This window comes from Leucobacter aridicollis (genome assembly GCF_013409595.1).
Taxonomy (GTDB): domain Bacteria; phylum Actinomycetota; class Actinomycetes; order Actinomycetales; family Microbacteriaceae; genus Leucobacter; species Leucobacter aridicollis.
Window position 1 is genome coordinate 629734 of the sequence record NZ_JACCBD010000001.1, and the last position, 227544, is coordinate 857277.

Consider the following 227544-nt stretch of genomic DNA (forward strand, 5'->3'; position numbering starts at 1 on the left):
GAGCTCGGCGGGGTGGAGCTGGTGCTGGACGACGAAGGAGCGTTCTTTGATGCGCCAGAGTCCTTGTCCGGTGCCGAGTCCTGGGAGGAGTTTCTGTTCGGTGCCGGTGAGTCCGAGGGCTGCGGCGGTGGCTCCGAGCTGGTCGGGTTCTTGTCGGTAGATGATCCTCGTCTCCGCATTCGCCAACAGCGAGTTCGCGAGGGCACGCATCGCGGAACCCTGGTCGCCGACGTTGTCGAGGTCGGTGAGTTTGTGGAAGATCAGCATGTTCGCGATCCCGTAGTGCCGTGCGAGTCGCCATTGCGCGTCCATTCGGCGCAGGAGCGCTGGGTAGGCCATGAGTCGCCAGGCTTCGTCGTAGATCACCCACCGGTGCCCGCCGTTCGGGTCCATCAGTGCCGACTCCATCCACGCACTGGAGCAGGTCATCAGCACGGAGATCAGTGTCGAGTTCTCCGCGACGCGGGACAGGTCCAGGCTGACCATCGGCAGCGATGGATCGAACCGCACGGTCGATGGCCCATCGAACAGCCCCGCAAGATCACCCGCCACGAGGCGGCGGAGGGCGTGGCCGACGAGCCGGCCGTCCTCCGCGAGCCGTCCATCGGTGTCGGTCGCACGGTCGGGGTTCAGGATGCGGTCGACGACCATCGGCAAGATCGGCACCTGAGCGGAGCGGACGCTGTCTCTCAGTGCGAGGTCGATCGCGGTGTGCTCCAACGGGGACAGCACCCGATCCAGCACCGTCTCCGCAAGAGCACCGATCAGTTCTCGGCGGCGGGATGCGACTTGCGCGGCCCATTCCGCGTCGCTGACTCCGGAGGGGCGGTGGCCTTCATCGAGCGGGTTGAGGCGATTGCGGAGCCCGTACCCGAGGACGATCGCGCGCCCGCCGACCGCCTCCGCAACCGCGGTATGTTCGCCTTTCGGGTCGCCGGGCACATACACGCGGCGACCGAACGGGATCGACCTCGTGTAGAGGGACTTGGCGAGTGAGGATTTGCCGGAGCCGACGATGCCGGCGAGGACGATGTTGGGTGCGGTGATGAGGCCGCGGGCGTAGAGGGTCCAGGGGTCGTAGACGAAGGAGCCGCCGGAGTACAGGTCCTGGCCGACGAACACCCCGTCAGCGCCGAGGCCGCCTTCGGCGAGGAACGGGTACGCGCCCGCGAGGGTCGCCGAGGTGTCCTGATGTCGCGGCAACCGGAACCGCCCCGGCGTCCGCAATGCCGCTGCCCCTGGTTCGCCGGCGGTGGGGAGGTAGGTGGTGTTGCGGCGTTCGGCCCGCTCTACCGCCAGCCGTTCACGCTCCGCTGTCTGCTCGGCGCGACGGGCGGTGGTCTCGATCTTCGCGGCGGCGTGCTTGCGTGCCTTTCGCTGCTTGCGGCGTTCCCCGGCCGGTTCGACCAGCGCCGCGGTGTGGAGCTTCTGGCGATCGCTCACAGCGCCCGCCCCCGTAGCGCCGGCGAGGACTGCGAAGGTGCGAACCAGTCGTCTTCCTCTTCGACCACCGGTGCGTGACTGCGCGACGGTGGACGGCTCGGCGTTGTCCGCGCCGACGGAGCTTGAGCATCCGGCTCTCGTGTTTCCGGGAGCGCACGGAACAGAGAGACGAGCCCGTGGTCATGGTTGTACGTCAGCTTGTTGATGCCGTTGGTGGTGGTGCGGTCGAGTGGGCCGGTGGGGATGGTGTCGTAGACGTACCCGTTGACGAGCGCAGCCTGTATGGTCTCCTCGCCTAGGTCGAAACCGGACAGGTGCTCGATCGCCGCGTCAGTACCGTCGCGGTCGATGATCGCCAGCACCTCGTCGGCGTCCTGCCCTTGCAGGAAGACCACGCTCACCCACCGCGACACCGGGCCCGGTTCTCGAGCCGCGGGGTGCCAGGCGATCCGTCCCGAGGCAGCCATCGCCGCATCCACTCGCTGATGCACGCCATCCAGCAGCGCCGCGGCCTGCTGCAGTTCCGCTGTTGCTGCGAGAGCGTAGGTCGCACCGGCGGTCTGATCCCCGGCGTCGTCGTGCGCGCGCACCCGGTTCGTGAGGTGGGAGGTGGCGAGTTGGTCGAGCACTTGCCGGAGGGATCGCACCCCGGCGAGCAGATCACCCAGCACCGCATAGGTGTCGGCGGGGTCCTCGAACACGCGGGAGGCGTGCGCGAGCCCACGGAGCGCTTCGGACGCTTCCGCAGCGTCCGTGGTCGGGTTCTGGAAGGTCGGCATGACGGGCTCCTGTCGTTCAGACGGTGCGGCACAGCGGCAACGCTGCGACGGTGAAGGCTTGCGCTTGCTGCCCGACGAGACGCCGGGTCTCGCAGGAGGCTTGGATCGCGGCCTGCTCGATCGCAGCGACGGCAGTGTCGAGTTCTTCCGGGGACGGGGCGGAGACGGAGATGAGGCCGGTGTAGCGGAGGACGCCGTGACCGGCGGTGAGGTCGGCTTCTTGTTGGAGCACGTCACCGTATTCGGCGGTCTGGGAGGCGTCCTCGATCTGCCCCATCTTCTGCCGCTGCGCAGCATCCGAGATCAGCTCGGTCTTCTTCTTCCTGATGTCACGTGCCGCCTGATCCGACCGGATCGGCGTACACACCAGCGAGAACGCCCGTTGAATCCCCGACGACAACAACACCGGGGCGAGGAACCCCGGATACACCTGCGACCTCGGCCACTCCGACACCCACAGCACCGCATGGAACGCGGAATCCGACCGCAGCTGATCCCAGGACTCGGTGACCGCGACCGGCCCCGCGGTCGCAAGCGTGCGCCCGATGTCGGTGTCCCGTTCGAGGATCGCGGCGGTCGCTGGATCATAAGCGGATCGGAGGATCACCGCGACCTGTGGAGGGGTGAGCCACCCGGTGATCGTGAGCTCCGCCGCCCGCAACGCCGTCACCAGCGTCGTCATCTCCTGCCGCAGAACGGCGGCGGCACCCGTGATGCCACCGCCGTTGGTGCGGACCTGCCGGGCGGCGGCTCTGAGGTCGAGGGCGAGACTGATGGTGGTGGCGTGGCGTTCCCCGGCGGGACCTGCACGGTCGATGAGTTCCCGGTACACGGTGGAAGTCCAGGACCCGTCGTCACGGCCGTGGCGCTGCCACCACTCGACCAGTCCGGAACCTCCATCGGGGAGGGTGCGTTCGCACACTTGCAGGCGGGCGATCCTCCCGGACCGGCAGGTCGTGGCGAGCACACGCCCCCAGGTGGCGACGCGGCGTTCCTGCTCGCCGGGGTCGAGGAGCACGAACGCGGGATGCGAGACGCCGACGATCGCGGTGAGGGTCTGGGCATGGGGGTCGTGGATCATCGCCGCCCCCGTCTCCGGGTCCTCCCACTCCCGCAACGACGCCGCATCACCAGGAAGAGCGAGCGTGCCCGCAGGCCGCGGCTTCACGACCCGCCGCCGGAACACCGTCTGCCGTGCCTGCGTGCGGGCAACCCACTGGAAAGTGACGGGCACCCACTCGATGAGCTTCCGACCCCCGACCGGGGTCCAGGCGAGCGCTGCACAGAGCAACCAGATGGGTGCGGTCCAGGCCAGCAGCATCCCACCTCCCGCGTAGAGGGCACCGACGATGGAGAGCACCCCTGTGGCGAGGACGATGAGTTGCGGGAGGGAGAGGCCGAGGAGGATGCCGCGTCGGGTGAGCCGGGAGAACTGCACCGCCCGCAACCCGAACTCCGCACTACTCGTGTTCTGCTGAGTCGACATCAGTCATTCCTTCCCAGCAGACGGCTTCGATGACGGCGCAGGTGCCGGGCGTGCCGGTGGCGCGGTCGGCGTGTGACTCGGTGCAGGCGGTGGTGGTGCGGGTTGCACGGTCTCACCGGCCCCCGCCGCGTGACCTTCCGCGGCACCGCCGACCTTGCCGCCGAGCTTCGGCCCCGCAGTCGCTGCCGCACCGACCACCTGAGCTCCGACAACGACCGCTGCCGCAGGCCCAGCAGCAGCCCCGCCAGCTCCGGCACCGGCTGCGCCAGCACCGCCGCCCGCGCCCCCGGCACCCGCACCAGCCGCGGCACCAGAACCACCACCTGCCACGGCGCCCCCTCCTGCAGCGGGCGTCGCAGTCGTTGCGGGCGGGGTGCCTCCACCGGACGGTGCCGCGCCGCCGCCCTTATCGCCGGCGGCATCGAGTACCTTCTTCGCCCCGTCGGTCTTCGGTGCTGACGGCACAGGGACGGGACGGTTGAGCGCGGACTTAGCTTCTTGTTCCGCGCTCATCGAGTGATACATATCGAAGCCGATGAACGTGACGAACTTGTACGTCATGTACGGAGCGAACGCGGCAATGAACATCAGTACGACCCCGGCGATGGGATCACTGATCGACGCGAGATCCAGCTCAATCGGAGCGGACACTTGGGTGATCGCGACGAGGAAGATCACCACCAGCACGAGCTTCGACAGGATCAGCGCGATTACGAACGTCGCCCACTTCCCGAACCAGCCCTTGGTCGCATCCCACGAGAACCCAGCGAGAGCAATCGGGGCGAACACGATCGCGACCAGCAGCAGGGCTTTGCGGATCAGGAGGGAGAACCACACGATCGCAGCCGCGCTGATGGCAAGGCCCGCGAGAAAGATCGTGACGATCGCCCCGACACCGGGAGCGGCGATGTTGATCCCCGCGAACCCCGCCGCGAGTAGGGTGATCCGGTCGCCGATGGATTCCATCGTGTTCCCCGTCGCCTGCACGATCCCGACCGCGAGTTGATCAGTGATCTCCAACAACAGCCCGGTGAGTCCGATGGCGACGAACGAGCCGAGGATACTCTTCGCGGCCCCGAGGGCGGCGCGGGTCAGGGCGGTCGGGTCGCGGTGGATGAGTCCGGTGATCAGTTGCAGGCAGAAGAAGATCAGCACCACGAACACCGCAACCCCGAACAGAATATTGTAGACCCCGACATAGCCTTCGTCGGTGACGTCGACGAGGGTGGTGGTGTCGAACACCGCCCAGACCGCCTCGAACAGCCACGCCGCCGCCCCGCCCATCGCCTGGGCGAGCCAGTCGAACGGGGCCGCAATCAACGTCGCGGCTCCTTGGCCGACGGTGTCGCACACGGCCGAGATCACCGGCACATCACACACACTCACCGCATCCTCCTTCCCTCGTAAGCGATGGGGCTAGACGGCTTGGCCGACGCCCCAGAAGAAGTTGATGAGCGTCACCGCTGCACCGCAGATGATCGCCGCCCCACAGGACACGAGGACGCCGACCTTCCCTCGCGACGCGAGGTGCGGGTTTGAGGAGTTCGCGCCGAAACCCCACACGATCGCGGAGATGATGAGGGCGAGGACGGACAGGATCAGGCCGACGGTCATGACCGCGCCGACGATGATGCGCAACTGCTCGATACCGGGAAGCCCGGTACCGTTCGGGTCAATATCGATCACAGGGATACTCCTTCTGCTGACAACGCCGGGGGAACGGCGGACTTGCCAGCCAGGTGCACCCACGGACCCCGCCGATAAACTCGAGTGGTCATAGGCGGATTCGCGTTGCCCTGATTTCGGCAAACGAAGGAACGGGGCCAGGGGTGATTCTTACCGATGTGATTGCCGCGACTCGGGTTACGAGGAGGGGCCGGTACCTTCTGGCGATGTGTGCTGTCGCCACTAGCGTGCTGCTAGTGGGATGCTCTCAGGTTTCCGACGTGAGGTTCGTGGACGGAGACGGCAATGGCAATCAGTGGTCGGTCGGCGTCGCTGATCCACGTTTCTCCGGGGACGACCGATGTGACTCTGATTCCATGATTGAGAGCACGGTCATGAGCGCGGACCTGCCAAGTTCCGGCCTCGGCATCACTCTCAAGCCCGAAGCGGCCGAAGATGATGCGCAGCGCATTGCTGAGTGCCTTCGTAACGCGCTCACCAGCGGCGAGATCACCATCAGCCGGCCGACGGGCGGCTAGAAGCATAACTAGAGGCGTTCGCCGACGTCCAGGAGGAAGTTGACCCAGGCGACGCCGGCACCGGCGAGGGCTGCGGTGCCGAGCGCGACCCAGGCCCCGAGTCGGGCTTTGGTGGCGGTGTGCGGGTTGCCGGTCGAGGATGAGATGGCCCAGATGATCGCGGAGACGATCAGCATGAGGACGGCGATGATGAGCACGAACATCAATAGAGCGCCGATGACGGTGCGGAGGTCGCCGGCGGCGCCGACGCCGCCGAAGTCGGGGAACACGTCCATCAGCGGCCACCCCCGCTCAGCGTGCAGGACGCACGGGAGGCGTTGCCGCCGGTGATGCCCTCGGCCTCGTGGTCGGTGAGCCATTGATCGGAGTCGATCGCGGGCTGACCGGTCCCGCCGGGCCGGATTTCGAGGTGGAGGTGAGGGCCGGTGGATTTCCCGGACGAGCCGACATCACCGATGTGCTGCCCCGCGGTGACGATCATGCCTTCGGTGACGTGGATGCCGTACTCCCACATATGCGCGTAATACGACGCAACCCGCTCCCCGCCGACGGTGTGCTCCACAATGATGAGCCCGCCCCAGGAGCCGGTGTATCCGGCGTGGGTAACGATCCCATCGGCGACGGCGTAGATCGGGGTGCCGTCGTCGGCGGCGAAGTCGCTGCCGGAGTGGAACGCGATCTCGAACGTGATCGGGTCGGTGCGCCACCCGAACGGACTAGTCCGCACCCAGGAGCCCTCCGGCAACGGGAACACGACCCTGGTGGTCTCAGGCACCACCACATCACCACCGTTGCCACCGCCGCCTGATGGTGCGGGGCGGGTGAGGGCGGTGAGGATCGCTTCGGCGACGGGCTGATAGTTCTGATACCTGTCCGGGTATGCCGACACCTCGACGGCCTGGGCGGCTTCGCCTGGGTCGAGTTGCTGCCACCCGGGAATATCGAGCAGACCGCGCGGTGAGGGGTAGTTGGGTCCGGCCGGTCCGCCGTAGAACGCGCGGGCTTGATAGTTCGGGTCCATGAGTTCCGCAACGGTGCCCCAGCCGGCTTGCGGGCGCATCTGGAACAGGCCGAGGGAATCATGATCGGCTGCATCCCCATCGTTGGGGTAGTTCGCGGATTCGGGGTAGGTGCCGGTGTTGGTGAGCATCCGCAGGTGCGACTCCGTGAGCGCTGCCATCAACGCGATCACCACCCCTGCACGCCCCACCCCATCCGTCTGTCCACCGACGGTGATGATCGTGGCGGCGTGGGTGAGCTGCTGCCGGTTCAGCGTCACCATCTCACCGTTGCGCGTGGTCGCGGTCAGTGAGTCCGGGATCGGTCCGACGATCAACGACCCCGGCGCGCACGCGGCGATGGCAGGGCTGGCGAGGACGGCGACGGAGAGGAGAACGGTCGCGGGGCCGAAACAGACGGCGGCGACGGTGAGGGCGGCGAGGAGTTTCTTGAGCATGGCCGGTCACCGCAAAGGGCTGTCGAACTGCGACAACCGCAACAACAGACAGGTGTCGGTGATCGGATCGGCAGGCGCCGGTGCGGGGTTGCTTTCGGGGGTGCAGGCGAGGAACACGGTGAACGCGACCGGTTGTGTCGTCGTTACCGGGTCGGTGCCCCAGTAGCCGGTGCGGTGGCGGGTACCGGTGATCGTATACGCGACCGTGCCGTCCGGAATCTGCCCCGGCGCCGCCTGCGCCACAGCCTCTTCCCACGCAGCGGGGATCTCGATGGTGTCGATGGTGAGCCACTGCCGCGTCTGGTGGGTGCGGAGCTGCGCCCACGCATCCGGGGCTGGCAGATACGAGCGGACATCGGATGCTGCGGCGTCGGCCTCGGCGTCGGCGGTGACATCGGCGAGCATCTGCGCGTATTCGGCAGGCCCATAGCCACTGCTGGTATCCCAGGTGAACAGCGCCTCCGCGGCCGCGCCTGCGAACTCTTCCGGATCGCCGAGCGCGACCACAGGCTCCGGCTCTGCCGGGACAAGCGTCGGGCTCGTTGCCGTCGGCCCGTCGGGACGGGCGGGTTCAGCGGGTTCGGTGGTCTGGGGTCCGCGGATGAGTCCGTAGACGCCGACTCCGATGAGGAGGAGCAGGATGAGGCCGCCGGCGATGGCGGCGATGAGCACGGTGCGGCGGCGGCGAGCGGTGGGGTCCATTCTGGTGTCCTTCCCGACGAGATTCGGATCACCAGACAGGTGCACCAAAACACTCAGCAGGGGGACGGCGAGGGTTCAAGCGGTTTCGCGGCGCACGTTTCGTGCAGTGCGGGCGGTATCGAGGAACGCGACCGTCGCGGCGACGGCGTTTTCGAACATCGCCCACTGCTCACCCGACAAGGCGGGGCCGATGGTTTCGGGGTCGTAGCGTTCGGCCCAGGTGGAGAGCTCATCCCAAAAGTAGACGAACGACCGCACCGGCAGGAACTCCCGCGGCTGCTCCTCAACCGCGTGGAGTCGTGTGGATGCGAGCTGGGCGGGGCGCTTCTTCGTCGCGGTTCTCGCGCGCTCGACAGCGAGTTCCGCGAGACGTTCCAGGTCCGCCGGCCGTGCGGTGTCTTCGAGCTCGCGAAGACGGGCAGCTCCTGCGGCTGCGGTGTCGCGGATGCCTGCCGGTTGTGCTGGGTCGCTGGCGAGGGTGTCGAGTTCTGCGAGGGCTTGTGCGGCGCGGATGCGCTGCCGCGCTCCGGTGATCGACCCGCCCGCGTCGATCCGGTCAAGTTCCTCCCGTGCCCGCTGCTGGACGTCGTTGGGTTGCGCAGGGTCAGCGGCAAGGTTCTGCAGTTCGTTGATGCGTTCTAGCGAGGTGTACGCGTTGCGGCCGGTGACCATGAGCGCGGCCTGCTGCCTGGTCTCGCCCTTCTGCGGTGCCGCCACGGTGGCGGCACCGTGTGACCTGGGGTTTTCTTGTTTCGAGGTGAACCGTGATGCTTCCTGCCGGCCAGTCGCATTCTCGGCCATGAGCGCTTTCAGTTCTGCGTAGAGGGTGGCTTCCTCGGTGCGGGTGAGGGGCTTGTGGAGAAGGTTGTCGTCCTGTTCGGCGAGGAGCTGTCCGAGGGTGGTGGAGATGCCGGAGCGCACCCACACGTTCACCGTCTTCCACCCGAGTCGGCGGATTGCTGCCAGACGGCGGGCGCCGCAGATCAGCATTCCGTCCGGGGTGATCGTGATCGGCTGCAACAGCCCATCTCTTGCGATCGACTCCACCAGCGCGTGGAGGTCGCCGTAGTCTTCGCGGTGGCGGCGGCCGGCCCAGATTGAATCCACGGCACGCTCCAGTTCGATATGCCCCGGCTCGCTCATGGTCGGCCCCGCATCACCCCGGGCGCGGCAACCGTGACGGCAACCGCGAGGTCAACATCGGACAGGAGATGCCGGAGTGATTCACCAATCAGGAGTCGCAGCAGCATGCCACGGCTTGCATTCGTACCGGTGAGGCTTGCGTCTGGTGATCCAAGGACGATGCGCAGTAGCCGGTACCAGGACGGGACGGGGATGTCGAGGAGTGCCCGGGCGTGCTGGTCACGTCGGAGCGATTCGTATGCTCCTGCTCGTGAGGCGGATTCAGCGAGGCGGGCGCAGATGCATTCGACTGCGGCGCGGGCGAGTTCTGGTTCCCACCCGAGCAGGCACAGCAGCGCGATCGTGTCCTCGACCGCTGACGCCACTCCTGTCGATCCTGACGCTTCCACCTCGTCGGTGTCGTCTGCGTCATCGTGTGCGAAGGGGTCGGCGCGGAATGCGGGGTGGTAGTCGGTGAGGGGGTTTTCGCGGTCGGAGAAGCGTTCGGCGTCATGGAAACTCGAGTACCTGGGCCGGCGTGCCTGATGCACGGAGCACAGCAGCCCGTTGGCTCGGTTTTCTGCGATGCAGGTGATCTGCACGGCACGAGTGATGACCGCCCACGGATCATCTGCCCGCCGCACCGAGGGCGTGCGCATCGCCTCGAACGCCGCCGTCGCCGCCTCCCACGGATCAAGACCGTGCTTGCGGGCCAGGGCGGCGTACTTGTCGGCCGCGTGCCGCATAAGTGCTGCTGCGTCGGGGTCCGTCCGCCAGGCGTCGGGGCCGGCAGTGGTGAGGCGGGTTAGGAGTTCGCGGAGTCGTTCTGAGTTCTCGAACCCACGCCCGCGACCGTCGCGGCGTGGAGTGTTTCGTTGTGGCATGGTGGCACCTCCTGACAGGCAGGTGCGCACCGGCTCCCCACCAGCCCCGTCGCGCCACCGTCTTTTGTGCATGGCGGTTCACCCCAGCCCGATCCCGGACGGCCGCACCCACGACGACGACGAGCGGGGCCGAGCCTGCGGCTCGAACACATCGAATGAATCGAACACCGCAGGCCCCGCAGACGTACGCTCAGCACGCCGATCCCGCATATCGCGCGCATGATTCCGGGTGGCTCGGTAGGCGTGGCCTGGTGCGCGGCGGGCACGGTGTGCGAGCTCGCTCTGAAAGTTGATGCCGCGGCCCGCGATCCGGGCGGTGCTCGACGCGATCAGATCAGTCGGCCGCACCCACGCGATCCCGCGCACCACCCGCGAACCAGGATCCGTACCGGCGGTGGTGAGCGAGGGGTCGCGGTGCACAGCGAACGCCGACCGCTCCGCCTCCCCACCTTCAACCATCTCAGGCCGCGTCTCCGGTAGTTCCGTGCGACTCCTCTCTGCCTGATCGTTCACGATGTCTCCTCCTTGCTGATGGCTGGGGTGAACCAGCGGCCGACGGTGGAGGGGTGCACGCCCAGGTGCCGGGCGATCTGCTTGTTTGACCACCCCTCCACCTCCCGCAACTGGGTCGCTTCCGCTCGCCGCTCACTCACCGACACCACCGGCAACTCCATTGGCTGTGCCTGCTCAACCTCCGGTGCGGCGACCGTCTGCGATGGAGCGGCCGTCTCGGCGGGAGCGGCCAAGATCACGTCTGCATCTGGTGTGGTGGTGGGGCGGGTGAGGATGACGGTGAGGTGTGTGATCGATAGCAGCACGAGCGGCGGGATCGCGGCGACCGATGCGGCAAGAATCGCCGGGACGTCGGTGTCTGAGGCGATGATCGCGTGGATTGCGTTCGCCGTGACCGACACGACGGCGCCGGCGGCGAGGAGCGTCCAGGGGTACCAGGTCGGGCGGGACTGGTTGGCGAGGGCGACGACGGCGACGGTTGCGACGACGATCATGCCGTCCACGATCAACGGCCACGCCCACGCCTGCCCCGCATCGATCCCAGACCGCCGGGCAAGATCAGCAAGCGCCGTAAAGCTGAGCCAGAATGCGCCGGCTGCGATGAACACCGTTCCCGTGATCGCCGTCACCACCGCCAAGCGGCGACCCCGCGGCGGAACAGCCTCGACGGTGTTCATGAGATCACCCGCCCTGGTGATCCGCGCACCACACGCCGCTCATCGGCTACCGGTTCCGCGGATGTGCGGGGCGCGGGGTGGGTGGTGCGGTAGGCGGAGCGGATCGTCGCCATAATCTCCCGTGACCCCAGCCCCGCGTGCTCCGCGGCAGGTCCCAGGGCATCGAGGGTTGCATCGGGCGGTGCGCCGGATTCTGCGAGACGGCACGCGGCCCAGAACAGGCCCCGATTCCGCTCACCCTCACCACGCCCCGCAACCCAGCCCGCGAGCACCTTCGCATCCGACCCACGCCGCTCAAACCGAGCAGCACGCGCACGGGCATGGTCGAGAGGGATTGGGGTGCGGGGGTCCAGGAAGTCGCGCAGCCGCGCCGCATCCACCGGCACCGGGGTATCACCTGATGCGACGATGAGCCGGTACGGTGCCCGCACCCCGCCAGGGCGCAGCACCTTCGAGGGTGGGGCGATGATGTAGCCGCCGTCACCGCGGAAATCGACATGCGCTCGCGCGGCCTGCCACGACGGCTGCGCACGGTCAGGGTGTGCTGGGTAGTAGGCGTGGAGGCCGCCGGAGGGGGTGCGCACGAGCGCTGCCCACCCCGCCGCATGGCCGTGACGGTGCGCTGCTTGGAAGGCAGGGAATCCGGTGCCGGTCGAATGCACGTCAACATCGACAACCTCGACCCCGGACGCGGCGCCGGTGGGGATGCCGATGTTCGCTGACGGCCACCTCGACCACCATCCCGCCACCTGCGATGGGTCAGCGGTCGCGTCATGGAAGCCGCGGCGCACCAGAGGGCGTTTCTCGCCCGGCGCGCACGGGAACACCGGCACCCCGGCTGCAGCGAACCGAGCCGCTGCCTCTGGGAGTGGCATCCCGCTGACTTCGGCGAACACCTCGGCGGCGCCCATCACAGGCTCCTCGCCGACGACGCCACCGCGCGACGCGGTTCCTCCGCCAAGGGATCAGCGGTCGCCTCGACCGCAGGCTCGGTGCGTGTCTTTGCCGGGGTCTCGCGGGTGAGGCCGGGAGGGTCGCCGTTGCCGATCTGTGCGGTGGAGAGTTGGTCGAGAATCGTGGCGGATGTTTTGCGGACTCGTTCGCCGGTGGCTTGGACGACTTCGACCGGGGACTTCTCCGGCACCGTTGCCGCCCACCCCGACACGTACGGGACCGTGTAGTCGCTGGTGTCCATGCCGTGCGCTGCGGCGACCATCAATGCGACCGAATCCGCCTCGACCTCAGCGATCCCGCGATGCCCCGTCGCATCGGGATTGTCTGGGCCGTGCAGGAGGAGGTGGGCGAGTTCGTGGACGAGGGTCTTCACCTGTGCGGCCTCGGGCATGTTCTCCCGCACCGCCACCGTTCTCGCGCCGAAGTCAGTGAGGCCGTTCGCGCCGTGGATCATGCCTTCATGCGGCACCCGCAATACCGCGAATCCCTCCGCCTCCACGAGCCGTGCGATGCCGTCCCAGAGCCCGTCGGGTGCTTCGCCTTCGAGCAGCCGTGGTGATGGCGGGGCGGGGATCGGGTCGCCTGTGGTTTGGGAGGCGTCCCAGACGTAGGCGGGGCGGACACCGACCATGCGGGAGCGCACCGCCTCACCCGGTTTTGGTTTCTCGAACCGGCCGAGCCGGCGCCACGACTCCGCCACCTTCGGCGTGAACGACGCGAACCTCCCGGTGACTGGGGCGAGGATCTTGTACCCCGACTGGCCCTTCTCGACCTGCCGGCCGAGCGCCTGCCACTGTTTGAACCCCGCCACATACGACGGCACTGGCTCCGGCACCCGGCCCGCCTCGAATGCCGCCTGATGCTGAACGAAGATCAGTAGCGTGTTGTTGAACGAGCGCGCACGAAACCGGGCCGCGAACTCCAACGCCTGCTTCCAGTCGTCACCCGACACCAACGACTCCACCGCGCCGGTGAGCTGTTTGTGCAGGGCGTCGAGCGTCGCATCCCGCGCTGCCCGCGCTTCCTCGCTGGTTGCCATCGTCGTCCTCCTTCCGTAGGTACCCGCACACGGCGGGTGACCTCTGCGACCAGAAGGTGCGCGAAGGGACTCAGGAAACGCAATCGAGACGGACGACGGACAGAGTGTGAGCGACCGCCAGGTGCATCACCGAACCCGACGTGGTCAGCCCACCTCTACCTCAGAAGCACGAACCCTAGTGATCCGAGCGTGGGATCATGACGCTTTCACCGGGCCACGGTGCGCGTTTGATCCGGGTGTGTTGCTCTGGCTGATCTGCCGATATTTACTCGGAGAGACTCCGACACTGCGGCGAAACTGACGGGCCGCGAACTCAGGGTCAGCCCACCCGACCTCGTTCGCTATGACCGAGATTGGGAGGTCTGTTTTCTGCAGCAACTCCGCCATTCGTTCTGCCCGCAGCATGGTCAGGTATGCGATCGGTGACTTCCCGAACGCGTCAACAAACACGCGCCGAAACTGCGAAATCGACAGATGAACCTCCTCTGCAAGCTCGGGCACCTTCCATTTCCGGGCACGGTCCGCAGACAGCAGATGAGCCGCATGGCGGGCCTCGTCGCGCAAAGGGTGAAACTGGCGGTGCCTTGGGTGTGACGGGAATACGGCTGTGCGTTGCGTGGCACTCGCGAGAGTGCCCGTCATTTTCAGGTTCGGCACCACCACATCTAGGACAGAGAACAACAAGGCTTGAGCGCGGTAATAGCGCTCTGGGGCTGGGCCTTCCAAACTCAGCCCAGCGAGTTCATCCAGCCAGGGCATGAGTAGGCCCGCCCGAGCTTCGCCGATACGCACTACTTGAGCGGGCTCCGCATAGTGGGCATCTAGGTAGCTGCTGGCGTCGAGCCGAGTGCGGAATTGAGCCGCGTACTGCCAGAACACTTGATCTATCACATACTCGCGGTCCAGATAGAGTGTGGTCGTCGTGATCCAGTCGTCTGGTTCCGCCCCGCAGAGAGTGTTCGCCGCGAGCACGATCACGTCTCCGATGTTGACGTGCCTGCAACCGAATTCGCTGAAGAGACGTGCGCTTCCGCCGCGTACAACGATGAACTTGACAGAGTCATAGGCGACGGGACGTACCGGGTGATGAAAGGTCTCGGTGCGCGCGTGAATCGGTGCGAACTCTCTGACTTCACTTCGGTCGGGTGTGACTTCGGATGGGTCAGTGTGGTTGACGGCGGTCATTGAATGCCGCTTCGGCCGTCAGGCCACCTCAATCCGCCAACGCGAAATTGTGACGGTCGGCCCAGCGGCAGGCCGCGAGGGGAGGGCGCATGAAGCGAGCGACTCACCGTATACATGGTGCGTCGGCGGGACAGTGTGAACGCGTTCCCGCGAAGGAAGGCTGGAACGTGCTCACCCGACTGTTCGACTGGCATGAACGTTGGTGGAGATGCCCGACGTAGGCGGGGTGTGCGGGCAGATGTCGGCGAGGCCGACGATCGGGACAGGGAGTGCGGCTCGTGCATTGGGTTGAGCCTTAGTCCCTGACCCGTTCTTCACGGCGGCTGCGACTCAGAGCTTCGTGACGATGTGCTCGCGCTGGAACTTCGCCACGACGAGAAGGAATGCCAGTACGTCAGCTATAGCGAGTATTGCGGCTGCGATGAGGGCGACCGTGACGTTGAAGAGCATGAGTCCGGTGGCTTGGCCGATGACGAGGGCGAGGATTGGGAACACGACGAACATCGCTGTGCCTTGGGCGCCTTGCATTGTGGTGGAGCGTCCTGACACAGCGACGATGAGGCTGGTTGCGAGAAACCCGACGAGAGGTACGAGGAGCACGATGAGCACGGCCCAGGACCAGGTTGGGAAGAAGATCCCGCCCATCATGGGTGCGCCGAGCACTCCGACGATCACCGTGTAGATCATGAACGCGATCCAGGTGAGCACGACGGCGGGGATCACGGAGCCGAGCACCTTGGCGAGCACGAGCTCGCGGTTGGTGAGCGGTGTGTAGAGCAGACCCTCGATCGTACGGCGTTCTTTCTCGCCCACGAGGCTGGATGAGGCGGTGATCGATGCGGTCATGACGGGGATCACGAGAAAGAAGGGCGCCAGGAAGTAGACGATCACCGCGTACACGATCGTCTGGTCGGGTGTGTAGCCGTTCGGGGCGACTCCTGCGGGCAGGTTGTCGAGGAACCCCTGAAGTCCCGCGATTGTGGAGGTGAGGATGCCGGAGCCGCCGAGCAGGATGATTGCCGCGGGGAGTATGACCGCGAAGACGAGCGGTACGGCGACGAGGGAAGCGATCACCTGCTTGTTGCGCGCGACCTCGAGCCAGTCTTTGCGCATGACTGCGGTGACGCGCTGCCAGTTGATTACACCACGGGTTGCGGAAAGCTGTGAGGTGTGGGCCTGGGTGGTCATGCGCCGGTCTCCTTGTCGAGCGTGGTGAAGTAGAAGTCTTCGATCGTCGGATGCTGCGGGATCACGGATCTCACAGCGATGCCTTCATGCACGAGCGCTGCCACGATCTCGGAGACGGTGTGCTCGTCGTCGGTGTGGAACGCGAGTTCGCCGTCTGCGCCGCCATCAGCGGTCGCGCGCGCGGCGACGATGCGGCGGGCGGCATTGTGGTCACCGTCGATGCTGAGCGTGTAGCGGTTTCCGGGCCACTCCCGATCAAGCAGCGCTTTGACGGGGCCGGCGGCGAGGAGTCTCCCTTGCGCGATGATGCCGATGTCGTCGCAGAGAGATTCAAGGCCCGCGAGTTGATGCGTCGAGATGACCAGAGTCGTGTTCAGCGTCTGAATCATCTGCTTGAGGTAGTCGATGAGTTCGGCGGCGGCTTCGGGGTCGAGGCCGGCTGTTGGCTCGTCGAGAAAGAGCAGGTCGGGTTTGTGAATGATCGCGCGTCCGATCGCGATCTTCTGCCGCATCCCCTTGCTGAACTCGCCCACCAGCGAGTCGGCGCGACCGGTAAGTCCAAAGGTGTGGAGCACTTCATCAACACGGCTATCGAGGGAGCGTCGGTCTATGCCGTAGAGCGCACCCCACGTGCGGAGGTTCTCGCGCGCTGAGAGGGTGTCATAGAGATTGGTATCCGTTTGCACGCCGATCCGTTGCCTGAGTGCGTCCGCGTTTCGCGGGGTCATCTGCTCCCCGAACAGGGTGACGGTGCCACTGTCGGGCGTGAGAAGGCCGTTGAGCAGACGGATGGTGGTGGTCTTGCCTGATCCGTTCGGCCCGAGTAATCCGAATGCTCGCCCGGGGGTGACCGAGAACGAGAGTGCGGAGACTGCCTCGTGATCGCCAAACCGCTTGGTGAGATGGTCTGCGGTGACAGTCGTTTGGGTCATCGGAGTTCCTTTCGCTGGAAGGTGATTACGGCGGTCGCGAGCAGCAGGGCGGCAAGAACGAGGCCCGTAGCCACCGGCCACCAGATAGTGGCCGCATTCAGTGATGCGCCGGTTGCAATTGCCGATGCGGCCGGGATGAGGCCGGCGGGTGTGAACTCGGCAAGGCGAGGCGCCATGCCCGCCAGGGAGAGCAGGAAGAACGCGCCGATACCGATGCCGGCGGCGGCTGCCATACCGTCGAATGCCGCGGACGCTAAGAGCGATATCGCAATGAGGACTGCCGCAAGGACGACCCACACCCCGGTCGCTCCGAGCAGCGCGACAAGCTCGACTCCACCAGCAGCACCGTCGAACACGAGTCCGGTCACTGCCCACGAGACAGTGGCTCCCAGGAGGGCAGCCACCGCGACGAAGAGCATGAGTACAACGGCGTGGCTCACGACATAGGCGACACGGGATGCGGGTTTCACGAGCAGTAGCGACGCAACACCGGAACGAACCTCACTACTGATAGCTCCCGCTGCCATGACCACAACGACGAAGACCGCGAGTTGTGAGAGATCGGTGATCCATCGTCCTGCCGCGTCTGCGGCGGTCGGATCCGGGATCGGGATCGCGCCGAACTCGCCGCCGCCGAGAGCTCCGGCAAGAATCTCCTTCGTAAAGCGAGTGATCACAGGACCCGTGGCCGCGAGGAACACGAGCACTCCCGGCAGCACCCACACCCGCCATGTGCGAACGACCTCTTGGGTACGCAGGGCGAGAAGCGGAATCATAGCGTTCATCGTCCTGCCTCCACGAGATCGACGAATACGTCTTCGAGGCTGGCCTCCCGCGGTTCCAGCCGGTACAGGCGCTCGCCGCGAGAGGCGATCTCCGCGGCGACCCGCGCAGCGCTCTCCTCCAGGTCGTCCACGGTGAGCACAAGCGCCCGCGACCCGGGTTCCTCGTCCTCAACAGTCAGCACCCAGGGCTTGTCCGGCAGCATCCCGCGCAGCAGCGCCGGATCGCTCGTCTCCACGATCAGTCGGCCGCGGGCGCCTCCGAATCTTGCGCGCACCTCCCTGATCGGGCCGGCAGCGGCGACGCGGCCCGAGCTGAGGATCGCGACATCGTCACAGACACGCTCGACATCGGGCAGGAGGTGGGTGGAGAAAAACACAGTGGTCTTGCCCCGCAACTCGGTGATGAGTTCCAGCACGGCGCGGCGGCCCATCGGGTCCAGGGCAGAGGTCGGCTCATCGAGGATCAGCAATCGGGGGCTGTTGATGAGTGCCTGCGCGAGACCAAGGCGCTGCCGCATGCCGCGCGAGTAGCCGCCCACCTTTGCCCGTGTGTCGGCGAGGCCGGTGAGATCGAGTAGGTCAGCGACCCTTCGGCGACTTGTGTTCTTCGGTAGCTGGAACACGGTCGCAGCCTGTTCGAGCACTTCCCGCGCGGTCATCCACGACGCGAAGCCGGGGACATCCGGACAGTACCCGATCAGGGGCCGCACCTCCGCGCTCCCTGGCGCGTGCCCGAAGATGCGTGCACTCCCACCCGTCTCGCGGACCAAAGCAAGCAGAATCCGGATTGTAGTCGTCTTACCAGCTCCATTGGCTCCAAGGAACCCGAACACAGAGCCCGCGTCGACGGAAAGGTCCAGTTCGTCAAGCACCCGACGTGCGCCGTACTGCTTCGTGAGGCCGCGTGTCTCGATGGCGGGGGCAACGGACGCAGTGCGCGCCGGGCGTTTGGGGCCGGTCACCGCTGATCGCCCTCGTAGAGGCTCTGCACGGTGCCCGCCGCGTTCGCTGACGTCGGCGCGGAAACATCGACGGGAGCAGGGCGGCGTCCGATCGCGAGGAACAGGACCGTGCCGATCGTGTTGATGAACACGATGATGAGCGCCCACGGCCATTTGCGACCGAACTGCACCCGCTCTCGCGGCGTACGAACCAACACAACGAGACCGATAACCGCGAACAGGAGTTGAACCCCAAGCGCGATCCCGATGACAAGACCGGTCGTGCCGGAGAGCGGGGAGGCGTCGAGATTCATGAGGAGCCAGCTTTCTGAAACGGGGGCAGGAAACGACGCGAGAAGTATGCATCGCATATATCCTTGCATTACATACTAGTGGCGTCAAGCCGCCGTCCCTCTCGGTAGCAGTCATCGGTCTGGGGTGCACCGTTCGCTACAGCAAGAGGACGGAACGAGGTGGCGCCCGGGCTGCCGCGTCGAAGAGGAGCGTGCGGGAGAGCCAAGTGGCCCAGGTTGCGTCTATAGGCGAGCTACGCGGAAATCCTCATTGATCATCTCGGGTATGCCCTGATGTCGTCGTGGCTCCGCGCCAGGCGCGACGCAGTCCGGCTCGAAGCGGAAGCACGACCACCCCGAGCGATGCGACGACCCCTACAGCAAGAGCGGCGGGCACGAGCAGCCCCCATCGGCCATGCGGATGACGTGAGCTGAGAATGGATGCAGCGACCGCTGAGGCTGAGGCCGAAGCCAATGTCGTCGCATTTGCGGCGCGCACAAGCCTCTCTTCCGACGGGCCCCGATTGCGAGCCGCCCACAGGGCTGGTATCACACCCAGCAAGACCGAACCGATCACAGACAGCTTTGGTCCCGTGCGGTTCTGTCTGCCCACGAGATCAAATCCCGTCGCGACACGATCCGGCAACGTTTCCCAGGTGAGCGCTGCGGCAGCGGCGGTCGCGCCTGTGACGAGAAGCGGCACGAGTTGCGCTGCACGCACAGCGCGTTCAGGAACCTGTTCGATCACATCGCTTGTGGCATCATCCGGGCGAATCAACTTGAGCTTCACGGCGAGAGCGCCGAGATTCAACGTCCAGCCGACTCCGAACAGTCGGGGCACTACGAGGCGTGGGTTCGCCGGATTCCAGGTACGCGACCGAACCTCGGCATTCACCAGGCCACGCGTCTCAACGGGGAGCCCCAGCAGCCGCAGATCGGGCTCCTCCGCAGAAACCTCGCTCGAAAGTGCGTCAAGGAGCGCCACGGCATAATCTTCAGGAGTTCCGAGCGCCTCCACGGGATCGATACCGGCTTCTTGGAGTTCGCCGAGCTGAGCCTCGAGTGCTTCGAGAGCGAGGCGGCGATCGGTTCGGCTGAGGCGTTCGAGGTGCACGCTGACCTCGCGCAGATAAGGCTTCACGATGCGCGCCCCCGTCCCCGGAGAATGTCATGCATTGCGCCACTCAACTCGCTCCACGCCATCGCGCCATCGGCGAGCGCAGCGCGACCCTCGTCCGTCAGTCGGTAGTACTTGCGAGGCGGGCCACCGCCCCCCGCCTCGACCCATCGGGTCGTGACTTTACCGGCCTTGTCCAGGCGCGCCAGGAGCGGGTAGACCGTTCCAGGGGTAGCGGTCAGTGCAGGGTGCTCGCTCAGCTGCTCGATGATCTCGATCGAGTAATACTCCTTAGCATCGAGCACCGCGAGAATCGCAAGTTCGAGCACCCCCTTTCGGAGTTGCGCGGTCCGATCGCTGGTAGCCATCCACCAAGCCTTGCAATACAAAGTACTGCTGTCAAACGAACCGAGAAGAGAAGCCCTGCGGATTCTCATCAATTCTCTCGAAGCCGCCGCCGCATGGTTGAACTTGGGGTGGCGTCGTTCGGATCTCGGTGGGTGCTACCAGTCGCGGTTCAGCGCAAGCGCAAGCAGCGAGGTGATGGCAACTGCCGCCTGCCTGGGTTGAACCCCGTTGCCAAGCGCTGTGAGTTGTTGGTTGGTCGTGAGGCCTCGGGAAGGTTCTGTAACCCAGCCTGGGGTGAGTCCCATGAGCCATTCGACGAAGGCCGGCGCGGGTCGAGGGTCCGAGGCGTCAGTCAGAAGTGCTGGCGTTGGTGCCGGCCGACCGACTACCTCTTCCCAGCGTGTCACTGCTTCGGCATATCGTCCCCAACGTCGAAGTGCTGCCCGATAAACATCCACAGGCTCTCGGGTTCCTCGGTGCGCGGGTAGCCGTTGGGTCCGTGGAGGGCGAGGTCGATGATCTGATGGCTGAGTGCGATCGTGCCCCGGCGTGCCTTCACTTGCTGCAAGCTCTCCCCGCCCCGGGATGCGTCTGAGGCGAGCGGGGTTCGGAAGAGTGCGGTGGGCGAGGATGAAGACGCGGTATCGGGGGTGGGGTGCGCCGATGGCGGAAGCGGGTAGACCGATCCATTGCGCGTCATACCGGAGGTCGGCCAGGTCTCCCAGAACTGCTCCCGCTGCGCGAAGAGGTCGAGTTGCGGTTTCTCCCAGATGCCACGGGTCGCGTTCCACACCGCCAGGGGGTGCACCGGTGGGGATTGCATCTTCGGGATTGTGTTGCTCATTGTCGTCTCCTTCGAGGTTTGCGCGGACTGCGGGTGCTGAGAGCAGCCCGCGGACGTTCTCGATCACAACCCACTCAGGTTGCAGTAGGTCGATCGCTGCCGCCATGTGCGCCCAGAGGCCGGAGCGGGTGCCGGGTTTCAGGCCGGCCATCTTCCCGACCGTGGAAACGTCTTGGCAGGGGAATCCGCCGCAGAGGATGTCCACCGGCGGCACGGTGTTCCAGTCGATGGTGGTGATGTCGCCGAGGTTCGGGGCGTCGGGCCAGTGGTGGGAGAAGACGCGGGCGACGGGTTCGTTGATCTCGGAGAACCAGATCGTGCGTGCTCCGAAGACTTCCTCGACGGCGAGGTCAAGTCCGCCGTAGCCGGAGAACAGTGATCCGACACGCAGCGGCGTGGCCGGGTCGGTGTAGGTCTGGTCGGCCACGGGCGAACCTCCTGGAATGGTGATCCCGGAGTCGTGTTGCCGCTCCGAGTTGGCACCAACCAGGTGCACGAACGACCCCAGGCACCGTCGTTCAGCCGCTTCCTTCTGTCTCGCGCCTGTCCCATCGGTACCCGCCGCCGCCGACCTCTCGCGGTTCGCTCGAACGGATTGTCACGCGTCTTGCAAGCGAGGAGCGCCGCCTCCCGAAAGTGACCTCAGAAGCCACCGCACCCGCGGGCTATGGAGCTCACCTTCGGGGTGAGGAGAGGCGGTGCCCGGTGACGGTTTCGATGAGGGTGATGTCCGCCGGCGACGGCTACAAGTACCTCCTGCGCACCGTCGCCACTGGCGACGGTGATCGGGTGCTTTCGACCCCGTTGACGAGGTACTACACGGAGGAAGGAACGCCGCCGGGGCGCTGGCTCGGGTCAGCCGTTACCGCGCTCGGCGACGGAACAATCACCGTCGGCGATGAGGTTTCCGAGTTGCAGCTTCAACGTCTGATTGGGCAGGGCCGCGACCCGGTGACCGATCAGGCGCTCGGCAGCCCGTATCGGAAGTACCCGACCGTGACCGAGCGCATCGAACACCGCACGTCGAGGCTCGACGCCGACCTTCCTGTGACGGAGCGTGCGGAAGCGGTCGCCGCAATCGCGGCTGAGGAGAGTGCACGTGGTGTGCGGAAGGCGGTTGCAGGGTTCGATTTCACGTTCTCGATACCGAAGTCCGCATCAGTGCTGTGGGCAGTGTCCGACGCGGGTACGCAATCGCTGATTGCGGATGCGCATCACGCGGCGGTTGCGGATATGGTTGCGTTCATCGAGCGCGAGGTTGCCGCAACCCGAGTCGGTGCGGCAGGACGCAACGGTGCGGTTGCGCAAGCCGATGTGTCCGGGGTGATCGCCACCGCGTTCGATCACTACGACTCGCGAGCGGTTGATCCGCATCTGCACACGCACGTGGTGATCTCGAACAAGGTGCAGACCGTCCACGACGGCAAATGGCGATCCCTCGACGGCCGCCCCCTCCACGCCGCCACCGTCGCCCTCTCCGAAGTCCACGAAGCCGTGTTCGCCGATCACCTCACCCGTGCCTTCGGCGTCGCATGGGAAGCGCGAGACATGGGACGCGACCGCAACCCCGCCTGGGCGATCACCACGGTTCCCGAGCGACTGGTGGCTGAGTTCTCATCCAGGTCCCGACAGATTGACGAGGAGAAGAACCGCCTCATCGCCGAGTACCTCGCGCGTCACGGCCGGCAGCCGCCGCTTGCGACGGTCATCAAGTTGCGGGCGCAGGCGACGTTGGCGACCCGGCCGGAGAAGCAGGTCCGTTCTCTCGCGGATCTCACGAGTGAGTGGCGGGATCGTGCGTCGCACCTTCTCGGTGAAGACGCCACCAGGTGGGCCCACACCGTCACCGCCAACGAAGCCCCCATGTTGCTCCGCGCTGACGATGTGCCCTTGGACGTGATCGCCTCGCTCGGACGCAGCGTGGTGGAGGCGGTCGGTGAGAAGCGGGCGACCTGGCGGCGCTGGAACCTCACCGCCGAAGCCGCACGACAGACGATGCCGTACCGGTTTGCCACCACGCAGGATCGTGAAGCTGTCGTCGGAATGGTGGTCGATGCTGCCGAGCACGCATCGATCCAGCTCACCCCGCCCGAGCTCGCGTCCAGTCCTGCCGTGTTCCGTCGGGATGACGGCAGCAGTAGGTTTCGACCCGTCGCATCGACGGTCTATTCATCGCCTGACCTCCTTGCGGCGGAAGACCGGCTCCTCGAGCGCGCCCGCACCATGACTGCCCCCACCGTGCCCGTCGAGGCGGTCGAGAAGGTCACCCGCCGCCGAGACCGCGACGGCAGGCTCCTCGCCGACGATCAAACCGCCGCGCTCACCGGCATTGCGATCTCAGGTCGAGCAGTGGACGTCCTGGTCGGCCCGGCGGGGACCGGGAAGACCACCGCGATGCGCGCCCTTCGCGCCGCCTGGGAGCGAGAACATGGGCGCGGCAGCGTGATCGGGCTGGCCCCGTCCGCGGTAGCCGCGCAGGTTCTTGCCGATGATCTCGGTATCCGGACGGAGAACACCGCGAAGTGGTGGCAAGACCACCAGGGCACCGGCGCCTCATTCCGCAGAGGGCAGCTCGTGATTGTGGACGAAGCCTCCCTCGCAGGCACCCTCTCGCTCGACCGCATTACCGAACATGCGGTGGAGGTGGGGGCGAAGGTGCTGTTGGTGGGTGACTGGGCGCAACTGCAATCCGTCACTGCCGGCGGCGCGTTCTCCCTCCTCGTGCATGACCGAAACGACGCCCCCGAACTGGTCGACGTTCACCGTTTCGTCGACGAGTGGGAGAAGACCGCCTCCCTTGATCTCCGTCACGGCCAGACTGACGCAATAGACGACTACGCAGCCCACGGTCGCATTACCGGCGGGAACACGGAGGCGATGATCGATGCCGCCTACACTGCATGGCGCGCCGATGTCCTCGCCGGGGATGCGACTGTGTTGATCGCGGACTCGACCGAATCCGTCCACGCCCTGAATCAGCGCGCCCGCGCTGACCTCATCCTCGACGGAACCGTGGACGCGCGCCGCGAAGTCGCCCTCCAAGGCGATGCTCGTGCCGGGGTCGGGGACACGATCATCACCAGGAAGAACGACCGCGGACTCCACACCCCGCGGGGATGGGTGCGCAACGGGGACCGCTGGACCGTCACCGACGTCCGCGACGACGGATCAGTTACCGCGCGTCGCGCGAACAGCCGCGGCACCGTGATCCTCCCCGCCGACTATGTCTCCGATCACGTCGATTTGGGATACGCAGTCACGGCGCATAGGGCGCAAGGCATCACCACGGATACCTCTCATGTGCTGGCTGATCCGTCTACGACGCGGGAAAACCTGTATGTCGCGATGACCCGCGGCAGACAGTCGAACCTCGTCTACGTCGCCACCGACCGCCCCGACGACAACCACACCACCCCGCACCCCGCGGATGATCCTGAGGCGACCGCGCGGAGCGTGCTCTACGGGGTCCTGCAGCACGTCGGCGCGGAACTCTCCGCGCACGAGACCATCACGGCCGAACACGAGACCTGGGGGTCGGTGGGGCAACTCGCGGCCGAGTACGAGACGATCGCGCAAGCCGCCCAACACGACCGCTTCGCCACCCTCATCCACGAATCCGGTCTCACCCCGGACGAAGCAGAAGACACGATCCACTCCGACGCATTCGGCGCCCTCACCGCCGAGCTCCGCCGTGCGGAAGCGAACCACCACAACATCGACGCCCTCATGCCACGCCTCGTGGCAGCTCGCGGATTCAGCGACGCCGACGACATCGCCTCCGTCCTGCACCACCGCCTCGCCCGCGCCACCGAGAGGCCGGCTGGTTCCGGTCGTACCCGCAAGGCACCCCGCCTTATCGCCGGCCTCATCCCCGAAGCAACCGGGCCCATGAGCGCCGAGATGCGACGAGCTCTCACAGAGCGACGCGAGTTGATCCAACACCGTACCGAGGCCGTCCTCGACCAGGCCATCGTTGAACGGCATGAATGGGTTCTCGCACTTGGAGACACGCCCGCAGATGCGAGAGCCGCGGCAGCGTGGAAACGGCAAGCGCGAACGGTCGCCGCGTATCGCGACCGCTACGGCATCACCACGAAGACGCTGCTCGGCCCGGCGCCCGATAGCGATACGCAGAAGATCGACGTGGCGCGCGCGAAAGCCGCCCTCGCGCGTCTCCAGGATCTCCGTTCTGAGAAGAGTGAGCAGGCACAAGTGACGCACCGAGAGGGAGCTTCCCGAGGACTGTGACCGGCGCGCTTCCGCTTGTCAGTAGTGCGACGTACAGTGGAAGGACAAGCAAGGCGACTTTCAAATGTGTGTCGCCGTCACCCCGGAGCGTGACGGTATGACGGCCTCCCGGCAGTCCTTCAAGGTTCTTTGTCGCCAGACCCTTAGAAGAGGACTGCCGTCATGATTCGCTCACTCTGGGCCCTCAGCATCCACATCCGCGCATTCCTGCGCCGCTACATGCCCACCAATATCCTGCTCGACGCCATCCGCACGCGCCGAGGACTCAAATGGGGCGTGCCCGCGATGCTGCTTGCCGTGCCGTACCTGGTCATCGCGAGCACCTGCACGAAACTCATCGACAACGGCGCGCCCGAGTGGATGCACCTCATCGTGCTGCTCTGTATCTGGAACGCGCTCAAGTTCTTCTGGATCGGACCGGTCAGCCTGGTGCATCTCGTACGAACCGACGCGCGTAAGCGCCGAGCCCACCAGGCTGTTCAGCGCTTATGACCGGGGTCCTACCAAGCCTGACTCGGGTTCTCGCTCATAGTTGGAGTTCATTGACGGGGTGCGCCGCGTGACTACCTCGATCGTCCACCTTCGAGACTTGAGGGATGAACGACGAACCACACGCCAGCCCCCACGACCTTGATCCCCTCCTGAACGTCAACGAACTCGCCGCTTACCTGGGCGTGCCTGTCTCCACCATCTACGACTGGCGTACCAACGGGAAAGGCCCCCGCGCCTACCGATTCGGAAAACGGATCATGTTCGGTGCCAGCGACGTTCGCGCATGGATGGACACCATGCGCGAACCTACCTGCGCCGCCACCTTTCCCGAAGTCACCGAGCCAGCACGTGGGTAGGCCCCGCACCCCGATCGGCACCTTCGGAGTCATCGCCACCCGGACACAGCCCGGCGGTAACTATGTCTCAAAGGCCCGCTACCGAGACTGGGACGGCAAGAACCGGCTCGTGCAGAGCACCGGACCATCCCGCTCAGCTGCCGAACGGAAACTGAAGCAGAAGCTCGCCGAACGCACCCTCTACCAGCCTGGCTTCAACGGGATGAGCGCCGACAGCCCCTTCCCAGAACTCGTCGCCTACTGGCTGGAAGACATGGAGATCGAAGACCGACTCTCACGAACCACCAGGAACCTCTACGAGCGAGATATGCGCACCCTCGTCCTCCCAGCCTTCAAAGACCTCACGCTCCGCGAGATCGGCGTCGCCCGCTGCGACTACTTCCTCAAACACCTCGCCAAACGCAGCTACAGCCGCGCCAAGCACGCCCGCGTCGTCCTGCGCCTCGCCATCGCGCTCGCGGTCCGCCACGAGATCCTGCCCCGCAATCCGATGGATCATGTCTCACGTTTGCACCGGAAGAAGACCATCCCGGATGCGTTCACGATCGGGGAGGTTCAGGAGATTCGGGCAGCGATCAAGGCCTGGGAGTCCCGGCGGATACTGGCGGGGCCGAGGCCTGATCGGCAACTCGGGCAGATCGTCGAGGTCATGCTGGGTACCTCCGCTCGTATTGGAGAAGTTCTCGCCATCCGACTCCAGGACATTGATCTCGACGGCCCGATCCCGACGGCACGGATCTCAGGGACAATCATCAGCCGCAAAGGCGAGCCGACGCACCGGCAGGACCATCCGAAGACGGATCGCTCGGTCCGCCGCGTCGCACTCCCATCGTTCGCGCTGCACGCGATCCGATCCCGGCTCCTCCGGACAGGCGAGACAGAACCGGGCGCGCTCTTGTTCAGCACCCGGAGCGGGACGCCGCATACGACGAACAACGTGCGTCGGCTCCTGCGCGACGTCATGGACGAGGCCGGAGTCGAGAACGTCACCCCGCACCGGTTCCGCCGCACCGTCGCCACGGTCATCAACGACGCTAAAGGCGTGCTTCTAGCCTCCGAACTCCTGGGCCACACCGACCCGCGGATCACGGTGCAGCACTACATCCAGCGCAATGAGACCGTGAACCCCGCCACCGCGGAGTATCTCGAGCAAGCCTTCGGCAGGGCTGGGTAAGAGTCGCGAGGTCTGATACCGGCAATCGCCGTTGTCATGACCTGAGGTCGATGGAGAGGGGGAACCGACAACAAGGACGCATTGGCTGAATCAGCCCCGGAATCGCAGACTCTGAGGCTCCCATACTGTCCGGATGCGGTAGCGCACCTGTCTGGTGACAGCCCAGGAATCGTCCTGGACGTGACCCGCCGGAGGTGCCTGGGTATGCGTGAACAGCCGACTGTGCGACTAACGGTCGTTCCGATCTCACTCGCTGATGCGAACGCATTCGTTGAAACTCATCATCGGCACCACAAGAAGGTTGTTGGGCATAAGTTCTCAATCGGCGTTGTCGATGAATCGGGCGAGATGAGAGGCATCGCTATCGTCGGGCGCCCCGTCTCCCGGCATCGAGACGATGGATTCACCCTGGAAGTCACGAGGCTGGCAACCGACGGATGCGCGAATGCGCCGTCATCGCTCTACTCCGCAGCTTGGAGAGCAGGCCGCGCAATGGGGTACCGAAGAATCGGAACCTATACGCTCGCGACCGAACCCGGAATCAGCTTGCGAGCCGCTGGCTGGCGCGTCGTGCACGAAGTCCGGGGCGCCTCATGGAGCCGCCCCGGACGACCACGCACTGACAAGCACCCCACGGTCGACAAACGGCTCTGGGAACCTGAGCCGCCGCAACGACCAGCATCCCTGAGATCGAGCAGCACCCCAAGAAGTCTCTAGTTACGCCTCACTGGTGAGCACGTCCACGCCTGCCGCCGTGACATGCAACTCGTTGGCGTTCGGGTGATCTGGGTGGTTGCGGCGCTCCAGAAGTCCCTGCGCTTCGAGCGCCTCGACCTGACGCCGCGTCGCGGCCGGGGTAGCGCGCACCAGACGCGCGAGCTTGGATACCGTGACACCCGGGCTGAGCCTTACAAAGGTCAGCAACCGGACCTGCCCCTCATCCACCGACTCCATACTTCTCAGAGTACCGATCAAAATTCTCTTTCTCCTGTCCGGATGATCGGCGGGAACCGTGACCTCTAGAGAGTGAGGGCAGCACGAGCCCGGCGAGGTTCATCGACTTCGTCGGAGGTCGCTGCTATCCTCGAACATACAACTACAGACCAAGAGAGCCTTGGGTCCGAGCCGGCCAACAGCGCCGTCACGAACGCATCCTGAGACTTAAACCTCCGTCGCGGCACCCGCCGTGAGGCTCTCCTTCCAACGAAAGGATTGAGCCCCGTGGGTGAAGACCATCATTTCGGCGATTTGACCATCGCTGACATCAAGAAGTTGCGCTCCATCGTGAAGCGCAAGTCGAATCGCCTTCTCACCCGAGAAGACCATGAAGACATCGTCTCGAAGATTCTCGAAGACGCCGTCCGAGGAAGTCGCAAGACCGGTACTCCGCTTGTGAAGCTCGCCTTCACTTACAGCCAGTACGTCAGTTACTACGCGCGACCGCTCGACAACCTCATGGAGCACGTCCGAAACCAACAGCCCCCTGTCTACGACGAGCAGGGCGACCTCGCGGAAGAGTCCGACGCCCCGGACAGCCGTGTCGACTTCACCGAACCGATCGTGACTGACCTCCTCAGCCGGCTCCCTGCCGCCGAACTATCCGCCTTCCGCCCTGTGCTTGACGGGGCAAGCGCCTCGGAGGCCGCTACCGAGACCGGCATCTCCACAAGCACCACGCACGACCGGATCAAGCGCGCTCGTGCCTCACTCCGTCAGCTCTGGCTCGCGGCATAGATTTCACAGACCTGGGCCCATGCCCAGTCCACGCGGCGCAACCGTCGCCGCGCAACAGAGAGAAAAGGAACACATCATGAAGCAGCCCCTGAACACCGCAGCAGAGCATCTGGCGAGCCAGCGCGAGTACGTCAAGAAGCGTCACCTCGAAGACCAGAAGGCCGCCGCCCAGATCGGCGGTACGGCAGGACTGGTGGACGAGAAGATGCTCGCCCAGTCGATGCGCTCTGTCCGCTACGCCGACGAAGCGCACGCTGCCGGTGACATCATTGACAACGCTATCGAGGCCGGAGCCTCCCAGGTTCACCTCGCGTACCGCACCGAAGGCGCGAAGATCACCGAGATCGCCTTCATTGACGACGCCGCAGGCATCGATCCGACCTTCCTCCCGCACGCGGTCAAGTGGGGTGGGTCCTCGAACGAGGGCAAGCGGAACGTCTTCGGACGTTTCGGCTTCGGCCTGCCCAGCGCCTCCGTCAACCGCGGCCGCAAGTTCAGCGTCTACTCCCGCACCGAGACCGACGAGTCGTTCTCCAAGGTGACCGTCGACCTGGATAACCTCGCGATGAAGGGCGAAGTCGTTCAACTGCCGAAGGTAGGCCAGGCGGATCTCCCGGACTGGATCGCCGACTACATCAACTCTGGCAAAGTCAGTGGTGGAGTGGACGTCGTCCGCACTGTCGTGATCTGGAGCACCCTGGATCGACTTGCATGGGCTAATAAGCAGCAGTCCTCCGGGCGTTTCCGCGAGCAGTTGGGTATCACCTACGCGGGCTGGCTGGACGTATGCAAGCTCTACGTCGACGGCGAGTCTGTTGAGCCGGTCGACGTGCTGTTCACCACGCCGGGCTACCGCTACTACGAGATCCCCGGCTTCCCCAACGCCGAGTCGCACAGCCCGATCCGCTTCACAGCAAAGGACTCGGACGGCAACGAGCACACCGTGACTGTCCGCTTTTCGTTCCTGAGTGCAGCCGCGCACGATGCCGTCGTTCACACCGGCGGGAAGGGCAAGCCGCCGAAGGTTCGCCAGCGCATCCGAAAGGCCTACAACGGCTTCTTCGTGACTCGCAATGGTCGCTTCATCGAGACCGCCAAGCCGGACATCCTCACCTGGAGTGTGTACGCACGTCAGGTTGGCGTTGCTCTCGACTTCCCGCCGGAACTCGACGAACTCTTCGGTGTCACCCCGGACAAGCAGACGATCATCTTCGACGAGCGCGTAGAACGGATGCTCGACGCAGCCGGAGTGATCCGCGCCCACCGCGCTCTCGTTGCTCAGGTCGACCTGCAGCGTAAGCAAGGAAAGGCCGAGCGAGACGCCGCTGCCAACGACGGGGAGGGGACCCGGGCGTCCGAGGCCACCATCGCCAAGGCGGTCGAGAAGGAGGTCAAGCGCACCCGCAAGGCGAGCAAGGAGTCGCAGGAGGAAGCTCAGCGCAACTTCGACGACACCGTTAAGCGCCTCGCGAAGGAAACCGGCGTCGACGAGACAGAGGTCGCGAAGGCTCAGGAGCGCAAGCACCGCGAGAAGCCGTACAAGGTGGAGTTCAGCACCGACGCCGAGGACGACCCGTTCTACACGCCGCTCATGGTCGGCAGCCAGACCGTGCTTCGCGTCAACCAGGCCCACGCCTGGTACCGCGAGTTGTACAGCAAGCTGAACGAGGACCAGGCAGAATTGCGCTCCGGACTTGAACTGATGCTCTGGGTGCTCGCGACCAATGAACTCGACGCGACGGGGGACCAGAAGATCTTCTACCGCGCGGAGCGGCGTGCGTGGTCGCGGCAGTTGTCCACCGCGTTCGACCTGCACCCGGCCGTGTTCAACAACGCCGCCTCCCGAGAGGATGTCGAGGAGGACGATCCGGCCGCTTGGGTTGAGGACGAGTTCGCTGATGACGACGAGTTCGCTGACGACTTCGAGTCGGAAGACGAGGCCAAGTAGATGACGGAAGCAACGCCGGGCGGCGCTAGCCGCCCGGCGCAGCCCCGACTCGCCTACCCACCGTCCTATGCCGAAGAACTCAAGCACCGAGTGCTTGACGAACTAGCGATGGTGCAGGGGCGGATCAAGGTGGCCGAGACCCTGGATCCGAACATGGCGAAGGAAGAGTTCCGAAAGGCGCATGGCAGCCAGCGCGGCGCTCGCTTGCAGTCAGCTCGAAAGTGGCTGCTTGGTCGCGAAGACGATCTCATGCAGAACTTCGCTAATGGTGACGAGATCGATCCCGCTCGGATCGATCCGGTTGTTATCCCTGTGCGAACGCCGCAAGACGTGGACGTGTTTAAGTACGCCTCTCTGCAGTGGTCAGTGCCGGTCTCAAACGGGTACGGGCGCCGCACCCGCTTCCTCGTGAGGGACCGGCAGAACGGCAAGCTCATCGCGATATTTGCCTTGGGGGACCCAGTTATCGCGCAATCCGCCCGGGACACAGCCATCGGATGGAATACCGAGCAGCGAAACAACCGGCTCTACAACGTGTACGACGCATTCGTTCTCGGTGCCGTTGAGCCCTACCGGCAGCTACTGGGAGGGAAACTCGCCGCACTATTGACGATCTCAAATGAGACCCGCGACTTCCTCTTCCACAAGTACGACGGGCAAGAAACCGGCATTCGGAAGCAGATCAAAGATCCCACACCCGTCCTCATCACGACGTCCTCAGCACTCGGCCGGTCATCTGTCTACAACCGCATCACTCTTGACGGTGCGCTAATGTTCCGCTCGGTTGGCTTCACCAAGGGGTACGGTCACTTCCAGTTCTCTGACGAACTCTTCGTGGAACTGCGCGACTACGTCCGCGACGTCGTGCTCGACGACCCCAAAGCAAAGGTCGGGTCGACCATGTACGGAAGCGGCCCCAACTGGCGCTTCCGGATCATCCGCACAGCACTCACGCAGTTGGAGATCCCGGCAGAGAACCTGCAACACAACATCAAGCGCGAAGTGTTTCTCGCCCCGACAGCGGTCGGGTGGGACGCCTACCTCCGCGGCGAGACCAACGAGATCGAACCTTTCGACCTGCCTACGGAACGGATCGGCGAGTACTACCGCAACCGCTGGGCGATCGGTCGCGCAGAGCGCCGGCCCGGATTTGCGCTCTGGAATCGTGAAGAGGCCAGGCTCCTGCCGAAGGCATCCCTGGGCCTCACCTCGACCGTTGCGCCGACTCCAGGACGAGTAGACATGGGCGCATACTCACTCGCAATCGGCACGGCAGCTCGCGTTGTCCACGGTCGTACCCCTGCTGGGGCCGTTTCAGATGGTGTCGCCTACATCAGCCGTCTTGAAGGACCCGGCCTCGCGATTAGTGCGGCCGACATCGCATGGGCCAACGGCGAACGCGAAGTACGAGGCTGGGACCGCCACGACTCCGATCCAGTGCTGGAAGACGTGATCGGTCGACTCCGAATCGGCGTACATCCCGCCGAACGATTCAAAACCCAATCCGTCATGGAGCTACGCACCGCGGTCCGCAAGGCTGGAGCGCAGTCCAACGTTGCCAAGACCACCTCGGTTGAGCTCTCGGAATCAGTCGGTTTCGATGTCGCGGCGACGTTTGACAAGTTGGCCGAAGCTATGGTCGGCACGCGCGAGTCTCTACTCAAGGACACTGGCACACGGCGCGGGCAACTCTGCGTCGTCTTCGACGACTCAGACCGCGTCACGCCGACGCTTGCATGGGCAATCACGAGACCCCTCAGTCTCCTGCTAGCCGACAACCGGGAGAAGCCGACGGCCCCTGTATTGCAGAGGAAGCCGCCCCGGATGGAGGACATGAACGTCGACAGAAGCGCGGCGGGTCCGGCATGACGTCCACATCCGCCTCGCCGTTATGCGCCGTGACAGCTATACCTGCAATCACTGTGGACACGTCGGCACTCTTGGCGACCTTGAACTCGACCACGTCGTCCCGTGGTCGTGGGGAGGGACAGACAGTTTCGACAACCTCCAAGCACTCTGCCGCCCGTGCAACCGCCGTAAGGGCGACCGCTTCGAGGGCTAAGGCACCTCATCACATCCCGACTCATACCCCGAAAGGCTGACGCAATGAAGCTCACTGCCGTTTATGCAAGATTCTTCCGCTCCCTGAACTATGACTACGTTCGACTGTCGAATCCGAACTATAGCCCTGACCCCTGGGACAGCACACCTTCCGGAGCGCAGTACCCGTTCGTGCGGCTGCGCCTGGAAGACCAGATCACTACTGTCGTCGGCGGCAATGAGTCAGGCAAGAGCCAGGTACTCGCCGCCGTGCGCGCTGCGCTTACCGGCGAAGGATACGAGAGAAGTGACTTCTGCCGTTACTCGCCTTTCTTCTCCGTAGACAAGACGCTCATTCGTCCAGAGTTCGGAGCCGAGTTTCGAGACATCAGTGATGCAGACATCAAGGCGATCGAGGAAGCGACTGGCGAGACAGGACTCAGCGGAACTGATCGTGTCGCCATCTTCCGCATGAACACGACACCGCAGCTTCGTCTTTATGCTTATCGCGGGGATCGGTGGCTGGAACCCAGTCATGTCAAGAAGCCGACGCTCTTGAACGAAGCTGGACTTCCAGCGCCATTCAACATAGACGCCGACGTGCCCCTACCAGATAGCGTCCCCCTGGAGTTCCTGGCCACAGGAAAAACGACGGCAGCTGTCGGACGCAGCGTGCTGCGCAGCATCTGGGACGCCTTCACGAGCAACTCCAACTGGTTCGACTCGAAAGACTCCGTTGTTAGCCAGGCGAATGAGATCTCGACTTCCTTCAAGACCTCGACATCAATCGACGAAGAGGAACTAAAGAAGTACCATCTCGCTGCTGATCTGTTGCTCAAGGTCGCAGGCCTTGACCGTTCCCAGTTCGCGGAGTTGCAGAACGCAGTTCGCACCAAGAACGGATACGCGAACAGCATCGTCGACACGATCAACAGTGAGCTGTCGAAGGCACTCAACTTCCCGCACTGGTGGACGCAAGACAGTCAGTTCGAGTTGTTCGTCGCGCTCTTCGAATACGACTTGGTCTTCATGATCCGGGATCGGACCGGGCGCTCCTACGGATTCGACGAGAGAAGCGATGGTCTCAAGTACTTCCTGAGCTACTTCGTGCAGTACCTCGCCCACGAAGCTCCCAGCGACGGACGACCGGAAATTCTGCTGATGGACGAGCCTGACCGCTTCCTATCGAGTTCCGGTCAACAGGATCTCTTGAGAGTGTTCGCAGACTTCGCTGATCCCGAAGACGAGGCCCGCGCTCCAGTTCAGGTCCTCTACGTCACCCACTCACCCTTCCTGATTGACAAGAACCACGCCGAGCGTATTCGGGTACTCGAGAAAGGTGAACACGACGAGGGGACACGCATCGTCGCAAGCGTCGCACAGAACCACTATGAGCCACTCAGATCTGCGTTCGGGAGCTTCGTCGGTGAGACAGCCTTCATCGGTACCTGCAACCTGATGCTGGAGGGTCCGTCTGATCAGATTCTGCTCGCTGGCATCTCAAGCTGGCTGGGTCACCAGAACGCCCCCGACCGGGAAAGGCTCGACCTCAACCGCATCACGCTCGTCCCTGCTGGGGGTGTCAGTCAAGTGCCGTATCTGATCTATCTCGCCAGAGGGCGTGACATTGAACAGCCGGCAGTGATCGCGCTCCTGGACGGCGATAGGGCAGGCAACGAAGCTCGGGCAACAATCCGTAAGGGCGGTGCTCGGCGCAAGCCGCTCATCGCCGACGACCTTGTGCTTCAGCTTTCCGACGCAGAACTCGATGGCGTCACAACCGACAACCCGCACGGCAGGGTCGCCATTGAGGACCTCATACCGATCGGCATCGCGATCGCAGCTGCAAGCAGCTACTGCGCCGAGTTCGTCCCCGATATAGACATCCCGAAGCTCGGGCTGAGCGCCAAGACGGTGTTCGGTGAGGGCTCGGGAGGGGAGTTGCCGACTGCAGGAGCGAAGGGCTCGATTGACGCTCTGGAGCAAATGATCCGCAAGCTCACAGTCCAGGAGAAATTCGAACTGAACAAGATCGGCTTCGCTCGGAGCGTCCTCGCCGAACTTGCAAGCGCCGCCACGCGAGAGCAGGATCGCCAAACCCTAGCCAAGAACTTCCGTCAGCTATTCGAAGCCCTCGGTGTCAGGCAACGAAAAGCTGTCCGCGCTGAGAGTGTCGAACGGATTTCCAGTCGCATCAACCGTGCGCGAGATCGTTTCACGCGAGAGCATGTCTCGACGGCCACGCGAGAACATGTGCTGTTGCTCATCGAGGAGATCTCAGGGCAACTCGATAACTCTGAGGAAGCGGAAGACGTCCGTGCTGAAATGCGCTCGTGGCGACCTCGGTTCCATCTGGACGAGGACCCGCGTGAGGCCATCGAAGACATAGAGGATCTTCACACCGCTCTTCGGTCACTTGCCTACCTCGGAAAGCGTAAAGCCTCGACCGAGCCGACCATTCCCGCGCCCAGCCTCGGAAAAGTCCCGGCAACGCCGGCCATCGTCAGCGAGCCCGAAACCGTTGTTGAGAGCCCAGCAGGTAGCCAACTAAGCACGGGCGTTGAGCACGTTTCGGAAGGAGAAAGCGCATGAGCGCATATCTGATCACCTATGACCTGAACGCACCGGGCCAGGATTATGAGTCTCTGATAGAACGCATCAAGTCCTACGGGACATGGGCGAACTTGATGAAGTCGACATGGATCGTCGTCTCCAACACGTCGGCGGACGCCGTCTATACCCATCTACGAGGCGCGATGGACGACAGTGGCTGGCTGTTTGTCGTCGACATCTCGGGCCAAGATCGTCAGGGCTGGCTGACGAAAGACACCTGGGATTGGATTCGAAAGCACGTGTAGCTCAGCGCACCCGCGGGATCACTCAGGTCTCGGTGGCGCCGGACACAGCCTCCTAAATGTCACCCGCTGCAGGGGACCAGAAGGGGACCAGAATCATGCAATTCACGCATTTCATGACGTGCTCTGCATGATCTGGTTCGCGGAATCACGCGGGTTTTGGTGACGTCTGAGTCATTCGGACGCCTGGGGGTCAAGTGCATTGGCCTCTCGTCAGCCCAAAATAACTAAACAACGGGTTGTGGCGCAGCTTGGTAGCGCACCTGACTGGGGGTCAGGGGGTCGCAGGTTCAAATCCTGTCAGCCCGACAGAAAAGGCCTGATCAAATTGAATTTGATCAGGCCTTAGTCGTTCGCTCTTCTGGGCGTCGGGCTTGTGGCGCCGGCCGATGTCGTATGTGCCGACTACAGTCTCAACATGGCTCGATCTTCGAGGTACTCAGACGCTGAACTCGCAACGGCCATTGCGAAGGCCAGCTCGTGGCGTGGAGTTCTCAGAAAGCTCGGATTGCTTGATTCCTCGTCTGGTGCAATACGTCATGCTCGGGCGAGGGCAGACGACTTGGCTCTCGATTATGCGCACTTCTCCGGTCAACGGGGGTGGACTGAGGCCGGGCTGCGTGCTGCGGTGCGCGCCTCGCACTCGTGGGACGAGGTCTATAAGAAACTTGGCCTGGATGGGGCAGTATCGGCTTCGACATTGCCCGGCCATGCAGCGAGATTGCGGATTGACTCACGACACTTTGCTGCGCGGAAGGAGGCGGGTGACGTCAGCAATCTGTGGCCCAACCTCTCGCGCTTAGACCGTGCTGGTCCGATGATTGCCGCTGCATGGTTCACGCTGTGCGGCTGGGATGTCTCCTGGCCGCTTGAACCGAGTCGATTCGACTTGCTCGTGACGCGAGGGGCTGAGACCCGCAGGATTCAGGTAAAAACTACAACAGTTAGAGTCGGCGAGACCTGGAAAGCTTATCTTTCAAATTCAAGAGGCCAGAGGAAGACATATGATCCGAGCGAGATCGATGACTTCTTCGTGATCACGGGTGACTTCGGCCTCTACATGATTCCGCTGCGGGTTGTAGGTGGAATGCACGCGATTCATCTCAGCGGCTATGAACGCTTCGAAGTGCAGTACCTTTAGGCACAAAGAAAGTGCTCTGGAAAATTTCCGGGCTGTGGAAGGGGCTCGTGTTCATCGCGTGCATCATGCTCGTTGTCGTCGCGGGCTTCGTTGTGCTGGCAGGGATTCGCCTTTGCCGAGCCGTGCCGAGGCAGTGGCCGACGGTGCGGGGCGAGTGGATCGGCCCGGCCCTGCGTCACGCGCCGCAGCGCTATCAATATCGCACGCCCGACGGTTCCTGGCGCGAGGGTACCACCCGGGTGAAAGTGTTCTGGCGCCCGCCGCACAGTGGGTTGTGCCAGGTGGCCTACGACCCGGCAAACCCCGCGCGTTCGCAACCTGCGCAGCTGCGCTTAGACGGCACGGTGCTCATCGGGACCGGGATCCTTGCCGCAGTGGCCGGCATTGTTCTCCTCGCCATTGCGCTCGCCTGAGCGGTCCCCCCGGAACTTCCCGGTGCCTCTCGCACGGTCGGCGGGTGACGGACTAGCTTGCCATCGAGGCGGGTGGTTACTACGAGCTGGCCACGTCAGAAAACACCGCGTCGATCTCGACGGCAACGCCGCGGGGAAGTGACGCCATGCCAAGCGCCTTCCGGGTCGGAAGCGCTGTGTCGCCGAAGACCTCGCGCAGGAGGCCGCTCGCGCCCTCGGCGACGTCGCCGTGCTGCGTGAAATCTGGGGTGGTGTTCACGCACACGTTCAGCTGCACGAGCTGGAGCCCGTCGAGGGTGCCATGGTGCTCGCGCACCGAGTGGAGCAGTCGCAGCGCCGCTTCGCGTGCGGCCTCGGCGCCCTGCTTGACAGTCACCTCTGCACCCACCTTGCCGAGCGTCAGGCTCGTGTGACCGGAGGTGAAGATCAGGCCGTTCGCGCTCACGCACTGTGCCATGGTGGGGGAGTTCGGGCCGTCGGTCGCCCCGAGCGCGAGAGCGAGGGTGTCGCGAGTGCTAGTCATCGTTGGTTCCTTCGGACGATCCGGTCGTGCTTGGCACGGTGACGGGGCTGACGATCCAGTGCACCTCTGCGACTCCGTCGCCGACGTTGACCGTGCGGTGGAGCTGCGAGCTGCGGTACTCGATCGTGTCCCCGGCGTCGAGCAAGTGTGACCTGCCATCAACCTGTACGTCGACCGAGCCGCGAATTACGGTCAGGAATTCCTGAGAGTCACCGTGGTTGTAGGGCTCGTTACCTGTTGATTCGCCGGGGTCGAACTCGCCGGCGAACATCTCGATATGAGACAGCGGGCGCGGGCTCAGCATGTATTTGCGGGCGCCGCCGTGGATCAACTGAGGGCGTTCCCCATGCCTGACGATGCGCGGGCCAGGCGGTTGATCGGAGTTGAACAACTCTGCGAGGGTCGTGCCAAGGGCCTCGGTCACGTCTCGCAGGGTTCCGAAGCTCGCGCGGCATGTTCCTCGCTCGAGCTGGCTAAGAAAACTCGCGCTGACGCCCGACATCTCACCAAGCTGGGTTAGCGACAGCCGCCGCAGCTTTCGTATCTCTCGGATTCGCGCGCCCAGCTGAGCGTCTTCGTCTCCAGAATTGCGTTTTTGAGTACTCATCCCTTCGGATGTTACAGGTTTTGGGGCGCTATGTCTGTACCTGAGATTTAGCGTTAATAAAAGTAGATTGAAGTGGGCCGATGTCCTTTTTGGCTCCTGGGCTGGTGGGAATGGCGCAATTGCGCCAGGTTTTCCGGCGAGGCGCGATTGTTGCTTCAACCTACTTGTAGAACTACTGAATTTCATTTACAGTGAATTCATCGACCTTGCGGTCCCCGGAGCAAGCTCTCCAGGAAGCGCAGGTGCGTCAACGTAGACGAAGCCCGGGCCGGGCTCGACCGAAAGGTGGCCGAGTGAAAACCACATCCCCTCCCCGCTCTCCAGCGGCCGCTGGAACTGCAGCGGACATCACCCCACTCGAGATTGTTCCTCTGAAACGCTATGGGCGAATGGTGATCGCGGCGGTCGCCGTGCTGCTTGTCGGCGGTCTCATCTTCGCCCTCGTCACGAGCAAGAACCTCGACTGGAGGGTCGTAGGCCAGTACCTATTCGCTCCGGTGATCATTGAAGGCGTCATCTTGACCGTCCAGTTGACCGTTCTCGCGGTCATCATCGGCATCGTGCTTGGCATCGTGCTTGCGCTGATGAAGCTCTCCGATAACAAAGTGCTGACTGTCCTTGCTGACCTGTACCTTTGGTTCTTCCGTGGCACGCCGCAGCTCATCCAGCTGATCTTCTGGTTCAACCTTGCCTTTCTCTTCCCTACGATCAATCTGGGGTTCGTGAGCTGGGATACCAATGCGCTCATTACACCGTTTATTGCTGCGCTCATCGGATTGAGCTTGAACGAGGGTGCCTACATGGCCGAGATCATTCGTGGCGGCATCCTCGGTGTGCCGAAGGGGCAACGCGAGGCAGCCATTGCGCTCGGTTTCACGCCGCTGGAGATGATGACGAAGATCATCCTCCCGCAGACGATGCGCATGGTGATCCCGCCAACGGGTAACCAGGCGATCGCGATGTTGAAGGTCACCTCACTCGTCTCAGTGATCTCGGCTCGTGATCTGCTCACCAACGCTCAGATGATCTACTCGCGCAACTACTACGTGATCGAACTGCTGATCGTCGCCTGCGCTTGGTATCTCCTACTGACGACAGTCGCCACGCTGTTGCAAAACCAACTCGAAAAGAAATACGCCGGACGCAGTGGCAATACCCCAGCGCGCGGCGCTCATAGAGGTCTGTTCAAGCGCCTCACCCAGACGGGAGCACAGCGATGACCTCGACAGACTCGACAACGAACACAGAACGTCCGATGGTGCAGGCCGTCGAGGTGCGCAAGAGCTTTGGCGGCAATGAGGTGCTTCGCGGCGTGAGCATCGAAGTGCAGCGGGGAACGGTGACCGCACTTATCGGGCCATCCGGCTCGGGCAAGAGCACGTTTCTGCGGTGCATCAACGACCTCGAGACGTTCGACTCCGGCGATATCCTCGTCGACGGCGAACGCGTCGCCTACCGGCGTGAGGGAACCAAGGCGTACGAGCTCAAGCCGCGCATCGTTGCGAAGCGGCGCGCAAAGCTCGGAATGGTCTTCCAAGGGTTCAACCTGTTCGGCCACCTCACTGTGCTCGAAAACATCATGATCGCCCCGGTGCAAGTGCTGAAGCAGGACAAGCGAATCGTTGAGGAACGCGCTCTCGAACTGCTGAGCAAGGTAGGCCTCGCCGACAAGCGCGACGCCTACCCTGACTCGCTGTCGGGCGGCCAACAGCAACGCGTCGCGATTGCGCGGGCGCTTGCGATGGAACCGACCCTCATGCTCTTCGACGAGCCGACCTCGGCGCTCGATCCTGAGACGGTCGGCGAAGTGCTCGAGGTCATGCGCACCCTTGCTCGCGAGGGAATGACGATGATCGTCGTCACTCACGAGATCGGGTTCGCGCGCGAAGTGTGCGACCAGGTCGCATTCCTCGAAGACGGCGTGATCCAAGAGATCGGCCCGCCTGAGCAAGTGCTCGACAATCCCACGCACGAACGAACCCAGCGCTTCTTGAGCCGCGTCATCTGACGCGCGCCCCAGCGCATCGCACCACCGATCCGCCCCAACGGCGGGGCGGATCTTGAACCGAACGAGAAAGCACACCCCATGAAACGACACACAACCTCCTTGAACGTCGCTATCCCGGCGCTGATGGTCGCGAGCCTCGCGCTCTCGGCCTGCGCGCCGGCTGGCGCGCCCGCAGACACCGAAGAGGCTCCGGTTGATTCGGCGGCCGTCGTCGAAGAGATCCGCGAGATGCTGCCAGACGCCATCCTGGGCTCGAACACCATCAAGGTCGTGACCGACCCGTCGCAGGCGCCGTACGAGTTCACCGACGATGACGACAACATCGTCGGCATCAACCCTGACCTCGCTGCTGAAGTGGCCGCGGTGCTCGGCGTGAATCTCGAATGGGCGCGCGCAGACTTCGGTGGTCTGATCACGGGCGTCGCGACGAAACGCTACGACATGATGAGCGAGGCGATGTGGGACACGGAGCAGCGCCGCGAACAGATCGATTTCGTAGACAACCTCATCTCGGCGAACAACATCGTCGTTGCGAAGGGCAACCCGCTTGGCATCAAGGACCTGCCAGACCTGTGCGGTAAGAACGTTTCGACGCTCGAAGGCAGCATGATGGTGGAGCTCTTCGAGGAGTTCCAGCCCAAGTGCGGGGGCAATCCCATCAACGTGCTGATCGCGCCGACGACGGCCGACCAGCTACTGTGGCTGTCGACCGGGCGCGCTGTGGCGACCATCGCAAACCCAATTGTCACCGAGTTTGGCATCGAGCAGGGCACCGCCCGCGATATTGAGGTGGTTCCCGGCGAAGGCTACCTCAGCAACAACTACGGGTGGGCCTTCCACAAAGACAATGTTGAGTTGCGTGACGCCATCGCGGCGGCTATTCAGCACCTCATCGACACGGGCGCGTACGACGATGTGATGGATAAATGGAACGTTTCTGACAACAGTCGCCTTGCCCAGGTTGAGATCAACAGCGAGATTGTGAAATGACCGCGGACACGCAAGACCTCGGCCCCTACGGGCGCATGTACGAACTCGCTCCCGACGCGACGATGACCGGGTCGGTCGTGCCGGGGCGCGAGTTCACCGTGCACACGCTCGACTCTTCCGGTGGCCAGATCCGCGCCGACGTGGACTACGGCGACCTCGACGCCAGCAAGTTTTTCCCGGTGGTCGGTCCGGTCGAAGTCGTCGGCGTTGAACCGGGAGATGTTGTCGAGATTGAGATTCTTGACATGGATCTTGACCCACTCGCGCACACGTGGACCAGGCCGGGCCTCGGGCTCCTCGGGCAGGATCGGTTCGCGGTGATGGCCGTCGACACCGCCACGCTCGAGCTCCGGCCGGGCGGACCGGGGACCCCGGTGCTCGCCGCAGCGCAGCCGAAAGCACACGTGGGCGCGCTCGGGCTGCTCACCGACTCGGTCGAGCCGGCGCGCACACTTGGACACTACGGCGGCAACATTGACTTCAGTGCGGTTGGGGTCGGCGCGAAAGTGTGGATCACCGCGTCCGTGCCGGGCGGCGGCTTCTTCATTGGTGATGTGCACGCGACGATCGGCGACGGCGAGGTCTGCGGAACCGGCGCAGAAACGGGTGCCTCGGTCTCGCTGCGGCTGAACCGGCTGGTGGGAGTCGGATCGATCCTGCCGACCGTCGAAGACATCGACGGACGTCTCTGGGTGATCGGCGTCGGCGCCTCCGTTGAGGAGGCGCTGCAGGAAGCAACCGCGTACTGTGTGGCCAGGGTCGCCGATCAGGCGGACATTGGCAAGGACGAGGCGTACCTCTCGGTCGGGCTGCTTTTGAACGTCAAGGTCTGCCAAGTTGTGAACCCGCGAACGAGCGTCGCTGTCTCGCTCGACGGCGGGCTCGACCGGGTGCTGCGCGTTGCAGCGTCCGCACACGTGAACGTCTAGGCGAAAGGAACGATGGTGAACCTCAGGACCGTCTTGGGCGACGTGCATGTTGACGGTGTCGACCGGGTGCTGCCGCATGAACATCTGCTCTGTGATTTCAGCCCGGTGACCGGAGACCGCAACCACATCTTCAACAATCCGGCGCTTGCTGCACGTGAGCTCGGATATCTGAACGAAGACGTGCCGCCAGCCCCGGGCAGACAGCACGCCATCGTCGAAGTGACGCTTCGCGACCTGGGGCGTGACCCCGAGGGTCTGCGCCGCATCTCGCAAGAATCAGCCACGCACGTGGTGATGGGTACTGGCTGGTACCTCGAACCGTACTACCCCAAAGAGGTCTACGAGGTCTCGGCCGAGCAGCACGCGGCCCTGATGATTCGGGAGATCGAGGAAGGCGTTCTCGCCGCAGACGGGACGCGGATTCGCGCTGGCGTGATCGGCGAGATCGGCACACACGGCGGCACGCTCTCGCCAGCAGAAGAGCGGGTGCTTCGCGCGGCGGGCCGCGCCTCGAACGCGACGGGTGCAGCGGTGACGACGCACGCGTTCATGTATCCGACCGGGGTTGACCAGTTGAGCATTCTCGAAGAAGAAGGGGTCGATCCGCGCCGCATCGCGATCGGGCACGTCGATACCTTCCTTGACCACGCCTACCTCACGGGGTTGCTGGACAGGGGCGTCTATCTGCAGTTCGACACGTGCGGGCGTGAACACCTCATGCCTGACGGCTTGCGTGTGGAGATGCTTGTGCGGCTCATTGACGAGGGCTGGGCGGACTCCCTCCTCATCTCGAGTGACCGCTGTCACATGACCGACCTGAGGATCCGTGGCGGACTCGCCTACTCGTGGGCAATCGCGGGGTTTTGTGACCTGCTCCGAGCCTCGGGGGTTGCTGAGACGGTTGTTGACCAGCTCACCAGGGAGAACCCGTTGCGGCTGCTCGGCGGCGTGCGGGCAGCGAACGCGTAAACCTCGGTTTTTGTCTTCTTAACCGTGGCCATGGAACTGTCGCGAGCGCGCTCGCCGCACCTAAGCCGCAGTTGACAGCGCCTTCCAACGACACAGGCGGGGTACCGGACGTTGGGTCCGGTACCCCGCCTGTGTCGTTGGTGTGTCGTCTCGACCACCCCGCGCGACGCGGCGGGCGGTCGGAAACCATCGCAGTTCACGAGGTAAACGGGGCCACTGAAGCTCGTGAGCTCACGTGAACAAACGGCTCGGACCGACTTGAATTGTGGCAGGTTCGCTGGAATCCGCCATGCAGACACGCACAGCGATCCGCGCAGTCGTTCCTGGCCAAGTTCTGCGCGCGCCGGGACCCGAGCTAGATACCCAGATGAGGCGGTCGTTAGGAACACAGGCTGGCTACCAGCACGTGCTCGCGTTTTTGACAACAGATTCGGAAAAGGTTGTACGAGTCCTCCGGATGGCCGGGCCGATGTCCGGGGAAAAGTTGCTTGAGAGATCTGGTCCCAGAGGTTAGTCTCATCGGGGGGGTTCGTCTATGTTCTGCCAGTGACCAAACTGGGCGGAATCTTCGCGAAAACTTTTGAAGAAGATCCTCCATCCTTTTACATTGACGTCAAAGATAGAAGGTCGAACATGAGAAAACTCATCCCTCCGGCGAGGCGCCGAAGAGAAGGGACGCGGAGTATTGCGCTTGGCACGGCAGCAGCCGTCGTCATAGCGCCCGCGCTCTTCATGTCTCAGGCAGCTTTCGCTGCCGATGCCGATCCGACGGCGCGATCTGCCGGCCAAGGACAGCTCATCAACCTTGATCTGCTCGACCTTGATCTCGCCTCGCTCGGCTTCACCCAAACCAGCTTCCCGGCGAAGCCCGGCCCGGATACTGGACAGCTCGATCTGGGTGTCCTCGGCAATGAGACCATCAGGTTGGGAGATGGTCTTCAGCTACCGCTGCTGAAGAATGCACAAGGGCAGGGGCTCATCCACCTCGGTGAATTGGGAGCGGCGAGCAGCTACAGCGAGTCGCTGTCAGACGCGAGCTCTAAAGCCTCTTCGGGCGTGCTCGGTTCTGGCGGATCCATTGCAGTGAGCCCGAACACAGGGGTGGGCACTGACCCGGCCTACGTGGATCTCACTGATTTGCTCGACCAGCTTAATGTCAGCGGTCTGACCGACTCTGTCCTTGATCAGGCTCGTGTCGAGCTTGGCAGTCTTGCAACGTCAGCAGAGAGCGCAAGCGACGTAGTGACCAGCGAGTACGTTCTCGCGGGCGCGAACATCACAGTGCGCAGCCCGCTTGTGGGGACCATTGCAACGAACCTCGGTGGTGTCGTTCAGACCGCGGTGCAGCCCGTCAACGACCTCGTTGAAAGTGACGGTGCCCTTAATAAGCTCCTCACCACCTTGAAAGACGCGCTGAACGGGTTCGACCTGGGAGTGGCGAAGATCAAGGTCGGCGCTGCGACCGTTGCTATCGATGGAATAGATACTGTCGGAGCAAGCGTCGTCGAGCAGCTGATTAGCACGCCGATTGCGAACAACAGCGGCTCAGTCTCGATCGATCTCGGCACCGGCGAGGTCACTCTCGACGTCGCCAAGCTGATCAAGGAAGCCGATGGCTCGGACGTCAACTCCCTTCCTGCAAACTACAACGTAGTATCGGCAGAATTCGTGCAAGCCGTTACCACCGGCATCACGGAATCGCTCGCTGGGATCACCACGAAGGTGACGACGATCCTGAACTCGGTACTCAACAACCTCGCAGTCAGCCTTGACGTTCAGGTTGAGGCCTGTGCTGTGCTTTGCTTGGCAGACGGCGGCGTGAAGGTGGCTGGGACCTTGGCTCAGTTCGCCGGAACCGACCCGACTCCGCCCAAGCTGACGACCACGCTGAAGATTGCAGGACTCGTCGACGTCGGCGCGCTACTCAATCCCGTGCTAACGATCGTTCTCAACACGATTACAACGGTTACCGGCCCGACTATTCAAGGTGTGCTCAATACGGTATCCGCCGGACTCGGCAACGTGATCAACCCGGTTGTGAAGGCCGTGACGGATCCGCTGGAGCCAGTCCTCCGGGGAGTACTCGACCAGCTCGTGACGCTGCGCATCAACGAACAGCCAACTGCCGTTCCGGTGAACGGAGATGGTGATCTCGGTGTAGGTAGCTTCACCGTGCGCGCGATCTCGCTCGGCCTTCTCCCGGCAGCTGGCGGTGAAGGCATCGCGAAGCTCTCGCTCGCGTCGTCGACCGTGCGCGCTGCCGTGGAAGATGACAATGGCAATGTGAATGCTTCGGCTTCGGCTGCTGCGTCGGCGAATGCTGATGATGAGAGCAATGCTTCGGCTCAGGCGGCGGCGCAGGCTGCGGCTGATGCGGATGCGAACTCGACGGCGTCGGCTGCTGCTGATGCGGATGCGACTGCTGCAGCTTCGGCTGCTGCGACTGCTGATGCTTCGGCGGATGCGTCGCAGGATGTGGATGCTGATGCGAATGCGTCGGCAGCTGCTGCGTCGAGTGCTTCGGCTGATTCGACCGCTGATGCTGCGCAGGATGCTGATGCTTCGGCTGCGGCGAATGCGAATGCTTCGGCGGCGGCTTCGGCTGCTGCGGAGGCTGACGCTTCGACGGATGCTTCTGCGGATGCAGCTGCGAACGCGGATGCGGATGCTGATGCAGGAGCTTCGGTTGCTGCGAATGCTGACGCCGTTGCAGATGCGAGTGCGGATGCTGATGTTGATGGCAATGTGAATGCTTCGGCTTCGGCTGCTGCGTCGGCGAATGCTGATGATGAGAGCAATGCTTCGGCTCAGGCGGCGGCGCAGGCTGCGGCTGATGCGGATGCGAACTCGACGGCGTCGGCTGCTGCTGATGCGGATGCGACTGCTGCAGCTTCGGCTGCTGCGACTGCTGATGCTTCGGCGGATGCGTCGCAGGATGTGGATGCTGATGCGAATGCGTCGGCAGCTGCTGCGTCGAGTGCTTCGGCTGATTCGACCGCTGATGCTGCGCAGGATGCTGATGCTTCGGCTGCGGCGAATGCGAATGCTTCGGCGGCGGCTTCGGCTGCTGCGGAGGCTGACGCTTCGACGGATGCTTCTGCGGATGCAGCTGCGAACGCGGATGCGGATGCTGATGCAGGAGCTTCGGTTGCTGCGAATGCTGACGCCGTTGCAGATGCGAGTGCGGATGCTGATGTTGATGGCAATGTGAATGCTTCGGCTTCGGCTGCTGCGTCGGCGAATGCTGATGATGAGAGCAATGCTTCGGCTCAGGCGGCGGCGCAGGCTGCGGCTGATGCGGATGCGAACTCGACGGCGTCGGCTGCTGCTGATGCGGATGCGACTGCTGCAGCTTCGGCTGCTGCGACTGCTGATGCTTCGGCGGATGCGTCGCAGGATGTGGATGCTGATGCGAATGCGTCGGCAGCTGCTGCGTCGAGTGCTTCGGCTGATTCGACCGCTGATGCTGCGCAGGATGCTGATGCTTCGGCTGCGGCGAATGCGAATGCTTCGGCGGCGGCTTCGGCTGCTGCGGAGGCTGACGCTTCGACGGATGCTTCTGCGGATGCAGCTGCGAACGCGGATGCGGATGCTGATGCAGGAGCTTCGGTTGCTGCGAATGCTGACGCCGTTGCAGATGCGAGTGCGGATGCTGATGTTGATGGCAATGTGAATGCTTCGGCTTCGGCTGCTGCGTCGGCGAATGCTGATGATGAGAGCAATGCTTCGGCTCAGGCGGCGGCGCAGGCTGCGGCTGATGCGGATGCGAACTCGACGGCGTCGGCTGCTGCTGATGCGGATGCGACTGCTGCAGCTTCGGCTGCTGCGACTGCTGATGCTTCGGCGGATGCGTCGCAGGATGTGGATGCTGATGCGAATGCGTCGGCAGCTGCTGCGTCGAGTGCTTCGGCTGATTCGACCGCTGATGCTGCGCAGGATGCTGATGCTTCGGCTGCGGCGAATGCGAATGCTTCGGCGGCGGCTTCGGCTGCTGCGGAGGCTGACGCTTCGACGGATGCTGATGCCTCGGCGTCGGCTGCGGCTCAGGCGGCGGCTGAAGCTGACGCATCAACGGATGCTTCTACGGAAGCAGCCGCTGCCGCGGATGCCAGTGCGAGCGCCAGCAGCAATGCTGATGCTGATGCCGACAACAACGGTGAGGCTGACTCTGGTCGAAACGTCGAGGGCGCTGCTGATGACAGCGGAAACGTGAACGCTTCGGCGACGGCTGCTGCGTCGGCGAATGCTGATGATGAGAGCAATGCTTCGGCTCAGGCGGCGGCGCAGGCTGCGGCTGATGCGGATGCGAACTCGACGGCGTCGGCTGCTGCTGATGCGGATGCGACTGCTGCAGCTTCGGCTGCTGCGACTGCTGATGCTTCGGCGGATGCGTCGCAGGATGTGGATGCTGATGCGAATGCGTCGGCAGCTGCTGCGTCGAGTGCTTCGGCTGATTCGACCGCTGATGCTGCGCAGGATGCTGATGCTTCGGCTGCGGCGAATGCGAATGCTTCGGCGGCGGCTTCGGCTGCTGCGAAGGCGAGCGCCTCTGCAAACGCTTCTGCAAGCTCCGCCGGCAACGGTAACGCAAGTGGCAAGCCTGCTCTTGCAAACAGCGGTTCAGACGCCAACGTGTGGCTCTTCGCAGGTGTCGGATTGTTGTTGATCGTCGCTGGCGGGACCGCAGTCGCACTGCGTTCGAGCTCGCGATTCTCGGCGCGCTCCTGACAATTTGCGAAAGAGCTTGCCGCTAGGTTGGGCGTACAGTTCAACCTAGCGGCAAGCTCACCGCCCACTGTGACCAACTGATCACAGCGTGCTGTCTAAGCGATTGCTTGGACAGCACGCTGTTTTTTCGAAAGAAGTCAGATGACTGAAAGCCGTTTGAAGCGGAGACCTCCCGTAGTTCGAGGAGCAATGATCGCATTCTCGCTCTTCGTCGCCTGGCATATATTTGCCTCATTTCTCTGGATTGCTCCGCCTTCGCCCTTGCGGGAAGTTGTCCCAGCCAAAATGCTCTCGGGCTACATGCTCCCGATGTTCGGTCAGTCCTGGAGCGTCTTCGCGCCCGAACCGATCAATGGTGATTACCGAATCAAGGTCCGTGCCGTCACTAACGCTTCTGGCGAGGAACAAGTGACCGAGTGGGTAGATGCGACAGAAGTGGAACTCTCCATGATCCAGTACAATCTGTTCCCCCCGCGCGCGGGTCTTGGGGCATACGAGGTCGCGAGTCAGCTCAAGGGATCCTTCGACAAACTCACCGACGACCACAGAGTTATTGCGGGTCTCAATTACTTCGACGAGGATTGGCAGTCGCGTCTCGAACAGAAGATGAAAGGGTACGGCCAGCCGGAACTTGTCGACGCCTATGTCAAAGCAGAAGCACAGGCCCTCGCTTATTCCTCCCAGGTCGCGTTCGCGATGTGGGGCCAAGAAAACGTCGTGCGAGTGCAGTACCAGGTCACGAGGCAGAACATTGTCCCGTTTGCGAAGCGTCACGACCCTGAAGCGGAGCGGCCCCCGGTACAGCACGTGACAACCGGTTGGCGAGGAACTGTGGTCCGAGACGGGCAGAACAGCGCAGCGTTTGAGGACGTATTCGTTCGCCAGTACGAGAAGATTCAGCAAGAGGGCACGAAGTAATGACGAAGCAACATCTCCCTCAGACGAATCGTCCCATCCGCACGGCCTGGATCTTCCTCAAACTGTTGTTCTCACACCTCGTTGGGATCGCAAAGACGGTCGTCGTCTCCATCGCCAGTGCACTCGACTCGTGGCTGCTCGATTCCCGTAAAGCGTTATACGGCATCGCAGTTACTCGCATGCTCTTGGGCCTCTCCGCGCTTGGACTATTGCTCTCGAACTATTCGACGCGACTGTATAGCTTCGGCTCCGGGTCGGTGTGGAACGGTGAAGTTATCGAGCCCAAGAGCGATTTTCCCAAGATCTGGCTCTTCAGCCTCTTTCACCGCGCGATTACAAATGACTACACGTATTCCTTGCTCTACATTGCTCTCATCGCGCTCGCAGTGCTCGTGATCGTAGGCTGGCGGACACGGATTGTCCTGCCAGCCTTCTTGGTGATGTGGGTTTCGTTCATCGAAGCAAATGACATGCTGGGCGACCAAGGTGACAACATGTTCCGCATCGCCGTCCTCATCATGCTGTTCATGGATACCTCTCGTCGATGGTCTTTTGACGCAAAGCGACGAGACAAGCAAAAAAGTTCCGCTGACCAATCCGTACCCGGTCAACTGGGAAACCTTCTTCACAATCTCGGGCTTGTGGCGCTCACCGCACAGGTATGCTTTGTCTACGCGTCCGGAGCGCTGTATAAGGCAGGAGGGGCGCCGTGGTCGGGCGGCTACGCCGTCTACAATCCGCTCCAGACTGAGCGCTTCGGCACCTGGCCCGTACTGTCTGATTTCGTGACCAGTTGGGGGCCGATGGTGGCCGTCGCCACCTGGGGTTCCATAATTATCCAGTTCGCTTTTGTGTTCCTCCTCCTCACTCGGCCTACACGAATAATCGGCCTCATTGGAATCTTGAGTTTCCATATTGGAATCGCAGTCCTCATGGGCCTGCCGTGGTTCTCGCTGACAATGGTTGCGATCGACTCCATCTTCATACGCGACAGGACTTGGAAAGGCATGAGCGCTCGCGTGCAGCATCTCGCACTGAAAGCTCGCACGCTCGCATCGGGGGCCGCCTCGCGGGAGATCTAGACACTGGGCTGACCCAAGTGGTGCTGCCGTTGGAGGCGCGTTGCGAGCCGTACCTCCAACGGCGGTCTGCAGGGTGTCACCATGACGCAGCGACCCGCGATGCGAAGCCACCTGAGTGCTTCGGAAGACCCCAGGGGCAAACATGAAGTGGGAAACTGCGGACGCTCGACTTCGTACCGGAGAATGTCGGGGGCCAATGGCCGGGAACGTCGTGGTGCTGACGTCACCTGCCCACCCGAATCTCAGACATACTCACCGATGGCCAGCGCGCGAGGGCGTCGAGGACGCGGCGTCGTGATACCTCGATGTGGGGGCCGAGGAAGTCGACCGCTTTCTGAGCATCACGCCGTTCGACGAAGCGCACCACGTCAGTGAGGGCGCTCACGCGGCCCCCGAGCTCGGCGAACTCTGACTCAATGACGAGTCGCCAGACGCGGCTGAGCTCGCCGTTGATACGGTGATGCGAGGCAAGCAGGTACGGGTTGTCGCTCGCCTCGGCGATGACCGTGAAAATCTGCAGCGCGGCGTCGATCGCCGCAACGAGATTGTCACGCGTGGCCTGATCGTTGCCGGGAACGATCTCGGCGTTGAGACGTGCGCCGACCTTGGTGACCTCGGCGAGCTGCGCATCGCTCAGTGCTGGGATGCCAGTGCGGGCGATCTCTGGCGCGAGGAGCGCCCAGAAATCGAAGAGCTTGCCGACCGAGTGCAGCGTCAGGGGAGCGACGACCGACCCCTTGCGTGGCTGGGTGATGAGCAGCCCCTCCTGGTCGAGCCTCGTCATCGCGTTGCGCACGGATGCCATGCTCATGCCGAGACTCGTGACCAGCCCGCGCTCGGTCACCTTTTGCCCCGGTGCGAGACGGCAGGAGACAATGTCGCCCTTGATCCGGTTGTACGCGATCTCCGCGAGCGGCAGGTCAGCGGCACCCCCAGGGGGTGTTCTCGTCGCCGTCTGCGTGGGCTGTGACATCTCGCTGCCTCTCGGTGTGGAACACCCTCAGACTACAACCTCTTGCACTCTCAGGCACCCAGGCATAACATGTGAAAAGTGGTCCTGTGACATGTCAGATTTGCGGGATCGAGAGCACGCGAGGACGCACCACCGCGGTACGCACGCCCAAACGTCTCGAACACGAAGTCACGGAACGAAGCTGGAGCCCGCAATGAGATTCGTCACCTTCCACCGCCCGGGGGACCCAACCCCGCGCCTCGGCCTCGACAACAGCGACGGCGAGACGTACACCGACCTCACCGCGCGGTACCCTGACGACCCGGCGTTCGCGTCGATGCTCGCACTCATCGACGCGGGGGACCGGGGGCTGGACGCCGCGTGGGAGGCCTACCAAAAGCTCGACGAGGCGGCGCTCGTTGAGCAGGACGCGATGACGCTCCTTGCCCCGTTTACCCCGCGACGGATGCGCGACTGCGGCCTCATCGTCAGCCATCTGCGCCAGAGCATCTCGCGCACCGCGCGCTGGATCACCGAGCACACCGACGACGAGCGCTCGTACGCGACGCTCTACCGCCAGCTCGACGGCGCCTTCAACCCGCTGTACGACCCGGCGACGCCGGTGCAGTACGCCGAGCGGAACCCCGAGACCGTCTCGGCGCCGAACGCCGTGCTCGAATGGCCTGCAGGCAGCGACTACCTCGACTATGAGCTCGAGCTCGCCGCGGTCATCGGCAGGGGCGGCACGAACATCACACCCGAGGAAGCCGAGCAGCACATCTTCGGGTACACCGTCTACAACGATTGGTCGCTGCGCGACGTGCAGGCCCGCAACGCGCTCGCGGGCGCCGGTGCGCACGGCAATGCGAAGGACTTCCCGGACTCGAACCCGTTCGGCCCGTGCGTGGTGACGCGCGACGAGATCCCGGACCCGCAGAACCTCCGCATGTCAGTGCGGGTCAACGGCGAAACGTGGGGCGAGGGATCCTCGGCGCAGATGATCCATTCGTTCCCCGAGGCCATCGAGCACATCAGCGCCCGCGAGCCAATCGTCGCAGGCGAGGTCTGGGGCACGGGCACCGTGCGCAACGGCTCCTCGTTCGAGCTTGGTCGCCGGCTCCCACGGCCCGCCCACGTCGAGCTCGAGATCGAGCGGATCGGGGTACTCGCCCAGTACGTCATCCCGAAGCCCTAGTCACACGTCACTCCCCGACCGAACTCGTTCCCGAAAGGACACCACTCATGAACGCCCCAGTTCCCGCCCTCGAAGGCGACCCCCGCCTCATCCGCCTGAGCGACGACGTGTACGTCTTCGGCACGTACCCCTACTCCGGCCTCATCGTCACCGACGAAGGCTGCGTCGCCGTCGATGGCCCCATGTCACCGCAGAACTCGGCGCTGTGGAAGGAGTTCATCGACAGCAAAGGCCCGCTGAAGTACCAGGTCTACTGCGAACACCACTCCGACCATGCGGTCTCCGCGCCGCTGCTGGAGCCCGAGGTGCTCATCACCTCGGAGACAACCGCGCTCGGCCTCGACTCCGACGAGGCGGCGCGCGAGGCAATGCGCACCTGGGGGTCGTACCCTGACACCGCGCCCGAGTTCATCGACGCGTTCAAGATGCGGCGCCCGAATCTCACGTACCGCGGCCGCATGAACTTCGAGCTCGGCGGCAAGCGGTTCACCCTGTTCGAGGCTCCGGGGCACACCATGGGCTCCACGGTTGTGCACGCCATCGACGATCGCGTCGCGTTCATCGCTGACACTGGAACGACGCCCGCGATCCAGTCCGGTAACCCGGTGTCCTGGCTCACGACGATCGCCCTGCTCGAGACGCTCGACGTCGACTGGTATGTGCAGGGCCACTCCGACCCGCTGAAGCGCGAGGACCTCCACTACTGGCGCACCAAGCTCCTCGCCGCCCTCGATCAGGCCCGCGCCGACCTCGCGAACGGGGTGACCCCACAAGAGGTCGCGGGGCGGGGCGGGGTGCTCTCCGTCGTCGAGCTCCTGCGGAAGCCATTCGTCGGCCGAGGTGACATGCCTCCCGGGCTGCGCCAGGCGGCAGGGACGACGCTGCAGGAGTGGGGCGTCGACCGCATGTACGAGGCGATTGCCGCCCACCCGACCGATGCGCCGGGCGCCGCGCTCGGCCCCGGCCTCCGCGAGATCGTCTGACCCGTCGGGTGCGGCGAGCGTGCGTGCTCGCCGCACCCTGTCTGGACCTCTCGCTGTGAGCGCAGGATCGCGGCCGTCGAGGTGTGAGCCAAGATACCGATCCTGCCGCGATAGCGTGAGACCCATCGCGCGCCAACTCGCCGGTGAAGCGGAGGGGTATCGGGTCCATGGGGCTTCGGATCACGCTTGAGATTGAGAACCCGAACGAGCCGCCGGCGGTCGACGTGCACTCTGAATGGGCTCAGTTTGCCCTATGGATGTCAGGGAAGCACGGGTACGGTAACTTGGCCGGTCACGAGATTGGGTTGAGCCCTGAGCGGGTGCGAGCCTTGTGCGAATGGGGAGACCGGGCTGATGCCGTGTTTCCAGCCGATGATCCCGCGAGCTTCGAACTGTCGGACGATTTTCTGCAGGAGGGATACGAGCTGGCCCGGCGAGTTCGTGCGGAACTCCCCGCTGAATGGGTGGTCACCACCTTGGAACCCCGCGTCGAGGTCATCCGTTGAAGTCGCCCTCGACGACTGACGCGCATGAGTATCGGCCCCGCTCTCGCTTCGCATGCTTGGAGAACCCGTGCGGGACGAGATCTTGCACGGCGGGTGTGGGTTGGCACAGAGGCACGAAAAGCATACGCAAGGGTAATCGGAACTGCCTTGTATTGAAACGTGTGCCGGACCGCTCAGAACACTGGCCTGGCGATAATCCTCAGGAGCAAGAGTGGGACTGCAGCCAAGCTGCTGGAGTACTGTGATGGTTGCGGACGCGAGAAACATTCAACGCCACATTCGCTCGTGCCGAAGGGAGCTGGTTGTCGATGCACGTTCAGAGCTTGTCGGCCCTCAAAGAGGCGGTCGGTTCCCATTTTCAGGCGAAGGCGCGTTACCGGGGAACCGTTCGTCATGATCCAGAGCGAGATCGAGAAGATGGCTTCGTGCGATTCTTGCTGTTTGACTCGTTTACTTTTGGTTTCGGCTTTTCGGGGGCACCTTATACCTCGGTGAGTTGCTTCTACGAGGCCTCGGAGAGCTCGACAACAACCGTGCTGTTGGGTATCGACCTTGCCTTTGTCGAGAATGACGAGGAATCAATTTCGCGGGCGCTCGGCCACGTCGAGCAGTACTGTCGGCTTCGACTCCCGGACAAGTACCTGGACGCGTGGGAGGTGGCGCAGTCATCCAACTGAACCTGACCGTCCGTTCCTCGCTCAGAGATCCAAGTTGTAGTTGACTTGAGCCAGATGGCCTTCGGGTTCGAGATCGGTGCCGAATTCATGAATTGTGCCAACGAAAGCCTTGACCCGGTGGTCAAATTGACGAAGCAGTGGGAGGACTTCAGACGTGACCTATGTGTCCGACCTTCGCGATCTGTATCGCAAGACTCAACTCACGATTCGACAGTTTGGGAGTTGCACCTTCGCGTCCAGTGAACACCTTCACGTAGAGTTTGTCTGCTATGGCGCGCTGGTGTTTTATGTCGCAATGCCGCGGGAGCCGTATTCGAGCCTGTCGGTGAGCCATATCTACGGTCCGGACGGGAATTCCTCGCATGTGCTTCTCGGCCATGACCTCACTTTCGTGGAGAACACGGAAGAAGCTTTTTCGGCAGCCTTCGAGGTCGTGCGAGAGTTCTCGCGGCTTCGCCTCCCCGACAAGTACCTGGAGGCCTGGGAAGCGGCAGAACAGCGTAAGCGAAGCTAAGTGCACGAGTCTGCGCCGCGCAAAGGAGACGCAGACTCGTGCGTAGATCGGCTCAGCAACTGGGTCGCGCCGCCCTGCCGATCCGCCGCCGGCGCAACACCGGCGGCGGACTCGCCCCTACGCCGCCTCGGTCACCCCGCACCAGGAGGCGAGGAACAGCGCCATCGACTGCGTGCACTTGCGGATGGACTCGATGCTCACCCGCTCGTCGAAGCCGTGGATGTTCTCGGACACGGGCCCGTAGACGAGCGTCGGGATGCCGCCGTAGTTCACGAACACGCGCCCGTCGAGGTAGCCGGGGGTGGTGAAGCTCGTGAGCTCGCGCGAGAACGCGGTGCGGTGCGTCTCCTCGAGCAGCGCCTCCGCGTCGCTTCCTGGCTCGAGCACGTAGCCCTCGGCGTAGAAGCCGTCGCGGGTGAGCTGCACGTCGAACGCGCGTGATCCGTCGGCCGCGAGGGTCGCGCCGTCGACGCACTCGACGATCTCGCGCCAGGCGTCGTCGGCGGTGACGCCGGGGTAGGTGGCGACGCGCACGCGCACCTCGCACCAGGCGGGGACGCTCGAGGGCCAGTCGCCGCCCTGGATCCCGCCGAAGTTGAAGTTGATCGGGTGATCGAGGTCCTCGAAGTAGCGGTGGTTGCCGCGGTCGGCGTTCCAGCTTTCTTCGAGCACGCGGAGCGCCGAGATGACCCCGTAGGCCGCGTCGATCGCGTTGAAGCCGTTCGCCATCTCGCGCGGGTGGGTGGGGAAGCCTTCGATGCGAGCGGTGAACCAGAGGACGCCGACGTTGGCGCGCACGAGCGCGTCTTCCTCGGGCTCCGAGATGATCACGGCGTCGGCGGTGTATCCGCGCAGCAGCGCGGCGAGGGAGCCGTTGCCGGTGCACTCCTCTTCGACGACTGACTGCAGGTGCACGCGACCGGTGAGTTCGAGCCCGGCGGCGCGGATCGCGTCGAACGCGAACAGGTTCGCGATGAGGCCGGCCTTCATGTCGCCCGCGCCGCGGCCGTACATCCAGCCGTCGTTCACGGCCGCGTCCCACGGGGAGCGCGACCACTGCTGCTCGGGGCCCTCGGGAACGACGTCGATGTGTCCGTTGAGGATCACGGACTTGCCGGTGTCGGTGCGCGGGGCGTACGTGCCGACGACGTTGGTCATCTGCGTGTAGTCGACGGTCGACGGGCCGTAGCCGGGGTGGGCGGTGAGCTCGGGCGAGGCGATCGTCCAGCGGTCGACGTCGAGGCCGAGGTCGCGCATGCGCGACGCCATGAGGTCCTGCGCGGGTTCTTCCTGCGCGCGCAGCGACGGCGCCTCGACGAGGTCGATGGTCGCGGCGAGCTGCGCGTCGAAGTTCGCGTCGACGGCCTCGAGGATGCGGGCGGCGAGTTCGTTCTGGATCATGCGTGTGTTCCTTTCAGGGTGGGCGGGTTAGGCGTCGACAACGATGGGCTTGTCGCGGACTCGGAGCTTCTCGCCGAAGTAGCCGCCGACGGCGGTGAGGAGGGCGATGACGACGAGGATGAGCGCGGCGCCCCAGGACGCGTTGTTCGAGACGGTGAGCATCGCGGTCGCGATGAGCGGGAGGAAGCCCGAGGTGGCACCCGCGATGTTGTAGCCGAGCGCGACGCCCGAGTAGCGCAGCTTCGCCGGGAAGAGTTCGGCGAGTAGCGCGCCGGACACCGCGTACGCGATGGTGACGAGCATGATGCCGGCGGTGATCGCGACCGTGATCGCGACGGGCGATTTCGTGTCGATGAGCCAGAACAGGGGGAAGGAGGCGGCGGCGGTGAGGATCCCGCCCCAGAACGTCACGCGGCCCGGGCCGACGCGCTCGGCGAACCTACCGGCGAGGACGGTCACGAAGATCTGCGCGACGGCGGCAATGAGGGTCGCGTTCACCATCACCTGACGGTCGACGCCGAGCGTGTTCGAGCCGTACGAGACGACGAACGTGGTGATCATGTAGAAGCCGCCGACGCCGAGCAGCGCGCTGAGCGTCGCGACGATGAGCCTGCCCCAGGCGAACCTGAAGACCTCGAACGCGGGCACCTTCGCGACCTCCTGCTCGGCGAGCAGGTCGGCGAAGATCGGCGACTCCTCGACCTTCACGCGGATGTAGAGCGCAACGAGCAGCAGCGGGAACGCGAGCAGGAAGGGGATGCGCCAGCCCCACGCGTCGAACGCCTCGGGCGGGAGCATGAGCACGACGGCGAACGCGCCCGACGACAGCAGCGTGCCAACCGGCGAACCGATCTGCACGAGCGCGGCGAAGCGGCCGCGCTTCTCGGCGGGCGCGTGCTCCACGGCCATCGTCACGGCGCCGCCCCACTCGCCGCCGACGGCGAGCCCCTGCACGAGGCGGAGGATCGCGAGCATGATGGGCGCGGCGAGCCCGACCGACCCGAAGTCGGGGAGCACACCGATGAGCCCGGTCGCAACGCCGATCATCACGATCGTGATGAGGAGCGCGGGGCGGCGGCCGACACGGTCGCCGATATAGCCGAACAGGATCGCGCCGAGCGGGCGTGCGGCGAAGCCAACGCCGAACGTGGCGAACGAGGCGAGCAGCGCGGCCGTCGGGTTGAGCTCGGTGAAGAACAGCCGGTTGAAGACGAGCGCGGCGGCGGTGCCGAACAGGAAGTAGTCGTACCACTCGAGCGCGGTTCCGACGAACGCCGCGCGCGCGATCTTGCCGGCGTCCGCGCCGCTGATGGTCTGGAGGGGAGCGTGAGCCTTGGACCCCTGAACTGGTTGGGACATCTGCGTTCCAATCGTGCATCAAGACATCGATCGAGGCGCGCGCCGGGCGGGCGCGGAGGCCTCGGCCGCGACGCGAAGCGCGCCGGGCAGGATCGAGCCTAGGCGTCGAAATGCAGCGACAGAATGTCTAGATCACCCCGAAATTACCTCGCCGGTGTTCATTCCGACACCGCCGGATCAGCGTCGGCGGGACCGACCCCGGCCGGACCGAGCACGGAAGGGCCGAGCGGCAGCACGAGCAACGCGATCGCGGCGTCGCGCGGCACGGTGAGGTCGAGCCCCGTGAGGCTCGTGAACGCCCGCAGGCGCTTGAACACCGTGTTGCGGTGCACGAAGAGGTCGTCGGCGGTGGCTTGGATCGATCCTGATCGCACGAACGCGCGCACGGTCTCCGCGAACCGCTCCCGCTCCTCGGCGGGCGCGGCGTGCCAGCCGCCGACAAGCTCGTGCTCGAAGCCGGCGACGAGGCTCGCGGCCTCGGCGCGCAGCAGCGGCGCGAACCCCTCACGCAGCGACGTCGGCGCGGTGCCACCGGTGGCGGCGAGCAGCGCGCGGGCGAGTGCGGCGGCGCGGGCGAGGGCGGCGACGCCGCGCACCTCGGAAACGTGCGCGCCGTCCTGCGCGAGGAAGCCGTCGGGCTCCGCGCCCGGGCGGGCTTCCCGCTCCCGAAACAGCACGGCGACGTCGCCGTCGATATGGAGGAGCGCCCCGCGCCACGCCTGCGTGGTGACTGCGACGCGGGGATCGTCGGCGCCGGGGAGTGCGACGAGCTCGAAGACGGCGTCGGCGCGCAGCCCGAGCAGCTCGACGGCTGCGGCGAGCGAGGCAGGATCGGTGTCGCTCGCGAACACCCGCGCGAGCGCGCGCTCTCGCGCCGTCCGCCGCTGCTGCGCCATCAGCTGCGACTCCTCGAGGAACGCGGCCTGCACCTCCGTCGCGTAGCGCTCGACGACGCCGAGGATCCGCTCGCCGTTCGCGACGAGCTCGTCGACGAGGTCGGGGTCCGCGGCGCGGTGCAGAGCCCGCCACAGCACCCGGAAGTTGATGCGCACGCCCTCCATGAACTGGTCGATGCGCATGCCCTGGCGGGCGCGCTTGCGCCCGAGCTCGCCGGAGAACCTGGCCGAGCGTTCCGCGTCGTCCGCATCGCCGAGCCGGGCGAGGAAGATGTCGAACGCCCCGACGGCGGTGCGCTCGATGTCGTCCGCGGGGATGAGGCCCGCGGCGTACCCGTCAAGCTGCGCGAGTTCCGCGAGGAAGTCTGCGAGCAGGGCAGGAATGTCGCTGCGTACGCGGTCGAGCAGCACGGGCCAGGCGGAACCAGTCATGGGTTCTATTCTGGGGTGCGGCGTGAGGTAGGGCGAGTGCTCCACCCGCTGGGCGACGCCGCACCGGGCCACGTCACCACCGTGACCCGGGGCGTGTTCAACGGGTGCCCGTGAGCCGCGACCTCCGCCCGGCCACCCTCCGGTAACTTTTGCGCCACCTTGCTTCCCTACGCTGACCTGAGCGTGCGGGGTTGCTCAGCCATGTCCTGGCAATTGCGCGCGCACCCCATAACTCAAGAAAGGTTTGCGTCAACTCGTGGCTTGGTTTAGACGAACACCCCTCACAACAACGCTCGCAGCCGGGCTCTGCCTCGGCATTGCCGTCGGCGGCATCACCCTCGCACCCCAGTCCGCTCTCACCGCCAGCTACGCTGCGCCCGACACCGGCGGCCTCGACCTCGGTGGCCGTGATTCGAGCCTGCTCCGCGCAGAGACTCGCCAGCTCGCCCCCGGGCTGAAGGCCACAAGCTTCGACAGGCTGCAGGGCGAGGGCTGGGTAACGGGCGACGTGCTCATCGCCGACCTCGGCACCCCGACTCTGTCTATGGATGTGCGCGACTCGGGCAGCCTCACGAGGCCGGCCCCGGTGACTGAGCACACGCTTGGCGAACACGCCGTGGCCGCGGTCAACGGATCATTCTTTGACATCAACAACTCCGGTGTCGCGCAGGGCACGAACGTTTCATCGAGCGAGGGCGTAAAGACGACGAGCGGCTCGCCCGTTGAGAGCTTCACGCTGAGCGGCGGTATCGCGGCGATCCAGGCCCTGGCCTCGGCAGCCACCCTTGAAATCGGTGGCGCCACTCATGATGTCAGCACGGTGAACAACATCGGTATCCCCGCGAACGGCATCGGCTACTTCACACCGATGTGGGGCGAATACCCCGTCGCCCGGGCTATTGGTGGCCCGTCGAATATCGACCCGAAGTTTCTGCGCGTTGAGGTCGCCGACGGGGTCGTGACGCGCATCTCGTCTGATCTCGCTGAGATCACCGGGCCCACCGCCATCGCGGCCGGCACCGGGGTCGTGCTTGCGCGCGGCGATGCAGTTGACCTCTTCGCAGGCGTGAAGGCCGGCGACGCATTGCCCGTCACGGTCGCCGCGAGCTCCGACGTCGACCTCGCAATCAGCGGTAATCAGCGGCTCGTCATTGACGGCGCGGTCGTCGCAGAGGCAGGCAAGGGCGAGCCCCGCACCGCGGTCGGCGTGAGCGCCGACGGCAGCACGGTCTACGTCGTTTCCCTTGACGGGCGTCAGAGCCACTCACGCGGCATGGCGCTCGACGAGCTCGGAGAGTTCATGGTTGAGCTCGGCGCGCACAACGCGGTCAACCTCGACGGCGGGGGCTCAAGCACCCTGCTCATGCGCGAACCCGGCACGGACGCGCTGAGCGTCGGGAACGCGCCGTCTGACGGGCACCTGCGCAGTGTGCCGAACAGCCTCGTGTTCTCGTCGACGGCCCCAGACACTGGCCTTGTTGACGTCATGGTGGCCCCCGCGCCAAAGCTTGACGACGCAGACGCGGTCTTCCCCGGGTTCTCACGCACCGTGTCGGGCATCGGCCTCGACGCGAACCGCGGTGCACTCGCAACCGTGGGCGAGTTCTCGGTCACCGGTGACAACGCGACGCTCGCCGCCGTCGACGCCGACACCGCCAAGGTCACCGGCGTCGCCCCCGGCACAGCACCCGTCACGTTTACGGCAGAGGGCAAATCGGCGACCCGCGAACTGCGCGTGCTCGGCGACCTCGACAGGCTCCGCGCCAGCCAGAGCGTCATCGCCCTTGTCGACGAGAACGGCAGCGAGACCGTGACGATCACCGGCCTCGACAAAGACGGGTTCAGCGCGCCGATCGAGGCGTCAGACCTCACGGTGTCCGCGGGCGCAGACGTCTCAGTCGAGTCGCTCGACGGCAACACCTTCACGATCACCCCGCGGGTTGCCTCGGGTGCCGCGACAGTGTCGTTCTCGGCGGGCGACCGCCGCGTCGATGTCGCAGTAACCGTCGGCCTCGAAGAAGCCCCCGTGTCAGACCTCGCGAACGCGAAGGACTGGACCTTTCGTGCTGACCGCGCAACCGGCGAGATCGCGCAGACCACCGGGCCGAACGGTGAGGCCGCGCTGAAGCTCACCTACGACTTTGCCTCGTCAACGGGCACACGCGGTGCCTACGCAGTCGCGCCCGAACCGATTGAGATCGCTGGCCAGCCGAAGGCCCTCAAGATGTGGGTGCACGGCGACGGAAACAGCACCTGGCCGCGCCTGCAGATGAAGACCGGCGCGGGCACAACAATGAACATTGATGGCCCGCACACTAGCTGGACGGGCTGGCAAGAGCTCACCTTCAACGTGCCCGTCGGCACTGCGTATCCCCTCAAGCTTGAGCGGGTGCGCATGATGGAGACGTCAGCTGCGAAGCAGTACACCGGCGAGACGGCATTCGCAGGTATTCGCGCGGTCGTGGCCCCCGAGGTTGCACAGCCCGAGTCGCCGGTCGTGCACGACCCGCTCGTCGTCACCAACGGCACCGTCGACAAGCGCGCGCAGCGCATCGCCGTGATGAGCGACGCGCAGTTCGTGGCGCGCAACCCAGAAGGCGCGAACGTGCAGGGCGCGCGCCAGACCCTGCGCGAAATCCTCGCGGCGAAGCCGGAGATGTTTGTGATCACCGGCGACTTCGTCGACGAGGCCGCGCCCGAGGACTTCGACCTCGCGCGCAAGATCTTGGACGAGGAGATCGGCAACAAGCTCCCCTGGGTCTACGTGCCGGGCAACCACGAGGTCATGGGCGGTCCGATCGAGAACTTCATCGCCGAGTTTGGCCCGACGAAGACGAAGCAGCAGGTGGGCGGCACCCTGGTCATCACCCTGAACACCGCGAATGGTAACTTCAACAGCTCGGACAAGCAGCAGATGCGCTTCCTGGAAGACGCGCTTGCCGAGGCTGAGAACGACTCGACGATCACGGGCGTGCTCGTGTTCGCCCACCACCCGGTCGATGACCCGAAGAGCAGCAAGGATAGCCAGATCTCAGACCGCATCGAGGCGAAGCGGTATCAGGATCGGCTTGCGCAATTCCGTGCCGACACCGGCAAGTCAATCGCGTCGATCAACGGCCACGCCGGCGTCTTCCACGCGACGAGCCATGAGGGCGTATCGACGTTCCTCAGTGGAAACTCGGGCAAGTCACCGTCGAGCTCACCCGACAAGGGCGGTTTCACGGGCTGGGCGATGCTTGGGATCAACCCGAACTCGGGTGTCGTCGGGCACGATCCCGCCCCCGTGACGAGCCGCACCAACTGGCTCCAGACCGAAGTGAAGCCCCGAGTTGACGAGGTTACGCTCGGTGCGTCAGCTGCGGTCCCCTCGGCCATGACGGTCGGAGACACTGTCACGGTCGACGCCACGATCTCCCAAGACGGCGGACGCATTGTGCCCGTGCAGTGGCCGATGAGCGCAGTCTGGGACGGCGAAGCGGTTGTCATTGATGATGGCGCCGTAGAGACCGACAAACGTGGCATCGCGCTGAGCGCGAGCGTGAGCGAGTCGGCCGCCGAAAGCGTGGTCAGGTTCAACCCGTCGACGGGGGCGCTGACCGCAACCGGAGCGGGGCAGGCGACGCTTGCCGTCACGGTGAACGGTGTGACGAGCGAGCACACGATCGAGGTCTCGGGCGATACGACCGGCCCCGTGGATCCGGGTGGTCCCGGTGAGTCGGAGGGCCCGGGTGAGTCGGGGGACGGCGGCGATAACGGCAGCGGTACTAAGCCCGGTACCGGCTCCGTGGCAGGACCTGGGGCCGGGTCCGAGGGCGAGCACAACCTTGCGGCCACCGGTGGTCACGAACTGCAGTGGACGCTGGCCGCCGTCCTCGTGAGTGCGCTGCTCACCGTGGGAGGGCTGCTCGTGTTCTGGCGGCGCCGTTCGCCGAACAGCTGAGGGTACTGCCTCGAGAAGCAGGGGCAACGTGTGCCACTGTGGGTCAGCTCTGCGCTGCACCCTCAGTGGCACACGTCTTTCCGCGTCTTTGTCCGTGTCCGGCCCCGCCCGGGCGCCCAGCCCCGGTTTCAGACTGCGGCCCGCCGCGGTCGAGCAGCACGGGCCAGGCGGACCCAGTCATGGGTTCTATTCTGGGGTGCGCCCGTCGGATCGGCATCCGCGACCTCTCGCTCCGCCAGCGTCGCGGGAGTAGCATTACCAGTCCCTACCCCTCCGTCACCGTCGACGCAACGGGCGGACCGAGCGCGCGGAGCACCCCATGAGCGACACCACCTGCCACATGTCCATCTCGCTCGACGGCTTCGTCGCCGGGCCCAGGCAGAGTCTGGAGCACGGGCTCGGCGTCCGCGGCCACGAGCTGCATGCGTGGCACATGGGCGATACGCGGGCGACCAGCGCCGACGAGGTCGCGAACTCGTGGCTCATGCGCCCCCGCGGCGCCTACGTGATGGGCCGCAACATGTTCGGCCCGATCCGGGGCGAGTGGGAGCCAAGCTGGGAGGGGTGGTGGGGCGCTGAGCCGCCGTACCACGCGCCCGTGTTCGTGCTCACGCACCATCCTCGCGAGCCCATCGAACTGGCGGGCGGGACCACGTTCCACTTCGTCACCGACGGGTTTGATGCCGCCTACGCGCAGGCCGTTCAAGTTGCGGGGGATCGGGGTGTCGACATCGCGGGCGGCGCGTCCACCGTTCGCCAGGCGCTCGCCGCAGACGTCATCGACGAGCTCGTGCTCGACGTCGCGCCCGTGCTGCTCGGGGCGGGGGAGCGGCTGTTCGACGGCGTCGCAGCGTTCCCGTTCGAGCCTGTTGAGACGCTTCACTCGCCGCTCGCGACCCACATCCGGTATCACCGGGCCGGCGGCTAGTTCGGCGGCTAGTTCGGCGGCTAGTTCGGCGGCTAGTTCGGTGGCTAGTTCGGCGGGTGCCTCAGCATGGGCCGAGGTGCCGCACACGCGACGCCGCGCGGCCGCTGCGTCGCCGGAGCGTCACCGCGGCGGCGCCATAGCTCCGCCGTGGCGCAGCCCGAGCGCGTGCTCGGCAGCGTGCACGCGCCCCGAATGTCGGCGTTGCCACCGCCCGCCCGTTTATTCCTCTGTGACGAACCGTGTCGAAGTGTGACGGGATCGGACGCGAACCGCGGCGCCGACACGTAACAAGACTTTCGCTTTAGTTATGTCTCCCATTAGATTCTGTCCAAGTTGTCGGGCTGAATCACAGCCCGCGAATGGGCAGGGAGCGTGGCGAAGTGGGAGCACGGACAGCAATCGTTGGGGGTGGCGGGGGGCCGCTGGCGGCCGGGGACCCTCACCCAGGAGCCGCGGCGACGCGCGGGGTCTCGCCGGGCGACCCCGACACCGACCTCGCCGGTCACCGGGTGTCGCGGGTCGCGTTCGGCGCGGCCCGGCTCACCGCCGGCGACGGCTGGGGTACCCCGGAAGACCCCGAGGCCGCGAAGGATCTGCTCCTCGCCGCCGTCGACGCCGGCTTCAGCTACGTCGACACCGCCGACGCGCTCGGCCCCGGCGTCAGCGAGCGCCTCATCGGCGAGGCCATCGGCAACCGCGCTGACGTGCTCGTCGCGACGAAGGTTGGCATGCTCCGCCCATCGGCAGACGCGTGGGGCGTGCTCGGCAGACCCGACTACCTGCGCCAGCAGATCCAGCTCAGCCTGCAGCGGCTGCGCCGCGACCGCATCGACCTGCTCTACCTCCACCGCGTCGACCCGACCGTGCCGCTCGCCGAACAGCTCGGGGCGCTCCAGGAGGCGCGCGACCGCGGCGACGTCGGCGCGATCGGCGTGAGCGAACCCTCCGCCGCGCAGCTCGACGCGGTGCTCGAGCTCGAGCCGGGCCTCGCCGCCGTGCAGAGCCTGTTGAACGTCGCGGCGAGGCAGAACGGCGAGATCGCCGCGCGCCTGGAGCGGCTCGGGATCCCGTTCGTCGCGTACTGGCCGCTCGTCGGCCGCGGGCTCAGGGCCGAGCACAAGCAGCTGCTGTTCGCCGAGCTCCAGCGCATCGGGCAGACCGTCGGCCTGAGCGCGCACCAGCTCAGCCTCGCCTGGATCTTCTCGGCGCACCCGAACGCGCTCGCCGTCGCGGGATCGCGCTCACTCGTCCATCTCGTGCAGAACCAGCAGGCCGCCGGCACCCGACTGGACTCCTGCGTCAGCTCCGAGGTCGAGGCCGCCGTCCAAGCGGTGCTCGGCGACACCCCATTCGACCCCCGCTTCCCCGAGGAGAACTCATGACCACCACCGCACCCACCGCCGCCAAGCCCCGCACCGGCACCGACCCGCTCGCGACCTACCTCGCCTACGCGGAGACGGAGCAGGCGCCGGGTGGCCATGCGGGCGGCGACGCCGGCGCAGGATCCTCCCCGGTCCTCACCGCCGCAAGCCCGTTCGGCGGCGCACCGGAGGCCCTGCACGGCAGGATCGTCGACCGCGTCGAGGCCGCCCGCGACGAGCTGCGGGCCCTCGCGGTCGCGCTGTTCGAGGACCCGGAGATCGGGTTCGAGGAGCACCGGAGCGTCGCCCGCATCGCCGAGCTGCTTGCCGCAGGCGGCCACCAGGTCGAGACCGGGTCGTTCGGCCTGCCGACGGCGTTCCGCGCGAGCGTCGGGTCGGGGTCGCCGCACTTCGCGATCGTCGCCGAGTACGACGCGCTGCCTGGCATCGGGCACGCCTGCGGCCACAACATCATCGCCGCGGTCGCGGCGGGCGCCTTCGCGGCACTCGCGCCCGAGGTCGCGGCGCTCGGCGGCAAGCTGAGCATCATTGGCACGCCGGCCGAGGAGGGCGGCGGGGGCAAGGAGCATGTGCTGCGAGCGGGCGGCTTCGACGGCGTCGACGCGGCAGGGATGGTGCATCCGTCGGTCGGCTCCGAGGTTTCGCCGATCTACGGCTCGGGCACGAGCGGCGTGCGGCGACTGCGGGTGCGCTACCACGGCAGGGCCGGGCACGCGGCGGCGAGCCCCCAGCTCGGGCTCAACGCGCTCGACGCCGTCGTCACCGCCTACCAGTCGATCGCGCAGCTGCGCCAGCACATCCTGCCGATCGACCGCATCCACGGCATCATCACGAACGACGGCGCCGCAGCGAACGTGGTGCCCGACCTCGCGGAGGCCGAGTTCCTCGTGCGCTCGAGCGAGATCGACACGCTGAAGGTGCTCACCGAGCGCGTCATCGACGCGCTCGAGGCGGCAGCGCTCGCGACAGGCACGACCGCCGAGATCGACGTCGACTTCGAGCCGCCGTACCTGCCGCTGAATCCGAACGTGCTGCTCACGAAGCACTGGGCCAGGCGCCTCGAGACCCGCGGCCGGGTCGTCCCGCTGACGCCCGCGCGCGTCAGGCTCGGCGGCCCCTCCACCGACATGGGCAACGTGAGCTGGGCGATCCCGGCGGTGCACCCGGCGCTCGGCCTCGGCGGCCCGGCCGACGTGGCGCCGCACAACGCCGCGTTCGCGGAGTCCACGGTCGAGCCGCCGGCGTTTGACGCGCTCGTCGACGCCGCGATCGCGCTCGCGGGCCTCGCCGCCGACTACCTCGCGGACGGCGGGCTTCGGGCCGCGGTGCGGGAGGAGTTCGATGCGAACGGCGGCGTCAGGCGGTGGACGTCGTGAGCGCGGCCACGCTCACGGGGGAGCGCCGGGGCGCCGCCGGCGGGCCTGTCGCGGCACCCGATGAGGATCGCCGGGGCGCACCCCGCTGGCCCCGCATTCTGCTGCGCAGCCTCGTCGATCTCGTGCTCGTCGTCTGGCTCGCCGCGACGATCGCGTTCCTCGCGCTCCGCCTCATTCCCGGCGACCCGCTCGACGTGTTGCTCTCGGGTGTGCAGGACGCGACGCCCGAGATGCGCGCCGAGATCGCCGCGCACTATGGCCTCGACCGGCCGGCGATCGTGCAGTACTTCGGCTACCTCTGGGGCGTCGTGCAGGGTGACCTCGGCACGAGCTACCACCGCGGCTCGCCCGTCACGCAGGTGCTCTTCAGCGAGCTCGGCCCCACCGTCGAGCTGACGGTCGCGGCGATGCTCGTCGCCGTCGTCGCTGCGGTCGCGCTCGCCCTCGCGACGAGCGGCCAGCGGCCAGGCGTGCGGCTCGCGGCGCAGGGCCTCGAGGTTGTCGCGGTGTCGGTGCCGTCGTTCTGGCTCGGCATCGTGCTCATGACAGTCTTCTCGTTCGGGCTCAAGTGGGTGCCAGCGTTCAGCGGGGACTCGCCGGCCGGGCTGATCCTGCCCGTCGTCACGCTCGCCGTGCCGCTCGTCGGCGTCATCACGCAGCTGCTCCGCGAGCGCGTCGAGCATCAGCTGCACGAGCCCTTCGTCACGACGGTGCGGGCCCGCGGGGTGAGCGAGGCGCGGCTGCGCTCGCAGCACCTGCTGCGCCACGCGAGCGTGCCCGTGCTCACCCTGAGCAGCATCATCTTCGGGTCGCTGCTCACGGGCACCGTCGTCATCGAGACGCTGTTCGCGCGGCCCGGCATCGGCCGCGTCATCGTGCTCGCGCTGCAGGACCGCGACGTGCCCGTCGTGCTCGGCTTCGTCGTCTTCGCCGCCGTCGTCTTCATCGTCATCAACACCGTCGTCGATCTGCTGCTTCCGCTCAACGACCCGCGACTCAAGGGGGCATGATGGTCAGCCGTATCGTCCGCGACCAGCGCCCCGATGGGGGAGGCGCGGCGGCGTCCCTGGCGCCGGGCCAGCGTCGGCCGGCCCGCGCGCCACGGAGCGCCCGGGCGGGCAAGCCAGGCCGCCCACCGGTCGGCGTGCTCGTCGCGCTTGGGGTGTTCGCGCTGCTCGTGGTCGCCGCCGTCGCGCCGTCGCTCGTCGCGCCGCAGAGCCCGCTCGCGAGCGACCCCGCGAACTCGTTCGCCGGGCCGAGCGCCGAGCACTGGCTCGGCACCGATCAGCTCGGCCGCGACCAGTTCTCGCGGCTCGTGCACGGCGCGAGGTACTCGATCCTGCTCGGGATCGGTGCGACCCTCATCGGCCTCGCCGGTGGCATCGTGCTCGGCGTCGTCGCCGGCTACGCGCGCGGCACCTGGGATCGCGCGATCACCCGCCTCCTCGACGTGCTGCTCGCGTTCCCCGACGTGCTCGTCGCGCTCGTAACCATCACGGTGCTCGGGCCGGGCGAGTGGAGCCTCATCTGGGCGGTCGGGCTCGGCCGCATCCCCGGCTCGGCGCGCCTCGTGCGAGGCGAGGTGCTGCGGGTGCGCGAGACCGGGTTCGTGCGCTCCGGGATCGGCCTCGGCCTGAGCCCCGCGCGCCTCGTCGTGCGCCACGTGCTCCCGAACAGCCTCGGCCCGGTGCTCGTGCACGCGGTGCTCGGGGTCGGCGTGAGCATCATCTTCGGCGCCTCGCTGAGCTTCCTCGGGCTCGGGGCGGTGCCGCCGACGCCCGAGTGGGGGCTCATGCTCTCGGAGGCCAGGCAATACCTGAGCATCGCGCCGTGGGTGGCGATCTGGCCGGGCCTACTCATCACCATCACCGTCGTCTCGATCACGGTCGTCGGCCGCTTCGCGCAGCAGCGCTTCATCACGAAACGGAGTTCGCTATGACACACGCCAGCGCAGCGCACGCCCCCGCCGGGCAGGCCTCGGCGCCGCCGATCGCCGACGTGTGCGGTCTCACCGTCTCCTTCGGCGGGCAGGTCGCCGTGCGCGACGTCTCGTTCAAGCTCACCCCCGGCAAGTGCGTCGCCCTCGTCGGGGAATCAGGATCGGGCAAGTCGGTCACCGCCCGCAGCCTCCTCGGCCTCGTCGGGCGCGGCGCCGACGTGCGCGCCGACAGGCTGCGCCTCGGCGAGCGCGACCTCCTCGGGCTCTCCGCTCGGGAGTGGCTCGCGGTGCGCGGCTCGGAGGTCGGGTTCGTGCTGCAGGACGCGCTCGTCTCACTCGACCCGCTCATGCGAGTCGGCAGGCAGGTCACCGAGGCGATCACCGCTCGCGGGCGGCTGCGCGGCGCCGCCCGCGCCGAGCGCGCCATCGACCTCCTCGAGCGGGCCGGCGTCCCCGAGCCTGAGCTTCGGGCGCGGCAGTACCCGCACGAACTGTCAGGCGGGCTGCGCCAGCGCGCGCTCATCGCGAGCGCGGTCGCGGGCGACCCCGGCCTGCTCATCGCCGACGAGCCGACGACGGCGCTCGACGTCACCGTGCAGGCGCAGATCCTCACCCTGCTCGGGGAGCTGCGCTCCGGCGGCACCGGGCTGCTGCTCGTGAGCCACGACCTCGCGGTCGTCTCGCAGCTCGCCGATGAGATCCTCGTGCTGCATCGCGGCGAGGTCGTCGAGCAGGGCAGCGCCGACTCGGTGCTCGGCTCGCCCCGCACGGCGTACACGAAGACGCTGCTCGCGGCGATCCCGGCGGAGCGTCCCCGGCGCGAGCCGGCACCGACCCCGGCGGCCGCGGCGGGCGCCGTCGAGCCGGGCGCCCCCGCCCGGCGGCCGCCGGTGCTCCAGGCGCTGAACCTGCGCAAGCAGTACGCGCGGCCGGGCGGCGGGCACACCGCCGCGCTCGACGGCGTCTCGTTCGCGCTGAACCGCGGCGAGACGCTCGGCATCGTCGGCGAATCAGGCTCGGGCAAGTCGAGCGCGGCGAACGTCGTGCTCGGATTCACGGACCCCGACGCGGGCGAAGTGCTGCTCGACGGCGAGGTGTGGTCGGCCGCGCGCGAGCGCGACCGGCGCCCCAGGCGGCACCGCATCCAGGCGATCTCGCAGGATCCGCTCGGCTCGTTCGACCCGCGGGCCGACGTGCGGGCGATCCTCACCGAGGCGCTCGCGGCCGTCGGTGTCCCACGCGCCGAGCACACCGACCGCGCCGTGGCGCTCCTCGAACAGGTCGGGCTCGGCGCCGAACACCTCGCGCGCAACCCGCTCGAACTCTCCGGCGGGCAGCGGCAGCGGGTGGCGATCTCGCGGGCACTCGCGACCGACCCCGAAGTGATCGTCTGCGACGAGGCGGTCTCCGCGCTCGACGTGTCGGTGCAGGCGCAGGTGCTCGACCTGCTCACCGAACTGCAGCGCCGCCTCGGCGTCTCGCTGCTGTTCATCTCGCACGACCTCGGCGTCATCCGCAGCATCGCCGACGAGGTCATCGTCATGCGCGGCGGCCGGGTCGTCGAGGCAGGCCGCACCGAGCAGGTCTTCACGGCCCCGCAGCACGACTACACCCGCGAACTCATCTCCGCGATCCCGCGCCTCCGGGGCGCCGGGAGCGCGGGTCCTGGCCCAGCACACCCCTCCGAACCATCAGCAGCATCCACCGAAAGAACGACAACATCATGAACCGAAGACTCATCACCATCCCCGCGCTCGCCGCCACCGCGCTCCTCGCGCTGTCGGCCTGCACGACCGCCGGGGCGAACGCCGGGGAGGCTGGCGGCGAGCCGTCGACGCCCACGCCCGGCGGCACCCTCACCTACTTCGCGAACACCGAGCCGCCCGTGTGGGACGGCCAGCGCATCCCGAGCCTGAACGCGAACTCGATCAACAGCTCAATCTTTGACACCGTCGTCGCGCAGGCCGACGACGGCACCTACAAGCCGGGGCTCGCGACGACGTGGGAGATCAGCGACGACGGCCTCACGTACACGTTCACGCTGCGCGACGACGTCACGTTCCACGACGGCACGCCCTTCAACGCTGAGGTGTTGAAGCAGAACCTCGACCGGCCGCTCGCCGAGCCCGACCTTGCGACGGTCTCGACAGGGATCGCGTCGACGAAGGTCGTCGACGAGCACACGCTCGAGGTCGTGCTGAGTCGACAGAACGCGGCGTTCGTGCACGCGCTGTCGACGCCGCACTGGCCGATCTACTCGGGCAAGGTGCTCACTGAGCACACGTCGGCAGAGCTCGCCGCCTCGCCCGAACTGTCGATTGGCACGGGCGCGTTCAAGGTGAGCGACTACCAGAAGGGCTCGAAGCTCGTGCTCGAGCGCAACGAGGACTACGACTGGGCGCCCGAGACGTGGGAGCACGACGGGCCAGCGTACCTCGACGAGGTCGTCATCCAGTTCGTGCCCGAGACGCAGGCTCGCATCGGCGCGCTCACCTCGGGTCAGGCCGACGCGATCGACCAGATCCCGCCGCTGAACATTCCCGAGGTCGAAAGCGCCGGGCTCACCGTGCTCGAGAAGGACAACACGGGCACCCCGTACTACGTGGCGCTCAACCCGAACCTCGCGCCCTTCGACGACAAGAACGTGCGCCTCGCCTTCCGCGAGTCCGTCGACATCGACGGCCTCCTCAAGGGCGTCTACGCTGGCGTCTACGAGAAGGCGTGGAGCACCACGCTGCCCGGCACCCCGCCCGAGGGCTCGTTCGACGAGACCCTCAAGGGCAGTTGGGGCTTCGATCCCGAGCACGCCGCCGAGCTACTCGACGCGGCGGGCTACACCGAGGTCGACTCCGACGGCTACCGGGTGAAGGACGGGGAGCGGCTCACGCTGCGCTGGAGCGTTGACAGCCTGTACCAGCAGACCGACCAGCGGCAGCAGCTCGGCGAGGCGATCGCGTCGTCGCTGAAGGACGCCGGCTTCGAGGTCATCCGCACCCCCTACGACACGGCCGCGTATACCGCCCAGCTTGCCAAGGGCGAGCACCACCTCGCGGACTCGTCGCGCGGGTTCGCCGACGTCGGCACCTCGGTCTACCCGTTCACGACGGGCGGCATTCCGAGCTCGAACGGCGGCTCCGGCATCAACTACGGCCTGCTCAGCGACCCGGCCATCGACGACGCCTACGCCGTGATCAGCAGCTCGCTCGACCCCGATAAGCGCATCGCGGCCGCGAAGCAGGTGCAGCATCGCATCATCGACGAGGGCTACGTCGTGCCGATCTACGTGCCGAAGAAGATCGTCGGCACGACCGACAGCGTCAACGGCTGGAAGTTCGACGCCGTCGGCTACACCGACTCGTTCTTCGACGTCTGGCTGACCAAGTAGGCCCGCCACGGCCACACCCGAAAGGAACTTCGCAATGCCACGAATCGACCTCTTCTACTACGGCGACACCTCGCCCGGCCAGTCGCCCGCCCAGCTCTACCGCGAGATCGAAGAGCAGATCGTGCTCGGCGATCAGCTCGGCTACCACGGCGCGTGGGTGACCGAACACCACTTCCAGGCGCGCGGCGAGGTGCCAGACCCGCTCACGCTGTTCGCGCGGCTGAGCGGCACGACCGAGCGCATCCGCCTCGGCACCTCGATCGCCTGCGCGCCGTACTACCACCCGATCCGGCTGGCCGAGCAGGCGGCGCTCGTCGACGCGCTCTCGGGCGGCAGGCTCGACCTCGGCGTCGGCACCGGGATGACGACCCCCGAGCTCGCGGCCGTGTGGGGGTTCCAGCCCGACGACGCGGCCCGGCGCGCGAAGGAGGTCCACGAGATCCTCACCCAGGCCTTCGACGACGGCGTCGTGAACTACGCCGGCGAGTTCTACAACTACTCCGACGTGCGCATCTCGCCGCCCGCTGGCCGCCCGGCCAGCGACCTCATCTGGACGGCGGCGGGCCGCAACGCGATCCCGCTCGCGACCGCCCACGGGTTCCGACTGATGATCCCGAGGCCGCTGCCACTCGCGCAGCGGCTGCAGATCAACGCGGAGTATCGCGCGGCGGTGCCCGGCGGCGAGGTCATCCACCTCCGCTCCGGGCTCGTCGGCCCGACCCGCGAGCTCGCCCGCGAGCGCGCCGTCGAGTTCCTCCGCGAGTACGCCGCCGTCTACCTCCGCACCGACTGGCGTGGCGGCCCGGACAGCGAGGCCTTCGACGACATCGCCGAGAAGCTGTCGTTCGCCGTCGGCACCGCCGAGGAGGTCGCCGACAAGATCTGGGAGTGGACCGAGCAGTTCGGGGGTACCGAGGAGACCGCGATCCAGTTCCACGGCCCCCACGCCGCGCACGCGCACGCGCTCGAATCCATCGAGCTTTTCGCCACGCAGCTCGACGCGCTGCAGGCAGACGCCCCGCGCACGAGCGTCGCGTGGGAGGACCGGGGGATCCCCGACCGGCCGGTGCCCGCGGGCCTCACGCCGTACACCGACAGCGTCGGCGACCCGGACGTGCGCCGGCTCGTCGGGGCGCAGGCCACGGCGCCGGCCGCGGCCAGCTGACAGACCCCGGAGCCGCACCCCGGGCCGCTGACAGACCCCAGAGCCGAACCCCGGGCCGCGCGCCGGCCCGCCGAATCGAACGAACCAGGAGAACCCCATCATGACCACCACACCAGCCCGCCCCGCCGAGCCCCTGCACCCGCAGGCCGGCACGCGCAGCCCGCTCGGCTCAACCGACATCGGCGAGCGCCTGCGCATCGGCTTCATCACCCACTTCGACCAGAGCGAGGACACCGCCTCGATCTACCGCGAGAACATCCGCCTCGTGCAGGCGCTCGAGGAACAGGGATACGACAGCGCCTGGATCGCGACCCGGCATTTCGGCAGCGGCTGGGCCGCCGCGCCAAGCCCGTATGGCCTGCTCGGCGCGCTCGCCGCCTCCACCGACCGCATCGGGCTCGGCACCGCGGTGCTCCCGATCATCTTCGACGACGCGGTGCGCGCGGCCGAGGAGCTCTCGGTCATCGACCATCTCGCGGGGCACCGCCTGCTCGTCGGGCTCGGCAAGGGGGTGCCGAGCGACTCGTACCAGGTGTTCGAGGCCTACTCGCCCGACCGCGACCAGAGCTTCAGCGAGAAGATCGAGACCCTGCACTGGGCGCTCGAGGGGAGCCAGGTCGAGGGCGGATCCCAGTCGATCTACCCGGCGAATACCTCGCTGCAGGGGCGGCTCTTCCACGGCAGCTCGAACGACGCGACGATCCGGTACGCGGCCGAGCGTGGCGACGGCTTCATCCTCGAACGCTTCGGCAACGGGCCCGAGCGCGAGCCTGGAGAGCGGCAGACGTTCCAGCGCCGCCAACTGCGCACCGTGCTCGACTACCGGCGCGTGTTCCGCGAGACGTGGGGCGAGAGCCGCACCCCCTATGTGGTGACCTCGCGCAGCGCGTACCCGGGCGTCACGACCGAGGCCGCGCTCGCCGAAGCCTCGACCACGGCGGCGCGCTGGAACGAATACGCGGGGATCCTCGGCCGCGTGAACCCCGCCTACTCGCCCGCCGACCAGCTGCTCTCCGACAACTTCGTGTGGGGCGACCCGCAGGCGCTCGCCGCCGACCTGCTCGCAGACCCGACGGTGCTGCTGAGCGACGAGCTCGTGCTCGGCATCCATCCCGCTTTGCATTCGGTCGACGAGACGATCGCGAAGGCGAAGATCCTGCTCGACGAGGTCGTGCCGCTCGTGCGCGAGGGGTGGACGACGGGACGGGCCGAGCTGCTCGCCGCCGAGGAATCGCAGGTCGCGTCATGAGTCTCGTCGCGCGCGCGGAGGTGGCAGAAGAACAGGTCGCGGGGGCCGGCGAGGCGCGGGCCGCCGATCCTGAACGCCGGGAGCCGGGCGAGGCGCTCACCCGCGACTGGCGGGCGTGGCAGCGGGAACGGCTCGCGGCGGCGACCGCCCCGCACGGGCCCGCGGCCCTCGTGCTCACCCAGTGGGTGACGGGCGCGGAGCCGCGGGAGGTCGCGGGGCTGCCGGGCCGCTGGGCGGCGGTGGACGGCGTGCTCACCGCGACGGGGTTCGCGACCGGCGACTACCTGCTCCCGGGCGGCGCCGCGGCCACCGCGCCGCTGTGGCTCGGCGACCCGGCCGTGACGCCCGGGGCTTCCCCCGAAGTGACCTCCGGTGGAGCGCTCGTGCGCCCGTTCGCGCGTGAGGGGGTGCTCGCGGTGCGGGTCTTCGACCCCGAAGCTCCGGGGCGGGTCGGGCTCGACGCGATTGACGCCTTCGCGCCCGACGCGGACTGGATCGTGCCCGCGCGCTTCGAACCGAACCAGCGCACCGTGCCGGTCGAGCTCGCCGACGGGCACCGAACGCTCGCCGACACCTCTGGCGACTTGGTCTTTGAACTCGCCGGAGCCGAGCACCGGCTCGCAGGGGCGCTCCGCGGGGGAGCGATCTCGGTCGTCTTCGGCGACGCGACGAACGGGGTCGAGAGCTACGGCTTCAGGTTCCTCACGGTGCCCGCGCCAGACGCAGCCGGCCGCACCGCGGTCGACTTCAACCGGGCCTACCTCCCGCCATGCGCGTTCAGCGACCAGTTCGTGTGCCCGCTGCCGGCGCCGGGGAACCGGCTCCCCGTCAGGATCGCCGCGGGCGAGCGCACCGTGCGGCGCCGTGAGACGGCGCAGGTCGAGGGCGGCGAGGCTGGCGATGCTGACGAGAAGGCGCGCACGCGGCGGTACCGCGACGTCATGGGCGCGTTTCCGTCTGGCGTGACCATCGTCACGACGCAGGGCGAGGACGGACCGGTCGGGTTCACCTGCCAGTCGTTCTATAGCGTCTCGATCGACCCGCCGCTCGTGTCGTTCTCGATCGCCCGCACCTCGAAGAGCCTCGCCGCCGTGCGGGCGAGCGGGCGGGTCGTCATCAACTTCCTCGGTGCCGCCCAGCGCCATCTCAGCGCCCAGTTCGCCCGCTCCGGCACCGACAAGTGGTCCGGGGTCGCCTGGACGCCGGCCGCCGACAACGGATCACCGGTGCTCGACGAGGTCACCGGCTGGGTCGCGGGCGACATTGAGCGCGAGATCGAGGCGGGCGACCACCTCATCTTCCTCGTGCGCGTGAGCGCCCTGCACACGGCGCCCGACGTGGAGCCGCTCGTCTTTCACCGCGGGAGCTACCGGGAACTCGAGTACATGATCTAGCGCGGTCGGCGCCCGGAGGCCTGGCGCCGGCCGCGCCACACGGTGAGCCAGGCGACCGCGCTCGCGAGCGTGAGCTACCGTTGAAGAACGCGTCCGCCGCACAGTCATCGTGAGGGAAGCAAATGACGAGACGACCACCGCCCGTCCGCCGAGTTGGGGCCGCCGCGTGGCGGGTAGCCGTCGCGGTGGGCTCGCTCTGGGTGGGACTCGTGATCCTCACCGCCGTGGTGCCGCCGCACAGCGACCCCTCGGACGCGGGCACGCTCGCGATCAGGATCGGCGCGGGAGTCGCGCTCAGTGCGCTTACGCTGCTCGTGATTGCGCTCCTGGCGCGGTACGCCGACGGTCTGCGGCTCAATGACGTGGGGCTTACATCGTTGCGCAGTGGCTGGCGGCTCGCTGTCTGGGGAGCGCTCCTATGGGTCGTTCCGGCCGCGGCCAGCTTTGGCGCGCTCGCGCTCTTCGGAAGACCGCTTCGCGCGACCGTCTCCGCAGGGGAACTCGTGCAGACTGTCGGGCTCGTGCTCGTCGCCGTGTTGCTGGCCGAAGCGATCCCTGAGGAAGCGATCTTTCGCGGCTACGTGACGACCGCGCTCGGTGCCGTGACACGTGGGTGGGGCACCATTGCCGTTCAGGCGGTGTTGTTTGTGCTCTTCGCCGGGATGATCCGACAGAGCTGGGACCCGACAGACCTCTCACTCTTCCTCGCGATGGGGGTTGGATTCGGGTACCTCCGGATGATCACGGGATCATTCTGGGCTTCGATCGGTTTTCACGCGGCCTTCCAGACAGGCTCCCAGCTCGTCCTGAGCCACAGCGTTATTGAGTTCTTTGGAGGCGTCGGGCTCGCGATGCTCGCCCTCGGCATGATCCCGTTCACTGTGGCCGCGATCGTCGTGAGTAGCGCGGGTGTGCCGCGCTGGTTCGCCCGAAGCTAGACGCTTCGCGCTCGGCCCCGAGAGTCGCCAGCCGTGCCTGATCGACTTGCGGGGAATCTGGTGCGCATGGCCTCGGGGTCGTCGGATCTACGCTGTCCTCTCCGGGCGATTGGCAGTGCCGCGCTTCGTATCCGCGTCACGGGCGGCTTTATTGGCTTGGTGGACCATGACCGCGAGTACAGGCAGGGTGAGGATTACGGGCGTCCAAAACGTCACGATGAACTTGTCTTCGGGTAGCGCAATGAGAAGTGCTCCCGCGAACGCCCACAGTACTGCGAGGCTGAGCATGAACGGCGCAGTTTTGCGGTTTCCGGCATACCACGCAGCCTCGGAACGCGTGGTGGCGCGCGTTCGCAACCCGACGGCGTCGTTGGGTTTGATCTTGTCTACTCGAACAAGCAGCCCAACGACCAGGAGTGTCACCGATACGACGATTAGGAGTACTCCTGTGAGCATTGCCGTGGTCTCCTTCGCTGAGTGACTGTCTGCTGAGCGGTGTGGCGACACGATGAAGCTTCGTGCCCCTTCCCACGCTAACGAGCTGCGCGCGATCTCGTCAACATCTGTCGTGAAGGTGCTTGGGGTGATGTGTGCGCGACCCGGCTTGCACCGGCAAACTCCCTGCGTGCCCCCAGTAGAATGGACACGCTTGACCGCCGGAGTAGCCGGGCAACCGCGCCGGTCGGTGATGCGATCAATCACAGTAATGGCATATCCATTGGGTGCCGTTTAATTGCACGGGAGTGCAGACAGGAAACCGATATCCATGGCGAAGTATCGAGTGCAAAACCCCGCAACGGGTGAGATTATCGAGAGCTTCGAATCCGCGACCGACGCGCAGGTCGAGCAGCAGCTCGCAGCCGCCGATTCGGTCTACCGCGAGTGGCGTGAGCGCAGCGTGCAGGAGCGCGCAGCGGTCGTCAAGCGCGTCGCAGAGATCTTTGCGGAGCGCCGCGAGGAACTCGCGGAGATCATCGCCCTCGAGATGGGCAAGTCGATCGCTGAGAGCCTCGACGAGGTCGATTTCGCGACCGACATCATCGAGTACTACGCGGTCTACGGGCCGGGGCTCATCACCGACTACGAGATCCCGAGCACGATCCCGGGCAAGGCCGTCATGGAGCATCTGCCCGTCGGCGTGCTGCTCGGTGTCATGCCGTGGAACTTCCCGTACTACCAGGTCGCCCGGTTCGCGGCGCCGAACCTGGTGCTCGGCAACACGATCCTGCTGAAGCATGCCGACATCTGCGCGAAGTCGAACCTCGCCATCCAGGAGATCATGGAGCAGGCCGGCGTGCCCGTCGGCGGCTACCAGGCTGTGTTCACCTCGCACGAGCAGATCGCGACGATGATCGCCGATCCGCGCGTCCAGGGTGTCTCCCTTACCGGGTCCGAGCGTGCTGGCGCGATTATCGGCGCGCAGGCCGGGACCCACCTGAAGAAGGCCGTGCTTGAGCTCGGCGGTATCGACCCGATGGTCGTGCTCGACAGCGACAACGTCGCAGAGATCGCGAAGACCGCGTGGGAGTTCCGCACCTACAACGGTGGCCAGGTCTGCAACTCGAATAAGCGGATGATCGTCATGGCGGATATCTATGACGAGTTCGTTGCCGAGCTGAAGAAGCTCGCCGAGGGCCTCACGCCCGGCGACCAGCTGAACCTGGGGGAGGGCGAGTACGCTCCGCTCTCGACCCGTGCCGCAGCAGAGACCGTCAATGCCCAGGTGCAGCGCGCGATCGAAGAGGGCGCGACGCTTGAGGCTGGCGGCGTGCTCTCTGACGGTCCCGGCGCCTACTACTCGCCGGCCGTGCTCACGGGCGTGCCGCGTGATTCCGAGTCGTACCAGGAGGAGATCTTCGGGCCGGTCGCGACCGTGTACAAGGTGCACAGCGATGAAGAAGCGCTCGAGCTCGCGAACGACTGCGCGCTCGGCCTCGGCGGCTCCGTGTTCTCGACCGATGAGGCTCGTGCGGCGCGCGTCGCTTCAAAGCTCGAGGTCGGCATGGCGCACGTGAACATCATCGCGGCTGAGGCCGCGGAGATCCCGTTCGGTGGAGTGAAGCGCTCCGGCTTCGGCCGCGAGATGGGCCCCGTCGGCATCGGTGAGTTCGCGAACAAGCGGCTCTACTTCGTGTCGGCCTAACGGTCGCCGCATAGCGCACGGTGGGGGTGCGGGCTCCGGCCCGCACCCCCACCTTCTGTCTCTGAGCACGCTCAAAGACAGAAGGTTACGTCCCACTGTCGCGTTCTGCAGGGCGAGCGGGAATACTGAGGGTCATGAGTGCTATCGATGAAGATACGAATCCACCGCCTCGCCAGAGCAGCCTGAAGACGCTCGTCGGCACCGGCGTAGGCAACGCCGTCGAATGGTTCGATTGGAACGTGTACGCGACGTTCGCCGTGTATTTCTCGACGCAGCTGTTCAACTCGGAGAACCCACAATCCGCTTTCCTGCAAACGATGGCTGTCTTCGCTGTTGGGTTCGTCGCTCGGCCGTTCGGAAGCTTCGTGTTCGGTTGGATCGGTGATCGTATTGGACGCAAACAGTCGTTGACGCTCGCGGTGCTCGCCGCCTCACTCGGTTCGCTCATCATCGCCCTCTGCCCGACCTACGAGCAGATGGGGTGGGTGGCCTCCGCGCTGCTGGTGTTCGCGCGCCTGGTGCAGGGTCTCGCGCACGGCGGCGAGATGCCCTCGGCGCAGACCTACCTCGCGGAGCACGCGCCGCGTGAACGACGTGGGCTCTTCGCGAGCTCGATCTACATCTCGGGCACGATCGGCCTGCTCGCAGGTCTCGGGCTCGGGCTGCTGCTGCAGGCGCTGCTCACCCCGGAAGAGATGAACGTCTGGGGCTGGCGGGTGCCGTTCGCGCTTGGCGCTGTGCTCGGCCTCATCGCCCTCTGGATTCGCTCGTCGATGAGCGAGTCGGAGGTCTTTGAAGAACACAAGACGCAGACGCGCGCACTCGAGATCCCTCAGGAGCACGTCTTCGTCTCGGTGATGAAGAACTGGCGAACTGGTCTGCGAGTCATCTTCATGACCGCAGGGCTCACTGTCTCGTACTACATCTGGTCGGTCACGATGGCCTCGGTTGCGCAAACGTCGTTCGGCTTTGACGCTCAGGATGCGTTTGGCGCCTCGCTAATCGGGAATGTGTTTCTCATCATTGTGCTGCCGTTCTGGGGATGGCTGTCCGACATCTGGGGCAGGCGTCCGACGATGATTGTTGGTCTTGCTGGAAGTGCGCTGCTGTATATCCCGATGGTGAATCTCATGTCTGGCGGGCAGTTTTGGCAGCTGACGGTTGCGATCTGCGTGCAGGTCGGCTTGCTGGCTGGGTTCCTATCGCATGCCCCGGCGACGTACGCAGAGATGTTCCCCACGGGGCAACGGACATCGGGGTTCGGCATCTACTACGCCATTGCGATCGCCGCGTTTGGCGGGACCGCCGGGTATGTGTTCACGTGGGTGAACAACCCCGTAGGCTTCGCGCTATATCTCATCCCGCTGCTCGTAATCGCTGTCGTGGTGATCTGGTTTATGCCCGAAACGAAGGGCAAGGATCTCGCGGACGGCTAGATTGAGGGGCGATAGAGGGTTCCGGCGAGCGCTACGGCCGGCGCTGCTTGACCCCGCCTAGGGCTTGCGGTCTCGGCCCGCGCGGCTAGGGTCGAGGTATGAACATCAACGGTGAGTTCACAACAGTCGTGTCGGGTATGTCGTTCACGGAGGGGCCGCGCTGGCGCGATGGGCGCCTGTGGTTCGCTGACTTTTACACGCACGCTATCTATTCGGTGCGCGAAGACGGGACTGATCTTAGGACCGAGATCGAGGTGCCTGAGCAGCCCTCGGGTTTTGGGTGGCTGCCCGACGGCCGCCTGCTGTATGTCTCGGCGCTCGACCGGCGCGTGCTCCGACGCGAGCCCGACGGCACCACAGTCGTCCACGCTGACCTTTCAAGTATTGCGCCCGCGCAGCTCAACGACATGATCGTCGACAGCGTGGGCCGCTGCTGGCTCGGTCAGTTCGGGTTCGATCTCATGGCCGGCGAAGATGTGGAGACGGCCACGCTCATCCGTATCGACCCGAACGGCGCGTCTGCCGTCGTCGCCGCCGACCTGTGGTTCCCGAACGGGATTGTCATCACCGACGGCGGCGGCACCCTGCTCGTGAATGAGACGTTCGGCAACCGAGTCAGCGCGTTCGACATTGGGGCGGGAGGGGCGCTCGGCCCGCGACGGGACTGGGCCGTGTTCGGGCCGCTCCCTGAGTCCCGCAACGTCGGCGAGATCATCGCCCAGGGGCCCGTCGCCCCCGACGGGTGCGGACTCGATACGGAGGGGCGGCTCTGGATCGCCGACGCCCTGGGAGGCCGGGTGATCCGCGTCGCCGAGGGCGGCGAGATCCTCGACACGATCGCGCCAGGGACGGGCGCGTTCGCCTGCATGCTCGGCGGCGACGATGGGCGAACGCTCTTCGTGTGCTGCGCCCCCGACTTCGATAAGCACGCACGAAGTGCCGCCCGTGAGGCCGAGATCCGGGCGTTCCGCGTGGGCGTTCCGCGCGGCGGCCAACCGTAATCAACGCCTACGGCGATCTCGCGGTCGTCACCCGCTTGGGTTTGGTATACCATTCGAATATGGATCTCGTACTCGCAAATGTCCGCCCGTGGGGCGCCGCCCCGGTCGACATCGAAATCACCGGAGACACGATCACCGGCATTGTCGAGCACTCGACGGCCACTGGCGCGCGTCGCGTTGACGGTCGGGGGCAACTCGCGCTCCCTGGCTTCGTGAACGCTCACGCGCACGTCGACAAGAGCTGGTGGGGCAAACCCTGGGTCTCGTACGGCGGCGAGGCCGGCACGCAGGGGCGCATCGCGCACGAGCGCGCGGTGCGCGACAGCCTGGGCATCCCGAGCCTCGACTCGACAGTGCTCGTGCTGCGCGAGTTCCTGCGACACGGCACGACGCGGGTGCGCACCCACGTCGATGTCGACCTCGGGACCGGGCTTCGCGGCATCGAGACCGTGCAGCGCGCCGTGGAGGTGCTCGGCGGCGCCATCGACGTCGAGATCGTCGCGTTCCCGCAGGACGGCGTGCTGCGGCGCCCGGGCGTGCGGGATCTCCTCGACGAGGCGGCCGCGAACGGCGTCGCCCACATCGGCGGCCTCGACCCCGCCGCGATCGACCGCGACCCCGCCGGTCAGCTCGATCAGCTCTTCGAGATCGCTGCCGCCCGCGACTGCGGCATCGATATCCACCTGCACGACGGCGGATCGCTCGGCTGGTTCGAGTACGAGCTCATCGTCGAGCGGACGCGTCGCTTCGGGCGAGAGGGGCGCGTGAACGTCTCGCACGGGTTCGCGCTCGGCTCGGTGCCACCAGACAGGGTCGCGCGGACTGTCGCAGAGCTCGCCGCGGCTGGCATCACGTGGTCGACGGTGGCGCCCGTCGGGTCGACGCCCCTCCCGCTCGCACACATGCGCGCGGAAAACCTTGCGTTCGGGCTTGGCACCGACGGGATCCGCGACCTCTGGTCGCCCTATGGGGACGGCGATATTCTCAGGATCGCGCAGAACTTCGCCAGGCTGCACGCGCTGCGAAGCGACGCCGACCTGCAGTACGCGGTTGAGGTCGCATCGAGTCGCGCGGGGCAGTTCGTGAGCGCGCCCGTGCACGACATCGTGGTGGGCGCCCGCGCCGACATCGTGCTGCTCGACGCCGAGAACCCGCAGGACGCGCTCATGCGCAGCCCGCGACGCGAGCTCGTCGTCGCAGGCGGGATCGTCGCGGTCGAGGCCGGCGAGGTGCGGGTCTAGTCCGCGCTGATCCCGCACCGCGCCGGCCCGGTTAGCGTTTGGCCGGGTTCGGGTCTGGTACCTCGTGCCGTTTCACGTTCGGGAGGCGGCTCGCGGGAATGATCGCGACGGCGCTCACGCCGGCGAGGATCAGCAGGCCGAGCTTCAGCGCCTGAAGCCTCGACTGCTCGTTGACCTGAATGAAGGCCTCGACCGGGGCATCGGTCGCGTCCGTGCCCGCAAGCGCGGCCGCGAGCTGGTCGTTCGGCACGAACGTGCGCGAGTCGATGTCGGCCTGCGCGACGAGCTCGGGCGAGAGCTCCACATGGCTCGCGATCGCGGCGGTGACGTTCGCGCTCAGGATCCCGACGAGGAGCGCGCCCGCGACCGCCGTGCCCACCGCGCTCGCAAGGTTCTGGGTCGTGCCGCGCACGGATCCGACGTCGCCCGCGAGTTCCTTCGGCGCCGCGGTGACGAGCACGTTGAAGACGAGCGTCACGAGCGCGCCCTGGCCGACGCCGAACACGAACAGGCCGAGGATCGTGGGCAGCGTCTCCCAGTTGTTGGTGACGACGAGCGCGAGCCATGCGAGCGCGACGGTGGTGAGCACGAACGAGAACACCCCGATGGTGCGCGGCGAGAACCGGGTGTAGAACCTGACGACGAGGGTCGCAGTGATGAAAACTGTCAGGTTAAACGGCAGCATCGCGAGTGAGGTGTCGAACGGGGTGCGCCCCTGCACGATCTGGATATACAGCGGCACGGTGAAGTTCAGCGCCGCCTCGAGCGCGACGACGATGAACATCGCGTAGATCGCCGCGCGCTCGCGGTGCGAGCCGAACACCGCGAGGCTCACGAGCGGCTCCTTGCCGAGGGCGGTGCGTCGCCGCGTCCAGACGAAGAACCCCTGCACGCACATGACGCCCGCGAGAATGAGCAGCGGGGCGGGGGAGAGCCCGAGGATCGACAGCGGGGCGTCGTCGGTCGCGCGGACGAGGCCCCACCGGTTGAGGTTGTTCACGCCGAGCGTCAGCGCGACGATGCCAGCGCCGATGAGCAGCGCGCCGACGAGATCGATGGCGATGCTCGCGTCGCCGCGGTCCGACCGCAGCCGGAAGCTCAGGGCAAATACCACCACGGCGATCAGCAGGACCACGGCGAACACGGGCCGCCATCCGACGAAGGTCGCGAGCGTGCCGCCGAGCAGGAACGCGGTCACCCCGGCGAGCGCGCGAGCCGAGCCGAGCGACCCGATGGCCGTCGCCTGTTGGGCCCCGCGATAGTTCTCCGCGATGAGTGCGACAAGGCTCGGGACGATGATCGCGGCCGAGGCGCCGGCGAGCGCCTGGGCAAGGATCACCCAGCCGACGCTCGGCGCGAGAATCATGGTGAGCGCCGACACCGCGAAGATCGCAACCACGATCCTGAACATTGCGACCCAGCCGACGCGCTGACCGATCTTCGCGCCGACCATGACCAGGGCGGCGACAACGAGGCCGTATGTCACGATCGCCGTGCTGACGTCGGTGGCCGGAACGCCAAAGTCGCTGACCATGCCGCCGAGCGTCACCGGGAGCGCCGCAACGTTGTACGACATGAGGATCTGGGCCAGGAAGAGCCCGATCATGGGCACCCACGAGCTGCGCTCGTCAGGGAGGCCCGGCACGGACGCCCCGGGGACGTCGGGCTCGGCGCCGTCGGGGGCGGCGTGCGCGGGGATGTGGGCTGCGGGTGCGGACATGGTGTTACTCCTTCTGGGCGAAGTGAGACGAGGACGCAAAGAGATTGAGGCCGAGTGCGCGCGAGAGGTACGCGGTGGCGATCTGGCCGCGGACGCTGTTGCCCGCGGCGTCGAGCGGCGGCGAGAACGTTGCGATGCCGCCCTTGCCCGGGGCGACGCACACGATGCCGCCGGCAACGCCGGACTTGCCGGGAAGCCCGATCTCGAACAGCCATTCGCCAGAGTTCTCGTACATGCCCGAGGCCGACATCACCGCGAGCGTGTCTCTCGCGACCTCCGCCGACACGACCCGCTCGCCGGTCACGGGGTTGACTCCGCCGTCGGCGAGCGTCGCACCCATCACCGCAAGATCGTGGGCGCTGACGAGCAGCGAGCACTGCCTCGTGTACACGTCGACGACGCCCGCTGGATCGACGCGAATCCGGCCGTAGCTTTCGAGGAGCTGCGCGATCGCCGCGTTGCGCTGGTTCGCCGCCATCTCGGATGCGTAGACGGCGTCGTCGAGCTCGAGGGCGCGGCCGGCGAACCGGGAGAGACCGTGTTGGATCGTGAGCCACCGGCGCTCGGGGGAGGCGGCGGGAATGAGGGCCGTCGTTGCGAGCGCCCCCGCGTTCACCATCGGGTTTCGCGGATGACCGCCGTTCAGTTCGATGGCGACGACCGAGTTGAATGCCAGACCCGTGTTGTTCACGCCGACAGTCGCGAGCGCCGCTTCGTGACCGACCGCGTCGCACAAGAGGGCGTACACGAACGCCTTCGAGATGGATTGGATCGAGAACAGGGCGGCGGCGTCGCCGGCCTCGTGCGTCCCGCCGTGAACGTCGACGAGGCTCAGGCCGAACTGTGCCGGGTCGGCGGTCGCGAGCGCCGGAATGTAGTCGGCGACGGTGCCCTCGTGGTGGGTGGCCGCGTGTGCGTACGCCGCCTCGATGAGCGCATCCACGCGTGAGTCGCCGGGCAGCGGACCCGTCGCTGCCTCCTGCGGAACGTGTGCGATGTCGAGCTCCATTGCTCTCCCTCGGTGAGCGGCGCCACCATCATCGGCCATTCCCGGTGAATCTCACGCCGTGAAGCTAATGTAAACCCAATTTGCACGCTGTGTCATTAGAAAACATTGCTTGTGCCTGGGCAACTACACTCCCGAGCTTCTCCAGGAAATTTCCAGACACTACCTTTTCAATAGTCGCTATATTCTAGATAGTAAGCAATTCAGAAGTGAGGGTTGGAAATGGCAAGAGTCGTGGTGTTTGGGGTCTCTGGATATGCGGGTGGCGCGATTACGCGCGAGTGGGTTGCGCGCGGGCACGACGTGTTGGGGGTGTCGCGGAATCCGGAGGTGCCCGACGCGCCGGTCGAGGTGCGTGCCGGGTCGATCTTCGATGATCAGCTCGTGAGGGAGGTCGCGCAGGGAGCGGATCACCTGGTCGTCGCGCTCCACGCGTCGAGCGAGCCCGCGCTCGAGACGGCGCTGCCAAGCCTGACCAGTGCGGCGATCGCCGAGGGCGCGACGTTGAGCTTTGTCGGCGGCGCAGGCTCGCTGCTCGTCGCAGCGGAAGGTCCGCGGCTCTTCGAAACGGCCGACTTTCCAGCGGCATACCAGCCTGAGGCGCGGGCCCACGGGGCGATCCTCGACACGCTGCGCGCAGCTCCTGCGGAGCTCGACTGGTTCTACGTGAGCCCCGCCGCGGAGTTCGGGTCGTGGAACGCTGGCGAGCGGACGGGAACCTTCCGAATCGGGGGCGATGTCCTGCTCACGGCTGCCGACGGGTCCTCGACGATCTCGGGCGCAGACTACGCTATTGCGTACGTCGACGAGATCGAGCGGGCGGAGCACCGCCGCGCGCGGTTCAGCGTCGCGTACTAGTCACGCTGGGAGGGCAACGTGAACGACGAGCAGGCATTCGATCCGTACAACCCGAACTGTCCGAGCAGGCAGCTCGTGGACAGGATCGGCGATCGCTGGACCGTGCTCATTATCGGCGCCCTCGCCAGCGGGCCCGCCCGTTACGGCGAACTCGCCGACAGCGTCGCGGGTATCTCGCCGCGCATGCTGTCACAGACGCTGAAGGCGCTCGAGCGCGACGGGCTCGTCGCCCGTGAGGCGTTCGCAGAGATTCCGCCGCGCGTCGTCTATAGCCTCACCCCGAGCGGCGAGAGCCTCAGGCCCGTGCTGCTCGCGGTCGAGACGTGGGCGCGCCAGCACATGCCTGGCGTGCTCGCGGCCCGCGAGGCCTTCGACGCGCAGCAAGCGTAGGGGGCGACGTCGATCGGGGAGACTAGTGGCCCGGAGGCGAGCTCGCCTCCGCCGAGTTCGCGGGGGCGCCGCCTACTGCCGATCTCCCGGTCACCGGCCCGTCCGTCGAGATCCCTGACAGCCAGATCGTTGCGAGCGTTCGGCTCGCCTCCTCGAGCGGCTGCGCGGCGATGTCGGGGTCGCGCAGCACGAAGCGCTGAAAGGCGTAGAACTCGGTCATGCTGCCGAGCATCTCCGCGGCGATGCTCAGGTTGAGATCGCCCCGGATGTGGTCGGCGAGCGCCGCTTTCGAGAGCGCGCCGCTGATGCGGCCGTAAAAGGCGCGGCGCGAGGTCGTCCAGATCCTGGCGATCTCCTGGTCGGTCTGCGAGAGTTCGACAATCACGCCAAAGAGCGCGCGGTGCTGCTCGTAGAACTCGAAGTACTTCTGCGTCGACTCGGTGACCGAGTCGATGAGGTTCTCGGCGTCGAGCGGAATCCGAATGAACTCGAACACCTCAACGGTGAGGTCGCGCAGCAGCTCAAGGGTGAGCTCGTACCTGTCGGTGAAGTATCGATAGAAGGCGCCCGTGGTGAGCCCCGCGCGCGCGGTGATGTCGGCGACGCGCACGTTCGCGTACCCGCGTTCGGCGAACAATGCCTCGGCCGCGGACATGATCCGCGCCCGGGTGTCGCGGCCCTTCGGCGTCGCAGGCAGCGTAGCCGGAAGCGCCGCGGGAAGTGTGGTCGGGGCAGCGGGCTCTGCGGTGTGCCCGCCGTCGAGATGCTGCGCCACGCGTTGCCCGCTTTCGTCTGCCATGAAGGTGTCGCGGGGTGCGACACGTGCCAGCGTACCCGGAGCGAGCGCGAAACCAGCCGCAGTAGCCCCTTTCAGGTAAAAGTGACGTCATGTTTACTTTTTGTGTAGGGTGGGTGGCGTAACGCAGTGGTTACCCGATTGGAGCGTGGCATGGAGCACAAGAAATCGCTGATTCTGGACGCGGCCGACCTTGATTTTTGCCTGTACGACTGGCTCGACGTTGAGGCGCTGAGCCGCTTCGACCGATTCGCCGAGCACAATCGCGAAACATTCGAAGGCCTCACCGGGCTCGCGCGCGAGCTCGCCGAGGAGTACTTCGCACCGCACAACCGCAAGGCCGATCTCAACGAGCCCGAGCTCGTCGACGGCAAGGTGCAGCTCATCCCCGAGGTCAAGGCTGCGCTCACGGCGTTCGCCGAGGCCGGCTTCCTCGGAGCGACGATGGATGCGGAGCACGGTGGCTTTCAGGTTCCCACCGTCGTCTACCGCGCGGCGTTCATGTGGTTCCAGGCGGCCAACGTTGGCACGGTGTCGTACGCGCTGCTGACGACGGCCGCGGCGAACCTGATCCGCGAGCACGCCTCCGCGGAGCTCGCCGCGAAGTTCCTGCCGCCGATGCTCGATGGCAGCTGGACGGGCACGATGAACCTCTCAGAGCCTGGCGTCGGCTCCGCGCTCGGCGACCTCACCACGAGCGCGACGCGAACGGCCGACGGCATGTACCGCGTGCGTGGCGACAAGATGTGGATCTCGGCGGGGGACCACGAGCTGTCGGAGAACATCGTGCACCTCGTGCTCGCCCGCACAGGCGGTCCCGGCGTGAAAGGCCTCTCGCTCTTCATCGTGCCGCGCTGGCTCGGCGAGCCAGGCGCGCTGACGGAGCGCAACGACGTCTCGCTCGTCGGCATCAACCACAAGATGGGTTACCGCGGCACCGTGAACACGGCGCTGAGTTACGGCTCGGGAGCGTTCCCCGTCGGCGACGAACCAGGGGCGGTTGGCTACCTCATCGGCGAGGAGGGGCGTGGCCTGCACTACATGTTCCTCATGATGAACGAGGCACGGCTCGGCGTCGGAGCCTCCGCGGTCGCGCTAGGCACCACCGGCTTCCTGCACGCCCGCGAGTACGCTCGGGACCGTGTCCATGGCAAGGAGATCGGGGCGAAAGACGCGGCCGCGCCGGCAGTGCCGATTATTCGGCACCCGGACGTCAGGCGCATGCTTATGCTCGCGAAGGCATATTCGCAGGGCGGCACCGCGCTGATCCTGTACGCGGGCAAGCTCCTCGACGAGAGCGAGGCCGAGACTGACCCGCAGAGAAGCGCCGCCCTCGCGCTCCTCCTCGACGTGCTCACGCCCGTCGCGAAGAGCTGGTCCTCGCAGTGGGGTCTCGCGGCAAACGACATCGCCATCCAGGTCCTCGGCGGCAGCGGGTATGTGCGCGACTTCCCCGTCGAACAGTTCTACCGTGACAACCGGCTGAACCCGATCCACGAGGGGACCCACGGGATCCAGGCGCTCGACCTGCTCGGACGTAAGGTGTTGCTCGACGGCGGCTCGGGCCTTGCCGACCTCCTCGGGCGGATGCGCGCGACGTGCGACCGGCTCACGGCCGCGGAGCCGGAGCTCGCGGCGCTCGTCGCCGCCCGTGTCGACCGAGTGGAGGCCGTCACCCGCGAGCTCTGGGAAGACGGCGACCCGACCACGGCGCTCGCAAACGCGGCCCACTACTTGGAGGCGATGGGTGACATCGTAGTCGCGTGGCTGTTCCTCGACCAGCTCGGGGCCCTCGACGCCGCGCCCGCCGCAACTGCCGCGGAGAAGCGGGCGACCGCGCGATTCTTCATCACCCATGTGCTGCCACGGGTCGACGCAGACCTTGACCTGCTCGCCTCGAGGGATCGCCAGCTCGTCGAGCTCGACGAGACGCTCATCTAGCGCCCGGCCCGCGGTCGGCGTGCGGCCTGGCGTCGGTGGGCCGTCGAGCTAGTCGTCGCCCGCGGGGAGCTCGTCCGAGCGCTCCGCTCGGCGGCCCGGCCGCAGGATGAAAAAGCCAAGCACGATGGCGCCGAGCGTCAGCACGGTGCCGCCGAAGAGCACCGAGCCGCGCAGCCCGAACAGGGAGCCGAGCACCGCGACGCTGATGCCGCTGAAGGTCATCATGCCGGGGCCGAACATCGTGTAGGCGCCGATGACGCGGCCGCGCTGGTCGTCCGGGGCACGCAGCTGCACGATGCTCATCTCGGTCGCGTCGGCGGTGATGCGAGCGACCCCGCCGACGAGCAGCGCGACGACCGAGAGCGCGTAAAGCGAGCTCGCCGCGAACACGATCGTCGTGATGCCGAGCACCACCGCAGCGATGACCGCGGTGCGCGCGGTCGTCGGGACGCGGCCGGTCGCCTCGAGCAGGAACCCGCCGAGCACGCCGCCAGCGCCGTTCGCGAAGAGCAGCACGCCGTACGCGAGGCCGGCCGAGCCGGCGCCGAGCCCCTCCGCGAACTCGGGCATCGCGTTCTGGATCACGGCGCCGATCGTCGCCGCGCTGAGCGCCGAGAGCAGGATCATGCCGAGGAGTTCGCGGTCGCGCCGAATCGTGCCGAGCACGCTGAACGCTGAGAGGAACGTCATCGGCTTCTCGCACGCACGGGCCGGGGCGGCCTCGGGGGTCGCCGCCTCGGGGTCGCGGCCGTCGATCTTCACGAACCACAGGAAGACGGTGAGTGGCAGATAGAACAGGATGTTCACAAACATGCCGGCGGCCGGGCCGATGCTCAGCAGCAGGGCAGAGCCGACGACGGGACCGGCGAGGAACGCGAGCGACCGGAACGTCGCGTTCATGCGGATCGCGCCGGGCAACTCCTTGGGGCCAGCGAACTTGTAGAGCAGGAGCTGCTCCGCGGGCATCCACAGGCAACCGGCGACGCCGTGCAGCACGAGGAGCACGCAGGCGTGCCAGAGCTCGAGGCTGCCCGTGAGGAACAGGAACCCCCAGGCCGCTGAGACTGCCATGAACAGTGCCTGGCCTACCTGGATGACCCGCCGGGGATCGAAGCGTTCCGCGAGCGCTCCCGCGGCGACGGAGAAGAGCAGGTACGGCAGCCAGTGGCTGACGATCTGGAAGCCGACGAGCCACGGCGAGTGGAAGGTCTGCCAGAGCACCCAGTACGCGAGCACGTGCTCGACATTGTCGGCCATCATCGAGAGCGCGCCGCCGCCAATGTATGGCCCGGTTCTGCGGTCGAGGAGGGCGCCAAACTTCCGTGGCCGCTCTTCGGGCACCTCGACGCTATTCATCAGACCACACTGTACCAATGCGATTGCTATCCCATTGCTTGCGGCGTGACGCCGCGCTTCCTTGGAGAATTCTTGGCGCGCACGCGGGAGCCTGGATCGGTGGTGGCGAGCGCTCCGGCGCACCGCACCGCCACGTGTGTTCACGACCGAGTACCGAACGGATTCACATGCGCAACGACCCATTGCTCGAGACTCCCGCGCCCGCCGGCCGACCTCGCATGAGCCGGCGCCAGCGCAAGCGCCTCACGATCGTGATCGCGGCGACAGTCGCGAGCGCGCTCGTGCTCACCGGCGGTGCGATCGTCTTCGCCTACCACCAGGCGACCGACAGCATCGTGCGCTCCGACTTCACGCTGCCGCAGGTGGCGGAGGTCGCGCCGGATCCGGGCGAGCAGAACGTGCTCATCATGGGCATGGACAGCCGCGTTGACCAGAACGGCAACCCGCTGCCTGACGGCGTCTACGAGGCGCTCCACGCCGGCGGCGCCGACGACGGCGGCTACAACGCGAACGTGCTCATGCTGCTGCACATCCCGGAGGATCGCTCGAAGACCGTCGGCATCTCGATCCCGCGCGACGACTACGTCGAGATCTCTGGCGCACCGCTCGGGGTGACGCACTCGAAGATCAAGGAGGCGTACGGCCTCGCGATGCAGGAAAAGATGAACGAGCTCTCGTGGGGCGAGGAGCAGCTCTCCGACGACGAGCTGTACCAACAGGCGCGCGCGGCCGGGCGACAGGCGCAGATCGAGACAGTGTCGCACTTTCTCGGCGATGTGCGGATCGACCACTTCGTTGAGATGACGATGGGCGGCTTCTACCACGTCGCCGAGGCTGTCGCGCCCGTCTCGGTGTGCCTGAACCAGGCGACGGAAGACTCCTTCTCGGGCGCCAACTTCGAGGCAGGGGTGCAAGAGATCGACGTACAGCAGGCGATGAGCTTCGTCCGGCAGCGCCGCGACACCGGCTACGACGGGCCGTTCCTCACCGACCTTGACAGGTCGAGGCGGCAGCAGGCGTTTATGATCTCGCTCACCGACAAGCTGCAGCAGAAGAGCACGCTCATGAACCCGAAGACGGTCTGGTCACTCGTCGACGTGACGCAGAAGCACGTCGCGCTCGACTCCGAGTTCGACGTGCTCGGGTTTCTGAAGATCGCCCACCAGGTCTCGCAGACCGGAGCCGAGTTCGTGACGCTGCCGATCGTCGGGTTCGACAACATCGGCGGAGCCGACGTCAATATCGTCGACGTCGACGAGGTGCAGGCGCTCGTCGCGTCGATCCTCGACGGCAGCTACTTCGAGCCCGCCGCACCCGACGGCGACCTCGACGGCGACCCCAACGACGTGGGCGAGCCCGCCGCCGCGGACGGGGAGGACGCCGGGGTCGACGAGTCCGCGGACGCCGCTCCGGAGGAGGCCACGGAGGAACCGGCCGAGCCCGGCACCGCGCGCTACGACTCGTGGGAGGAGCCCATCCGGGCTGGCTCGATCCCCTGCGTGAACTAGCGGGCGGCCCGGCATGCGGCAGCACAGTGTCGTCACGCCGTCCCGCGCGGCGAGGCCGGGCGTCGTGCCCGCCGCGCGAGGCAGGCTCCGCTCGCTGACAATCGCGCTCCTCACGATCGTGCTCCTGCTCGTCGGCGTCGGGGTGCTGATGGTGCAGTCGGCGAGCCAGGTGGTCGCAATCTCAGCGGGACAGCACCCGCTCGGGGGCGTGCTCCGGCAGGGCGGGTACGCCGCGATCGGGATCGCGCTGATGCTCGCGATCAGTCGGGTGCCGACCGCGGCGCTCCGCCGGTACTCGTGGCTGCTGCTCGCGGCGGGCTTTCTCCTGCAGGTGCTTGTCTACACGCCCCTCGGGTACGAGGCTGGCGGCAACCGGAACTGGCTCAGGCTCGGCCCTATCTCGATGCAGCCCGCCGAGTTCATGAAGTTCGTGCTGCTCGTTTGGGTGTCGGCGGTGCTCACCACGAAGCGACGGTTGCTCGGAGACTGGCGGCACGTGGCGATCCCGATCCTGCCCGTCGTCGCCGCGTCGATGCTCATCAACATCCTCGGTGGCGACCTCGGCACGCTCCTGGTGCTCGCCGCGCTCGTGTTCGGGTGCCTGTACTTCTCGCACGTGCGGCTGCGGATCCTCGCCGGGATAGCGGCCGTCGCCGCCCTCGGGATCGGCGCGATGACGCTCATGAAGCCCAACCGGGTCGTGCGCATCATGCACTTCTTCGAGGTCGACTGCCTGCGCGACGCGGAGCACGCCTACGCGGGGTGCTGGCAGACGCTCAACGGCTTCTGGGCGCTCGCGCATGGCGGCATGTTCGGCGCGGGCGTCGGCGGATCGACCGCGAAGTGGCACTGGCTGCCCGAGGCGGAGAACGATTTCGTCTTCGCGATCCTCGGCGAGGAGCTCGGCTTCATCGGCGCGGCGACAGTCATCGTGCTGTTCGTCGCGCTCGCCGCCGTGTTGCTCGCGCTCTCGACCTGCACCGACAGCGCGTTCGCGCGTTCGGTGCTCGGCGGCCTCGTCGTGTGGATCTCCACGCAGATGATCGTGAACATCTCCGTCGTGCTCGGGTTCGTGCCCGTGCTCGGCGTCCCGCTCCCGTTCATCTCGGCCGGCGGGACATCGCTGCTCTCGCTCCTACTGGCGGTCGGCGTCGCCCTCGCCTGCGTGCGCGAGGCGGGCGCTCCCGTCGACGCTACACGCGGGCGTTAGCGGGAACGAAGCCAAACGTGCGAAGGTTGACGCAACACTGGTACGCGGGCCCGATGGCCGGCCTCGGCGAGGGGAGGGCGCAGATGGCGCGAGCACGCATGGCCGCGCGGCGGCTGCCCGACGAAGAGGCATACCGCCGGTCTGCATCGAAGATCGGCTGGCAGGTCATGGCGGTGTGCGCGGCGCTCGTTGTCATCGGCGGCGCCGTGATCCTCGGCTTCGTGTTCTGGCAGACCACGCCGACCGAGGCCGCGAAGCCCGCCCAGCCGGGGGAAATCGAAGTGCGGCTCGACCCCGGCGAGCTCATCCTCGCGACCGTCCTCCTCGCGACGGGCGCGATTCTCTGCGCCGGGCTCGCCGCGCGCCTCATCGCCCGCCGCGCCGTCTACCCGCTCGACGAGGCCTTCCGTCTGCAACGCCGCTTCGTCGCCGACGTCAGCCACGAGCTGCGCACGCCGCTCGCGGTCATCGACGCGCGCGCCCAGCAGCTCGCCGCGCTCACCCCGCCGGGTGACGCGCGCCAGCCGGTGCTCGTCGAACTGCGCCAGGACGCCAGGATCATGGCCGACGTGATCGACGCGATGCTCGCGACCGCGTCGGGCGGGGAACCCGGATCCGGATCCGCGCCGCTCGCCGAGACCATCGCCGCAGTCGCGCGCGATCTCGGCGAGGTCGCACGCCCCTTCGGGGTGAGCATCGCCGCGGACAGCGAGGAGCTCACGGTCGCCGCCCCGACGCAGGTGGTCCGGCGCTGCCTCGTCGCGCTCACCGACAACGCGATCGACCACGCGCCAGCGGGCAGCACCGTCACGATCGTCGGTGCGGCGCGCGGCGCCGACGCAGTCGTGACGGTGAGCGACAGCGGCGACGGGATTCAGGGGATCTCGCCCGACCGCGTCTTCGACAGGTTTGCGCAGGGCGCGACGCCGGCGACGGCACGCGGCGCCGCGCGCACGAGCCGCGGCATCGGGCTCGCACTCGTGCGCGAGCTGTGCGCCGCGCACGGCGGGAGCGTTGGCGTCGCAAGCTCGGGGCCGGGCGGCACTACCTTCGAGCTCTCGTTCCCGCTCGCCGACCGAAACGGCGACGAGTAGTGCTGCGGCTGCTCATCGTCGAGGACGACCCGCGGCTCGGCCCCATCATGCGCGACGTGCTCGCCACAGGCTGGGACGTCGAGCTCGTCACGAACGCGGAGGACGCCGATCGGTGTGCGGCGGCGACACCGTTCGACGTCATGATCATCGACCGCGGCCTCCCCGGCATGGCCGGCGAACAGTGGGTGCGGGACCTCCGACGCCGGCGGGTGCAGACCCCGATCCTGCTGCTCACCGCCCTCGGCGAGCTCCACGACAGAGTCGAAGGGCTCGACGCCGGCGCGAACGACTATCTCGTGAAGCCTTTTGAATTCGAGGAGCTGAACGCGAGGCTTCGCGCGCTCACCCGCCGGTACGACGGGTCGGGCCAGCGCTACGACATCGGGGGGTGGGAATTCTCGCCGGAGGATCAGCGGATTGAGTCGCCGTACGAGGGGAGCGTGCCGCTCACGAGCACCGAGACCGCGCTGCTCTCGGTGCTCGCCGCGGAGCCCGGCCGGACGTTCTCTCGGGAGGAACTGCTGGCGCGCGTGTTCGCGCACGGGGAGCGCGACACGACAGTCGAGACCTACGTGCACTATCTGCGGCGCAAGACCGACAAGGACCTCATCGAGACCGTGCGCGGGCGCGGGTACCGGCTCGGGCGGTTGAGCTAGTCTCGCCTGACGACAACGCCATCGCGCCGACGCGCGTCAACGCGGAGTTCGAACACATCGTTCCTGGCCGAATGACCGACGACGTCGAGATCGTGGTGAGCGCGATCGAGCGCGCTGAGATCGATCTCAGCGAGCACAATCCCCGGTCTTCCGCGCACTGGCTCAACCACATAGTGGCCGTCCGGGCCGATGACCGAAGAGCCGCCGTCGAACAAGAGCCCCGAGGTCGGTGCTTCCGGGCCCACCCCGATTCGGAACGGCTCACGCAGCGCCTCCGGAAGATCCTCAACCGCGAGGTACAGGCCAGCCGAGAGTACGAAGCAGCGCCCCTCGAACGCGTAGCTTCGCGCGGCGACCTGATGAATGTCGCTTGTCTCGGGCCACGCCGCGATGTGAATTTCTTCACCCGAGGCATGGAGGGCCTGGCGGGCCAACGGCATCCAATGCTCCCAACAGACGAGGCCACCGACTCGACCCACCGGGGTATCGATCGCGCGCAGCCCCGCAGCGTCTCCGGCTCCCCAGATAATGCGCTCGGAGTGCGTGGGAACGAGCTTGCGGTGAACGTTCAGCGTCGAGCCATCAGGCCCGATCGTGAGGATGCTGTTGTAGAGCGTGCCGCCGGTGTTTGACCGCTCGTTGAGCCCCATCACGACGGTGACCTGTCGGTTCGCCGCAACTGCACGGAGATCTGCAAGCGCGTCGGCTGCGTCGGCCGTCGCTCCGAGCACCGGGCTCTCGGCGAGCAACCGAGCGTGCCAGTGGCGGGCCTCAGCGTCGTCCCACCCGGCCATGCCAAAGGCCCAGGCCGGGTAGCAGGTCAACCATGTCTCTGGAAACACAATGAGGCGCGCCCCCGCATCAGCTGCTTCTGTCACGTGGGCGACTGCGCGCATCACCGAGGCGCGGAGATCGAGGACGGCGGGTGGATACTGAACGATGGCGACGGTGTGATGCGTCATTGGTGCTCCTTGGTGTGCGGTGGCGTGTGATCGTGTGGACGGCTGAGGCGTTACGTTTAGCGCGACCCCTCGAGCACGCGCTCACTGTGGGCGATTGCCGCCGCTTCGGCGGTGCGATCCTGTCGACGAGTGAGCAAGTAGTACAGGCCGCCGGAAACGACGATTGCCGGCACGAACGACAGATCGGCGCCGCCGAGAGCGTGTGCCACCGGGCCGGTATAGAGAGGCAGCGAGAAGAACGGGATTGCCACAACGAAACCTGCGAGATATGACACGAGTCCGCGCCAAGTCCATCGACCATAGATCCCGTTGGGGTTGAAGATCTCGGTGATCGCATACCGTCCGTGTCGTACGAAGTAGAAGTCCACGAGGTTCACGGCGGTCCATGGCACGAGGAAGTAGAGCATCAGCGTCACGAACGAGTTGAAGCTGTCGAGATAGTCATCGGGGATCGACAGTGCGACAACGAGAGCGAGCACTCCGACGAGCGCGAGACTGACGACCCGCAACGTCACGGTCGGCCGCATCCGCTTGAACCCATCGACGCCGCTAATGCCGGTGAGCATCGCCCCATAGGCGTTCACTCCCATGATCGTGATGAGCGCGATCGACCCGACGAGGACGACGACGGTGCCAAAACCAGGGAACAGCAGGTCGCCGGTCTGCATGAGGGCGGGGATGCCATCAACGTTGGGGATCTTGCTGCTCAGGACGGCTCCGAGCGACATCAACCACACCGCGGACCCGGCGGCACCTGCGTACGTCCAGCCGATGAGCTTGCCAGCCGGAGCATCTTCGGGAAGATACCTGGAGTAGTCGGAGACATAGACGGAGTAGCTGAGGTTGAAGCCGGCAGCCAGCGAGAACTGGACAAAGAACGCGGCAGTGTTCCAGCCGGCAGTGAGCCCGGGAGCTCCCGCAGCAGTCGGCAACACGAATATCGCAAGTACCGTCACGATGCCAAACGTGACGATCAGTACGTAGGTGAGCCACCGCTGAACGACGTGGAGAAGGTCGTGCCCGACGATCGCGATCACGATCGAGACAACGATGAGCACGGGATACCAGAAGAACTCGCTGCCGGGGGCCACTGTTTGAATGCCCTGAGTCCCGATGATGGTGTCAAACACCATGAAACCGACGTAGACGAACACGGTGGCGATGAATGGGATGATCGCGCCGCGCGAACCGAACTGGGCTCGTGACTGAATCATTTGCGGCAGTCCCATTCGCGGTCCTTGGTTCGCGTGGAACGCCATGAAGAACGTTCCCGATCCCGCGCCGAGGACGATGGCGAGCACGGTCCAAGGGACGCTGAGACCCATCGTCGGACCTGTGAACCCGACGAGCATTGTGAGGATCACGAAGTTCCCGGTGAACCAGAAAGGCCCCTGGTGCCAGACTTTGCCCCGACGTTCTGCCCGGGGGACGTAATCGATCGACCTCGTTTCGATCGTCGGGGGAGTTGATTGCGTTGACATCATTGTCCTCTCTGCGTCGGCTGTATCGCCCGAAAAATAGTCGCACAGTTGTGCGAATTGAGATAGTAGCACAGCTGTGCGAGAATCTCTGTATGGCAAGACAGCTCGATCACGAAGCTCGAGATCGTGCTGTCGTCGAGGCTGCGTGGCGCGTCATTGCCCGCGAAGGCATGACGGCGCTGACGGTGCGCAGCGTGGCAAAGGAAGCCGATCTTGCTCCGAGCTCGCTTCGGTACTCATTTCCGACGCAGAGCAGCGTCCGAGAGCGCGCGATCTCAGCAGTCCTTGAGCGTCTGCAGGAGCGGGTCGAAGCGCTTCCGCGCGACAGCGAATGGGGCAAGAACGCACTTCTCGAGCTCATGCCAGTCGACGGCGAGAAACACACTGAAGCGATCGTGTGGCTTGCCCTCGAAATGGCCGCGGTCGCAGACTCGGACTTGCAGCCTGTCAGGGCGCGCGCTAACGCATACATTCGGAGTGTCTGCCAAGACGTTGCCGAATGGCTCGGGGCATCTTCTGTGGATCTCGTCGACCAACTACATGCCTTCGTCGACGGATTAACCTTGCATGTCGTCGTCCGTGAAGAGTGCACTCCAGACTGGGCGGAGCGGGCGCTGCTTGTGTACCTGGCCGAGGTTCGCGAGCGGATAGCCTCCACCGCCGGCTAGCCGCGCCCGGCGCCCCGCTGTGGAGCGGCAATGCCGCCAAGTGCGGGATACTGGTGGGTGGCAATTTTTCGCCCGCACGCACCTGGGGAGGGCACGCATCATGGATCTGTCGGCAACGAATGAATCACCGCTGAATCGCTACGGATCGCTGGAGGAAGCCCTCGTGCACCGGCGCGCCCCTGTCCCGAATCGCGTGTTCCTGCGCACCATGCTGAACCGGGTCCCTGTGGAGCGGCTCATGCGCGCCGACGGCGGGATCACCGTCGTGCGTTCGGACGGCGGCCCCGACATCCAGGTGCGCCAGGGCTACTCGGTCGGGTTCATGTCGGAAGAGGACGCGATTGCCGCCGCCGGCAGCGAGGCGCCGCGCTGGCGGAGCAGCCGCCGTCCCGGCATGTGGGCCGTCGACCACCCACTCCACGGACGCGGCTCGATCATCGAGGCCGAGGAACTCGCGGCAGAGCGCGGCCCGGTGAAGGCGTCACGCGCCAAGGGGGCCCGGGCCGCAAAGCCGAAGGCCGAGCCGAAGGTGAAGCCCGCGGCCCAGCAGGAGCGCGTGCAGCCCGTCTGCCCGAACTGCTTCATGATGATGGCGCTGTCGGGCGTCTGCGGCAACTGCTCGTAGCGCGTCGGAGCGGAGCGTATCGGCTGCCGGTAAGCTCATCTGGTGCCTCCGCGTTCTCCGTTGCCCCAGCGTATGGGGCTTGATGCAGCCTGGCTGAATACCGCTGCGCGGCCGGGGGAGGACCCGCGGGCGTGGGTCCTCATGCGCGACTGGCTGCAGTTCCGGGTCGGCGAGCACATCGACGTCGACGCGTTCATCAACGGCGGCAGGTTCGTGCTCGAAACGGGCGACCCGGTGCTCGCGGACGACGTGTACCGATCCAACGTTTTCGTCTGGTTCTATCGCGATCTGCCGGACGAAGCGCCGGTGCCGGGCGACATTCCTGTGCTGTTTCGCGACGACCGCATCGTCGTCGTCGACAAGCCGGCCTTCCTCTCGACGATTCCGCGCGGGCGACACGTCAGGGAGAGCGTCGTCGTGCGCCTGCGGCATGAGCTCGGGCTGCCCGAGCTCACCCCGATGCATCGTCTCGACCGCGTGACCTCGGGCGTGCTGCTCATGTCGATCGAGCGCAGGCATCGGGGTGCCTACCAAACGATGTTTCAGGACGGCGAGGTCTCGAAGACCTACCGGGCCGTCGCCCCGGTGCGGCAGGGGCTCGAGCTGCCGACGACGGTGCGGAATCACCTGCGCAAGGTGCCGGGAACGATGCAGGCTGAGGTACTCGCTGAGAAGGAACCCAACTCCGACTCGCTCGTCGAGTTCGAGCGGGCGCTCACGCCGCAGGAAGAGGCCGTGCTCGGCGGCGCACCGGGCCGGGCGATCTACCGGCTCACCCCGCGCACGGGCAAGACCCACCAGTTGCGGATTCACCTGTGGAGCCTCGGGATCCCGATCGAAGGCGACCCGCTCTACCCGGAGACCCGCGACGTCGCCATCGACGACTTCACGACGCCGCTCCAATTGCTCGCGAGCGAACTCCGGTTCACCGACCCCGTCGACGGGCGCGAGCGGTCCTTCGTGAGCGAACGGGCCCTGCCGCTCGTCGCGGCGAACTAGCCTGCGCTCCTCCGCAATAGCTCGCACTCGGCGTTGAAATGGCCATCGCCGGTGCGCGACGATGGCGACACCCGGTGTAAATCAGGGAAATTGACCAAAATTTCTAGGTTTCTTGTGACGATGTTGCCCCTCCCACCGACCTACCTACAGAGCGACATGCTTCGCTCGCACTGACGGTGTGGCCGTTCGGGCCGCACCCCCACAGGGAGGAAATTCTGATGGCTACCGAAGAGAAGAACACCACCCCAGCAGGCGCGACCTCGGCGGCATCCGCCCCACACGCGGCGTCGCCATCGTCGCGCGTCGACCGGGTCCAGTTCTCCACCGACGCAAACGAGACGAACCACGCAGGCGGTCGCACGAGCGTCGCCGAGGGCGTCGTCGCGAAGATCGCCGGAATCGCTGCCCGCGAGGTCGGCGGCGTCTACGCGCTTGGCGGCGGCGGAGCGCGGGCGCTCGGCGCCATTCGCGAAGCGATGAACGCGACCGACCTCACGCAGGGCGTGAAGGTCGAGGTCGGGGAAACCCAGGCCGCCGCCGACATCACCATCGTGGTGGACTACCCGGCACCGATCCAGACCGTCGCCGAGAACGTGCGCACCGCGGTGACCGCAGCGATTACCAAGATGGTCGGACTCGAGGTCGTCGAGGTCAACGTCGATGTGAACGACGTGCACCTGCCGACCGACGACGCCGACGACGACGCAGAGTCGCGCGTCTCATGAGCGCCACTCTGGCGGGCGCGCTGACCGGCGCGGTGCTCGCGTTCGCGGGGCTCATCTTCGGGTTCTGGGGATTCCTTCTCGTCGCGATCCTCATGGCCGTCGGTGCGCTGGTGGGTCGAGTGGTGTCGGGCGATCTCGACCTCCGGGCGCTCGCCGGCGTCTTCACGGGTAGGCGAACGTCGTCATGAGCACCACGACCGTTGACGCGCCAGCTCAGCAGACGGTCGGCCCACGCCACAACGTGCGGGGCGCGATTCGCGTTCAGCCGCGCGCACTCGAGAAAGCCGTCCGCGAGTCGATCGCACACCGAGCCGGCGCACCGCGCGAGGCGGTGAACGTCGATCTCGCGGACTGGGGCGGGGCACTCACCGTGAAGGTGGCGACGAAACTGCCGATTCCCGAGCTGTCTCAGACTGGAACCATTCAGGCTGAGATGCCACTCCTGGAGCGCGTCCGCGCGCTGCAGACCGCGCTCGTGAGCGAGCTCGGCCTGCTCACCGGCCGGGAGATCAGGCGCGTGTCAGTCGTGGTCACCGGCGCGATCATTCCAGAGCAGAGGCGGGTGAGGTAAATGTTGAATGGCATCCTGACGCGCGTCGTGCGGCGCGAGACTCATTCCCCGCGGACCGCGCTCGCCGTCGGAGCACTCGTGCTCACGGCGGCCGCGGCCACCTATGTGGGGATCGAGCTCGTGCTTCATCTCACGCGCTCACAACCGCTCCTCGTCGCTCCGGGGGACGCAGCCAAGTGGCTCGGCGACGTGCCCGCGCTCGGTAGTGCCGGCGCCGCCGGCGCGCTGGTGATCGGCGTGCTTGGGCTCGTGCTCGTTGGCCTCGCGATCGCACCCGGCCGGCGATCAAAGCACCAGCTCACCGATGGCCCCTATGCGGTTGTCGCCGACAACGGCGTCATCGCCTCGGCGGTCGCCGAGCGTGTGCGGCGTGAGCTCGACGTCTCGCGCGGCGCCGTTGTCGTCGGCATCGGACACCGAAGCGCCGACGTCACCGTCCGACCCGAGCCCGGGCAGCAGATCGACGCCGGGTACGTCCGGGAGATCGCCGCCGCCGAGCTGTCGAGCTATGGGCTTTCGCCAACGGTTCGTGCCCGAGCCCGGATCCAGCGCCCCACATCGAACGGAGGTCAGGAATGAATGCGACCAACCGTGCGGTGAACCGCGGCGTCCTGCTCGTCGTCGGGCTCATCCTGCTGGCGGCAGGTGGAGCGGCCTTCGTCGCCATCATCTGGCGTCCAGCGGGCCAGGTCTGGCAGGACGGGGTTGGCCAGCTGCGCGAGTGGCTCATCGCCGCTGACGAGGGCTCTCGACTGCACCCGAGTACGACTGTCAGTTGGGTGACCCTCGGGCTGTTACTCGTGCTGCTCGCGATCGTCGTGTTCGCGGTCGTCACCGTGGCCCGCCTGGGCGGTGGCAAGGTGCATACCGTGACGCGTGTCGAGGGGGACGAGGGGGCGATCGGCCCCGTCACCGTGACCCAGGGGTTCGTCGCCGATGCGCTGAACGAGTCACTTTCGAGGCACGAAGAGATTCTGTCGACGAAGGTGAGCGCAAGCCGCGTGCGCGGCGAGGACGTGCTGCACGTGAGCGTCACGCCCCGTCAGAACGTCTCGCCAGCCCGCACCGCGGCCACCGTTGCCGGTCTCCTCGACAATCTTGGCACGTTGCTGGGGGAGCGACCGCCGACCTACATCTCGATCCACGCGGGTCTGCGCGCGAAACTCGCCGCCGACCAGCCCCGGGTCCGCTAGCCCCGCCACGCCAGTAGTTACAACCAGAAAGGGGGAACACGATGTGGAAGAACCTATTCATTGTCGCCGTCATCGGCATAGCGGCGTATTGGGTAGGCGTTGAGTCCGCGAAGTCTCGCGGGAAGAACTATGAGGATCTTCGCCACCAGATCGAACGCTTGTGGACAAGCCCTGAAGCGCAGAAGGCTCGTCGCCGACGCGCTAAGGCCACGCGCAAGCTCGTCCAGCAGGCGCAGAAGCGCGTGCTCAACGCATAGCCAGAAACCAGTCACACCACCACCGACCCCGAACCCCTTCGGGGCACATCAGACAGGAGAACAACATGAGTGCAGAAGACAAGATCAAGGCGGCCGCCGACAAGGTTGTAGGCCAGGTCAAGGAGACCGTCGGGAAGGTCACCGACAACGACAAGCTCGTTGCGGAGGGCAAGGCCGACAAGCTCAAGGGCGAGGCCAAGGGAGCCGTCGAGGACGTCAAGGACGCGTTCAAGAAGTAGGCCCGACGCCGGTGAGGTGGCCCAGGCCACCTCACCGGCCGCCGTGGCGGAACTGTCGAATCCTCGCGCTCCGAGCGCCGCAGGATCGAATGGTTGCCAGAAACCTACAAAGGGTCGCGCGATTGTGAATCCCGTACCGAGGATGGGAATCGTGGTCAGTGGTGAATGGCCGCAACGAGTTTCGGGGGAAACACACCGTGCGAGGGGAGCAACGGATGGCGGAGCAACATCACCGGGAAGTATTGGAGACAGCGCCCGACTGGGTCCTTGTCGGGCGGGCCACCGAGGGAGACACCGTCGCCTTTGCGGCGCTGGTGCGGCGATACGCTCCGATGATGCGGGCCTATGCGAGACGAATACTGCCAGGCACCGCCGAGCTCGACGACGTGGTGCAAGAAACGTTCATCACCGCGTGGGAGCAGCTGGAGACGCTCGAGAACCCCGACCGGGTAAAGAGCTGGCTCATGCGCATCACGAGTCGAAAAGCGGTCGACCGTGTGCGTGCCCTGCGCCCGCACACAGACATCGCCGCGCTCGAGGTGCCCGGACCGCAGCACTCGGATCCTCCCCGCAGACACGAAGCGAGCGCGGGCGTGCAAGCGCTGCGGGAGGCGCTCGCGGATCTGCCGGATACCGAGCGTCAATGCTGGGTATTGCGAGAAATCGGCGAGTATAGCTACGACGAGATCGCTGAGCAGCTCGAGCTCCCGGCATCGACGGTGCGCGGCAAGCTCGCCCGGGCCCGGCAACACATAATCGTTCGAATGGAGGAGTGGCGATGAATATGTCCGACCATCGTGCGCTCCTGGGGCTGCGCCCAGAGGACCTCGACGGCGTCACGATCGAGGAACTCTCGGAGTACCTGGATCGCGAACGCACCCCGCCCGACCCCCGTATCGAGGCGTCGGCGGGGTGTCAGCGCGCCCTCGACGCGCTGCAGCGCATCGGCGAGCTCTCACCCCTGCTCCTCGACGCCGATGCGGCCGCCGAACCTCCCGCGCAGGACAGCTGGGTGCAGGGAGTGCTCGCGGGCATCGCGCTCGACGTTCACGCCGGACGGCGGATCCCGATCGCTGTCGACAGCCCCGCTGCCGACGCCGGAATCACCGAGGGCGCGCTCCGCGGCCTCATCCGGCGGGCGGAGCGTGCGGCGCCCGGCACGCTGATCGGCAAGTGCACGTTCGTCGGTGACATCACCGAGCCGACCGCACCCGTCCGCGTGACGATCGAACTGAGCGTCCCGTACGGCGCCGCGATCCACGCGGCCGCGGACGCAGTTCGCCAGGAGATCCGATCACTCGTGACCACCCACACGACCGTAGCGCTGACCGACGTCGACATCATCGTGCGCGACGTGCAGCCCGTGAACCCGCAGACAGTAGAGAACACATGACCGAACGTGCCGCTGATCACCTCGAAGCCGCACTCGAAGCCGCCATCCGATCCGTGCCCGGAGTGACTGGACTGTATCGGACAGGCAGCGGCGTCGCGAAGCTTGTCGATGCGAGCGCGGCGCTGCTGCGCGGGCAACAGCAGCGGTCGCCGCTCGTGCGCGTCGAACATGGGACAGCGGGCGTGACAGTGACCGCCGCGGTCGGCGTCGACGCGGCAGTGAGTAGCGTGCAGGTGCTCGAACTGGCGAGCGCCGCTGTCGCCGACGCCGTCACCGCGTCGCAGTTGGCGCTCGAGCAGGTGCACCTCACCGTGGTGCATCTCAACGGAGACGGCCTTCGCGCCTGAGGCCACCGCCGTCGCTCGTCTCGACCCCCAGCCGGCTCGCGTAACATTGACGCAATGACCGAGACACCCGCCGGGGCCACGCCCGAACCGAGCGCAATCGACCCCGCGGACCTCGAGACCGCGCTGCGCGTCATCGCCGCAGCCGCGAAATTGCCGAGCGAGCACTCGGACGTTGCCTCGATCCGGCGCGCGACGTCCGCGATGTACAAGGCGGCGAAGAGCGAGCGCCGCCGCGTGCAGCGCAACGAGATCGCCGAGGCGAACCGCGCCGTGATCGAGGCGACCGCGACGGGGGCGCCCGACAGGATCGACGACGAGACCCGCGGACTCACGCTCGCCGCGACCTCGGAAGCGAAGTACGTCGGCGAGCTGCGCAAGGCCCAGGCCTGCTACATCTGCAAGCAGCCATACACGAAGGTTGAGTCGTTCTACCACCAGCTGTGCCCGAGCTGCGCTGAGTTCAGCCACGGCAAGCGAAACGCCCGCACCGACCTGACGGGAAAGCGAGCGCTGCTCACTGGCGGGCGCGCGAAGATCGGGATGCACATCGCGCTCCGCCTGCTGCGGGACGGCGCGCACACGACGATCACGACGCGCTTCCCGCGCGACGCCGCCCGCCGGTTCGCGTCGCTTCCCGACTCGGCGGACTGGATCGACCGCCTGCGCATCGTCGGCATCGACCTGCGCGACCCCTCTCAGGTCGTCGCGCTCGCGGATTCCGTCGCGGCCCGCGGCCCCCTCGACATCCTCATCAACAACGCGGCGCAGACGGTCCGGCGGTCGCCGGGCTCCTATTCGCTCCTCGCCGACGCCGAGTCGCAGCCGCTGCCGGCCGGCGTCTTCCCCGAAACCGAGTCGCTCGGCCACCCCGCCGAGCTGCACCCGCGCGCGCTGCAGTCCTCGGTCGGGGCCGACGGCGCGGTCTCGCTCGACGCGTTCTCGCCGGCGCTTCTGACGGGCACGGTCGCCGCTGGCGTAGATCAGGCCCGCAGCGCCGACGACCTCACCGCGCTCGCGATGGCGGCGGGATCCTCGTCGCTTGAGAAGCACGCCGACGGTTCGGCGATCGACGCGGGTGGCCTCGTGCCCGACGTCGCCCACGTGAACAGCTGGGTGCAGCACGTTCAGGAGGTCGACCCGATCGAGATGCTCGAGGTACAGCTGTGCAACTCGACGGCGCCGTTCATCCTGATTAGTCGGCTGCGCGCCTCGATGGCGGCATCGCCAGCCCGCCGCACGTACGTCGTGAACGTCTCGGCGATGGAGGGGCAGTTCTCGCGCAAGTACAAGGGCCCGGGCCACCCGCACACGAACATGGCGAAGGCTGCGCTGAACATGCTCACCCGCACGAGTGCGGAAGAGATGTTCGAGACCGACGGGATCCTCATGACCGCCGTGGATACCGGCTGGATCACCGACGAGCGTCCGCACTTCACGAAGCTGCGCATGGCCGAGAACGGGTTCCACGCCCCGCTCGATCTCGTCGACGGCGCGGCCAGGGTGTACGACCCGATCGTGCGCGGCGAGGCCGGCGAGGACCTGTACGGCTGCTTCGTGAAGGACTACGAGCCGAGCCCCTGGTAGCCCGCCGCGTTTTCCCACGTTGCGCGGCGCGCGGTGCGGAATAATGTGAGCATGCAGCCAACGTCTCGACTCCCGCACGTCGTGCGGGGTTCGACGGCGGCCGCGGTCGCGACGTTCGTCGCCCTGTTCTCGCACGTGCTCGCCGGTGGCGCGATGCCCGAGCCGCTCGGCATCTGCGTTCCCTTCGTGCTCTCGCTGCTCGTGAGCGTGCTCCTCGCCGGGCGCAAGCTCTCGCTCACGAGGCTCTCGCTGTCGGTGATCGCGAGCCAGACGCTCTTCCACACGCTGTTCGTGCTCGGGGCCCCGAGCGCCGGCGGTGCGGGCCCGGCCGCCGCAGGCGGGCACCAACACCACGGCCAGACGATGACGGCCGCGATGGCGCCCGCTCAGGGTGCGTCCGTGCCCGCGATGACGGACCACACGGCCATGCTCATCCAAGGCGACGCCGTCATGTGGCTGTCGCACCTTGTCGGCGCCGCGGTGACGATCCTCTTCCTGTACCGCGGTGAGCAGACGATCCACCGGCTTCGCGAGCTCGCCGAGCGGTTCATCGCGTGGGCCCAGCATGGCCTCGCCGCAGCCCTGCGCGTACCGGCAGTGTTCGGTGCGCCGGTCCAGCGGCAGGCGGAGCCGATCGAAACCGCGGGCTGGGCGGTGCTCACGCAGCTCATCGCGTCGACGCGGAGCCTTCGCGGACCGCCCGCAGTGCCCGGGCTCGCCAGCTAGCGCGTTCCGCCTACTCAGTGGGCCGGCGCCTCCCCGGCGACCCCTTCAAGAACATCGCTCTGTGCCGCTCCGGGCGTTCCCGGCGCGGTGCCCGGCCGACGCCGCCTCCGTGCGCGGCCGGAGAATTTGCATGCTTGAAAGGCACACAATGTTGAACACTTATACTCCCGCGACCCGTTTTTCAGTGATCTGTGGCGTCGCCCTGCTCGCGCTCACCGGCTGCTCGGCCGGCGACGCGTCTCCCGCATCCGGCTCACACACCACGGCCCCAACCGGCGCGGCGGACGAACGCCCCGCCGCGGACGCGGTGACGATCGAGGAGGCCTGGGTGAAGTCGGCCGAGAAAGACGAGATGACCGCTGCGTTCGGGCTCCTCAAGAACTCGAGCGACACCGACGCGAACATCGTCTCGGTGACCTCGACAGCCTCGCCGATGATGGAGCTGCACGAGACCGTCGCCAACGAGTCAGGTCAGATGGTGATGCGCGAGGTCGAGGGAGGCTTCGTGATCCCGGCCAACGGCGAGTTCAGCCTGGAACCCGCGGGCAACCACATCATGATCATGGGGCTGCCCGCAGCTGTCACCGCGGGGGAGGACATCACGTTCACGCTCGAATTCGCCGACGGATCGACGCGTGACTTCACCGCGATCGTGAAGGACTACGCGGGAGCCAACGAGAACTACGACGGTGGCCACGGCGAGCACGACGCACATGACGATGCGGCCGAACACGACGCGCACAGCGGCCACTGAGGATCGCGATGACGACATCTACTTCATCGCCAGCGGCGGCGCCCGTCGCCCCGCAGGGTCCACCGGGTGGGCAGCGCCCGAAGCCGCAGCGGGGCTGGTTCGCCCAGCTCCTGCTTCGGCTGCACTTCTACGCGGGCGTGCTTGTCGGCCCGTTCATTCTGATCGCCGCCGTGTCCGGCGGGCTCTACGCGCTCACGCCACTGATTGAGAAGGCGGTCTACGCGCACGAACTGCGCGTTCCGGTCGCCGACTCCCAGCTCTCGCTTGCGGAACAGATCCGCGCCGCACAGCAGTACATCGGCGACGACGCGTCGCCGAGCGCCGTTCGGCCGGCGCCCGAGCCCGGGGCCACCACGCGGGTGCTGTTCGCTGACCCCTCGCTCGGCGGGAGCGAGTCCCGGGCGGTGTTTATCGACCCGGCGACCGCCGAGATCCGTGGGGATCTCACGGTGTACGGCACGAGCGGCGCGCTGCCGCTCCGAACCTGGGTCGACAACCTGCACCGCAATCTCAACCTCGGCGAGCCGGGCCGCTTCTACAGCGAACTCGCCGCGTCGTGGCTGGGGATCATCGCGCTCGCGGGTCTCGGGCTCTGGATCGTGCGCATCAAGAAGTCGCGCACGAAGAAAAACTTCGTGCGCCCGGCCCGGGGGTATCGCGGCTACAGGAAGACCCTGAGTTGGCACACCTCGCTCGGCATCTGGGTGCTCATCGGCGCCCTGTTCCTGTCGGCGACCGGCATCACCTGGTCACAGTACGCGGGCGGCAACGTCGGGGTGGCTCGCGCGGCGCTCGGCGGCGGCACGCCCGCGTTGACAACCAGCCTCGACGGGGCCGCAGCGTCGGGTGACGAGCACGCCCACCACCACGGGCCCGTCGCCGCGCCGACGGGCGAAGCGAACCCCGACACGTTCGATGCGATGCTCGCGATCGCGCAGCGGATCAACGTGAACACGGGTCTCGTCGAGATCGCTCCGCCCGCCGAGCCGGGGCAGGCCTGGGTCGTGAAGGAGATCCAGGCTGCCTTTCCCACCGAGGTCGACCAGGTCGCGATCAACGGGAGCACGATGGAAGTCGTCGACAGGCTCGACTTCGCGGACTACCCGCCGCTCGCGAAGCTCAGTCGGTGGGGGATCGACCTGCACATGGGGGCGATGTTCGGGCTGGCGAACCAGCTCGTGCTGTTCCTCATCGCCGCTGGCATCGCGACTTTGGTCGTGCTCGGCTATCTCATGTGGTGGCGCAGGCGGCCGACGCGCACCTCACCGTTCGAGTTCGCGAGCCCGCCGCGGCGCGGCGTCGTCCGTGGCGCACCCTGGTGGGGGATCGGGATCGTCGCCGTCGCCGCCATCGGGATCGGCGTGCTGCTGCCCTTCGTCGGTTGGACGCTGCTCGGGTTCGTCGTGATCGACACGGTCATCGGCCTCGTGCGGCAGCGCCTCGGCCGGCAGGCTGACGCGGTTCGCGGTCGGTAGGCCGCCTCGCGTCCTGATCCGGGCGCAGGGCGGCAGCGCTCGTGCCCACTGAGAACCGGCGCTCCGACACGATCTACTTCGTGTCGGAGCGCCGGTTCACCGGGTCGGCCTAGCGGAAGAACACCGAGACGCCGAGCGTCGCGAGCACACCGAAGATGACGCCCCACAGGATGATCGAGATGATCTGCCAGAGGATGACCTGGTTCTTCGGCGCGCCGAAGGAGACCATGGCGGCCGAGGTGATCTGGCTCGGCAGGAAGAGCTGGCCGAGCAGGCTCACGCCCGGCACCCCGTAGCGGTCGAATCGCTCCTTGAGCTTCGCGCGGCGCGGCGTGAGCTGCGCCGCCTCCTTGCCCTGGGTCGCCTTCGCCCGGACCCCGTGAGCTGTCAGCACGAAGATCAGCATCGAGATGACGTTGCCGATGACTGCGGCGACCACTGCGATTACGGGGTTGATGCCGACGAGCACGCCGACAGCCGAGCCGAAGTAGGACTCGACGAACGGGATCGCCGCGATGAGCAGCACGCCGAACCACTGGAGAAAATCGGGGAGCGAGGCGGTGAAGTCCTGAAGCGAGTCGAGCATGATGACCTTTCGTGGTGGGGCGGCGTCTGCCGCGATGTCTCTATGGTTTCGCAGGCGCCGAGGAGCCAGTAGTGCCGTCGTGTCATGTGTCGAAATGCTGATTCTCACGGCGCTTCCATGACATTTGTCATGTGCCGCCGCGATCCGTGGAAAACGCGCCCGGGCGCCGCGGGGGTGGCCGTATGCTGACACTGATGTCTGCTCAACCCAACGCCCCGACCCCGTTTGCGGGAGTGAACGCGACGTGGAATTACACGCTCGGTTCGATCGTGTTCCTGTTTCTGCTGCTTGACCTCGTGGTTGTCGGAGACCTGGTGCTTCGCTTCCGCGATTCGGGATCGATCCTGACCGGCGCGCTCCTCCTCGCGGTGGTGCTGTCGTCTGTGACGCGGATTCGATACTGCTGGTTCTTGCGCGGCGAGGGCGATGAGGGGCTGCCGCGCATCGGGTGGACCATCGCGCTCTTCGCCCCCGCCGTCGTGGCGTGGGGCCTCGCGTTCGTGCTTCCCGACGGGGCACCGTACGCCGCCGCCCAGCTCTGGTTCTCCGGCGTGCTCTTCTGCGTCGTCCTCCGCCGCTCGGTGCGGTGGCCCGTGATGGCCGCGGTCCTCGTCGTGACGATCGCGCCGCTCGTGGTTCGCTCGGCGCGGGGTGACGACGCCCTCGAGCTGGCGGAACGCGGTGCGGGCCCAATCATCGCCCTTTACGCCCTCATGCTGCCGTTCATGCTGCTCTCGAGCCTGTGGCTGTGGCGCATCGTGCGACGGCTCGATGAAGCGCGGACGCTGGCCGCCGAGCTCGCGGTGACGCAGGAACGCCTGCGGTTCGCCGCCGACCTGCACGACATCCAGGGGCATCACCTGCAGGTCATCGCGCTCAAGGCCGAACTCGTCGAGCGCACCCTTGCGGCGAAACCCGAGTACGCGGCCGAGCAGGTCGGTGAGATCCGGGTCATCGCGAAGGAAGCGCTCGAGGAGACGCGCTCGCTCGTGGCGGGGCTCAGGGAGGTCGCGCTCGACGTCGAGCTCGAGAACGCGCGCGAGGTGCTCGCGCTGTCGGGCACGGAGTGCGAGCTCGACATCGCTGGTACGCCGGCGAGTGCGGACACGCGGCGGGTGCTCGCGTTCGCCGTCCGGGAGGCGACGACGAACATCCTCCGGCACAGCGCCTCGACCGCAGCGAAGATCTCGCTCGAACCTGCCCGCGGCGGCTACGAGCTCCGCATCGTCAACAATGGCCTCGCCGCCGGCCCCGACTCGCCCTCCGCGGGCGGGCACGGGCTAGCCGGCCTGAGGGCGCGGGTGTCAGCGCTCGGGGGGACGCTCGCGGCGATGCCTGAGGGCGAGCGGTTCGAGCTCAGACTCTGGCTACCTGAAGGGGGAGCGCAATGAACGAAGCAGCTGCACGAGGCGCGGCTGAGGGAGGAGGCGCCAAGATCCGCCTCCTCATCGCCGACGACGAGCACCTCATTCGCGGGGCGCTCGAAGCCCTGCTCGGCCTCGAGCCAGACATTGAGGTGGTGGCGGGAACGGACAACGGCGCGACGGCGGCGGAACTCGCGATCGAACTGCAGCCGGACATCTGCCTGCTCGACCTTGAGATGCCGCGGGCCGACGGCATCGAGGCCGCCGAGCGCATCGCGGCAGGGGTGCCGGCGGCGCGCGTCATCATCGTGACCCGCCACGCCCGCCCTGGGGTGCTGCGGCGTGCGCTCGCCGCCAAGGTCGCCGGATTCGTGCCGAAGTCGACGCCGGCTGGCGAGCTCGCTGACGTGATTCGCGACGTCGCTGCGGGCAAACGCTACATTGACCCTGAGATCGCTGCCGCCGCGTTGACCGCCGAGCGTTGCCCGCTTACCGAGCGGGAGCTCGATGTGCTCCGCGCGACCCGCACCTCCTCGAACGTGCAGGAGATCGCGGACGCGCTGTTTTTGTCCTCGGGCACCGTGCGCAACTACCTGTCCGCGGCGATGACGAAGCTCGGCACCAGCAACCGGCACGACGCCGCCGAGCACGCCTGGCAGCAGGGCTGGATCTAGCCGCCGGCGCGGCCGGTCGGCAACGGGTCGGCGACCGGTTGCTGGTCGGTTGGCGGTTGCGGCCGCCGACGCGGGCTACTGCACCCCGCCCGCGGCCTGGATGAGCTCGGCGAGCGCCCACATGCCGCGCGCCTGCGCGTTGGCCAGCGGAGTGTTTCCCTGGCCGTCGCGCAGGTTCGGGTCTGCGCCGCCTGCGAGCAGGAGCCGCACCGTCTCCTGATGGTCCGCGCCGTCGGTGCCGAGCAGCACCGCCTCTTGGAGGGCGGTCCAGCCAAGGTCGTTGACGTGGTCAGGATCGATGCCGGCGGCGAGGAGCATGCGGGTCACCTCGACGTGACCGTGCTCGCCCGCGGGAATCAGCGCAGTGCCGCCAAATCGATTCGTGCTCGCGAGGTCGGCGCCGTTCGCGAGCGTCAAGCGCAGGATCTCGTCGTAGCCCTCGGCCCCGGCGTAGAGGTACGCGCTGTCCTGGATGTCGTCCTTGGCGTTGACGTCGGCGCCGGCCTCGATGAGCGCAGTCGCCGCTGCGATCGCGTTCACCTTGGTCGCAGCGACGAGGGGCGTGCGGCCGCCCTCGCCGCGAAGCTCAAGCTCCGCCCCGCGCTCGATCGCCGACGCCACGGCGGCGCCGTCGTTCGCTGCCACGGCCGCCGCGAGATCGGCGTTCGCCTGCGGGTCCGGGGTGACGGGCTCGGGGTCGGGCTTGGGCGCCTCGGTTGGCGTCGGGGTTGCGGCTGGAGTGGGCTTTTCCGGCGCGGGCTCGGCCGCGCACCCCGACAGTAGGGCGAGGCCGGCGGCGATGGCCGCGGGAACGAGGAGTCGTCTGGCGTTCATCGTGCGGGGCGGAACGACCGGGCGTGCGGGGGCGGTGCGTGTCACGTGTCACTCTCCTGGGGTAAGGACGGAATGACGTGAATGGTATACCACGCGGGTGGGGGAATCCGCTGCGCGGTCGTCGCGAGCTCGCCCGCGCGGTCCTATGCAAAGTGCACACTGTGGCGGACGAGCTGGGCCAACAACGGCCCGAAACCCCGTGAAATTGGCTCGTAGCATTGCGAGTGCAACCGGGCAGCAGGTCAACGCGGACCACCCGGGAAAGGACGGCAATGAGGCTGAAACACCTACTCTGGGAATCTCCTGCTGCTGGCACGGGGCGCGACTGCATCGGCGATGAGCGCGGCATGCTGAGCTATGCGGAGACCGATGCGCGAGCTCGTGCGGTCGCGCAGCAGCTCGCCGAGCGCGGGATCGGTGCCGGCGACGTGGTCGCACTCATGCTCGAGAACAGCGTCGAACTGCTCGTCGGAATCCTCGCGACCTGGCTGCTCGGCGCGGCCGCGACCCCGATCAACCCGACGTTCACCGAGCGCGAGCTCGGGTATCAACTCGCGGATTCACACGCGAAGCTGCTCATCGTCGACGCGCACGCGCCGGCCGCGGCGGGGCTGTCGATCGCCCGGCTCGACGTCGCCGCCATGCGCGACACATCACACGCCGCGGCAGCGGGAGTCGCAGTCCCGACCCCGGCGACGCCCGCGGACCAGCTCGCGCTGCTCATCTACACGAGCGGCTCGACAGGACAACCGAAGGGCGTGATGCTCGACCACGCGAACCTCCACGCCATGTCTGAGGCGCTCGCGGCGCACACCGACATCACGGCGGAGGATCGCGCCCTCGTCGTCCTCCCGATGTTTCACGTCAACGCGATCTGCGTGAGCTGGCTGGCGCCGATGCTCGTGGGAGGCTCGACCGTCGTGATGGCCAGGTTCACGCCGACGGGCCTGCTCGAGGCGGTCGAACGGTTCCGGCCGACCTACTTCTCGGTGGTGCCCGCGATCCTTGCGAAACTCGTCGAGCTGCCGGCGGGGACGGTCGGGGAGCTCAGCTCCGTTCGGTTCGTGATCTGCGGCGCTGCCCCGGTCTCGGCTGAGTTGCTGCAGCTCAGCGCCGATCGCTTCGGCTTGCACATCATCGAGGGCTATGGCCTGACCGAATCGACGTGCGCGTCGGCGTGCATCCCGCTCGCGGGCCCGCACAAGCTTGGAACCGTCGGGCCGGCGCTCGCGGGCCAGCGGATCGTCGTCACCGACGCGGCAGGAAACCCGATGCCGGCGGGCGAGCGCGGCGAAGTGCGGATCAGCGGGCCAACCGTGATGCGGGGCTATCTGGGACGGCCCGAGGCCACGGCCGAGACCATCGTGGACGGTTGGCTGCGCACGGGGGACGTCGGCGTACTCGACGACGACGGGTACCTCAGGATCGTCGACCGCATCAAGGACATGATCATTCGCGGCGGCGAAAACCTCTACCCCAAGGAAATCGAGACCCACCTTGCGGCGCACCCGGCAGTGCTCGAATCGGCGGTCGTCGGCGCCGCGCACGCTCGGCTCGGCGAGGTTCCCGTCGCGTACGTCGTGCTGCTGCCTGGGGCAACGGCGACACCCGCCGAGCTGCTCGGCCACTGCGCGGCCGGCCTCATGAAGGTGAAAGTGCCCGTGCGGCTCGAGATCGTCGACGACCTGCCCCGCAACCCGGTGGGCAAAGTCGACAAGCCCGCGCTGCGCAGGCGAACGGCGCCCGCGCTCGAACACACGAATCAGCCGGTGAGCGCGTGACGGCCGTCCCCGGCTAGCGGCAAACCGCCCGATCCCCGGTTGTTGGCCCGAGGCCGACGGCCTCCTTGCGGTACCCAAAACCGATACCGCGTTCCATCCAGAAGACCTGTCACCAAAGGAGTTGTCATGGGTTTTACCGAAACGAGGTTCCCGAACGTGGAACCCGAAGCATTCATCCAGCGCCCGCTGCAGGAGCGGTTGCGCGTGCTCACCACGCAGTGGGCCGAGTGGGGCTTTGGCGCCGCTCGCAATATCTCCGTGCTCTACCTCGCAAAGGTCTTCGGCGCGTGGCTCATTGGCGGCGTGCTGCTCGTCACGCTCACGTCGCACCTGAACCCGCTCGATCCGGCGTCGTGGTGGATGAACCCGATCGTCTACCAGAAGCTGCTCGTCATGACGATGCTGCTCGACGCGATTGGTGTCGCCGGCTCGTGGGGCCCGCTCGCCGGTAAATTTGGCCCGCTCACCGGGGGGATCCTCTTCTGGTCCAGGCCTGGAACGATCAAACTCAGCCCCTACAAATGGATCCCGTTCACCGGCGGGAACCGGCGGACAGTGTTCGACGTGTTCCTGTATTACGGGTTCCTGTTCGCCATGGGCACGGCGCTCCTCCTGCCAGGCCAGACCGCGGCCGAGCTACCGGCGCTCGGCAGGTTCCAGGCCTACCTCACGGATCCCGCGAACGGCGTCCCGGTCTGGCTGACGCAGCACGCCGAGAGCTTCCTGCTCATTCAGACGACGCCGCTCGTGCTCGCGGTCGCACTGCTCCTCATCATTGGACTGCGAGACAAGACGATCTTCCTCGCCGCCCGCGCCGAGCAGTACCTGCTGCCGATCGTCTTCTTCATCGTGTTCCCGCACTTCTTCGAGGTCACGGACATGATCATCGCACTGAAGATCTTCCTCGTCACCGTCTGGGTCGGAGCCGGCTTCTCGAAGCTCAACCGGCACTTCAGCCTGGTGATCCCGCCGATGCTCAGCAACACCCCGTTCTGGCCGCCGCGCTGGCTGAAGAAGTCGATGTACAAGGACTTCGCCGGTAGCGACCTGCGGCCGAGCCGGCCGGCACACCTCATCGCCCACGTGCTCGGCACGATCGTCGAGATCGGCGCACCGCTCGTGATGCTGTTCGTCGCTGGCAGTGCGCTCGGCGGCCAGCTCACCGTGACGCTCGCGACGCTGCTCATGGTCGGGTTCTGCCTGTTCATCATCTCGACCTTCCCTCTCGCTGTGCCGCTCGAATGGAACATGCTGTTCGCGATCTGCGCCGTCGTCTTCTTCATCGGGTACCCGAACGGTGTGGGGTTCAGCGTGTTCGACATGTCGCAGCCGTGGCTGCCGTTCGCCGTCATCGCGATCCCGGTGTTCTTCGTCATCTTCGGCAGCATCCGCCCCGACAAGGTGTCGTTCCTCGCTTCGCTCCGCCAGTACGGCGGCAACTGGGCCTCTGCGCTATGGGCGATCCACCCCGACGCTGAGCACAAACTGCACCGCGTGCACCGGCCGACGACCGATCAGATCGACCAGCTCCAGACGATGGGGCTGCCGTATCCGGTCGCCGAGACCTTCCTGCAGATGACCATCGGCTGGCGCTCACTGCACTCGCAGGGGCGAGGACTGTTCTCCGTGCTCCTCGAAGACGTGCCAGACATCGACCACCGCCGCGTGCGAGAGGCCGAGTTCGGGTGCAACGCGATGATCGGCTTCAACTTTGGGGAGGGGCACTTCCACAACGAGGAACTGATCGCGGCCATCCAAGAGCAGGCACAGTTCGAACCTGGCGAGTTCATCGTCGCCTGGGTCGAGTCGGAAGCGCTGTGGAGCGGCATCCAGGAGTATCGCCTCATCGACGCCGCGCTCGGCGTCGTCGAGCGCGGCCACTGGCGGGTGAAGGACGCGGTTGCGGCACAGCCGTGGCTGCCCGACGGGCCGATCCCGCTCACCGTGACCTGGCGCTCGCCGCAATTCGAGCAGCTCCGGTTCACCGCAACCGATATTGTTGGGCCAGACGCGGCCCCAGCGCCGCTCGACGACGCAGTGACGCTCGGCGTTGACACCGCCGCGCTCACCCAGTTCGTCGCAGAATCCGAGCAACTCGTGGAGGTACGGAAGCCATGACCACAGCGGTCGTAGTGGGAAGCGGGCCCAACGGGCTCGCTGCCGCGACCGTGCTTGCCCGCGCCGGCGTCGACGTCACCGTCGTCGAGGCCGCGAACCACCTCGGAGGGGGAGCTCGCTCAGTCGAGTCCCCCCTCGCCGGGCTCGTGCAGGACCACTGTGCCGCCGTGCACCCGATGGCGCCCGGCTCGCCGTTCTTCAAAACGCTCGACCTGCCAGCGATGGGGGTGGAATGGGCGTACGCGCCGATCGACGCCGCGCACCCGCTCGACCGTGGCGAGCCCGGAATCCTGCGCACCTCAATCGCCGACACCGCCGCCGGCCTCGGGCGCGACGGCTCCCGCTGGGCCGCCGCGTTCGGGCCCTCGGCTCGCGCGTTCGACAGGCTGTCGGGCGTCATCATGGCGCCAATGCTGCGCGTGCCGCGGCACCCGATCCTGCTCGCCCGCATGGGGCTCGTCGCCGGCCCACCGCCCGCGCTCGTCGGGAAATTCTTCCGTGAGGAGCGCACCCGGGCGCTGTTCATGGGGGTCGCGGCGCACGCGCTGCAGCCGCTCACGCAGCCACTCGTGACGGGCATCGGAGCCGGAATCATCATCGTCGGGCACGCCGTCGGGTGGCCCGTCGTGAAGGGCGGCACCGGCGTCTTCACCGACGCGCACATCGCGCTGCTGCGCGGCCTCGGCGTGCGGTTCGAGACCGGTCGCCGCGTTACTCGACTGCACGAGCTTCCCCCGCGCGACATTACGATCCTCGACGTGCATCCGCGCGCCGCCGCGAGCATTCTCACCGCGCAGCAACCCGATCAGGATCGCCGGGCGTACCGCAGATTTGCTCCCGGACCGGCGGCCTTCAAGGTTGACTTCGCGGTCTCGGGCGGGGTGCCCTGGCGCGACCCCGAGATCGCGCAGGCGGGCACCGTTCACGTTGCGGGCAGCGCGGCGGAGATCATCGCCGCCGAGCGCGACATCGCCGCCGGCCGGATGCCGGAACGGCCGTTCGTGCTCGTCGGGCAGCAGGCCGCAGCCGACCCCGCGCGAGCGAACGGCGAGATCCATCCGGTGTATGCCTACGCGCACGTGCCGAACGGCTACCCGGGCGACGCGACGGAGCAGATCATCGCGCAGATCGAGCGGTTCGCGCCGGGATTTCGAGAGCGGATCGTCGGCCTCAGCGCTCGCACGCCGGCCGAGAGTGAGGCCGAGAACGCGAACTTCATCGGCGGCGATATCCTCACCGGTGCCAAGTCGCCGCTGCAGTTCCTCCTCGGACCACGGTTGAGCGCCCAGCCCTACGACACCGGGACGCCCGGCGTCTACCTCTGCTCGGCCGCGACGCCGCCCGGCCCGGGGATACACGGCATGGGCGGCTTCAACGCGGCACACCGCGCACTTGACGTGCTGCAGCGCGGGCCTCGCGTTGCAACCCCGGTGCAGTCGTGACTGGCCGGGGAAGCGACGGTGCGACCGCCCCCGCCGCTGCCGCCGCACCGCGCCGGACCGCCAGGCCGGAGTCGGCCGCCCACGACCTGCAGCTTCGTGAACTCATTGCGCGCATCGGGTATGCGCTCCAGGAGGAGACTCCGCAGATCGTCGACGAGATGACCGGACTGCTCTCGGATCGGGTCGCTGGCCTCGACCAAGACGCGCAACTCGTGCAGATGCTGCGCGCGAGCGTCGACGGAAACGTGTGGACCATCGGGCACATCCTCACGAACGACATCGCAATCGAATCAGTCCAACCGAGTACGGCCGCCGTCGAGTACGCCATGCGGCTCGCCCAGCGAGACGTGCAACTCGGGTCGCTCACCCGGGCCTACTACCTGGGGCAGTCGATGGTCGTCCGCCGAGGTATCGACATGGTCGACGCCCTCGGGCTCGACGATCAAGACCTGCAGATGAACCTCGTGCGCCGCATCACCGACGTGATCCACAACTACATCGACTGGATGCTGCAGTACGTGACGAACGTCTTCGTCGCCGAGCAGGCAAAATGGTGGACCGCTCGCGCAGTGACGAACGCCGCCGCAGTCCTGAAAACCCTGCGCGGCGAGCCGATCTCATCCGCCGGGTTCGAGGCGCGCACGAAGTACTCGCTCGACCAACACCACGTTGCGCTCATCGCCTGGCTCGAGTTCGACAACTCCACGACCGAAGACCAGCGTCAGGTCGACCAGCTGCTCAGGCGGGTCGCCGCGATCCTGCAGTCAACGAAGCCGCCGCTCATCACCGCCGCCGACCGCACGACGGCGTGGGCGTGGGTCGCCACCCCGACCCCGGAGCTCGCCGACGATGCCCTCGCACGCGTCGCGAGGCTTGCGGAGTCTGCCGAGGCCAACAACGTCCGCGTCGCAATCGGGGTTCCCGGCAGCGGGGTCGCCGGCTTCAGACGCAGCCACGAGCAGGCCGCGAAGGCGCGGCTGGTCGCGCTCGGCGCGCAGCGGTTCCGCGAGGCTCAGCTCGTGGCGTTCAGCGACCCGGACGTCGGGTTCCTGTCGCTCCTCATGCACGACACGAAGAGTGCGGTCACCTGGACCCGCGAGGTCCTGGGCGACGTGGCCTCTGAAGGGGAGCAGCAGACCGCACTCCGTGAGACGCTTGCGACGTTCTACGCGACCGGCGAGAACTCCTCGAAGACGGCCGAGCTGCTCGGGCTGCACCGCAACACCGTGCGCCAGCGGGTTGCGAAGTTCGAGTCTGAGCGCGGCGGCAGGCGGGCCGACGGCATGGAAATCTCGCTCGCGCTGAAGCTCTTTGACCTGCTCGGCGAGGGCAGCTGAGACGGGTTCGGCTCCGACAGGGTCCGACAGGCTCCAACAGGATCCATCGGGCTCCAGCCAGCAACTTTCTCTACGTTTTGACGTACTTCGGGGGCCGCAACTACGTCAAAACGTAGAGAAAGCTGGGGCGGCCCGCGCTGCGAGTTCGAGCTGAAGCGAAATCAGCAGCCTGTCCTCCGGCCGGCTGAGGTCGAGCCCTGCGACGTCTTGTGCGCGCTGGAGCCGGTAGCGAAGCGTGTTCGGATGCACACCAAGGTCGCGTGCCGCCTCCCGAGCATTGAAGCCAGTGGTTACGTATCCCCGCAGGCTGACGACGAGCTCCGCACCGTGTCGTTCGTCATACGCCCGGAGGGCCTCCATGCGCGGGTCGACAAGCTCAGGGTGTGCTCCCAGCAGCGCGAAGGCCTCCCGGAGTAACACGGAGGTGCGCGACTGCGTGAGTGAGGTCACCCGTGTGTGGCTGCCGTCGATCGCGTCCAACACCCTGTCGGCCTCCGCACGGGCTTCGGCGACCTGCTCGAAACTGGTGACCGGTGTGACGATCGCGATCCGCATCGGCGTGGCTGGCTCCGCGACGGATCGGGCCGCAGCGGCATCGAACTTGGCGACGAGCATTTCGGCCCATTCCTCGATCCGGTGGCCCGTCGCAAGGTGCGGCAGCAGCACGTAGGCACGCTCGCCGAGCAGCACAAACCGTGCTTGGGGCGCGAACGCCCCGACGTGCAGCCGCAGCAACTTGGCAAGCCCAGCGACCGCGGCCGACCCCGCACCCGTCGCCAGCCCGGCAGCCTGCGCCAACCTGGGCGTTCCGCCCATGCCCGCGCGCCCGGGACGCTCTTCGGGCGCGCTCGGGAGGGCGACACCGATGACGGCTGCCTCCCCGAGGTTTGGCAGCGCGAGGAAGGCCGCAGCTGTGCCCGAATCGATCCCGCCGCGCTCGCCGAACACTCGCTGCAGCATGAGCTCGGTCGCCGACGGCGCTTCGAGCGCCCTGGTGAGGACGCGGGCCGCGGCCGACGCGCCACCGCGCACGACGGTCTCGGCGTCTGGGCTGAAGCCGCGAGCGCCCTCCTGCACCCAGATCGAGCCGATGAACTGGCCGCTCGGCGAGTGGATTCCGGTAACGAGTCGTGGCCGCATTCCGAGCTCGTCATGGGCTGGCACGTACACGACCTCTTGCGTGTTCTGGATCTGCTTGACGACGCCCCAGGCGCCGAGCAATACCATGGAGTCCTCGGGGGCGACGCGGCCGAGAATCGCGCGCTCACGGAGCCCGTCTGCCGTGCCGTCGGACGGGGAGTAGGCGAGCACGCTCGAATCGGGGCGCTCGATCGTCACCATGCCGCCGGCGCCGGCCGCGATGACCGAGGCGAGCTCTGCGAGATCCCAGAACGCCGCGTTGGCGCCAGCGCCTGGCGCGTCGGCATCCTGGGCGTGCGCACGGTCGAGGCTGCGGTGGATCGCCGCAAGCAGGAGATCCCACCGGGCCATTCGATCCACGACGATGAGTGCGAGCCCGGCCTCGGCGGCCGCGCTACGCAGTCCGGCGTCGGCGATATCTTCCTTGATGACCAGCGCGACGGGACGCTCTGTGATCGGCCGCGACCGCAACCCCTGAAGCCAGATCAGAACCTCGGTGGTCGGTACCCCGACGGGAAGCACCAGGTCGGCAGGTGGCGAGGAAGGGATCGCGGAGGTGATGTCCGATGATTCCGCGAGCGAGACTGACTGTACCCACACGGCCGGTGCCGAACCGGCTGGAACCACCTCCCGCACGGCGGCGTCGAGTGCGGTTGCGACTTCGGCGAGTGGGATCGCCCCGTCTCGCAACTGCCCGGCCTCCTCCGCGCGCGCGAACTTTCCGTACATAGTGATAATAATAGCGATGCTGATTGGTCACATTAACCGAGGAGTGGGGCATCGTTGCTGTGGTTGCATTGAGCGGACGTGCGGACGGCCCAGCCGCTGGGCCTCATCCGCCGCCAGATTTCTTTGCCAGCTCAAGGAGGAGAACGTGCAACTCATGCCGTACGCGCTCGAGGGATACTCGCCCCGCGCAGACCACACCACGCGCCCCGCAGCAGGAGGGAACCGATGACCGGCGACCGCAAGCTGTCCCCATTCCAGATGCTTGCCCTCGGGCTCCTGCTGTTCGCCATGTTCCTCGGAGCAGGCAACACGATCTTTGCGCCCATGGTCGGGCAGGCAGCTGGCAGTGAGATGTGGATCCCAATGTCGGGCTTTCTCATCACCGGCGTCGGCCTCGTGCTCCTCGCGATCGTCGCTCTGACGATGGCGGGCGGCACCGTCGAACAGCTCGCTTCGCGCGTGCATCCCGTGTACTCGTTCGTGTTCTGCATCCTGCTGTTTCTCGCGCTTGGGCCGCTCTACGTAAACCCGCGTACGACCTCTGTCGTCTACGAGATCTCGGTGAAGCCGATTCTCGGCCCAGAGCTCACGCAGGGTGCCTGGCCGCTCATCATTTTCTCGATGATCTTCACGCTGCTCGGCGTCTACCTCTCGCTCACCCCGTCGAAGCTTGTCGACCGCGTTGGCAAGGTCATCACGCCGATCTTCTCGGTGTTGCTCATCATCGTCGTCGTCAAGTCCCTCATCACCCCGATGGGCGAGCTGCACCCCGCGGTCGACCCCTACAAGAACGGTGCGTTCATCAAGGGATTCACCGAGGGCTATCTCACGATGGACGCGCTCGCAGCCCTGGTATTCGCGGGCGTCTTCATCCAGTCGATTCGCGGCCAGGGCATCACGACCCGCAAGGGCATCTCGTTCACGTTCTTGAAGGCCGGCATCATCACCGTCATCGGCCTCGCGCTGCTGCACATCTCGCTCGCCTGGATCGGTGGTTCGAGCGTCGACTCGATCGGCCGCCCCGACAACGGCGGAACCGTCATCGCCGAGGCCGCCCGCACGCTGCTCGGCTACCCGGGCGTGCTGATGATCGGTCTCGTGATCTTCCTCACCGGCATCACGACGCTCGTCGCGTGCCTCACTGCGGTCGCTGACTACTTCGCCAAGCAGTTCCCCAAGGTGTCCTACAAGGCGTGGGTATGGATCCACGCCACCGTCGGCCTCGTCATCGCGAACTTTGGGCTGCAGGCCGTGCTCTCCGCTGCGCTTCCGATCCTCTTCCTGCTCTACCCGCTCGGCATGACCCTCATCGTGCTCGCGCTCCTCGACCGCTTCTTCGGCGGGCGTCGCGCGGTCTACGTCGGGGCGACGATCGGGGCCGGATCGATCGCGATCCTCGACGCGGTGAAGGCTTCCGGCAACTTTGTCGACGAGCTCAACGGCTTCTTCTCGTGGCTTCCCATGTTCGCCGACAACGGCGGATGGATCATCCCCGCCGTGCTCGGCGGCGTGATCGGCTACATCGTCGGGGTGGCGAAGGGTGAGCCCGCGATCGACCGGACCGCGCACATCTCCGTGATTGACGCACCCGTCACCGACAACTCTGAGGCGCGTGCCTCCTCACGAAAGGCGTAACACCCGCATGACCCGTGTCATCGTGATCGGAGCCGGTGCTGTCGGCCTCGCTTCCGCGTACTATCTCCGCAAGGCCGGCCACGAGGTGACCGTTGTAGACCAGGCGCCGCTCGCGGCCAAAGCGTCCGGGCACAACGCTGGCTGGCTGATTCCGAGCATGTCGACACCGGTCCCCGCGCCCGGCATGATGCTGCAGGCCATGAAATGGATGGTGCAGCCCGACAGCCCGCTGTACGTGACGCCCTCGCTCAAGCCCAGCTTCATCGGGTTCATGCTGCGCATGCTCCGCAGCTGCACCGACACACGCTTTCGTGAAGGATCGGCGGTGCTCGCCGCGCTCAGCGCGACCGCGCTGTCGGACTTTGACGAGCTCGCGGCCGAGGGCGTCGAGTTCGAGCAGCACGAGCAGCCGCTGTCGATGCTCTTCACCGACGGCCACAAGGTTGAGGGCCGGGTCACCGAGCTCGAACTCTTAGACGGCAAGCTGCCCGGGTTCTCGTGGAAGCACATGAGCGAGGCCGACCTCAAGGCGCACAAGCCAGTGCTGTCGGACCGGGTGGTCGCCGGCATCGAGTCGCGCGGCGACCGCTCGGTCGATCCGGGCTCGTTCGTGCGGGGCCTCGCCGCCGCCTGCGAGCGCGAGGGCGTCGAGATCAGGATCGGCGCGCCGGCGTCGCTCGAGTCGGCTTCCGGAGCGACCGTCGCCGTGAAAGTGGGTGCTGAGACGCTCCGAGCCGACAGGGTCGTCGTCGCTGCCGGCGCCTGGACCAACGAGGTGCTGCGCGGCATCGGCGAGCGCGTCCCGCTGCAGTCGGGCAAGGGCTACGGCTACGACTTCCCGGTCGTGCCAGGCGGCCCGACGAAGCCGATCTACCTCGCCGAGGCGAAGGTAGCGATCACACCGCTCGACACCAAAGTGCGACTTGCCGGCACGATGGGCTTCACCGGCGTCGATGAGTCGATCAAGCGCCGCCGCGCCGGGGGTATCCTCACGGGTGTGAGCGGATACTTCGAGGGCTGGCCCGACGTTGAGGGTGCCCCAGAACCGTGGACCGGGCTGCGGCCGACGACGCCGGACGGTCTTCCCATCATCGGCGCGCTCTCGAAGCATCCGAGCGTGCTCGTCGCGACGGGGCACGTCATGCTTGGCATCAGCCTCGCGCCCACGACCGGCAAGCTCATCACCGACCTTGTAACGGGAAGCCCCGTGCCCGAGCTGCTGCAGGGCGTCTCCGCGAGCCGATTCTAGGCTCAAGCCTCCCTTTCGAGTTCATCACCCAGCCAGCAAGGAGAACCACATGATTTCCCCGACCGGACTGCCGTTCCTCTCAGCCGCGGACGTGCGCGCCCAGATTGACCCAGACACCGCGCGCGGCCTCATCGAGCGGGCGCTGCTTGAGGGCTTTGACCCGGCCGATGACCCCGCGAGGCAGTCGGTTGATGCTGGGGCCGGGCACCTGCTCCTCATGCCGTCGAGCCTCGGCCAGTCGGTCGGCGTGAAGATCGCCTCGGTGTCGCCCGACAATCCTGCGAAGGGCCGTCCGCGTATTCAAGCGCTCTATCTGCTCATGGACGCGGAGACGCTCACGCCTCAGCTGCTCGTGGACGGGTCGGCGCTCACGGTGATCCGCACCCCCGCGACTACCGCGGTTGCCGTCGACAGGCTGGCGGCACCCGACGCGCACCGCCTCGTCGTGTTCGGCAGTGGGCCCCAGGCGATCGACCACATCGTCGCGTTCTCTCGAATTCGCGAGCTCACCGACATTCGTCTCGTCGGGCGCAACCCGGAGCGCACCGCGCCGGCCATCGCGAAGCTCGCCGAACTCGGGATCGCGGCCAGCCTTGGAACGCCCGCGGACGTCGCTGAAGCCGACATCGTGCTGTGCGCGACCTCGGCGAAGGATCCGGTCTTCGACGGCTCGCTCGTGCGCGACGGTGCCTGTGTCGCCGCGATGGGATCGCACGAGCCTGACAGGCGCGAGCTCCCGGGGGACCTGATGGGGCGCGCGCTCGTCATCGTCGAAGACCAGGCGACCGCGCTGCGGGAGGCCGGCGACGTCATCATGGCTGCGGCCGAGGGGAACCTCGACATCGACTCGATGCAGGCCCTCGCCGGGCTCGTCCGAGGCGAGGTCGTGCGCGATCCGGGTCGCCCGAACGTGTTCAAGGGCACGGGAATGTCGTGGCAGGACCTCGCGGTCGCCTCGGGTCTGACGCCGCCGGCGTAGGCGGGAAGCGGTCTGGCCCAGTCGCCGGCAACTTTCTCTACGGTTTGACGTACTTCGGGGGCCGCAACTACGTCAAAACGTAGAGAAAGTTGGGGCGGGGGCCGGGGCCGGGAGCCGGGGCCGGGGCCGGGGCAGGTTGGGTGCTGGAGCCGGGCCGGAAGTCGGGGCGGGGGCCTAGGACTCCACGCGGACGAGCATCTTGCCCGTGTTCGCCCCCTGCATCATCGCGAGGAACGCGTCGATGGTGTTGTCGATGCCATCGACGATGGTTTCGTCGTAGGCGATCTTGCCCTCGCCGAACCAGGTGGTCATGCGATCGGTGAACTCGGGCAGCTTGTCCCAGTGCGCGCCGACGGTGAAGCCCTGCATGGTGAGCGCGCGGGTGATCATGTTTGCCATGTTCGACGGTCCGACGGGGCGTTCGGTCGCGTTGTAGGCGGCGATGGCCCCGCACAGGGCGAGCCTGCCGCCATCGTTCATCGCCGCAAGCGCCGCCTCGAGGTGGTCGCCGCCGACGTTGTCGAAGAACACGTCGACCCCGTCCGGGGCCGCGGCGGCAAGCTGCTTCCGCACCGGTGAATCCTTGTAATTGAATGCCGCGTCATAGCCGTACTTCTCGGTCAGCAGCGCTACCTTCTCGGGGGAGCCGGCTGACCCGATCACCCTGCCGGCGCCGAGCAGCTTGGCGATCTGGCCCGCCGCAGTGCCGACCGCGCCGGCTGCGCCCGAGATGAAGACGGTGTCGCCCTCCCGCAGCCCGGCAATCGTCGTGAGGCCGACGTAGGCGGTAAGTCCGGTCATGCCGAGCATGTGCAAGTGCACCGAGAGAGGTACGCCCGGGATCTCGGGCAGCGCCCGGAATGTGCCGGCGTCTGCCTGGATGGCGTCGGTCCAGCCGTGCTGGTGCAGCACGGCCGTGCCGACCGGGAGATCTTCGTGTGCCGAGGCGACAACCCTGCCGACGGCTCCACCCGAGATGACCGCGCCAAGCTCGTAGGGCGCGACGTAGCTGCGGGCATCGCTCATGCGGCCACGCATGTATGGGTCGACCGAGACGAACTCGTTGCGCACCCGCACCTCGCCCGGGGCCGGGTCGCCGTATTCAACCGTCGCGGTCTCGAAATCCTCGTGTACCGGCCAGCCGACGGGGCGGCGTGCGAGGCGGATCTGGGTGCTCGTTGAGTGGCTCATGTGTGCTCCTTGCGGTTGGGTGGCTGGTGGCTGCTGGGGGCTGGGCTGGCGGTCTCGGCCGGGTCAGCCGAGCAGCCCGATCGCGAGCGCGACAATGCCAAGCGCCGGCACGAGGCCCTGCTTGAGGGCGGCGCCGAGCTTGTCTGGCGAGGAGATGCCGAGCACGAGGCTGGCCGCGACCATCGATCCGGCGCCCGTGAAGACGAGCGTGGCTCCCACTGGCGTGTTTCCAGCCGCAACGAATGCAATGCCGAGCACGACGGCCACCGCGAGGAACAGATTGTAGAACCCCTGGTTGAAGGCCAGCGCATGCTGCGTCTTCGCCTCCTCGACGGTGCCGGTGCCGAAGGTCCGGCGGGCGCGCTCGCTCGTCCAGGCGATGGACTCGAGGTAGAAGATGAACACGTGAATGAGCGCCGCGACTCCGGTCAGCACGAGGCCGGTGATCACCATGGTGTAACTCGTTTCTCTGAGCGGTCATCGCGTTCGGGCGACGTTCGCGAAATAGTGTATCGATCAGTACAATATAACGAGAGGATCGTTCGCGCAATCAGCTTGAGGAGACAGCATGGGGCGTTCGCAGCAGTTCGACACCGCGGAGGTTGTGCGCGCCGCCCGCGACGTGTTTTGGGTGAACGGCTACGAGGCGAGCTCGCTGCCCGCCCTTGAATCGGCCACCGGCCTGAAACGGTCGAGCATCTATCATGCGTTCGGATCGAAACACGGCCTGTTCGAGGCCGTGATCGAGAGCTACCTGAACGAGGTCATTCGGCCCAGGCTGACGCCGCTTGCCGGCCCCGTCGTAGAGTCGAATGCGCTCGAGGACTACCTCACGGGGCTGCGCGCCGCCCTGCTTCGACCAGGCACGACTGCCGTGTCGAGCGGCTGCCTGCTCGTGAACGCCGCCGGCGCACCGATCTCACAGGACACGATGGTCGCGACGGTGATCGCCGACTACCGGACTGAGCTTCGGGCGGCGTTGGCGCGCGGCGTCGCGGCGCGCCTCCCGGGCTCGACCACAACCGAGGTCGGGGTGTTGGCGGACGTCTGCACCGGTCTCGTGGTTGCAGCCATGGCACTCGTTCGGGTCACACCGGAGGCGGCCGTCGCGAGCCTCGACGCCGCGCTCGCGCTCATCGAGGAACGCTCGGCGCGGGACTGAGGCCGCCAAACCAAGCCAAGCCAGGGCCGGGCGCGGCCTGCGCGGAGGCGCGACGGCGCGGGACTGACGGCGGCAGCGACGCCAGGGACGGCGGCAGCGCCCCGGCGACCACGCCCGCCCGCGACACTCCGGGCCCCACCCGCGGCATGCGTTCGTCGCTATGCTGAAGGTTCCAGTACACATCCGCTGGGGGGGCCCGAACGGGCTGAGATCTGCCGAGCGAGGCGGACCACCCCAGGAACCTGATCTCGTTAACACGAGCGGAGGGAAGCGGTCACCATGTTGATCCATGTTCACGTGTCGCCCACACCAATGGGAGACGAAAACGGTCGATACAGCTGCGTCGAGGGCGCGATTCGCGTCATCGAGCAGAGCGGTCTCGAGTACGAGGTCGGCGCGCTCGGCACGACGGTGCAGGGGCCCGCGGAACGCCTCTGGCCGCTCATGCGGGAACTGCACGATGCCACGCTCGAGGCGGGGGCGGATCGCGTCATGACGCACTTCCGCATCCTCGAATCGAAGGATGACGTCATCGAGGCCTCGATGACCGAGCTCGCAGCCCGCATCACGCACTAGCGCGCGGGCCGTCGTGAGAACTCTCACGCGGCAGATCCTCCCGGTGCTCCTCGCCGTCGCAGGCCTGGTGCTCGCGTGGGGTCTGCTCGTGCGCCTCACCGACGCTCCCGCGTACCTCATCCCGTCGCCTACGAGCGTGTGGGTGGCGGGGTGGGGAGACCGGGAGCTGCTCGGCTCGCACCTGGCGGCGACGCTCAGGATCGCGCTCGCGGGCTTCACGCTCGGGGCGCTCGCCGGCGTCGCGACCGGGATCGCGCTTGGCCTGTCGGCCACGCTGCGGCGGGCGGCGGAACCGCTGCTCATCGCGAGTCAGGCGATTCCGCCCGTCGTGTTGGCGCCGATCCTGATCTCTGCGATGGGGTTCGGGGCGTTCCCGAAGATCCTCGTCGTTGCGCTCGGCGCGTTCTTCCCGATCGCGATCAGCGCGGCCGCCGCGATGCGCGACGCGGACAGCTCCCTCGTCGACCTGCTCGTGTCGATGGGCGCGTCGCCGTTCACGGTGCTGCGCCGGGTGCGGCTGCCGGGGGCGATCCCCGCGGTCGTGGCCGGCGCGAAGGTCGCCGCGAGCTATGTCGTGTTCAGCGCAATCATTGCCGAGTGGATGGGCTCCTCCGTCGGGCTCGGCGTCTACCTTCAACGTTCCCAAGCGAGCTATCGGATGGACCAGCTCTTCGCCGCAGTCGGCGTGATCGCCGTGCTCGGCGTGCTGCTCTTCTGGCTCGTCTCCCTGATCGGTGACACCGTGCTGGCGCGGTTCCGGTCCTCACTCAATAGAAAGGGCGTCTAGCCATGGCTGCTCAGTCCACGACGACAACTTCCACCCGCACCACCACCACCACGACACCCACCACCACAACACCCACAACCGCAACACCCACAACCGCGTACCGTGCCCGCCGCCGCGGTCTTGCAGTGGCCGCGCTCGCCGGAGCGCTCGCTCTCGCCGGCTGCTCGGCCGCGGGGGCCGAACCTGCGGCTGGCGGCGACGCCTCTGGCGCGACGGGAGCCGAACTCACGCCCGTCACTCTCATGCTGAACTGGACGCCGAACGCGCACCACGCGGGGTTCTATTACGCGCAGGAACACGGGCTCTACGAGGAGGCCGGGCTCGACGTCGAGATCCTCGAGCCGGGCGACGGGATCGGCGCCGCGGCCGCGGTGGCCGAGGGGCGTGCAGAGTTCGGCATCTCGCAGGCGGAGTCGCTGCTGCCCGCCCGCGCCGCCGGGATGGATCTCGCGGCCGTCGCGACGCTGCTGCCCGTGAACGACTCGGTGCTCATGGGCGTGCGGGGGTCGGGCTTCACGGCAGACCCCGGCTCGCTGGCCGGCCTCACCTACGGCGGATACGGGGGAGCGCTCGAGACCGAGATCATGTCGGCGCTCACGAGCTGTGGCGGGGGCGACCCCGATGATGTCGAGTTCATCGAGATCGGCAACGTTGACTACCTCGCAGGGCTTGAGCAGGGCAAGTTCGACGTGACCTGGGTATTCGGAGGCTGGGACGCGCTGCGGGCGCAGTCCGAGGCGGACGACGTCGTGGTGCTCCCGATGGCCGAGCATGAGGAGTGCATCCCGAACTGGTACACGCCCGTGATCGTGGGGAACTCGGCGAACCTCGCCGCGGACCCCGACACGGCAAGGGCGTTCCTCGACGCCACGAGCCGCGGCTACGACGAGGTCGTGCGTGATCCCGCGGCGGGTGCGGCGGCGCTCCTCGCTGCCGCGCCCGAGCTCGACGCAGACCTCGTCGAACGGGCCGTCGCCTACTACGCGCCGCGGTTCACGGCGCAGGGACGTTTCGGGGAGATGGAGGACGCCGTCTGGCAGCGGTTCACGGAGTTCCTCGTGGGGGCGGACATGCTCGACGACGCCTCGCCTGTCGAGGGCGCCTGGACCAACGAGTACCTCCCGGCCGCGTGACATGGGCCGCGAGGTGAACGGAGCGGCGAGCCGCGACCCGGGAGGCAGCGGGACGCACGCCGGGGCGCTCAGCGTCGAGGCGATCTCGCATGTGTTCCCACAGCCCGGCGCGGGCTGGCTCCCGCGCCGGGCGGCGCCGGTCCCCGTGCTCGACGGCGTCTCGTTCGGGGCGGAGCCCGGCACGCTCACGGCGATACTCGGGCCGAGCGGGTGCGGCAAATCGACGCTCCTCAGGCTCATCGCCGGCCTTGAAAGGCCGACAGCGGGGCGCGCGCTGCTCGGCGGCGCGGAGCTCGCTGGGACGCCGGGCGGTGTCGCCTACCACCCGCAGCGCGACGCCCTGCTGCCGTGGCTGCGCGTCCTCGACAACGCGATGCTCGGGGCCGAGACGTGCGGCGTGGACCGGTCGGTGGCCCGGTCGGCGGCGCTGTCGCTACTCGACAGGTTTGGACTCGCCGGGCAGGAGCGTGCCTGGCCGGACGAACTCTCTGGCGGCATGCGGCAGCGCGTTGCGCTCATGCGCACGTTCCTCATGCCGCAGCCGCTGCTCGCGCTCGACGAGCCCCTCGGGGCGCTCGATGCGCTGACGCGCAGGCTGCTCCAGCACTGGCTCATTGATATCGTCGCGAGCGACGGACGGCCGATCCTGCTCGTCACCCACGACATCGACGAGGCGCTGCTGCTTGCCGACAGGATCCTCGTGCTCAGCCCCCGGCCCGGCCGGATCGTGCACGTCGAGGAGCGGCCAGACGCAGGCACGCGGCTGCGCGAGCACGAGGATGGCGGCGACCGCGAGGCGGCCCGGACGCTGCTCGGGCGGCTCGCCGCCACTGCGTAAGCTTGAGGGATGACTGCAACTCTCGTCGCCCAGACGATCGCGGGTGGATACGCGCACCGCACCCTCTTCGAAGACCTCGACCTCACCGTCGCCCCCGGTGACGTCGTCGGCGTCGTGGGCGTGAACGGCGCGGGCAAGTCGACGCTGCTGCGCATCCTCGCCGGCGAGCTCGCGCCGCAGGCGGGTACCGTGCAGCTCGCGCCGCAGGACGCCTTCGTCGGCTGGCTGCCGCAGGAGCACGAGCGCATCGCGGGCGAGACCGTCGCCGCGTACGTCGCCAGGCGCACCGGCTGCGCGCAGGCGACCCGCGAGATGGACGAGGCAGCGGAGGCCCTCGGGGGCGCTGGGGCGCAGGCGCCGGGGGATCCGGATCCAGCGGACGTGTACTCCGCAGCCCTCGAGCGCTGGCTCGCGAGCGGCGCGGCCGACCTCGACGAGCGGTTGCCAGGGGTGCTCGCGGAGCTCGGCCTTGGCGTTCAGGCGGCCGGGGCGGCCGACGCCGCGGGGGTCGCCTCGGCCGTCACCGCCGAGTCGCACATGACGTCGCTGTCGGGCGGGCAGGCCGCACGCGTCGGCCTCGCCGCCCTGCTGCTGTCGCGGTTCGACATCGTGCTGCTCGACGAGCCGACCAACGACCTCGACCTCGACGGCCTCGACAGGCTCGAGCGGTTCGTACAGGGGCTGCGGGGCGGGGTGGTGCTCGTGAGTCACGACCGGGAGTTCCTCGCGCGCTGCGTCACGAAGGTGCTCGAGCTCGACCTCGCGCAGAACAGCAACCGGGTGTTCGGCGGCGGCTACGACGCGTACCTCGAGGAGCGCGAGATCGTTCGGCAGCACAAGCGCGACGACTACGAGGAGTTCGCGGCGAAGAAGGCCGACCTCGTCGCTCGCGCCCGCACGCAGCGCGAGTGGTCGAGCCAGGGGGTGCGCAACGCGATGAAGAAGTCGCCGGACAACGACAAGATTCGGCGCGCGGCATCAATGGAGTCGAGCGAGAAGCAGGCGCAGAAGGTGCGGCAGATGGAGAGCCGCATCCGCCGCCTGGACGAGGTCGAGGAGCCGCGCAAGGAGTGGCAGCTCGAGTTCACGATCGGGCAGGCGCCGCGGTCGAGCTCGGTCGTCGCGACCCTCAACGGGGCGGTGGCCAGGCAGGGCGAGTTCACGCTCGGGCCCGTGTCGCTGCAGCTCAACGCGGGGGAGCGGGTCGGGATCACGGGACCAAACGGTGCCGGGAAGTCGACGCTGCTGCGGCTGCTCCTTGGCAGGCAAGAGCCCGACGAGGGCGCTGCGGCACTCGGCACGTCGGTCGCGATCGGCGAGATCGATCAGGCGCGGTCGCTGTTCGCGGGCGCCGAGCCGCTCGCGGACGCATTTGAGGCGCTCGTGCCAGAGCTGACGTCGGCCGAGGTGCGCACCCTGCTCGCGAAGTTCGGGCTGAAGGCGGACCACGTGCTCCGCCCGGCGGGCGAGCTGTCGCCGGGAGAGCGCACCCGCGCCGGGCTCGCGCTGCTCCAGGCGCGCGGGGTGAACGTGCTCGTGCTCGACGAGCCGACGAACCACCTTGACCTGCCTGCGATCGAGCAGCTCGAGCAGGCGCTCGAGGGCTACGAGGGGGCGCTGCTGCTCGTGACGCACGACAGGCGCATGCTAAATACTGTGCGGCTCGACCGTCGGTGGCACGTCGACGCCGGAGCCGTCTCGGAGCTGTAGCGCGGCCGCCGTCGCCCACGCCGCTAGCCGCCGCGCGTTTCCACTGTCAACCCCCTGGCGGGCGCGCGCCCGCTCGGCTGTGCTTGACGAGATGCAGGGAACGAACGCGCGTGCGCACGCACGACAGACTGTGCAGGAGATCGTGAACCGCTCGCGGCTCGCGCTCGCGGCGAAGAGCGCCGTGGCCGCCGCGATCGCGTGGTACCTCGCACCCCTCGTGCCGTTCGCGGAGAGCGAGTACTCCTACTACGCGCCCCTCGGGGTGCTCGTCAGCATGTACCCGACGTTCTTCGAATCGGCCCGGTCGGGGATGCAGACCGTGCTGGGTCTCATCGCGGGCGTCGCGCTCGGCCTTGGCGGGGTCGGCCTCGTCGCGCTCGGGTCCCCGGGTATCGTCGCCGTCGCGCTGGTCGTCGCCGTCGGCGTTGCCGTCGGTGGGGCGCAACTGTTCGGGGCGGGCCGCGATTGGGTGTCGATGGCAGGGCTGTTCGTGCTGCTGCTCAGCCGGGGCGAATCCGGCGAGTTCTCGTCGTCGTACCTCGTGACGATGGGCTTCGGCGTGGTGGTCGGCCTCGCGGTGCAGTGGATTGCGGTTCCCCCGCTCTACGGGAAGACCGCACAGGTGCACGTCGCCGAGTATCGCGCCGCGTTGGCAGCCGCCTTCCGTGCGGCGGCCAGCACGATCATGGAGGGAGGTGGCGAGCAGAGCATTCGCGAGGCCGAGATCCGCGTCCGTGTTGCCGGGGACGCGGTGCGGCAGGGCATCGACGCCGCAGCGCGAAGCGAGCGCGCGAACCCACGCGTGCGGTTCGGCCGGGCGGGGCGGTCGCAGCTCGGCACCGTCGCCGGACAGCTCGACGCGGTGCAGCTGCAGGCGCTCGTGGTCTCCGATCTCGCGGCGCGATGCGGCTCGCGGGGGACGGCGGCCGCGGTCGGCGCCCGCGAGGGGGGGGCGCCGTCCCGCTGCGGGGCGCGCTCGTCTGGACGGCCCGCCTGCTGGAGACGGGGGAGCCCGGCGGTGCACGCGCGGGCGCGCAGGGGAGCGCCGAGCGCGGCAGCTCCGGGGCCGGGGCTGCCGCCGTGTCGCCGCAGGCCGCCGCACGGTCCGCGCTGCGCCGCTACGCGACTTCCCGGGAGTCGTGCCAGTCGCGCGGCGTCGACCATGCGGGGGAGGTCGCCGTTGCCGTGAGCGTGGGCCGCGCTCTCGACGCCCTCGCCGACTGGCGGTAGCGCTGACACCGGCACGGCTCGGCGTGTGCAGCCTACGCTTCGAGGCGGGCGACCAGGCTCGCGAGTGCGCAGCGGATCGTCGCGTGGAGCACGTCAATCGGGTCCCCAGGGAAGTGCTGCTCGCTGACCTCGGCCGCGAAGCCGGGCCCGGCGGTGCAGAGAAACACGGTGCCGGCCGGCTGCCCCTCCTCGGGACCCGGGCCGCCGACGCCGGTCACGGAGACTGCGAGGTCGGCGCCCAGCAGGTGCGCGGCACCCTGCGCCAGCTCGCGCGCGGTTCGCGCGGTCACCACCGGGCCCGGCGTGACCCCGAGCACCGCGAATTTCACTTCCGGGTGGTAGGCGACGACCGAGCCGCGGAACCAGGATCCGGATCCCTCGCCGGCCGCGAGCGCCGTCGCGAGCTGCCCGCCGGTGAGCGACTCAGCGACGGCAATCGTCAGCTGCCGCGCCGCCGCCCGCTCCGCGACACGCCCAACGAGCACGTCCACCGGCCCATGCGTTGCGTTCGTCGCCATGCCTGGGCCCGCTATCGCTCGGACCCGCGCGCGTGGCGCGCCGATGCGTCGGGGCTCAGCGCGAGGCGGCGACTGGCGTCGTCGTGGTGGAGCGGCGGGCGAAACTTCATCGGAGATCCTCCTATCGACGGTGCACATATCTCTACGCGAGCGGAGGAAAATGCGCAAGCCCCTCGACAGTTGCGGGGAAAAGGCGCATGCGACGCGCCGCGATTCCTGTGAGTATTAAGGATCCACCCAGGTGAATGGCCATGATTGAGGCATGGGGTTTATTTATTACAATGGGGTCACGGAGTACGAATTCGAGGATCGTACGCTCGCACACCTGAAGTCTGCGATCGGGACGAAGCTCCGTCGGCAGGAATGCTTCTTTCTCAACTGGTCCAATCCCGCGGAAGCCGGGAGCGGCCGGGTCACGCTCTGGATCGCGCCGTCGATCCCGCTCATCTTTCGCTTCTCCGGGAACACACCGCCGACGCTGAACCCCCAGTGGGTGCAGGTGCTCGTCGAGACCGCCAACACCCCACGCGGGATGACTGTCATCAAGGAGGACAACGTCGCGGCGGCGCTCGAAGCGCTTAGCGTTCCGCACGAGGCCCTGGCCGGAGGCACCAATGGGTGAGCTGCACTACGGAATGAACGACAGCGTCTTCGAGTTCGAGGATCGGCTGCTGCACCACCTGAAACTTGTCATCGCGAACAAGCTGCGCAAGGGGGAGAGCTTTCTGTTCACCTGGCAGACCTCCGAATGCGGCGCCGGGTCATCGCTGTGGCTCCACCCGTCGATTCCGCTGCACTTCACGTTTGCGAATCTCGTCGACGTCGAGATCAACAAGGAATGGGCGGAGCTGCTGGGCTTCCTCGCGAACCGCCCCGGCGGCCTGACGATCGTCGACGAGCCCACGCCGCAGGCAGCCCAGCAGCCCTAGCGGGCCGGGCCGCCGGAATGGTACCCGACTCCGGCGTCCGAGTCGACCCCCTCGCGGCGGTCGCCACACCCTCCTACCATGTCTGCACGCCGGCCACACCGGCAGGCACCTGGGGGAAGGATCACCATGCCGGCTTCACACACCCGACTCATCGGTATCGAAGAGGAGTTCGCGCTCATCGACCCCGCCACCGGGGCGCCGGTCGCGGGATCGGCCGCGCGCGTCATCCGGGACGTATCCGACGAGGCGCCAGTGGAACACGAGTTTCTCGACAGCCAGGTCGAGATCGCGACTCCGCCGTGCGAGACCGCCGACCAGGCCGAGGAGAGCCTGTTCCAGCTGCGCGGACGCACGCTCGCCGCGGCACGCAATCAGGGCGCCCTGCTGGCGGCGACCGGGACACCGCCAGCCGCTCCCGACCCGGCCCTTGTGAGCCACGTGACTGGCAAAGAGCGCTACCTCGAGATCGCGCACGGCGCCCGCAAGGTCGCGCAAACCCACTACATTAACGGGCAGCACGTGCACGTCTCGATCGCCGGGCCCGACGAGGGCGTGCGGGTCATCAACGGCCTCGCCCGGTGGGCGCCGTTGCTGCTCGCGATGACCGCCAACTCGCCGATCTGGGATGGCGCCGACACGGGGTTTCGGAGCTGGCGGCACGTCATCGGCTGCGCCTGGCCGCTCAACATGTATCCCGCCCAGTTCGCCTCGGTCGACGACTACGACAGGCGCGTGGATCGGCTCGTCCGGTCAGGGCTCATCCTCGACCGCGGCCTGGTGACGTGGGTCGCCCGGCTCTCGGCCAGATACCCGACGGTCGAGCTGCGGGTTGCCGACGTCCAGCTCAACCCGCGCCACGCGGTGGCGTTTGCGCTCATCGTGCGGGCGCTGGTGACGACAATCGCCGCAGCGCCCGACGACGACCCGCAGCTCAGCGGCCGCGGCATCGATGCCGACGAGGTCAACGTCTCGCTCTGGTTTGCGGCCAGGGACGGCCTCACCCGAACGCTCGTCGACCCGCTTGAGTGCCGGGAGGTTGCCGCGACCGAGTGGCTCGATGAGCTCGTCGAGGTGATTCGCCCAGCGCTCGATGACGCCGGCGACACCGAGCGCGTTCGGGAGTACGTCGCCGACCTGAAGGCCAACGGGGTTCCCGCCGACCAGCAGCGGCGGGCGCTCGCCGCGGGCGGCCTCGCTCAGCTGCTGGACCTGTGCGAGGCGAGCCACCTGCGCGACATCGGTGCGCCGGCCGGCCGGGCACCCGCGCTCTCAGCCGGCACGGGCGCACGGTAGCAGGCCGGTCGGCGCGCGACAACCCCCTCGACCGCTCCGCTTCCGACTGGGAGCGTGGTACTCACCACAGCCCGTGGTGAATCCACGTAGCACCAATCAGAAAGGAAACGCCTCATGTCACGACTTTCAGACCGCCGAGTTGCATTTCTTGTCACCGATGGCTTCGAGGACAGCGAGCTCACCAGCCCGTGGGACGCGGTCGCCGAAGCCGGAGGGACGCCAGTGCTCGTCGCACCGACCCTGGACTCGGTCACGGGAGCGCTCGGGCACCAGCAGACCGTCGACGTCCGCGTCGCGGATGCGAAGGCAACGGACTTTGACGCGCTCGTCCTGCCCGGCGGCGTTCAGAACGCCGACGCACTGCGAATGGACAGTGACGCGGTCGCCTTCACCAAGGACATGTTCGCGCAGCACAAGCCTGCGGCGGCCATCTGCCACGGCGCCTGGCTGCTCGTCGAGGCCGACGTGGTCCGCGGGCGGACGCTGACGAGCTACCCGAGCCTGCGCACGGACCTCGAGAACGCCGGGGCAACCTGGGTGGACGAGGCCGTGAGGGTCGACCAGGGACTCGTATCGAGTCGCACGCCCGACGACCTGCCGGACTTCAACCGCAAGCTCGTCGAAGAGATCGGCGAGGGCAAGCACTCCGGTCAGCACGCCTGACCTGCCGGCCAGCCACAGCGAATCACCGTAGAAGGGAACACAGCATGCCTACGATTAGCAACGACATCGACATCGACAGCCCCGTTCGGACCGTGTACAACCAGTGGACCCAGTTCGAGGACTATCCCGCGTTCATGAGCGGCGTCCAGCAGGTGCGACAGCTCGAGGACGACAAGCTCTACTGGGACGTCAAGGTCGGCGGAGCGGAGCGCGGGTTCGAAGCGCGGATTACCGAGCAGATCCCCGACGAACGCATCGCCTGGACGAGCACGAGCGGCCCGACGCACGCCGGGGTCGTCACCTTCCACAGGCTCGACGACGACCGCACCCGCGTACGCCTGCAGCTTGAGTGGGAGCCCGAGGGATTCGTCGAAACCGTCGGTGCGGCCCTGCAGATCGACGATGCGCAGGTCGCCCGCGACCTCAACCAGTTCGCGCATCTCATGGAGACAAACGGCTTCGCAACCGGCGCCTGGCGCGGCGAGATTACCTGAGCTCCGGCCATCGGGACGGCACCACCGGTGCCGTCCCCGGAGGCCGACCCGGAACACAGCACACCGAAAGGAGCGCGCAATGGGACAGATCTGGACCCAAAACGAGGAGAAGAACGGTGACGACGAGCTCGTTGTCACGTTCGAGCAGAGTCCGCCGCAGCCGGGTGGCGAGGAGGGGAGCGACACCGGCGTCGAGGTTCCACCAGGCACGGACCCGCAGGAGGCCCTCGACGCCCTCGGCGAAGACGTATCTTCTTCGCCTGCGGAGCGCGGGAGCGACACGTCTGCACCCGGCGACACCGAGGAGAGTGAGTGATCATGACGACAACTGAGACGAACCCGCTGCCGCGCGCCTCCGAGTGCGACGTGTGCGGCAACATGTATGACAAGGCGTTCACCGTGACGCGCGGGGACGAGGTGAAGGTCTTCGACAGTTTCGAGTGCGCGATCGAATCGATGGCTCCGCGCTGCGGCCACTGCGCCTGTCGGGTGCTCGGTCACGGTGTCGAGTCGGACGGCCAGGTGTTCTGTTGCGCTCACTGCGCGCGACAGGTCGGCGAACACGGGCTCATCGACCGCGACGGCTGAGCGTGGCCCCGCCCGTCAGCGCCGACGGGCGGACCGGGCGGCCGGCCCACCCCGGGGTTCCGGGGCGGGCCGGCGGTCCCGCAGACACAACAAGCTGAACGACACATCAGACCTGCTGAGGAAAGGCTGTTAGGATTTCGCAGAGAAATGGGGCGCACCCCGCTGCCGAAGCTCAAGCAGGAGAGTCAATGGCTATCGCGAACACTGAGACCGCACCAGCTGGCGTTGCTGACACGACCGAGGCGCCGGTCCCCGAGGTCAAACGCTCGGCCGCAGACCGCTTCATGCGCCGCCTGCTGCGCGTTGAGGGCGCGAAGAAGACGCCGTTCATCAACCGAGACGCGCACCGAAACTTCCGCGTCGCGCTCATTATCTCGGGCGTGCGGTGCCTCATCACCTATCTGCTGATCCCGATCCTCGTCCCGATTCTCGGCGTCGCAGGCGTGCTCGCCGCGCCGATCGGGATCGCGCTGTGCGTCGTCGCTGCGGTGAACGGCGTCGTCAGCGTCCGCCGCTTCTGGATCAGCGACCACCGCGGTAAGTGGATGTACACCTGGTTCATCGTGATCGTCTTCGTCATCCTCACGATCGCGATGGTCTCCGATATTGCACGGATTGTGAGCCCCGCATGACCCCCAACGACAGCACTCAGCACGAAGCGGCTCAGGTCGCCGAGACCGTCGCGGCCGACGCCACGCAGCCCGCCGCCGAACTCGTCGACGACAACCCCGAGCAGGTGCCCGCGAAGGCGTGGGTCACCATGGGGCTCTTCGCCGTGTTCGTGATCGCGTTCGGGACCTGCGCCTCGACCTTTATGTTCAACTAGGCCCGGCCGGCGCCGCCCGTGGGCTGCGCCGCGTCGGATGCCGCGTCACTGTGCGCCGCATCTTCGTGAGCGTCCGCGCGCCGATACGCCGCCCGGAGCCCGAAGCCGAACGCGAGCGCAACGAAGAACATGAGCACGCCGTAAACCGCGGCGGGAAGAGACAGCTCGGTGTTGCCGAGCACCGTCTGCGCGATGACGATCGCGAGGGTCGCGTTATGGATGCCGATCTCGAACGAGCTCGCGATGGCCTGCGTCCGGCCGACCCGGAAGAGCCGCGGCACGAAGAATCCGACGCTCAGGCTGAGGAGGCAGAACAGCACCGTGATCAGCGCGAGCTGACCGAGGTTTTCGAGCAGCATGTCGAGGTTTGAGACGATCGCGCCGGCGATGACGACGATGAGGATCACGACCGACGCGACCCGCACCGGTTTGTCCATCGTGTCCGCGAAGGACGGCCACTGCCACCGCACGAACATGCCGATCGCCACCGGGAGCAGCACGATCGCGAACACCTCGATGGTCTTCGAGAGCTGCAACCCGAGCGTGTCACCTCCAGGCATGAAGTAGGCGATCGCGAGGTTCGTGATGAGCGGCAGCGTGAACACCGCGATGACCGAGTTCAGCGCGGTGAGCGAGATGTTCAGCGCGACGTCGCCGCGGAACAGATGGCTGTAGAGGTTCGCGGTCGTACCGCCCGGCGAGGCGGCGAGCATCATCATGCCGACCGCGAGCACGGGCGAGAGGTCGAACGCGAGCACGAGCCCGAAGCAGAGCGCGGGGAGAATGAGGAGCTGGCAGACGAGCGCGATGAAGACCGCCCGCGGGTGCTTCGCAATCCGGGTGAAGTCTCCGACGCGGAGGCTGAGGCCGAGGCCCAGCATGATGATGCCGAGGGCGACGGGGAGTCCGATGGTGGTCAACGCTGATCCCATAGCCACAGTATGAACGATGCCGACGCAAAAGTCTCGCATTGGGGGAGGACAGCGCTTGGTGTGCTTGCGCTGCCCTCCCCAGTTCCGCGCCGGGGGCTTGGGCGCCAGAGGGCCGACCCGCTACACGGCAGCCGGGCTGAGCGTGAGCTGCGGCCAGCCCGCGACGTCGCGCAGGAGCTGGCGATCGTGTGACGACAGGAGCACCGCGGCATCGGTCGCGCCGAGCGCCTCGGTGAGCTCGTCGACGAGTGCGATCGACAGGTGGTTCGTCGGCTCGTCGAGCAGCAGCACGTTCGGTCGCGCCGCGAGGACGAGCGCGAGGTCGAGCCGCCGCTGCTGGCCCATCGACAACTCGCGAACGCGCTTTCCCGACTCCGCGGGGCGCAACAGTCCGAGCTGCGAGAGCCCGATGGCCTCGTGCTCGCCCAGTATGCCGCGGGCCACGAGCCCGCCCATGGCGTCCGCGAAGACGTCGGCGGCTCGTCGATCTCCCGGTACCTGCGACTCCTGTCGGAGCCACCCGATCCGCGCGTCCCCGTGGGCGCGCACGCGACCCGACGTGGGCTCGAGCTCACCCGCTGCGACCGCGAGCAGCGTCGACTTTCCGGCCCCGTTCGGTCCTGTCACGACGAGCCGGCTGGCACGGCTGAGCGCGAGCGATACCGGGCCGGCGAGCCGCCCCGCGACGCTGACACCGTCGACAGTGAGGAGCTCGATGCCGGCCGGCGCCGTGAGGTCTGGGAACGCGAACGCCTGCGGCGGCGGTGGGAGGGTCACGGCGTGGGCGTCGAGCGCTTCCTGCCGACGGTGCACGCTCTGCACCAGGCCCCCTGCCCGGGTCGCGCGGGCATGCTTCCCGGTGCCCTTCTCCGGCCGCCAGCCCGACACAAGCCGGTTCTGGGCGCTCGACAGGCTCTCCTGCAGCCTCGCCGCCTCGGCGCGCTGCCGCTCGTACGCCTGCTCCCAGCGTGCCCGCTCGGCGATCCTGCCCTCGCGATACCCGGCGTACCCGCTGCCGTAGACCCGTGGGCGGTCGTCAGGCGTTGGATCGAGATCAACGATCGTCTCGACGGCGTCGGCGAGGAGCGCCCGGTCGTGACTGACGAGCACGACCCCGCCGGGGCGCTGCCGAACCTGCGCCGTGAGAAACTCAAGGCCGCTGCGATCGAGGTGGTTCGTCGGTTCGTCAAGCAGGAGGAAGTCGTGATCCGCGCCGAGGAGGCAGGCGAGGCGCACGCGGTAGCGCTGCCCGACCGACAGTCTGTCGAGCGGAGCACCCGTGTCGGTCTCCGCGCCGAGCGCCTCGAGGGCGACGGTCACCCGCCGCTCCGCGTCCCAGGCATCGAGGGCCTGGGCCGCCTCGAGCGCCTCGGCGTAGACCGTCTCTGCAGCGGCGTGCTCTCCGGCCGCAGCGCCACCCGCCGCGAGCGCGGCCGCCGCGGTGTCGAGGGCGGTGAGGGCCGCCAGCGGCCTGGCGATCGCCTGGGCGACGGCGGTGCCGACAGTCGCGCCAGGCGCGGCGGACATCTCCTGCTCGGCGAGGCCAAGCGTGCCGATCCGCCGCACCGACCCCTCGTCGGGGCGGATGGTGCCGGCGAGCGTGTGCAGCAGCGTCGTCTTGCCGCGGCCGTTCTCTCCGACGATCCCGATGCGCGACGTCGGGGAGACGACGAGATCGACGTCGGCAAGGACGCGGGTCGCGCCGCGCAGCACGGTGACTCCGGCTGCGGTGATCTGGGCGCGTTGGCGCGCCGGAATAGCGTGTTCAGGGGTGTGCATTGGATTCCTTCTCCAGGGCGCACGGCAGCGCGGCTGCAGGGTGCGCACATAACGGTGACCCAGCGGGTCAGAGCTGTGCTTGCCGCACTCGGATGACTCGACGAGGGGCAGGCGCAGCGACCGTTACAGGAAGAAGTGGTGATGCATAGTTCCAGGGTACAGGACGGCCTGCGACGCGCAAGGGGCGTGCGGGCCGTCCTGACAGTCTGGGTGTTAGCTCAGCGCGTCGACCACTGCCGCCCGGCGCTGGGGAATGGTCACCGACTCGGTGTTGAAGACGCGAGTCGACCGGCCGTCACGAAACGCGGGCCAGCCGGGGTTCCCGTCGCGGATGAACGCCACCCAGGCGGCGTGCATCTCGGCCCCGAGCGCGGCGGGGGCACCGTCGCCGTTGAGTCGCCGGGCATCGTCGTCCTCGAGCAGATCGAAGGCGAACGCGATGTCGAGCGCGTGGGCCGCCCGGAGGTCGCGGACGGGGCTCTCCCACGCGAACTCATACACGAACGTGGGGGCGGTGCGCGCCTGCGCGAGCCTGGTCGCGGGCGCCCGGAGCAGTCGATCCGTGACGATCTGACCGAGCCGCTCGCCGGGAGAGGCCGCCGGGAACGCCGCCCGCACCGCGCGCGCCGCCGCGCCTGGCACGCGCATGGCGAGGCGTGCGAGCCACGCCTTCGCGGATCCGATGCCGGCGACGGCCTCAGGCGTGAGCCAGAGGCGGTACTCGTCGGTGTTCGTGCCGATGAGGATCGGGATCTCGACGCCCGTGAGCGCCGCATCGGGCGACGCCGGGAGCGACTCGGGATCGACCGCGAGCGCGTACCCAGGGGTCCCGCCGAGCGGGGACCCGCCCGCAGCGATCTCGGCACGGGCCCGGAGCAGCTCGGCGGGGTCAACGGCGGCGAAGCCTGCCCGCGTTGCGGGGACGCCGAGGCGCTTCGCGATCGCGTCCGAAGCGCGGCGTGCCTTCTCGGGAGCGACCGCCTCGAGCGGCCCGGACTGGATGATCGCGCCGGCGACCTTGGCGCGCGCGGCCGGCTGCGAGAGCAGGGCCGCGACGAGCGCTCCGCCCGCGGACTCGCCCATGACGGTGATGCGGGCCGGGTCGCCTCCGAACGCCGCCGCCTCACGGTGCGCCCAGTCGAGCGCCAGCTGCGCGTCGCGCAGCCCGAGGTTCAGCGGGGAGCCGTCGAGCACGCTGAAGCCCTCGGCGCCGAGGCGGTAGTTCGCCGAGATGAACACGATCCCGTCGCGCGCGAACGTGCTGCCGTCGTACCCAGGTTGGGCCGCTGCGCCACGCTCGAGTGCGCCGCCGTGGAGCCAGAGCACGACGGGCGCCTGCGTCGCGCGCGCCGGCGCCCAGACGTTGACGGTGAGGATCTCGGTGCCCTCGATCGTGGGCACCTTGATGAGCTCGCCGAGGTCGCCACGGTAGGGCGATTGCGGGGCGGTTGGGCCGAATTCGGCCGCTGCGAGCGGCTCGGACCAGGCCGCGGGCGGCTCCGGCGCCGCGAACCGCAGCTCGCCGAACGGCGCCCGCGCGTAGGGGATGCCGAGGAACCTGTGGATGCCGTCTCGAGTGCGACCGCGCACCTCGCCGAGCGTGGTCGTCGCGGTCGCCGTGCTGGCGCTGTGCTGTGCGTGGGCGTCTCCCATGAAGCCTCCTCCGTTGGCTCCAGAGTATTCGGTTGCCCAGGCTTCGGGCTAGCCTTCGCGAACCTCAATGTGTCACGCACACACGGGTGTTCCTGACGTACGAAAAGATACGGTGCGCGGCCGGGAATGGAAGCGCCGCGGAAGCGTTGAGTGCATCTGGGCCGTGCCGTTCGTGGCACCACGTTTCGATCTCACAGCGCCCGCTGAAAGGATGCACCTCGCATGACCACCTCCTCTGACACGCAGCTCATCAAGATCATCGTCGGCAGCGTGCGCCCGGTGCGCGTCGGCGACCAGATCGCCGCGGCACTCGCCCCCGTGCTCGCTGATATCACCGGAGCCCGCGTCGAGATTGTCGACCTCGCAGAGGTCGGCCTGCCGATGCTCGACGAGCCGCTCATGCCCGCGATGGGCCAGTACGCGCACGAACACACGAAGGCGTGGAGCGCCGTCGTCTCCGAGAGCGATGCGGTCGTCTTCCTCACCCCGCAGTACAACGGCGGCTACCCGGCATCGCTGAAGAACGCGATCGACTTCCTGTTCCACGAGTGGAAGGCGAAGCCGACCTTCATCGTGAGCTACGGTGGCCACGGCGGGCCGGCCGCGGCCGCGCAGCTCGGCAGCGTGCTCGAATTCATCGGGTTTGACGTCGTCGCCCCGAGCGTCGAGATGACGCTGCCGCGAGAATCGTACGGCGCAGACTGGCGACTCACCGACGCCGAGCCCATCGTCGCCGCGCACGCGGAGGGCCTTCGAGTCGCTGGCGAAGCGCTCAGGGCGAAGCTTCACGAGCGCGCCGAACTGAGCGCGGTAGCCGGCGTCTGACGCCCGCGGGCAGCGCCGGGCACGCTGGCATCTCGCAGCCGGATGCGGCAGAGTCGAGGTGACGAGTCGGTCGGCAGCCGAGCCGGCCGGCGTGGACGAAAGGTCGACCCGCAATGGCGCGCATCACCGACGAACAGCAGTTGCACGACCTGCTCGAACCAGACGGCGAGCGGTTCTGCGAGATCTCGACGGGGAGGGTGAACTACTCCCTCCTCGGCACGCCGCTGCGGGGGACGGTGCTGCTCATCGCCGGGCTCTCGATGCACCGCACCGCCTGGTCGCCCGAACTCATCGCCGGCCTGCACGCGGCGGGCTACGCGACGCTCGCCGCCGACAACCGGGACGCCGGCCTGACCGACGCCTCAGGCCGCCACGCCGGGCTCGGGGCCGGCGACGAGTTCCGCGCAGCGTACGGACTCGTCGACATGGCCGGCGACCTGCGCGAGCTGATCCTCGCGCTCGACGTCGGCCCAGTGCACGTGGTCGGCATGTCCATGGGCGGCATGATCGCCCAGCACCTCGCCTTGCTCGCGCCCGAGCTCGTGAGCTCGCTCACGTCGGTCATGTCGACGACGGGCGACCGCGCCGTCGGCAGACCGCAGCAGGAGAGCAAGTGGGTGTTCCTCACCCCGGCGCCCACCGACAGCCGGGAGGCATACCTCGCGTTCTCGGAGCGCTACCACGCGGCGCTCGCTGGCCCGCACTACCCAGACTTCGAGCGGGCGCGCGAGACCGCAGAGATGACCTGGGCGCGTGGCGTCGACCTCGCGGGCACCGCGCGGCAGCTGCAAGCGATCCAGGCCGACGGCGATCGCACGGAGCGACTCCGCAGGGTCGCGACGCCGACGCTCGTGGTGCACGGCGATGCGGATCCGCTCATCGGCATCTCAGGCGGGATCGCGACGGCGGCCGCGATCCCCGGGGCGCGCCTCCACGCCATCGAGCGGATGGGGCATTCGATCCCCTGGCAGTGCGCGGGTGAGCTGACCGACGCCGTGGTGGCGCACGCAGGCGCGGCGAGCGCCTAGCCGTTTCGGGTGAGCGCGGCACGACTTTCTCGCGCGAAGATTGCGTGACGCGCGGCAGACAGCTGCGCCCGGCTACGCTGGAAGCACAGCAGTCCAGCCGAACCGCCCAAGAAAGCACCTCATGAACATCCTGATCGTCGAAGACGACGCCCGCGTCGCCGAGGCACTGAGCGCGTACCTGCGCCAGGCCGGCTACACGACGAGCCGTGCCGCGGACGGGGCATCCGGGATCGAGGCAGTCGGGCAGGACACGGAAGCGGTGATCCTTGACCTCGGGCTGCCCGACATGGACGGGCTCGACGTCTGCCGGCGCATCCGCGGAGTGAGCAGCGTCCCGATCATCATCGCGACCGCGCGCAGCAACGTCGAGTCGCGGATCAAGGGGCTCCACGCCGGTGCCGACGACTTCGTCGTGAAGCCCTACGACGTGCGCGAGCTTATCGCCCGCATTGAGGCCGTCACGCGTCGCGCGCGCTCGGCCGCGCCCTCGCCAGACGAGAGCTCGAACGTCGAGCTCGACGGGCTCTACATTGACTTCGCCAATCGGCTCGTGCTCGCCGACGGCGAGGCCGTCGAGCTCACCCCGAAGGAGTTCGACATCCTCGCCGTGCTCGCGCGCTACCCGGGAGTCGTGACGCCGCGCGACCGTATCATCAGGGAGGTCTGGGGCACCGACTGGACAGGCTTCAGCCGGTCGCTCGAGGTGCACGTTGCCTCGATCAGGCGCAAGCTCAACCGGCCGTCGCTCATCGCGACGGTGCGCGGCGTCGGGTACAGGCTGACGGCAGGCTAGCCCGTGCGCAAGCGCCTCTTCGTCGTCTTCCTCGTGCCGATGACAATCATCCTGCTCGTGCTCGGCGGCGCGTACGGCTGGAGCGCCGCCCGCGCCATCCAGCAGCAGGCGTCGTCCCAGCTGCTCAGCGACGTCGTGTACTTCACGACGGGGTCGAGCCAGGCGCTGCGAGCCGGCGATCCTGCGATGATCGAGACCGAACTGCGGCGCTACGGCTCCCTCTACGGCGCGCAGGTCGTGGTCTTCGACCGCTCGGGCGCGGTCTGGGCCTCGAGCGTGCGCACCCCGATCCTGAGCGAGGCGTCCGCCGACGAGGTGAGTCTCGCGCTCTCCGGCAGACGTGGCGAACTCGTGGGGGAGCGGCTGCCGTGGGCAAAGGGCGAGACCGTCATCGTCGAACCCGTGTTTGACGACGGGAGCGTCATCGGCGCGGTCCGCATCTCCGCGAGCACCGAGGCGCCCCGGCGCGAGATCCTCACGCAGTGGGCGGCGCTCCTCGCCGTCAGCGCGCTCATCATCGTCGCGCTCGTGTGGGCGGTGAACCGGCTCGCGCGGTGGGTGCTGCGGCCCCTGCACCGCCTCGACAGCGCAATGGCTGCCATCGAGCACGGCGAGATGGGCGCCCGCATCGACGACGAGACCGGTCCGCCCGAGGCGCGCCGGATGGTGCGCATGTTTAACCAGATGGCCGACGAGATCGAGCGCGTAATGACCAGGCAGCAGGAGTTTGTGATGAACGCCTCCCACGAACTGCGCAACCCGCTCGGCGCGCTGCTGATGCGCGTCGAGTACCTCGCGACCGGGCTCGACGAGGGCTGGATTGACGACATCGAGAACGCGCGCGAGGAGGGCCGGCGTATGACCCGGATCCTCGACACGCTCCTGAACGTCGCTCGCGACGGCAAATCGGACTCGGCGTTTGTTGCCGTCGACCTCGCCGACCTCGCAGACGAGCGCGCGTCGGCCTGGCACGACCGGGCCGCGGACGGGTGGGTCGTGTTCCACACCCGGACCGAGCCAGGCGTGTTCGCCGTCACCGACCGCATGGCCGTCGAAACCGCCCTCGACGCCATCATCGACAATGCGCTGAAGTTCGCACCGCGGGGCAGCGTCATCGATCTGACGGTCGCCTCCGTCGACGGCGCCCACACGATCTCGGTTCGGGATCGTGGCCGCGGGCTGGAACCCGAGCAGCTCGAGCAGGCAACAGGCAGGTTCTGGCGCAGCCCTCAGGATCAAAACGTTCCGGGATCCGGGCTCGGACTCGCGATCGCGTCGGACCTCCTCGACGCGCTCGGCGGCAGCCTCACCCTGTCGTCTCCCGAGGGCGGTGGGCTCGAGGTGACGCTCCGCCTGCCCGCGAGCGGCGGGGCAGGGATCGCAGATCAAGAAGCTGAGGGCAGGGATGCGTAGTGGCACACAGGCACGGCGGTCGCGAGCGCGGGGCGCGTCGTGGCTGCTCGCGCTCGCCCTCGTCGGAGCCCTCGCCGCGTCGGCGCTCGCGGGCTGCGGGTCGCCGGCGCGTGACTCCGGCTCGCACGTGATCGCCGGCGGCGTCTCGACCGGCATCTACTACTCCTACGGGGGCGCGCTCGCCGACAGCCTGCGAGACGACGGCTTCGACATCACGGTCGCGGCCACGGGCGGCTCCGTGGACAACCTGCTCCGCGTCGGCCGCGGGGAGGCCATCCTCGGCTTCGCCCAGGCCGACGCCGCGGCCGACGCGATCTCCGGCGTGGGGGCCTTCGACGTGCCGCTGCATATCGAGGGCGTGGCGCGCGTGTACGACGAGTACGTGCAGGTCGTGGTGCCCGCTGACTCGCCTGCCGAAGCGATTCCCGATCTCGCCGGGCTCCGCGTCTCCGTGGGGGAGGTGAACTCGGGCGTGACGGTGATCGCCGACCGCGTGCTCCGCGCGGCCGGGGTCGAGCAGGGCGACTTCGTGAGCGCGAAACTCGGCCTCGAGGACTCGGTCGACGCGCTCGCGCGGGGCGAGATCGACGCCTTCTTCTGGGTCGGCGGCGTGCCGACGCCCGGCATTGCTGCACTCTCGGAGAAGACACCGGTCAAGATCCTGCCGATTCAGCCGGAGACCGTCGAGAAGGTGAACTCGGGTCACGCCGGCGTCTATCGTCTCTCGGACTTCCCGCTCGGCACGTACGGGACGACGGAACCCGTCGAGACGATGACGATCCCGAACTACCTCGTCACTTCGGCCGATGCGCCCGAAGATGTCGTCGCCGAGCTCACCAGAACGCTGTTCGAGTCGCGCACCGCGATCGCCCGCACCGTTCCCGCTGCGGCGCTGCTGGACCGCCGCCAGGCGATCTTCACGAGCCCGCTGCCGCTGCACGACGGCGCCGCGCGCTACTACGTGCAGAGCCGTAAGTAGCGCTCGCAAACCTCAAGGAATGCTCAAGACGAGGCTCAAGATACCCTCAACGGCCGTGACTTTGGAGATTGCCGCTTACTAGCGTGGGGCTGATCGGTTCAAGGGCGAGCAACGCTTCGCGCTTCGAACCTGGCAACCCAAGTAGTGTGCCGACGCAGCGCAGCCCGCGCTCGCGGTCAGGATCCAAAGGTGGAACATAGATGAGTGCGAGCGAACCGCTGGTCGTCGTCGAGAACGTGCAGAAGCACTACGGTGATTTTCAGGCGCTGACCGACGTAAACCTCACGGTGAACCGTGGCGAGGTTGTCGTGGTGATCGGCCCCTCAGGCTCCGGCAAGTCGACGCTCTGCCGGTCAATCAACCGACTTGAAACGATCACGAGCGGCTCGATCCGGATCGACGGCAAGGAGCTCCCGGCCGAGGGCAAGGGGCTCGCGCGGCTCCGGGCCGAGGTCGGCATGGTGTTCCAGTCGTTCAACCTGTTCGCGCACCTCACGATCCTCGAGAACGTCACCCTCGGGCCCATCAAGGTGCTCGGCAAGTCCAAGGCCGAGGCGAACCGCGAGGCGATGGAGCTCCTCACACGCGTCGGCGTCGACAAGCAGGCGTCGAAGCTGCCCGCGCAGCTCTCAGGCGGCCAGCAGCAGCGCGTCGCGATCGCGCGCGCCCTCGCTATGCACCCGAAGGTGATGCTGTTCGACGAGCCGACGAGCGCGCTCGACCCCGAAATGATCAACGAGGTGCTCGACGTGATGGTCGGCCTCGCCAAGGAAGGGATGACGATGGTTGTCGTCACCCACGAGATGGGGTTCGCCCGGAAGGCCGCCGACCGCGTCGTCTTCATGGCCGACGGCCACATCATCGAGTCGGCAACGCCCGACGAGTTCTTCACGAACCCCCAGAGCGACAGGGCAAAGGACTTCCTGTCGAAGCTCATCACGAACTGACCCAGCGGGCCTCCCACCCGGGCGGCCCGGAACCCCCATCGAAAGGAACGCTCATGCGATTCAAGAAAGCTTTTGCAGCAGCTGGTCTCGTTGCGGCCGCAGCGCTGGCGCTGACCGGTTGTAACAGCGGTAGCCCCGCGGCACCCGAGGGCGGCGACACCACCGCCCCCGCCGAGACCAGCACCCCGTGGACCGTGGCCGAGGGCTTCACGCTCGAGGGCAGCCCGACCTTCGACAAGATCGAAGAGCGCGGCAAGGTCGTCATCGGCGTCAAGGAAGACCAGCCTGGCCTCGGCTACTACGACAACGTCACGAAGGAGCGCACCGGGTTCGACGTCGACATCGCGCGCTGGATCGCGGCCTCGATCGGCCTCGACGAGGACAAGATCCAGTACAAGGCAATCGCGTCCGCAAACCGCGAGCAGGCGATCGTGAACGGCGACGTCGACTACTACGTCGGCACCTACTCGATCAACGACAAGCGCAAGCAGGAGATCGACTTCGCCGGCCCGTACTTCATCACCGGCCAGGGGCTGCTCGTCCGCTCGGACGACACCGACTACCAGAAGCTCGAGGACCTGAACGGCAAGACCGTCTGCTCCGCGACTGGCTCGACCCCGATCCAGAACATCAAGGAGAACTTCACGGAGATCAAGCCGCAGGAGTTCGACCTGTACTCGGCGTGCGTTGAGAACCTCGTGAACGGCCAGGTCGACGCGGTCACCACCGACCAGGCGATCCTCATCGGCTACGCGGCGCAGCAGCCCGAGGAGCTCAAGGTCACGAGCGGCCCGGTGTTCACCGAGGAGCAGTACGGCGTCGGCCTGGCCAAGGGCGACGACGCGTTCCGCGCGCACATCAACGACCTCTTCACCGAGGGCGGCGACATCTGGCAGCAGATCTTCGACCAGAACCTGGGCGAGTCGGGCATCAAGGTCGACCAGCCCAAGGTTGACGCCTACTAAGTAGCGCGTACACCGCACGAATGCCCGGGGGCGGGAGCCACCCCCGCCCCCGGGCGCCATCTTCACAGAAGGAAGACGAATGGACGTCATCTTCGGGAACCTGGATCTCTGGGGGACCGCGATCAGGAACACGCTGCTCGTGTTCTTCGGCGGCGGGGCGATCGCCCTCGTGCTCGGCCTGATCGTTGGGGCCATGCGAGTCTCGCCGGTGCCCATCGCGCGCGGTGTCGGCACCGTCTACGTGAACCTCATCAGGAACACGCCCCTGACGCTGGTGTTCTTCTTCTTCGTGCTCGGCTACCCGGCGCTCGGGCTCGGCAGGATGAACCTCACCGTGCTCGGCATCATCGCGATCGGTGTCTACACGGCCACCTACGTGGCTGAGGTCATCCGCGCCGGCATCAACACCGTTCCCGTCGGGCAGGCCGAGGCCGCCCGCGCGATCGGCCTTCCCTTCGGGCAGGTCATGACGAGCGTGATCCTCCCGCAGGCATTCCGTTCCGTCGTCCCGCCCATGATGAGCGTGTTCATCGCGCTCCTCAAGAACACAACGGTCGCGGCCGGGTTCTCGATCGCCGAGCTCGCGCAGCTGCGCGCCGCGATCAACGATTCGGGCGACCGCCCGGGCAGCCCCATGGAGGTCCTGCTCTGGGTCGCCGCAGTCTTCGTCGCGATGGTGATGCTGCTGAGCCTCCTGCAAAACCGGCTTGAGAAGAAATGGAGGATCGCGCGATGACCGCATCAGTGCTGTACGACGTTCCCGGTCCGAAAGCGATTCGCCGCAACCGCATCCTCGCGGTGGTGACGATCGTTGTCGTCGCCGCCGTCATCGGCTTCCTGCTCTACCGCTTCTACCTCACGGGTCAGTTCACCGCGAAGAAGTGGGGCCTCTTCACCTATTCGACGATCTGGGAGCAGATCCTTGGCGCGCTTGGCAAGACCCTCGCAGCCTTCGGCGTCGCCGCCATCGGCAGCCTCATCCTCGGCTTCGTGCTCGCGATCGGCAGGCTCTCCGACCACAAGTGGGTGCGGGTGCCAGTCACGACGGTGACCGAACTCTTCCGGGCCATGCCCGTGCTCATCATGATGATGCTGCTGTACTACGGACTGCCGTCGGTCGGCGTGAAGATGGAACCCTATTGGGCGGTCGTCATCGCGCTGATCGTGTACAACGGCTCCGTGCTCGCCGAGGTGATCCGCGCCGGCGTCGAGTCCCTGCCGCGTGGCCAGAAGGAAGCCGGGTACGCCATCGGGCTGCGCAAGAGCGGCGTGATGCGCCTGATCCTCATGCCGCAGGCAGTGCGCGCCATGCTCCCCGTCATCGTGTCCCAGCTCGTCGTGACGATGAAGGATACGGCGCTCGGCTTCATCATCACCTACCCCGAACTCTTGTACCTCGCGAAGCAGTTCAGCTCGAACGTGCAGTTTGGGCGGCCGCTGCTTCAGTCGGCCTTCGTCATTGGCGGCATCTACATCGTGATGTGCTTCATCCTCTCGGGGATCGCACACTACCTTGAGCGGCGACTGCGCAGCGGCGGACGCGGCACCGGAGACCCGGGTCTTTCGGTCGGGCCGGGGCTCGCGCAGGGCGGGCCCGACCCGCGAATGCACGAGGGCGGCACCGTCACCGAGGTACTCTCAGTACAGGGCGGAAGATAGCGACAACGGGCTCCGCAGTGCGGGGCCCGTTTCGCGCTGCCCGGCGGACATGTGTCGCCACACCACCAACTCCACACGCTGAGAGGTCACACCCATGAGCCAGATGGCCCTGTCGCTCGCGCTCATGCCTGAGGGGCTCGACTGGGGCGGGCTCGTGCTGCTGCTCCTCGCCGCCTTCGCCGCAGGCTGGGTGGACGCGGTGGTCGGCGGCGGCGGGCTCATTCAGCTGCCTGCGCTGCTGCTCGTGCCCGGCATCGCGCCGGTCCAGGCGCTCGCGACGAACAAGCTCGCGTCAGTGTTCGGGACGGCAGCGAGTAGCGTGAGCTACTACCGGTCCGTGCGCCCGAGTCTCAAGACCGCCCTCCCGATGGCAGCGATCGCGCTCGCCGCAGCCGTGGGCGGCGCCTCACTCGCGGCGTTTCTCCCCGCCGAGGTGTTCACCCCGATCATCATGATCGCCCTGGTTGTCGTCGCACTCATCACGATCTTCAAGCCCGCGCTCGGCGCCGTCACGAAGCTCAAACACTCGGGCGCGAAGCACGTGGTGCTCGCGGGGCTCGCCGGGGCGGCCATCGGATTCTACGACGGGCTTATCGGACCCGGGACTGGCACGTTTCTCGTGATCGCGCTCGTCGCGTTACTCGGCTACGACTTTCTCATGGCGAGCGCGCAGGCGAAGATCGTGAACTTCGCGACGAACCTCGGCGCGCTGCTGCTCTTCATCCCGCTCGGCGCAGTGCTGTGGCCGCTCGGCATGCTCATGGCTGTCGCGAACGTGGCGGGCAGCGTGCTCGGTTCCAAGATGGCGATCGCCCGCGGGGCGCGGTTCGTGCGGATCCTGTTCCTCATCATCGTCGCCGCGCTCGTGGTGAAGCTCGGCTTCGACCTCTGGGGGTAGGTCCTGCTGGCTGGCCTGCTTGGCCTGCTCAGCCACGTCCAGTCTCTCCAACCTGCCGCTGGCGCCCGTCTCACCGACCATCCGTATGTGATCGGCCCAAGATATGCCTTCCCCGTGGGGCTCCGGCATATCTTGGGCCGATGACAGTTCTACGGTTCGCGGAACACCAGCGTTAGCGCTGGGCTGCGTCCTGCACTTCGCCGATGAGCTCCTCGACGATGTCCTCAAGGAAGAGGATGCCCGTCGGGGTGCGGTGCTCGTCGGTGACCCGCGCGAGGTGACTGCCGTCAGAGCGCAGCAGCGTCAGCGCGTCCTCAAGCTCTGCGCTCGCTGCGACGTCCACAAGATCGCGGAGCCGGTCGGCCGGAATGGGGGAGTCCCGGTGCTCCGCCGAGCTGAGATCGAGCACGTCCTTGATGTGCACGTACTGGACCGGGGCGCCGTCGCCGGCCGCGACGACGAACCGGGAGAAGCCGTGCTTCGCCACGGCAAGCTGCACGTTGCGCGGGGTTGCCGAGGCGGGGAGCACGACGAGCGACTCGAACGGGAGCACGACGTCGGCCGCGGTCTTCTCAGTGAACTCGAACGCCGCGGTGACCGTGCCCGACGCATCGACGAGCGTGCCCTCAAGCGTTGACTGCTCAACGATGTTCGCAACCTCGTCGAGCGTAAACGCGCTCGTCGCCTCGTCCTTCGGCGTCACCTTGAACAGCCTGAGGATCCCGTTCGCGACCCAGTTCAGGCCACGAATGAGCGGGCCGACAATGCGCGAGACGAACACGAGCGGCGGCGCAAGAATGAGCGCTGCCCTGTCGGGGACCGAGAACGCCATGTTCTTCGGAATCATCTCACCGAACACGACGTGGAGGAACGTCACGAGCGCGAGGGCGACGCCGAACGCCACGCCCGTCACCATCCCCGGGGTGAGCCCGGTCCACGCGAGCGGCACCTCAAGCAGGTGCTTGATCGATGGCTCCGACACATTGAGGATGAGCAGCGAACACACAGTGATGCCAAGCTGGCTCGTCGCGAGCATGAGGGTCGCGTGCTCCATCGCCCACAGGGTGGTCTTCGCGGCACGGCTGCCAGCGGCCGCTCGGGGCTCGATCTGCGAGCGTCGCGCAGAGATCACGGCGAACTCAGCTCCGACGAAAAACGCGTTTACGGCGAGCAGTACGAAGAGCCAGATCAGGCCAGGAATGTACTCGCTCATCGTGCGTGCTCCGTCGTCGTTGCGGTGGGCTCGGCGGCGTCAGCCGCGCCGGGCTCTGCGGGGGTTGGGGTGAATCTCAGTCGTTCGATTCGAGCGCCTGAGACGGCCTCAACCTCGAGCGTGCCGTCGGCAATCTCGACGATTTCGCCAACCTCGGGGATGCGCTCAAGCATTGTGAGGAAGAAACCGGCGACGGTGTCGTACTCCTCGTCTTCTGGAACGCGGATTCGGGCCCTGGACCACAGTTCGTCGGGCCGGAGCGCGGCATTGAAGAGGACCGAGTCTCCGTCAGGAATGATGTCCTCGCTCAGGATCGACGGGTCATCGTGCTCGTCGAGCAGCTCGCCGAGCAGCTCTTCGATCAGGTCCTCAAGAGTGACGACGCCGGCGGTTCCGCCGTGCTCGTCAACGACGACCGCGATCTGGTAACCACGGTCGCGAAGGGCGCCGAGCAGAGTATCGGACCCTGCGGACTCGGGAACGCGGAGCATCGTCGAGGTGATCGATTTCACGGGCGCACTTGCGCGCCGCTCGTCGTCAATCGCGAATGCGGCCTTCACGTGGGCGATGCCGATGATGTCGTCGATGTCGTCGCCGTAGACCGGGAAGCGCGAGTGGCCGCTCTCAATCGAGGCGTCGATCACGTCCTGCACGGATGCCGTGCTCGGGAGCGCGACAACGCGAACTCGGGGAGTCATGACGGCGTCGGCGGTGCGGGTCGAGAACGTCAGCGTCCGGTGCAGAATGTCTGCATCGTTCGCGTCGAGCAGGCCCTCGGTCGCCGAACGGCGAATCAGGTAGCCGAGTTCCTCGGCGCTGCGCGCGGCCGAGAGCTCCTCCTTCGGTTCGATGCCGAACGATCGGATCACCCGATTCGCCGTGCCGTTGAAGAACAGGATCACGGGTTTCAGAACGAACGTGAACGCGAGCTGGAACGGAACGACGATCTTGGCGGTCGCGAGTGGGACGGCGAGCGCGAAGTTCTTGGGCACGAGCTCGCCGATGATCATCGAGAACAGCGTCGCGAGCGTGATCGCCACGACGGCGCCGACTCCGGGGATCACCGCCTCTGGCAGTCCGATGCCGCTGAGCGGTGCACGGAGCAGCGAGCTGATCGCCGGCTCGAACGTGAAGCCCGCGAGCAGCGTCGTCAGCGTGATGCCGAGCTGCGCGCTCGAGAGGTGCGTCGACGTGACGCGTAGGGCTGAGATCGTGAGCCGGAGGCCCTTCTCGCCCTGCGCCTGGCGCCGTTCAAGGTCGCTGCGGTTGAGGTTAACGAGGGCAAACTCCGAGGCGACGAAGAATCCGGTGCCCACGGTGAGGAGCACGCCGATGACGATTCCCCAGATCTCGGAACTCAATGCTCACCCCGCATTCGAGCCGCGTTTCGCGGCCGGGCTGGGGTGAGCTTGGGTCTATGACAATCATCCATGCTTCGATCATAGGAAATGTTGCGGGCGGGAAAACTGAGATTTTGCCTCGAACAGCCCTGAAGTGTCGGCGGTAACCCATGGGATCTGCAATCCGAAGCCCGAAGCGTCCCTGTTTCGCCATTGCGGGTGCAGATCCCATGGCCAGCGCAAGAGCAAGGTTGGGCCGCAGCCGCAGATCCCATGGCTAGCGCAAGGGCAAGGTTGGGCCGCAGCAGCAGTAGCCGCAGCCGCAAGCTCGAAACCGCAGCCGCAGGCTCGAAGCCACGCCGTGGCTAGACGGGGATGCGCCGCGCGCCCGCGCCCGTGTCGCCGAGCGCATCGTCGGGGTTCAACAACGAGCACGCCTTCATCGACAGACAGCCGCACCCGATGCAGCCCGTGAGCTCCTTCTCGAGCTGTTCGATGCCCTTGCGGCGCTGCTCGAGCACCTTCTTCCACTCGCGGGAGGCGCGCTGCCAGTCCTCGTGGGTCGGCGGGCTTGAGAGTGGCACGTTCTTGAACGCGTCCTTCACGTCTTCGAGGGGAATGCCGAGCCGTTTGGCCACCGAGATGAGCGCGACGCGGCGCAACATGTACCGCGGGAAGCGGCGCTGGTTGCCCGCCGTGCGCTGCGACGCGATGAGTTCGAGGCGCTCGTAGTAGTGCAGTGCAGATACCGGCACGCCGGTTCGGCGACTCATCTCGCCGATGCTCAGGAGCTCTTCCGGGGTGTGAACCTGTTCCATGACGCCTCCGATTCGCAGCGGGCTTGACCTCAACCTTGGTTGAGGTTTTAGCATAGCTCATGGGCCTCGAAACCGGGGCTCATGGTGTGACGAGGGGGATAGCCGTGACGTATGTCATCGCGCTGCCGTGCGTGGATCTCAAGGACAAAGCGTGCATCGACGAGTGTCCGGTCGATTGCATTTACGAGGGTGATCGGATGCTCTACATCCACCCCGACGAATGCGTCGACTGCGGCGCCTGCGAGCCGGTCTGCCCTGTCGAAGCGATCTACTACGAAGACGACCTTCCCGGCGAATGGCAGGAGTACTACGGCGCGAACGTCGAGTTCTTCGACGCCGTCGGAGCGCCAGGCGGCGCAGCCCGCACCGGCCCCATCCCGGGCGATCACCCGTTCATCGCGGCCCTACCACCTCAGGAGAGTGCACTGGCATGATGCCGAACCGTTCCGTCGCAATCATCGGCGCGGGCCCCGCAGGGGTCTACGCCGCCGACATCCTCCAGGGCCGCGACGAGCAGGTGCGCATTGACCTGTTCGAGAAGCTCCCCGCACCGTACGGTCTCGTGCGCTACGGGGTCTCGCCCGATCACCCGCGCATCAAGAAGATTCAGGACGCGCTGCACGACGTGCTCGAGAACCCGCGCATTCGGCTCGTATGCAACGTTGAGATTGGTACCGACGTCACGATCGCGGAGCTGCGCGACGCGTACGATGCCGTCGTGATCTCTACTGGAGCCGACCGCGACGTCGACCTGGCCGTGCCCGGCGCTGAGCTTCCGGGCTCCTACGGCGGGGCGGACTTCGTCGCGTGGTACGACGGTCACCCCGACGCGCCCCAGCAGTGGCAGCTGTCAGCCGAGTCTGTCGCGGTGATTGGTGCGGGAAACGTCGCGCTCGACGTCGCCCGGATGATTATCACCCACCCGCACCAGCTCGAGCAGACCGACATCCCCGACCACGTCGAGGCAGCGTTCAGGCAGAACCCGGTGCGCGACCTGCATCTGCTCATCAGGCGCGGCCCCGCCGACGTGCGGTTTTCCCCGATGGAGCTGCGGGAGCTCGGCGCGCGCGAGGATGTTGACGTGATCGTTGATCCCGCCGACATGGAGCTCGACGAGCACGCTGAACGCATGGTCGCTCAGTTCAATCAGCGTCGCATCATCGTGAAAACGCTCACCGAGTGGGCACACCAGGATCCGGCGACCCTTACCGCGTCACGCCGCGTGCACCTGCACTTCTTCCAGCAGCCGTCGCGGATCCTCGGAACGGATCGCGTCACCGCGATCGAGATGGAACGCACCCAACCCGACGAGCTTGGACGCATTACCGGCACCGGCGAGACCGTGCAGCACAACGTTGGTGCCGTCTACCGCACCATCGGCTACCGCTCGACGCCCGTGCCAGGGGTCCCGTTCGACGACGCGACGGGCACGATCCCCGACGACGCCGGCCGCATCCTCGACGCCGACGGCGAGCCGATCCCCGGGCTGTACGCGACCGGCTGGATCCGGCGCGGACCGGTCGGACTCATCGGCTCGACGAAGTCCGACGCTGCCGAGGCGATCGACAGCCTGATCACCGACCTCGCGGCGCGGCCAGGCGCGGCGCCCGAGGGCGCGGCCGATGCGCTCGTCGCCCGCCTCACCGACGCCGTCGGTTGGGACGGCTGGCTGCGGATCGACGAGGCCGAGAAGCGACTCGGAGCTGAACGCGGTCGCGAACGCACGAAGATCGTCACCCGCGAGGCACTCATGAACCACGCACGAGAGATGGAGCACACGAGATGAGCCAGAACACCGGGCACGGTACGGGCCCGAGCACGAGCCAGGACGCGGACAGCGCCACCACTGCGGAAGTGTCGGAGGTGCTTGCAGGCGCCGCAGCGAGCCACGCGGCGGACCTCGCGACGAACTTCAAGAATGCGTTCAGATATCACCCGGCAGGCGTCGCGCTCATCACGGCGAGCACGCCCGAGGGACCCGTCGGCCTGACCGCGTCGAGCGTCGCATCCGTCGCAGTCGATCCGGCCGCGCTCGTCTTCTCGGTGACGCGCACCACTGGCAGCGCCGGCCTGATCCTCGCCGCCGACTCGTTCCTCGTGCACCTGCTTGATGCCGAGCACGCGCCGATTGCACAGCAGTTCGCCGTGTCGGGCGGTGAGCGCTTCACCGAGGCGCAGGGCTGGGCGACGCTCGCGACCGGCGAGCCGCACCTCGCGAGCGCCCGGTCGGCGCTGCGGGCGCGCACCCTCCGGCAGATCCCCGTCGGCGACTCGATGCTCGTCGTCGCCGAGGTGCTCGAGATCCACACCGGCCCCGAGGACCCCGCGGCGAGCGTGCCCATGGCCTATCGGGATCGCGCATTCACCAGACTCGGCGAACGGCTCTAGCGGCGGGGGAGACCCTGACCGCGGGCCAGCCGCCCCGACTCACCACAGATTCAACGAAAGGAACACTCACATGTCCGTCTACACCCTTCCCGACCTGCCCTACGACTACAGCGCGCTCGCGCCGCACATCTCGGGCCGCATCATGGAACTGCACCACTCGAAGCACCACCAGGCATACGTGACCGGCGCGAACACCGCGCTCGAGCAGCTCGCGGAGGCCCGCGAGTCGGGCAACCTCGCGAACGTGAACAAGCTCGAGAAGGACCTGGCGTTCAACCTCGGCGGCCACATCAACCACAGCATCTTCTGGGAGAACCTGTCGCCGAACGGCGGCGGCGATCCCGAGGGGGACCTCGCCGAGGCGCTCGGCACGCACTTCGGGTCGCTCGAGCAGTTCCGCGCGCACTTCACGGCAACGGCAATGGGCGTGCAGGGCTCGGGCTGGTCGGTGCTCGCGTGGGATGAACTCGGGAAGCGCCCCGTGATCTTCCAGCTCTTCGATCAGCAGGGCAACGCGCCGCTTGGCGTCACCCCGCTGCTGCAGCTCGACGTGTGGGAGCACGCGTACTACCTCGACTACGAGAACGTTCGCGCCGACTACGTCAAGGCCTTCTGGAACCTCGTGAACTGGGAGGACGTTGCGCGCCGGTTCGCGGCTGTCCAGAAGTAATCGCACAGCACTCTCGCTGCGCAGGCAGGGCGCGGTCGCTCACGAGGCGGCCGCGCCCTGCCATTGGTATTGCACAACCACACGAACCCGAGGGGAACGAAATGTCAGTCGTGATCATTGGAGCGAGCAGGGGACTCGGGCGTGCGCTTGCCACCGGCCTTGCCGACGCGGGGCACACGGTCGTTGGGGTCGCGAGGACGATCCCCGAGAGCGAGCCGGCCTGGATCGCGGCGGATCTCGCGCGACCGTCCGAGGCGGCGGAACGCATCGCTGCGGGAATAGGGGACGACGTCGACACGATCATCTGGAACGTCGGGATCTGGGAGCGTCAGGCGTTCACCGACGCGTATGACTTCACGGCGGCGGGGGAAGCGCACGACGCCGAGGTCGAGACGCTCATCACGACGAACGTCACGGCAGCGGTGATCGTGCTGCGGCGGCTGCTCCCAGCGCTCCTCCGTCAGGATCGGCCCCGCGTGATCATCACCGGCTCGACGTCGGGGCTTGCCGGGAGCGGCCGACCCGAGGTGGCGTTCGGTGCCTCGAAGCATGCGATCCACGGCATCGCCGACGCGTTGCGCGAGGGATACCGGGCCGACCGGCTCGCCGTGACGACGATGCAGCTCGGCTATCTGAACACGGAGGACGGGCTCGACGTTCCCGAGCTGGATGCCGCTGCGCGCGGGGCGGGAACCCTCATCCCCGTCCACGACGTCGTGAAGATCGTGCGCACGCTGCTTGAACTCTCACCGGCAGCGTTCGTGCGGGATCTGACGCTCCCCGCGATCCTCGACGAACGCTTCTAGCCCGACGGCGATCCCGCGCTCCGCCGCCGGGCGTCGGCCTGGCCGCCGGGCGTCGGCCTGGCCGCCGGGCGTCGGCCTGGCGGCCCGGCGCAGGGCTCAGGCGCCGGGAACGAGGAGCCCGCTCTCGTACGCGAGGATGACGAGCTGCGCGCGGTCGTGGGCGTAGACCTTCGCCATGATGCGGTTCACGTGCGTCTTCGCGGTGTGCGGCGAGATCACGAGTTCCTCGGCGATCTCTTGATTCGACCTGCCGCGCGCAACAAGCAGCAGGACCTCGTGCTCGCGCTCCGTGAGCGAGGCAAGCTCGGGCGGCAGCGAGCCACCGGGTGCTCGCTCCGGCGGCGTCGCGATGTAGCGTGTGATGAGGCTGCGCGTTGCTGCGGAGGACAGCAGTGCGTCGCCTTCGTTGATGGCGTGCACCGCCCGAATGATCTCCTCGGGCTCGGCACCCTTCCCGAGGAAGCCGCTCGCACCGGCCCGCAACGCGGCGACGACGTGCTCGTCCTCCTCGAAGGTCGTGAGGATGAGCACGCGTGTTCCCGCGTTGTCGGGGTCACCGCAGATTTCGGTGGTCGCGGCAATCCCATCGGTGACTGGCATGCGAATATCCATGAGCACGACGTCAGGCCGCAGCGCGGCGGTCTGCGCGATCGCGTCGGCGCCATTGACGGCCTGGCCGACTACCTCGATGGTCGGGTCGCCACTGAGAATGTCGCTCACGGCCTGGCGGATCAACGATTGGTCGTCTGCGATGAGTACTCGGATCATGCGGGTTCCCCGCTCTCGTGTGAGTCGTGCGGTTCGGCGCCACGTGGCAGGGTGGCGGCGAGGGTGAATCTGTCGCGCAGCGACGTGATCTCGACACTGCCGCCGACCGCCGCGACGCGCTCGCGGATGCCCGTCAGTCCGAGCCCGCCGCGGTGCGGGTCTCGCTGGTTTGGGGATCGGTCGGAGACTGGATTCGTGATGCTGATCGAGAGGGTTGTGCCAGCCGCGGTGATGCTGAGATCAGCCTCGCCACCCGCGCCGTGTTTGAGCGCGTTCGTGAGCCCCTCTTGCACGATCCGATACGCGACGGTGCCGGTTGTGGGGGCGATGCGGTCAAGGTCGCCGGTCGTCGTCGCGCTCACTCGCAGACCGGCCGCGGCGAAGCTCGTATAGAGCTCGTCAAGGTCTTTGATACCGCGCTGCGGCGCGGCGTTCGCGTCTGGGTCGGCGCCGCCCGCGCCGGGGTTGGCCGAGTCGGCACGGAGGTACTGCAGCAGGGTGCCGATCTCGGTGAGCACGAGGCGTGCCGAGGTTCGGATCGTGCCGAGCGATGCGCGGGCTTTCTCGGGCGCGGATCCGAGCGAGCTCGATGCAACCCCGGCGTTCAGGCTGATCACCGAGATCTGGTGGGCGACGGTGTCGTGCAGATCCTGGGCGATCCGCAGGCGCTCCTCGGCGACCCTGCGATGTACTTCCGCCTCGCGGGTCTGTTCGGCTCGCTCTGCCCGTTCGGTCGCCGCCGCCACGAACTCACGATGCGAGCGCGAGCTGTCGCCGAGGGCTGCAGCGACTGCGATGCCGGCGGCGATTTGGAAAATGCTGGGGTCGATGACGCCGAACTCGGCCACGGTCACCGAAAGCACGACGACGAGGGTGGTCGCGGCCCCGCCAACCGCGAGCGTCGTACGTCTGTCGGTACCGCTTCCGACGCTGTACGCAGCAAGGACCGCGACGATCCCCACTCCGGTCGCGGGCGCGTGCAGCGCAATCATCGCGCAGAAGAGCCCGAGGGCCGCTGAGAGGGTCAGGATCGAGAAGCGCCGCCGCAGCGGGATGAGCAGGATGGCGCCGAGGAGCACGATCAGCGGGAGGCCGTCAAGGAGGGGGCCGCGAGGCCCGCCAGGGTGGGGTGCCCCCAGCCCCATGCCCGGACCAGGTACGAGCGTCGTCACGACGGCGACGAGCGCGCCCAGCAGGTCGCCAGCCCACGAGGGGATTCGCAGGGGAGATCTGGTGGGAGGCGCCGACATAGCACCATTGTCGCAGGGGGACGGCAGCAGGGCATCGACTCAGCGCGGTACCTCGCATACCGCGAACGCGGTACGCGAGGTGCCTGCGCCAGAGGGACGCGGCACAGCCCGAGCGCGACGAGTCTTGAGGTATCGACATTCCGTCGACGTTTGATACTCGAAGGGCAACCCGTGAACTCCAACACACTGATTCTCGCCGCCGTCGACGTTGCCGCCACCGCGGTGCTCGTGCTCGGCATCTACTACCGCAGGCACCGCAGACGCGATCTCGTCGTTGCCTTCTTCGGAGTGAACATCGGAGTGCTTGCGGTCGCGACGGTGCTGAGCTCCACCGAGGTCGCACTTGGCCTTGGCCTGGGGCTGTTTGGCGTGCTCAGCATTATCCGGTTGCGCTCATCAGAGATATCGCAGCGCGAGGTCGCCTACTACTTCGCCACGCTCGCCATGGGGCTGATCGGAGGGCTCGGAGGCGCGAACATTGCCGTGCCGGCCGGACTGATCACGCTGATCGTCGTGATCATGTGGGCCGTTGATCACCCGGCGCTGCTGCCGGCGAGCCGCCACCAGATCGTTCGGTTGGACCGAGCGATCGCCGACGAGCTCGAGCTGCGCGACGAACTCGCGAGCCGGCTCGGCGGCGACGTGACGGCCCTGACCGTGCAGCACCTTGACCTGGTGAACGACAGCACCCTGGTCGACGTGCGCTACACGCTGCGTGGCCTCGTGCGCCGAACCGCGCTCGCCAGGGTCACCCCAAAACAGCGGATCGCGCTTGCGGAGGAGGCCCGATGATTGCCGGCTTCGAACAGCGTGCGCCCGCCAGGCCCGCGCCGGCGGCCCATCCCGTCGAGGGGTTCGCAGCAGGGCTGCCACCGATCGCGCTCGACGACCTCGTGAGCGAGGCACCCCTGATGACTCGCGTGGACAGGAAATACCTGCTGCCCGTCTCGGACGCGCTACGTACCCTCGAGAGCGTTGCGCCCGGCGCGCGCGTGCTTGAGATCGCCGGCCGCCGCAGGCTCGCGTACGACTCTGTCTACTTCGACACCGCGGAGCACACGGCGTACCGGCTTACCGCGCAGCGCCGCAGGCGCCGCTTCAAAGTTCGCACGCGGCGCTACGTCGACACCGAAACCTGCTTCCTTGAAGCGAAGACGAAGGACGGTCGCGGTCGGACGGTGAAGCAGCGCATTCCATACGCTGCCGCAGATGCCGGGGCGCTCACACCAGAGGGGCGCGCGTTCGTCGGGCACATCCTCACGACCAATGGACATCCTGCGGCGACCGTCGCCGGGCTCACAGCCGGGACCACGAGCCGCTACCGTCGCACCACGCTGCTGCTCCCTGACGGCAGCCGCGCGACGATCGATACGGACCTGCTGTGGTGCGACGAGTCGGGCGCCCGCGCCAGGCTGGATTGCCACGTCATCGTCGAATCCAAGTCGGTCGGGCCGCGCAGCGAACTCGACAGCGCGCTCTGGCGTGCCGGGCACCGGCCCACAAGCATCAGCAAGTTCGGCACGGGCACCGCCGCACTCCACCCGGAGCTGCCGCGCAATAAGTGGGCGCGCACGCTGCTCGCACCCTTCATCTATGAACCAGATACACGCCACACCCAGCAAAGGAACACACGATGAATAGGAAATTCCTGCTTCCGGCCACGCTCCTCGTTGGCGGCCTGATCCTCACCGGTTGCACGGCGGTCCCAGCCGAATCCGGCGAAAAACCGAGCGCCGCTGCGACGGCGCAGCCATCGACCGAGTCCGTCGAACCCGTGCTCACAGGTGAACTCACGCCCGCCGAGGTCATGGCTGAGAACGCCGACTACACGACGTTCAACACCGACGAGTGGGATGAATCCGACGCGATAGACGTGACGCTCTCGGGCACCACAGCGACAGTGGCGGGCGGGACAGGCGGCGTCACCGCGAACGGCTCGACCGTCAGTATCACTGCCGCGGGGGTGTACCGGCTCACCGGCAATTTCGAGGGTGGCATTGTCGTCGCTGCGCCCGACGACGCCGAGGTCGTGCTTCTGCTTGACGGGGTGACGGTCGCCAACGCCAGCGGCGCGGCGATCGACGTGCAGTCGGCCGATGACGTCGCGATCCACCTCGCGAACGGAAGTTCAAATACAGTCTCGGACGCGGCGAGCTACACCGCCGACGCCGACGCGAACGCAGCAATCTCCGCGGCGAGCGACCTCACGATTTCGGGATCGGGCTCCCTGGAAGTGACTGGCAAGGGCGGGCACGGAATTAAGTCGACAGACGATCTCGTGATTCTCGACGGAACACTCGAAGTCACGGCGGCGGAGGACGCGCTGCGCGGCAAGGATGCGCTCGTCGTTGAGGGCGGCACGCTCACGCTTCGGGCGACCTCTGGCGATGGCATGAAGGCGAAAGGCGACGATGGCGAGAGCGACGCAAGCGCGATCGACTGGACGACGGGCTACACCTATGTGTCGGGCGGCACGATCGCCATAGACGCGGGCGACGACGGCATTCAGTCTTTTACCGACACTGTGCTCACAGGCGGCACTGTCTCCGTCGCGGCCGCTGACGATGGGGTGAAAGCCGAGGCCATCGTGTCGATCGGAGAGAGCTCAGGCATTCCAGCGCCGACGGTCACCGTCACGACGTCGAACGAAGGGATCGAGGCCGCGAACATCGGTATCGGCGGTGGAGTCGTCAGCGTGACCGCGACCGACGACGGCCTCAACGCGTCGGGGAACGCCGAACTCCAAGCCCGCATCGATGGGACCGAGGCGACCGCAGACGGGGCAGGCGAGTTTGGCAACTCGGGGGAGCGGCTAGAGATTGCTGGAGGAACCGTCACCGTCGACGCGGAAGGCGACGGGCTCGACTCCAACGGGGACCTCACGATCAGCGGCGGTGAGACCGTGGTCTACGGTCCCACCCGAGGTGGCAACGGGTCGCTCGACGCGAACGGCGAACTCACGGTCTCCGGCGGCACTGTCACGACTTACGGGCCGAACAGCATGGAGCAGACGCCGAGCGTCGGCGACGCGGGGTGGGTGCTCGTGCCCGCCGCGCTCGCCGCCGGACAGCAGGCGCAGCTCGTCGATGAGAGCGGCGCGGTCGTCGCCGAACTCTCAGCGAAGAAGGTGGCCGCGAACATTATCTTCGCGTCGACCGCGATCTCCGCGGGTGACACCTATTCGGTGATCGCGGGCGGCGAGACCCTCGGCGACGCGGTCGCCGGCGAGGGCGGCATGGGCGGTCCCGGCGCCATGGGCGGCCCAGGCGAGATGGGGCCGGGTGGCCCCGGTGGGGCGGAAGGCATGCCAGGTGGTGGCGAGCCGCCCGCACGTCCTGGCGAGGACAGCTAGCGTCGTCGGGTGGCGTCCGCGGGACCGTCCAAAGCGGCGAGGGGTCCCCAGAGCATTCGCTCCGGGGACCCCTCGCCGCTTGCAGTGTGGGCGAGGTCGGCCGGACTAGTTGTCGGCAAGCCCCATGTTCCGGCGGGCAAGCGCGATGCCCGCACCGCCAGCGACGATGATGCCCGCGGCGAGGAAGCCGAGGTAGATGGGAGCCATGCCGCCCGTCTTCGTCAACATATCCTGGTCCTCGTCAGGCACGTCCGTCGGGGCGGTCGGATCGGCGGGGGCAGTCGGGGTTGTTGGCGTCGTCGGATCGGTGGGGTCAGTCGGCTCAGTCGGTTCAGTCGGGACCGTCGGATCCGCGGGCTCGTTCACGACGAGCGCATACTCCCGCGAGTCCTCACCGAAGGCGTCGGTCACCTTGACGGTGAAGCTGTACGTGCCCGCAGCGGTCGGGGTGCCCGAGAGGGTACCGTCGGCTGCGTCCAGCGCCATGCCTGCTGGCAGCCCGGTTACGACGACGTCAGCCTCGTCGGCGAGCTCCCACGCGAGGTCGTCCTGGCCGGTCGCCGTAATGACGACGGCGGGGTACTCCTCGTCGACGGTACCGTCGGCGAGCGGTCCCTCGAACGTGATCTTCGGGTCCGGAGCGGTGATGCTGGCCGCGGCGCTTGCGCCGTGCTGGCCCCAGAAGTCGTCGTAGTAGCGGACGCGGTACTCGGACTTCACTGCCTCGGGGGTGGCGACGACATCGAGCTGCTCGAAGGTCGCGCCCTCGATATCGGTCCAGGTCTCGCCGTCCGTCGACTCCTGCCAGTTGACCCCGCCGCCGCGGCTCGGCTTGATCCCGAGGGCTTCGGTCTGGAACCTGACGGTCTCGCCCGGTGCCTCAACCGCGACGTCCTCCGGGTCGGTCACGCTCGGAGCGTTGACAATGCTGACCGTGCTGCCCTTCTCCGCGTTGCTCCAGCCGGCGTTCGCCGACAGCAAGTCACGGGTGACAGGGTTGGTATTGATCGAGAATGGCGCGTTCGGCATGACACGCACGCTTTCGGAACGCTCGCCCGTGGCGTGATCGGCGGCCATGAGGTAATCCCAGTAGGGAACGTTGCCGAACGAGCGGTCCAGGTCGTCGAATCCGACAGTCTCGTGCATGACGTTGCCGACACCGATGAGCGAGCTGAGCTCGCCTGTCGCCGGGTTGAACACGCCAAGCTTCGATCCCGACGAGTCGGCGAAGTAGACGCGCTCGTCGGTCGTGTCGACGCTAAAGCTTGCGACTGAGCTGACGCCAGGCAGTGTGAAGGACGCCTGCTGCTCGAGCGTGACAGGGTCGAGCTTGTAGACGGTGTTGCCCTGGCCAACGAGCAGGGTTGATTCGTCGTCGATGAGTGCGAGGCCGTAGAAGTTCTGCTGCGGCAGTTCGGTGCTGGCGAGCACCTCGCCCGAGTGCGCGTCGATGCGGTCGACGTCTCCGTTCAGTCCGAGCACGTACAGTGTGCTGCCGTCCGCCGAAACGATGATCTCTTGGATACTGTCGGGCGCAGCGGCGAAGGTGCCAACGTACGCGCCTGACACGAGGTCTACGACGCCGACGCCAACAGACCAGTACTGCGCCTCGGCCGAGAAGTATGCCCGCGTGCCGTCCGCCGAGAGCCGGATGAACGCGCCGCCGACCGACGGGATGTCGATGCGGTTGGCGACCTCGCGGGTCGCCAGGTCGATGACCACGAACTCGCTGAGATCGCGACTCACGACGTAGCCCCACTTACCGTCGGGTGACGCGACGAAGTCGGTGGGCTGTACCTCGTCACCGATGTGTACCTCGGTCTGCAGGTCGGCGGTGAACGAGGGGGCGCCCGCGGCACGGGCCTGCGGGAATGAGGTGATCGAGTCGTCTACTGGCTGCTCGATCGCCATCGCGGGCAGAGCGCTGCTCAGAGCGAGCGCCGTTCCGAGGATGGTGCCTGCGGCGGCTCGGGTTCGACGCGAGCGCGTCGACTGAATGGTGGTGCTCATAGGTGTCCCTGCTTTCCCTCAGTGAATGTGGTGCGCGCCACCGAGTAGTCCTGGCTGCGTGCGGTCTGGCGGTGGCTGCAGATGGTGCACGGGGAACTGTGAGCTCATCGCTACGACATAGGCGTCCCACAAAAACGGTAAGCGCCGATTCGGCGACTGAGTAGTGCCGTGACGAGAAAGCCATGTGGCTGAGTAGTTAGCAGACCTGAATTGAGCGGCGCGGGCCCCGGTCCTGCGGCGGGACCGGGCACTGGAGCGCCCTCGCGGCAAACTCCCAGGGTCCCGTCGCCGGACCGGATCATCCCGTGCCGCAGCGCTGATGGCGGCTCGAGAAGCTAGCGGTAACGCAGCCCAGAGCGGGCGCCGCCCCACCCGGGGTACAACCAAGAGGAGCGCAACAGTGTCACGAGTTCCCCGAGAAACCTACGTCTCACCGCAGCAGCACGGCTTTCCGCACCCGCCGCCTGCGGTCGTCCGGCGCCGCCGCGCGGTCGCAATCGGAGCTGCAGTCATCGTGGCTACCGCGATCGCCGTCGCCGTCGTCGCGACCCTCATGACCTCGGTGACGAACATCCCAGGCATCGCACGCGCCGCCGACTCGGCCCCGTTTGGTGCCCCGAGCGCCCCGGCAGACGGAGAGACAGGCGCGATCGACATCACCGAGCCGATCTCCCCGTTCAACGAGGAGCACCCGGCGGTGAGCCGGCTCAACCCGGACCTCCGGGCCGCGATTCAGGCCGCGGCCGCGGACGCCGAGGCCGACGGGATCCAGATCGAGCTGACCTCGGGCTGGCGCAGCGCCGATTACCAGGCCGGACTACTAAACGACGCGATCGCCGACTACGGCAGCGAGCAGGCTGCGCGAGAGTTCGTCAGCACGCCAGAGGCGTCGAAGCACGTGACCGGTGACGCCGTCGACGTCGCGCGCGTCGACCCGGCGCTGTGGATCGAACAGTACGGCAACGCGTACGGGCTGTGCCGCGTGTTCGCCAACGAGAGCTGGCACTTCGAGCTCGCAACGTCGCCGGGCGGGGAATGCCCGCCGATGCTCGCCGACGCGAGTGAGGCGCAGTGAGCGTCGTGGACCGCGTGGCGGCGCCCCCGGCGCACCGCCTCGCGGAGATCTTCGTGGACCGCCGGGCAATCGCGCAAAACGTGCAGCACTTCGCCTGGGCGACGCAGACGCCGATCATGGCCGTCGTGAAGGCCGACGGCTTCGGCCACGGCGATGTTGCCGAGATCGCGCTCGCGAACGGGGCGACCTGGATCGGCGTGGCGACGATCCCGGAGGCGCTGCGGCTGCGCGCGCAGGGCATCGCGGCCCCGATCCTCAGCTGGCTCAACCCGATTGACGCCGATTGGGAGTCCGCGATCGCGCACCGGGTCGACGTCGCCGTCACCAGTCTCGAACAGCTCTACGCGGTGGGCGACGCAGCGCGGCCCGAGACCGGCCCCGCGAGGATTCACCTGCACCTCGACGTCGGGATGTCGCGCGACGGGGCTCCGAGCGACATCTGGTCGGCGCTGTGTGTCGCCGCCCGCGCGCTCGAGGACGCCGGGCGCGTGCGGGTCATCGGCATCATGGGCCACCTCTCGGTCGCCGACGACCCGACGAGCACGCAGAACGACGTCGAGCGGTTGCGGTTCGTGAACGGCGTGCGCGTGGCGCACGCCCGGGGTCTCGCGCCGAGCGAGCTGCATCTCGCGGCGACGGCTGGGGCGCTGCACCGGCCTGACGCCCGGTTCACGCTCAGCCGCGTCGGCGCCGGGCTCTACGGGATCGATCCGGCGGGCATCGCCCCGCTCATCCCCGCCCTGACGCTCACGGCCCCCGTCGCGCAACTGCGCCGCGTTGCCGCGAACGTCGGCGTCGGGTACGGGCACGACTACACGACTCGGGAGGCGACCACGCTCGCCGTGCTGCCGATCGGGTACGGAGACGGGCTGCCGCGCGCCGCGCAGGGCAGTGCAGAGGTGACTATTCGAGGACGCAGGTATCCGGTAGTGGGAAGGATTTCGATGGATCAGATTGTTGTTGACGTTGGCGATGCCGCGGTGGAGCTCGGGGATGTCGCGCTCGTGATGGGGCCGGGCTCGCGACACGAGCCGACCGCCAAGGAATGGGCGACGTGGTCGAACACGATCGAGCACGAGCTGGTCACGCGCCTTGGCGTGCGCAGCAGCCGGGTGCTCCGCACCGCGGACGCGAGGTGGGCGCGATGAGCCGGGCGCGGCACGTGCTCGTGCTCGGCGGCGGCGCGGGCGCGGAGCACGACGTGTCGATCGGTTCCGCAGCGGCGGTGCGTGAGGCGCTGCTCGCGAGCGGCCACCTGGTGACCGGGCTCACGATTCGGCGCGACGGCGGCTGGGAGACGATTTCGGGCGCCCAGATCGGGATCGCGGCCGCGATCCAGCGCCTGTCCGAGAGCGACGTCGTCTTCCCTGCCCTCCACGGCGAGGGGACCGAGGACGGCACGGTCGCCGGCCTCCTCGAGATGACGGGCGTGCCGTACGTCGGCTCGGGTGTCCGTGCGGGCGCCCTCGCGATGGACAAGTGGGCGTCGAAGCTCATCGCCGAGCGGCTCGGGATCGCGACGGCGCGGGGCGTGCTCATCGACGGCGAGGACGAGCACGGCGACCCTGCCGCCGTGCGGCTGCCCGTGGTGGTCAAGCCCGTCGCCTCGGGGTCGAGCTACGGTGCTGCCAGGGTCGAGCGCGCCCAGGACCTGGGGCCGGCCATCGCTGCGGCTCAGGCCTACGACCCCCGCGTACTCGTCGAGGAATTCGTGATCGCGCGGGAGATCGATGTCGCCGTCATGCGACGCGCGGACGGTGAGCTTCACGTCGCGCCGCCGCTCGAGATCGGCAAGGACACGGAGCGGCTCTTCGACACCGCGCTGAAGTATGACGCAGCCCCCGACTTCCGCGTGCCCGCGCAGATCTCCGCGGAGGTCCGGGCCCGGCTGAACGCCGCGGCGAAGGCAATCTTTCAGGCGCTCGGCTGCGCGGGCGTTGCCCGCGTCGACTTCTTCGTGCGGGGCGACGAGATCATCTTCAACGAGATCAACACGATGCCGGGAATGACCGAGCATTCGCAGGTGCCGCGTATGTTTGCTGTAGACGGTGTCACGTTCCCGGAGCTGACCGCCAGGCTTGTGGCGGCGGCCTACGCGCGCGACGCCAGGAGGAGTTAGGAACGCAATGCTGAAGATTCTCGTGGTCGAAGACAGCCCCGAGCTCGCGCAGGCCTACCGGCTTGCCTTGAGCCAGCGCGGTCACGAGGTGCAGATCGAGGCGACGGGCGCCGGCGGTGCGCGCGCGGCGATCGCGGACGCCCCCGATGTGGTACTGCTCGACCTGATGCTGCCCGACATCGACGGGTTCAGCGTGTGCCGGCATATCCGCCAGGACTCGGACGTGCCGATCATCATGCTCACCGCGCGCGACGACGATGGCGACATCATCGGCGGCCTGGACTCCGGCGCCGACGATTACGTCGTGAAGCCCGTGTCACCCGGCGTGCTCGAGGCGCGCATCCGCGCCGTCGTGCGGAGCCGGCAGCAAGCAACGAGCGAGGCGTCGCCCGCGACGGCGCTCGAGTACGCCGGGCTGCGGGTGGACCTCGGCTCGCTCGTCGTGACGCGTGACGGGGAGGAGCTTGAGCTCTCGCCGAACGAGCTCCGCCTCCTCATCGTGCTGCTCGAGCATCAGGGGCAGGTGCTCAGCCGTGAGCAGCTGCTTGAGCGCGCGTGGGGCGCGGCCGAGGCGGGGGATCTCAGACTGGTGAACGCGGCGGTGCAGCGGCTCAGGCTGAAAATCGAGCAGGATCCCGCGGACCCGCAGCTGCTGCGCACCGTCCGCGGCTTCGGTTACAGGCTCGGCTGATGCGCACCAAGCGGTGGCGCCCCACGCTGAGTACCCGGATCACGCTGACGCTCGTCGCGGTCGCGGTCGGCGTGGCCGCGATCACCGCGGGCACGCTCGTGTGGAACGCGCGCCTCATCATCCTTGAGTCGCGGCAGGCCGCGATCTTCGACGTGCTGCGGGTCGAGGCGAAGATGAGCGTGGACGCGTTGCCCGAGACACCGAGTGAAGCAGACCTCACGGCCGCGTCCGAGGAGTTCTCGGTTCCCGCGGTGCTCATCAATCTGCGCACGGGGGAGAACGGCGGCACGCTGCTCATCGACGACATCCCCGAGTACCTCGTGCAGACGCTTGTCGACGGTGGCGGCGTCTCCGCGTACGAGCGTGAGACGCGCTACGGGTTTCTCACGTTCACCGCGGGAACCGTGGTCGATGCTGGCGACGGTGGAGACCAGATCGCAGCTTTTGGCGTGTTCGACATGCAGACGCAACAGGAGGAGATCGACAGGCTCGTGAACCTCGGCGTCTCGGTCGGGCTCATCTTCGTTGCCGCGGCAGCGGTCATCGGGCTCGTTGTCGGGCGGCAGCTGGGTCGGCCCCTTGAGAGCCTCGTCGAGGTCGCCGACGGTCTCGGAACCCCCGACCAGTCGCCCGTGGTCGATACCGGCTACCCCGACGTGAACGCCGTGCTTGACGCGATGCGAAACTCCGAGGCTCGACTGCACACCACCATCGGCCAGCTCGAACACAGCGAGGCGACCGCCCGCCAGCTCGTGGCCGACGTCGCCCACGAACTTCGGACGCCGCTCGCCACGCTCGTCGCGGTCTCAGAGATCCTCGCCGACACGGAATCCGCGACCCCCGAGAACCGGAGCGAAGCCGGGCAGATCGCAGCGCGCAGCGCGACGCACCTGACGACGCTCACGAACGACATTCTTGAGCTCTCGCGGTTCGATTCGAATAAGGCCGACGTGGTGCGGGAACCCGTCGAGATCACGGAGCTCTGGCGAGACCTCGCCGAGAATCGGCAGTGGGAGGACGTGGCCTTCGATCTGTACGGCGACCCCATCGTGAACACGGACGAGGTGCGGCTCCGGCTCATCGTGTCGAATCTCGTGACAAACGCGCTCCGACACGGCGCCCCGCCAGTCGAAGTCACCGTGTGGAATCAGGACGGCACACTCACGCTCACCGTCGCCGACGGCGGCCCGGGCGTCGCAGACGAGCACGAGGCGCAGGTGTTCAAGCGGTTCTACCAGGCGAGTTCCTCGCGCTCGGGGAGCGAGAGCAGCGGGCTCGGCCTCGCGATCGTACGCGAGAATGCGCGGCTGCTCGGCGGCGACGCCTGGCTCACCCAAACGGCCGGCACCGTGTTCGCCGTGTGGATCCCGACCGGCATGCCGCAGGCGGCTGGCTCGAATGGCGGCGGCTCCGGCGGTGAGACCGCGTAGCCGCCGCCGGCGCGGCTAGAGCCGCTCGAGGATCGTGGCGTTCGCCATGCCGCCACCCTCACACATCGTCTGCAGGCCGTAGCGGCCGCCCGTGTCCTTGAGCGTGTGTACGAGCGTCGTCATGAGGCGCGCGCCGCTCGCGCCGAGGGGATGGCCGAGCGCGATCGCGCCACCACGGACATTCACACGCGACAGGTCGGCGCCCGTCTCCTTTGCCCAGGCGAGCACGACCGGCGCGAAGGCCTCGCTGACCTCGAAGTTGTCGATGTCGGAGATCGAGAGGCCTGCGCGGGCGAGTACCTTTTCGGTCGCGGGCATGACCGCGGTGAGCATGTACAGCGGGTCGGCGCCGGCGACCGCGAAGCTGTGGACGCGGGCCAGCGGCGCGAGCCCCAGCTTCGCTGCCATGTCGCTTGTCGTCACCATGATCGCGGCGCTGCCGTCGCTGATCTGGCTCGCCGAGGCCGCGGTGACGTTCCATTCGATCTGCGGGAAGCGCGCCGCCATCTGTTCGTTGTAGAACGCCGGCTGCAGCGTCGCGAGCTTCTCGAGGGTGCTTCCCGTGCGAATGCCTTCATCATGGGTGAGCCCCGCCAGCGGCGCGAGCTCGGCGTCGAAAGCTCCGGCACGGGTCGCGGCATCGGCCTTGTCGTGCGAGCCGATCGCGAAGCCGTCCATCTCGCCTCGAGTGATGCCCCAGCGCGCGGCGATGAGCTCCGCGGAGTAGCCCTGGTCGATGAGGCCCTCAGGGTAGCGTTCGGCGAGCGCGACGCCGTCGATGTCGGCGGCACCAGCGACCGAGGCGCCCATCGGCACGCGGCTCATCGACTCGACGCCCGCGGCGATCGCGAAGTCGTAGGCGCCTGACATGACGCCCTGCGCTGCGAAGTGCACGGCCTGCTGGCTGCTGCCGCACTGCCTGTCGATCGAGGTGGCGGGAACGGAGTCGGGGAAGCCTGCGGCGAGCGCCGCCCGGCGCGTGATGTTGCCGCCCTGCTCGCCCACCTGGCTGACGACGCCGCCAATAACGTCGTCGACGAGGGCCGGGTCGACGCCCGTGCGTTCGACGAGCTCTCTGAGGGAGTGGGCGAGAAGATCGACGGGGTGGACGCCCGCGAGCGCGCCACCTGGGCGACCCTTGCCTACCGGCGTGCGTACGGCTTCGACGATGACTGCGTCTCTCATGTGCTGTCCTTTCAGCTGGCTACTGGGTTGAGCCTACGATGCTTGTGCCGGGCGCACTAGCCTGAGCTGGCGCGCCTCAGCGAGGTGGGTGAGGTCTTCGCCCCACACGTTGATGGTCTCCGTAATCCAGCCGCCGGCGGTCGCGATGGGGGTGCGGGCCTCGATGAGGACCCACGGCGACACGGCGCGCTCGCCACTGAAATGCGCCGACAGCTCGACCGTCGGGATCGGTTGCGGCGCCTGGAGGATCGCCGAGTACGACGGGGCGAGCGCGTCGACGAGGAACAGTAGCCGGAGGTCGTCTGGGGGCAGGTCGTCCTCGGTGAGTCGCACCCAGGCGGTGAGGTTCGGATCGGTGCCGCCGGCGAACGGCCGGTTCGTTCCCGTGACGCGCAGCTCGTAGCTCTCGGCGACGGGCACGAACGAGGGCGGTGGGGTGAACAGGCTGCCCTCGTGCCACGCCGGCACTGCGGGCGCTGCCGGGCTGAGCGTTGGCGACGCGACGGGCGCGTCGCTGCCGAACAGCGCGGTGGCGCTCGCGAGCGCGGCAGGCGCCACGGGTGTGCTCGTCGCGCGTTCGCTGGGTTGCCCGGCCGGGCGCAGCTTTGCGCTGAAGGAGGCAGTGCTGCGGGTCTCGGCGTCGGCGGCGACGTCGACCGTGAACGGCTCTCGGACCGCGCGATGCAGCCTGCCCGAGACGCTGCGGAGTGGTGCCCCGGTGGTACCGACGGTCTCGCGCATCGCGGCGACCATCGCTCCTACGGCGAGCCCACCGTGGAGCCCGCCGAACCCCCACAGATGTCGGGGTGCCTCGCGCGTGGCGCCCGGGGGAGCGGTGAGGAAGTCGTTGATCGCGGAGCGTGGCGGCGCTGCAACTAGCTGGCTATGTTTATCCATAGCTAGATCGTACGACGCTGGCTATCGTCTCCACAAGTCAGGTTGTAGCATTGACCCATGTCCGTGAAACTCTCTGGCCCGCTCGCCGACCGATCCTCGTGGAGCACCGAGGAATGCTCGATCGGCAAAGCGATGGAAGCCGTGGGCTCGCGCACCGCGATGGTGCTGCTCCGCGAGGCGTTCTACGGCACCACCCGGTTCGACGACTTCGCCACCCGCGCGGGGGTGACCGACGCGGTCGCCGCCGCGCGCCTGAAGCAGCTCGTCGAGGTCGGTGTCCTCGAGAAGCGTCCGTATCGCGAGCCCGGGCAGCGCACCCGGCACGAGTACCTCCTCACCCAGATGGGGCGCGACCTGTTCCCGGCGGTGTTCGCGCTCATGCAGTGGGGCAACACACACCTGCAGGCGGCGGGCGGACCGCTCGCCCTCGTCGACAGCGAGACCGGCGAGCCCGTCACGGTCTCAGCGCGCACGGCGTCCGGTGAGGAAATCGCGCCGGAGGACATCTCCGTGCGGGTCAACCTCGATTGGCTCCGCCAGGCGCAGGTGCGCTGAGTAGCGCCGCTGCAGCGGTCCACACAGTCCCAGCCTGCCCCCATCGACGCGCTGCTAGCGTGAGGAGGAATGTGAGGTGAGAAGGTGACGATGCGAACGGAGACGCCCGGCGTGGCCCCGGTGTCGGCGCGCGGCGTGCTCTTCCTCGTCGCATTTGTTGCGTTCCTCGCGCTCTCGATCCTCGGGCCGCATATTCACGGCTCCGATTCGGCTCCGGCGGTTCCGACAGGCGGCTGGTCCGCCGCGACGGCACCCGAATCGCAGGTCGACGGTGACCGCCAGGTCGCCGTTGCGGCCGAGGGCTCCCCGGCCGCGGTGCCAGCCGACGACGGCGGGCAGGCGCTCGGGTTCGGCGCGGTGTGCGTTCTCGTGCTCATCGCCTCGATCGCGCTCCTCGCCGTGCGCGGTGCGCTGAGCTGGGCGTCGCAGCGCCGAGGAGCGCCGCTGTCGCTCGCCCCGCCCGGCGATATCCCGCGCGGAAGCAGCGTGCCGCGCGGCCTGCTGCTCTCGATCAGCCGAACCTGACCCTTCACGCTCGACGGGGCCGGGGTGCGACGCGCGCCCGCAGGATCCTGAGCGACCCCGCCCGCCGCTGCCTCACGTAGCGAGCCCCCGCGTCGCCCCTCACCGAATGCGCTCAGCCGCACCCACTGAGAAAGGCGCCCCGCCCAGTGAACCCCATTCCCGGTCTCGCATCGCGCTCGCTGCAGCTCTCCGACCTGCTCGTGCTCGACGTCACCCGTATCTCCCCGCTTGGCTGGCTCGCCGTCGGCTGCCTCATCGCCTATCTCGCGGGGGCAGTCTCGCTGTGGGTGCGCGGCAGGCGGTGGAGTGTGCTCGGCACGATATCGTTCGTGCTCGGCTGCGTCGCATGGTTCGCCGCGACAGGGCTCGCCGTCAACGATTATGCGAGCGACCTCATCACCGCCCTCGTCTTTCAGGTCATTACGCTGCTCGTCGCCGCGCCCCCGCTGCTGCTCATGGGGTCCCCGGGAAGGTTGCTGCTGCGCGCGACCCCGCACCGCGGCCTTGGTTGCCTCGTGCTGCGCGCCGCGATCGCGGCGCAGCGCTCCCGCGCCGCTCGGATCCTGCTCCATCCGATCGTCGCAATCCTCGTCGCGATCGTCGCGCTGCCCGGCCTATTCTTTACCGACGCCATCAGCTGGATCATGGCGGCGCCCGGCGGCCACCAGGTGCTGCTCGCGCTCCTGCTCGCGTTCGGCGTCATCGGCGGCGCGCCGCTCTGGGCGCTCGACCCGCTGCCGCGCAAACCCTCGTTCGGGGTGCGGCTCGCCGGTGCGTTTCTGGAACTGCAGATCCACGCCCTCTTCGGGCTCGTGCTCCTGCGGAGCGCCAGCGGAATGCTGAGCTGGTACGCGGCGGAGCCGGAGGGCTGGGGCATCAGCCGCGCGCTCGATCAGTCGCTCAGCGGCAGCCTCGTGTGGACGTACGGACAATTGCCGCTCATTGTCGTGCTCATCATCACCCTGTCGAAGTGGCGGCGGAGCGACATGCGAGGCGCACGCCACCGGCAGCTCGCTGAAGATGAGGCCCTCGACGCATACAACGCATACCTTGCCCAGGCCGCCGACCCGGTCGCGTCTGGCACCACCCGAAAGGACCCAGCATGACCGACACCACCAGGCCTCCCCAGCGAAAGCGCATGAGCACGTCGGCGAAGGCGGCGCTCATCACGATCCCGACGGTGATCGTGGGGGTGATCATCCTCATCCTTGTGCTGTCGCTCGGCAAGTCTTCAGGGCAGCCGGCCGGCGACGCCTCGAACGCCGGTGGCCAGGCAGCCCCCGCGGCGAGTGCGCCCGTCGTCGCCGAGAACTCGCACGTGCTGTCTGACGCCGGGGCCGACGCTCCCACGATCGTCGAGTTCCTCGACTTTGAATGCGAGGCGTGCCGCTCCATCTATCCCGTGATGGAAGAGATGCGCGAGCAGTACGCAGGCAAGATGAACTTCGTCATCCGCTACTTCCCGATTCCCGGGCACCAGAACTCAATGACCTCGGCGCTCGCCGTCGAGGCCGCCGCGCAGCAGGGCAAGTTCGAAGAGATGTACACGAAGATGTTCGAGACGCAGGAAGAGTGGGGTGAGAAGCGCGAGTCCGAGGCGCCGCGTTTCCGCGGCTACGCCGAGCAGCTCGGGCTCGACATGGCGGCGTACGACGCCGCCGTGAAGGACCCCGCCACCCAGGAGCGCATCGAGTTCGACTTCGCTGCGGGCCAAGAGCTCGGCGTGAGCGGAACCCCGACGTTCTTCCTCGAGGGCGAGCTGTTCCAGCCCGAGTACGTCACTGACATCACCGAGGCGTTCGACGCCGCCATCGCGGCGAAGCAGCAGCCCTAGGCCGGGTCGTATCGTTGGCTGAGCGCGGCGCCGATCCGCGCGAGATGGTCACGCACTGACGGCGGGCTCGTAATTTCGAGCCACTCGACGAGACCGGCGAGGTGCCCCGCAATGCCATACTCGCTCGGTGCGTGGAAAGACACCGGGATGCGACCGTCGCTCGCGGCCGGTTCGACACGCAACGTTGTGCCAACTGCGGCTTGCAGAACGTTCAGGCCGCTCGGCGCGCACCGCGCGTGCACCTCAACGGTGGTGCGCCGCCGCTCAGCCTCATCCGCGAGGCCTCGCCACGTTGTTGCGAGGTCGAACGTCTCGGCGCGATGAACGGAGGCGTCGATTGCTGTCACCCCCGAGAACATCACTGACTACGACATTGAACACCTCACGGGCGATCTCGCGGCGCTCCTCGATCACTTCGAGTACGCGAGCGCGACGTTTGTCGGGCACGACTGGGGCGCGTTCGTGGTGTGGAGCTTCACGCTGCTGCACCCTGAGCGGGTCGACAGATGGTACCGCAACCTCAACCGGAATTGGCAGCTGCTCGCCGACGCCGACCCCATCATTCAGCACCCCGCCCTCATGGTCTACGGGATGCGCGACGCGGTCGCCTGCTCGGAGAACCTGTCGAGCTTCGTTCCGAACGTCGAAGAACTCAGCCTGGATAGCGGACACTGGGTGCAGCAGGAGCGCCACCGCGAGACGACGCGTGCCATCCTTGACTGGCTGGATCGACACCCGGCGGGCTAGGGGGCCTGGATGAATGACACGCTCTTCTTTGCAGACGCTGAGGCGTTCAGCGCGTGGCTCGACGCCAACCACGCCCACGCTTCGGAGGCTTGGCTGCTCTTCCACAAGAAAGGTTCAGGGCGCGCGAGCCAGACCTGGTCTGAGGCCGTGGATGTTGCGCTGTGCTTCGGGTGGATTGACGGGCTCAGAAAGGGCGTTGATGGCGACAGCTACAAGGTTCGGTTCACCCCCAGGAAGCAGGGAAGCGTGTGGAGCGCGGTGAACGCAGCGGCGTGGCAGGCGTTCCAAGCGTTCGCACCCTCCTATAGGCGAGACGCCGTGTGGTGGGTGATGAGCGCAAAGCGGGAAGAGACCCGGGTGAAGCGGCTCGACGCGCTGATCTCGTCATCGCTTGCCGGGCAGCGGGTCCCGCCGCTTCGGCCTCGGAGTGGCACCGGGGTGTAGCGGGCTGCCCCGGCTCCTATTCCCGTCGGCTCGTCGCGAGGCTGGCGATCGCCACGACCGCGGCGAGGAGCGCAACGGCCGCCGTGAACGCGAGGCCCGCACCGCGCAGCCCGATGACCGTGGCGAGCAAACCGACGCCGATCGCTGGCAGCGCGAGCATGAGGTAGAGGCCGGCGAAAAACGACGAGGAGACCTCGCCGCGTCGTTCGGGCAGCGCCTGCTCGACAGTCGTGGCGATGCCGGCGTTCATGCAGAGCCCGGCCGAGACTCCGACCGTCGCCGCCGCGATGAGTAGCGGCGGGAGGGCGACGACCGCCAGCGCCCAGGCGAGGAACGCGACGCCAGCGATCAGGCCGACGCAGCCAAGGGGGAGCGCGATGCGTGGGCGCATCCGCCGCGCGACGAGCTGCCCCGCGGCCATCCCCGCGAACGCCAAGAACACGACGAAGCCCGCGAGCGCGTGGCTCTCGAGGCGTAGCTCGCGCGCGAGGAACATCGCGGAGACTGCCGTGAGCACGCCCGTCGCTGCGAACCCCGAGCCGGCCGCGAGCACGGCGCGCGCGAAGGGCTTCCTGAGGTCGGCGGGCACGCGAAGCCTGTGGGGGTGAATGACAAACCTGCCGGCATTCATCGGCGCCGGAGTCCATGCCAGCAGCGCGATCAGCGCGAGCGCGCACAGTGCGAGGTGCACCGCAAAGGGCGTGAAGAGCGGTTTCGACGCAGATTCCGCAATGAGACCGGCGAGGAGCGTGCCGAGCGCGAGCCCGCCCGTGTTTGCAGCGACGGCGATGGTGCCGGCAACGGATCGGCGCTCGGCGGAGAACAGATCCATCATCGCCGCGGTGCCCGCGCCGCTCATAAAGCCCGCCCCGAGGCCCGAGATGATGCGGGCGGCGAGGAGTTGCGGCAGCGAGGGCGGGAGGAGGAACAGGAGCGCGCTAAGGAGCGCGAATCCTACGGCGGTCATGAGGACGGGGCGCCTGCCGATGTCGTCGGAGAGCCTGCCGAAGAGGGACAGTGCGCCAACGACGCCGAGGGCGTAGACAGCGAACAGTACCGTCACGGTCAGCGGGGAGAACGCGAGCTCGTCGGAGTAGATCGAGTAGAGCGGCGTGGGAAGCGTGGTGCCCATCATGGTGACGCTGAACGCGAAGGCGGTCGCCGTGACGGCTTTCGCGGGGCGCGCGGGCGCGGGCTCAATTGCGGAGGTGGTCATACGGGTGACCTTTCATAAGTAGGCATCGTGTCTCGGAATGGTACCATTATTCAAGACACAGTGTCTCGTTAATAGTGGGAGGAAAAGATGGAAGCGCTTGAACTTACGCCGATGGCAGAGGTGCTCGACGAGTTGCGCGCGGGGCGGGTCGTGCTCGTCGCCGACGACGCGTCGCGCGAAAACGAGGTCGATGCGATCCTCTCCGCCGACCTGGCAACGCCGGCGACGATCGGGTGGATGGTGCGGCACACGTCGGGCCTGCTGTGTGCGCCGATCACGGCCGAGCGGGCCGATGCGCTCGAGCTGCCGCCGCTCGCGGCTCGGAACGAGGACCCGCGGGGGACCGCCTACACCGTGACCGTTGACGCTTGGGGCGTTGCGAGTACCGGAATCTCGGCGACGGACCGTGCGCGGACCGTGAACGTGCTGGCTGACGAGGCCTCCCGGCCGGGCGATCTCGTCCGTCCAGGCCACATCTTGCCGCTTCGGGCGCACCCGCTCGGAACGTTGGGGCGCGGGGGCCACACCGAGGCGACGATTGATCTGCTGAGGCTCGCCGGGATGGTTCCCGCAGGCGTCCTCGCGGAACTCGTCGATGATGCGGGAGAGATGCGGCGGGCCGGCGACATCCGCGGCAACGAACGCTTCGCGGGCATGGCGTTCACGACGGTTGCCGAGGTTGCCGCAGCGGTGTCGGCGGCAGCCCCGGTTGCGCGCCGCTACTCGCGGTAGTCGCCAACGCCGCTGCGCCAGTACCCCTTGATGTGCAGTTCGGCGACGGTGGCGCCGCGCATGTGGTGGCGGAACCAGTGCGCGGACGCCGCTTCGCCGGCAAACCACACGCCGCCGCTCGGGGAGAACGTGGTGTGCTCGGCGGTGGCGAGGAGTCTTGCCCCGGGTTTCTCTCCACGGCCGCGTGTCAGCCAGGTCGTGGTTGCCTGGGTCGTCCGGGGGAGATCGAAGTCCTGTCGGTCTCGCTCGTCGCCGAGTTCGATGAACGCGCTCACCGGGCGGTGCGAGTGTTCGCGTTCGAGCATCGCGGCGATCGCCGGCAGCGAGGTCTCGTCGCCGTAGAGGATCAGCGCATCGACGTCGCTGCTCGGTGCGCCGCTTGCGCGCGGTCCGGCGACCCGTGCGCGTGAACCGAGTGTGCAGTGACTGGCCCACTCCGGGATCGTGCCGTCGCCGTGCACGAAGATGTCGATGGTGATCGTGTCCGCGAGTGGGTCGAAGCCCCGCACCGTGTAGGCGCGGCCGTGCTCGCCGAACCCGTCGGGCTCGGCGACGAAGAGCTTGACCCAGGAACCCGGGCTGTCGTGGACGACGGCCGCGAGGTCGTGGCCTGCAAGGGTGAGGCGAATCATGTGCTCGCTGACGATTTCGCGGGCGGTGACGAAGACGTCGCGGGCCGCAGTTGGTCGCTTGCTGGGCCTGGGGGTGGGTGAGTGCATGAGAAACCTTTATCGAGACAATGTGTATCGTAATAATATGCACAAGACTTTCGGGTCAGCAAGTCTCGAAAGTGTAGGCTGGGGGCATGGATGAGCGCACACGGCAGGTGGGTCGCCCGCGGAGCGAGGATGCGAGGCTCGCGGTGCTGCGTGCCGTCGATGACATGCTCGTGGAGGAGGGCTACGCAGCGATGACCATGAAGGGCATCGCAGAGCGGGCGAAGGTCGGGCGGCAGACCGTCTACCGCTGGTGGTCGTCCAAGGCCGAGATTCTGCTCGAGGCGAGCGCCGCCGATGCCGCTCGCGAGCTCGCGGTCGCGCCCGGGGAGAACGCGCAGGACGATGTGGCTGCGTTCCTCACTGCCCTGTCGGAATTCCTCACCCGCTCGGACGCTGGCCTCGCCTACCGGGCGCTTCTGGGGGAGGCGCAGCACGATGCCAAGGTCGCCGCATTGCTTCACGGTACTGACGTGCTCGGCGACGCCGCGCGCGCGTTGATCGCGCAGGTGGAGGATCGCGGCGCGCTCGCTCCAACGGCGGGCGGCGAGCGCGAGGTGCGGGTGGCGGAGCTCGTCGGCCCAACGCTATTTCGGACACTCGGAGGTGGGGCCGCCTGGGCGCCAGCCGAAGTGGCCGTGCTGGCCCGCAGGTTTCTGCTGGGATAGCGCCGCCAGGAGGGCCGGGCTGGCCTGCTACGCTATTCATCTGATGAATCGTATGGGGCCGATCGACTGGGGCGCGAGCGTGGCTCGCCCCTCATCGCTGAGCGCTCCCTTCCTCATGGCGACGGGGGTGCTGACCGGTGGGGACGGCGCGGCGCGGCCGGTCGCCCCGCCGCACTCTCACCCCGAACCGATGCTCGCCTGGTGCTACCGCGGAACGGTCTGGGTGTACCTCGAGGACTCGATCTGGCGGCTCGCGCCGGGGGAGGGGATCTGGCTCCCCGCCCACACCCCGCACACCGCGCGGCACGAGCGGGACTCCGTCGGGTGCTACACGAACGTGCCCGATTCGGCGCTCGCCGAGCCGCTCCAAGAGGTGCGGCGGGTGCGCGTGCAGCGCGCGGTGCAGGAGATGCTGCTGCATCTCGGGGTGAACGACATGGATCCCGAACTGCGCGTGCGCATCCAGGGGGTGCTGCTCGACATGCTCCAGGAACCGGTCGCCGAGGAGCCCGCCGAGGTGAACGAGATTCCGGTGCCGGGTGACGAGCGCGTGCGACCCCTGGTCGAGGCCGTGCTCGCCTCGCCCGGAGACGGGCGCACCGCGCGCGACCTGTTCGCACAACACGGGCTCCACGAGCGCACCGTGCTGCGGGTGTTCGTGAGCGACATCGGCATGAGCTTCGGGCAGTGGCGAACGGGGGTGCGAATGACGCTGGCGGCGCGGCTCCTGCTTGCCGGCACGCCGGTCGGTGCAGTCGGAAGCAAGTGTGGCTACCACTCGACGAGCGCGTTCTCGGCCGCCTTCAAGGAGCGCTTCGGGGTGACGCCGACGCAGTACGCGTCGCGCGCCCGGTCAGAGGACGCGCACCGCGCGTACTGGCGGTAAATCTGACGTTTGGCGGTTTTTCGCAAGAAGTCGTCCGCAACGCAACACACGAGAGCGGGCGGGCCTCGTAGCATCGTTTTGTTAGGTAAGGCTTGCCTAACTCTCGCTGCCGATTTGCGGCCGCGACCAGCCATCTTTCCGCTAGGAGAACAATGCTGCACGCTTCAGCGCGCCCACACACGCGACGACTCTCGGGAGTCGCCACCCTCATCGCCGCCGCGGCCATCGCCCTCACCGGCTGCACCGCGCCAGCCGCCGAGGAACCCGCGGACGCATCGTCGGCGACGGGCGTCACCATCGAACACGCGCACGGCACCACCGTCATCCCCGAAAAGCCGAAGCGGATCGTCGCGCTCGGCTGGATGACCCCCGACATCGTCGCGGCGCTCGGTGAGAACCCCGTTGGCATCGAAGAGGTGTGGGGTGCCGACGAGAGCGGCTACCTGCCCTGGTTCAACGAGTTCGTGACCGAGGAGTACGGCGAGACGCCGGAGATCATTCCGTACGGCAAGGAGGGCCCGAACTTCGAGGGCATCAAGGCGCTGAAGCCGGACCTCATCCTTGGCCTCTACACGGGCATCACCGACGTCGAGTACGAGCGGCTGAGCGAGATCGCCCCGACCGTGCCCTACATCAAGGGGCCGTGGGATCCGAGCACCTGGGAGGAGATGACCCGCACCGTCGGCAAGGCCATGTGGGAGGAGGAACGCGCCGAGGAACTCGTCGCCGAGACCGAGGAACTCGTGACCTCGCTCGCGGACGAACACCCGGAGTTCTCCGGCAAGACGTTCGTCTGGGGGCTCACCATGCCCGAGGGCAGCACCGATCTCGGCGTCTACCTCGACTACGATCCGCGCGTGCGCATCACCGAGGCGCTCGGTTTCACCTCGACGAGCGCGATGGACAGCTTCCATCAGAGCGCCGAGGGCGACAACTGGTACACGGGCGTGAGCCTCGAGAACCTGTCCGACGTCGAGGCCGACGTCTTCGCCGCCTGGGGCGCGAGCAAGGCCGAGGCGACCGCGACCGTCGAGAACAAGATCGTGTCGAAGTGGAACCCGATCGCGAACGGCGCCTACGTCATCTACAACAACCAGGCGGAGGCGGCAGCCATCAGCTCGCCGACCGTGCTGTCGCTGCAGTACATCCTGCCGAAGTACGTCGATGACCTCGCGGCCGCGCTGCAGGGCGAGCCGACAAACTCCAACGAATGACATTGACTGCTGAGAGGCGGGGCCGCGAGGCGGCCCCGCCTTCCGCGGCGCGAACGCCGAAGCCCCGGAAGCGAGGCTGGGTGCTCGGCGTTGGCCTCGCGGTGGTCTGCGGGGTGCTCGTCGTCACCGTGATCGCCTCGCTCGCCGTCGGCAGCCGCGCAATCGACCCGGGAACCGTCATCGCCGCGCTCACCGCGTACGACGAGGAGAACCCGCTTCACCTCACGGTCCGAGAGCTGCGCGTACCGCGCACGGTCTACGGGATCCTCATCGGCGCAGCGCTCGCGATGTGCGGCGGACTCATCCAAGCGTTCACGCGCAACCCGCTCGCCGATCCGGGCATCCTCGGTGTGAATGCGGGGGCGTCGTTCGCCGTCACGTTCGCCGTCGGCGTGCTCGGCCTGACGGCGCCGGGCGCCTACGTGCCGTTCGCGCTCGGTGGGGCGTTCGTGCTTACCGTCCTCGTGTACGTGCTCGGCTCGTTCGGGCCTTCGGGCGCCACCCCCATGAAACTCACCCTCGCGGGCGTAGCGCTCGGCGCGGCGTTCACCGGATTCACGACCGCGATCGTGCTGCAACACAACAGCACGCTGCAGGTGATGCGGTTCTGGGGCGTCGGCTCGGTCGCGGGCCGCGACCTCGCGGACCTCGCGTGGGCCGCGCCGCTCATCGGCGCGGGACTGCTGCTCGGGATGCTGAGCGCCCGCTCGCTCAACGCGCTCGCGCTCGGCGACGACCTGGCGCAGGCACTCGGCGCGCGCATCCGGGTGACCCGCGTGAGCGTGATCGTCGCGGTCACGCTCCTCGCGGGCACCGCCGTCGCCGCGGCGGGACCCATCGGTTTCGTCGGCATCATGATCCCGCACGCCGTGCGCTGGTTCACCGGTCCCGACCAGCGCTGGGTGCTCAGCTACTCTGTCGTCGTCGGTGCGAGCTTCCTGCTGCTCGCCGACATCCTCGGCCGTGTCGCGCTCCCGAACGGCGAGCTGCGCGTCGGCATCGTCACGGGTCTGCTCGGCGCGCCCGTGCTCATCGCGCTCGTGCGCCGGAGGCAGGTGAGCGGGCTGTGAGCGGATCCCCAACGACGATCGACTTCGGCCGCCGCGAACTGCGGCTCGAAACGCGAAAACTCGCCTGGGCGGTCCCGCACCGATCCCTCGTCGTGAGCGGCGCGCTCGTCGTCGTCGTGATCGTCTTCGGCGTCGCCTCGATGAGCATCGGCTCATACGACGTTGGCTTCGCCGACGTGGTGCGCGCCCTCGTCGACCCCGGCGTGAACCCCGATACTCGGCAGGTCGTGTTCGAGTGGCGGTTCCCGCGCGTGCTGTTCGCGGTGCTCTGCGGTGCGGCCCTCGCGCTCTCCGGCGGCATCTTCCAGTCGCTCACGCGGAACCCGCTCGGGTCGCCCGACATCATCGGGTTCGGCGTCGGCGCGCAGTTCGGTGTCACGCTCGTGATGGTGGTACTCGGGCTGAACACCTATATGTTCAAAGCGGCCGGTGCGCTCGTCGGCGGCCTCGCGACCGCGCTCATCGTCTACGTGCTCGCCATGAAGCGCACCGTCTCGTCGTTCAGGCTCATCATTGTGGGCATCGGCGTCTCGGCGGGGCTCGGCTCCCTCACCTCCTGGATCCTCATCTCCGTGAGCGTCGAGAAGGCGATGATGGCCGCGACCTGGGGCGCCGGATCGATCGCGTCGCTTGGCTTCGATCAGCTGCGTCCCGCAGCAGCCGTGTTCGTCGTCGTCGCCGTCGCGGCGCTGCCGCTCGCGCGCACCCTGCCGGTGCTCGAGATGGGCGACGACGCGGCGACCGCGCTCGGTGTGCACCCCGGTCGCACCCGCTTCGGCGCGATGGTGCTCGGCGTCGCTCTTGTCGCGCTCGTGACGGCGGCGGCCGGCCCGATCTCGTTCATCGCGCTCGCCGCGCCGCAGATCAGCCAGCGGCTCACTCGCACGAACACCCCGATGGGTGGGGCGGCCCTCATGCTCACCGGAGCGGCGCTCGTCGTCGTGTCGGACGCTGCGGCGCAGCTCCTGCTCGTACCCGTTGGCGTCGTCACCGTATCAATCGGCGGGATCTATCTCGCCTGGCTCCTCGCCACCCAGTACGCGCGCCGCGCGTGAAAGGATCCCGACCTATGCCCGCATCGCTCTGCGCGCGCGACGTCTCGCTCGGATACAGCGACAGCCCCGTCATCTCCGGGCTCACGCTCGAGGTACCCGACGACTCGTTCACCATCATCATCGGGCCGAACGCCTGCGGGAAGTCGACGCTGCTGCGCGGGCTGGCGCGGCTCCTGCGGCCGTCGCATGGCAGCGTGTTGCTCGACGGCGCCGAACTGCATCGGCAGAAGTCTAAGGAGGTCGCGAAGCGGCTCGGGCTGCTGCCGCAGTCGTCGCTTGCGCCCGACGGAATCACCGTCGCCGATCTCGTCGCCCGCGGCCGGTTCCCGCACCAGAACGCGCTGCGGACCTGGAGCAGCGCAGACGAGGCGGCGGTGTCGGGCGCGATGGCCGCGACGAACGTCACCGAGCTGTCCACGCGGCTCGTCGACGAGCTCTCTGGCGGGCAGCGGCAACGCGTCTGGGTCGCGATGGCGCTCGCGCAGCAGACGGGACACCTCCTGCTTGACGAGCCGACGACATTCCTCGACATCGCCCACCAGATCGACCTCATGGAGTTGTTCGCGGAGCTGCATCGCGGCGGCACGACGCTCGTCGCCGTGCTCCACGATTTGAATCACGCCGCCAGGTACGCGACTCACCTCGTCGCCATGCGCGACGGCGAGATCGTGGCGCAGGGTGAGCCGCGCGAGATCATCACCGAGCGCATCGTCGAGCAGGTCTACGACCTTCCGTACCAGGTGATCACAGACCCCGTCTCGGGGACGCCGCTCGTGCTGCCGCTTGGGGGTCGGCGGGCGTAGCGCGTCCCCGGGCCGGATGCCTGCGGCCTCGCCGGCCCGGTCAGCGCTGCGCGGGAAGCGCGAGCGAGAACAGGGCGCCGGCGCCGCTCACCACCGCGCCGATCACGAACAGCGCGGTGAACGAGCCGAGCGTGCTCGCCCCGGTGGTCGCGACGGCGACACTCGTGAGCACGGAGGTCGAGATCGGTGCGCCGAGCGCGGACCCGACCGTGCGCAGCACGCCGTTCACGCCGAGCGCGGCCGCGATCTCGGCGCGCGGCGCGATGCTCGCGACGAGATCAGACACGACCGCGAAACCGATGCCGTTGCCGAGCCCGACGAGCGCAAAGAACACGACGATCACGGTGAGGCTCTGGGGAGCGAGCGCGACGCCAAGGCTGCCGACGCCCATGACCGCGAGCGCGAGGAGCGCGGTGAGCTTCGAACTCGTGCGGCCGATGAGCCAGGGCGCGAAGCGGCCGCCGAGGAACACGAGGATCGCGCCGGGCAGGAGCGCGATGCCCGTCTGCGTGACGGTGAAGCCCTGGCCGAAGCCCGCCGCCGGGTCGGCCTGCAGCAGCACGGGGAGGCCGACGTAGAACAGGTACGGGATGAACCCGAGGAACAGGGTGAGGCCGTTCGTGATCGCGAGCGCCGGCCGGGCGAGGGTGCGTACGTCGATGAGGGGAGCGGGCGTGCGGCGCTCCACGAGGACGAGCGCGGTGAGTGCGGCGACCGCGGCCGCGAGCAGGCCGAGCACCGCTGCCGATCCCCAGCCCCAGCTGCCGCCCTGGGAGATCGCGAGCAGCAGCGCGAGCAGCCCGACGGTGAGGAGTGCCGTGCCAGGCCAGTCGGTGCGGGCAGCCTGGCCGCGCTGCGAGGCCGGCACGAAGATCACCGCGAGCGCGATCGACAGCACGCCCATCGCGGCGCCAGTCACGAACAGCCAGTGCCAGGAGAGCGTTTCGACGATGACGCCGCCGACGACGAGGGCCGCGCCCGCGCCGAGCCCCATCGTGCCGCTCAGCCACCCGGTCGCGCTGCGCTGCGCATCGCCCGCGGTGTGGCGCCGCACGATCGCGAGGGCGAGCGGGAAGGTTGCGGTGCTCGCGCCCTGGAGCACGCGCCCCACGAGCAGGACGGGAAGCGTGGGGGCGAGCGCGGCGAGTACGCCGCCAGCGACGAAGGTGCCGAGCGTTGCGAGCAGGATGCGCCGGTGCCCGTAGCGGTCGCCGAGCGAGCCGAGGATCGGGGCCGCGACAGCGCCGCAGAGCAGATAGCTCGTGAGGATCCACCCCGCCAGGGAGGCGTCGATGCCGAACTCCGCCATGAACGTCGGGATCGCGGGGACGAGCAGCGTCTGCATCATCGAGAAACTCAGCACGCCGATCGCGAGCGCGAAGACAAGGCCGCGCGGGCCGCGTCCCGCGGCGGGGGACTCGGCCTGGGCATGGATGGGCGTGGGGGCGGTGTGCGGCACGGCTGCTCGACTCTCGTTCCGGGCAGCGACGCCCTCATTTATCGGATCGGAATGATCCGTTCCGATAGAAGTCTATGCCAAACACCGGTACCGTGGAAGGGTGACGTCACACGAACCCGAAGCTGGGCCCCTGCGCGGCCGCGCCCGCGAGGCGCAGAGCAACGACGGTGCGATCCTGCGCGCCGCACGCGAAGTGTTCAGCGAGTGGGGGTGGAGCGCCCCGATGTCGGAGGTCGCCGCGCGCGCGAATACCGGCGTCGCGAGCATCTACCGGCGCTACCCGAGCAAGACCGAGCTCGTGAACGCGATCCGCGTGTACGCGCTCGACCTCATTTGCGAGCTCGCCGAGGACTGCGCAGGCAAGGCCGGGCAGCCCGGGCAGCCGGAATCTGCAGTCGAGCTGTTCCTCCGCAGGCACATCGCCGAGGCCCGGGGGCCGCTCATGCCGCTACTCGGACGCCAGGTGGGCAGCAACGACGAGATCGACGCGCTCTCCGACCGACTCGAGGTCGCGCTCGCCGCGATCATCGCCCACGATGTGGCCCGCGGGCTCGTGCCGGCGAGCTACGGGCCCGGCGACCTGATGCTCACTGTCACCCACCTGCGCCCGGCGCTCACGGTGCCACGCGAACGTGCCAACGTCATCCACCTGCGGCAGCTCGACTACGTGCTCGCCGGGCTGCGCGCCTACGCGGAAACCGGCGACGAGCCCAGCGGCCAATCCTCCAGCTGGGCCGAGTGGGTCAGCCTGAACAACACCGACGAGCGCGAGTAGCGGCGGTGGGGTCGCTTCCGGCCCCACCGCCACCGCTACGCAACGATCGCGACCGGGTTCTCGAGGAGTCGCGTCAGCGCGCGCAGAAACTCGGCCGCGAGCGCGCCGTCGATGATGCGGTGATCCGCCGACAGCGTGTAGCGCAGCCGCTCGCGGACGACGACCTCGCCGTCCACGACGACGGGCTCGGACACCGCGGCGCCGACCGCGAGGATCGCACCCTCGGGCGGGTTGATCACGGCCGTGAACTGCTCGACGCCGTACATGCCAAGGTTGCTGATCGTAAACGTGCCCCCGGTCATCTCGTCCACCGTGAGCCGCCCGGCTCGCGCCCGCGCCGTGAGCTCCGCCATCGCTGCGGCGATCGCCGAGGTCGGCTGCCTGTCGGCGTCGCGGATCACGGGCACGACGAGCCCAGACGCTGAAGCGACCGCGAGCCCGACGTGCACGCGCTCGTGCATCACCGTCGCGCCGCGCCCCTCGGGCGAGTAGGAGGCGTTCACCCCCGGCACCTCGCGGAGCGCGAGCGCTGCCGCACGCACCAGCAGGTCTGTGACGCTGAGCTTCGGCCTGCCCGCCGCGACGAGCCGCTCGGTGAGTGTTGCACGCAACGCGAGCAACTCGGTCACGTCGGCGACCGCGGTCACGGCGAAGTGTGGCGCCTCCGAGCTGCTTTCGCTGAGCCTGCGCGCGATGACCGCGCGGGTCGCGTCAAACGGGACCACGGTCGACCGCTGCGTGGCGCTCGCCGCGGCGGGCGCGGCCGATGGCGCCGGCGATCCGGATCCGCGGCTCACTCCCGCGGGCGCCGCAGCCGCGGCCTCAGGGATGTCAGCGCGCACGATCCTGCCGCCTGGCCCGCTCCCAACAACGCCCGCGAGGTCGATGCCGCGTTCGCGGGCGAGTCGCCGCACGAGGGGGGAGCTGAACTGCCGCGCCGCCGCGTCGGCGCTCCGCTGGGCGCGGGGCGTGGACTCCGCGGACGCGGCTGGCGCTGTAGGGCTGGTCACCGGAGCAGGGGCCGGAGCCGGAGCCGGGGCCTCGCGCCGGGAACGCTCCGGATCCTGATCCGCGCCCGGTCCGCCGCTCGTGCCGTCGTCGAGTCGCGCGATCGGCTCGCCGATGCGCGCCTGTTCGCCCTCCTGCGTGAGGATCGCGCTCAGCACGCCGGCCTCGTACGCCTCCTGCTCCATGAGTGCCTTGTCTGTCTCGATCTCGACGATGATGTCGCCGACCTCGACGCGGTCGCCCGGCTGCTTGCGCCACGCCGCGATCGTGCCCTCGGTCATCGTGTCGCTCAGGCGGGGCATGAGAATGTCGATCATCGGTGCTGCCTTTCTATGCACGGCCAGCGACGGCCGCGAGCGTCTCGCGGATCGCGGTGATGGCGTCGGACGCCTGGGGGAGTGCCGCTGTCTCGAGCGGCTTGGAGTACGGCAACGGCACCTCGGCCATCGCGACGCGGCGCACCGGGGCGTCGAGCCAGTCGAACGCGCCGTCGGAGATCGTCGCCGCGATCTCGGCGCCGATGCCGTACGTGAGCCAGTCGTCCTCGAGGACGACGGCGCAGTTCGTGCGCTTCACCGACTCGATGATCGTGTCGCGGTCGAGGGGTCTGAGGCTGCGCAGATCGACAACCTCGACGTCGATTCCGTCGCTTTCGGCGAGCAGCTCGGCGACCTCGAGCGCCACCGCCGCCATGCGCGAGTAAGACACAACGGTAATGTCGCTGCCCCGGCGCGTGACCTTCGCGCGGCCGATCTCGGCCGGAGTGTCGTCGTCGGGGACCTCGCCCGTCGTGTTGTACAGCGCGAGGTTCTCGAGAAACAGCACGGGGTCGTCGTCGCGAATCGCGGCGGTCAGGAGCGCCTTCGCGTCTGCCGGGCTCGACGGGGCGACGACCTTCATGCCCGGGACGAACGCGTAAAACAGCTCGATGTTCTGGGAGTGGGTCGCGCCGAGCTGCTGGCCGCCGCCGCCCGGCGTGCGGATCACGAGCGGCACGCGGGCCTGGCCGCCGAACATCCCGTAGATCTTCGCCGCGTGGTTGACGATCTGGTCGAGGGCGAGCAGCGAGAAGTTGATCGTCATGATCTCGACGACGGGCCTGAGCCCGAGCATCGCTGCGCCGATGGCGGCGCCGGTGAAGCCCTCTTCGGCGATCGGGGTGTCGCGGACGCGCTTCGGACCGAACTCCTCGAGCATCCCCGCGGTGATCTTGTATGAGCCCTCGAAGACGCCGATCTCCTCGCCGATGAGCATCACCTCGGGGTCGCGGAGCATCTCTGAGCGCAGGGTGTCGTGCAGCGCCTGCCGGTAGGTCATCGTGCGCGTGGTCATGCTGCGACTCCGTTCGTCGGGGCGGGAGGGAAGGGGACGGGGGCGAAGAGCGGCTCGCCCGGTAGCCTGCGCGAGTCGTTCGCGACGGGGGTTGCGTACGTGTAGTCGAAGAGCGTGTCGACGCTCGGGTGCGGGCTCGCCTCGGCGAACGCGACCGCCGACTGCACGGCAGCGGTGGCGCTCGCGTCGACCGCCGCTGCCGCGTCGTCGTCGAGGAGGCCAAGGTCGGTGAGGCGCGCTGCGAACAGCGCGATCGGGTCGCTCGCCGCCAGGGCCTGGACCTTCTGCGGGTCGCGGTACTTTGCCGGGTCGACGACCGAGTGTCCCTTCAACCGCTCGCTCACGGCCTCGAGGAGGAACGGCGTGCCGGCCCGCGCGCTCCCGAGCGCGTGCTGCATCGCGTCGCGGACGGCCAGGGGATCGGTGCCGTCGACCCGCTCCGATGGCATGCGGTACGACGCCGCGCGCTTGTAGAGCTCGGGTTCGCCGGCCGCCTCCTCGACAGTCGTGCCCATGCCCAGCCCGTTGTTCACGACGACGAACACGACCGGCAGGCGCCAGATCGCCGCGAGGTTCAACGACTCGTGGAACGCGCCGATGTTCGTGGTGCCGTCGCCCATGATGCAGACGACTGCCTCGCTCCCGCCGCGATAGTCGATGGCGAGCGCGGCGCCCGTTGCGAGCGGCAGCTGGCCGCCGACGATGCCGTACCCGCCGAGCAGTCGCGCCTCGGCGTCGAACAGGTGCATGGACCCGCCCCAGCCCTTCGAGACCCCGTCGGATCGGCCGTACAGTTCGGCCATGATCCTGCCCGGCTCGATGCCCTTACTCAGTGCGTAGCCGTGCTCGCGGTAGTTCGTGAAGAGGTAGTCTGTCGGCGCCATCGCGGCGGCCACGCCGACGACGGTCGCCTCCTCGCCGAGGTTCAGGTGGCAGTATCCGCCGATCTCGGCCTGCGTGTATGCGCGCGCTGCGCGCTCCTCGAAGCGGCGGATGAGCAGCATCTCGCGATACAGGTCGAGCATGGCCTCATCGTCCGGGCTCGCGGGTCGGGCGTCACCCGGGCCCGCGGGGCCGGTGGACTCTACTGGGGATGTCCCTCCCGGTGGCACGCTCCCGGGTGGCGTCGCCGCGTCGGGCTGGTCGCCCGCCCGTCGCCGTGTCCGTGGCTTCGCTTGTGGCTGTGCGCCCACTGGTGAACTCCTCACTCCACTTGGTCGCCGCGCAACGGGCGGCGACCCCAATCGTTAATGAAACGATATCGTATCATTATAGAATGGGGGTGGAGAACGAGGTTCGCGCACGGTGCGCGAGGAGTGCGAGGAGCGGAATGGGCGAGGCTGCCGGCGAGCGGAAGCGGGGGCGACCAACGGAGGCGGAGCGTGCGCTGCGTCACGACCGCATTCTCGATGAGGCGCTCGCACTGTTCGCCTCCCGCGGGTACGGCGCGGTGACGATCGACGAGCTCGCGCTCAGTGCCCAGGTCACCAAGCGGACGATTTACGCGTACTTCGGGGATAAAGCGGGCGTCTTCACCGCTGTCATCGAGCGGTTCCGGGCGCAAGCCGGAGTCGTCTCGGGTGCGGGTGTGCTCGAGACCGCCACGCGCATTGTCGAGGTGCTGTTCTCGGACAGCGCAGTCGCGATGCACCGCCTCATGATCGCCGAGGCGCAGCAATTTCCCGAGCTCGCGGCGAGCTTCTATGACAGCGGGCCGCGCAGCTACGTCGCGCTCCTCGGCGCGAGCCTAGGTGAGCCAGACCCCGAGCCTCCCGCCGAGCGGGACTCGCTCGCTGAGGCGCTGTTCGGGCTGCTGCTCGGCGAGCCGCACCGGCGCAGGCTACTCGGGCTCGCGGGTGCGCCGACCCCGGAGATGTCGCGAATTCACGCCGAGCGGGCGCTCGCTCTCCTCGGGATTGGTGCGTAAGTTCGCAGATCAATCGAGGCCGCCGGCCCGAGCGATTGTCTGCGCCGATGCACAGTGCGGCCGGTGTTTGTGCTCGCCGCAAGCGGGTTGTTCCACTCGCCAAAGTCGGGGGCGAAAGTTGGCCGTTCGTGCCATGGTTTTTCACTGCTGCGCGCGATAGTGTGAGGCTCACAAGTGACCCTTGTAAGTGCTTCGACGGCGAAGACGACGCATCTTTGTTGCCGAGGCGCTGAGCACCATCGAGTGCTCCGAGTACCACCAGAGCAATCCCAAACAAGGAGCGTGAACGTCAATGGGGATCAATATCAATGATCCAGAACCCATTCGCTTTCTCGACGCAGACGGAACGTTTGCGCCGAACGAGAGTGCGGCGGAGTATCTCAGTGAGATCGATGATCTCGCTGTTGAAGAAGTCCAAGAGTGGTACAGGTCGATGGCCCGCAGTCGCGCCTTCGACACCGAGTGCACCAATCTGCAGCGCCAGGGCCAGCTCGCGCTCTGGGCGCCGAACCTCGGGCAGGAGGGCTGCCAGGTCGGGCTCGCATACGCGACAGAGCCAGCAGATCACCTGTTCCCGACCTACCGCGAGCACGCCGTCGCCGACGTGCGCGGGGTGCCGCTGCTCGACCTCGCCGCCCAGTTCCGCGGTCTCACCCACGGTGGCTGGGACGTGAACGACCCGAAGAACGGCAACTTCCACCTCTACACCGTCGTGCTCGGTGCGCAGGCACAGCACGCGCAGGGCTTCGCCCTCGGGATGCTCCTCGACGCGAAGCGTACGGCGGGCAACACCGCGCTGGACCCGAACGAGCCAGGCACCGCCACCGGTCGCGGCGTGATGTGCTTCTACGGCGACGGCACCACCAGCCAGGGCGAGGCAAACGAGGCCCTCGTCTTCGCGCAGAGCTACCAGTCACCCGTCGTGTTCGTCGTGCAAAACAACCAGTACGCGATCTCCGTGCCCGTCGCCCGCCAGAGCCGCACGCCCCTCTACCGGCGCGCGCTCGGATTCGGCATTCAGTCGGTGCAGATCGACGGCAATGACGTGCTCGCCTCGTACGCGGTTGGCCGGCGGTTCATGCGCGACGCACGCGAGGGCCGAGGCCCCGGCTACATCGAGGCCCTGACGTACCGCGTTGGCGCGCACACCACGAGCGACGACCCGACCCGCTACCGCGAGAACGAGGAACTCGAGGAGTGGAAGACGAAGGATCCGCTGCTTCGCGCAGCGGGCTACCTCCGCTCGCTCGGCGTCTCGGACGAGACGATCGCCGAGATCGACGCCGAAGCTGCCGCCCACGCGCGCGTTGTCCGCGAGCAGATCCTCGCGCTCCCCGCGTCGCGACCCGACGAGATCTTCGACTACGTCTACGCGGAACCGCACCCGCGCATCGACGAACAGCAGACCTGGATGCACGCCTACGAAGCGTCGTTCGCAGAGGAGGTGGCCTCATGAGCCAGTCACAGGAGACCACATCACTCGCGATCGCCCGGGCGATCAACGCTGGCCTGCGCGAGGCGCTGTCCAAGGATGACAACGTCGTGCTGCTCGGCCAGGACATCGGCGCCCTCGGCGGCGTGTTCCGCGTGACCGACGCGCTCGCGAAGGACTTCGGCACCGCACGCGTGCTCGACATGCCGCTCGCAGAGGCCGGCATCCTCGGGTCGGCCGTCGGCCTCGCGATGAGCGGCTTCCGCCCCGTCGCCGAGATCCAGTTCGACGGCTTCGTGTTCCCGGCGATGAACCAGCTGGTCACCCAGCTCGCGAAGCTCCGCAACCGCTCGGCCGGCACCATGAACATGCCCGTCGTGTTGCGGCTGCCGTACGGCGGACACATCGGCGCCGTCGAGCATCACCAGGAGAGCCCGGAGGCGTACTTCGCGCACACCGCTGGCCTGCGCGTGGTGAGCCCGGCGAACGCGAACGATGCGTACTGGATGATCCAGCAGGCGATCGAGTCCGAAGACCCCGTGATCTTCCTCGAGCCCAAGGCGAAGTACTGGCAGAAGGGCGAGGTACGCCTCGACCGGCCAGCGGCCAAGCTACACGAGACGCTCGTCGCCCGCGAAGGCGCCGACGTGACGCTCGTCGGCTTCGGCGCGATGGTCACCACGCTGCTGCAGGCCGCCGAGATCGCGAAGTCCGAGGGCGTGAGCGCCGAGGTCATCGACCTGCGCACGGTGTCGCCCATCGACTACGGCCCCATCGTCGAGTCGGTGCGCAAGACCGGCCGCGTCGTGGTCGCCCAGGAGGCGCCGGAGAACGCGAGCGTCGGCTCCGAGATCGCCGCGACGCTGAGCGAACGCTGCTTCCTTTCCCTCGAGGCCCCGGTGCTGCGGGTTTCGGGCTACGACACTCCGTTCCCGCCAGCCGGGAACGAGAGCCACTACCTGCCCGATGCTGATCGCGTGCTTGAAGCCGTCGATCGCGCACTGAACTACTAGACAGCGCACCGCGCTGAGAGGGTAAGACATGAGTAAGAACGAATTTGCGCTCCCCGACGTGGGGGAGGGCCTGACCGAAGCCGAGATCGTGACCTGGGCGGTGAAGCCCGGCGACACGGTGCACCTGAACCAGGTGATCTGCGAGATCGAGACGGCGAAGTCGCTCGTCGAGATCCCGTCGCCGTTCGAGGGCGAGATCGCCGAGCTGCTCGTCGAGACCGGGACGACGGTGCCGGTGGGCACCGCGATCCTGCGGATGGTGGGAGACGACGCCGATCCTGATCCCGTCGCCCCCGCGGCTGCCGAGGGCGTTACAACCGGCGGGGCACACGCCGCCGGTGACGCTGCGGCGCCCGCCGACGCGCCTGCCCCCGCCGCCGCTGCTGCGGACGAGGCTCCCGCGGAAGACGAGAACTCGGGTGCGGTGCTCGTCGGGTACGGCACCGGCGGCGCCGTGAAGAGCCGCCGCAGGCCCGGCGGTCAGCCCCTCGTCGTGGTGGGCCCTGCGGCGACCGCCGAACCGCCAGCCGCGGGCAAGGTGTACGTGAAACCGCCGGTGCGTAAGCTCGCGCGAGACCTCGGCGTGGATCTCACCCGCGTCGCGGGCTCCGGCGCGGGCGGCCAGATCCTCCGTGACGACGTCCACGCGGCCGCGAATGGCGCACACGCGGGTGGCGGATCGGCTGCCGGAACCGGCGAGCTCCGGATCGCACCAACGAGCGGCTTCAGCGCAGGTGCTGCGCGCGAGGAGCGGGTGCCGGTGAAGGGGATCCGCAAGGTCGTCGCCGCGGCGATGGTCGAAAGCAAGTTCACTGCGCCGCACACCTCAGTGTTCGTCGAGGTCGACGCGACGCGCACGATGAAGTTCGTGAAGCGGCTGAAGCAGAACGAGGCGTTCGCCGACGTGCGTGTCTCCCCGCTGCTGGTCATGGCGCGCGCCGTGATCTGGGCGCTCGCCCGAAACCCCGAGGTGAATTCGGCCTGGGCTGGCGACGAGATCATCCGCCGAAACTACGTGAACCTCGGCATCGCTGCGGCGACGCCGCGCGGGCTCGTCGTGCCGAACATCAAGGACGCGCACGAGCTGTCGCTGCTCGAACTCGCCGAGGCGATCGGCACGCTCACGAAGCGCGCCCGCGATGGCGCGACGCAGCCGGCCGAGATGCAGCAGGGCACCGTGACAATCACCAACGTTGGCGTGTTCGGGGTGGATTTCGGCCTGCCGATCCTGAACCCCGGAGAGACCGCGATTGTCGCGATGGGCTCGATCAAGGAGAAGCCATGGGTGGTGAAGGGCAAGGTGCGTCCGCGCATGGTGACGACCGTCGGCGGATCGTTCGACCATCGCGTCATCGACGGCGACGTCATCAGCCGGTTCATCGCGGACATCGCCGCCGTGCTTGAACGACCGGAACACCTGCTCAGCTAATTCGGCTGAACATCGAAGAGGAATCGCACACATTGGTTGACGGGCGCGCGGTGCTCACTCGTAGGATCGCAGTATGACTACTGCAGTGTTGCTGAGCATCGACAACGGGATCGCCCGAATCACCCTGAACCGGCCCGAGCGGCTGAACGCGTTCAACGATGAGATGGCGGAGGGGTGGGCGGCAGCCGCGGAGGCTGCCGCCCAGTCCGACGAGGTGCGCGCCATCATCATCGACGCCGCAGGCCGGGCGTTCTGCGCCGGCGGCGACGTGCAGGCGATGGCCCAGATGGACGAGCGTGCGGACATGATCCGTGAGCTCGCGCACCGCATCAACGTCGGCATTCTCGCGCTCACCGAATCGGCAAAGCCCGTCGTCGCGGCCGCCCACGGCACCACCGCCGGTGGCGGACTCGGCATTCTCCTGTCGAGCGACTACGCCGTCATCGGTGAGTCGTCGCGCGTCGGGAGCGTCTACGGCGGTGTCGGCCTCACCCCCGACCTGTCGGTGTCAGCCCAGCTCGCGGCGGCCGTCGGCGAACGCCGCGCCCTGCAACTCCTGCTGCAAGAGCGGCTGCTGCCCGCCGATGAGGCGGTCGAGTGGGGGCTCGCCGCCGAAAAGGTCGCCGACGATCAGGTCGGCGCCCGCGCCGAGGAAATCGCCGCGTTCTGGGCGCAGAACGCGCACGCCTACGGCGAGGCGAAGCGGCTCATCCGCTCGCGCTCCGAGCGCACCTTCCGCGAGCAGCTCGCCGAGGAAGCGAGCACGATCGCGACGGCGTCGGAGAGCGCCGAGGGCGACAAGCGCATCCGGGCCTTCGCGTCGCGGTAGCCGGGTGGGCGGTCGACGCCGCGTTGGCCTTCGCGGCGTACCAGCTCGACCGCCGACGCCGCGTCAGCGTGGCATGCTAAGTGCATGGGAAGCACGCGCGAGGAGATGAACCGCCAGGCGATCGTCGCGATCCGCCGCGTGCGCGACCGCATCGACCGCGACTACGCGCAACCGCTCGACGTCGAGGCACTCGCCCGAGACGCCCACATGTCCGCCGGGCATCTCAGCCGCGAATTTCGCCGGATCTTCGGGGAGTCGCCCTACTCGTACCTCATGACCCGCCGCATCGAACGCGCGATGACGCTGCTGCGGCGGGGTGACTTGAGCGTGACCGAGGTCTGCTTCGAGGTTGGGTCGTCCTCGCTCGGCACGTTCACGACCCGGTTCACGGAACTGGTCGGCGTCTCGCCCGGCGCCTACAAGCGTGGGAGCGCAGGCGTTGCTGCCGGAATTCCCGCCTGCCATGCCAAGCAGGCGACGAGACCGGTCAGGAATCGAGAAGTTTCCGAGCCCGGAGCGACGTAGATTGAACGCATGAACATCAGCATTCACTACGCATTCCTGCCACACACCGACCCGGAGGCATCGCTGCGCTTCTACCGGGACGCACTCGGGTTCGAGGTGCGAAACGACGTCGGCTACGAGAACATGAGGTGGATCACTGTCGGTCCCGGGGGCCAGCCAGACACCTCGATCGTGCTGCACCCGCCGGCCGTTGACCCTGGCGTCTCTGAGGCTGAGCGGTCAGTCATTCTCGACCTCATGGCCAAGGGGGTGTACGGGGCGCTCACGCTCGCAACCGACGACCTCGACGGCTTCTTCGCAAAGCTCGAGGCCGCGGGCGCAGACGTCGTGCAGGAGCCGATCGACCAGGACTACGGGGTGCGCGACTGCGCGTTCCGCGACCCGTCGGGCAACCTCATCCGGGTGAACCAGCGCTAGGGGGCTCGGCGAGCGCGGGCTAGGCGATGCGGTGCTCCCGGACCTCCGCGGTCGCCGAGGCCCCGTTGTTATCGACGTACAGCTGGCCCTCGGTGAGCGACACCGTCATCGTGTTGCGTCGCTCGAGCGTCTCAACGAGCGCGTCGATGAATCCGAGATCGAACGAGCGCACGACGATCTCGTCGGCATTGTGAATCGTCTTGCCAGCCCACGCCGCCAGCAGCTTCTCGGGCTCGCGGTGTGTATAGACCGCCGTGCGGTCGGCGAGCTTGCTGCCAAAGTGCAGCCGGTCGGCGTCTGGTGCACCGACCTCGATCCAGGCCGTCGTCGCGCCCGTGAGGTCACGCACGAGCACCGCCGGCTCATCCGTCGTTGAGACGCCCGCGCTGAACTGGATGCCCTCCTCGTACTCGAGGCAGTAGGCGAGCAGGCGCGTGATCATGAACCTGTCGGTCTCTGACGGGTGCCGTGCGACCCGAAGGGAGAGATCCTCGTACACCCCACGATCCACGTCTGCCAGTTGGATGTCGAAGGTGTGCATGGTTGCGCCGATAGCCATGGTTCCCGAGTTTACCCGGGCTTGCACACTCCGAGTTCACGCACCCGACTTTGCGCGAGGCGCTACTTTCCCCGCAGGAGTGCCGCTTACCAACTGTCAGGAAAGGGCTGTCTTGCGGGGAAGGGGGCGCCCGGCGGGGTGGGGCGGGCAGGCCCAGGCCCAGCCCAGCATGGTTCAGCCCCGGCTCACGCCCGCGGTGTCGAGGGCCGCCGCGACCGCCCGGCGTCCGACCCCGTCGAGGCCCCGTACAGGGTGCGGCAACGCGTCCGGCCCAGTGAGCCCAAGCTCCTCGGCGACTGCGGCAACAACCCTCAGGCTCCCGTGTGCGGCGAAGAGGTCCCAGAACGGTGCGAAGCGGCTCGAGATGGCGGCTGCGGTCGCGTGGTCTCCTGACTGGGCCGCACGCGTCAGATCGAGGCACTCGCGCGGCAGCACTCCGGCGAGCACGCTGTACCAGGCGTCGCAGCCGGCAATGAGTCCCGCGGCGGCCGACCCGTCGCCGCTCACACCCAGCGTGACGTTGGCGGGGATGTGCTCGCGATAGTGCGCGACTGCCGCGGAGGCGGCGTCCGGTGAGGTCGGGACCGGAGGAATCTTGATCGAGCCCATCCCGGGGAGCTCCGCGATGCGCCCGTGGAGGCCTGCAGTGAACGTGAACCCCGTCGTCGCCGGGTTGTCGTAGACCACAACCGGCACGGAGAGCTCGGCAGCGACCCGCTCGTAGAGCCCAAACACCTCCTCCTCGGTGAGCCGCTGGTATGACATTGGGGCGAGTAGCACTGCCGAGGCGCCTGCGCGCTGCGCGTCGTCGACGTTGGCGAGCACCTCCCGTGTGCTGAGCGCGCTCACCCCGATGACGACGGGCACCGTCCCGGCCGACTGCACTGCGAGCTCTGCCACGCGTGCGCGCTCGGCGCGGGACAGATATGCGTAGCTGCCGGTCGAGCCGAGCGCCCCGATCGAGTCCACGCCTGCGTCCGCGAGCCGCTCGACGAGGGCAGCGAATGCAGCCTCATCAACCGCGAAACCTGAATGGCTCAGTGCCGCAGCGGCTGGCTGCAGCGGGGTCAACGGGAACGCGCACAAGCCGGTGAACTTCAACGTCGCTGCTCCTTTGGTGTTCGTGCAGAGAACTCCATCGTAGGCCGAACGCCCGGCCGCGACACCGTACCTTCGCCGCACACTGCCCCCTTCCCAACCGTTGGAAAGGGGGCAGTGTGCAGGGAAGACGCTGTGCGGCGGAAGCTTCAGCGGGCGCGGCGTCCGCCAGCCAGCGGCTCGACCAGCTGGCCTAGCTCGCGACCTTGCGCACCGCGCGACCGCCCGAATGGATGTATTTGTCGCCGTTCGGGAGCGTGTAGAACTTCACCGACGTCCACGCGCCGGGGGCGCCAACCGCGAAGAGCCCGTCGCTGACTGGGACGAGATCGTACTCAGCCGCCGACTGCGCAACGAAGGTCGCGGCGATGCCGGTGATCCTGCTCGATGCGCGGAGCGCGCCGTCCTGCTCGAACGCCTTCATCTCGACGCTCGCCCGCTTGTACTCGCCGACGTACTCGGAGATGTCAGCCTCGAACGGAACCTCCGGGGGAGCGAAGGCGGCTGGCAGTGAAACGCCGCCGAGCTCCTCGAAGATCTCGTTGAAGAGCTCGCGGTACACCTCGCGGATCGCGCCGCCGTTCGTGAGCATCACGACCGCGAGACCGGCCTCGGGGAGCACGCGCAGGATCGCGGCCTGGCCGACGGTGCCGCCGTCGTGGCCGAACAGCCTCGTGCCGTTCCAGTCGTAGCGGATCCAGCCGAGCCCCCAGGAGTCGCCGAGCACCGTCGTGTCGGGCAGCGGGACCTGGAACTCGGTCATCTGCCGAGCGCTGTCCGCGGAGAGCACGCGGGTGCCGTCGCTCGCGACGCCGCCCTCCAAGTGCATCCGCGCGAACTCGAGCACGTCCGCGGCCGACGAGTTGATGATGCCCGACGGGCCGAGCGAGCGCGGAAGCGACCAGCGCGGGGCGAGCAGCGGCCCGTTCGCGTCGCGGCCGAGGTGCCCGAAGGCGGCCCGCTCACGGAGTGCGTCCTCGGGGAGGGTGCTCGTGTGCTTCAGCCCGAGCGGCGTGTAGAGCCGCTCGCGCATCGCCGCGTCCCAGTTCAGGCCCGTGATGACCTCGATGATGCGACCGAGGAGCGCATAGCCCGCGTTCGAGTACGAGAATGTCGCGCCAACGGGGTGATTGAGCGGGGCGTCCGCGAGCGAGGCGACGTACTTCTCGAGGCAGTCGTCCCCGCGTCCGAGGTCGTTGTAGTTGTCGCCGTCGATTCCGTTCGTGTGCGTGAGCAGGTGGTGGATCGTGATGAGCTCCGCCTGGCCCTCGTCCGCGACCGCGAAGCCGGGGATGATGTCGACGACCCGGGTATCGAGCGAGAGCTTACCCTCGTCGATGAGCTGCATCGCGACGGTCGCGGTCCACACCTTGGTGATGGAGCCGATCTGGAAGACCGAGTCGTCCGTAGTCTCGACACCCGTGTTCACGTTGAGGATGCCGTGGCTCGCGATGACGGGCTCCTCGCCGAGGCGCAGAATGCCGAGGGTCGCGCCCGGGATGTCGTGCAGCGTCGCAAGCTCGCTGAATCGCTGTTGCCAGTGCGCGGCGTCGAGGGCGGCGGTGCGCACGGGCGTGCCGGGCTCTGGCACGTGCCGGACAACCCAGTCGACGATGCGCCGGTTCCAGTCGGCGCGATGCGAGGGGCGACCGTTCGACAGGAATCCGTGGGCCCCGCCGGGATACAGCACGAGCTCGGTCGGGACGTTCTGCTCCCGCAGCGCGGTGAACCACTGCTCCGCCTGACCCACGGGGCAGCGGTGATCCTCCCCGCCGTGCACGATGAGCGTCGGGGTGCGCACGTCCGCGACCTTCGAGATCGGCGACTGGGGAGCCGTCACCTCCGGCGTCTGCCAGGGCAGCGAGAGGTTCTCGAACTGCGAGATGAAGTGACCGACGTCCGAGGTGCCGGCAAGGCTGGCGAGATCCGACACGACCCCGCCGGCGACCGCCGCGGCGAAGCGCTGGTCTCGCGAGGTGAGGTAGCACGTGGTGAACCCGCCGTAGCTGTACCCGGTGATGGCGAGGCGAGTAGCGTCGGCGATGCCCTCCTCGACGAGCGCGTCGAGCGGCTCGAGGAAGTCGTTCGCGTCGCCGTGGCCCCACACGCCGATGACGCCGCGCATGAACTCCTCGCCGTAGCCGTCGCTGCCGCGCGGGTTCAGCGTGAGCACCGCCCAGCCGCGGTTCACGAGCTCGTGGTGGTAGGCATGCACGGTCTCCGCCGCGCCGTTCCACGCGTTGTGTGGGCCGCCGTGCACGTCGAGTAGCAGCGGCAGCGGACCCGCAAGCGAGGGGTCTCGGCGCAGCCAACCGTGCACCGTCGTGCCGTCGGAGATGGTGAAGCTGCGCGGTTCGGCGACGACGACGCCCGAGTCCTCGGGCGTGTAGCTTGTGAGCACCGTCAGGGATCCCGATGCGAGGTCGACGACGGCGACCTCGCCGAAGCTCGTCTCGGTCGCGAGGATGATCACGGCGGTGGAACCGGACACTGAGACGCCCGAGACGTTGGCCGCGCCGCCGACGAGTGGACGGGGTGCGTCGCCCGCCGGGTCGGTGATGTAGAGGTTCGTGTAGCCGCTCTCGCGGGCGCAGAACACGAGCTCCGAGCCGTCCGAACCGTACTGGGGCAGCGCGCCCGGGTAGCCCGGTGCGCCCTGCATGACGTTCCGGTCGAGCGCTGCCGTGAGGTTGCGCGGCGCCGAGCCGTCGACGGGGATGGCAAACAGGCTTGCGTTGCCCACCTGCGTAGTCTCGCTGCCGATGGCGAGGATCTCGCTCCCGTCGGGCGACCACGTCGTCGCCGACAGCTGCCCGGTCACGGGGCCGACGAGTCGCGGGGCGACCTTCGCGGTGACTGCCGGGACAACGTAGACGGCGCTCGTGAGATCGAGGTCGCTGCCCGGGGTCTTGCTGCTCGAGAACGCGATCTGCGAGCCGTCGGGCGACCAGACGGGCCTGCCCGCGAGCCAGTCGCCGGTGGTCACTCGAAGCGTCGTGGCGCCGTCGAGGTCGACGACGTGGATGTGGGTGCGGACGGTGCCAAGAAACCCGGAACCGTCGGCCTTGTAGAAGAGCCTGTCGGTAACGATGGGCTTGGTGCGGAGCGTCGGCGAGGCGGCGTTGCCGTCGCCGGGCGCCGCGCTGATGTCGACCGGGCCGCTGAACGCGAGCTTCGAGCTCGTTGCGTTCCAGACGGGCGGGCCGGCCCCGAGGGGCTGCTTCGTGACCTGCTCGGCCTCGCCTCCGGCAACGGGGAGCACCCAGAGCTGGGCGGGTCCGCTCTGGGCCCGCAGGAACGCGATCCGGGTGCCGTCGGGGCTCCATGCCGGAGCCGTGTCCGACGTTCCGCGCGTCAGCCGACGCGCCGGCCCGCCCGCGGTGGGGGCGAGCCAGAGCGACCGCTCATCGCGATCCCCATCGCGGTTCGTGGTGCGCAACACGTACACGACCTGCGAGCCGTCGGGCGACAGGGTGGGCTGCTCGGGGAGCGGGTGGTCGAGGAACTCGTCGGTGTGAACACGTCGCTGTGTCATGGGGTCTCCTGTCTGGGGCGTGGTGCGAGAGCGGCCCGCGACCTCGTGGGTCGCGGGCCAGGGAGACAGCGCGGAAGCGGTGGGCGTTCCGCGGTGCCAGACGCTGCGGCGGCGAGCCTCGCCAGGTGGCCGCCGCAGCGCGGTCGAAGTGCGCGGAAGCGCTACACGGTCACGCGTCGGCTCGTCCGCCCGCTGTTCATGTACAGCGCGCGGCCGGTGCCATCGTCTCCGGTGAAGGAGTACTGCGGCATCGTCACCTGATCCGTCCCGAGCGCGAGCACAGTGTCGTCGCGCCAGTGAGCCAGCTCGATGGGCCGCGGCGTCGCACCGAGCTCAGCGAAGATGCCCTGGAGGTCGTGGGAGACCCAGACCCGGCCGTCGTCGTCCTGCGTGACGTGCGTGTCCGCCGCCGCCGACCGGTAGGTGCCGAGGTAGCGCGACGCGTCAAAGCTTGTGGTGCCCTCCGACGCCTCGGGGGCGGCGGGCGCCTCGATACCGGTGAGGCGCTGCACGGCCGGGAGCACGAGGTCGGAGTAGAGCGCCTGGGTGCTGCCACCGTTGGTGAGCAGCGCGATTGCGACGCCGTGGTCCGGGAATACCCGGAAGAAGGCGCTCTGGCCGAGGGTGCCGCCGTTGTGCCCGATCGTGCGGCCGCCCGACCAGTCGAAGAGTCGCCAGCCGAGGCCCCAGCTGTCACGCGAGTCGCCGAGGTCGGGAAGCAGCACCTGCGGCTCCTGCATGGCGGCGATGCTCGCGGCGCTGACAATCTGACGGCCATCGGGTCCGACGCCACCGTTCAGGTGCAGTTTCGCGAAGCCCATGAGGTCTTCGGCGCTCGTGCACAATACGGACCCCGCGGGGGAGTGTGCGCGGATCAACGACCATTCCTTCGACGGCTCGGGCTCGCCGCCCGCCGTCATCGTGAGGTGGCCGACCGCGGCGCGGAAGCGGATCGCTTCGTTGGCGCCCGTGACCGCGCGGGTGAGCTGCATCGGCTCGATGAGGTACTGGCGGAGGCATGCCTCGTAGTGAGCGCCGCGGATGACCTCGACGAGACGGCCGAGCACGCAGAACGCCGCGTTGTTGTATGAGAACATCTCGCCGGGCGGGAAGAGCTGGTCGGTGTCGCGGAGGGCGTCGACGAAGAGCTTCACTGCGTCCTCGCCCTCGGAGGTCGCGATGAAGACATCGCCCTCGAAGCCGGACGTGTGCGTGAGGAGATTGCGGACGGTGATCTGCGCGGCGGCCTCCGCATTCGCGAGGGCGAATTCGGGAAGGTAGCGCTGGATCGGGGCGTCGAGCTCGACGAGCCCCTCGTCCACGAGCTGCATCACGAGCGTCGTGGTCCATACCTTCGTGATGGAGCCGACCTGGAAGACGGTGTCGGTCGCTGCGTCGACCCCAGTGAGCTTGTTGATCACGCCGCCAGCGGTGGTGAAGACCTCGTCAGCGCTGAGCACAGCGATCGCCGCGCCTGGCACGCTGTGCTTCTCGAGCAGGCCCGGAAGCTCGGCCTCAATCCATGCGCCGACCTGGGCCAGTGACTCCACCATAAAAACTCCTCCTCATCGAGAAATGCGACTGCTTCGAGCGTAAAGCGCCACGAAAGCTTGGATCTCGTAGGACTCGACGGGAGTTCGCCGTGACATTCGTGAGATGCGACAATTCTACGGCGCCGGGTGGGGCCAGCAGCGCGGGCTGAGTCGCCTCCGCGGATCGCGAGTGCCCGCGGAAAACTGCGCCCCCGGGCAGCGGCGAGAGCCGCGGGCCGGGGGCGCAGTGACGCGACGGTGCTACTTCATGGCGTCGACGCGCTTGCTGGCCCGCGACAGCTTCGACGGCCACCAGATCTTCTCGCCGATGTCGTAGCTCAGTGCAGGCACGAGCAGCGAGCGGACGATGAACGTGTCGATGAGCACACCGAACGCGACGATGAACGCGATCTGCACGAGGAACAGGATCGGGATCACGGCGAGCGCTGCGAACGTCGCGGCAAGCACGAGGCCAGCCGAGGTGATGACGCCGCCGGTGATTGTCAGGCCGCGCAGGATCCCCTCCCGTGTCCCGTGCTTCACGGACTCCTCGCGCACACGTGTCATGAGGAAGATGTTGTAGTCGATCCCGAGCGCGACGAGGAAGATGAATCCGAAGAGCGGCACCGCCGGGTCCGCGCCGGGGAACTCGAAGATCCCGTTGAACACGAGCGCCGAGACGCCGAGGGCGGTCCCAAAGGAGAGCACCGTCGTGAGCACGAGCAGGATCGGCGCGACGACGGAGCGCAGCAGCAGCATCAGGATCACGAGGATCACGGCCAGCACGACCGGGATGATGAGGTTGCGATCGTGGATCGAGGCGGTGTTCGTGTCAATCGCGGTCGCCGTGACGCCGCCAACGAGTGCGCCAGGGATCGCGTCCGACAGCTCCGTGCGGATGTCGCGGACGGTGTCGGCGGCCGCGTCGGAGTCCGCCGCGGACGTGAGCGTCGCCTGAATCATGACGTCGCCGTCGACGACGGTCGGCTCAGGCGCCGGGGTCCCCGGAGGGCCGAACGCGGTAATGCCGTCTGCGGTGATCGGTGCGGACCCGCTCGGCGAATCCTTGGAGACGACCGAGACGCCGTCGATGTCCGAGTGCGCGAGGAGCACGTCCGCGGCGGTCTGCAGATCGCCCTCGGGTACGACGACGGTCGCGGGGCTACCCGATCCGCCGGGGAAGTGCTCGCCGAGCGCACGCTGGCCGTCCCGGGCCTCGGAGGAGCCGATCACGAGATCGGACTGCGGCACGCCGACGGCGTTGAGCTGCGTCACGCCAAGCGCGCCGACCGCGAGCACGATCGCGGTCGTCACCCAGATTGCACGCGGGCGACGCTTGATGAGGCCGGCGAACTTGCTCCAGACGCCGCCCGACGGCATGCCGTGTTCGGCCTTGACGACGTCGGGCTCGTAGGCGGGCCGGCGGGGCCAGAAGGCGGCGCGGCCGAAGGCGAACAGGATCGCCGGCAAGAGCGTGAGGGCCGCGAGCATCGCGAACACGATGCCGATTGCCGCGACCGGTCCAAGCGTGCTGTTCGACTTCAGGTCGCTGAGCAGCAGGCACAAGAGGCCGGCGATCACGGTGCCGCCGGATGCGACGATCGGTTCGAACGACGCGCGCACCGCCCGCATCGTCGCCTGCCACTTGTCGGTGGTGATGCGCAGCTCCTCGCGGAAGCGGGCGACGTAGAGCAGCGAGTAGTCGGTCGCCGCGCCGATCACCAGGATGAAGAGGATGCCCTGGGTCTGTCCGCTCAGCAGGATCACGCCAGCCTTCGCGAGCCACCACACGGTGAGGAGCGCGACGCACAGCGCGAACATGCTCGTGGAGAGCACGGCGATGGGAAGCAAGAGCGATCGGTAGACGACGATCAGGATCAGGAACACGGCGATGAGCGCGACGCCGAGGAGGAGCCCGTCGATGCCGGAGAAGGCCGCGGCGAGGTCGGAGCTGAAGCCCGCAGGGCCAGTGACGTAGACGTTGACGCCGTCCGGGGCGTCCGCGCGCAGCGTCTCCCCGAGCGCGGCGACGGTGTCGCTGAGGTCAGCGTCGGAGTCGATCGGGACGAACGCCTGGGCGGCCTTCCCGTCCTCGGACGGGATGGCGGGGGAGATGCCGTCGGTGATGCCCGGGGTGTCCGCGAGGTCGTCGAGCGCGGTCGAGATGTCGGCGAGGTCGGAATCGCTCAGCTCGTTCTCGCCGGCGAACACGACGATCGCTGGGATCGTGTCGCTGTCGTTGAACTCGGTGAGCAGGTTCCGCACCTGCGTTGCGTCGGCCGATTCCGGCAGATACGCGGTGGGGTCGTTCGAGGAGACCTCGCTGACCTTGCCGAAGTATGGCCCGCCGATGCCAGCGCCGGCCAGCCAGCCGACGATGAGGAGCGCCGGGATGAGGATCCGGAGCCACTTGGGAACTCCTCGCTTCGCCGGGGCCTGCGTGTGCGGCGTTGGATCGGTGCCTGGTGCGCTCATGCCATGTCCTTTGCTCTCAACTGCATGTCGCTAGCCTAGCAAGAAATGTCAATGGGTTGTAGTTAGTTCAGCTTAAAGTATTCGATCCAGGCTACAATCGTCACATGCAGGACATGTTCGCGGATGGGGCGCAGGAGCGCGCCAACGTCTATGATCTGGACTCCAACGACCCCGAGGGTCGGCTCGTGAGTCGCGCAGGCGTGGATCCCGCGCAGGTGCAACACATCGGCATGCTCATGGGTGCGCTCGGGCGACTCCGTGACGCCGAGCAGGAGCTGTCGGACGCGTCGCTCAAGTACATGCGCCTCAACGAGACCGACATGCGCGCGCTGCACTTCCTCATCGTCGCCGGGAACCGCGGAGACCTCGCGACGCCAGGGACGATCGCCAGCCACCTGAAGATCTCGAGCGCATCAACGACCAAGCTGCTCGATCGCCTCGAGCGGGCCGGGCACATTGTGCGCCGGCCGCACCCGACGGACCGGCGGGCGCTCGCAATCTCCATCACGCCAGAAACGCACGAGGCCGCGATGAACACCGTCGGCAAGCAGCACGCCAAGCGCTTCCACGCGGCGGCCCGACTCACCCCGGCCGAGCGTGAGGTCGTGATCCGGTTCCTCGACGACATGGCGTCTGAAATTCGGATCGGATCCGACGACTGGCCCAGCCAGGATGAGGCGCCCGCACGCTGACTCACACGGTCGTCAGCGTGATCTCTCGCTTCAGGATCTTGCCGGTGGCGCCCTTCGGGAGCGCGGTCACGATCTCGACGACGCGCGGGTACTTGTAGGCGGCGACCTTCGCTTTGACGAACTCCCGTAGCTCGTCAGGCTCGGCCGCTGCGCCAGGCTTGAGCGCGACCACGGCGGCGATCTCGTCGCCGAACTCCGGGTGCGGGAACGCGACCACCGCCGCCTCAGCGACGGCAGGGTGCTCGTAAAGCACCTCCTCCACCTCGCGCGGGTAGACGTTGTAGCCCGACCGGATGATGAGGTCCTTCTTCCGATCGACGATGTACAGGAACCCGTCCTCGTCCCGCCGTGCGAGGTCACCCGTGCGGAACCAGCCATCCGGGATCGCCTGCGCGGTCTCGTCCGGCTTGCCCCAGTACGACTTCATCACGTTGTGCCCGCGCACGATCAGCTCGCCGATCTCGCCAACGGGCACGTCGACGGCCGAGTCATCGACGATGCGCACCTCGACGCCCGACACCGGCACCCCGATGGATCCGGCGCGCCGCTGGTCGAGCCGGTTGATCGAGACGACGGGTGAGGTCTCGGACAAGCCGTAGCCCTCGAGCACGATGCAGGAGTAGGCAGACTCGAACGCGTTCAGGATCTCGACCGGGAGCGCGGCGCCGCCCGAGACGCAGACGCGCAGCGAGGACGTGTCGTAGTGGTCGCGCTCGGGGAAGTGGGCGAGCACCGTGTACATCGTCGGCACGCCCTGGAAGATCGTGACCTTATCGCGCGCGATGGTCTCGAGGGCTGCGCGCGGGTCGAACTTCGGCAGCAGCGTGAGGCAGGCCCCCGCGTAGATCGCCGCATTCAGGCTCGCCGTCTGGCCGAAGACGTGGAAGAGGGGGAGTCCTCCGAACACCACATCCTGCTCGGAGACGAAGATCAGCTCGTCAGCGCAGATCTCGACGTTGCGCGCGATGTTCGCGTGGGTGAGCTCGGCGCCCTTTGGTTTGCCGGTGGTGCCCGAGGTGTAGAGGATGACCGCCGTGTCGTCGGCGTCCGCCTCATGGACCTCCGCAACCGGCGCGAGCCCGGCGAGGAGGCCGGGCCAGGTCGTCGGCTCGACGACGATTGTTTTCGCCTCGGCGAGCACGGCGCCGGCCTCGCCCTCCTGCTCAAACCCAGTCCAGACGAAGAGCAACCGTGCGCCGGAGTCGCTGAGGTGGTACGCAACCTCCCGCTCCTTGAGCAGCGGGTTCATCGGCACGACAATCGCCCCCAGCCGCAGCGCACCGTAGTAGAGCAGCGCAAAGTGCGGGACGTTTGGCAGCATGAGGGCGACCCGATCACCTGGCCGGACGCCGTGCTGCGTGAGCAGCGCGGCGACGAGCTGGCTCGCCTGCTCGAACTGCGCATACGAGAGCACCGAATCGCCGAGGCGGATGGCCGGTCGGTCGGGGTGCTTGGCAGCAGTGTGGACGAGGTTCATTGCAAGGTTTGTCATAAATCTCTCCTGTGAGATTCACGCGAGGCACCGTTGCTCCGCGTGGAGTTCGCCTCCATTATGAGCACACCTCAGCTAGGAACAGAAGGGTGGGCCCACAGGTCTCGATCCGGCTACGATCCATACGTATGAGCACTTCACCGAGCAGCGACAACTCCACACCGTCCGCCGCCAGCGCCGGGGCCGGGCAGCCTGCTGGCGAGCGCGAACGCGTGCTCCAGATTCGCTGGGTCGCGCAGTCCGACAGGCCGGCGCCGATCGCCGCATCCTCGCCTGCCGAGGCGCTTGAACTCATGAGCGAGGGCAGCCGCGCCTTCGGCTCCCTGGGGTCGACCGGCGGCGACGTCGAGATGCGGCTCGATCCCGAGGCCTTCGGCTTTGTGAACACGCGAGACGACGATGGCATCCTGAACCAGGAGCCATTCGCCGCGGTGCTGAGCTGCTCCGACGCCCGGGTGCCGATCGAGCTCGCACTCGGGCGCGGCGCGAACGACCTGTTCGTCGTGCGCATTGCCGGCAACGTTCCCGGGGCAGAGTGCCTCGGCAGCCTGCACTACGCGTCGGAGCACCTGCCGCGCGTGCAGCTATTCTCGGTCATCGGCCACTCGCAGTGTGGGGCGGTGACGGCGGCCGTCGACGCGCTGCTCGATCCAGCGACCTATCTCCCCGTCGCCCAGCTCGCGCCGCTGCGGGAGATCGTAGACTCGCTGTTCGGCAGCGTCAGGCTCGCCGCGTACGCGATGCAGCAGGTCACGGGCGACGCGACGTTTATCGCGGCCGCGGATTCCCCGCGCCTGCGCGAGGTGCTCATCGCCGTGAGCGCCGTCGCGAATGCGGCCCTCGGCGCGAACGTCGTCGCCCGCAACCTCGGCCGGGAATCGGCATTCGGCGTCTACGACCTGGTGGAGCGAACCGTGGGATCGATGCGATCGGGCGGCTGGGAATCCGGTATGCGGATGGCGCCGACGACCGACGCCGAGCTCGGTGCGGTGATTCGAGAAGCAGCCGAGGGCTACCTCGCGGAGGCCTCGCTCGGTTGAGCCTGGTGACGGGTGGCGCGCGGCTGCCAGGCACACGCCACCCTTGACAGTTGCCAAAGGGCCGCCTAGGTTTACCCCAACGATCACTGGGGGATACCTATGAAGTTAATGGCCGTTCGCACTGGATTTGTTGCTGTCGCAGCGGCAACGCTACTCACGCTGCCATCACTCGCCCACGCCGCCGAGGGCCCAGTCAGCCCCGATACCGGACCGGTTCGCGGTGGTGAGACCGTGACGGTGACAGGGCCGCAAGGAGTGACCTTTGAGACGCTCCACACGGGCGGCTTCCACACGATGGCCACCGGATCAGACGGCAACATGTATGCGTGGGGCTTTAACTCCGCGGGCCAGCTCGGAACCGGCGACACGGTGAACCGGCTCAGCCCGGCACCCGTGATTGCGCCCGAAGGCGTGACGTTCACAGACCTTGAGCCGGGAGGCTTCCACACCCTCGCGCTCGGAGATGACGGCAACGTCTACGCCTGGGGCGAGAACGATCGCGGCCAGCTTGGAACGGGCGACCTCGCGAACGTTCCGATGCCGCAACAGGTGCGTATTCCTGGCGACCCCCGCATCGTCCAGATCAGCGGAGGCGAGTACGACTCACTTGCTCTCGCCGACGACGGCACCGCGTACGGGTGGGGCTACAACAGGTCGGGACAGACCGGAACCGGGGCCGCGGAAACCGTCGTGCTCTCACCCCAACCAGTGCTCGCACCAGACAGCGTGAAGTTCACGAGCATCAGCGCCGCGACCCATCACTCGCTCGCGCTGACCGCGGACGGCGCGGCCTACGCGTGGGGCTCAAATGGGCAGGGCACCCTCGGCGACGGAACCACAACGAACTCCCGCGTTCCGGTGGCCGTCATCTTGCCCGGCGGAGTCACCTTCACGGAGGTCGACGCGGGCGGCCATCACTCACTCGGGCTCGGCAACAACGGCCAGGCCTATGCGTGGGGGTCGAGCGGCTACGGCCAGCTCGGCACGGGCAGCACGGACCCGAGCCTTGTACCGATCCCGGTATCGCTCCCGGCGGGCGTGCGACTCACCGACATCGAGGCGAATAGCTTCGTCGATGAGACCGAGCCGGCGGAGCGCGAATCCGCGTCAGCGGGCGGCTACCACTCGCTAGCGCTCGGGGAAGACGGCACCACGTGGGCCTGGGGCGGCAACCAGAACGGGCAGATCGGCAACGGCACCGTTGAGAACGCCCTCACACCCGTGCGGGTACATGCGCCCGACGGCGTAACATTCACCTCCCTCGGAACTGGGCTCTTCCATTCGACGGCGCTCGGCGACGACGGCAAGGCCTACGCGTGGGGCTACAACGTCTTCGGTCAGCTGGGCACGGGCGACGACGTCGACGCGCACGAGCCCACGGAGGTTCTCACCGCGCCGACGGTCACGGAAATCGCGTTCGACGGAACCGCGGGCTCAGACCTCCTGGCTGCGGCCTCGAGTACCTGGACCGTCGTCACCCCCGAGCACGCTGCCGGCCCGGTCGACGTCACCGTGTCGTGGTCGCAGTTCGGCGTTGAACAGCAGGCCGTGGTGCACGCCGGCGGCTACACGTACGTCGAACCGACGATCACCGGCCCCGCCGACACCACGGCCGAGGAGGGGAGCGAGGTGAGCTTTGTCGCCACGACCGCCGGGTCGCCCGCGCCCGCGGTCACGTGGGAGGTCTCGCACGACGGCGGCACGACGTGGGTGCCCGCTGGCGAGGCGTGGGAGGTCACCGTTGCGGGGAACAGTTCGACGCTCACCGCGACGGCGACGAAGGACCTCGACGGCGTGCTGGTTCGGGCGACCGCGACCGACACGTTCGGGCAGACCGCGGTGAGCGACGAGGCGGTGCTGACTGTAACGGCGAAGGACGGCGGCGGCCCAGCGGGCCCCAACCCGCCTGACCCTGGTACGAAACCGCCAACCACCACTCCTGGCCCGAGCGGGAAGCTCCCGACGACTGGCGACGGGTCGGCGGCGATCGCCGCGGCCGTTGCCGCCGGAAGTATCGCCCTCGGCGCCGGCGCGCTCTGGCTCCGGAGGCTCGCGAAGCGCCGGGCGTAGCGCCCCGCCGGGGCATCACCGACACATCGAGGCGGCGATGTCCCGGCGGGGGCGCTGGAACATTGCTCTCCCACAGAAACTGACGGGGTGTGACAATAGAACCACTCAGAGACTAGAGAGGGGAACTGCATGCGTGAGTATTCGTTCGTTCGTGTTGCGGTGAAGCGCCGCCGCGAGGGTTCAGAGCTGCAAAAGGACTACCGCGAGGTCATCACCGAGCAGGCAGCCAAGGGCTGGCACTTCGTTCAGGCAATCCCACTCGAGTCGCACACTGAGCCGCGACTCGACCTGGTGTTTAGTCGAAAGGTAAAGAAATGAAACACCCACTCCGCCTATTGCAGGCGTTTACGCTGTTCCTCGCCGGTCTCTTTGGCTTCTTCGTGTTCCTCGGAAACCTCATGGACTACGACTCGAACTTCCAGTTCGTGAAGCACGTGCTGTCCATGGACACCACCTTCGAGGGCAACGCCCTCATGTGGCGCGCGATCACCACCCCATGGGTGTGGACCGTCGGCTACATCGGCATCATCATCGCTGAGGGTGCGTTCGCCGCGATCGCGATCATCGGAGCCATCAAACTGTACCTGCGCCGCGACGCCGACGTCGCGACCTATGACCGGGCACGCGGGTGGGGCTACACCGCCTACGCCCTCGGCTTCGCGATCTGGTTTATCGGCTTCATCATCATCGGATCCGAGTGGTTCGCGATGTGGCAGTCGAGCAGCTGGAACGGCAAGGAGACTGCGATGGGAATCGTGACGCTCTGGGCCGGATTCGCCGTGCTGCTCGCCATGAACGAGCCGGCGCGCGAAGTCGAAGCCAAGGCGTAGCGCTGCAGTGAGTTCCCCGGGAGGCGCGACGGGCACGCCTGTGCCCGAGCGCGCCTCCAAACGGCGGTTCGCGCTGCAGATGCAGCAACCGTTGCCGCGCGCGACAGTCTTCGACCGGACCGCGTTTCTCGTCGGCACCATCGCGGCCGGCTGGCTTGGGGTGATCATCTCGATCCAGAGCGTGCGCTCGCCGTGGGCGCTGCTGCTGTTCATTCCGGTGTGGGCGATCACCGCGTACCTTGTGCTGCCGCGCCTGCACAAGATGCTGTCTGACCTCTACGTCCCCGACTACTTCTTCGGGCGGACGCGCACCGCCGACGGATTGCTCGGCGATCCCGTCAACCTCGGCGTCGACGGCGGGGGCGAGCAGCTCGACACCGCCATGCGGCGCGCAGGGTGGCACCGCGCTGACGAGATCACACTGCGTTCGACCTGGGGGATCATCGCCTCCACGCTCACGCGCAAGAGCTATCCGACGGCGCCCGTGTCCCCGCTCATGCTCTTCGGGCGGCGCCACGACGTTGCCTACCAACAGGAGGTCGCCGGGAACCCGAAACAGCGCCACCACGTGAGATTCTGGCACTGCCCGCCAGGGTGGCTACTGCCCGGCGGCGCCAAGACCGACTGGCTCGGCGCCGGCACCTACGACACCGACGTCGGGTTCTCGCTGTTCACGTTGCAGATCACGCATCGCATCGACGAGAACACCGACGAAGAGCGAGACTTCGTCGTCGCGAGCGTGCGCGAGGCGTCGCCCGACATCACCACGCGCGTGCTGCGCGACTTCACGACGGGCTACCACGCCCGAAACGGCGGCGGCGATCGCTTCATCACCGACGGGCACCTGCCGGTGCTCGACGTCTCCGGCGTTGTGCCGGACGGTGACACCTCGGAGCGCGAACCGGTGGTGCCCCAGACGGCCCAGGACGTTGTCGACCGCGCGCCGCTGACCATCGCGATCTCCGTGCTGCTCATCGTGGTGAGCGCGATCATCGATTTCGTCGCGGTCGCCCTCGACCCCGAGGTTCGTGAGGCCTGGGGAGAGGCCGTCGAGGTCGGGGGACGGGCGTTTGCTGCGATCCTGATCGTCGTCGGCGGCGCGCTGACGCTCGGCCAGCTGTTCCTTGCCTGGCGGCTGCTGCGGCGCGGCCATCGCTCCCGCATGCTGCTCATCGTGCTCCTCGCCTTCACGATTTTCGGCACCGCCGTCGGCTACGTGCAGGGACTCGAAGCTATCGGCCTCAACGGTACGCTTTTCTCGGCCTCGCTCATGTGCCTCTCCCTGCTCGCGCTGACCAGCGAGTCCGCAGCGGCGTGGACCCGCAAGCCGCGCAATCGCGGGCGCGAAGACCCGTCAGGAACTGGAGCAAATGAGAACTAACGAGTACGGCCAACCGATCGGCGCCGCCGTCGAGCGGGCGCTCCCCGCGCCGACGCCTGACCGCGTCACGCTTGTCGGTACACACTGTCGGTTGGAGCCCCTCGACCCTGCCGCGCACGCCGCCGGACTGTTCGCGGCCTTCGCCGCCGCCCCAGACGGGCGCGACTGGACGTACATGCCCGTCGGGCCGTTCGCGTCCGAGGAGGACTACCGCGCGTGGGCCGAGGCCGCCGCCCACGCTCAGGATCCGCTGCAGTTCACCGTCGTCAGCACCGCGACGGAGGAGCCGCTCGGCACGCTCGCGCTGCTTCGGCAGGACCCGAAGAACGCCGTCGTGGAGGTGGGGTTCGTCGCCTTCTCGCGGGGGATGCAGCGCTCCGCCGTCTCTACCGAGGCGCACTTCCTGCTCATGCAGTACGTTTTCGACGCGCTCGGCTACCGGCGCTACGAATGGAAGTGCGATGCCCTCAACGAGCCTTCGAAGCGCGCGGCGGAGCGCCTCGGGTTCACCTTCGAGGGCACGTTCCGGCAGGCGACCGTGTACAAGGGGCGGTCTCGCGACACGAGCTGGTTCTCGATCCTCGACACCGAATGGGCGGCGCTGCGCGCGGAGTTTGTCCGCTGGCTGGGGCCCGAGAACTTCGACGAGGGTGGGGTGCAGCGGACCCCGTTGCGCACTCGATCCTGACCCGGATGTGGGAGGTTCGCCCCTCCAGCTCGCGCTTCTGCGCCCGTTAGCCCCGCGCCTCCGGTTCGCCCCGCGTCGCCGGCGTTAGCCCATGAGATCTGCCGAAGATATGCCCCGCCGCAGGGTGCGCTGCTTATCTCCTGCAGATCCCATTGGATGTGAGCTTGGAGTGCAGGCCTGGCCCGGCTACGCCGCCTGCCGCACCTTGAGCGCTCGGCGCACCCCCGCGGCTGCCGCCCGGCCAGCCCGGTTCGCCCCGATTGTGCTCGCCGACGGCCCATACCCGACGAGCTGCACGCGCTCGTCGGCGACCGCACCGGTGCCGCGCCCCTCCCGGTCGAGCTGGATGCCGCCCGCTGGGCTGCGCAGCTGTAGCGGCGCGAGGTGCGCGATGGCCGGCCGGAACCCGGTCGCCCAGATGATCGCGTCGACAGCCTCGAACGTTCCGTCCGCCCACCGCACACCCGTCGGCTCGAGCCGCTCGAACATCGGTCGCCGCGCGGCGTAGGCTCCGAGCCGTTCCGCCTCGCGCTCCTGCTCGCGGAGGGCGAGTCCGGTCACACTCACGACGCTCTCGGGCGGGAGCCCCTGCGCGACGCGCTGCTCGACGAGCGCGACGGCCGCGATACCCGCCTCCGGGGTGAAATCATCGGTGCGCCAGACGGGCTCGCGTCGGGTCACCCACAGCGTGTCGGTGAGCGGCGCAATCGCGCCAAGGAACTGCACGGCTGACGCGCCTCCGCCAACCACGAGGGTGCGCTTGCCGCGGAAGTGATCGGGCCCCGGATACGCGACGGTGTGGAACTGCTCGCCGCGGAACGTCTCCGCTCCCGGATAGTGGGGGATGAACGGCTGCGTCCACGTGCCCGTCGCGTTCACGATCGTACGGGTGCGCCACGATCGCTCGCCAGCGCGCACGGTGAGGATCCCGTCGTCGCCCGACTCCACGCGGTCCACCCTGACGGGGCGAACGATGGGTAACTCGTGCTCGTCCTCGTATCCCGCGAAGTACTCAGGAATGGCGGAGTTGGCTTGCTCGCGTGTGAGCGGGGGAGGCGTGGACCCCGGAAGCTCGGCGACGCCGTGCACGTCGCGCATCGTGAGCGCGTCCCACCGGTGCTGCCACGCGCCGCCCGGATGCTCGTTCGCGTCAAGGACGACGTGGTCGATCCCCAGTCGCGACAAATGGTACGACGCCGAGAGGCCTGCCTGGCCGGCGCCGATCACGACACTGTCGAGGACGTCCGTGCTGTCGGGGACGTCCGCTGCCTGTGCCACCGCGCTACGCCTTGCGCGGGCGCACGGGGTGCTCGCTGAGGATGGAGATGCGGTTGAAGAGGTTGATCGTTGCGGCGACCCACTCCGCCGCGACAAACGTTTCGTCGCCGAGCACGGTGCGTGCGCCGAACAGGTCCGCCTGCGCCTCCTCGCTGAGCGGCAGCTGCGTCGCCGCCTCCGCGACCGCGAGCACCGCGCGCTCGCGCTCGGAGAAGACCCCCGCCTCGCGCCAGGCTGGCAGCAGGTCGAGCTGTTGCTGGGTGACCCCCGCCGCGCGCGCCTCCTCCGTGTGCAGGTTCAGGCAAAACGCGCACCCGTTGAGCTGCGACGCGCGCACCTTGATGAGCTCACCCTCGGTGAGTGACAGGCCGCCGGTAGCTGCGGCCTCGGCGATGGCCTGCGAGTACGCGCCCGCGGCCTTCCATGCCTGGGGCGCGACTTTGTCGAGATACGGGCGCATGGTCCTCCTTGTGGTGCCGGTGTGGTGCGCTGTGCGATGACAGCGTCGCCTCCACTCAACCAGAGCGTAAAGCCGGCGTCACGTATTCCCCGCTATTGAGCGGGGTGAATGGCGGATGCTCAGGCGCCCCTGCCGGGATCCGGTGCAGATTCGGGGACTCCGAGGAGCGCGACGAGGAGCCTGTCGACTGCTGCACGATCCAGGCCGGCCCGGCTGATCGCCCGCAGCAGCACGGCGCCGATGAGCGCATCGGCGATCTCGTCGACGGGGGCGTCGTCGCCGAGCAGGGGAGTGGTGCCGCGGCCCGCATGGAGCCTGGCGGAGAGCGCACCCGATCCTGAGATCGAGTCGCGCAGCCTGCGGCCCACGTCTGCATTGTCGGTCGCCGCCGCGATCAGCGAACGAACGAGCCCCTCGCCGTGTTCGCCCTCGATGAGCTCGCCGATCGCTGCCAGCCAGGTCGCGAGGTCGGCGCGCACGTCGCCGGTGTCTGGCACCGAGAGTTTGCCCGGGAAGACGAGGCCCTCGAGGAGGCACTCCGCAAGGATCGCGCTCTTCGACTTCCACCACCGGTAGATCGTCTGTTTGCCGACTCCGGCGCGGGCGGCGATGCCTTCGATGGTGAGGCTGTCGTAGCCGCGCTCGATGAGCAGCTCGACGGCGGCGATCAGGATCGCCTGCCGGGCGGCCTCGCTGCGTACCGGGCCGCTGCGCGACGACTGACCGGCGCCTCGGACAGGTGGGGTTCCACGCCCGGCGCCTTCCGAGACGGAACCCGACGGACGAGACGGCTGTGCCGCAACCATGAATCCTCCAGACTAGACGATACGGTTCGTGTAATCTTACGTTGTTTGTCGATGCCGACGGCGGCCAGGATACCGCGGTCGCCTCGCACGAGTGTTGAGGAGACCACTATGGCCGAGTTGCTGCACCGCCTCGGAACGTTTGCCGCTCGGCGTGCCTGGGTGATGATCGTCGCCTGGGTCGCCATCCTCGGAATCGCGGGCGGCGGATTCGCCCTCGGTTTTAAGGGGCTGAGCTCGAGCTTCGACGTACCCGGGACCGCCTCCGGGGAAGTGCTCGAAGAGCTTGAGGACTCGCTCCCGGACTTCGCAGGCGCCTCGGGCACCGTCGTCTTCCACCGCGAGGACGGCTCCGCGCTCACCGACGACCAGCGCGCCGAGATCGTGCGTGTCTCGGAAGACGCGAAGGGCCTCCCGGACGTCGCCGACGTCATCGACCCCTTCGCTGCGGAACGCCAGCTCGCCGACCAGCGCGCGGAACTCGAGGACGGCACGCAGCAGATCGCCGCTGGTCGCGAGCAGGCAGCGCAGGGGCAGCAGCAGCTCGATGCCGCGCTCGCGCAGCTCGAGGCTGGTCAGGCGCAGCTCGAAGCTGGTCGTGCCCAGCTTGAGGCGGCAGGGCTCCCCGCGGAGATGCTCGCCGCGCAACTCGCGCCGCTCGACGCGCAGCAGGCGCAGCTCGACGCCGGCCGGGCCGAGCTTGACGCTCAACAGCAGCAACTCACCGACGGGCTCGCGACGCTCGACGAAAACGCTGCGAAGCTCGAAACTGGCGCCGAACTCGCGTCGTACGCCGAGGGCATCCGCCTCGTCTCCGAGGACGGCGCAACGGCCCTCGTGAACGTCTCGTTCACGGAGCCCCGCCTCGACCTGCCGCAGGAGTCGAAGGACGCCATCATCGAGCACTTCGAGTCGAACGCGATCGACGGCGTCGGGGTCTCCTTCTCGACCGACATTTCCCAGGGCGTCCCCGAGATCCTCGGCGTTGGCGAGGTCATCGGCGTCGCGATTGCCGCGATCGTGCTCGTTGCGGTGCTCGGCTCGCTCCTCGCCGCATCGTTCCCGATCGTCACCGCGCTCGTCGGCGTCGGCATCGGTGCGATGGCGACGCTCGCGTTCTCCGGCGTCACACAGATGGCGTCCGTGACCCCGATCCTCGGCGTCATGCTCGGGCTCGCGGTCGGCATCGACTACTCGCTCTTCATTCTCTACCGCCACCGAAAGCAGCTCCTCCAGGGCGCGGACGTCGTCGAATCGATCGGCCTCGCGAACGGAACCGCCGGCAACGCGGTCGTCTTCGCCGGTGCGACGGTGATCGTCGCACTGCTCGCGCTCAACGTGAGCGGGATTCCGTTCCTCGGACTCATGGGCACGGCCGGAGCAGTGAGCGTCGCCGTCGCGGTGCTCATCGCGGTCTCGCTCACCCCAGCCCTGCTCGGGCTCGCGGGGCGCAAGTTGCTCGGCCGACGGGCGCGCGCGACCGCGGAGGCTGCAGCGGCGGCCGCAGCGAACCCGGCGCCGGAGGTGCTCGACGGCACGGTGAAGACACAACCCTCGCGCGCGCTGAAGCCGATGTCGAACCTGCACGCTGTGCTCACCACGGTCGTCGCCGTGGCCGTGCTGCTCGTGCTCGCGATTCCCTCGCTCTCCATTCGGCTCGGCCTGCCGGACGGCGGATCGGAGTCCGAGGGCTCCAGTGCGCACACCGCGTACACGCTTACGAACGAGGCGTTCGGGGAGGGCGCGAACGGCACCCTGCTCGTCACCGCCGACCTTCCCGACGGGCTTGACGAGAGCGACGTGCTCGGTGCGCAGGCGGCCGTAGCCGGCGCGCTCGCTGAGAACGCTGACGTCGTCGCTGTCGCCCCGGTGGCCGTCTCTGATGACAACAGGCTCGCCGCCTTCCAGGTCATTCCAGCTGAGGGCCCGAACAGCGAGTCGACCGACGCGCTCGTGCGAGAGCTCCGTGAGCTCCCTCCCGTGGCATTCACGCTCGACTCGGGTGCAAGCGGCGAGGCCGCGCTCGGCGTCGCCGGGCAGGCGGCGATCAACATTGATATCTCCGAGGGCCTGAACGACGTGCTGCCGCTCTACCTCGCCGTGGTCGTCGGGCTCTCCTTCATCATCATGGTGATGGTGTTCCGCTCCCTGCTCGTCCCGCTCATCGCGACCGGCGGCTTCGTGCTCTCGCTGTTCGCAACCTACGGCGCGGTCACGGCCGTGTTTCAGTGGGGCTGGTTCGGTGAGCTGCTCGGCGTGCACAACCCGGGCCCGATCCTGAGCTTCCTGCCCGTGATCCTCGTGGGTATCCTGTTCGGGCTCGCGATGGACTACCAGCTGTTCCTCGCGACCGGGATGCGCGAGGCGTTCGTGCACGGCGCGCCTGCCCGGCTGGCGGTCGCGCAGGGGTTCCGGGCCGGGCGGACCGTCGTGACGGCCGCGGCCATCATCATGGTCGCGGTGTTTGGTGGCTTTATCGCCTCGGACTCCGTCATGATCAAGTCGATGGGCCTCGGCCTCGCGCTCGGCGTGCTGTTCGACGCCTTCGTCGTTCGCATGCTCCTCGTTCCCGCGCTCATGCACCTCGTCGGTGGCGGCGCGTGGTGGCTGCCGAAGTGGCTCGACAGGATCATCCCGAACGTGGACGTGGAGGGTGCGGCGCTGGAGCGCCGGCACGCGCTTCAGCACTGACACCGCGCCTGGGGTCTGGTTTGGCCGGCCGTCCCCGGCCGACCCGTCCCCGGACGGCCGCCCTGCTCACACCCGGCCACCCCAGCTCGGAGTTGGCAGTTCTTGTCGTTCTGACGGCTCGGAAGCGACAACAACTGCCAACTCCGGGCGGGGAGGCGGGCCTGGTGAGGGCCCGGCCGGGAAAGGCCCGGTCGGGCCGGGTGCCGGATAGGCCCCGCCCACCCCGCCCCACCTACCCCGCGCGGTTCACTCGGGCGGCCCAGCGCCCCTCTCGGTGCTCAATCTCGATCGGGTAGTCGAAGCTCTGGGACACGAGCTCGGACGTGAGCGTCTCCTCGACGCCCCCAGACGCGAGCAGCGTGCCGTCACGGAGCAGCATCGCGTGGGTCGTCGACTGAGGAAGCTCCTCGAAGTGGTGCGTCACGAGCACGGTCGCGAGCTCCGGGTGCGACGTGTGCAGCTCGTCGACGGTCTCGAGCAGCTGCTCGCGGGCGGCAACGTCGAGCCCGGTTGAGGGCTCGTCGAGCAGCAGCAGCGGTGGCTCGGTGAGCAGGGCCCGCGCGATGAGGGCCCGCCCGCGCTCGCCCTGCGACATTGTCGGCCAGCGCACTTCAGTGCGGCTTCCAAGGCCGAGGAGGTCGGCGAGGTAGTCCGCACGCTCGACGAGCTCGGGGGAGGGCTGCCAGCCCATCATGAGCTCGGTCGTGCCCGTCGCGCCGGTCAGCACGACCTCGCGCACGGTGAGCGGTGAGCGCAGCTTGTGGCGGGGATTCACGTGGCCGATCTGCTCGCGCAGCTTGCGAATCTCGACGCGTCCGAGCTGCTGCCCGAGCACGTGCACGGTGCCGCTGGTGGGGTGGTGCTCGGCGCCGCAGAAGCTCAGGATCGTGCTCTTGCCCGCCCCGTTCGGCCCAATGAGGGCCCAGTGCTCGCCGGCCCGAATGCCGAACGACACGTCGTGCAGGATCTCGCGGCCCTCCCGAACGAAGCTCACGTCGGTGAGGCGGAGCACCTCGGTCGCGTTCACAGGTTCGCCCCGGCGCCTGGAGCGGCGCTGGCGGGTCTGGATCCTGATCCTGATCCCGGCGAGGTGAGCGCCTCACCGAGCGAGCGCAGGTGGGCCCGGGCCACGGTGGCCGCTCGCGCAGCGTCGCGCGCGGCGATCGCGTCGGCGAGGTCGACATGGTGGTCGTGATCCTGGGAACCGCTGAAGTCGTTGCTGCCGAACGAGCCGCGCAGGCGCAGCATCTCGATCATTGCGGGGCGGATGCGCGGCGTGAACCCGTCGAACAGTTCGAGCAGGATCGGGTTGCCAGCGGCCTGCACCACGGCCCGGTGAAAGGCGGTGTCGGCGTCGACGTGCGCCGCGATGTCGTCGCGGTGCACGGCGCGCGCGGCGAGGGTGCGGCGGATCGCGCGCAGGTCGGCAGGTGTGCGGCGCGTGGCGGCGAGCCCGGCGCTCTCCGCCTCAATGGCGGTGCGGGCCTCGATGACGGCGAGGATGTCGGAGCGTCTGAGCACGAGGTCCCAGTCGTCGCGGGCGTCGAGCGCGGTGACGAAGACGCCGGATCCCTGCCGGGAGGTGAGCACGCCGAGGCCCGCGAGCTGGCGGATCGCCTCGCGCGCCGTCGAGCGGCCGACGCCGAGCTGTGCGGCGAGCGTGGTCTCGCCGGGAAGCTTCGATCCGAGCGCCCATTCGCCTGCGCGGATACGTTCGAGCAGTACGTCGGCCGCCTGATCGGCGAGTGAGGATCGGTGTACCTGCGCCATGGGTCTCGATTCTGTTGGGTGCGCCGTCTCCGCAAAGTGCGCTACTTGTCTGAGGAGTTGTGTTACAGTCTACGCATGTTTCTTCGCGGATTCCTCCTTCTTCGTCGCCACGGCGGGGCGTAGCCAGACCGGCTCCCCGCCGTGGGGAGCTGGGTGTGCCGGTCGTTGAGTGTTACGAACGACAGGAACCCGACATGACAGCAGTACCCGCACACCATCCGGCGGCAACGGCCCCGGCCGCCGTCTGGAACCGGCAGCAGCCCTCGGGCATGCCCTCCCACCGCTACCGCGACGTGTTCTCGCGCGTCGACGTGCCGCTCCACGAACGCGAGTGGCCGACGAAGCGCCTCACGGAAGCTCCGCTCTGGGTTCCCGTTGACCTGCGCGATGGCAACCAGGCGCTCGCCGAACCCATGGATCCCGAGCGTAAGCGTCACTTCTTCGAGCGCATGGTCGCGATGGGGTACAAGGAGATCGAGGTTGGCTACCCCTCGGCCTCGCAGACCGACTTCGACTTCGTGCGGCTCATCGCCGAGACCGACATCGCGCCAGACGACGTGACGATCGTCGTCTTCACCGCCGCACGCCGCGACCTCATCGCGCGGACCGTCGAGTCGATCGCCGGGATCACGAACCCCGTCGTGATTCACATGTACACGGCCACCGCCCCCATGTGGCGCGACGCGGTGCTCGGGCACAGCCGCGAGACCCTGAAGGAGCTGATCCTCGCGGGTGGCCGCGACCTGCTCGAACTCGCCGGCGACCTGCCAAACGTGCGCTTCCAGTTCAGCCCCGAGGTCTTTAACCTCACCGAGCCCGACTACGTGCTCGAGGTCTGCGACGCGATGACCGAGCTGTGGGACGCTCGACCGGAGCGGCCCGTCATTCTCAACCTCCCTGCCACTGTGGAGATCGCGACCCCGAACGTCTACGCCGACCAGATCGAGTACATGCACAGGCACCTCGCGCGGCGCGACGGCGTGATCCTGTCGGTGCACCCGCACAACGACCGCGGCACCGGCATCGCCTGCGCTGAGCTCGCGGTGCTCGCGGGAGCGCAGCGGGTGGAGGGCTGCATCTTCGGCAACGGCGAGCGCACCGGCAACGTCGACATCGCGACGCTCGCCCTGAACCTGCACGCGCAGGGCGTCGATCCGATGATCGACTTCTCGGACATCGACGAGGTGAGACGCACGGTCGAACACTGCAACCGCATCGAGGTGCACCCGCGGCACCCCTACGTCGGCGACCTCGTGCACACCGCATTCAGCGGAACACACCAGGACGCCATCAAGAAGGGGTTCGCCGAGCACCGCGCGCGGGCTGCAGCACTCGGGGTGCCAGCATCCGAGATCGAGTGGCGCGTGCCGTACCTGCCGATCGACCCGGCCGACATCGGGCGGAGCTACGATGCGGTGATCCGCGTGAACTCCCAGTCCGGCAAGGGTGGCATCGCCTACCTGCTCGAGAGCGGCTACGGGATCACGCTGCCCAGGCGGCTGCAGATCGACCTCGCAAGGCGGGTGCAGCAGCACACCGATGCGAGCGGCACCGAGGTGACGGCCGCCGCGATCTGGGAGATCTTCCAAGAGGCGTACTGCGGGCCCGGCGGGCAGCCGGCGGATTCGGGCCGGACGCCGGAGTCCGGGCTGGTGCTCGCAGGGTTCGAGTCCTCGGGCGACGCGGGGACTGAACGCACGGTGGTGACGCTGCGCTCGGGCGGCGACTCGGGCGGCGACGCCGAGACGGTGACCGAGCACGTTGGCGTGGGGCCCGTCGAGGCGCTCACTGCGGCCCTCGCCAACGTCGGCGTCGACGTTGAGGTGCTCGAACTGCATCAGAGCAGCATCGGCGCCGGCAACGCGAGCGAGGCGATGACGCTCATCGAGTTCAGGCACGCGAGAGGGACGGCATGGGCGGCCGGGCGACACCGGTCGACGCTCAGGGCAACGCTCGCCGCGGTCATGGCCGCCGCGGCCCGCGCCTAGGCGACCTTGGGCCAGCGCAGGGCGACGTCCCCTGCGCGGGCTGGGCGCGCTGTGCGGGCCGGAGATGGCGCTCCGGGCGGCCCCTCACGCCCGGAGTACCATGGGTGGCACCACCCGCCGACGAAGGGGAGACGCCATGAGTGAAGCCAGCAGGATTGCGCTCGGGATGATGCGCATCGAGAACCTCAGCGCGGGCGAGATTCGCGAGCTCTACACGGGCGCACGCGACGCGGGGGTGACGCTCTTCGACCACGCCGACATCTACGGCGGCGGCGAGCACGGGTGCGAACGCCGGTTCAGCGAGGCGCTGCAGCTCGGCGCGACCGAGCGCGAGCAGATCGTGCTCCAGACGAAGTGCGGCATCAGGCCCGGCGGGAAGGGCTTCGACTTCTCGGCCGACTACATCGTGCGCCGGGCCGAGGAGTCCCTCGAGGCGCTCGGCACCGATTACCTCGACGTGCTCATGCTGCACCGACCGGACACCCTCGTCGAGCCGGAGGAGGTCGCCTCGGCGTTCTCGCAGCTCGAGAGCGCCGGCAAGGTGCGGGCGTTCGGGGTGTCGAACCACACGGCACAGCAGATTGAACTCCTGAAGACCGCGGTCACGCAGCCGCTCGCCGTGAACCAGGTACAGTTCGGGCTCGGGCATGCCGCGCTCGTCGCGCAGGGGATCGCCGCGAACATGGAGGGTGTGAAGCAGTCCGCGATGCGCGACGGCGGCCTGATCGAGTACGCGCGCATCAACGGGATCACGCTCGAAGCATGGTCCCCATTCCAGCGCGGATTCTTCTCGGGGTCGATCTTCGAGCAGGGCGGGCTGCGGGAGCTGCAGACCGTGATCGCCCGCATGGCGGCTGAGCGGGAGACGACACCCACCGCGATCGCGACGGCCTGGATCACCAGGCACCCGGCGCGCATGCGCGTCGTGCTCGGGACGACGAAGGCGAGCCGCGTCGCCGAGGCCGTCGAAGGGGCGGGGATGGTGCTCAGCAGGGCGGAGTGGTACGAGCTGTTCGCGGCGGCCGGGTACGAGGTGCCGTAGGCGGGCGCGCCGGACCGCGAAGCCCGGTAAACTGCTTGCCCTACGGCAGCGCACAGCGCCGGAATCGCACGAACTGAGGGAGCCCACATGACCGCCGAACGCGAAGTACTCACCTGGGACGGTTTTGGGGCCGCGACCCGCGAGCTGTCGCGCACGATTGTTGCTGACGGCTTCGCGCCCGAGGTCGTCGTCGCGATCGCCCGCGGCGGCCTGCTGCCTGGCGGCGCCATCGCATACGGCCTGGGGGCGAAGAACTGCGGCGCGCTCAACGTCGAGTTCTACACCGGTATCGGCACGGTGCTCGACAACCCCGAGGTGCTTCCGCCCGAGCTCGATATGGGCTACTTGAAGGGCCGCCGCGTGCTGCTCGTCGATGACGTTGCCGACTCGGGTCGCACGCTGAAGCTCGCGGTCGAACTGCTGGAGGCCGAGGGCGCCGAGGTGCGCTCGGTCACGATCTACACGAAGCCGTCGACAGTCATCCAGCCCGATTACGCGTGGAAGGCCACCGACAAGTGGATCGACTTTCCGTGGTCGGCCGACGGGTCGGTCATCGAGGAAGACGCGAACGCGGCCGAGCGCAGCGCCTGACTCGCTGGCCGTCGGCGGCACCGTTGCCGGAGGAACTCCCGCGTGGGTCGCTCGCGCCCTAGAGGAGTTCCTCCGCGCGCAGCGCGAACCAGAGCTCGGCGCGGTCCGCGGCGCTGGAGAGCGACCTACCTGTGAGCCGCTCGATGCGCGTCACCCGGTCGCGGAGCGTGTTGCGGTGGATACCGAGCGCGGCGGCGGCCGGTCCGCGCTGGCCGT

220 protein-coding genes, 1 tRNA gene, 1 pseudogene and 1 riboswitch (2 of these 223 cut by a window edge) are annotated in these 227544 nt (G+C 67.6%); of the genes and pseudogenes, 148 read left to right on the forward strand and 74 right to left on the reverse strand.

The window, feature by feature from the left end:
- The 5 genes in view from BJ960_RS02745 to BJ960_RS16610 are tightly spaced (at most 30 nt apart) and all read right to left on the reverse strand, a layout consistent with a single transcriptional unit that may run on beyond the window.
- Positions 1–1443, reverse strand: partial view of an ATP-binding protein gene (locus tag BJ960_RS02745; protein WP_185986154.1) — the 5' portion only. It extends 36 nt beyond the left edge of the window; 1443 of the gene's 1479 nt are visible here — the first part of the coding sequence; it begins with the start codon at positions 1441–1443; its stop codon lies beyond the left edge, outside the window.
- Positions 1440–2222: a hypothetical protein gene (locus BJ960_RS02750; RefSeq protein ID WP_185986155.1), complete on the reverse strand. Its 783-nt coding sequence runs from the start codon at positions 2220–2222 to the stop codon at positions 1440–1442. The genes BJ960_RS02745 and BJ960_RS02750 overlap by 4 nt, the downstream gene beginning before the upstream one ends.
- 16 nt (positions 2223–2238) lie before the next feature.
- A complete protein-coding gene (locus BJ960_RS02755) occupies positions 2239–3708 on the reverse strand; it encodes an SCO6880 family protein (protein WP_185986156.1) in 1470 nt (489 codons plus the stop codon).
- Between the two features lie 3 nt (positions 3709–3711).
- Positions 3712–5094: a TrbL/VirB6 family protein gene (locus BJ960_RS02760; RefSeq protein WP_185986157.1), complete on the reverse strand. Its 1383-nt coding sequence runs from the start codon at positions 5092–5094 to the stop codon at positions 3712–3714.
- A gap of 30 nt (positions 5095–5124) precedes the next feature.
- Positions 5125–5394, reverse strand: a complete 270-nt coding sequence (locus BJ960_RS16610) for a DUF6112 family protein (RefSeq protein ID WP_036278399.1) — start codon at positions 5392–5394, stop codon at positions 5125–5127.
- Between the two features lie 356 nt (positions 5395–5750).
- On the opposite strand from BJ960_RS16610, the gene BJ960_RS02770 reads away from it, so the two are divergent.
- On the forward strand, positions 5751–5912 hold the full coding sequence (locus BJ960_RS02770; RefSeq protein ID WP_185986158.1) for a hypothetical protein: 162 nt from the start codon (positions 5751–5753) through the stop codon (positions 5910–5912).
- Between the two features lie 8 nt (positions 5913–5920).
- Here the strand turns inward: BJ960_RS02770 and BJ960_RS02775 are convergent, their stop codons facing one another.
- The 19 genes and pseudogenes from BJ960_RS02775 to BJ960_RS16625 all read right to left on the reverse strand — a co-directional run.
- On the reverse strand, positions 5921–6187 hold the full coding sequence (locus BJ960_RS02775) for a DUF6112 family protein (RefSeq protein WP_185986159.1): 267 nt from the start codon (positions 6185–6187) through the stop codon (positions 5921–5923).
- Positions 6187–7368 carry a M23 family metallopeptidase gene (locus BJ960_RS02780; RefSeq protein WP_185986160.1) on the reverse strand — a complete coding sequence of 394 codons (1182 nt, stop codon included), beginning with the start codon at positions 7366–7368 and terminating at the stop codon, positions 6187–6189. The genes BJ960_RS02775 and BJ960_RS02780 overlap by 1 nt, the downstream gene beginning before the upstream one ends.
- A 6-nt stretch (positions 7369–7374) precedes the next feature.
- A complete protein-coding gene (locus BJ960_RS02785) occupies positions 7375–8070 on the reverse strand; it encodes a hypothetical protein (protein ID WP_185986161.1) in 696 nt (231 codons plus the stop codon).
- 75 nt (positions 8071–8145) lie between these two features.
- Positions 8146–9177, reverse strand: a complete 1032-nt coding sequence (locus BJ960_RS02790) for a ParB N-terminal domain-containing protein (RefSeq protein WP_307814651.1) — start codon at positions 9175–9177, stop codon at positions 8146–8148.
- 32 nt (positions 9178–9209) lie between these two features.
- On the reverse strand, positions 9210–10076 hold the full coding sequence (locus BJ960_RS02795) for a hypothetical protein (RefSeq protein ID WP_185986163.1): 867 nt from the start codon (positions 10074–10076) through the stop codon (positions 9210–9212).
- Positions 10077–10154: 78 nt separating this feature from the next.
- The gene (locus tag BJ960_RS02800; RefSeq protein ID WP_185986164.1) at positions 10155–10589 is read right to left on the reverse strand and encodes a hypothetical protein; all 435 of its coding nucleotides are present in this window, start codon (positions 10587–10589) and stop codon (positions 10155–10157) included.
- Positions 10586–11266, reverse strand: coding sequence for a DUF2637 domain-containing protein (locus BJ960_RS02805; protein WP_185986165.1), 681 nt, complete (start codon positions 11264–11266; stop codon positions 10586–10588). The genes BJ960_RS02800 and BJ960_RS02805 overlap by 4 nt, the downstream gene beginning before the upstream one ends.
- Positions 11263–12177, reverse strand: a complete 915-nt coding sequence (locus BJ960_RS02810) for a bifunctional DNA primase/polymerase (RefSeq protein ID WP_185986166.1) — start codon at positions 12175–12177, stop codon at positions 11263–11265. The genes BJ960_RS02805 and BJ960_RS02810 overlap by 4 nt, the downstream gene beginning before the upstream one ends.
- Positions 12177–13259: an ArdC-like ssDNA-binding domain-containing protein gene (locus tag BJ960_RS02815; protein WP_185986167.1), complete on the reverse strand. Its 1083-nt coding sequence runs from the start codon at positions 13257–13259 to the stop codon at positions 12177–12179. The genes BJ960_RS02810 and BJ960_RS02815 overlap by 1 nt, the downstream gene beginning before the upstream one ends.
- 195 nt (positions 13260–13454) lie before the next feature.
- On the reverse strand, positions 13455–14444 hold the full coding sequence (locus tag BJ960_RS02820) for a helix-turn-helix transcriptional regulator (RefSeq protein ID WP_185986168.1): 990 nt from the start codon (positions 14442–14444) through the stop codon (positions 13455–13457).
- A 330-nt stretch (positions 14445–14774) separates the two neighbouring features.
- A complete protein-coding gene (locus tag BJ960_RS02825; protein ID WP_185986169.1) occupies positions 14775–15632 on the reverse strand; it encodes an ABC transporter permease subunit in 858 nt (285 codons plus the stop codon).
- Positions 15629–16564, reverse strand: a complete 936-nt coding sequence (locus tag BJ960_RS02830; RefSeq protein ID WP_185986170.1) for an ABC transporter ATP-binding protein — start codon at positions 16562–16564, stop codon at positions 15629–15631. The genes BJ960_RS02825 and BJ960_RS02830 overlap by 4 nt, the downstream gene beginning before the upstream one ends.
- On the reverse strand, positions 16561–17349 hold the full coding sequence (locus BJ960_RS02835; protein ID WP_185986171.1) for a hypothetical protein: 789 nt from the start codon (positions 17347–17349) through the stop codon (positions 16561–16563). Before BJ960_RS02835 ends, BJ960_RS02830 begins: the two co-directional genes overlap by 4 nt.
- Positions 17346–18311 (reverse strand): ABC transporter ATP-binding protein, encoded by a 966-nt coding sequence (locus BJ960_RS02840; protein ID WP_185986172.1) that lies wholly within the window; start codon positions 18309–18311, stop codon positions 17346–17348. Before BJ960_RS02840 ends, BJ960_RS02835 begins: the two co-directional genes overlap by 4 nt.
- Complete coding sequence (locus BJ960_RS02845; RefSeq protein ID WP_185986173.1) at positions 18308–18604, reverse strand: PLD nuclease N-terminal domain-containing protein; 297 nt, start codon at positions 18602–18604, stop codon at positions 18308–18310. The genes BJ960_RS02840 and BJ960_RS02845 overlap by 4 nt, the downstream gene beginning before the upstream one ends.
- A gap of 247 nt (positions 18605–18851) precedes the next feature.
- The gene (locus BJ960_RS16615; protein WP_185986174.1) at positions 18852–19724 is read right to left on the reverse strand and encodes a DUF5808 domain-containing protein; all 873 of its coding nucleotides are present in this window, start codon (positions 19722–19724) and stop codon (positions 18852–18854) included.
- Positions 19721–20068, reverse strand: a complete 348-nt coding sequence (locus BJ960_RS02855) for a PadR family transcriptional regulator (RefSeq protein ID WP_185986175.1) — start codon at positions 20066–20068, stop codon at positions 19721–19723. The genes BJ960_RS16615 and BJ960_RS02855 overlap by 4 nt, the downstream gene beginning before the upstream one ends.
- A gap of 383 nt (positions 20069–20451) precedes the next feature.
- Complete coding sequence (locus BJ960_RS16620; protein WP_237463720.1) at positions 20452–20892, reverse strand: hypothetical protein; 441 nt, start codon at positions 20890–20892, stop codon at positions 20452–20454.
- A 46-nt stretch (positions 20893–20938) separates the two neighbouring features.
- Positions 20939–21388 (reverse strand): annotated as a pseudogene (locus tag BJ960_RS16625) (DNA cytosine methyltransferase); the annotation flags it as partial.
- A gap of 221 nt (positions 21389–21609) precedes the next feature.
- Between BJ960_RS16625 and mobF the strand changes: the two are divergent.
- From mobF to BJ960_RS17335, 5 genes are all read left to right on the forward strand, one after another.
- Positions 21610–25140, forward strand: a complete 3531-nt coding sequence (gene mobF, locus BJ960_RS02865; RefSeq protein WP_185988117.1) for a MobF family relaxase — start codon at positions 21610–21612, stop codon at positions 25138–25140.
- A gap of 162 nt (positions 25141–25302) precedes the next feature.
- Positions 25303–25632, forward strand: coding sequence for a sulfate permease (locus tag BJ960_RS02870; protein WP_185986176.1), 330 nt, complete (start codon positions 25303–25305; stop codon positions 25630–25632).
- Between the two features lie 104 nt (positions 25633–25736).
- A complete protein-coding gene (locus tag BJ960_RS02875) occupies positions 25737–25988 on the forward strand; it encodes a helix-turn-helix transcriptional regulator (RefSeq protein ID WP_185986177.1) in 252 nt (83 codons plus the stop codon).
- Positions 25981–27162 (forward strand): tyrosine-type recombinase/integrase, encoded by a 1182-nt coding sequence (locus BJ960_RS02880; protein WP_185986178.1) that lies wholly within the window; start codon positions 25981–25983, stop codon positions 27160–27162. Before BJ960_RS02875 ends, BJ960_RS02880 begins: the two co-directional genes overlap by 8 nt.
- A 204-nt stretch (positions 27163–27366) precedes the next feature.
- Entirely contained in the window at positions 27367–27879 is a 513-nt protein-coding gene (locus BJ960_RS17335; RefSeq protein WP_344038046.1) for an XF1762 family protein, read from the forward strand.
- Here BJ960_RS17335 and BJ960_RS02885 read toward each other — a convergent pair whose 3' ends face one another.
- Positions 27880–28116, reverse strand: a complete 237-nt coding sequence (locus BJ960_RS02885) for a MarR family transcriptional regulator (RefSeq protein ID WP_185986179.1) — start codon at positions 28114–28116, stop codon at positions 27880–27882.
- Between the two features lie 267 nt (positions 28117–28383).
- Here BJ960_RS02885 and BJ960_RS02890 point away from each other — a divergent pair, with 267 nt between their 5' ends.
- The 9 genes from BJ960_RS02890 (at position 28384) to BJ960_RS02930 (ending at position 37293) form a co-directional block, all read left to right on the forward strand.
- A complete protein-coding gene (locus BJ960_RS02890; protein WP_185986180.1) occupies positions 28384–28896 on the forward strand; it encodes a sigma-70 RNA polymerase sigma factor region 4 domain-containing protein in 513 nt (170 codons plus the stop codon).
- Positions 28897–28972: 76 nt separating this feature from the next.
- On the forward strand, positions 28973–30844 hold the full coding sequence (locus tag BJ960_RS02895) for an ATP-binding protein (protein ID WP_185986181.1): 1872 nt from the start codon (positions 28973–28975) through the stop codon (positions 30842–30844).
- The gene (locus BJ960_RS02900) at positions 30845–32713 is read left to right on the forward strand and encodes a Druantia anti-phage system protein DruA (RefSeq protein ID WP_185986182.1); all 1869 of its coding nucleotides are present in this window, start codon (positions 30845–30847) and stop codon (positions 32711–32713) included.
- 22 nt (positions 32714–32735) lie between these two features.
- Positions 32736–32906 (forward strand): HNH endonuclease, encoded by a 171-nt coding sequence (locus BJ960_RS17340; protein WP_185986183.1) that lies wholly within the window; start codon positions 32736–32738, stop codon positions 32904–32906.
- Positions 32907–32950: 44 nt separating this feature from the next.
- On the forward strand, positions 32951–35476 hold the full coding sequence (locus BJ960_RS02910) for an AAA family ATPase (RefSeq protein ID WP_185986184.1): 2526 nt from the start codon (positions 32951–32953) through the stop codon (positions 35474–35476).
- Entirely contained in the window at positions 35473–35742 is a 270-nt protein-coding gene (locus tag BJ960_RS02915) for a hypothetical protein (RefSeq protein ID WP_185986185.1), read from the forward strand. Before BJ960_RS02910 ends, BJ960_RS02915 begins: the two co-directional genes overlap by 4 nt.
- Positions 35743–35974: 232 nt before the next feature.
- A tRNA-Pro gene (locus tag BJ960_RS02920) sits at positions 35975–36048 on the forward strand.
- 253 nt (positions 36049–36301) lie between these two features.
- A complete protein-coding gene (locus BJ960_RS02925; RefSeq protein ID WP_185986186.1) occupies positions 36302–36880 on the forward strand; it encodes a group I intron-associated PD-(D/E)XK endonuclease in 579 nt (192 codons plus the stop codon).
- A gap of 11 nt (positions 36881–36891) precedes the next feature.
- Positions 36892–37293: a DUF3592 domain-containing protein gene (locus BJ960_RS02930; protein ID WP_185986187.1), complete on the forward strand. Its 402-nt coding sequence runs from the start codon at positions 36892–36894 to the stop codon at positions 37291–37293.
- A gap of 79 nt (positions 37294–37372) precedes the next feature.
- Here BJ960_RS02930 and BJ960_RS02935 read toward each other — a convergent pair whose 3' ends face one another.
- Positions 37373–37816 (reverse strand): RidA family protein, encoded by a 444-nt coding sequence (locus tag BJ960_RS02935; RefSeq protein ID WP_185986188.1) that lies wholly within the window; start codon positions 37814–37816, stop codon positions 37373–37375.
- Positions 37809–38609 (reverse strand): helix-turn-helix domain-containing protein, encoded by an 801-nt coding sequence (locus BJ960_RS16965; RefSeq protein ID WP_307814652.1) that lies wholly within the window; start codon positions 38607–38609, stop codon positions 37809–37811. Before BJ960_RS16965 ends, BJ960_RS02935 begins: the two co-directional genes overlap by 8 nt.
- Before the next feature lie 107 nt (positions 38610–38716).
- Between BJ960_RS16965 and BJ960_RS02945 the strand changes: the two genes are divergently transcribed.
- From BJ960_RS02945 to BJ960_RS02980, 8 genes are all read left to right on the forward strand, one after another.
- Entirely contained in the window at positions 38717–39643 is a 927-nt protein-coding gene (locus tag BJ960_RS02945) for an amino acid ABC transporter permease (RefSeq protein WP_202229172.1), read from the forward strand.
- Positions 39640–40431 (forward strand): amino acid ABC transporter ATP-binding protein, encoded by a 792-nt coding sequence (locus BJ960_RS02950; protein WP_272928800.1) that lies wholly within the window; start codon positions 39640–39642, stop codon positions 40429–40431. Before BJ960_RS02945 ends, BJ960_RS02950 begins: the two co-directional genes overlap by 4 nt.
- A gap of 78 nt (positions 40432–40509) precedes the next feature.
- Complete coding sequence (locus tag BJ960_RS02955; RefSeq protein WP_185986190.1) at positions 40510–41421, forward strand: ABC transporter substrate-binding protein; 912 nt, start codon at positions 40510–40512, stop codon at positions 41419–41421.
- Positions 41418–42350 carry an acetamidase/formamidase family protein gene (locus tag BJ960_RS02960; protein ID WP_185986191.1) on the forward strand — a complete coding sequence of 311 codons (933 nt, stop codon included), beginning with the start codon at positions 41418–41420 and terminating at the stop codon, positions 42348–42350. Before BJ960_RS02955 ends, BJ960_RS02960 begins: the two co-directional genes overlap by 4 nt.
- A 15-nt stretch (positions 42351–42365) precedes the next feature.
- The gene (locus BJ960_RS02965) at positions 42366–43319 is read left to right on the forward strand and encodes a phosphotriesterase family protein (RefSeq protein WP_185986192.1); all 954 of its coding nucleotides are present in this window, start codon (positions 42366–42368) and stop codon (positions 43317–43319) included.
- Positions 43320–44051: 732 nt separating this feature from the next.
- Positions 44052–48047 (forward strand): choice-of-anchor G family protein, encoded by a 3996-nt coding sequence (locus BJ960_RS02970; protein ID WP_185986193.1) that lies wholly within the window; start codon positions 44052–44054, stop codon positions 48045–48047.
- 189 nt (positions 48048–48236) lie between these two features.
- Positions 48237–48965, forward strand: coding sequence for a DUF5819 family protein (locus BJ960_RS02975; protein ID WP_237463615.1), 729 nt, complete (start codon positions 48237–48239; stop codon positions 48963–48965).
- The gene (locus BJ960_RS02980) at positions 48965–50047 is read left to right on the forward strand and encodes an HTTM domain-containing protein (protein ID WP_185986195.1); all 1083 of its coding nucleotides are present in this window, start codon (positions 48965–48967) and stop codon (positions 50045–50047) included. Before BJ960_RS02975 ends, BJ960_RS02980 begins: the two co-directional genes overlap by 1 nt.
- 223 nt (positions 50048–50270) lie before the next feature.
- Here the strand turns inward: BJ960_RS02980 and BJ960_RS02985 are convergent, their stop codons facing one another.
- Entirely contained in the window at positions 50271–51020 is a 750-nt protein-coding gene (locus tag BJ960_RS02985; RefSeq protein ID WP_185986196.1) for a GntR family transcriptional regulator, read from the reverse strand.
- 193 nt (positions 51021–51213) lie between these two features.
- On the opposite strand from BJ960_RS02985, the gene BJ960_RS02990 reads away from it, so the two are divergent.
- The 5 genes from BJ960_RS02990 to BJ960_RS03010 all read left to right on the forward strand — a co-directional run bounded on the left by BJ960_RS02990 (position 51214) and on the right by BJ960_RS03010 (position 54874).
- Positions 51214–52194, forward strand: a complete 981-nt coding sequence (locus BJ960_RS02990) for a fumarylacetoacetate hydrolase family protein (protein WP_185986197.1) — start codon at positions 51214–51216, stop codon at positions 52192–52194.
- Between the two features lie 47 nt (positions 52195–52241).
- Positions 52242–53177 (forward strand): MBL fold metallo-hydrolase, encoded by a 936-nt coding sequence (locus BJ960_RS02995; RefSeq protein WP_185986198.1) that lies wholly within the window; start codon positions 52242–52244, stop codon positions 53175–53177.
- 167 nt (positions 53178–53344) lie between these two features.
- Positions 53345–53683: a hypothetical protein gene (locus BJ960_RS03000; RefSeq protein ID WP_185986199.1), complete on the forward strand. Its 339-nt coding sequence runs from the start codon at positions 53345–53347 to the stop codon at positions 53681–53683.
- 308 nt (positions 53684–53991) lie between these two features.
- Complete coding sequence (locus tag BJ960_RS03005; protein WP_121075925.1) at positions 53992–54360, forward strand: hypothetical protein; 369 nt, start codon at positions 53992–53994, stop codon at positions 54358–54360.
- A 154-nt stretch (positions 54361–54514) separates the two neighbouring features.
- The gene (locus BJ960_RS03010) at positions 54515–54874 is read left to right on the forward strand and encodes a hypothetical protein (protein WP_121075922.1); all 360 of its coding nucleotides are present in this window, start codon (positions 54515–54517) and stop codon (positions 54872–54874) included.
- A 117-nt stretch (positions 54875–54991) separates the two neighbouring features.
- On the opposite strand, the gene BJ960_RS03015 is transcribed toward BJ960_RS03010, so the two are convergent.
- The 3 genes from BJ960_RS03015 to BJ960_RS03025 form a co-directional block, all read right to left on the reverse strand.
- Positions 54992–56275 (reverse strand): ArgE/DapE family deacylase, encoded by a 1284-nt coding sequence (locus BJ960_RS03015; protein WP_185986200.1) that lies wholly within the window; start codon positions 56273–56275, stop codon positions 54992–54994.
- Between the two features lie 27 nt (positions 56276–56302).
- A complete protein-coding gene (locus BJ960_RS03020; protein ID WP_185986201.1) occupies positions 56303–57634 on the reverse strand; it encodes an MFS transporter in 1332 nt (443 codons plus the stop codon).
- A 158-nt stretch (positions 57635–57792) separates the two neighbouring features.
- Positions 57793–58962: a helix-turn-helix domain-containing protein gene (locus BJ960_RS03025; RefSeq protein ID WP_185986202.1), complete on the reverse strand. Its 1170-nt coding sequence runs from the start codon at positions 58960–58962 to the stop codon at positions 57793–57795.
- Positions 58963–59218: 256 nt separating this feature from the next.
- Here BJ960_RS03025 and BJ960_RS03030 point away from each other — a divergent pair, with 256 nt between their 5' ends.
- The 12 genes from BJ960_RS03030 to BJ960_RS03085 all read left to right on the forward strand — a co-directional run bounded on the left by BJ960_RS03030 (position 59219) and on the right by BJ960_RS03085 (position 76658).
- Positions 59219–62902, forward strand: coding sequence for a phosphodiester glycosidase family protein (locus BJ960_RS03030; protein ID WP_185986203.1), 3684 nt, complete (start codon positions 59219–59221; stop codon positions 62900–62902).
- Positions 62903–63221: 319 nt separating this feature from the next.
- Positions 63222–63830, forward strand: a complete 609-nt coding sequence (locus tag BJ960_RS03035) for a dihydrofolate reductase family protein (protein ID WP_185986204.1) — start codon at positions 63222–63224, stop codon at positions 63828–63830.
- A gap of 380 nt (positions 63831–64210) precedes the next feature.
- Positions 64211–65212, forward strand: coding sequence for an aldo/keto reductase (locus BJ960_RS03040; protein ID WP_185986205.1), 1002 nt, complete (start codon positions 64211–64213; stop codon positions 65210–65212).
- Positions 65209–66588, forward strand: a complete 1380-nt coding sequence (locus BJ960_RS03045) for an amidohydrolase (RefSeq protein ID WP_185986206.1) — start codon at positions 65209–65211, stop codon at positions 66586–66588. The genes BJ960_RS03040 and BJ960_RS03045 overlap by 4 nt, the downstream gene beginning before the upstream one ends.
- Entirely contained in the window at positions 66585–67598 is a 1014-nt protein-coding gene (locus BJ960_RS03050) for an ABC transporter permease (RefSeq protein WP_185986207.1), read from the forward strand. Before BJ960_RS03045 ends, BJ960_RS03050 begins: the two co-directional genes overlap by 4 nt.
- On the forward strand, positions 67598–68527 hold the full coding sequence (locus tag BJ960_RS03055) for an ABC transporter permease (protein WP_185988120.1): 930 nt from the start codon (positions 67598–67600) through the stop codon (positions 68525–68527). The genes BJ960_RS03050 and BJ960_RS03055 overlap by 1 nt, the downstream gene beginning before the upstream one ends.
- On the forward strand, positions 68524–70254 hold the full coding sequence (locus BJ960_RS03060; RefSeq protein WP_185986208.1) for a dipeptide ABC transporter ATP-binding protein: 1731 nt from the start codon (positions 68524–68526) through the stop codon (positions 70252–70254). Before BJ960_RS03055 ends, BJ960_RS03060 begins: the two co-directional genes overlap by 4 nt.
- Positions 70251–71912 (forward strand): ABC transporter substrate-binding protein, encoded by a 1662-nt coding sequence (locus tag BJ960_RS03065; RefSeq protein ID WP_185986209.1) that lies wholly within the window; start codon positions 70251–70253, stop codon positions 71910–71912. The genes BJ960_RS03060 and BJ960_RS03065 overlap by 4 nt, the downstream gene beginning before the upstream one ends.
- A gap of 34 nt (positions 71913–71946) precedes the next feature.
- Complete coding sequence (locus tag BJ960_RS03070; protein ID WP_185986210.1) at positions 71947–73077, forward strand: LLM class flavin-dependent oxidoreductase; 1131 nt, start codon at positions 71947–71949, stop codon at positions 73075–73077.
- 100 nt (positions 73078–73177) lie between these two features.
- Complete coding sequence (locus tag BJ960_RS03075; protein ID WP_185986211.1) at positions 73178–74326, forward strand: LLM class flavin-dependent oxidoreductase; 1149 nt, start codon at positions 73178–73180, stop codon at positions 74324–74326.
- Positions 74323–75720, forward strand: coding sequence for a flavin reductase (locus BJ960_RS03080; RefSeq protein ID WP_185986212.1), 1398 nt, complete (start codon positions 74323–74325; stop codon positions 75718–75720). The genes BJ960_RS03075 and BJ960_RS03080 overlap by 4 nt, the downstream gene beginning before the upstream one ends.
- A 122-nt stretch (positions 75721–75842) precedes the next feature.
- Entirely contained in the window at positions 75843–76658 is an 816-nt protein-coding gene (locus BJ960_RS03085; RefSeq protein ID WP_185986213.1) for a CPBP family intramembrane glutamic endopeptidase, read from the forward strand.
- Between the two features lie 87 nt (positions 76659–76745).
- Here the strand turns inward: BJ960_RS03085 and BJ960_RS03090 are convergent, their stop codons facing one another.
- The gene (locus BJ960_RS03090; RefSeq protein ID WP_185986214.1) at positions 76746–77114 is read right to left on the reverse strand and encodes an SdpI family protein; all 369 of its coding nucleotides are present in this window, start codon (positions 77112–77114) and stop codon (positions 76746–76748) included.
- Positions 77115–77424: 310 nt separating this feature from the next.
- Here BJ960_RS03090 and BJ960_RS03095 point away from each other — a divergent pair, with 310 nt between their 5' ends.
- The 4 genes from BJ960_RS03095 (at position 77425) to BJ960_RS03110 (ending at position 82479) form a co-directional block, all read left to right on the forward strand.
- On the forward strand, positions 77425–78801 hold the full coding sequence (locus BJ960_RS03095) for an NAD-dependent succinate-semialdehyde dehydrogenase (RefSeq protein WP_185986215.1): 1377 nt from the start codon (positions 77425–77427) through the stop codon (positions 78799–78801).
- Between the two features lie 134 nt (positions 78802–78935).
- Positions 78936–80237, forward strand: coding sequence for an MFS transporter (locus BJ960_RS03100; protein WP_185986216.1), 1302 nt, complete (start codon positions 78936–78938; stop codon positions 80235–80237).
- 98 nt (positions 80238–80335) lie between these two features.
- On the forward strand, positions 80336–81238 hold the full coding sequence (locus BJ960_RS03105; protein ID WP_185986217.1) for an SMP-30/gluconolactonase/LRE family protein: 903 nt from the start codon (positions 80336–80338) through the stop codon (positions 81236–81238).
- Between the two features lie 59 nt (positions 81239–81297).
- Positions 81298–82479, forward strand: coding sequence for an amidohydrolase family protein (locus BJ960_RS03110; RefSeq protein ID WP_185986218.1), 1182 nt, complete (start codon positions 81298–81300; stop codon positions 82477–82479).
- 31 nt (positions 82480–82510) lie between these two features.
- Here BJ960_RS03110 and BJ960_RS03115 read toward each other — a convergent pair whose 3' ends face one another.
- Together BJ960_RS03115 and glsA are read right to left on the reverse strand one after the other, a co-directional pair.
- The gene (locus tag BJ960_RS03115; protein ID WP_237463618.1) at positions 82511–84199 is read right to left on the reverse strand and encodes an MFS transporter; all 1689 of its coding nucleotides are present in this window, start codon (positions 84197–84199) and stop codon (positions 82511–82513) included.
- 4 nt (positions 84200–84203) lie between these two features.
- Entirely contained in the window at positions 84204–85208 is a 1005-nt protein-coding gene (gene glsA, locus BJ960_RS03120; RefSeq protein ID WP_185986219.1) for a glutaminase A, read from the reverse strand.
- A gap of 219 nt (positions 85209–85427) precedes the next feature.
- Between glsA and BJ960_RS03125 the strand changes: the two genes are divergently transcribed.
- Positions 85428–86063 (forward strand): NAD(P)-dependent oxidoreductase, encoded by a 636-nt coding sequence (locus BJ960_RS03125; protein ID WP_185986220.1) that lies wholly within the window; start codon positions 85428–85430, stop codon positions 86061–86063.
- Between the two features lie 18 nt (positions 86064–86081).
- Positions 86082–86453 carry a winged helix-turn-helix transcriptional regulator gene (locus tag BJ960_RS03130; protein WP_185986221.1) on the forward strand — a complete coding sequence of 124 codons (372 nt, stop codon included), beginning with the start codon at positions 86082–86084 and terminating at the stop codon, positions 86451–86453.
- A gap of 22 nt (positions 86454–86475) precedes the next feature.
- Here BJ960_RS03130 and BJ960_RS03135 read toward each other — a convergent pair whose 3' ends face one another.
- A complete protein-coding gene (locus BJ960_RS03135) occupies positions 86476–87228 on the reverse strand; it encodes a TetR/AcrR family transcriptional regulator (protein WP_221936266.1) in 753 nt (250 codons plus the stop codon).
- Between the two features lie 174 nt (positions 87229–87402).
- Between BJ960_RS03135 and BJ960_RS03140 the strand changes: the two genes are divergently transcribed.
- A complete protein-coding gene (locus tag BJ960_RS03140) occupies positions 87403–89190 on the forward strand; it encodes an acyl-CoA dehydrogenase (RefSeq protein ID WP_185986223.1) in 1788 nt (595 codons plus the stop codon).
- 48 nt (positions 89191–89238) lie between these two features.
- On the opposite strand, the gene BJ960_RS03145 is transcribed toward BJ960_RS03140, so the two are convergent.
- On the reverse strand, positions 89239–90546 hold the full coding sequence (locus BJ960_RS03145) for an MFS transporter (protein ID WP_185986224.1): 1308 nt from the start codon (positions 90544–90546) through the stop codon (positions 89239–89241).
- Positions 90547–90713: 167 nt separating this feature from the next.
- Here BJ960_RS03145 and BJ960_RS03150 point away from each other — a divergent pair, with 167 nt between their 5' ends.
- The 4 genes from BJ960_RS03150 to BJ960_RS03165 are packed head-to-tail and all read left to right on the forward strand — an operon-like array spanning position 90714 to position 95014.
- Entirely contained in the window at positions 90714–92054 is a 1341-nt protein-coding gene (locus BJ960_RS03150) for an LCP family protein (protein WP_237463619.1), read from the forward strand.
- Between the two features lie 13 nt (positions 92055–92067).
- Complete coding sequence (locus BJ960_RS03155; RefSeq protein ID WP_185986225.1) at positions 92068–93264, forward strand: FtsW/RodA/SpoVE family cell cycle protein; 1197 nt, start codon at positions 92068–92070, stop codon at positions 93262–93264.
- 26 nt (positions 93265–93290) lie between these two features.
- Positions 93291–94358, forward strand: a complete 1068-nt coding sequence (locus tag BJ960_RS03160) for a sensor histidine kinase (RefSeq protein ID WP_185986226.1) — start codon at positions 93291–93293, stop codon at positions 94356–94358.
- A complete protein-coding gene (locus tag BJ960_RS03165; protein WP_307814653.1) occupies positions 94358–95014 on the forward strand; it encodes a response regulator transcription factor in 657 nt (218 codons plus the stop codon). Before BJ960_RS03160 ends, BJ960_RS03165 begins: the two co-directional genes overlap by 1 nt.
- On the opposite strand, the gene BJ960_RS03170 is transcribed toward BJ960_RS03165, so the two are convergent.
- The gene (locus BJ960_RS03170; protein ID WP_185986227.1) at positions 95011–95976 is read right to left on the reverse strand and encodes a carbon-nitrogen hydrolase family protein; all 966 of its coding nucleotides are present in this window, start codon (positions 95974–95976) and stop codon (positions 95011–95013) included. The two genes, BJ960_RS03165 and BJ960_RS03170, sit on opposite strands and share 4 nt — an antisense overlap.
- 56 nt (positions 95977–96032) lie before the next feature.
- Complete coding sequence (locus BJ960_RS03175) at positions 96033–97457, reverse strand: purine-cytosine permease family protein (RefSeq protein ID WP_202229174.1); 1425 nt, start codon at positions 97455–97457, stop codon at positions 96033–96035.
- A 92-nt stretch (positions 97458–97549) separates the two neighbouring features.
- Between BJ960_RS03175 and BJ960_RS03180 the strand changes: the two genes are divergently transcribed.
- From BJ960_RS03180 to BJ960_RS03260, 17 genes are all read left to right on the forward strand, one after another.
- Complete coding sequence (locus tag BJ960_RS03180) at positions 97550–98125, forward strand: TetR/AcrR family transcriptional regulator (protein WP_185986229.1); 576 nt, start codon at positions 97550–97552, stop codon at positions 98123–98125.
- A 100-nt stretch (positions 98126–98225) separates the two neighbouring features.
- Complete coding sequence (locus BJ960_RS03185; RefSeq protein ID WP_185986230.1) at positions 98226–98750, forward strand: hypothetical protein; 525 nt, start codon at positions 98226–98228, stop codon at positions 98748–98750.
- 72 nt (positions 98751–98822) lie between these two features.
- Positions 98823–99749 carry a pseudouridine synthase gene (locus tag BJ960_RS03190; protein WP_221936267.1) on the forward strand — a complete coding sequence of 309 codons (927 nt, stop codon included), beginning with the start codon at positions 98823–98825 and terminating at the stop codon, positions 99747–99749.
- Positions 99750–99967: 218 nt separating this feature from the next.
- Positions 99968–100474 (forward strand): Asp23/Gls24 family envelope stress response protein, encoded by a 507-nt coding sequence (locus BJ960_RS03195; RefSeq protein WP_185986232.1) that lies wholly within the window; start codon positions 99968–99970, stop codon positions 100472–100474.
- Complete coding sequence (locus BJ960_RS03200; RefSeq protein WP_119283285.1) at positions 100471–100662, forward strand: DUF2273 domain-containing protein; 192 nt, start codon at positions 100471–100473, stop codon at positions 100660–100662. Before BJ960_RS03195 ends, BJ960_RS03200 begins: the two co-directional genes overlap by 4 nt.
- Positions 100659–101045 (forward strand): NTP pyrophosphohydrolase, encoded by a 387-nt coding sequence (locus tag BJ960_RS03205; protein ID WP_185986233.1) that lies wholly within the window; start codon positions 100659–100661, stop codon positions 101043–101045. Before BJ960_RS03200 ends, BJ960_RS03205 begins: the two co-directional genes overlap by 4 nt.
- The gene (locus BJ960_RS03210; protein ID WP_185986234.1) at positions 101046–101624 is read left to right on the forward strand and encodes a DNA/RNA endonuclease G; all 579 of its coding nucleotides are present in this window, start codon (positions 101046–101048) and stop codon (positions 101622–101624) included.
- Positions 101621–102238, forward strand: coding sequence for a hypothetical protein (locus tag BJ960_RS03215; RefSeq protein WP_185986235.1), 618 nt, complete (start codon positions 101621–101623; stop codon positions 102236–102238). The genes BJ960_RS03210 and BJ960_RS03215 overlap by 4 nt, the downstream gene beginning before the upstream one ends.
- A 41-nt stretch (positions 102239–102279) precedes the next feature.
- Complete coding sequence (locus tag BJ960_RS03220) at positions 102280–102495, forward strand: hypothetical protein (RefSeq protein WP_121075801.1); 216 nt, start codon at positions 102280–102282, stop codon at positions 102493–102495.
- 65 nt (positions 102496–102560) lie between these two features.
- Positions 102561–102734, forward strand: a complete 174-nt coding sequence (locus BJ960_RS03225) for a CsbD family protein (protein ID WP_185986236.1) — start codon at positions 102561–102563, stop codon at positions 102732–102734.
- A 215-nt stretch (positions 102735–102949) separates the two neighbouring features.
- A complete protein-coding gene (locus tag BJ960_RS03230; RefSeq protein WP_185986237.1) occupies positions 102950–103516 on the forward strand; it encodes an RNA polymerase sigma factor in 567 nt (188 codons plus the stop codon).
- Positions 103513–104127: a hypothetical protein gene (locus BJ960_RS03235; RefSeq protein ID WP_237463620.1), complete on the forward strand. Its 615-nt coding sequence runs from the start codon at positions 103513–103515 to the stop codon at positions 104125–104127. The genes BJ960_RS03230 and BJ960_RS03235 overlap by 4 nt, the downstream gene beginning before the upstream one ends.
- A complete protein-coding gene (locus tag BJ960_RS03240; RefSeq protein ID WP_185986238.1) occupies positions 104124–104474 on the forward strand; it encodes a hypothetical protein in 351 nt (116 codons plus the stop codon). The genes BJ960_RS03235 and BJ960_RS03240 overlap by 4 nt, the downstream gene beginning before the upstream one ends.
- A gap of 54 nt (positions 104475–104528) precedes the next feature.
- Complete coding sequence (locus BJ960_RS03245) at positions 104529–106058, forward strand: SDR family NAD(P)-dependent oxidoreductase (RefSeq protein WP_185986239.1); 1530 nt, start codon at positions 104529–104531, stop codon at positions 106056–106058.
- Between the two features lie 51 nt (positions 106059–106109).
- Positions 106110–106784 carry a hypothetical protein gene (locus BJ960_RS03250; RefSeq protein WP_185986240.1) on the forward strand — a complete coding sequence of 225 codons (675 nt, stop codon included), beginning with the start codon at positions 106110–106112 and terminating at the stop codon, positions 106782–106784.
- A 148-nt stretch (positions 106785–106932) separates the two neighbouring features.
- Positions 106933–107538, forward strand: a complete 606-nt coding sequence (locus BJ960_RS03255) for a copper chaperone PCu(A)C (protein WP_185986241.1) — start codon at positions 106933–106935, stop codon at positions 107536–107538.
- 8 nt (positions 107539–107546) lie between these two features.
- The gene (locus BJ960_RS03260) at positions 107547–109013 is read left to right on the forward strand and encodes a PepSY-associated TM helix domain-containing protein (RefSeq protein WP_185986242.1); all 1467 of its coding nucleotides are present in this window, start codon (positions 107547–107549) and stop codon (positions 109011–109013) included.
- Positions 109014–109122: 109 nt separating this feature from the next.
- Here the strand turns inward: BJ960_RS03260 and BJ960_RS03265 are convergent, their stop codons facing one another.
- Positions 109123–109599, reverse strand: a complete 477-nt coding sequence (locus BJ960_RS03265; protein WP_185988125.1) for a small multi-drug export protein — start codon at positions 109597–109599, stop codon at positions 109123–109125.
- A 194-nt stretch (positions 109600–109793) separates the two neighbouring features.
- On the opposite strand from BJ960_RS03265, the gene BJ960_RS03270 reads away from it, so the two are divergent.
- Together BJ960_RS03270 and BJ960_RS03275 are read left to right on the forward strand one after the other, a co-directional pair.
- Positions 109794–110990 (forward strand): sensor histidine kinase, encoded by a 1197-nt coding sequence (locus BJ960_RS03270; RefSeq protein ID WP_185986243.1) that lies wholly within the window; start codon positions 109794–109796, stop codon positions 110988–110990.
- Positions 110987–111637: a response regulator transcription factor gene (locus BJ960_RS03275; RefSeq protein WP_185986244.1), complete on the forward strand. Its 651-nt coding sequence runs from the start codon at positions 110987–110989 to the stop codon at positions 111635–111637. The genes BJ960_RS03270 and BJ960_RS03275 overlap by 4 nt, the downstream gene beginning before the upstream one ends.
- Positions 111638–111712: 75 nt before the next feature.
- On the opposite strand, the gene BJ960_RS03280 is transcribed toward BJ960_RS03275, so the two are convergent.
- A complete protein-coding gene (locus tag BJ960_RS03280) occupies positions 111713–112516 on the reverse strand; it encodes an ankyrin repeat domain-containing protein (protein WP_307814654.1) in 804 nt (267 codons plus the stop codon).
- Between the two features lie 227 nt (positions 112517–112743).
- On the opposite strand from BJ960_RS03280, the gene BJ960_RS03285 reads away from it, so the two are divergent.
- From BJ960_RS03285 to BJ960_RS17145, 4 genes are all read left to right on the forward strand, one after another.
- Positions 112744–114252: a class I adenylate-forming enzyme family protein gene (locus BJ960_RS03285; protein WP_185986245.1), complete on the forward strand. Its 1509-nt coding sequence runs from the start codon at positions 112744–112746 to the stop codon at positions 114250–114252.
- A 126-nt stretch (positions 114253–114378) separates the two neighbouring features.
- Positions 114379–116370: a DUF3556 domain-containing protein gene (locus BJ960_RS03290; RefSeq protein ID WP_185986246.1), complete on the forward strand. Its 1992-nt coding sequence runs from the start codon at positions 114379–114381 to the stop codon at positions 116368–116370.
- On the forward strand, positions 116367–117812 hold the full coding sequence (locus tag BJ960_RS03295; protein WP_185986247.1) for a phytoene desaturase family protein: 1446 nt from the start codon (positions 116367–116369) through the stop codon (positions 117810–117812). Before BJ960_RS03290 ends, BJ960_RS03295 begins: the two co-directional genes overlap by 4 nt.
- Entirely contained in the window at positions 117809–119149 is a 1341-nt protein-coding gene (locus BJ960_RS17145) for a PucR family transcriptional regulator (protein WP_185986248.1), read from the forward strand. Before BJ960_RS03295 ends, BJ960_RS17145 begins: the two co-directional genes overlap by 4 nt.
- Positions 119150–119254: 105 nt before the next feature.
- Here the strand turns inward: BJ960_RS17145 and BJ960_RS03305 are convergent, their stop codons facing one another.
- Positions 119255–121018 (reverse strand): PucR family transcriptional regulator, encoded by a 1764-nt coding sequence (locus BJ960_RS03305; protein WP_185986249.1) that lies wholly within the window; start codon positions 121016–121018, stop codon positions 119255–119257.
- A gap of 225 nt (positions 121019–121243) precedes the next feature.
- Between BJ960_RS03305 and brnQ the strand changes: the two genes are divergently transcribed.
- From brnQ to BJ960_RS03320, 3 genes are read left to right on the forward strand one after another with little or no spacing between them, the layout of a single operon-like run.
- Positions 121244–122653 carry a branched-chain amino acid transport system II carrier protein gene (gene brnQ / locus BJ960_RS03310; protein ID WP_185986250.1) on the forward strand — a complete coding sequence of 470 codons (1410 nt, stop codon included), beginning with the start codon at positions 121244–121246 and terminating at the stop codon, positions 122651–122653.
- Between the two features lie 7 nt (positions 122654–122660).
- Positions 122661–123902, forward strand: a complete 1242-nt coding sequence (locus BJ960_RS03315; protein ID WP_185986251.1) for an NAD(P)/FAD-dependent oxidoreductase — start codon at positions 122661–122663, stop codon at positions 123900–123902.
- A gap of 49 nt (positions 123903–123951) precedes the next feature.
- A complete protein-coding gene (locus tag BJ960_RS03320) occupies positions 123952–124881 on the forward strand; it encodes an ornithine cyclodeaminase family protein (RefSeq protein ID WP_185986252.1) in 930 nt (309 codons plus the stop codon).
- Between the two features lie 174 nt (positions 124882–125055).
- Here BJ960_RS03320 and BJ960_RS03325 read toward each other — a convergent pair whose 3' ends face one another.
- Both BJ960_RS03325 and BJ960_RS03330 read right to left on the reverse strand, forming a co-directional pair.
- Complete coding sequence (locus tag BJ960_RS03325; protein WP_185986253.1) at positions 125056–126072, reverse strand: NADP-dependent oxidoreductase; 1017 nt, start codon at positions 126070–126072, stop codon at positions 125056–125058.
- Between the two features lie 63 nt (positions 126073–126135).
- Positions 126136–126525 carry a DUF1304 domain-containing protein gene (locus BJ960_RS03330; protein WP_185986254.1) on the reverse strand — a complete coding sequence of 130 codons (390 nt, stop codon included), beginning with the start codon at positions 126523–126525 and terminating at the stop codon, positions 126136–126138.
- 115 nt (positions 126526–126640) lie between these two features.
- On the opposite strand from BJ960_RS03330, the gene BJ960_RS03335 reads away from it, so the two are divergent.
- The 7 genes from BJ960_RS03335 (at position 126641) to BJ960_RS03365 (ending at position 133467) form a co-directional block, all read left to right on the forward strand.
- Entirely contained in the window at positions 126641–127234 is a 594-nt protein-coding gene (locus BJ960_RS03335) for a TetR/AcrR family transcriptional regulator (RefSeq protein WP_185986255.1), read from the forward strand.
- A gap of 178 nt (positions 127235–127412) precedes the next feature.
- Positions 127413–127520: riboswitch (TPP riboswitch) on the forward strand.
- A gap of 11 nt (positions 127521–127531) precedes the next feature.
- Positions 127532–127810 (forward strand): thiamine-binding protein, encoded by a 279-nt coding sequence (locus tag BJ960_RS03340; RefSeq protein ID WP_342354336.1) that lies wholly within the window; start codon positions 127532–127534, stop codon positions 127808–127810.
- Between the two features lie 13 nt (positions 127811–127823).
- Positions 127824–128597, forward strand: coding sequence for an ABC transporter permease (locus BJ960_RS16640; protein WP_185986257.1), 774 nt, complete (start codon positions 127824–127826; stop codon positions 128595–128597).
- A 2-nt stretch (positions 128598–128599) separates the two neighbouring features.
- Positions 128600–129730: an ABC transporter substrate-binding protein gene (locus BJ960_RS03350; protein ID WP_185986258.1), complete on the forward strand. Its 1131-nt coding sequence runs from the start codon at positions 128600–128602 to the stop codon at positions 129728–129730.
- 13 nt (positions 129731–129743) lie between these two features.
- Positions 129744–130568 (forward strand): ABC transporter ATP-binding protein, encoded by an 825-nt coding sequence (locus BJ960_RS03355; protein WP_185986259.1) that lies wholly within the window; start codon positions 129744–129746, stop codon positions 130566–130568.
- Positions 130569–130577: 9 nt separating this feature from the next.
- Entirely contained in the window at positions 130578–132278 is a 1701-nt protein-coding gene (locus BJ960_RS03360) for an ABC-F family ATP-binding cassette domain-containing protein (protein WP_185986260.1), read from the forward strand.
- A 91-nt stretch (positions 132279–132369) separates the two neighbouring features.
- Positions 132370–133467 carry an FUSC family protein gene (locus tag BJ960_RS03365; protein WP_185986261.1) on the forward strand — a complete coding sequence of 366 codons (1098 nt, stop codon included), beginning with the start codon at positions 132370–132372 and terminating at the stop codon, positions 133465–133467.
- Positions 133468–133540: 73 nt separating this feature from the next.
- On the opposite strand, the gene BJ960_RS03370 is transcribed toward BJ960_RS03365, so the two are convergent.
- A complete protein-coding gene (locus BJ960_RS03370) occupies positions 133541–134026 on the reverse strand; it encodes a CinA family protein (RefSeq protein ID WP_185986262.1) in 486 nt (161 codons plus the stop codon).
- 262 nt (positions 134027–134288) lie between these two features.
- On the opposite strand from BJ960_RS03370, the gene BJ960_RS03375 reads away from it, so the two are divergent.
- The 9 genes from BJ960_RS03375 (at position 134289) to BJ960_RS03415 (ending at position 138819) form a co-directional block, all read left to right on the forward strand.
- Complete coding sequence (locus BJ960_RS03375) at positions 134289–134648, forward strand: DUF7882 family protein (protein WP_220663640.1); 360 nt, start codon at positions 134289–134291, stop codon at positions 134646–134648.
- Entirely contained in the window at positions 134641–134955 is a 315-nt protein-coding gene (locus BJ960_RS03380) for a DUF7882 family protein (protein WP_185986263.1), read from the forward strand. Before BJ960_RS03375 ends, BJ960_RS03380 begins: the two co-directional genes overlap by 8 nt.
- A 126-nt stretch (positions 134956–135081) precedes the next feature.
- On the forward strand, positions 135082–136248 hold the full coding sequence (locus BJ960_RS03385; protein ID WP_185986264.1) for a carboxylate-amine ligase: 1167 nt from the start codon (positions 135082–135084) through the stop codon (positions 136246–136248).
- 114 nt (positions 136249–136362) lie between these two features.
- Positions 136363–136911 carry a type 1 glutamine amidotransferase domain-containing protein gene (locus BJ960_RS03390; protein WP_185986265.1) on the forward strand — a complete coding sequence of 183 codons (549 nt, stop codon included), beginning with the start codon at positions 136363–136365 and terminating at the stop codon, positions 136909–136911.
- Between the two features lie 44 nt (positions 136912–136955).
- Positions 136956–137405 (forward strand): SRPBCC family protein, encoded by a 450-nt coding sequence (locus BJ960_RS03395; RefSeq protein WP_121075669.1) that lies wholly within the window; start codon positions 136956–136958, stop codon positions 137403–137405.
- A gap of 79 nt (positions 137406–137484) precedes the next feature.
- On the forward strand, positions 137485–137721 hold the full coding sequence (locus tag BJ960_RS03400; protein WP_185986266.1) for a hypothetical protein: 237 nt from the start codon (positions 137485–137487) through the stop codon (positions 137719–137721).
- A gap of 2 nt (positions 137722–137723) precedes the next feature.
- Positions 137724–137993, forward strand: coding sequence for a hypothetical protein (locus BJ960_RS03405; protein ID WP_121076200.1), 270 nt, complete (start codon positions 137724–137726; stop codon positions 137991–137993).
- 188 nt (positions 137994–138181) lie between these two features.
- Entirely contained in the window at positions 138182–138625 is a 444-nt protein-coding gene (locus tag BJ960_RS03410; RefSeq protein WP_202229175.1) for a hypothetical protein, read from the forward strand.
- Positions 138622–138819: a hypothetical protein gene (locus tag BJ960_RS03415; protein WP_185986267.1), complete on the forward strand. Its 198-nt coding sequence runs from the start codon at positions 138622–138624 to the stop codon at positions 138817–138819. Before BJ960_RS03410 ends, BJ960_RS03415 begins: the two co-directional genes overlap by 4 nt.
- On the opposite strand, the gene BJ960_RS03420 is transcribed toward BJ960_RS03415, so the two are convergent.
- The 3 genes from BJ960_RS03420 to BJ960_RS03430 all read right to left on the reverse strand — a co-directional run bounded on the left by BJ960_RS03420 (position 138816) and on the right by BJ960_RS03430 (position 143183).
- Positions 138816–139751 carry a bile acid:sodium symporter family protein gene (locus tag BJ960_RS03420; protein WP_185986268.1) on the reverse strand — a complete coding sequence of 312 codons (936 nt, stop codon included), beginning with the start codon at positions 139749–139751 and terminating at the stop codon, positions 138816–138818. The genes BJ960_RS03415 and BJ960_RS03420 overlap by 4 nt on opposite strands.
- Before the next feature lie 120 nt (positions 139752–139871).
- A complete protein-coding gene (locus tag BJ960_RS03425; protein WP_185986269.1) occupies positions 139872–141530 on the reverse strand; it encodes an ABC-F family ATP-binding cassette domain-containing protein in 1659 nt (552 codons plus the stop codon).
- A 213-nt stretch (positions 141531–141743) separates the two neighbouring features.
- Positions 141744–143183 carry a carboxylesterase/lipase family protein gene (locus BJ960_RS03430; protein ID WP_185986270.1) on the reverse strand — a complete coding sequence of 480 codons (1440 nt, stop codon included), beginning with the start codon at positions 143181–143183 and terminating at the stop codon, positions 141744–141746.
- A gap of 222 nt (positions 143184–143405) precedes the next feature.
- Here BJ960_RS03430 and BJ960_RS03435 point away from each other — a divergent pair, with 222 nt between their 5' ends.
- The 10 genes from BJ960_RS03435 (at position 143406) to BJ960_RS03480 (ending at position 152690) form a co-directional block, all read left to right on the forward strand.
- Entirely contained in the window at positions 143406–144008 is a 603-nt protein-coding gene (locus BJ960_RS03435; protein WP_185986271.1) for an NADPH-dependent FMN reductase, read from the forward strand.
- A 113-nt stretch (positions 144009–144121) separates the two neighbouring features.
- Positions 144122–145036, forward strand: coding sequence for an alpha/beta fold hydrolase (locus tag BJ960_RS03440; protein ID WP_185986272.1), 915 nt, complete (start codon positions 144122–144124; stop codon positions 145034–145036).
- A 121-nt stretch (positions 145037–145157) separates the two neighbouring features.
- On the forward strand, positions 145158–145829 hold the full coding sequence (locus BJ960_RS03445) for a response regulator transcription factor (protein WP_185986273.1): 672 nt from the start codon (positions 145158–145160) through the stop codon (positions 145827–145829).
- A 3-nt stretch (positions 145830–145832) separates the two neighbouring features.
- The gene (locus BJ960_RS03450) at positions 145833–147242 is read left to right on the forward strand and encodes a sensor histidine kinase (protein ID WP_185986274.1); all 1410 of its coding nucleotides are present in this window, start codon (positions 145833–145835) and stop codon (positions 147240–147242) included.
- The gene (locus BJ960_RS03455) at positions 147235–148221 is read left to right on the forward strand and encodes a TAXI family TRAP transporter solute-binding subunit (protein WP_185986275.1); all 987 of its coding nucleotides are present in this window, start codon (positions 147235–147237) and stop codon (positions 148219–148221) included. The genes BJ960_RS03450 and BJ960_RS03455 overlap by 8 nt, the downstream gene beginning before the upstream one ends.
- A 200-nt stretch (positions 148222–148421) precedes the next feature.
- Positions 148422–149168 carry an amino acid ABC transporter ATP-binding protein gene (locus BJ960_RS03460; RefSeq protein ID WP_185986276.1) on the forward strand — a complete coding sequence of 249 codons (747 nt, stop codon included), beginning with the start codon at positions 148422–148424 and terminating at the stop codon, positions 149166–149168.
- 53 nt (positions 149169–149221) lie between these two features.
- Complete coding sequence (locus tag BJ960_RS03465) at positions 149222–150133, forward strand: glutamate ABC transporter substrate-binding protein (RefSeq protein ID WP_185986277.1); 912 nt, start codon at positions 149222–149224, stop codon at positions 150131–150133.
- A 79-nt stretch (positions 150134–150212) separates the two neighbouring features.
- Positions 150213–150869: an amino acid ABC transporter permease gene (locus BJ960_RS03470; protein WP_119283222.1), complete on the forward strand. Its 657-nt coding sequence runs from the start codon at positions 150213–150215 to the stop codon at positions 150867–150869.
- Positions 150866–151792 carry an amino acid ABC transporter permease gene (locus tag BJ960_RS03475; RefSeq protein ID WP_237463623.1) on the forward strand — a complete coding sequence of 309 codons (927 nt, stop codon included), beginning with the start codon at positions 150866–150868 and terminating at the stop codon, positions 151790–151792. Before BJ960_RS03470 ends, BJ960_RS03475 begins: the two co-directional genes overlap by 4 nt.
- A gap of 124 nt (positions 151793–151916) precedes the next feature.
- A complete protein-coding gene (locus BJ960_RS03480; protein WP_202229198.1) occupies positions 151917–152690 on the forward strand; it encodes a TSUP family transporter in 774 nt (257 codons plus the stop codon).
- A gap of 172 nt (positions 152691–152862) precedes the next feature.
- Here BJ960_RS03480 and BJ960_RS03485 read toward each other — a convergent pair whose 3' ends face one another.
- From BJ960_RS03485 to soxR, 3 genes are all read right to left on the reverse strand, one after another.
- Complete coding sequence (locus BJ960_RS03485; protein ID WP_185986280.1) at positions 152863–153903, reverse strand: hemolysin family protein; 1041 nt, start codon at positions 153901–153903, stop codon at positions 152863–152865.
- Entirely contained in the window at positions 153900–155264 is a 1365-nt protein-coding gene (locus BJ960_RS03490; RefSeq protein WP_185986281.1) for a hemolysin family protein, read from the reverse strand. The genes BJ960_RS03485 and BJ960_RS03490 overlap by 4 nt, the downstream gene beginning before the upstream one ends.
- A gap of 344 nt (positions 155265–155608) precedes the next feature.
- Complete coding sequence (gene soxR, locus BJ960_RS03495) at positions 155609–156061, reverse strand: redox-sensitive transcriptional activator SoxR (RefSeq protein WP_121075618.1); 453 nt, start codon at positions 156059–156061, stop codon at positions 155609–155611.
- 104 nt (positions 156062–156165) lie between these two features.
- On the opposite strand from soxR, the gene fdxA reads away from it, so the two are divergent.
- From fdxA to BJ960_RS03520, 5 genes are all read left to right on the forward strand, one after another.
- Entirely contained in the window at positions 156166–156495 is a 330-nt protein-coding gene (gene fdxA / locus BJ960_RS03500; protein ID WP_119283428.1) for a ferredoxin, read from the forward strand.
- Positions 156495–157847: an FAD-dependent oxidoreductase gene (locus tag BJ960_RS03505; protein WP_185986282.1), complete on the forward strand. Its 1353-nt coding sequence runs from the start codon at positions 156495–156497 to the stop codon at positions 157845–157847. The genes fdxA and BJ960_RS03505 overlap by 1 nt, the downstream gene beginning before the upstream one ends.
- The gene (locus tag BJ960_RS03510; RefSeq protein ID WP_185986283.1) at positions 157844–158449 is read left to right on the forward strand and encodes a flavin reductase family protein; all 606 of its coding nucleotides are present in this window, start codon (positions 157844–157846) and stop codon (positions 158447–158449) included. Before BJ960_RS03505 ends, BJ960_RS03510 begins: the two co-directional genes overlap by 4 nt.
- 70 nt (positions 158450–158519) lie before the next feature.
- Positions 158520–159119 (forward strand): superoxide dismutase, encoded by a 600-nt coding sequence (locus BJ960_RS03515; RefSeq protein ID WP_121075609.1) that lies wholly within the window; start codon positions 158520–158522, stop codon positions 159117–159119.
- A gap of 101 nt (positions 159120–159220) precedes the next feature.
- Entirely contained in the window at positions 159221–159925 is a 705-nt protein-coding gene (locus BJ960_RS03520) for an SDR family NAD(P)-dependent oxidoreductase (protein WP_185986284.1), read from the forward strand.
- 96 nt (positions 159926–160021) lie between these two features.
- On the opposite strand, the gene BJ960_RS03525 is transcribed toward BJ960_RS03520, so the two are convergent.
- Entirely contained in the window at positions 160022–160693 is a 672-nt protein-coding gene (locus BJ960_RS03525) for a response regulator transcription factor (protein WP_185986285.1), read from the reverse strand.
- Positions 160690–161943, reverse strand: a complete 1254-nt coding sequence (locus BJ960_RS03530; RefSeq protein ID WP_185986286.1) for a sensor histidine kinase — start codon at positions 161941–161943, stop codon at positions 160690–160692. The genes BJ960_RS03525 and BJ960_RS03530 overlap by 4 nt, the downstream gene beginning before the upstream one ends.
- A 171-nt stretch (positions 161944–162114) precedes the next feature.
- On the opposite strand from BJ960_RS03530, the gene BJ960_RS03535 reads away from it, so the two are divergent.
- From BJ960_RS03535 to BJ960_RS03545, 3 genes are read left to right on the forward strand one after another with little or no spacing between them, the layout of a single operon-like run.
- On the forward strand, positions 162115–162735 hold the full coding sequence (locus BJ960_RS03535; protein WP_185986287.1) for a DUF4956 domain-containing protein: 621 nt from the start codon (positions 162115–162117) through the stop codon (positions 162733–162735).
- The gene (locus BJ960_RS03540; RefSeq protein WP_185986288.1) at positions 162732–163580 is read left to right on the forward strand and encodes a polyphosphate polymerase domain-containing protein; all 849 of its coding nucleotides are present in this window, start codon (positions 162732–162734) and stop codon (positions 163578–163580) included. The genes BJ960_RS03535 and BJ960_RS03540 overlap by 4 nt, the downstream gene beginning before the upstream one ends.
- Positions 163577–165295, forward strand: a complete 1719-nt coding sequence (locus BJ960_RS03545; RefSeq protein ID WP_185986289.1) for a carbohydrate-binding domain-containing protein — start codon at positions 163577–163579, stop codon at positions 165293–165295. Before BJ960_RS03540 ends, BJ960_RS03545 begins: the two co-directional genes overlap by 4 nt.
- Positions 165296–165400: 105 nt before the next feature.
- On the opposite strand, the gene BJ960_RS03550 is transcribed toward BJ960_RS03545, so the two are convergent.
- On the reverse strand, positions 165401–167305 hold the full coding sequence (locus BJ960_RS03550; RefSeq protein ID WP_185986290.1) for a putative Ig domain-containing protein: 1905 nt from the start codon (positions 167303–167305) through the stop codon (positions 165401–165403).
- Between the two features lie 400 nt (positions 167306–167705).
- Here BJ960_RS03550 and BJ960_RS03555 point away from each other — a divergent pair, with 400 nt between their 5' ends.
- Genes BJ960_RS03555 through BJ960_RS03575 form a run of 5 tightly spaced genes read left to right on the forward strand, consistent with a single transcriptional unit; the run spans position 167706 to position 172620 of the window.
- Complete coding sequence (locus BJ960_RS03555; RefSeq protein ID WP_185986291.1) at positions 167706–168380, forward strand: M15 family metallopeptidase; 675 nt, start codon at positions 167706–167708, stop codon at positions 168378–168380.
- Complete coding sequence (gene alr, locus BJ960_RS03560; protein ID WP_307814655.1) at positions 168377–169528, forward strand: alanine racemase; 1152 nt, start codon at positions 168377–168379, stop codon at positions 169526–169528. The genes BJ960_RS03555 and alr overlap by 4 nt, the downstream gene beginning before the upstream one ends.
- Positions 169525–170499 carry a D-alanine--D-alanine ligase family protein gene (locus BJ960_RS03565; RefSeq protein WP_185986292.1) on the forward strand — a complete coding sequence of 325 codons (975 nt, stop codon included), beginning with the start codon at positions 169525–169527 and terminating at the stop codon, positions 170497–170499. The genes alr and BJ960_RS03565 overlap by 4 nt, the downstream gene beginning before the upstream one ends.
- A gap of 7 nt (positions 170500–170506) precedes the next feature.
- Positions 170507–171190, forward strand: a complete 684-nt coding sequence (locus BJ960_RS03570) for a response regulator transcription factor (protein WP_185986293.1) — start codon at positions 170507–170509, stop codon at positions 171188–171190.
- Positions 171190–172620: a sensor histidine kinase gene (locus tag BJ960_RS03575; RefSeq protein WP_185986294.1), complete on the forward strand. Its 1431-nt coding sequence runs from the start codon at positions 171190–171192 to the stop codon at positions 172618–172620. The genes BJ960_RS03570 and BJ960_RS03575 overlap by 1 nt, the downstream gene beginning before the upstream one ends.
- 15 nt (positions 172621–172635) lie before the next feature.
- Here BJ960_RS03575 and BJ960_RS03580 read toward each other — a convergent pair whose 3' ends face one another.
- Complete coding sequence (locus tag BJ960_RS03580; RefSeq protein WP_185986295.1) at positions 172636–173805, reverse strand: acetyl-CoA C-acyltransferase; 1170 nt, start codon at positions 173803–173805, stop codon at positions 172636–172638.
- Between the two features lie 33 nt (positions 173806–173838).
- A complete protein-coding gene (locus tag BJ960_RS03585; protein ID WP_185986296.1) occupies positions 173839–174702 on the reverse strand; it encodes a thioesterase family protein in 864 nt (287 codons plus the stop codon).
- Between the two features lie 57 nt (positions 174703–174759).
- Here BJ960_RS03585 and BJ960_RS03590 point away from each other — a divergent pair, with 57 nt between their 5' ends.
- The 4 genes from BJ960_RS03590 (at position 174760) to BJ960_RS03605 (ending at position 177616) form a co-directional block, all read left to right on the forward strand.
- Positions 174760–175257, forward strand: a complete 498-nt coding sequence (locus tag BJ960_RS03590; protein WP_185986297.1) for a winged helix-turn-helix transcriptional regulator — start codon at positions 174760–174762, stop codon at positions 175255–175257.
- An 84-nt stretch (positions 175258–175341) separates the two neighbouring features.
- A complete protein-coding gene (locus BJ960_RS03595) occupies positions 175342–175782 on the forward strand; it encodes a hypothetical protein (RefSeq protein ID WP_185986298.1) in 441 nt (146 codons plus the stop codon).
- Positions 175783–175928: 146 nt separating this feature from the next.
- Positions 175929–176888: a cytochrome c oxidase assembly protein gene (locus tag BJ960_RS03600; protein WP_307814657.1), complete on the forward strand. Its 960-nt coding sequence runs from the start codon at positions 175929–175931 to the stop codon at positions 176886–176888.
- A complete protein-coding gene (locus BJ960_RS03605) occupies positions 176885–177616 on the forward strand; it encodes a DsbA family protein (RefSeq protein WP_237463624.1) in 732 nt (243 codons plus the stop codon). Before BJ960_RS03600 ends, BJ960_RS03605 begins: the two co-directional genes overlap by 4 nt.
- Here BJ960_RS03605 and BJ960_RS03610 read toward each other — a convergent pair.
- Positions 177613–177963, reverse strand: coding sequence for a WYL domain-containing protein (locus BJ960_RS03610; RefSeq protein WP_307814658.1), 351 nt, complete (start codon positions 177961–177963; stop codon positions 177613–177615). The genes BJ960_RS03605 and BJ960_RS03610 overlap by 4 nt on opposite strands.
- Positions 177964–177973: 10 nt before the next feature.
- Here BJ960_RS03610 and BJ960_RS03615 point away from each other — a divergent pair, with 10 nt between their 5' ends.
- Both BJ960_RS03615 and BJ960_RS03620 read left to right on the forward strand, forming a co-directional pair.
- Positions 177974–178363, forward strand: a complete 390-nt coding sequence (locus BJ960_RS03615; protein ID WP_307814685.1) for an alpha/beta fold hydrolase — start codon at positions 177974–177976, stop codon at positions 178361–178363.
- A gap of 9 nt (positions 178364–178372) precedes the next feature.
- Positions 178373–178807, forward strand: a complete 435-nt coding sequence (locus tag BJ960_RS03620) for a YdeI/OmpD-associated family protein (RefSeq protein WP_185986299.1) — start codon at positions 178373–178375, stop codon at positions 178805–178807.
- Positions 178808–178823: 16 nt separating this feature from the next.
- Here BJ960_RS03620 and BJ960_RS03625 read toward each other — a convergent pair whose 3' ends face one another.
- Positions 178824–180023 (reverse strand): MFS transporter, encoded by a 1200-nt coding sequence (locus tag BJ960_RS03625; protein ID WP_185986300.1) that lies wholly within the window; start codon positions 180021–180023, stop codon positions 178824–178826.
- An 87-nt stretch (positions 180024–180110) separates the two neighbouring features.
- Between BJ960_RS03625 and ribB the strand changes: the two genes are divergently transcribed.
- Positions 180111–180755, forward strand: coding sequence for a 3,4-dihydroxy-2-butanone-4-phosphate synthase (gene ribB / locus BJ960_RS03630; protein ID WP_185986301.1), 645 nt, complete (start codon positions 180111–180113; stop codon positions 180753–180755).
- Here the strand turns inward: ribB and BJ960_RS03635 are convergent.
- Positions 180743–181474 carry a siderophore-interacting protein gene (locus BJ960_RS03635; RefSeq protein ID WP_185986302.1) on the reverse strand — a complete coding sequence of 244 codons (732 nt, stop codon included), beginning with the start codon at positions 181472–181474 and terminating at the stop codon, positions 180743–180745. The genes ribB and BJ960_RS03635 overlap by 13 nt on opposite strands.
- Positions 181475–181560: 86 nt before the next feature.
- Here BJ960_RS03635 and BJ960_RS03640 point away from each other — a divergent pair, with 86 nt between their 5' ends.
- The 6 genes from BJ960_RS03640 (at position 181561) to BJ960_RS03665 (ending at position 187167) form a co-directional block, all read left to right on the forward strand.
- Complete coding sequence (locus BJ960_RS03640; protein ID WP_121075533.1) at positions 181561–182139, forward strand: TetR/AcrR family transcriptional regulator; 579 nt, start codon at positions 181561–181563, stop codon at positions 182137–182139.
- A gap of 43 nt (positions 182140–182182) precedes the next feature.
- Positions 182183–183025: an AraC family transcriptional regulator gene (locus BJ960_RS03645; protein WP_185986303.1), complete on the forward strand. Its 843-nt coding sequence runs from the start codon at positions 182183–182185 to the stop codon at positions 183023–183025.
- A gap of 152 nt (positions 183026–183177) precedes the next feature.
- A complete protein-coding gene (locus BJ960_RS03650) occupies positions 183178–184239 on the forward strand; it encodes an iron-siderophore ABC transporter substrate-binding protein (RefSeq protein ID WP_185986304.1) in 1062 nt (353 codons plus the stop codon).
- Positions 184236–185309, forward strand: a complete 1074-nt coding sequence (locus BJ960_RS03655; RefSeq protein ID WP_185986305.1) for a FecCD family ABC transporter permease — start codon at positions 184236–184238, stop codon at positions 185307–185309. The genes BJ960_RS03650 and BJ960_RS03655 overlap by 4 nt, the downstream gene beginning before the upstream one ends.
- Positions 185306–186364 (forward strand): FecCD family ABC transporter permease, encoded by a 1059-nt coding sequence (locus BJ960_RS03660; RefSeq protein WP_185986306.1) that lies wholly within the window; start codon positions 185306–185308, stop codon positions 186362–186364. Before BJ960_RS03655 ends, BJ960_RS03660 begins: the two co-directional genes overlap by 4 nt.
- Before the next feature lie 14 nt (positions 186365–186378).
- The gene (locus tag BJ960_RS03665; RefSeq protein WP_185986307.1) at positions 186379–187167 is read left to right on the forward strand and encodes an ABC transporter ATP-binding protein; all 789 of its coding nucleotides are present in this window, start codon (positions 186379–186381) and stop codon (positions 187165–187167) included.
- 40 nt (positions 187168–187207) lie between these two features.
- Here BJ960_RS03665 and BJ960_RS03670 read toward each other — a convergent pair whose 3' ends face one another.
- Positions 187208–188626, reverse strand: coding sequence for an MFS transporter (locus BJ960_RS03670; protein WP_202229177.1), 1419 nt, complete (start codon positions 188624–188626; stop codon positions 187208–187210).
- 100 nt (positions 188627–188726) lie between these two features.
- On the opposite strand from BJ960_RS03670, the gene BJ960_RS03675 reads away from it, so the two are divergent.
- Positions 188727–189401 (forward strand): TetR/AcrR family transcriptional regulator, encoded by a 675-nt coding sequence (locus BJ960_RS03675; RefSeq protein WP_202229178.1) that lies wholly within the window; start codon positions 188727–188729, stop codon positions 189399–189401.
- Between the two features lie 35 nt (positions 189402–189436).
- On the opposite strand, the gene BJ960_RS03680 is transcribed toward BJ960_RS03675, so the two are convergent.
- Genes BJ960_RS03680 through pdhA form a run of 3 tightly spaced genes read right to left on the reverse strand, consistent with a single transcriptional unit; the run spans position 189437 to position 192766 of the window.
- A complete protein-coding gene (locus BJ960_RS03680; protein WP_185986308.1) occupies positions 189437–190726 on the reverse strand; it encodes a dihydrolipoamide acetyltransferase family protein in 1290 nt (429 codons plus the stop codon).
- Positions 190727–190739: 13 nt separating this feature from the next.
- Positions 190740–191741 (reverse strand): alpha-ketoacid dehydrogenase subunit beta, encoded by a 1002-nt coding sequence (locus BJ960_RS03685; protein ID WP_237463625.1) that lies wholly within the window; start codon positions 191739–191741, stop codon positions 190740–190742.
- Complete coding sequence (gene pdhA / locus BJ960_RS03690) at positions 191738–192766, reverse strand: pyruvate dehydrogenase (acetyl-transferring) E1 component subunit alpha (RefSeq protein WP_185986309.1); 1029 nt, start codon at positions 192764–192766, stop codon at positions 191738–191740. Before pdhA ends, BJ960_RS03685 begins: the two co-directional genes overlap by 4 nt.
- Before the next feature lie 305 nt (positions 192767–193071).
- Between pdhA and BJ960_RS03695 the strand changes: the two genes are divergently transcribed.
- From BJ960_RS03695 to BJ960_RS03725, 7 genes are all read left to right on the forward strand, one after another.
- Positions 193072–193668: a TetR/AcrR family transcriptional regulator gene (locus BJ960_RS03695; RefSeq protein WP_185986310.1), complete on the forward strand. Its 597-nt coding sequence runs from the start codon at positions 193072–193074 to the stop codon at positions 193666–193668.
- Between the two features lie 292 nt (positions 193669–193960).
- Positions 193961–195124: a thiamine pyrophosphate-dependent enzyme gene (locus BJ960_RS03700; RefSeq protein ID WP_185986311.1), complete on the forward strand. Its 1164-nt coding sequence runs from the start codon at positions 193961–193963 to the stop codon at positions 195122–195124.
- Positions 195121–196113 carry an alpha-ketoacid dehydrogenase subunit beta gene (locus BJ960_RS03705; protein ID WP_121075501.1) on the forward strand — a complete coding sequence of 331 codons (993 nt, stop codon included), beginning with the start codon at positions 195121–195123 and terminating at the stop codon, positions 196111–196113. Before BJ960_RS03700 ends, BJ960_RS03705 begins: the two co-directional genes overlap by 4 nt.
- Positions 196114–196141: 28 nt before the next feature.
- On the forward strand, positions 196142–197542 hold the full coding sequence (locus tag BJ960_RS03710; protein ID WP_185986312.1) for a dihydrolipoamide acetyltransferase family protein: 1401 nt from the start codon (positions 196142–196144) through the stop codon (positions 197540–197542).
- Between the two features lie 73 nt (positions 197543–197615).
- Positions 197616–198371 carry an enoyl-CoA hydratase/isomerase family protein gene (locus tag BJ960_RS03715; RefSeq protein WP_185986313.1) on the forward strand — a complete coding sequence of 252 codons (756 nt, stop codon included), beginning with the start codon at positions 197616–197618 and terminating at the stop codon, positions 198369–198371.
- Between the two features lie 84 nt (positions 198372–198455).
- On the forward strand, positions 198456–198896 hold the full coding sequence (locus tag BJ960_RS03720; protein ID WP_121075490.1) for a helix-turn-helix transcriptional regulator: 441 nt from the start codon (positions 198456–198458) through the stop codon (positions 198894–198896).
- A gap of 9 nt (positions 198897–198905) precedes the next feature.
- Positions 198906–199313, forward strand: coding sequence for a VOC family protein (locus BJ960_RS03725; protein WP_185986314.1), 408 nt, complete (start codon positions 198906–198908; stop codon positions 199311–199313).
- Positions 199314–199332: 19 nt separating this feature from the next.
- Here BJ960_RS03725 and BJ960_RS03730 read toward each other — a convergent pair whose 3' ends face one another.
- The 5 genes from BJ960_RS03730 to BJ960_RS03750 form a co-directional block, all read right to left on the reverse strand.
- Positions 199333–199872: a YaeQ family protein gene (locus tag BJ960_RS03730; protein ID WP_121075485.1), complete on the reverse strand. Its 540-nt coding sequence runs from the start codon at positions 199870–199872 to the stop codon at positions 199333–199335.
- 174 nt (positions 199873–200046) lie between these two features.
- Positions 200047–200973: a dihydrodipicolinate synthase family protein gene (locus BJ960_RS03735; RefSeq protein WP_202229179.1), complete on the reverse strand. Its 927-nt coding sequence runs from the start codon at positions 200971–200973 to the stop codon at positions 200047–200049.
- A 190-nt stretch (positions 200974–201163) separates the two neighbouring features.
- Positions 201164–204505, reverse strand: coding sequence for a serine hydrolase (locus BJ960_RS03740; RefSeq protein ID WP_185986315.1), 3342 nt, complete (start codon positions 204503–204505; stop codon positions 201164–201166).
- A gap of 161 nt (positions 204506–204666) precedes the next feature.
- The gene (locus BJ960_RS03745; RefSeq protein ID WP_221936270.1) at positions 204667–206058 is read right to left on the reverse strand and encodes a serine hydrolase domain-containing protein; all 1392 of its coding nucleotides are present in this window, start codon (positions 206056–206058) and stop codon (positions 204667–204669) included.
- A 240-nt stretch (positions 206059–206298) separates the two neighbouring features.
- Complete coding sequence (locus BJ960_RS03750) at positions 206299–208512, reverse strand: MMPL family transporter (protein ID WP_185986316.1); 2214 nt, start codon at positions 208510–208512, stop codon at positions 206299–206301.
- A gap of 104 nt (positions 208513–208616) precedes the next feature.
- On the opposite strand from BJ960_RS03750, the gene BJ960_RS03755 reads away from it, so the two are divergent.
- Complete coding sequence (locus BJ960_RS03755; RefSeq protein ID WP_121075467.1) at positions 208617–209204, forward strand: MarR family winged helix-turn-helix transcriptional regulator; 588 nt, start codon at positions 208617–208619, stop codon at positions 209202–209204.
- A 1-nt stretch (position 209205) separates the two neighbouring features.
- Here BJ960_RS03755 and BJ960_RS03760 read toward each other — a convergent pair whose 3' ends face one another.
- Positions 209206–210696, reverse strand: coding sequence for a long-chain-fatty-acid--CoA ligase (locus tag BJ960_RS03760; protein ID WP_185986317.1), 1491 nt, complete (start codon positions 210694–210696; stop codon positions 209206–209208).
- Positions 210697–210824: 128 nt separating this feature from the next.
- Here BJ960_RS03760 and BJ960_RS03765 point away from each other — a divergent pair, with 128 nt between their 5' ends.
- The 6 genes from BJ960_RS03765 to BJ960_RS03790 all read left to right on the forward strand — a co-directional run bounded on the left by BJ960_RS03765 (position 210825) and on the right by BJ960_RS03790 (position 216705).
- On the forward strand, positions 210825–211736 hold the full coding sequence (locus BJ960_RS03765; protein ID WP_202229180.1) for a carbonic anhydrase: 912 nt from the start codon (positions 210825–210827) through the stop codon (positions 211734–211736).
- Positions 211737–211844: 108 nt separating this feature from the next.
- Complete coding sequence (locus tag BJ960_RS03770; protein ID WP_185986318.1) at positions 211845–213806, forward strand: RCC1 domain-containing protein; 1962 nt, start codon at positions 211845–211847, stop codon at positions 213804–213806.
- A gap of 129 nt (positions 213807–213935) precedes the next feature.
- A complete protein-coding gene (locus BJ960_RS03775) occupies positions 213936–214124 on the forward strand; it encodes a DUF4177 domain-containing protein (protein WP_121075461.1) in 189 nt (62 codons plus the stop codon).
- The gene (locus BJ960_RS03780) at positions 214121–214636 is read left to right on the forward strand and encodes a DUF2165 domain-containing protein (RefSeq protein WP_121075459.1); all 516 of its coding nucleotides are present in this window, start codon (positions 214121–214123) and stop codon (positions 214634–214636) included. The genes BJ960_RS03775 and BJ960_RS03780 overlap by 4 nt, the downstream gene beginning before the upstream one ends.
- Positions 214637–214643: 7 nt before the next feature.
- The gene (locus tag BJ960_RS03785; RefSeq protein ID WP_307814660.1) at positions 214644–216017 is read left to right on the forward strand and encodes an LssY C-terminal domain-containing protein; all 1374 of its coding nucleotides are present in this window, start codon (positions 214644–214646) and stop codon (positions 216015–216017) included.
- Positions 216007–216705 (forward strand): GNAT family N-acetyltransferase, encoded by a 699-nt coding sequence (locus BJ960_RS03790; RefSeq protein ID WP_185986319.1) that lies wholly within the window; start codon positions 216007–216009, stop codon positions 216703–216705. The genes BJ960_RS03785 and BJ960_RS03790 overlap by 11 nt, the downstream gene beginning before the upstream one ends.
- 186 nt (positions 216706–216891) lie before the next feature.
- On the opposite strand, the gene BJ960_RS03795 is transcribed toward BJ960_RS03790, so the two are convergent.
- From BJ960_RS03795 to BJ960_RS03805, 3 genes are all read right to left on the reverse strand, one after another.
- A complete protein-coding gene (locus BJ960_RS03795; protein WP_185986320.1) occupies positions 216892–217983 on the reverse strand; it encodes an NAD(P)-binding domain-containing protein in 1092 nt (363 codons plus the stop codon).
- Positions 217984–217987: 4 nt separating this feature from the next.
- Positions 217988–218443 (reverse strand): carboxymuconolactone decarboxylase family protein, encoded by a 456-nt coding sequence (locus BJ960_RS03800; RefSeq protein WP_185986321.1) that lies wholly within the window; start codon positions 218441–218443, stop codon positions 217988–217990.
- 119 nt (positions 218444–218562) lie between these two features.
- Positions 218563–219249 carry a TetR/AcrR family transcriptional regulator gene (locus tag BJ960_RS03805; RefSeq protein ID WP_185986322.1) on the reverse strand — a complete coding sequence of 229 codons (687 nt, stop codon included), beginning with the start codon at positions 219247–219249 and terminating at the stop codon, positions 218563–218565.
- A 108-nt stretch (positions 219250–219357) separates the two neighbouring features.
- Between BJ960_RS03805 and BJ960_RS03810 the strand changes: the two genes are divergently transcribed.
- Complete coding sequence (locus BJ960_RS03810; RefSeq protein ID WP_185986323.1) at positions 219358–221937, forward strand: MMPL family transporter; 2580 nt, start codon at positions 219358–219360, stop codon at positions 221935–221937.
- A 232-nt stretch (positions 221938–222169) separates the two neighbouring features.
- On the opposite strand, the gene BJ960_RS03815 is transcribed toward BJ960_RS03810, so the two are convergent.
- Both BJ960_RS03815 and BJ960_RS03820 read right to left on the reverse strand, forming a co-directional pair.
- Positions 222170–222964: an ABC transporter ATP-binding protein gene (locus tag BJ960_RS03815; protein ID WP_185986324.1), complete on the reverse strand. Its 795-nt coding sequence runs from the start codon at positions 222962–222964 to the stop codon at positions 222170–222172.
- Positions 222961–223707, reverse strand: coding sequence for a FadR/GntR family transcriptional regulator (locus BJ960_RS03820; protein WP_185986325.1), 747 nt, complete (start codon positions 223705–223707; stop codon positions 222961–222963). Before BJ960_RS03820 ends, BJ960_RS03815 begins: the two co-directional genes overlap by 4 nt.
- Positions 223708–223901: 194 nt before the next feature.
- Between BJ960_RS03820 and BJ960_RS03825 the strand changes: the two genes are divergently transcribed.
- The 3 genes from BJ960_RS03825 (at position 223902) to BJ960_RS03835 (ending at position 227328) form a co-directional block, all read left to right on the forward strand.
- A complete protein-coding gene (locus tag BJ960_RS03825) occupies positions 223902–225695 on the forward strand; it encodes a 2-isopropylmalate synthase (protein WP_237463626.1) in 1794 nt (597 codons plus the stop codon).
- Between the two features lie 136 nt (positions 225696–225831).
- A complete protein-coding gene (locus BJ960_RS03830) occupies positions 225832–226737 on the forward strand; it encodes an aldo/keto reductase (RefSeq protein WP_185986326.1) in 906 nt (301 codons plus the stop codon).
- 87 nt (positions 226738–226824) lie between these two features.
- Complete coding sequence (locus BJ960_RS03835; RefSeq protein WP_185986327.1) at positions 226825–227328, forward strand: phosphoribosyltransferase; 504 nt, start codon at positions 226825–226827, stop codon at positions 227326–227328.
- A 58-nt stretch (positions 227329–227386) separates the two neighbouring features.
- Here the strand turns inward: BJ960_RS03835 and BJ960_RS03840 are convergent, their stop codons facing one another.
- Positions 227387–227544, reverse strand: partial view of a PucR family transcriptional regulator gene (locus BJ960_RS03840; protein WP_185986328.1) — the 3' portion only. Its footprint extends 1312 nt past the window's final position; the window shows 158 of its 1470 coding nt (coding positions 1313–1470); its start codon lies beyond the right edge, outside the window — the gene reads right to left on this strand; its stop codon occupies positions 227387–227389.

Coding starts and splice junctions, on each gene's coding strand:
- BJ960_RS03110 (WP_185986218.1), top strand. CDS start 81,298: ATGGATCTCGTACTCGCAAATGTCCGCCCGTGGGGCGCCGCCCCGGTC.
- BJ960_RS03395 (WP_121075669.1), top strand. CDS start 136,956: ATGCCTACGATTAGCAACGACATCGACATCGACAGCCCCGTTCGGACC.
- BJ960_RS03100 (WP_185986216.1), top strand. CDS start 78,936: ATGAGTGCTATCGATGAAGATACGAATCCACCGCCTCGCCAGAGCAGC.
- BJ960_RS16620 (WP_237463720.1), bottom strand. CDS start 20,892: ATGAGCAACACAATCCCGAAGATGCAATCCCCACCGGTGCACCCCCTG.
- BJ960_RS03365 (WP_185986261.1), top strand. CDS start 132,370: ATGCAGGGAACGAACGCGCGTGCGCACGCACGACAGACTGTGCAGGAG.
- BJ960_RS03285 (WP_185986245.1), top strand. CDS start 112,744: ATGAGGCTGAAACACCTACTCTGGGAATCTCCTGCTGCTGGCACGGGG.
- BJ960_RS03430 (WP_185986270.1), bottom strand. CDS start 143,183: ATGGGAGACGCCCACGCACAGCACAGCGCCAGCACGGCGACCGCGACG.
- BJ960_RS02990 (WP_185986197.1), top strand. CDS start 51,214: ATGAGATTCGTCACCTTCCACCGCCCGGGGGACCCAACCCCGCGCCTC.
- BJ960_RS02985 (WP_185986196.1), bottom strand. CDS start 51,020: ATGTCACAGCCCACGCAGACGGCGACGAGAACACCCCCTGGGGGTGCC.
- mobF (WP_185988117.1), top strand. CDS start 21,610: ATGAGGGTGATGTCCGCCGGCGACGGCTACAAGTACCTCCTGCGCACC.
- BJ960_RS02805 (WP_185986165.1), bottom strand. CDS start 11,266: ATGAACACCGTCGAGGCTGTTCCGCCGCGGGGTCGCCGCTTGGCGGTG.
- BJ960_RS03525 (WP_185986285.1), bottom strand. CDS start 160,693: ATGATCCGAGTACTCATCGCAGACGACCAATCGTTGATCCGCCAGGCC.
- BJ960_RS02980 (WP_185986195.1), top strand. CDS start 48,965: ATGACGAAGCAACATCTCCCTCAGACGAATCGTCCCATCCGCACGGCC.
- BJ960_RS03315 (WP_185986251.1), top strand. CDS start 122,661: ATGACCCGTGTCATCGTGATCGGAGCCGGTGCTGTCGGCCTCGCTTCC.
- BJ960_RS03020 (WP_185986201.1), bottom strand. CDS start 57,634: ATGTCCCAACCAGTTCAGGGGTCCAAGGCTCACGCTCCCCTCCAGACC.
- BJ960_RS03625 (WP_185986300.1), bottom strand. CDS start 180,023: ATGACCACCTCCGCAATTGAGCCCGCGCCCGCGCGCCCCGCGAAAGCC.
- BJ960_RS02870 (WP_185986176.1), top strand. CDS start 25,303: ATGATTCGCTCACTCTGGGCCCTCAGCATCCACATCCGCGCATTCCTG.
- BJ960_RS02975 (WP_237463615.1), top strand. CDS start 48,237: ATGATCGCATTCTCGCTCTTCGTCGCCTGGCATATATTTGCCTCATTT.
- BJ960_RS03530 (WP_185986286.1), bottom strand. CDS start 161,943: ATGTCGGCGCCTCCCACCAGATCTCCCCTGCGAATCCCCTCGTGGGCT.
- BJ960_RS03540 (WP_185986288.1), top strand. CDS start 162,732: ATGATTGCCGGCTTCGAACAGCGTGCGCCCGCCAGGCCCGCGCCGGCG.
- glsA (WP_185986219.1), bottom strand. CDS start 85,208: ATGGAGCTCGACATCGCACACGTTCCGCAGGAGGCAGCGACGGGTCCG.
- BJ960_RS02820 (WP_185986168.1), bottom strand. CDS start 14,444: ATGACCGCCGTCAACCACACTGACCCATCCGAAGTCACACCCGACCGA.
- BJ960_RS03590 (WP_185986297.1), top strand. CDS start 174,760: ATGTCCGTGAAACTCTCTGGCCCGCTCGCCGACCGATCCTCGTGGAGC.
- BJ960_RS03390 (WP_185986265.1), top strand. CDS start 136,363: ATGTCACGACTTTCAGACCGCCGAGTTGCATTTCTTGTCACCGATGGC.
- BJ960_RS03325 (WP_185986253.1), bottom strand. CDS start 126,072: ATGAGCCACTCAACGAGCACCCAGATCCGCCTCGCACGCCGCCCCGTC.
- BJ960_RS03405 (WP_121076200.1), top strand. CDS start 137,724: ATGACGACAACTGAGACGAACCCGCTGCCGCGCGCCTCCGAGTGCGAC.
- BJ960_RS02780 (WP_185986160.1), bottom strand. CDS start 7,368: ATGCTCAAGAAACTCCTCGCCGCCCTCACCGTCGCCGCCGTCTGTTTC.
- BJ960_RS03640 (WP_121075533.1), top strand. CDS start 181,561: ATGGATGAGCGCACACGGCAGGTGGGTCGCCCGCGGAGCGAGGATGCG.
- BJ960_RS03485 (WP_185986280.1), bottom strand. CDS start 153,903: ATGAGCGAGTACATTCCTGGCCTGATCTGGCTCTTCGTACTGCTCGCC.
- BJ960_RS03715 (WP_185986313.1), top strand. CDS start 197,616: ATGACTACTGCAGTGTTGCTGAGCATCGACAACGGGATCGCCCGAATC.
- BJ960_RS03820 (WP_185986325.1), bottom strand. CDS start 223,707: ATGGCGCAGGTACACCGATCCTCACTCGCCGATCAGGCGGCCGACGTA.
- BJ960_RS03055 (WP_185988120.1), top strand. CDS start 67,598: ATGGTCAGCCGTATCGTCCGCGACCAGCGCCCCGATGGGGGAGGCGCG.
- BJ960_RS03260 (WP_185986242.1), top strand. CDS start 107,547: ATGACGACATCTACTTCATCGCCAGCGGCGGCGCCCGTCGCCCCGCAG.
- BJ960_RS03835 (WP_185986327.1), top strand. CDS start 226,825: ATGACCGCCGAACGCGAAGTACTCACCTGGGACGGTTTTGGGGCCGCG.
- BJ960_RS03805 (WP_185986322.1), bottom strand. CDS start 219,249: ATGGTTGCGGCACAGCCGTCTCGTCCGTCGGGTTCCGTCTCGGAAGGC.
- BJ960_RS02995 (WP_185986198.1), top strand. CDS start 52,242: ATGAACGCCCCAGTTCCCGCCCTCGAAGGCGACCCCCGCCTCATCCGC.
- BJ960_RS03465 (WP_185986277.1), top strand. CDS start 149,222: ATGCGATTCAAGAAAGCTTTTGCAGCAGCTGGTCTCGTTGCGGCCGCA.
- BJ960_RS03655 (WP_185986305.1), top strand. CDS start 184,236: ATGACATTGACTGCTGAGAGGCGGGGCCGCGAGGCGGCCCCGCCTTCC.
- BJ960_RS02825 (WP_185986169.1), bottom strand. CDS start 15,632: ATGACCACCCAGGCCCACACCTCACAGCTTTCCGCAACCCGTGGTGTA.
- BJ960_RS03770 (WP_185986318.1), top strand. CDS start 211,845: ATGGCCGTTCGCACTGGATTTGTTGCTGTCGCAGCGGCAACGCTACTC.
- BJ960_RS03240 (WP_185986238.1), top strand. CDS start 104,124: ATGACCGAACGTGCCGCTGATCACCTCGAAGCCGCACTCGAAGCCGCC.
- BJ960_RS02785 (WP_185986161.1), bottom strand. CDS start 8,070: ATGGACCCCACCGCTCGCCGCCGCCGCACCGTGCTCATCGCCGCCATC.
- BJ960_RS03455 (WP_185986275.1), top strand. CDS start 147,235: ATGCGTAGTGGCACACAGGCACGGCGGTCGCGAGCGCGGGGCGCGTCG.
- BJ960_RS03440 (WP_185986272.1), top strand. CDS start 144,122: ATGGCGCGCATCACCGACGAACAGCAGTTGCACGACCTGCTCGAACCA.
- BJ960_RS02955 (WP_185986190.1), top strand. CDS start 40,510: ATGAAACGACACACAACCTCCTTGAACGTCGCTATCCCGGCGCTGATG.
- BJ960_RS17335 (WP_344038046.1), top strand. CDS start 27,367: ATGCGTGAACAGCCGACTGTGCGACTAACGGTCGTTCCGATCTCACTC.
- BJ960_RS17340 (WP_185986183.1), top strand. CDS start 32,736: ATGCGCCGTGACAGCTATACCTGCAATCACTGTGGACACGTCGGCACT.
- BJ960_RS02935 (WP_185986188.1), bottom strand. CDS start 37,816: ATGACTAGCACTCGCGACACCCTCGCTCTCGCGCTCGGGGCGACCGAC.
- BJ960_RS03755 (WP_121075467.1), top strand. CDS start 208,617: ATGCAGGACATGTTCGCGGATGGGGCGCAGGAGCGCGCCAACGTCTAT.
- BJ960_RS03580 (WP_185986295.1), bottom strand. CDS start 173,805: ATGAGAGACGCAGTCATCGTCGAAGCCGTACGCACGCCGGTAGGCAAG.
- BJ960_RS02960 (WP_185986191.1), top strand. CDS start 41,418: ATGACCGCGGACACGCAAGACCTCGGCCCCTACGGGCGCATGTACGAA.
- BJ960_RS03250 (WP_185986240.1), top strand. CDS start 106,110: ATGCAGCCAACGTCTCGACTCCCGCACGTCGTGCGGGGTTCGACGGCG.
- BJ960_RS02750 (WP_185986155.1), bottom strand. CDS start 2,222: ATGCCGACCTTCCAGAACCCGACCACGGACGCTGCGGAAGCGTCCGAA.
- BJ960_RS02970 (WP_185986193.1), top strand. CDS start 44,052: ATGTCTCAGGCAGCTTTCGCTGCCGATGCCGATCCGACGGCGCGATCT.
- BJ960_RS03480 (WP_202229198.1), top strand. CDS start 151,917: ATGCCTGAGGGGCTCGACTGGGGCGGGCTCGTGCTGCTGCTCCTCGCC.
- BJ960_RS03585 (WP_185986296.1), bottom strand. CDS start 174,702: ATGGATAAACATAGCCAGCTAGTTGCAGCGCCGCCACGCTCCGCGATC.
- BJ960_RS03635 (WP_185986302.1), bottom strand. CDS start 181,474: ATGCACTCACCCACCCCCAGGCCCAGCAAGCGACCAACTGCGGCCCGC.
- BJ960_RS02885 (WP_185986179.1), bottom strand. CDS start 28,116: ATGGAGTCGGTGGATGAGGGGCAGGTCCGGTTGCTGACCTTTGTAAGG.
- BJ960_RS03185 (WP_185986230.1), top strand. CDS start 98,226: ATGGATCTGTCGGCAACGAATGAATCACCGCTGAATCGCTACGGATCG.
- BJ960_RS03200 (WP_119283285.1), top strand. CDS start 100,471: ATGAGCGCCACTCTGGCGGGCGCGCTGACCGGCGCGGTGCTCGCGTTC.
- BJ960_RS03730 (WP_121075485.1), bottom strand. CDS start 199,872: ATGGCTATCGGCGCAACCATGCACACCTTCGACATCCAACTGGCAGAC.
- BJ960_RS03645 (WP_185986303.1), top strand. CDS start 182,183: ATGAATCGTATGGGGCCGATCGACTGGGGCGCGAGCGTGGCTCGCCCC.
- BJ960_RS02875 (WP_185986177.1), top strand. CDS start 25,737: ATGAACGACGAACCACACGCCAGCCCCCACGACCTTGATCCCCTCCTG.
- BJ960_RS03515 (WP_121075609.1), top strand. CDS start 158,520: ATGTCCGTCTACACCCTTCCCGACCTGCCCTACGACTACAGCGCGCTC.
- BJ960_RS03045 (WP_185986206.1), top strand. CDS start 65,209: ATGACCACCACCGCACCCACCGCCGCCAAGCCCCGCACCGGCACCGAC.
- BJ960_RS03410 (WP_202229175.1), top strand. CDS start 138,182: ATGGCTATCGCGAACACTGAGACCGCACCAGCTGGCGTTGCTGACACG.
- BJ960_RS03225 (WP_185986236.1), top strand. CDS start 102,561: ATGAGTGCAGAAGACAAGATCAAGGCGGCCGCCGACAAGGTTGTAGGC.
- BJ960_RS03475 (WP_237463623.1), top strand. CDS start 150,866: ATGACCGCATCAGTGCTGTACGACGTTCCCGGTCCGAAAGCGATTCGC.
- BJ960_RS03350 (WP_185986258.1), top strand. CDS start 128,600: ATGGCTGCTCAGTCCACGACGACAACTTCCACCCGCACCACCACCACC.
- BJ960_RS03245 (WP_185986239.1), top strand. CDS start 104,529: ATGACCGAGACACCCGCCGGGGCCACGCCCGAACCGAGCGCAATCGAC.
- BJ960_RS03745 (WP_221936270.1), bottom strand. CDS start 206,058: ATGGTGGAGTCACTGGCCCAGGTCGGCGCATGGATTGAGGCCGAGCTT.
- BJ960_RS03265 (WP_185988125.1), bottom strand. CDS start 109,599: ATGCTCGACTCGCTTCAGGACTTCACCGCCTCGCTCCCCGATTTTCTC.
- BJ960_RS03090 (WP_185986214.1), bottom strand. CDS start 77,114: ATGCTCACAGGAGTACTCCTAATCGTCGTATCGGTGACACTCCTGGTC.
- BJ960_RS03720 (WP_121075490.1), top strand. CDS start 198,456: ATGGGAAGCACGCGCGAGGAGATGAACCGCCAGGCGATCGTCGCGATC.
- BJ960_RS03270 (WP_185986243.1), top strand. CDS start 109,794: ATGTCTGCTCAACCCAACGCCCCGACCCCGTTTGCGGGAGTGAACGCG.
- BJ960_RS03760 (WP_185986317.1), bottom strand. CDS start 210,696: ATGACAAACCTTGCAATGAACCTCGTCCACACTGCTGCCAAGCACCCC.
- BJ960_RS02830 (WP_185986170.1), bottom strand. CDS start 16,564: ATGACCCAAACGACTGTCACCGCAGACCATCTCACCAAGCGGTTTGGC.
- BJ960_RS03425 (WP_185986269.1), bottom strand. CDS start 141,530: ATGCACACCCCTGAACACGCTATTCCGGCGCGCCAACGCGCCCAGATC.
- BJ960_RS03470 (WP_119283222.1), top strand. CDS start 150,213: ATGGACGTCATCTTCGGGAACCTGGATCTCTGGGGGACCGCGATCAGG.
- BJ960_RS03150 (WP_237463619.1), top strand. CDS start 90,714: ATGCGCAACGACCCATTGCTCGAGACTCCCGCGCCCGCCGGCCGACCT.
- BJ960_RS03370 (WP_185986262.1), bottom strand. CDS start 134,026: ATGGCGACGAACGCAACGCATGGGCCGGTGGACGTGCTCGTTGGGCGT.
- BJ960_RS03205 (WP_185986233.1), top strand. CDS start 100,659: ATGAGCACCACGACCGTTGACGCGCCAGCTCAGCAGACGGTCGGCCCA.
- BJ960_RS03810 (WP_185986323.1), top strand. CDS start 219,358: ATGGCCGAGTTGCTGCACCGCCTCGGAACGTTTGCCGCTCGGCGTGCC.
- BJ960_RS03775 (WP_121075461.1), top strand. CDS start 213,936: ATGCGTGAGTATTCGTTCGTTCGTGTTGCGGTGAAGCGCCGCCGCGAG.
- BJ960_RS03170 (WP_185986227.1), bottom strand. CDS start 95,976: ATGACGCATCACACCGTCGCCATCGTTCAGTATCCACCCGCCGTCCTC.
- BJ960_RS03605 (WP_237463624.1), top strand. CDS start 176,885: ATGACCGACACCACCAGGCCTCCCCAGCGAAAGCGCATGAGCACGTCG.
- BJ960_RS03550 (WP_185986290.1), bottom strand. CDS start 167,305: ATGAGCACCACCATTCAGTCGACGCGCTCGCGTCGAACCCGAGCCGCC.
- brnQ (WP_185986250.1), top strand. CDS start 121,244: ATGACCGGCGACCGCAAGCTGTCCCCATTCCAGATGCTTGCCCTCGGG.
- BJ960_RS03125 (WP_185986220.1), top strand. CDS start 85,428: ATGGCAAGAGTCGTGGTGTTTGGGGTCTCTGGATATGCGGGTGGCGCG.
- BJ960_RS03180 (WP_185986229.1), top strand. CDS start 97,550: ATGGCAAGACAGCTCGATCACGAAGCTCGAGATCGTGCTGTCGTCGAG.
- BJ960_RS02845 (WP_185986173.1), bottom strand. CDS start 18,604: ATGAATCTCGACGCCTCCCCGCTCTCCGGCACGACCGGTCTTGTCATC.
- BJ960_RS02835 (WP_185986171.1), bottom strand. CDS start 17,349: ATGAACGCTATGATTCCGCTTCTCGCCCTGCGTACCCAAGAGGTCGTT.
- BJ960_RS02770 (WP_185986158.1), top strand. CDS start 5,751: ATGATTGAGAGCACGGTCATGAGCGCGGACCTGCCAAGTTCCGGCCTC.
- BJ960_RS03435 (WP_185986271.1), top strand. CDS start 143,406: ATGACCACCTCCTCTGACACGCAGCTCATCAAGATCATCGTCGGCAGC.
- BJ960_RS02915 (WP_185986185.1), top strand. CDS start 35,473: ATGAGCGCATATCTGATCACCTATGACCTGAACGCACCGGGCCAGGAT.
- BJ960_RS03375 (WP_220663640.1), top strand. CDS start 134,289: ATGGGGTTTATTTATTACAATGGGGTCACGGAGTACGAATTCGAGGAT.
- BJ960_RS03545 (WP_185986289.1), top strand. CDS start 163,577: ATGAATAGGAAATTCCTGCTTCCGGCCACGCTCCTCGTTGGCGGCCTG.
- BJ960_RS03085 (WP_185986213.1), top strand. CDS start 75,843: ATGACGAGACGACCACCGCCCGTCCGCCGAGTTGGGGCCGCCGCGTGG.
- BJ960_RS03710 (WP_185986312.1), top strand. CDS start 196,142: ATGAGTAAGAACGAATTTGCGCTCCCCGACGTGGGGGAGGGCCTGACC.
- BJ960_RS03095 (WP_185986215.1), top strand. CDS start 77,425: ATGGCGAAGTATCGAGTGCAAAACCCCGCAACGGGTGAGATTATCGAG.
- ribB (WP_185986301.1), top strand. CDS start 180,111: ATGGAAGCGCTTGAACTTACGCCGATGGCAGAGGTGCTCGACGAGTTG.
- BJ960_RS03685 (WP_237463625.1), bottom strand. CDS start 191,741: ATGACCACGCGCACGATGACCTACCGGCAGGCGCTGCACGACACCCTG.
- BJ960_RS03320 (WP_185986252.1), top strand. CDS start 123,952: ATGATTTCCCCGACCGGACTGCCGTTCCTCTCAGCCGCGGACGTGCGC.
- BJ960_RS02900 (WP_185986182.1), top strand. CDS start 30,845: ATGACGGAAGCAACGCCGGGCGGCGCTAGCCGCCCGGCGCAGCCCCGA.
- BJ960_RS03460 (WP_185986276.1), top strand. CDS start 148,422: ATGAGTGCGAGCGAACCGCTGGTCGTCGTCGAGAACGTGCAGAAGCAC.
- BJ960_RS03445 (WP_185986273.1), top strand. CDS start 145,158: ATGAACATCCTGATCGTCGAAGACGACGCCCGCGTCGCCGAGGCACTG.
- BJ960_RS02755 (WP_185986156.1), bottom strand. CDS start 3,708: ATGTCGACTCAGCAGAACACGAGTAGTGCGGAGTTCGGGTTGCGGGCG.
- BJ960_RS03025 (WP_185986202.1), bottom strand. CDS start 58,962: ATGACTGGTTCCGCCTGGCCCGTGCTGCTCGACCGCGTACGCAGCGAC.
- BJ960_RS03385 (WP_185986264.1), top strand. CDS start 135,082: ATGCCGGCTTCACACACCCGACTCATCGGTATCGAAGAGGAGTTCGCG.
- pdhA (WP_185986309.1), bottom strand. CDS start 192,766: ATGCTCGACCTGTATCGCGAGATGCTGCTCATCCGCCGCTTCGAGGAG.
- BJ960_RS02810 (WP_185986166.1), bottom strand. CDS start 12,177: ATGGGCGCCGCCGAGGTGTTCGCCGAAGTCAGCGGGATGCCACTCCCA.
- BJ960_RS03220 (WP_121075801.1), top strand. CDS start 102,280: ATGTGGAAGAACCTATTCATTGTCGCCGTCATCGGCATAGCGGCGTAT.
- BJ960_RS03800 (WP_185986321.1), bottom strand. CDS start 218,443: ATGCGCCCGTATCTCGACAAAGTCGCGCCCCAGGCATGGAAGGCCGCG.
- BJ960_RS03725 (WP_185986314.1), top strand. CDS start 198,906: ATGAACATCAGCATTCACTACGCATTCCTGCCACACACCGACCCGGAG.
- BJ960_RS03740 (WP_185986315.1), bottom strand. CDS start 204,505: ATGACACAGCGACGTGTTCACACCGACGAGTTCCTCGACCACCCGCTC.
- BJ960_RS03830 (WP_185986326.1), top strand. CDS start 225,832: ATGAGTGAAGCCAGCAGGATTGCGCTCGGGATGATGCGCATCGAGAAC.
- BJ960_RS03575 (WP_185986294.1), top strand. CDS start 171,190: ATGCGCACCAAGCGGTGGCGCCCCACGCTGAGTACCCGGATCACGCTG.
- BJ960_RS03195 (WP_185986232.1), top strand. CDS start 99,968: ATGGCTACCGAAGAGAAGAACACCACCCCAGCAGGCGCGACCTCGGCG.
- BJ960_RS02775 (WP_185986159.1), bottom strand. CDS start 6,187: ATGGACGTGTTCCCCGACTTCGGCGGCGTCGGCGCCGCCGGCGACCTC.
- BJ960_RS03005 (WP_121075925.1), top strand. CDS start 53,992: ATGCACGTTCAGAGCTTGTCGGCCCTCAAAGAGGCGGTCGGTTCCCAT.
- BJ960_RS03335 (WP_185986255.1), top strand. CDS start 126,641: ATGGGGCGTTCGCAGCAGTTCGACACCGCGGAGGTTGTGCGCGCCGCC.
- BJ960_RS03105 (WP_185986217.1), top strand. CDS start 80,336: ATGAACATCAACGGTGAGTTCACAACAGTCGTGTCGGGTATGTCGTTC.
- BJ960_RS03705 (WP_121075501.1), top strand. CDS start 195,121: ATGAGCCAGTCACAGGAGACCACATCACTCGCGATCGCCCGGGCGATC.
- BJ960_RS03750 (WP_185986316.1), bottom strand. CDS start 208,512: ATGAGCGCACCAGGCACCGATCCAACGCCGCACACGCAGGCCCCGGCG.
- BJ960_RS03665 (WP_185986307.1), top strand. CDS start 186,379: ATGCCCGCATCGCTCTGCGCGCGCGACGTCTCGCTCGGATACAGCGAC.
- BJ960_RS03680 (WP_185986308.1), bottom strand. CDS start 190,726: ATGATCGACATTCTCATGCCCCGCCTGAGCGACACGATGACCGAGGGC.
- BJ960_RS03080 (WP_185986212.1), top strand. CDS start 74,323: ATGAGTCTCGTCGCGCGCGCGGAGGTGGCAGAAGAACAGGTCGCGGGG.
- BJ960_RS03765 (WP_202229180.1), top strand. CDS start 210,825: ATGAGCACTTCACCGAGCAGCGACAACTCCACACCGTCCGCCGCCAGC.
- BJ960_RS03415 (WP_185986267.1), top strand. CDS start 138,622: ATGACCCCCAACGACAGCACTCAGCACGAAGCGGCTCAGGTCGCCGAG.
- BJ960_RS03510 (WP_185986283.1), top strand. CDS start 157,844: ATGAGCCAGAACACCGGGCACGGTACGGGCCCGAGCACGAGCCAGGAC.
- BJ960_RS03305 (WP_185986249.1), bottom strand. CDS start 121,018: ATGTACGGAAAGTTCGCGCGCGCGGAGGAGGCCGGGCAGTTGCGAGAC.
- BJ960_RS03570 (WP_185986293.1), top strand. CDS start 170,507: ATGCTGAAGATTCTCGTGGTCGAAGACAGCCCCGAGCTCGCGCAGGCC.
- BJ960_RS02855 (WP_185986175.1), bottom strand. CDS start 20,068: ATGGCTACCAGCGATCGGACCGCGCAACTCCGAAAGGGGGTGCTCGAA.
- BJ960_RS03070 (WP_185986210.1), top strand. CDS start 71,947: ATGCCACGAATCGACCTCTTCTACTACGGCGACACCTCGCCCGGCCAG.
- BJ960_RS03420 (WP_185986268.1), bottom strand. CDS start 139,751: ATGGGATCAGCGTTGACCACCATCGGACTCCCCGTCGCCCTCGGCATC.
- BJ960_RS03145 (WP_185986224.1), bottom strand. CDS start 90,546: ATGAATAGCGTCGAGGTGCCCGAAGAGCGGCCACGGAAGTTTGGCGCC.
- BJ960_RS03620 (WP_185986299.1), top strand. CDS start 178,373: ATGAATGACACGCTCTTCTTTGCAGACGCTGAGGCGTTCAGCGCGTGG.
- BJ960_RS03650 (WP_185986304.1), top strand. CDS start 183,178: ATGCTGCACGCTTCAGCGCGCCCACACACGCGACGACTCTCGGGAGTC.
- BJ960_RS03060 (WP_185986208.1), top strand. CDS start 68,524: ATGACACACGCCAGCGCAGCGCACGCCCCCGCCGGGCAGGCCTCGGCG.
- BJ960_RS03230 (WP_185986237.1), top strand. CDS start 102,950: ATGGCGGAGCAACATCACCGGGAAGTATTGGAGACAGCGCCCGACTGG.
- BJ960_RS03000 (WP_185986199.1), top strand. CDS start 53,345: ATGGGGCTTCGGATCACGCTTGAGATTGAGAACCCGAACGAGCCGCCG.
- BJ960_RS03290 (WP_185986246.1), top strand. CDS start 114,379: ATGGGTTTTACCGAAACGAGGTTCCCGAACGTGGAACCCGAAGCATTC.
- BJ960_RS03235 (WP_237463620.1), top strand. CDS start 103,513: ATGAATATGTCCGACCATCGTGCGCTCCTGGGGCTGCGCCCAGAGGAC.
- soxR (WP_121075618.1), bottom strand. CDS start 156,061: ATGGAACAGGTTCACACCCCGGAAGAGCTCCTGAGCATCGGCGAGATG.
- BJ960_RS03075 (WP_185986211.1), top strand. CDS start 73,178: ATGACCACCACACCAGCCCGCCCCGCCGAGCCCCTGCACCCGCAGGCC.
- BJ960_RS03115 (WP_237463618.1), bottom strand. CDS start 84,199: ATGTCCGCACCCGCAGCCCACATCCCCGCGCACGCCGCCCCCGACGGC.
- BJ960_RS03330 (WP_185986254.1), bottom strand. CDS start 126,525: ATGGTGATCACCGGCCTCGTGCTGACCGGAGTCGCGGCGCTCATTCAC.
- BJ960_RS02950 (WP_272928800.1), top strand. CDS start 39,640: ATGACCTCGACAGACTCGACAACGAACACAGAACGTCCGATGGTGCAG.
- BJ960_RS03295 (WP_185986247.1), top strand. CDS start 116,367: ATGACCACAGCGGTCGTAGTGGGAAGCGGGCCCAACGGGCTCGCTGCC.
- BJ960_RS16965 (WP_307814652.1), bottom strand. CDS start 38,609: ATGAAATTCAGTAGTTCTACAAGTAGGTTGAAGCAACAATCGCGCCTC.
- BJ960_RS02795 (WP_185986163.1), bottom strand. CDS start 10,076: ATGCCACAACGAAACACTCCACGCCGCGACGGTCGCGGGCGTGGGTTC.
- BJ960_RS03825 (WP_237463626.1), top strand. CDS start 223,902: ATGACAGCAGTACCCGCACACCATCCGGCGGCAACGGCCCCGGCCGCC.
- BJ960_RS02895 (WP_185986181.1), top strand. CDS start 28,973: ATGAAGCAGCCCCTGAACACCGCAGCAGAGCATCTGGCGAGCCAGCGC.
- BJ960_RS03035 (WP_185986204.1), top strand. CDS start 63,222: ATGAGCGACACCACCTGCCACATGTCCATCTCGCTCGACGGCTTCGTC.
- BJ960_RS03520 (WP_185986284.1), top strand. CDS start 159,221: ATGTCAGTCGTGATCATTGGAGCGAGCAGGGGACTCGGGCGTGCGCTT.
- BJ960_RS03700 (WP_185986311.1), top strand. CDS start 193,961: ATGGGGATCAATATCAATGATCCAGAACCCATTCGCTTTCTCGACGCA.
- BJ960_RS03400 (WP_185986266.1), top strand. CDS start 137,485: ATGGGACAGATCTGGACCCAAAACGAGGAGAAGAACGGTGACGACGAG.
- BJ960_RS03175 (WP_202229174.1), bottom strand. CDS start 97,457: ATGTCAACGCAATCAACTCCCCCGACGATCGAAACGAGGTCGATCGAT.
- BJ960_RS02910 (WP_185986184.1), top strand. CDS start 32,951: ATGAAGCTCACTGCCGTTTATGCAAGATTCTTCCGCTCCCTGAACTAT.
- BJ960_RS03360 (WP_185986260.1), top strand. CDS start 130,578: ATGACTGCAACTCTCGTCGCCCAGACGATCGCGGGTGGATACGCGCAC.
- BJ960_RS03065 (WP_185986209.1), top strand. CDS start 70,251: ATGAACCGAAGACTCATCACCATCCCCGCGCTCGCCGCCACCGCGCTC.
- BJ960_RS03255 (WP_185986241.1), top strand. CDS start 106,933: ATGTTGAACACTTATACTCCCGCGACCCGTTTTTCAGTGATCTGTGGC.
- BJ960_RS03565 (WP_185986292.1), top strand. CDS start 169,525: ATGAGCCGGGCGCGGCACGTGCTCGTGCTCGGCGGCGGCGCGGGCGCG.
- BJ960_RS03380 (WP_185986263.1), top strand. CDS start 134,641: ATGGGTGAGCTGCACTACGGAATGAACGACAGCGTCTTCGAGTTCGAG.
- BJ960_RS03155 (WP_185986225.1), top strand. CDS start 92,068: ATGCGGCAGCACAGTGTCGTCACGCCGTCCCGCGCGGCGAGGCCGGGC.
- BJ960_RS03140 (WP_185986223.1), top strand. CDS start 87,403: ATGGAGCACAAGAAATCGCTGATTCTGGACGCGGCCGACCTTGATTTT.
- BJ960_RS02815 (WP_185986167.1), bottom strand. CDS start 13,259: ATGGCAACCAGCGAGGAAGCGCGGGCAGCGCGGGATGCGACGCTCGAC.
- BJ960_RS03780 (WP_121075459.1), top strand. CDS start 214,121: ATGAAACACCCACTCCGCCTATTGCAGGCGTTTACGCTGTTCCTCGCC.
- BJ960_RS03215 (WP_185986235.1), top strand. CDS start 101,621: ATGAATGCGACCAACCGTGCGGTGAACCGCGGCGTCCTGCTCGTCGTC.
- BJ960_RS03190 (WP_221936267.1), top strand. CDS start 98,823: ATGGGGCTTGATGCAGCCTGGCTGAATACCGCTGCGCGGCCGGGGGAG.
- BJ960_RS03695 (WP_185986310.1), top strand. CDS start 193,072: ATGGGCGAGGCTGCCGGCGAGCGGAAGCGGGGGCGACCAACGGAGGCG.
- BJ960_RS03275 (WP_185986244.1), top strand. CDS start 110,987: ATGAACGAAGCAGCTGCACGAGGCGCGGCTGAGGGAGGAGGCGCCAAG.
- BJ960_RS03210 (WP_185986234.1), top strand. CDS start 101,046: ATGTTGAATGGCATCCTGACGCGCGTCGTGCGGCGCGAGACTCATTCC.
- BJ960_RS03505 (WP_185986282.1), top strand. CDS start 156,495: ATGCCGAACCGTTCCGTCGCAATCATCGGCGCGGGCCCCGCAGGGGTC.
- BJ960_RS03015 (WP_185986200.1), bottom strand. CDS start 56,275: ATGATCCAGAACGAACTCGCCGCCCGCATCCTCGAGGCCGTCGACGCG.
- BJ960_RS03790 (WP_185986319.1), top strand. CDS start 216,007: ATGAGAACTAACGAGTACGGCCAACCGATCGGCGCCGCCGTCGAGCGG.